Origin of the sequence: Gemmiger formicilis (assembly GCF_900167555.1) — a bacterium.
In the GTDB taxonomy this organism is placed as follows: Bacteria; Bacillota; Clostridia; order Oscillospirales; family Ruminococcaceae; genus Gemmiger; species Gemmiger formicilis.
The window spans coordinates 1-185679 of sequence record NZ_FUYF01000006.1 but is presented as its reverse complement, the minus strand read 5'-3'; the positions used below and the strand labels follow the sequence as shown (position 1 = coordinate 185679).

Sequence of the window (185679 nt, the reverse complement as noted above, 5' to 3'; positions counted from 1 at the left end):
AGTTCAATCTTCTCGATTTCAGCATCCAGAGTCGCACCGCTCTCCAGAATGTAGCTAACATAGACGGGCTTGGTGGCAGGAGCAGGCTTCGCAGTCTTTTCAAAGCCTGCATACTCGCAGTTAGCTTTTGCCAAATCATTAAAGTCAATGGGAGCTTTGCTATTCAGATCGCTGACACCATCGTTGCTGAGATTAGTTTTCCAGTAGAAGCCATCAGGCAGCTCCGGAGCTTCCTCATTAGACGATGCAGTAATGTCAACGTTCTTAACTACCTGACCATTCTCATCAGTAAACGTGACATGAATGGTTTCTACTGCTGCAAACGCTGCAAACGGCACGCACATGACAACCATGAACACAGCCGTCAGCAGAGCAAGCAGACGAGTTTTAAAAGTCGTTTTCTGCATGTTATTTCTCCTATTCATTAAGTATTTATCTAAAGCGTTTTGCAGGCAGGTGCCCCAAGCGCACCGGCTTACTGGCGCAGTAGATACGGACATATATCCAACACTCCCACTTGGGATGAGAGCGGTGAATCAGAGGTTATTATTTCCTTTTTCAAAGGAAATACAAAAGCCCTAGGGCTTTTCGCCAAAATTTTTGACCTTATTTGCCGGCAGGCCAGCGGGCGGGAAGGAGCGGATCGCTGTTGATGTGTACCTCATCCGCCGCAGTGGTCTCACCGTCCCGCAAGGGGCGTGCCAGAATGACCATACGCGCATCATCCATCTGGTAGGTGCAGGTGCTTAAAGTCAGCAGACGCTCGGTGGGGTAGGCATAGTCACCGGTGGTATAAAACGCGCGCTTGGCCACCTCGTCCAAAAATGTCTGCTCGGTGGCATCATCCAGATTGATATACTGGTTGAAGTAGAACACATCACCGTCACTCTCGCGCGAGGTTACGGCATAAACCGCTACGATTTTGTAAATCTCACTTTTATATAAGGTATCCAACTGCAGGTAAGGGTGTGCTGTGTAGTAATCAGCATCGCGGTACTTTTGCAGATTGGAGAAGCGGTCGGTATTATTTACACCCATGTTATGCCCGTAGATGATAAGGTGACGACCGTTTTGCATGTCGCACTCAAAATCTGCAAAGGGCATGCCGCGCTTATCATCGGCGCGATCCAGATCATGGTATAAGTAAAAGTAATTATCTGTCGTTTGCAGGATCGGCAGGTCAATGTCCACACCCGGTATTTCGATCCAACCCGCAAAATCCGGGTTGCGGGCGATAAGATCCGCATATTTAGTCCGCTGAGCAGCTTCCTCAGCGGCCGGGTCAGGGGTGGCCTCGGGCTCTTCTATAGTGGGCGCAGCCGTTTCTACCGGCTTAATGGCTTCCATCTCTTTTTTCTGCTTATAGGAAGGGAGCCAGAGGATCAGCCCGCCGACCAGCCCTGCAAAGGCCGCGCCGGAGATAACCCCCGCCAAAAGTGCTTTGGTGCGTTGTTTCATAAACTCAGATCCACAAAATAAGCGTTTCCGTTACTGCCATCTGCCAGCATTTCCTGATAAGCAACAACAAAATCATTGGTGTCCTGCGGTAAATTTACCAGCATCCAGCCGGAAAGGCTCTCGCCCGGCTGCAAGGTTGTCGCATCAGGCATCATAACATCGTCCACAGCATCCAATGCTACGCCAAAGTCATCCTTGCCCCATTGGATTTGAAAATCGTCTTTAAAAATATCGTAGGTCTCATTGCTGGTATTTGTTACAGTCATCATAAAAATGACAAGTTTTTGACCATCGGGAGTTGTAATGCTGTTATATCCATCCACCACACGGGGGGTATCACAGGTAAAATCGAATAATGCCGTCTGTACCGTCTCACTGGCTTTTGCCCGAATAGAAGCATCCGATCCGCCGCAGCCAGCCAGCAGCAGCGCCGCCACCAAAGTTAATACACAAAGGACTGTTTTGTACAAATTAAATGTCGTTTTACTCAAAACCGTTATATCTCCAAAAGTAATTCTATTCCATCGCATATTTTCTACGATGTCTTTTATAAGGATACCACAAATCCAAAAAAATTTCAAGAGTTACACACATTTTGTCCGCCGCTAAAATGCACAATTATTGTCCAAATTTTGCGGCAAATTGTGATCACCTCGTTTTAATAGTGTAATTTAGTGCGTTGTACCACAATTTATAGCGTTCTGTAAAAGTTTGGCAGGCAACAAATATTCCCGTAATTTCTTGCATCAGAGCGAGCGATGTAAAAAGGCATAGTAGACATCCTCTCTCTCATAAATTTTGAGTGCAGAGGGAGGTGTGTGGTATCGCTAGAAAAAGTGCTCCAATCCATGTAATTGTTTACTATCCTAAAACAGAAGCCGGTCAGCGTGAACTCGCAAACCGGGTTGCCGGTATCCACGCCGATATTGTCAACCACCGTCTTCAAGATTTGAATTGTTCTTCCGAGCAGAAGATTCAACTGCTGGATGCCATCATAAAAACTGCCAAAGAAAAGGCAGGTGAACAGCCCTGATTGGGGTTGTTCACCTGCCCTTTTCTTTTATCCTACCCTTAAAACATCTCTCCAAGCTTTTTCGGCTTATGAGCTTCGTATTATTTTCCCAAGAACGAACGCAGGTATCCGATGTTCCTATTTTTCTTGCAAAGCGCGTTGGGGTGAGGATAGCATTCTCAATACATCTGCTCGCATAGCTGGCAAAGCGCTTGCCCTTGGCGGGGTCGAAGGTATCCACCGCCTTGATAAGCCCGATCGTGCCGATGGAGATCATATCGTCCTGTGCGCTGTTCCCGGCATAGTATTTTTTGCAGATATGCGCGACGAGCCGCAGATTGTGGCGGATCAGCGTATCCCGCGCCTGTGCGGCGGCTGCCCCACCCCTTTGCAGATCGGCAAAGGCCGCGCGCTCCCTGTCCGGCGGGAGCGGACGCGGGAAGGACCCGCTTTCGAGATGCAGCGCCAGATACAGAATATGCCCTGCCGCCGCCTGCAAAAACAAACCAAAAATGCCCAGCATACACACCACCTCGCGGAAGTGTATGCCGGGCATGGAAATTCTATTCTGTCTTTTGGGTGGCGAACGCCGGGTTGGCGGCGCGGGTCTCCTTGCCGCAGACGGTTTGGAGCTGTGCAAAGGCGCGGCGCACGTCGGCGGGGACGTCCACATGGGCAATGAAGCCTTTTTCTTTACAGCGCAAACTGCACCGCGCAGAAGGCGGCGTAGATTGCCAGAAGCAAGATGCCCTGGGCGCGGTGCAGCTTGCCCTTGACGAGGGCGGGGACCGTCAGGATCAGCATGACGACCAGCATGACCGGCAGATCCAGCACAAGGCTGGAATTGATGCCGAACAGCGTGGCGCTCTGCGGGATGGTGAAGGGTGCCAGTGTGATCGACACGCCGCTGACCAGCACAAGGTTAAAGACATTCGCACCGACGATGTTGCCCAGCGACAGGTCGCTGTGGCCCTTGGCCAGCGAGGTGACGGCCGTGACCAGCTCGGGCAGCGAGGTGCCGAGCGCGACAAACGTCAGAGCGATGACGCTCTCGGGCACGCCGAGGGCCTGCGCGATCAGGGTGCCGTTGTCCACGAGCAGGTTTGCGCCGACGGCGATCAGCACCGCGCCCAGCACAAGCAGGATCAGCGTCTTGGCGAGGGGCATTTCCTCCTCCTCGGACGCCTCTTGCTCACCGGCGGGGGTGTTTTTCATCTGCAGCACGTTGGCGGCCATATACGCCACAAACATTGCCAGCATGATGATGCCCATGACGCGGGTGAATCTGCCGAAAACATAGGCCGCAATGCAGTAGATGGCCGCCGCCGCGAAGAAGAAGGCGACGGGGGTTTTCAGCGTTTTGGGGTCTACCCTGCCGGGGCGCACCGCAATCGTGATGGCCGCGATCAGTGCCGCATTGCAGATGACCGAGCCGATGGCGTTGCCGTAGGCGATCTCGCCATGGCCGGACAGCGCGGACATCGTGGAGACCATGACCTCCGGCAGCGTCGTGCCGATGGAGACCACCGTCGCGCCGATGAGCAGCTCCGGCAGGTGGAAGCGGCGGGCCAGTGCGGATGCGCCGTCAACAAACCAGTCGCCGCCCTTGATCAGGAACAACAGACCGACAATAAAAAGCAGCACAGGGATGAGCATATTGATTCCTCCGTTAAAAATGCACGTTATGTGTCGGAAATTATATTATACCACGGCAGTCCGGGTGCCGTCAAACGGGGCGGGGTTTAAAATGTAAAAATGCAGCCTTTCGCGCGCATGGCTTTCCCCCGGAGGGGGAAGCTGTCAGTGGCCCCGACCACTGACTGATGAGGGTCGACCTTGCAGATGCTGCCCGTTTACAGGCTGCTGCCGTGCACACGCCCCTCATCCGGCCCTGCGGGCCACCTTCCCCCGCGGGGGAAGGCAAAAAGCCCCCAATTCTTGCACACTTTCCCGCATTGTGTCCTGCCAACACAAACACAAAACCCCGCAGGGGATACCTGCGGGGCTTTGTGCATAGAGGGGTGGGAAAGTATATAAAGGTCAGTGAATGTCTTGATTGATTACGAATATTATTATAGCAAGTTTTCTTAAAATGTCAAATGTCAGACTTGCATTTTGGTTTTCAAAAGATTATAATAAAGTCATTCCTACTTAATTTTATTTAGCAAGCGCACAAAAAAGCATACTTTTCCAATTTTGTTAAAGATAACAGTGATTGTATACTTCACTTTATTTTTTTGTGCGCATTACACAAAACAATGACAAGGAGTCAATCCATGGACGATTTGGACCACAAAATCCTACAACTGCTGGCGGAAAATGCGCGTATGCCCGTTAAGGACATCGCCCAGCGGGTCAGCCTGACCAGTCCCGCCGTATCCAGCCGCATCCACCGCCTGGAGCAGGAGGGCGTCATCGGCGGGTACACTGTCGTGCTGCGCCACCCCGACGCGCCCGCCCGGGTCGAGGCGCTGATCTCGGTACTGGTGGACGCAGCGACCCGCGCGAGCTTTCTGACCATGATCGAGCAGGAGCCGCAGGTCTTGCAGTGCTTCCGCGTGACAGGCAGCTACAACTTTATAATTAAGGTAAGCTGCACCGACATTGACGCGCTGGAGCACCTGCTGACCAAGATGCAGAAGATGGGCTCCACCAACACCCAGATCATCCTGAACACCCAGCTGGACCGCGGTCTGGCATTCGACGAATAAGCGAGGTTTTTATGGCACATTTTTGCAAAAACTGCGGTCTGCTGACTGCCCCGCACGACGAGCGGTGCCCCAAGTGCGGCGCACCGCTGCCGCATATCCCGATGGGCGAGGCTCTGTTGGAGTCCATGCGTCAGTCCCCGGAGGGTACCGTTGAGACCGGCGAGCCGCTGTATGAGCAGGACCTGGAGGAGGACCGCATCGACGCCATGAGCCAGGGCGCGACGACGGCGGCCATGCTACTGTTCGCCATCCCCATCGCCGGGTTTGTGCTGGCGGTGGTGTGGAGCTTTGGCGGCACGCAGGACCCGGCCCGCAGGCGGCTGGCCCGGGCGTACCTGATCCGTGCGCTGGTCGTGGCGGGGCTGGTCATCCTGTTTGTGGCTGTGGCCGCGATGGTGTTTACCGCCGCGCTGCACAGCCAGCTGGCCTACTACTATTACCGTTGAGGAGGCGCCATGAAAGCATCTGTCATCATCCCGAACCTGAACGGCGCGGGCTGGCTGCGGGATTCCATCGAGTCCGTCTGGGCGCAGACCGAGCAGGATTTTGAGCTGATCGTCATTGACAACGGCTCCACCGACGAGAGCCTGGACATCGCCCGCAGCTACTGCGGGCGGGACCGCTACACTTTAATTGAGAACGCCGGGAACACCGGCTTTTCCCATGCGGTGAACCAGGGCATTGCGATTGCCAAAGGCGAGTACATGGCGCTGTTCAACAACGACGCCTTTGCGGAGCCGGATTGGCTGGCGGAGCTGATCAAAACCGCCGACGCCGACCCGAAAATTTTTGCGGTCAGCAGCCTGATGCTGCGCTACTATGAGCCGGAGCTGGCCGACGACGCGGGCGACTACGTGACGATCCTGGGCTTTGCCTGCAAGCGCGGCGACGGCTTAAAGGCCAGCCGCTATACAAAGCCCTGCCGTGTGTTCAGCGCGTGCGGCGGCGCGGCGCTCTACCGCAAGTCGATTCTGGACGAGATCGGCGTGTTTGATGAGCTGTTTTTCGCGTATTACGAGGACGTCGATTTGAGCTGGCGTGCGAACAATTTCGGCTACAGGAACGTCTACTGCCCCACGGCCCGCTGCCGCCACATCTGCGGCGCGACCACCGGCGCGGTGCGCTACAACCCGTTTAAGAGCATCCAGAGCGGGCGCAACAGCATTCTGCTGCCCTACAAGAACCAGCCGATTTTGATGTTGGTTTTGAATTTTATCCCGATGCTGCTGGGGTATCTGCTCAAAGTGCTTATGTTCCGGCTGCGCGGCTTCGGCGGGGATTACGCGAAGGGCTTCCGCGAGGCGTGGACGGCGCTGCCGAAGATAAACAAACCGAAATTCAAGTGGCGGAACCTACCCAATTATGTCTGGGTGGAATGCAGTCTGATCGCCGGGCTGTTCAAGTACATTGTGTACCGCGTGCAGCGGGCGTTGAAGATCACGTGATGGGGGGCGTGCTGCTGTGCGGGGCGTCGGGGACGCCGCCCCCTACGGTGGTGACTGCGGGCTTTCATTTTGCTGCGCTGTAGGGGCCGGGCATGCCCGGCCCGGTGCTTTCCCGGGAGGCTGGCGTTAACGGGCAACGGCAAGAAGCCCCTCCGGCCATCGCTGCGCTCGGCCACCTCCCCTGTGAGGGGAGGCTTTTCTCGGGCCGAGCCTGCGAGGCCTGAGGGGCTTTGGCACCTTTCCGCAGGCTCCCTTTTCTCTTACTTTCTTCGAGAAGAAAGTAAGCAAAGAAGCTTTCAATATCTCAACCAAAAAGCACCTGCTGGCCGGTCACACGCATACCGGTCAGCAGGTGCTTTTATTTTACTTGTTTAGAATTTCTTTGGTTCTTTCTTTGCAAAGAAAGAACATCTCTCGTTTAATCCTCATCCGCAAAGTTGCCCAATGCCTTTGCCTGCTCGATGACCTTGTTCTCGAGCATCTGCGGCAGGGTCTCATACCGGACGAACTCGAACGTGAAGTAGCCGCGGCCCTGGGTCAGCTGGCGCAGGAAGGTGGTGAAGTCCTGCATCTCGGCCACGGGGACCTCGGCCTCGACGACCTGCAGGCCGTCGTCATCGGGGTTCATGCCCAGCACGCGGCCGCGGCGCTTCGTGACCTCGCCCATAATATCGCCGGTGTTGTCGGCGGGGACGTGGGCTTTCAATGCGCCGATGGGCTCAAGCAGGACGGGGCCGGCCTCGGGGATAGCGGCCTTATACGCGAGCTTGGCGGCCATAATGAACGCCATTTCGCTGGAATCAACAGGGTGGTAGCTGCCGTCCAGCAGCGTGGCCTTCATGCCGACCATCGGGTAACCGGCCAGCACACCGTGCTCGGCGGCCTGACGGACGCCCTTCTCGACTGCCGGGAAGAAGTTCTTCGGCACGCTGCCGCCGAACACGTTCTCGGCAAACTCGATGCCCTCGCCCTCGATGGGCTCGAACTGGATCCAGACATCGCCGAACTGGCCGTGGCCGCCGGTCTGCTTCTTGTGGCGGCCCTGCGCCTTGCAGCTCTTGCGGATGGACTCACGGTACGGCACGCGCGGATTCTCGAGCGTGATCTCGACACCGAACTTATTCTTCAGCTTGGCCAGCGCGACCTCCAGATGCTGGGTGCCCAGACCGCTGATGATCTGCTGCTTCGTCTCGGGGTCGACCACGAACCGGATGGCGGGGTCCTCCTCGATCAGGCGGGCCAGCGCACTGCCGACCTTACCCTCGTCGCCCTTCTTGGCGACCTTGACGGCCATACGGTAGCTGCTGATGGGGTACACAGGTGCGGGCAGCGCCACAACGCGGGCGGGGTCACACAGGGTATCGCCGGTCTTGGCGGTGGCCAGCTTGGCAACTGCGCCGATGTCACCAGCGGCGATTTCGGGCGTGTCGGTCTGCTTTTTGCCGCAGACGGTCAGCGTCTTGCCCAGGCGCTCCGGCTGGCCGGTGCGGGCGTTGACGGCGTTACTCGTCGCGGTCAGCCTGCCGGACAGCACCTTAATAAAGCTCAACTTGCCGACAAACGGGTCGGCCACAGTCTTAAAGACGTAGGCGCACAGCGGGGCGGCGGGGTCAGCGGTGATCTCCACCGGTTCGCCGCCAGACTCGCCCACGGCGGACGCGGTGTCCGCGCCGGGCAGCAGCACGTTCATGTTGTAGAGCAGCATATCCAGCGCCTGCGCGTTGACCGCAGAGCCGCAGAACACGGGCGTGATCTGGCCGCTGCGCACGCCGGAGGCCATGCCCTGGACGATCTCCTCTGTGGTGAAAGCCTCACCCTCGAAGAACTTCTCCATCAAAGCCTCGTCGGTCTCGGCGATGGCCTCGCTCATGGCCTGGATCAGGCCCTCAAAGCGGTGGCCGATGTCGGGCAGGTCGATCTGGACCTGCTTGCCGCCTTCGTATTTGAAGGCCTTCTGGCTGAACAGGTTGATGTAGGCGACGGTGCCGTCGTCCAGACGGACGGGCACGACGCAGGGGCAGACACTGGGGCCGAACTTGATCTTCATCTGCTCCAGGATCTTAAAGTAGTCGGCGTTTTCCAAATCAGCCTTGGTGACAAAGATCATCCGCGCCTTGTTGTTTTTCAGCGCCAGCTGGTACGCCTTCTCGGCGCCGACGGTCACGCCGGAACGCCCGGACACACAGATCAGCACGCTCTCGGCGGCCATGATGCCCTCGGCAGCGCCGGTCTCAAAATCAAACAGACCCGGTGCGTCGATCAGGTTGTACTTGATGCCCTCGTACTCGACGGGGACAACGCTCGAGTTGAGCGATGCCTTGCGGCGGATCTCCTCGGGGTCAAAGTCGCTGGCGGTGGTGCCGTCCTCGACACGGCCCATACGCTCGGATGCGCCGCTCATGTACAGCAGTGCCTCGGTCAGCGTCGTTTTGCCGCAGCCGGCGTGGCCGGCCACCAGAATGTTGCGGATGTCTTTGCTTGCGTAGCCCATGGATCGTCAAACCTCTTTTCGCGCCGGGGCTGCTTCCGGCAGCCCTGCGGCGTAGAATTTCATTGCGGCGCAGTGATTTTTGAACACTCCCGCCTGTTTGATACTACTTTACCACATTGTTGTGGAAATTTAAACAGTTTTTTCGGATTTTTTGTAAAAATTTTTAGGCAAAAGATTGTGGAAAGTGTAAAAAATCGTTCCTCGACATACAGCGAGTGTAGGGGCGAGCATTGCTCGCCCGCCAACTTGGCGCAGCATCGTCTTTTCGGGGAAATTTATCACAGGGCAAACGGGCACGGGCGGGCAATGCCCGCCCCTACCAATCGTTTCTTTGCCGGTCCGTGCAGCAAAAAAGCCGCACAGCTTTCACTGTACGGCTTAACGGCTCACTTATTTTTCCTTCTTCGCCGTCTTTTTGCGGCGGCGGACGCGCCCGCTGTCGGCCTTGGCCTCGGGAACATAGAGGCTATAGCTCAACAGGTAGCGCCCATGGGCAGGGATGCGGTAGAACGCGGCCTTGATGCGCTCCAGCGGGCCGGTGCCGCTCTCGGCGGTGCTACCGCTCAGCATAACAACATACTGCATATCGGTGTAGCGGGCGGCCACATCGCACTGGCGCAGATTCGTGTGGATCAGATCGCCCAGCTGCTCCACCATCAGAGCGGTCTCGGCAGCATCGGTGTTCTGGCTGGGAGCCACGGTCAGGATCGCCAGGAATACCTGCAGACCGTAGCGGACCTGCACGCCGCGCTGTACGCGGTAAATTTCCTTGAACGTCTCAAAGTCGCAGATACAGGCCCCCGTGTCCTCGGTATCCGGCAGAGCAGAGATCAGCTTGGAGACCTCGCTCTCCATATTGCGGTCTGCCTGGCGCATCTGGCGGTAGGCAGAGCCTGCGCGGCCCGGCTCAATGGCATGATGCAGGCAGCCCATGGCGCTGCCGCGGCGTGCCAGATCCTCCGCCTCCTCGTGGCGGCCCAGCGTCTCCAGCGCGACGATCTTTTCCAGATAAAGGCGCTCCTCGTAGGGGTCCAGCTCCAGCGCGCGGGTACACAGCGTAACGATGCGGGTGCTCTCGCCCCATTTTTTGCAGAGCTCCAGCAGGTTTAAAATGGCTGTGCGGTACTGCCCGTGCAGACGCACGCTGACGCTTTCGACCCACGGCTCGGACGCAGACTGCGGCAGCAGGCGCCCGTCATACAGGTTGACGATCTGTTCATAAATGCGGCTGCGCTTCTCGGCGTCGCCCTCCTTGCGGGCCAGCTCCGACAGGTCGTTGACCTCAAACACATCCACGCTGCAGTCCAGATGGGGGTTCCACTGGTAGTAGCCGCGGCTGGTCACGATGCAGTCCTTCATCTCATCCAGACCCTCCGCGTCGATCATAAGGCGGAAGCGATGCAAGATGGCGCGCAGGGCCATGTCCGGGTTGGTGGACCGCTCCCCTGCCCACAGGGTATCGGTCAGTACCTTGTGGGAGACGCGCTCCCCGCGCCGCAAAACGAGATACTGCACCAGCGCCGTTGCCTTGCGGGACTGCGCCAGCTGTGCCAGCACGGGCTTGCCGTTCACGCGGATCTCAAAGCCGCCCAGCATTTTGATTTCAATTGTTGCCATCCTAGTCATCCTCTCTGCTCTGATGCCCATGACGTTCCTGCATTTTGTCCGGCACACAGGTATTCATGTTTTAAAGTATAACAAGTCCATTTGAATTTGTCCAGTACATCCGCCGGGATTGTAATAAACTTTTCAAAAATCGTCCCGGAGGGCACCGCTCACGACTCCGACGATGCCTTGCCGTCCCAGGTGCCGGGTCCATACAGGATGACCGGCTCACCGGGCAACTGCACAATGGCTTTTTGGGTGCACAGCGGCACGATCTGGTTGTTGGCGTCCCGCTTGGCCACAGTCAGCACCACCGTCATAGCCGTAATGCGCGGGGTCTTGGTTTCGTCGCCGTCCTGCGTCCAGCTGCGGGCGTAGAAATGCAGTTCGCTGATGAACAGCCCCATATAGGCATCCCGGGGATAGGCCGTTGTGTAGCCGTAGGCAACGTAGGGCCGTGTGACCGTCTCCGTACCGTCCTCGGCCTTGTCCTTTTTTGTGTGCTGCGGGTTGCCGTAGTGCCCGGCGTCATTCAGTTCATCGCGGTAAAACCGCATGTGCAGGTAGCCGTTCAGCGCATTGGCCTGTTCCGGTGTCAGCAGCGCTGTGCCGTCTGTCTTTGTCAGCGGCGGCACACAGTCCTTGTCGATCAGCTCAATGTGGTTGGGGTAGACGCTGAATTCTAATGCCGTGCCCTTGCTGTAGTCGTTACCCTTGGACGCAAAAACCTTATCCAGATTGTCCGATTCCGTTGCGCCGTCGGTGAAGCGGATATAGCCGTTCGCCTCGAGCACCTCGCCGCGGATCGTCTCAATGAGCGCGTCGGCCAGGTTCTGGGCGCGCGTCTGCTGCTGGATGTCCATGTACGCCTGCGCGCTGGGCTGTATCAGCGTGACCGCCGCCAGCGTAAAGAGCGACAGCAGCACCATGCAGACGATCAGCTCCACCAGCGTTGTGCCGTTCTGGTTTTTCAAACGCTGCTTCATGGGTTGGTCGTCCCTTCTGCCGTGCTCTTGCTGTAGCGGTAAAACTTGTGCTGTTCCGTCGTTTTTTGGCCGTTTTCCGTAACTTCCGCGCTTGTCTCCACGCTGTCCAGCTCGACGCCGTTCACCGTAAATTCATTGTAATCGCCAAAGGAGAACTCCAGCCTATCCCGCTCCTTCACCCAGTTGGGGGCCGCGTTATTGGCCGGGTACAGCCCGGCGCAGAAGGCATAGGCTGTCTCCCGCAGCGACTCGGCCTTTTGGGACATGGCGCGGGCGTACCGCAGCGAAACGACGAACATCGACGTAAAAATCATCAGCAGCAGGAACGACACAAGCACTTCCACAATGGTCTCGCCGCGCTGACTTTGTAAAGTATGTTTCATAGCGGGTCACTCCTGTGTTGTGCCGGTGCTCTGTTTGGCACCGCGGGTGTAGGTGATGGAATCGGGCTGCTGGCTGGTGTCGCAGTGGAACGTCAGGCGGTTGCTGTTGATATTATCGTCTTTGATTTCCAATTTCTCTTGACCGGCGGCAACAAATGTCAGGGCATCCTCACGGTAATACTCCGTTGTTCCGCCATTTACCGTGTAGTACACCTTGCTTGTTGACTTGTCGCTGCTGCTGTACTTTACCGTGCGGTCATAGGTCCGCGTGAAGGCAAAGCTCTCGCCGTTTTTCGTGACTGTCACTGTAATATCCAGCTGTAAATCGACGATTGCCATGCCCTTGCGGTCTTCGCCCTCCAGTGTGTCGAGCAGGTTGCGCAGGTCTGTGGCATTGGTGCTGTTCACCGTCTGGTTCAGCTTGTCGGCACCGTCGCCCGGGCGGCGGCGCAGTGTTACCGTGATGGCCTCGGCCCCGCCATCAGGCTGGCTGCCTTTCGGTTTCCAGGCGAACTCCTTGGGCTGGGATTCCAAATCATAGATGTCCTTGCCGTAGCTTTGGGAGAACATGAACTGCTCATTGACGAACTTGGCAAAGCTGCTGTCCTTCTTGTTCAGCTCCGCTTCCAGCACGTCGGAAAAGCTGGTTGCCAGCTGGTAGGCTTCCTGTTCCAGCAGCTGGCGGTTGGCATTGGCCGTCAGTACGGAGGCCGCATAGACCAGCGCTGCCGACAGCGCCACAAACAGCGCGCCGATGCAGAGGACCAGTATCATCGAAAGTCCCTGCTCCCCGCGCAGAATGCTGCGTGCCCTGCGGTGCATAATGCCACCTTCTTTCCTGAAATAAAATTACGATGCGTTGCTTGTTTTCGTTCGTTCCGGGGGCACGGTTTCCGCCGCGTCCGTCTCATCCGGGGCAGCGGCGGTCTCCGGGGTCGCCATGGGCAGTGCCGCACGGGCCCGCATCAGGACCGGGGGCACGCTTGCGGGGGCGCTTTCCGCCGCCATGCTTTCTGCAGTCTCGGCGGGCGCGACGCTCTCCGCGGAGTCCATGCTCTGGGCATCCTCCGTCGCATCGGCGGTGTTCGTCTCGTTGACGGGGACCTTGACCGTGCCGGACTCGACGGTCCTACCCTTGTCATCCGAGTGCGCCAGCGTCTGCAGCGTCACACTTGCGGTGAACTTTTGCAGTTCGAGCGAGTCGTCCTGCACCTTTTCCTGCAGCTCGGGCAGGGTGATGCGGTAAACAGGCTCGGCGCCGTCCTCCTGCACCAGCTCCAGCATGGGAACCGTCTGTGCCTTGTAGTACAGCGTACCGCCGTCCTTTTCCACCGTGCCGGTGACGTTATAGGGTTGCGATTTCCAGTCGGTCAGGTTGTTATCTTTGTCGTAGACAGGCTCAACGCTCAGGTCGTACCAGGTGCGGGTCTTGTTGGTCTCCGCGTCCACAACGGTGGTCTGCTTGTCAAGCGCCGTCGTTTTGCCGTCATAGGTCGTCTTGGTAACGGTTTTGATTTCACCGCGCGGGTGAATCGTGCCGTCTGCGTCCTTCACGTCCCTGTCGTAGGTCGTCACCGTAATGATGTAGGGCGTTTTGTCCTTGTCCAGCGGCGTGACGGTAAAGGTATATCTGTTGGTCAGGTTGCGCACCGTGCCGTCGGCCTGGGTGTACTTGTTCACCGCGGTCCACTCCACCGTAAAGTGGCGCAGCTCCAGCGAGGCCTTACCGCGCTCGACGGTAAACTCGGGGTCGTTGTACAGGTTGACTTCCTGCTTGTAAACGGCATTGCCAAGTGCGCGTTCCGGTTCGTCCACGGGGGCGTCCAGCGTGATGGCCGGCAGCTGTGCCTTTGCGGCATCCTGCAGGATGTAGAACCAGTTCGACGCTGTCCTGCCGTCGGTGGGCATAACACGCACCGCGGGCAGCAGGTATTGTTTTGCATGGTCGGGCGTCAGCGTAAAGCCGTTGCCGTCGGGCACAAAGGTATAGCTGGCGGTTTTGTCGTTGACGCTGGCGCTCCCGCCCACCGTGCGGCTGTCCTTCGGGATGACCAGCTCGGCGTCGCCGTTGGCCAGCATCGTGTTCAGGGCGTTGGTCAGCGCCTGCTGGGCCTCATACTTGGCTTGTCCGGTGGACTTTTCCTGCCAAGTCCTGGCCAAACCGGCAATTGTATTGTAATTGTTCTCGTTGCTGAAGATATAGCCGGTAAAGTAGACATTGCCCTGTGCGGCTGCGTCCAGCGTCATGTTGAGCTTGAGGTCGTTCAGGAACGTCTCCTGATTCGGGCTGTCGGGCGCAAAGCTGCTGGCCGTAGCCTTGGGCGCATCGGCGCGGCTGACGATGGTCTCGGACTGGCTCAACGCGCCGTCCGGGCCGTCAAAGCAATTGCTACCAGCCTTGCGGCGGGCAATGACGCGGAAGCTCAATGCCTCGCCCTGATACTGCTCCAGATCCAGCGTCAGGCTGCCGACGTTGCCCGTGGTGGGCAGCGTCAGCACAGTATTGCCGCCGTCATCGACGACGCACAGTTCATAGTGGTCAATGCGCTCGTCGTCGGACGGCGACCAGCTGACCGTGTAGAGCAGGGCATCCGCGTTGTCGGTCTCGCCGTTGACGCGGGTGATGGAGCTCGGCGCGCTGATGCCGGGCAGGCGCTGCTTAACGCTGTAATCCGCCACAGCGGACGCGCCGATTTCATCGGTGTCGGCTGCCGCCACACGGGTGACCTCGAGCCGGACCTTGTTATAGCGCCAGCTGTCGCTGCCGTTGGCCAGCATGGTATCCACGTTGACAGGCAGGGTAAAGCTGTTGCCATTTTGTTTCGGCGTCAGGGTGACGCCGCCCTTCAGCGCAATTTGCTCCTGACCGGTCACATTGCCGTCCTTGTCCGTCAACAGGCCGTAGAGCTTGATCTGGTAGGCGGGGGCTGCGTCAGTGGCCTGCATGTCGTCCTGTGTCCATTTGAACGTGTAGGTCAGCTGATTCTTGTCATCCACTACGCCGTCCTCAATGGTTTCCGCCAGCGTCGGGGCTTTCAGGACATTCAGGTTCAGCTGCTTGAAGATGATCTGCGGGGTCGTCTGCGTGGCCTGTTCTGCCCACCCACTCTTATCACGGCTCACGTCGGAGAAGCAGAGCGGTGTCAGATGGGCATAGGTATAGCTGTGCTCGCCCGTGCGGACGATCTCATAGCCGTTCTTCCACCAGATTTCTTTGTCGGTGTCGTTTGCATGGCTGGCGATGGCTGCGGACACTTCGTCCGCCGTGGCATCCCAGCGATACTTCATATCGCCCTTGCCGCTGGTGACGGGCACCGCGACAACGAGGAAGTCGGTGTAGTTCGTCATGGCATCCGACGGCAGGCTGTTCAGGTTGAAGGTAACGGGAGACTCTGTCACAATGCTTTCCCGCGCGGCCAGCGTGATGTACTGGCCGTTCAAAGATACGCCGTTGACTTCGTCATTACCCAGATATTTTGCCAGCAGCATGACACGGTAGGTCGGGCTGCCGTGCTCGCTGCTGTCGCTCTTGACCTTCGGGGTAAAGCTGAACTTCACGGTTGCTTCAAAGCTTTCCGCTGTCTGGCCGGTGTAGGTCACATAGTCCGTGTCGCCGTCCTTTTTCAGCGTGCCCAGCGGCAGACCGTCCTCGTCCTTGCCGTTATCGCCGTTGTGGTCACGCCACTGGGACGGGAGATAGGTCTCTGACTTGTACTGGGCCGAGCGCAGATACTTTGTACTGCTGCTGTTGTCCGGGGTTGCCAACGCCGTAAGCGTCAAAGTGCGTTCCAAATTTTGGGTCAGGCGGATGTACTGCTTGCCATTCCGTCTGCTGAAATAATAAGGATGCTTTCCATCGGTCAGCTTAACGGTCCATGCCTCGTCTGTCGGGTATTCGGTGTAGTTTTTCAGCACCGCGACAACCTCATACTTGAATTCTCTCGATTTTTCATCCGGCGTCTGGCACTGACCCCAGTCAAAGCCGCCGCCCGTTCGCTTTACCAGCCGGAACTCAATCTCAGGTGTCGGCAGGGCGTGCATAAAGGTCTGCACGCCGCTGGTGTTGAAGTTGTCATCCTGATTCGGGTCGTTGTTGGTGTTGTAGGGCGTTACACGCACGACGAAGTTACCCGTCCACGCTTTATCAGCCACAAAGGTATAGCTGCGCTGGTAGACGTCCGCTTTCAGATAGGGAACTGCATCCGATGCGACAACACCCTTAGCGTCGCAGGGCAGAATTTCAACACGGTAGTAAGCGGCGGGGCTGGCATTCTTGTCGCTGTCGCTCGGCTCGGCCCACGTCACTTCATAACGGCCATAGACGTTGTTGTCCGCATCCTGCACCTGGCTGGCCTTGACGTCGATTTTTCCCGGCTTGGCTGGCTTGGTGCTGTCCAGCACGTACTTATAGTAGTTCTGGATGACCTCGTCGGTGATGTCGGTAATATCAACGTCCGATTTCGTACTGTTCGCGGCTTCGCCGAATTGCAGCATCACAGTCGCTCTCTGGTTGCCGGGATTGGTATCATTGCCCGCGCCGGTATCATCGAAAATGTAGGCTTTGTTACCGTCGGTCTTGATATAGGCAGAGTTTGCTGCGGCATCCGAATCCGTAGAAGTAATGCCTCGCATCCACTTCAGACTGTACGCTGCGCCGTTCCAATCCTTTGCCAAAGCGGGCAGGAACGCAATATAAGGATAGGTTGTTTTATCAGTGACGTTATAGCCTATGTACAGACGGTGTGCTTTTACTTTTTCCGAGGACGGATTCCAATATGTCTCCTTGTAGGCCTTGTCACTTCCTTGCTCATCCGCTTTCTTCCAGTTACCTGTTGTACTGTTCGGTTTTTCTGCGGTCAGTCTACGCTCATCCTTTTTATAGAAGCTCTTGCCTTCACCGCCGGAATTTTCAATATAATAGTTGCCGTGGCCGGTGACATTCTCGTAACTCTGGCGCAAATAGGCAATAGGATACCAACCTGTACCAACCGTGGCAAAGCAGTTTGTGACATTGGTTGCTTCTTTCGACCCAGAGCCATTGCCGCGGCTGCCGACAATGCCGACTCTCCTGTCATACACTCCGCCACACGTAAAGTCTGTATTAAGGTTTCGGCAGCGGTCAATATTTACCGTAACATTATCAATGTTCCCCTTGTCGTACGGGCCGATCCATGCCAGAATGCCGACTGCCTGCGACACTGCCTTGATTGCACCGCTATTGACGCAGTCGATGATGTTCAGCGTCATAATATCGGTGCGCTGCTTCATCTCGATTTTACCGATAATGCCCGCGCAGTCATTTGCGCCTTTTGATTTATACCAAATCTGACCGTAGTTGCGGCAGGAAAGCACATTTATAGTACCGCCGGAAATAGGCTGGTCAATAAAGCCGACAACACCGCCGACTGCACCGTAACCCGGGTTTCCGTCGTTCGTGTTTGTTGTCATTTTGCCAAAATTAAAGCATTTCTGCACGGTTCCGCCGTAGTCCAGCCAATAGGCGATCACGCCGCCCACATTGGACGAGCGGCTGTTGAACACACTGCCGCAGTTGACTACCTTGCTGACAGACCACCGGTCATCGCTGCGGTTCTGCTGCTGGCCAATGACACCGCCCACATGGACAACAACACGATTTTCCCTCTTGTAAATGTTGTCATTGTCTGTATCGTCCTTGTTCTTAGACCCATTAAACACGCGCGTAAACCGGCGCACAGCGGCACAGTTTACCACAGTGTCCAGCACGCTTTTGTCTGTGACGTTGGATTCGTTCTGGCCGACAATACCGCCGACGGTGGATGCCGTTGTCGCATTGTCAGAATAGACAAACCACTGGCCGGTGGCGGAAGTGCCAATTGTACCGTGGAGAGAGTTAAAGCCTGCCAGACCACCCAGATAACCGTCGGCACGGACGGTTTCGCTGTTGTTGCTGCCGCGCAGGGCGACAAGCAGATCATTGGCGGCAAGGCCGCTTTGGCTGTAGACATTCCCATAGCCGCAGCCTTCTTTGGACACAGTGTCAACACCCATGAGATTTGCGTAGGTCTTGCCTGTGGTCAGCTCTGCCGCCATGCTGTTGATGTCGGCATTGGCATCTGCCGCACCCAGCCAATTTTTAACCTGTGCAACAAGGGCGAGTTTTGTTGTGTCGTCGCTGACCAGCGCTTTTTTGCTGCCGCTGCCCGTGATAGTGCCGTTGTTGGAGCCCGCGACGCCGCCCACAAAGCCGTAACGCGCCGTGATGATGCTGCCCGCGCCGTTGCTGCGCTCGGTGGCGACATAGCTGTTGGCGATTTCGTCATTGTTGCGGCCCGCAATGCCGCCCACATGGCTGGCACTGGCGAGCTTTTCGTCTGCGGTCTGGGTCGTGGTGATGTTGCTGATACCGCTGACCTGCAGTTTGATGTATTTGACCTCACAGCCGGTGATTGTGCTGTTGTTCAGACCGGCAATGCCGCCCACCGTGCTGCCGGTGCTGCGTGCACCGGCGGAGACAAGGCCGTCCTGGTCTGCCTCGCCGCCCATCGTGCCGGAATAGGTACACTGCTTCAGGGTACCGTCGTTCTGGCCTGCGACGCCGCCCAAATTTTTATATTTATCAAGATTTTGTGTAAGGTCCAGCAGAACGTTGGTGCTGCTGACCGTGCCGTCCTTCGTGGTGCGGCCCACCGCGCCGCCCAGCGTGACGGTGTTGGTGCCCGCGCGCAGGCCGTTGTTCAGCGCCAGCGCGCCGTTTTCGACCTGACAGCCGGTGACGGTGCCCTCGTTCATGCCCGCAAGGCCGCCGATGGTGACCGCCGGGGTGCTGAACTGCACGTTGGCGTTTGCCGCCAGCTTCACATTGCGGATGGTCGCGTCCTTGCCGTTGTACGCCGCAACAGCGCCGATGCTCTCCGATGTACCGGTGATCGTGCAGTTGCTTACGCTGCTGTTGTTTTCCAGCCCGCTGCCTTGGCCGATGATGCCGAAGTTCGTAGCCGTGACGCCGCCCGCCGTGCCGTTGGCCGCGGTGACGGCGGCGCTGACCTGCACATTCTCAATCAGTGCGTCTTTATTATTATTGCCCGCGATGCCGCCCGCCTCGCCGTTGGTGGCGTAGACCTGATTCTGGGCATGGCTGCAATAGCTGATCGTGCCGCCCGCGGCGTTCTCGCCCGCAATACCGCCCGCATATTTTGTGCTGGCGCGCACCGAGGCATGGTTTTCCACACGGGTGATTTCGGCACGGTTCGTACCGGCCACGCCGCCCGCGTAGTTAGCGGCAGTGACGCTGCCACTGACCGCGCCGGTGGCGTTTTCAGCGCCGTAAATACTGCCCTTATCCGTATTGATACCGGCCACGCCGCCCGCATAGCCGGTGGCGGTGACACTGCTTTGCAGCTGGTCGGACAGCGAGATATTGCCGACGTTGGCACCGGCCACGCCGCCCGCGTACTGGTTGGCCTCCACCGTGCCAGTGCTGTTGTTCTCTGTGCAGATGATGAGGCCCTTGCGGGTGCTTGCCGCAGCGTCACCGCCCAGGTTGACGCCCGCAATGCCGCCGACATAGCTGTCACCGCGCACGGCGCAGTCCTGCGCCGGGTAGGCAGACTGAATACGACCGCCGTTGACGCCCGCAACGCCGCCCAGATAGGTATAGCCGGTTTCACGGTTGCCGAGGGACGCCTCCATGCGGCCGCCGGTGATCGTGCCCTCGTTCCAGCCCGCAAAGCCGCCCGCGGCGCACTTGTGAGCCACTGTGCCGTAGTTTGTGCAGTCTTCCAGCTTCGTGTTGGGTGTGGCATAGCCGATGATACCGCCCGCCAGCGCGCCGCGCGCGGTGCCAAAGTCATAGCGGCCATCGGCCAGCGCGTTCAGCGATACGCCGTCTTTAAACGCGCCGTTGGACGGGTTCAGGCCGCCGACGGACAGGGCGTTCTGCGTTGCGCCGTTGGCTGCATTTTGAATCGTCAGCTTCGTTTCAGCTTCGTTTGCGCCGACGATGCCGCCGACGTAGATGTCAGCCTGCAGGTTGAGCATGTTCTGGAAACCGGTCAGGATGATTGTGCCGTCCGCCGTTTTCACGTCGGTGCTGTTGCTGTCGGTCAGCACGCCGGTGCTCTCGTCAATCGTCGGCAGCAGCGCCTCCAGCGTGACGTTTGCGGGCTTGGGCGCCAGCAGACGGTTGTAGCCGATGATGCCGCCCGCGACGGCGTCGGCCTCGACGCGGCCCGAGGCCACATTTGTTATAAACGCGCCGCCGTCCGCCACGGTGAAGCCGCCCACCGGCAGGTTGGCGCCGATGACGCCGCCGACAAGCTGCTGACCTGCCACGCGGCTGACCTTCACAGTGGCGGAGGGCAGTTCCGGCGCGCAGTTCAGGCCGATCATGCCGCCGACAGCCTTGCCCGCCGCCACGATCTGGCCGCTGATGGTCAGGTTCTGGCCGGAGGTGTTGGAGATTTTCGCATTTACATCGTTATAACCGGCCACGCCGCCCACGTAGTTGTTGCCGTACAGGATGGCACCCAGCGTCGGGGCGCCGCTCTTATCCCACGTCACAACGCCGTTTTTGCCGTTGTAGCCCGCGATGCCGCCGACGTAGTCGGCGTAGTCGCCCGCGGAGCTGCTCAGCTTCTTTAACAGGTTGATGCGGCGGGTGTCGGTGGCGTTGTCGCCGGACATACGGTTGGCGCAGTTCTGCACGGTGGCTGTGGCTTTCGGGTCTTGACTGCCGCCCCAGTCGGCATCATTGACGCCGACGATGCCGCCGACGTAGGCCGCGTTCTTTCCAAAGGCCGCGACCAGACCCGTATTGGTCATGCCGCTGATTTGGCTGTTGCTGCCGTTGACCGACACGATGCCGCCGACGTAGCGGCTGCCAAAGACGTCACTGCTGTTCGTATCGTTCTGTTGTACGCCGCTGCCGGTAAAGCCACCGGCCAGACCGCCCACAAACCGGCTGCCGAGCACGTAGCCCTTGCCGGTCTTGCAGCCGTTCAGCACAATTTCCTTGCCGTAGCCGACAAGGCCGCCGACGAAATCACCCTTGAGGGGGCTGGCGTCGGTCAATGTGCCGGTTTCGTCGAAGCCCGCCTCGACCTGCTCCTTGAGCTGGGTCTCGGTCAGGTCGCTGCGGGTCACGCTTTCGCAGCCTTGCAGGGTCACGCCCCTGTCGTAGCCCGCAATGCCGCCGAAGAACTGCCCCAGCACCAGGCTGCGCGCATCGCCCGCGGTATCGCCCTTATAGTTGGCGCCCGCGCTGACCGTGCCGTTGTTCCTCAGGCCCGTCAGCACCGGCGGCGTGCCGGTATTTGCGCCTGTCGTAAACAGGTTGCCGACGATGCCGCCCGTAAAGCCGTTGCCGGTGACAAGGCCGTTGTTGACGATGTTCGTATTGCCGTTCGTTGTCATCTGGGCGGCGTCCACCGTGCCGAACACGCCGCCCACGCCGACGCTGCGCCAGAGAGAGTTCTTGTCACCCGGCTCGGCTGCCGCGGCAGCGTAGCGGGCCTTCTCGGCCTGCTGGTCTGCCGCTGTGGTCTTTGTAACGGATTGCGTGCCCTTGTCCACAAGCAGACCCGCCACCGTCACGTCCGACGCGACGGTCAGATTCTGCATGACGGAATCCGTTGTTTTGGGTATGGCAACGCCGACGAGACCGCCAATGCCGCGCGGCTCGTCTGTATAATAGGTATAGCTTTTATTATTTACGGTCTTGTGTTCTGCTGTTCGCTCTGTCGCGGTGGTGGAGTCGCCAAACGCCAGCGCCGCGGCCACCAGCGCACTCGTCGAGGAGTTCGTGCCGCGGGTCAGGGCGCAGTTTTCCAGCGTGCCGGTGTTGACGCCGCAGAGTGCGCCGACAGCACGCACATCGCGCCAGTTCTCGTCGTCCTCCTCCAGCGCCGTGACGAATTTGGTTGCGGTCAGCTTGAGCTGGTTTGCCTCCGGCAGCGCACCGGCGGCGACGGTCTCGGTCTTGACGTTGACCTGAATGTCCGGGTCGCGCAGTGTGATGTAAGAAATTTTGCCCTTGTTCTCGCCGATAAGGCCGACATAGTGGTCGGCCAGCACGTCCTTCTCTGCCTTGCCGGTTTTTGCAACGGACTTGCTGCTCAATTGCAGATTGAGGATGGGCACACGGGTCGTTTGGGTTGTAAGGACCGTTGTTTTGCTCGTAAGTTCGATTTTTTCGCCCAGCTCCGGGATCGTCGGCCAGGCGACCGGGTCATTGAGGGACGGCACCTTGGCCGCCGGGTACTTCTCACCCGCGGCGCAGTAGACCGTGACGCCACCGCCCGTCCAGTTCAGGCCGGTGCTGTTGCTGGCCTGGGGGGTCAGCGTGTAGGTGCCCTTGTTGGTGATGTCCCAGTCGGCAGACCAGCGCAGGTTGTACAGATGGCGGAAATATTTCAGGTCGGCCTCTTTCGCCGTGCCGCCCTTGGCCAGCAGGGTGTTTTCCTCGTTCGTCGTTTCCTCTTTGCTGGCTGTGTAGGTGTCGCTGTAGTTTTCCCGCGGCTCGGCGCGCATGGCAATGTAGATGTCCTTCGGGTCGTTCAGCAGGCGGGTGATGCTGTACAGGCTCGTGGCGGCAACGTCAGCGCTGTTCTCACACGCGCGCAGCAGCGCGGCGTCCGCCATGGCGTCCAGCGTCAGCACAAAGCTGCCCTTGTTGTAGCTTAGCGGGAAGTAGAGTTTCTTCTCCTCGGTGCCGGTCTGCTGGCCCGCGGCGTCGTATTGGTAGATAACAACAGGCATCTCTGTGATGACCTGCTTGTTATCATCCGCCGCGCCCGCGGTGTCGCGCTTGATCGTGATGGTAAACAGCGGTTTATCCTTGTTTTTGTCGTAGGCCGTGGCCGTGTAGGAGGTGTCCAGATCGCCGAGGCTGGAGTTGCCGCTCCAGCTCAGGGTCAGCGTCTCGCCGTTCGTCAGGCGGGGATTCTTGACCTTCAGCTTCGTCTGCACCAGCTGCACAACGTTGACGCGGTCCTCGGCAGAGTAGTAGCCGACAAGGGTGTCATTGCGGCGGTGGTCATAGCTGCGGTCATAAATATTCGTAGCACCGTCCTGATTGAAGCGGAGCTTATCGGATTTGGTATCGTAAAAGACCGAGTAGACCTGCCCGCTCTGCACGTCGATCTCGACGCAGATCGAGGCATTCAGCAGCGAGGCGTCGTAGATGTAATCGCCCAGCAGCTCCTTGACCAGCGCGTTATGGTTGCCCGCGGCAGCGCCCGTGCGGTCATAGTAGAGCGCAGCCACGTTCTGGTTCAGTTCGGTCTTGGTGCGGCTCACAAGGGTTTTGCCGTCCGCGTCGGTCACGGTGACGTCGTTCTGGAAGTGGTCGCCCGTGCTGCCCTCCTCCATGACCTGCCGTCGGAACGCATCCAGCTCCCCCGCCGTCTCCATCCGGGTCAGGGAGATCTGCGCCGTCTGGAACAGCGTGCGGGCGTTGGCCTCGTTCTTTTCAAACCGGGCCAGCCGCGTGTAGGCGATCAGCCCGCCGCCGACCAGCGCCGCCAGAATGGCCGTGATAGCCAGAACGACCATCAGCTCCACCAGCGTAAAGCCTTTCTTTTTGTTTTTTATATTTTTATTGTACTGCACCATAGATGCTCCCGTCGTTTCTCCGGTGAAAGGTTACAATTAGACACAATACCAGATTATATATATTGTCATTATACTCGGAATGTGACGTTTTCGCAAGAAACTCCGCGAGATTTCAGCAAATTTATACCAAATATAGTAGGTCAGCGGCAAGTTGTGCACGATTCCGCCATAATTTCCGTTAGCTTTGAACAAGAAAACAGAGTTTTTTTTCGCGAAATTTCTTGCAAATACAGGCCCGGCACGGTATACTAAATAGCGTGTTATTATATGGTAGAGGATGTGTAACAATGCTGGCAGCACGACTGGGCGCATGGCTGCGCCATACCGGGGAACGCTGGGCCAAAGCTGCGTTTGCGGAAAAGCTCGCCGTACTGCTGGCGCTGGGCGCTGTCCTGTATACTATTGTGACCGGCGCGGCGGAGCTGCGCTATCAGGCCCGTGCGCGGGAGGCCCTGGCTCAGGTCAAGGCTGCGCGGCTGGCGGCCAGTGCCGTGTCTGCCCAGTGCTACTCCGCCGGGCAGACGTTCGCCGACCAGACAAGCGCGGACGGCTTTGCGGACGGCATCGCCGAGGAAATCCGCACGCTGGGCTCACTGCCCGGCACAGTGACGCTTTTGCAGATCGACCCGAACGGCTACACCGTGCAGCGGCTCTTGTATCAGGAGAACGGCATGTACGCCATCTATGATGCCGACGACGGTTACCGCGTTTTCCGCGCGGAGGACCGGCTGCAATACGGCGCGGGGGTGGGCCATGCTGCTGCTTGAGCTTCTGCTGGGACTCATTCGTTTTCTGCTGGGCGCGGCGCTGTTCAGCTTTATGAACGTCGTCGCGTGGCGGCTGCCGCGGGGCATGGACCCGCTGAAGGGCCGCAGCGTATGCCCGCAGTGCGGCCACACGCTGGGTGCGCCGGACTTAGTGCCTGTGTTCAGCTGGTTATTCTTGCGCGGGCGATGCCGCCACTGCGGTGCGCACATTCCGGCGCGGTACCTGCTGGTGGAGCTTCTGGGCGGCGTGCTGGCGCTGGGCTGCACTTGGCGGTACGGCGCTGCCTACGCCCTGCCGGGCGGGCTGTTCGGCATGAGCTGGGCCGCGCTGCTGGCGCTGGCGGTCTGCGGGATCTTGCTGAGCGTTTCACTCATTGATGCCGAGACGCAGACCATCCCGGACCGGCTGAATCTGGCGCTGGCGGTCTGCGGCGCGGTGAGCGTGCTGCTCTCCCCTGCCGACTGGCTGCCGCACGTCATCGGTGCGCTCTGCGTCAGTGTGCCGATGTTTCTGCTCTGCCTTGTCATCGACGGCGCGTTCGGCGGCGGCGACATCAAGCTGATGGCAGCCACCGGGCTGTTCCTGGGCTGGCAGAATACGCTGCTGGCGATGTTTTTCAGCATTGTTTTTGGCGGTATGTACGGCATATACCTGCTGGCCGCCAAAAAGGCAGGGAAGAAGGACCACTTCGCCTTCGGCCCGTTTCTGTGTGCGGGCATTGTGATCGCGATGCTGTTTGGCGGGCCCGTTTTGGAATGGTACTGCGCGTTTTTGTGATACTCCTTGCCTCCCTCTGCGAGACAGGCTCCCCCGGTACGGGGGAGGTGGCGCTTGCGCCAGAGGGGGCCAAGGGAATCAGCCTTTCATCTATTTCTTTCGGAGGAATCTCCCTCATGCCACGTTTTCGTTATACTGCCACCAATGAGAAGGGCAAGACCGTCCGCGGACTGCTTGAGGCCCCCAGCGAGGAGGCGCTCTACGCCAAGCTGCGCAATGACGGCCTGTACATGACCGACGCGCAGGAGGCCCAGAAGGCCCTCGCGACGTTCCGCCCGCTGAAAACCGCCGTGCTGGCGGATTTCTGCCGCAACCTGGGCACCCTGCTGACTGCCGGTGTGCCGCTGGTGCGTGCGTTCCGCATCATGGCGGACGAGCGCACCATCGACGCTCGCCAGAAGGCCCTGTACGAGGCCATCCTGAGCGAGCTGCGCAAGGGCGTGCCGCTGTCCGATGCGATGGAGTCCTGCGCACCCGCGTTCCCCACCCTGCTGCTGGCCATGGTCCGCAGCGCCGAGGGCACCGGCAGCATCGACCACGCCTGCGCCCGCATGGCGACCTACTATGAGCGCGAGCACAAGATGAACCAGCAGGTCGGCAACAGCATGATGTACCCCATTATCCTGTCCGTGCTGATCGTCGGCGTTATTGCGATTTTGATGACCTTTGTTCTGCCGCAGTTCAAACCGATGTTTGACCAGATGGAGACCCTGCCGTTCCTGACCCAGCTGCTGTTTGACGTCAGCGACTTTGTCGGTGCCAACTGGCCGGTGCTGCTCGTCGTGGCGGCGCTCATCGTCTTTGGCGGCAAGCTCCTGCTGGCGCAGCCGAAGGTCCGCCGCCAGTGGGACCGCTTCATCCTGCACGCGCCGGTGGTCGGCGTGCTGAACCGCAAGATCTGCACGGCGCGCTTTGCCAGCACGCTGTCCAACCTGTACGGCAGCGGCGTGCCCATCATCACGACACTGGCCGCGGCACGCGACGCCATCGGCAACCGCTGGATCGAGAGCCAGTTCGGTGACGCGCTGGACAGCATCCGCGCAGGCCACAGCCTGTCGGAGGCGATTGCGGGCATCGACGGTTTTGAAGTGAAGCTCTCCTCCTCCGTCGCTGTCGGCGAGGAGACCGGCAAGCTGGACAGCCTGCTGGCGACCATCAGCGAGACGCTCGACTATGAGGCCGAGATGGCGACCAAGCGCCTTGTCACGCTGCTGGAGCCCGTTATGATCGTTGTTATGGGTCTCGTGGTCGGCGGCGTCGTGGCCGCGGTCATCGTGCCCATCTACCAGTCCTACGGCACCATCGGCGCGTCGAGCGGTGCGATTTAAATTCTATTCCGGGAGGCCCACCATGGCACTTCTTACCTCTTTATATCTGTGCAGCCGCACGGTGTATGCCGCCGTCGGCACGCCCACGGGCAGCGGGGTGCGCGTTGTCTCCGCCGCCCAGACCGAGCTGCCCGAGGGCTGCCTGATCAACGGCGTCATCACAAACGAGGCGGACCTGACCGCCGCGCTCAAAGAGTTTTTCACCGCCAACAAGCTGCCGATGAACCGCGTGGCGCTGATTGCAGGCGGCAGCCAGTTCATGCACCGCATCCTGACGCTGCCCGCCATGAGCGAGAAAAAGCGGATGGCCGTGCTCTCCCATGAGCTTGCCAGCGGCGGCGCCGAGGTCAAGGCTCCGCTGGACGACTACATGCTGCTCTCCCGCGATGCCAGGACCCGCGTGGATACCGTGCTGGCCACCCGCGTGGAGCAGAGCGTCATTGCCGGGTACGACGCGCTGGCCAAGGCCGTCGGCTTCAAGCTGTACAGCATCGACTTAGGGCTGGCCGCTCCGATCAAGGCCGTGCGCACGATCCCCGATTTGCAGCAAAAAACCTTCGTGCTGCTGCAATTTGACGATGACACGATCTCTGCCTGCCTGTTTGTGCAGGGGCAGTACACCTACTCGACCCGCAGCCGCCTGTTCAACCCGCGCGGCTCGGCGGAGTCCGGCACCGAGATCGCGCAGAAGCTCTCGGGCCTGATCCAGTTCCACACGACCAGCAAGAGCGAGCACCGCATTGAGACGGTCTGCTTTGCCGGTTCCACGGCGGACGACCTTGCGGTCTGCCGCCCGGGCTGTGAGGCGCTGGGCCTGCAGGTGGACCGCTTCCCGGATTCACCCACCGTCAAGCTGCCGTCCGGCACCGCGCTGGCCGATGTGCTCTACGCGGCGGGCAACCTGATCGCACGCTGATTTTTACCTGCAAATACTTGCCCCGGGGGCTTATCATTATGGCTATGAAACAGAACAACTTTTATCTGCGCTGGCAGAAGGCCGCCGGTGCGGCCAAGTCGGAGTCCCGCAGCCAGGGCCTGCGGACGCTGGTGCCCGGCCTTGCTGTCGTGGCTGTCTCCATGCTGGGCTGGGGTGTGCTGACGCTGCACACCTCGATGCTGAAAAGCCAGCGGGAGGACATCCTGAACTGGTGCAGCGACAATACCGAGCCATACCGCGCCGCAACGCAGGATTCCGAGTCTGCGGCGCAGTTCCGCTCGCTGACCGACTATTCCGACGGGATGACCGAGCTGCTGAACAGCTATCCCGACGTGACCAGCAGTCTGCTGCACCGGGTCGAGGCTGCCGGCGGGTCCGGCATCACGATCCAGTTTACCGACTACAACGCATCGACGGGCGAGCTGCTCTTTAACGCGAACTCCTCCCAGGTCATCGACATTCCGGCCTACATCCGTTCCCTGCAGAACTGCGGGGTGTTTTCCACCGTCAGCTACACCGGCTACAAGGCCGATGACGACGGCTATTCCATCGATCTGCGCTGTGTGCTGGCAGCGCCGCAGCAGTAAAGGAGGGCGCTATGGAAATTGCACCAATGACAAAGCGCGATAAAATTCTGCTGTACGTCGTTCTGATGCTGGCGTTCGTTGTGCTTTTTGTCCGGTTCCTGCTGATTCCGGGCCTTGAGAACCACCAGCAGGCCGACGCCGATCTGCGCGAGGCGCAGGACGCCCAGACCTCCATGCAGGATGCGATCATGCTGGCCGGCACCTACGCCGCCGAGAAAAACAACAACTGGGGCGAACTGCAGACCGCCAACGCCAGCTACTACAGCCTGCTGAGCAGTGACGAGCTGGACACGCTGGTGACAAGCCTGGAGCTGAACCACAATTTACAGCCCGACTCGCTGACCATCGGCGAGCCCGTGACCCAGAGCCTTACCTATTATACCGCCAGTGAGAACGCCGGACAGAGCGCTGCCCCCAGCGCAGCCGCGTCCGTCTTTGCCGGTGACGACGACAGTGACGACGACAGCATCACCGCCGACACCGCCGACACGACGGCCCAGGGCAACGCCATTTTGCAGCAGATCTTAGCCTCCGACCTCATCTTGGACTATGACCAGCCGGGCTATTACCGCAGCGTGGCGATCAGCTTCTGCTGCACGGGCGAGGACAGTGATTTTCTTTCGATGCTGGACGACATGGCCGCGAACTACCCGTCCGTACAGCTTGTATCCTTCTCCATCGATACCCGCAGCTTCGCCGACACCGACGGCAGCGCCGTGACGGCCACGGCGTTCAATGTATCCCTGAACGTGATCCTCTGTGACAAAGGAGGCGTACAGCCGTGAAAAACATCCGCCTCGGCGACGTTCTGATCGAGTTCGGCTATATCACGCCCGACCAGCTGAACACCGCCCTTGCCTACCAGAAAGAGCACCGCGACCTGCGCGTCGGCCAGGCTTTGCAGGAGCTTGGCTACGTCAATGAGCGCCAGGTCCTGGAGGCACTGGCCCAGCGCCTCCAGCTTAAAATGATCGACATCGAGCACACCAACGTCGATGTGACCGCCGTTGAGAAGGTCCCGCAGGAGCTTGCGCAGAAGTACGATATGCTGCCGATTGCGCAAAGTCCGCGCGCGCTGACGATTGCCGCCAACGACCCGCTGAACTACTACGCCCTTGAGGACATCCGCCAGCTGACCGGCCTCGAACCGGAGATCGTGCTGGCCGAGCTGGAGCCGCTGCGCCGCGCCATCCGCTACTATTACGCCGAGGTCAGCGCCCGCAAGGCGGCCCGCACCGCCAACGACAGCGACATGGCCGCCGCCCAGACCGAGGATCTGGCCATCGACATGACTGCCGAGGGCGGCGACCTCGACGCGCCCATCATCCGTCTGCTGAACAGCCTCGTACAGCGTGCCGTCACGACGACGGCGTCGGATATTCACATCGAGCCGTTCGAGGGCGAGACGAAGGTCCGTATGCGCATCGACGGCGTCATTATTGACTATGTGACGCTGCAGCGTGCTTTGCACCAGCCGCTGATCGCGCGTATCAAAATCATGTCGAACCTTGACATTGCCGAGCACCGCATCCCGCAGGACGGCCACTTCCGCGCGCGCCTCGAGACCGGCCCCGACGTCAACGTCCGTGTTTCGATCCTGCCGACGGTCTTTGGCGAGAAGGCCGTTCTGCGTATTCTGTCCAGCAACACTTACATCAAAAATGCCGGCCATTTCGGCATGAACGACGAGACCTACAAGCGCTTTCTGCCGCTGCTGAACCGCCCGAACGGCATCGTCTACCTGACTGGACCGACAGGCTCCGGCAAAACGACGACGCTGTACATGGTCCTGCAGACGATTGCCGAGCGGCAGGTCAACGTCTCGACGATCGAGGACCCCGTGGAGCGCAACCTGGCCCGCATCAACCAGACGCAGGTCAACAACATTGCCGGCCTGACGTTTGAGAGCGGTCTGCGCGCCCTGCTGCGCCAGGACCCCGACGTCATCATGGTCGGCGAGACGCGCGACGCCGAGACAGCGTCCATCTCGGTGCGTGCGGCCATCACGGGCCACATGGTTTTCTCAACGCTGCACACAAACGACGCACTGTCGTCCATTGTCCGTTTGGAGGATATGGGTGTCGAGCGGTACATGATCGCAAACTCCGTCGCGGGCCTCGTGGCTCAGCGTCTGATGCGCCGCGTCTGCCCACACTGCGCCAAGCAGATGCCGGTCACGGCGGAGGAGCGCACCTATTTAGGGCCTGACATCCCGTTTGTGCGCCGCGGCACGGGCTGTACCCAGTGCAACGGCACGGGCTACCGCGGGCGTATCGCCATCCACGAGCTGGTCATCATCAACCGTGAGCTGCGCGAACTGATTTCTGCCGGGGCAACGCAGGCGCAGCTGACCGAGGCCGCCCGCCGCAGCCAGGGCATGACGAGCCTGCGCGAGGCCGCCCTGCAGCTCGTCCGCGAGGGCGAAACCACCCCCGAGGAGCTGCTGAAGATCACGTTCTATGAGGAGTGACGGGAGGAGTAACTGCCATGCAGATCCATGAACTCACCGCGCTGGCGCGGAACAGCAAGGCCAGCGATATTCATATCTCCGAGGGGCTGCCGCTGATGTTCCGTATCGACGGGCATCTGGCGGAGGCACCGGTCCAGCTTTCGGCGGCAGAGACGCGCTCACTGATTTTGAGCCTGATGGACGAGGCCCACCGCGAGGCCATCACATCGGAGCGCATCGACGCAGACTTTGCGCTTGTCGCGCCCGACGGTACCCGCAGCCGTGTGAACGTCTTTTACCAGCAGGGCAGGGCCGCGGCCACACTGCGCCTGCTGAACGACTCCATCCCGACCTTGGAGGAGCTGGCCATGCCGCCCGTTCTGACAAAGCTGGCCGACGAGCCGCGCGGCCTGATCCTGGTCACCGGCCCCACGGGCAGCGGCAAATCCACCACGCTGGCCGCCATGATCGACCACATCAATAAGACGCGCAGCGACCACATCATCACGATTGAGGACCCCATTGAGTACGTCTATCAGGGCCGCTGCTCGCTGATCCACCAGCGCGAGGTCGGCGCCGATGTGCGCAGCTTTGCTTCGGCGCTGCGCAGCGCCCTGCGTGAGGACCCCGACGTCATCCTCGTCGGCGAGATGCGCGACTATGAGACGATTTCCGCTGCCGTCACGGCTGCCGAGACCGGACATCTTGTCATGAGCACGCTGCACACCATCGGCGCGGCGCAGACGATCGACCGTATCATCGACGTCTGCCCTGCCGGTGCGCAGAATCAGATCCGCGGCCAGCTGGCCGCCGTGCTGCGCGGCGTCATCACCCAGCAGCTGCTGCCGCTGGCCGTCGGCAAGGGCCGCTGCGCCGCCACGGAGATTCTGGTGGGCACCGACGCCGTCGCAAACCTGATCCGCGAGGGCAAGTGCTACCAGATCCCGAGCATCCTGCAATCCGGCGCGGCCCTTGGTATGCACAGCCTGAACGCCGACCTGGCCCGCCTTGTCAGCACAGGCCGCATCACCCGCGAGGCCGCCGAGCGCTGCGCCACGAACAGGAGCGACCTGAAAAATTACCTGTAAGCAAAATAAAAAAGGGGTATCTGCCGTTCATGCGACAGATACCCTTCTTTTTTACCGACTCGCAGGTTCACGTTGTCAGCCTTCCCCCTTTTGGGGGAAGGTGCCCGAGGCCCCGCCCGAGGGCGGATGAGGGGCAGCCCTGCGGTGGTTACCCGTTCGCGCTCTGCTTTTCGCAAGCTCATCCCTCATCCGGCCCTGCGGGGCCACCTTCCCCCACTTGGGGGAAGGCAAAGCTGCCGCCCATTCACGGGCAAAGCCCCTCCGACCATCGCTGCCGCGCACCTCACTTTTCTGCCCCCTCCTTCCCCTGCGCCAGGATTCTTACCAGCCACCCGGGCACGGGTGCGCCCATGGCGGCGGCGTTCTCGGCAATGGAACCGAGCTCGGTAAAAATGTACCACACCAGCACCACCGGCAGCACCACGCCGTTCACCTCAAGGCCCAGCCCGGGCAGGTTGGCAACGGCCACCGCCAGCACGGCGTCGGTCAGGGCGCACACCAGCACAACGACCACCATCCCGGCCTTGTGCCAGATGCCGGCCCGGGCGGCGGCGCTCGACCACGCGCCCCTGCTGGCCGCGGCGGCGCTGCCGCTGACCCAGTCCAGCGCCATGCAGGCGGCCCACGCCACAACAAGCCAGCCCAGCCAGCCGAACGCTGCCGTAAACGCCCCGCACACCGCCGCCACAACGGCCTTGCCGCTGACAAACAGATTTCGTTTCTCCATTAAGCATCCCTCCATTCGCTTCTGTACAGTCCGGCATCCACCAGCCCGCGGGCCCGGCAGACTTCCAAAACCGCGTCCGCATCGCCCTGGGTGACCGGCCCCACCGTGATGACCTGCATCCGTCCCGCCGCGCCGTACACGCCGACAGCGTTCTCGCACCCCGCATACACCGTCGGGTCCAGCCCGACGCCGCCCGCTGCGGCGCGCACCTCCAGGTGGCAGTGCCTGTACGGCGGGTCGGCCAGCGCCGCATTGCCGGTATTGCCCATGACAGCCAGCGCGTCCCCGCTCGCCACGCGCTGTCCGGCCTTGACCAGAAGCGACGCACAGTGAGCAAAATACAAAAAGTTCACGGCGTCGGGCGTCTGCCCGCGGTCCAGCTGAACACAGACATAATAGCCCCACTCCCAGGTCTTGTCGCGCCTGTCCGTGACGATGCGCGCCCGGGTCACGCGGCCCGTGATGCGCCTGCCTTTATAGTAGGGCATCCGGATCGTCGCGTCGTCCGGGCCCACCACATCAAGCCCGCCGTGCCAGACCTTACCCCCGCCGCGGGTCCAGCCCCAGCGGGCGTAGGGGAAGCGCACCTCGGTGTGGCCCGCAAAAATTCCTGTCTGCTGCATCCTCAGCCTCCTCTGCGCAGGGTGTAGATGACCTTCATCGTCTTGTCGGCGGTCTTTTCCACCGACTTCGGCAGGTCGTTGATCGTCGCCAGATAGTTTGCCCGCAGCACACGCTCGGTACGGATGCGGCTGTCGCCGTAGTAGCGGCGCAGCGGCGTCAGCGGCTCGCCCAGCACCGGCGCTGTTGTGGAAAAGCCCGACGTCGTGTTGTCGTAACCCGCCGCCTCGCAGGAGAACAGCTCGTTCTTCCCAGTGTTCAGCACCACGGCGCGGGTGCGGTAGTAGCAGTACAGCCGCCCGTCGTGGGCGTCGGACAGGTACGCCATGTCGTCGCCGTGCATCGTCACGGCCTGCACATCGGTGGGGTCAGCCAGCGGAAAGCGATAGATCTGCTCAGCCTGGTCCTGGACCATGTAAAGGCTGCCGCCGTAGACCGTGCCGTTCAGCGGCGTGCCGCGGTTCTCACTGATGAAGGACTGCAGATCAACGCCGGTGTTGTTCGGCACGGTGTAGTCCTTTGCCACCAGCGTTTTTCTGTCGTACTCACGTATTTTTACAACGCCCCTTGCGTCAATGTAGTCAACCTCCGGCGCAGACACCAGATAGATTTTATCCGCCTCCGCGTCAAAGCAGATGCGGCAGTAGTCCTCCCCGGCGGAGGAATCCACCTGCAAAAAGTCCGCCACATTCAGCGTGTCGGTGCTCCGCAGGCTGTCCCACAGGCCGGTAGGGTCGCGGCGGAACAGGTCAAGCGTTTTCAGCCCCAACGCGTGATGCCGCAGCTCCAGCACGCCCTCGTCGGCGTTCAGATACCCGGCCACAGCCTCGTCCGCCTCGGGGTCGGCGTAGAGCAGCACGCCCTTCTCGTCGGTAGGGTAGGTCGTTTTGGCCAAAAGGCCCGTCAGCAGCTGGTCACCGCCCAACGCCCCGCCAAAGCCGAGCCGGTCCGCGTTGCAGGCAGCCGCGTCCGGCGCGTCAATCATCTCGGAGTAGTACGCACCCATCGGGTGGGTCAGGCAGACCGAGCCGATGACGCCGTTGGCCTGGCTCGTCGCGAACTCATAGACGTAGGTCACGACGCCGCTCCACGGGTCGATCTTCGTCTCGGTCAGGTTGGCGCTGCCGCGCACCGTGTTTTTGGTCGCGTTGACCTGCCCGGCCATCGCCGTGCCCACAACGCCCGCGCCCGCCGGGGCAAACAACGTGGCCGGGTCGCTGCCCAGCGGCGTGTCGTACAGCAGCAGGCCGCCGTAAAACATCGTCACCAGATCCTTCGGGGCATTCGTGTACCCCTGGTCGCCGCGCCACAGCAGCATGGCCTTGTTCAGGCTGCCGCCGTAGCCGTTAAAAATATTCGACACTGCGTTGGTGATAAGATTATCGCTCTCCACCACCTCCACCGCGCCGGTGTGCACATCGGTCAGTTCAATGCGCGTATGACCGTGCAGGGTCATTGCATCCGCTCCCTTCGTTTTATACATTGATGCTGCGTGCTTTTATTGCAATCGGCAGCAGCGTCTCCTCACATTCCAACGTGCCGTCCCACGGCGTTTCGCTTGCCATGCCCTGCCCGGTCACGGTGGCCTTGATGCCGTAGGGCGCGATCTTCACCGTGCCGCCCGCGCAGACCAGCCGCACCGACAGCCGCGTGACCGTCCCGGCCTCCACCGACGCAAACGGGTAGAACAGCGCCAGCGTGTGTGCGCCCGTCTCCAGCCGCTGCTGCGGCGCAAAATTTTCCACCGGCACGTCGTTTATATAGTACCGCACGGTCAGCGTCAGTACCTTGCCGGTGTCGGGCGCTGCGTCCAGCAGCAGCTGCGCCAGGAACATAGCGCTCGTCTCCTCCACCGCCGTGAAGGCAATTGCCACGGCGGGCGTCTCCACAGTCTGCACCGCCAGCTCCGCCGGGTTCGTGAAGCTGTAATACACGATCCGCTTGCTCTCGGCGCTGTTCTGTAAGCGGCGCAGCGCTTTTTCCGTCGCGCCGTCCGTTGTGCCGCCTAAGTAAGGGTTGCGGCCCACGCCCTTTAAGGTCTGCCGCCCGCGGTAGCGCCAGACGAAATGCGTCACGAGCATCTCGGGCGCAGTGCCGTCCTCCATCGGCAGCGCCACGCGGTCCCCCGGCTCAAACGCCGGGTCGCCGGGCATCGTTACGGTGGCCGGGACGTAGTCCAGCCTTTGCAGCGCCGCAAACAGGTTGTCGGTGATCTGCTGCCGTGTGGCGGGCAGACCCTTTTCGGCCAGCGTCATGTTGGAAATGCGCATCGTCAGGCCGGTATCCTGGCTGCGGCCCGCGGCAAAGCTGCCGTCGTCGGTCTCGATACTCAGCGCCGCGTAGTGGCAGGCAAAGTCCGAGACCGCCGCCTCGCTGCGCGCCGCCGCGGTCAGCGCGGCACAGGGCTTTTCGGCAAAGGTGCGCAGCACCAGCCGCCCCGCGCGGTCCGCCGCCGCAAAGCCGCCCACCAGCTGTGCCACGGCGGCGGCGCACTCCCGCCAGGTAGCCAGGCCGTCCGCGCCGCTCAGCTGGCAGACGAGGGCAGCGTTCGGGTTCAGCGCGCCGATCTCGGCCTCGGTCTGGCCCAGCGTCAGCCCGCAGGCCGCCGCGATCTGCCCCAGCAGCGCATAGGCCGTGCCCTGCATCGTCGTACCATCGTATTTTTGCTGCAAGGCTAGAATGTTGTCATAGGCCTTGATGCTCACATACAGCGCGCGCCGCTCGGCCTCGGCCACCGTGTAAACGCCAAGCGGCACGGTCTCCCACCGCCCGCCGGGTAGCTGCAGGCCGTAGTGCAGCACGAGCTTTGCGCCGTAAAACGCATGGCGGCTCAGGTCGGTGCGCAGGTTGAGCGCCGCCTGGCCGAGGTAGGCGCAGCCAAAGGCCAGCTCCTCCCCCGTGACGCACTGGTTGTCCAGCGTCAGCGACCCGCTCATGAGGTCTGCTGCGTCCAGATTCAGCACCGTGCCGTTTGTCAGCGTCAGCGTGCCCGTCACCCGGTCGGTCCGCGTCCGTGCGCGGATCGCGGTTTTGTAGGCATCCGATACGGAATAAATTGTCACTCACCTCGTTTCCACATCCAAGTAGGGGCGGGGCATGCCCCGCACGCAGCCATCCCATAGACGGCCTGTTGCGGTAAGGCCGCGGGCCGGACATGTCCGGCCCCTACCACCTGCATAATTTTGCATTAAAACTCGATCAGATTCACCGCCACCTCCCACACGGCCTGCCCGTCGCGGGCGGCCTTCAGGTCGGCGGTGCGGTCCCCGGCGTACATCTTCGCCGTGCGCACGCCGCCAAAAAAATACTGCACGGTCATGCTGTCCGGGGCTGTGGCGTTCAGCACCTTGGCGCAGTCCGCCGTCGAGAGCGCCGCCCAGCCGACGCTGATCTTTGCCACGCCGCCGCGCACCCGCTCCCGCACAAGAACGCCGTCCTCGGTGCGGCCCGTGCCGCTGCTGTCCAGATCGGAGAGTTGCACCTTGTACGCACTCGGCGCAGGCAGCGCCGTGCCGTCAATGTTCAGAATTTCCACGCTTCACCTCCCGCCGCTGCGCAGGGCGCGGCGATTCTGGCTGTTGGCGATGACGCTGTCCAGCAGCTCCTCGCCGATGTAAATGTTGATGGGCTGGCCGTCCGCGCTGCCCTGCCAGCCGGCCAGCGTCTCCGCCATGGCCTGCTTGATGGTCGCCAGCGGCGCTTCCACGTTCGTGCCGGTCGTCTGGTCACCGAGCATCGCCAAAAACTGCCGGTTCGGCGGGATGACCGCCCCCTGAGCCAGCGCCGGGACCGGCACCGACGCCGCGTAGCCCAGCCCAGGCAGCGCACTTTGGCTGCTGACCAGCTTGCCCGCGCCGCCCAGCACACTGCCCGCCATGCTTTTGGCTTGTCCGATGGCCGACAGCAGCCCGTTGATGGCCGCCGCAATGGCCGCGACCATGCTGCGCACAACGCCCAGCACCGTGGAGACCGCCGTCTGCACAATGGAGACGATGCGCCCCCACACGGTAGAGACCGTCGCGGCCATCGCAGCCCAGGCAGCGTCCCACTCGCCCCGCAGCACGGCGGTCAAAAAGTCAGCCATACCGCGCAGCACCGCCAGCGCAATCGTGATGCCGTCCGCAATGATGCCCACCGCACCGGTCACCGCCGTGCCCAGCGCCGCAAACACCTGCACGGCCACAGGGGCCAGCGCCGTGATGAGCCACTGCACAAACGGGGCCAGCACGGTGTTCCACAGCGTCAGCAGCAGCGTCGTCACCGCGCCGAGGCACGCCGTCAGCTCGTTCCAGAGCGGCTGCAGGTGCGCGGTCCAGAGCGCACCCAGCAGGTCAAACAGCTGCACCAGCACAGGCTGCAGCACCTCGCTCCACAGCGCCGAAACGATGCCGACGACGTTCTGCCACCCCTGCGCAAGGCCGTCCAGAATCGGCTGGCCATAGGCGGCCCACGCCTGCTCCATGCCCGCCCAAAGCCCCTGCCAGACCGTGCCCAGCAGCGCCAGCGCGGGCTGGACCACCGTAGAGAGCGCCGCGCAGAGCTGCTCCCATACGCCGGCTGCCGCCGCGGAAAGTCCCTGCCAAACCGTCTGCCACGCTGCGGCGAACGGCGCAAAAAATTCCTGCAGGTACGCCCAGAAATCCGCCCACGCACCGCGCAGGCTCTCCAGCACGCTCTGCCAGACTGCCGTCAGGCCGCTCAGGTCGCTGCCCGCTGTACCGCTGCGGCGTGCCGCGGTGGATCTTGCGGCCTTCTCGGCCTTCGCCGCGGCCTCGGCGGCCTTTTTTTGCTTTTCCGGCGCCGCCGTTTTGTCCTCCGCCGGGGCGGACAGGCGGTTGATCTCGTCAAATTTTGCCAGACTGCGGGCCGATTTCACGCTCTGTGCCGCCGCAGCCCGCAGCGACACGCGCAGCTCGTCCACAACGTTGCGCGCCTGCTGCCCGGCGTCGCCCACGCTCCCCAGCGCCGCAGAAATTTTATCCAGCGCCGTGCGCAGGGACGCCGAGGGCTGCTTCAGTGTTGACAGCTCGTCAAAGGTTATCTCCTGCATTTCTCATCCCCCCAGCAATTCCAGCAGCCGCCTTTTCTCCGCCTGTTCCTCGGCGCTCTCCACGCCCCGCAGCTCCACCACGGCGCGGTGGGTGCGGTAATAGTCCAGCTCCCAGTTTTCCAGCCGCTTGCCGCGGCGCAGCTTATCACGGATGGCCACCACCGTCGCAAAGCTCCCCTCGCCGATGGCATCGAACCACGCCAGAAAGCTCCACCAGTGCAGGTAGGGCAGCGTGCGCACATCCTGCCCCGCGGCCTTGCTGATGCCCGCGGCGATCAGCGGTGCGTCCTGCTGCCAGTCCATCAGCGCGGGGCCGGGGCGGGGCTGCTCGCGGCGGCCCGCCGCCAAAAACTCGGTCAAAAACTGCGTGGCATCGGGCCAAAGCGGCTGCGGCAGCGCGGCAAACTCCGGGTAGAACAGCCGCATGGCCACGTACCAGCGCTCGCTCTGGTCCAGCGCCGGGTCTGCCTGGCCGTTCAGCCAGCGCAGCAGCTCCAGCACGTCGCGGTAATCGCTGCGGATGGCATACCGCACGCCGCCCAGCTCCGCCTGCATCGGCAGTCCCCACGCCCCGGTCATACTGCGCCCCGCTCGGCGCGGGCGGCATCGGCCCGGGCTGCGGCGGCATCGGCGGCAGCGGTCAGGCGGCGCTCGGCGCCCTCACGCAGGATCGGCGTCAGCGCCTCCAACAGGTTCTGCACCACACGCTTGCCGTTGGCCCCGACACCCGCCAGGTTCACCCCGCCCAGGATCGCGTCAAAGTCGTTCTCCGCGCCAAAGATGCCGGTCAGCAGCTTCTTGATCTTGCCGTCGTACTCGTTCAGCAGGGCCAGCCCCGCCGCGGCGCGCTGCTGCTCGTCGCCGTCCAGCGCCGCCAGCGCCTTTGTCAGCGCGGCGTCGCAGCTGTCAAGCTCTGCCCCCGCCGCAAAAAAGCGGTGGTAGAGGTTCGGGTCTGCCGGGTTAAATCGCAGCACCCCGCGCCCGTTGACGCGGAATTCCTCCACGCCGGTGTCAATGTTCAGCTCCATCGTACTCTCCTTTCTTCAAAGCCTTCCCCCCTCGGGGGAAGGTGGCGCCGCAGCGCCGGATGAGGGGCAGCCTTCCGGCAGCCGCTCTTTTGCCTGTCACGCCTGCGTAAACTTCTTGGTTGCCGGGTCAAACGTGCCCTTCGTCTTGACGCCGGTGTAATGCACGTTGAACGGGATCTGGTAGCCGGTGGTGTCACCGCCGTAGCTGACGACCTCGATGTAGCATTCCTCGCGCACTGCGGGGTACGCCCCCGCCGTATCCTTGTCCCAGAGCTTGACCTCGACGATGTCGGTTTTCAGGTCATCCAGCACCAGATCGCCGTCGATGATGGCCTGCAGACGCTCAAACAGCGGGTCGCCCGGCTCGGCGTAGTAGGGGCTGACCTCGCCCTGTTTCTGGTAGCCGTTGATCGTAACCGTCGTCTCACCGACGATATTCGACTTTTTTTCCACGTTCGCGGTCAGCTCGGGGGAGTATTCCTCCAGATCGCTGCCCAGGCGGGTGTAGCTGGCGTCGCCGCTGCCAAAGGCGGCGTTCAGGTAGTGGGCCATGTACTTGCGTTCAATTTTCATGTGGTTTCCTCCGTATAAACTTGTGTGTATTCCGCTTGTAAACGCACGGTGTAGACCGCCGTGCCGCCCGCGTCGGCGCGCTCCATGCGGCCCTGCTCGGCGCGCAGGACCTCGCGCCCCGCGTTGCCCAGCACCGGCCCGCGGCCTGCGGCGCTCTCCGCTGCCGCCCAGGTCTGCAGATCCAGCAGCCGCGCGGCGTTGTCGGCATCGGTGCGCGGCAGGCAGAGCCGCAGCGTGAACTCCGCCCGGCAGCGCTGTGTCACGCGGCCCAGCAGGTTTTCCCGCCGGTCCAGCACCGTGATGCCCCGGCACCACAGCCCCGCCGTGTATGGCGCGGGGCCAACGTCCCCCACCGTCAAAGAAAGCCCCTGCAGGGCAGGGGCCCGGGCCAGAAAGGCCGTCATTTTTGTAAGCATGGTTTGCCTCCTTCTCTAAAGCCTTCCCCGAGGGGCTGCGCTCGCAAGCGCGCCCCTCATCAGCCGCCTGCGGGCGGCAGCTTCTCCCCCGGGGGAGAAGCCAAAAAAATTCTCACCTCGTCAGGCTCCTCACGCCCGTTCCGCTTCCGTTCCACCAGGCACCGGCCTCGACATGGTGCGGTTTACCGCGCAGCCGCATCGGCAGCACGTACTGCACCAGCGCCGCACCCTCCACCGCCGCAGGCACAAAGCCCGGCCAGTCGGCCCAGGTCAGCGCCGGGCCCTCGCCGGGGAACAGCCTGTCCCCCGGTGCCAGCGTATAGTCTGCGCCGTACCGGGCCGTCGTCTCCGGGATGACCACCAGCAGCGCCGTGCCCCGGCGTGTGCCGCCTGCGTCGGGCAGCTCCCGGCGGCCCTGCTGCCAGCAGACGCCCCGCAGTACGGTGCGCACCACGGTCTGCGCCGCCGCGTCGGCGTGGTAGAGCGTCACGGTATCGCGGTACAGCTTATTCATGGGGCAGCCACCGCCCGATCCGCAGATAGTAGCCCGCCTCGTGGCGGAAATGCGCCGCCCGGTCTGCCAACGTGCGGGAGCACAGCTCGGGCGGCGCGGTGTAGGTCTCGCTCACGCTGCCGACGCTCACCTTCGCAATGCCCCGGGCTTCGTCCTCCTGCGCGAACTCGTACATTGCGTCGGCCACAGCGCAGAGCGCCATGCTCTCGGCCAGCTCCGGGTCCAGCCCCTGGCGCGGTGCCACGGCGTACATCTCCCGCATACGGCGCAGCTCGTCCCCGGCGCGTCTGATGAAGCGGGGGAACTCCTTCTCCGGGATGTCCTCGCCCAGGTAATCCTCTACGTAAAAGGTATAATCCGGCACGCGCACGCCCCCTTACGCCTTGAACTTTGCCAGCACGACCTTAGCCTCATTGGACAGCACAGCGACATAAAATTCGTCCGCCGTGATTTCGGTGGTGCGGGTCTTGGGCTTGCGCTCAGTTTCAATGTTGACCTCGCGCTTGCGGTAGATGGTCAGCGCCGGGATCTCGTCGTCGGCCTCGGGGTCGGCCTCCAGCTTGACGATGGGGCAGGCGTAGACGCCTTCGGCCAGCGGGACCTTCTTGCTGGGCACAAGGCGGCAGCCCGCGATCATGCCGATCTCGCCGGTCAGGCTGACGCCGGGCGTGTACTTGTCGGCGCTCAGGAAATCGGGGTTCTTGCGCAGCTGGGTGACCTGCTTCGGGTGGATGAACAGCACCTTGTCGGAGCAGCCCATCTCCTCCTCAAACAGGTCAACAGCATCGACGATGGCGTTGTAGCTGATCTGGGCCTGGCTGCCGTCGTAGATCAGGCTTGCGGTCTGCAAAGCGTCCATGCAGTCATTGTCGACCTTGGCGGCAATGGCCTGCGCCAGCTGGGTATTGGCCTCGCCCACCGGGTTGCCGTAGCCGGACAGCACGGCCTCGTCGGTCAGGCCGATGCCCTTCATGGCCTTTTTGATGGTGGCCTTGCGGGTGGAGGTCGTCATCTTCTCAATGGCGACCTCGCCGCCCTCGGCCACGTCGGAGGCGTCGCCGATGTAGGTGTAGGCGGGCACGGTGATGGTATCGCCGGGCACGCCCTGCAGCGTATCGTCAATTTTGGCAAACGGTGCCACGCGCAGCTTCTTCGGGATGCGCGCGGACACCATATCTCCCATAACCTCAGGGTCGATCAGTTCGGACAGCTTCGTGATGAAATCAGACATATAGTTTCTCCTTTTTTGTGTTTTTACTTTTGTACGGTAGGGGCCGGGCATGCCCGGCCCGCCGGCTTTTTGTTGGTCGCCCCTTTATCAGTTTGCTTTGCGGGGAGGGGTCTTGACCCCGCCGCGGCGGCCAGAGGGCTGGCCGCCCTACAAACTCCCGTGTACGTAATTTGCAGGGGAGGGTTTTCCCCCTCCCGCGGGGCGTCGAGGACGCCGCCCCCTACAAGCCTCCCTTGTCAAAGGGAGGTGCCGAGCGTAAGCGAGGCGGAGGGATTCCTCCCGCCGCCCCTCACTTCCTCAACTCTTTATAAACCTCCGGGTTCTCCTTCTTCAGCGCCAGTCTCTCCCGGTATCCCATCCGCGCAAAGGCGTCGCGGTCCAGCGCTACCGGCACGCTGCCGGTCCCCGCGGCATAGGGCGCGGGGGTCTGCATCGGCTTGTTCTGCTCGTTCTCCATTGTATTTCACCTCACTTTCTGCAGCATCGTAGGGCGGGGTGACCTCACCCCGCCACACTGCATGGCAGGCTCATTGCGCCCGCCCTGCATCGCCCATAAACCGGCGGCGAATCTCAGCCAGCTCCGCCTCGGTCTCATGCGGCAAATCAAAATACCACGCCAGCGCCAGCTCGGGGCGCAGAAGCCCCGCGTCCACCAGCTCACGCTGCTCGGCCCAGATACGCGCACGGTCATACAAAACACCGTCGCCCCAGTCGATAGCCGGGGCTGCGGTCTGCGGCAGACCGTCCAGCCCGTACACCGCGCCCAGCGCACTGCACAGCGCCATGGCCTGCTGCACCGTATCCGTCCACGCGCTCTGCAGGTCGCGGATCGTCAGGTCGTAGTCCACCGACGTTGCGGCGATCTCCGTCGCCGTGCGCGGCTCGGCGGGGGTCTCGACCTCGCTCAGAATGCCGCGGCGCAGGCCCAGCAGGCTCTCACACCCGCGCAGAAGATCCTGCTTGCGGGCCAGATAGCTGCCCTCCCGCAATGTCGGGCTGTAGACCGTCACGCCGACATTGGCCGGGTCGTCCGGCAGACCGACAAACAGATCGTCCTGCAGCGCACGGCGGCCCTGGGCATCGGGGCGCAGCAGGTCTTCCGAGGCAAAAACGCGGGACGCACCGTTCGCAAATTCGGCGTTCAGCTGCTCCTCGCAGCGGGCCAGTGCGTGCAGCAGCCCCGCCGCCGGGGCGTAGATGCTGACCGCGTCGGGGCTGCCGTCCACACAGTTCATCAGCGGCGTTTTCAGCACGGCCAGCCCGACGCCCTGCACCCCCGGCAGCACAAGCTGCGGGACCAGCTCCGCACAGGCGGGCAGCGTGGCCAGCGGCACACAGCGGCCCAATGTCTGGCCGTTCAGCTCAAACAGCCGCGTTTCGATGGTCAGGCCGTCCGCGCCCGCGGTGCGGCGCTCCAAAAGGGCGTACTGCCGCCCATCGACGCTGTGCCGCTCCATCGTGCCGACGGCCAGAAGGCTGCCGTGGGCGTCGCGGGCCAGCGGCACGTAGCAGTCGCGCCGGATGGCCGCAAAGTCGAACGCCCCGTCCCGCGGCACCGGTTTCAGCAGACACTCTCCGCCCACCAGCGCGTACTGCATCGCGGTCTTGGCCGCCGCGTTCAGCGCCGACAGGCTGCGGCGCAGCGGGTCCGGTGCCTCGGGCGGCAGGCGGGTCTCGTACTCGGCAAAGACCGTGCGGCAGAGCTTGCCGACGATCAGCGCCGCCACACGGGGCGCGGCATCCTCGCCCGCGCGCGGCACGCCGTAGTACAGATCAAACCATTCCCGCACCGCCGCCCGCATTTTGACAGATGTAACGTCACTTTTTCCAAATGCCTGTTCCAAATAGGATTGCAAATCATCCTCTCCTTTCTTCATTGCCACGCGGTAGGGGCCGGGCATGCCCGGCCCGCGGCCTTCCCGCAGACTTCCGTTTTCGCCAGGCTGCGGGCCGCACATGTGCGGCCCCTACATGCGCAGCACATTTTAGCTTCCTCTCCTTCTCCACACCCCCTCCACCGCGTACCGCACCGCGTCAATGTGGTGGTTGTTCACGTCTGGGTAGCCCGGCAGCACCTCGCCCGTCCGCGGGTCGCGCTCGTACTCGTACTCACTGAACTCCGCCGCCGTGGCCGGGCAGCGCACCGGGTCAATGATGATCGCCGCCAGCCCCTGCAGCCACTTCATGCTCTCGCGCACGCTGCCGGGGCCCTTCTGGGCTGCGCGGCAGGGCAGCCCGGCGGCGCGGTAGTCGGCGCAGGATTTCGGCTCGGCGGCATCCGCCGTCAGCGGGCCGTCCATGCCTGCGCCACGCGCCAGCAAAAGCTCTGCCGTCTCGCGGTTCGGCGTGCGGCTGCGCGTCAGCTCGTCAAAAATCACCAGCACCCGCCGCGCCGCATCGTAGGCCGCGGCGTTGTAGGCCCAGGGGTCGGGGTACCAGCCCCAGTCCACGCCGTAGTAGACGCGGTCATACCGTTCCAGCTCGTCGTCCGGCACGGCCCGCAGCTGCAAATTGGCAAACACCGCCGCGCCGCTGCCCACGACCTCGCCGCCGTACTCATGGCGGAACGCCGCCGGGTTCATCCGCTGCAAGTGCTCGGCGTCGGCCCAGAACCGCTCGCCCAGCATGGCCCGCGGCAGATCGCGGTAGGTCGAATGGTGCACCAGCTTGCCGGGGCGGGTCTCCAGCGCGTAGCGGTTGGCCCAGCTGCGGGCCATGGCCGGCGGGTTGAAGCTCTTTAACGTCAGCGTCCAGCTGCCGCCGCGCAGCACGGTCTGCTCGACGTTGCGCACCTCCTCGGGGCCGTCGAACTGGTCAAGCTCCTCAAACCAACAAATGCCCACAGCGCCGAACGGCAGCTTTAAGCTCTTGAGCTTGCCCGGGTCGTCCGTCCCGAAGAATAAGATCTTCTGCCCGGTGGGCAGATAGGTGCACTCCATCGGGCTGACCGTGCAGCGGAAATACCCCGCGCACCCCAGCTCCCCGATGGCCCATACGATCTGGTTGTACACGCTGTTGCGCAGCGTGCCGCCGACCTTGCGCAGCACCACAGCGTGGCAGTCCGGGTGGCGCAGCAGCTGCCAGACCAGCTCCATCGAAAGATAGCTCGACTTACCGGACCCGCGCCCGCCCTTGGCCACGACCTCGGTCACCTCGCCGCGCCGTATCGCCTGATGCACGGGCCAGAACACGCCGGGTATCTTCTCCTTCAGCCGCACTTCCACCTTGGCGCCTCTCTCCTCTCTCCTATCTCCTCTCTCCTAACTTTCACTGTCCACAATGACCACCCCCTCTGTTTTCGCCCCGTCGCCCAGGCCCAGATGCTTGTACAGCATTTCCAGCGCGCGCAGCTTGTCGGCCACCTTGACCGGCAGACCGCCCTCCTCGCCGGGGACGGCAAAGGCGATCTCGGCCAGCTCGTCCAGCACATGGTCCGCGTCGATCTCACACAACGGCATCCCTCCTTTTCCCGAATGGGTATAAAAAAACCCGCGGGAGGAATCACTTCCTCTCACGAGTTTCGATGGTATCATATTACCACTGTTGGTTGTGAAATACAATGAAATTTTGCGAAATCTTCGGGAAATTTACTGAAATCTTTTTTACGCCCGCTTCGGCACGGCCATCCCCTCCACAGCCGTCCGGTGCAGTTGGTACGCCCGGCGCTGAACTACCCCCATCGCCTCCGCGATTTCCGAAAAATTCTGCCCCATCACATAGCGGCGGCGCAGCACCTCCTGCCCCGGCCTATCCCGCACCGTCATGATGCCGCACATAATTTCCGCGCGCGTTTCCATGCAGCTTTCCAGCTGCTGCTCCAGCCTTTTCTGCGCTTCTTCGATACGTTCTACGGCCCGCGGCAGCCTGTCCGCGTTAGGGCCGCTGCGCCCGGGCATGCCGCTCATGCAGGCCGTCACCCGCTCGGCGTCGCTGCGCAGCACCTCGATTTCTTCTTCCAGCATGTGCTGGCAGCTGACAGACGCCTGATAGCGACCCAGCCACTCCACTTTTTCCTTATAGTCCATCGCTGTCCTCCTTATATGTTGCCGCTCCTGTCAGGTATTGTTGGTTACTCTCATCTTAATGCAACAACATATAGTTGTCAATATATTTTTGCAAATTCCCGTCTGGCAATCCCAAAAACCGGACTTCCGCTTCTCTTTCCGCTTTCCCGCTTGACACCCGCCGCCCATCCATGCTACGATGACGATACTAAAGGCAATACCGCATAATTCCCGCCTTACGGCTTAAGCACCGCTCCGGCGGCTGCGGCACGGCATCTGCGTTGCCAAAATGCTCGATAATACACAAAGTATTATCTGCGCTTTTGGCTTAGCAGCTGCCGCACCTCGCTCGCCGTATCGGCACTTAGAATTATGCGGTATTGCCTATAAAGAAAAGGAGTGTTCCGCCATGAAGCATCCAAAGGGCATCTGGCTCCGCAGGGGTCTGCTCCCCTATTACCTCACGGGTCATCGGCTTGCGCTGGCTCTCCTGCTCAGAGATAAGCCCAGCACCGCCGCGCAGCTTGCGGCGGCGCTCACCGAAAAAGGCTATCGCACCGACCCGCAGACGCTCGAAAAATCGCTGGCCCGCCTGACGCGGCTCGGCATCGTCTCGGTCTCCGACAACGTCTACCGCTGCACCTGCGAGAAGCTCGACGCCGCCCGCTATTCGGAGTCCCAGCTCCTCGACCTGGTCGGCATGACCCAGAGCACCGTAAACGGCACTGCCTTTTACACCACCACCCCGCCCCCAAGCGTCAGCTCCCGCGGTCCCAGCGGCTCCTGACCTTTTTATAAGGAAGGGGTCCCTTCATGAAACATCTTTCCCGCCTTGCCGCCTGCCTTCTGGTGCTGACCGCGCAGGGTGCCGCTGCAGGTTCCGCGCGTCTCACCTTGAGCACCTCCACCTTTGACCTCACCCGGCGGGACAGCCCTGCCGCCTGCAAAACCGGCCTACCCAATGACTCCGGTATGCTGGCCGCCCGGAAAAGCCCCTTCTGCCTGGGCCTGCCCTGCGCCTACCGCACCGTAGCCGAGGAATACGTCCCCGGCCAATGCGGCTACCGCTATGATGCGGTAGGCGGTTTGAGCTGGGGCATTCCCTACTGCGTCGGCGTCATGGCGCTGGGCTGGCAGGTCGCGCCTGCCCTGACAAACGAGGAAATGCTGCAAACCCTGCTGGACACCGCCGCCCCTAACGCCGACGGTCTCCGCATCATCGACCCGGTACATTTTATAGAAACGCTGGAGCGCGAATACGCCTCCTGAAACCACAAAGCCCGCCCCGGTCTGACCCGGGACGGGCTTTGCGTATTGCTCAGAATGTCAAAAAACTCTTGTAGGGGCGAGCATTGCTCGCCCGCCTGTTTCCGGGGCGTTTGCGTCAGCGGTCCACTTTCCCGGAGGGGTCAAGACCCCTCCCTACGGTCTGCCATACACGGGTACCTTGTAGGGAGCGGTCTTGACCGCTCCGTGCCCGTTTGCGTCAGCGGATGCTCCCCGTGTCGTCGGGGACTCCCCCCGCCTTCAGCACAACGGTGCCACCAGCCGCAGCACCGCGCTGTACAGCGTGCCAAAAAATTCGGTCCGGCAGTCCGCCAGCGTCACTGCGGCACTTTCCTTTTCGATCTCCGCCAGATCGCGCCGCACATCGTCCAGCACCGCGCCGCCGTAGAGCAGCACGCTGTTCTCAAAATGCAGGTACAGGCTGCGGTAATCCAGATTCACCGTGCCCACCGCGGCAATGCGGTCATCCACCAGCCAGGTCTTGGCGTGCAGAAAGCCCGGCGTGTAGCTGTAAATTTTAACGCCTGCCCGCAGCAAATGCGGGAAATAGCTCCGCGTCAGCTGGTAGATCGTCGGCTTGTCCGGCACGCCGGGCGTGTAGATGCGCACATCGACGCCGCGCTTGGCTGCCAGCCGCAGGCAGGACAGCAGGTCGTTGTCCAGAATCAGGTACGGCGTGCAGATGTACAGCCGCTTCTGCGCCTGGTTGATAAGTTCCAGATACACGTTCTTCGCCACGGCCTCGCGGTCCACCGGGGTGTCGGCAAAGGGCTGCACCAGACAGTCCGTTTCCACCGGCACGGCGGCGGGCAGGTCGCAGCCCGCGTCCAGGTCCTCGTCGGGGTATTTTGCCTTCCAGAACGTCAAAAAGATGTTTGCCAGGCTCGCTGCGCCGGGGCCATCCAGCCGGACGCCGCTGTCCTTCCAGTAGCCGAACCGCACGATTTTATTGATATACTCGTCCGCCAGATTCACACCGCCCGTAAAGGCGATCTGCCCGTCGATGACCATGATCTTGCGGTGGTCGCGGTTGTTCATGACCAGGTTCAGCATCGGCACGCAGCGGTTGAAGCTGAACGCCCGGATGCCGTCGGCCCGCATCATCTCGGCGTAGTTGTGGGGCAGCAGGCTCAGGCAGCCCGCGTCGTCGTAGATGACCCGCACGTCCAGCCCTGCCGCGGCCTTCCGGCGCAAAATCTCGTGGATCTTCCCCCACATCTCGCCCATGCCGATGATAAAGCTCTCCACATAAATGCTGTGCTGTGCCCCCTGCAATGCGGGCAGCATATCGGCAAACATGCTCTGCCCGTCCGGGTAATATTTCGCCGCTGTGCCGCCGCAGACCGGCATCGGGCCGTAGTCGTGCAGGTAGCGGGCCGTCAGCGCGGCGCGGGGGTCCTGCCGCTGCAAGGCCGCCGCGGCGTCTGGGTCGTCCTTCCGCGCCGGGGCCATTGCGTCCTCGGCGCGCTCCAGCCGGTGGCGCAAGCCCAGCGCCGGGCGCTTGTTGCCCCACAGCAGGTACAAAATGCCGCCCTGCACCGGCATAACGGAAAACAGGATCATCCAGCTGATCTTAAACTCCGGCACCGTGGAATCCTGCCGGATCAGCGCCAGGCACATGATAATGCTCATGGCCACGCCCACGCCGCCGAACCATTTGGCGTAGTCCGCCAGCCAGTAGAACAGCGCAAACAGCCAGAACGCCTGCAGCAGAAGAAGCACGCCGGTCACAACAATGCGGCTGAACACCAGGTTCAGCACCCGGCGCAGCATCAGACGCCAGTTCCGTTTTTTCATACAAACCTCGTATACAAATGCAAAAAGCCGCACGTCATCCCCCAAAGGACGGCGTGCGGCAGACTTCCTTTTTACAATTACAGGCGGTCAATGGCGGCCATGCAGTCGTCCATGGACAGGAAGGTCACGGCGCAGTTGGAGCCGATAAACCACCGTTCATCCCCATTGCAGACGATTTTGCGGATAAGCTTGCCGTGGTACTCAGTCTGGATGTAGATCCCGTTGGGCACTCTCTTTCCCTCCCATATCTTGTAGTGTGGGCCGGGCGGCTGCCTCATATCATGGGCTTTCCGCACCGCGGCTGTACTTAAATTATGCCACAAATGCCGGCTTTGTGCAAGGTGCTTTTTGCTGTAGTTTATGTACGAATCGCCCCATTTTTTGGCACTACGCACAAAGGATGCATAGCAGCGGGCTTTTTGGCGTGCCGATTTTACCGCGAAAGCACCAAAACAGCCTTTTTTCACGAAATTTGTAAAAAAATGTTGCGGGATTCCGCGAAACGTGTATAATATAAGGTAGTATATTGTGTAGCAGTATCCATATATACTGCCCGATTTTACCATAAGTGACCGGAGGAGCTTAGCTATGACAAAACTGGAAACGCTGCAGTTAAAACTGACTGCGACCCGCGTGCGCATGGGTGTGATCGAAGCCACCCACGGTGCCGGGTGCGGTCATCCGGGCGGCAGCCTGTCCGCGGCGGACGTTCTGACCTATCTGTATTTCCGCGAGATGCGCATTGACCCTGAACAGCCGCAGGACCCCAACCGCGACCGTTTTGTACTTAGCAAGGGCCACTGCGCCCCCGGCCTGTATGCCACGCTGGCGGAGCGCGGCTTCTTCCCGGTGGCCGACCTGCCCACGCTGCGCCACTCCAACAGCTACCTGCAGGGCCACCCCAACATGAACACCGTCCCCGGTGTTGACATGAGCACCGGTTCCCTGGGCCAGGGCGTTTCTGCCGCCTGCGGCATGGCGCTGGGTGCCAAAAAGCTGGGCAGCGACATCAACGTCTACACCCTGCTGGGCGACGGTGAGATCGAAGAGGGCGAATGCTGGGAGGCGTTCATGTTCGCCAACCACTACAAGCTCGATAACCTGTGCATCATGATCGATGTCAACGGCCTGCAGATCGACGGCGCGACCCGCGACGTTATGAACTCCGAGCCGCTGGACCACAAGATGGATGCTTTCGGCTTCAACACCATCGTCTGCAACGGCAACTCCTTTGCCGACCTGGAGCAGGCGTTCAAGATGTTCGACCTGTCCCACGGCAGCGGCAAGCCCACCTGCTTCCTGCTGCGCACGACCAAGGGTCTGGGCGTCAGCTACATGGAAAACGCCGTCGATTGGCACGGCAAGGCCCCCAACGACGAAGAATACGCCCAGGCTATGACCGAGCTGCGCGCCGCCCACGCCACGCTGGAAAAGGAGATCGAGTTCAACAATGGCTGATATTAAAAAAATTGCTACCCGTGTCAGCTACGGCAACACGCTGGTAGAGCTGGCCCAGCAGGGCGCTGACAATCTGGTGGTTTTTGACGCCGACCTGGCCGCTGCCACCAAAACCGAGATCTTCCGCAAGGAGTACCCGGATCGTCACTTTGACTGCGGCATTGCCGAGCAGAACATGGTCGGCGTCGCCGCCGGTATGGCCACGATGGGCTATGTCCCCTTCGTGTCCAGCTTTGCCATGTTCGTTGCGGGCCGCGGCTTTGAGCAGATCCGCAACTCCATCGGCTACCCGCACCTGAACGTCAAGATCGCTGCCACCCACGCGGGGCTCTCCGTCGGTGAGGACGGCGCGTCCCACCAGTGCTGCGAGGACATTGCCCTCATGCGCTCGATCCCCGGCATGGTGGTCTTGAGCCCGGCTGACGATGTGGAGGCCCGCGCCGCCGTCATCGCCGCCTACAACTATCAGGGTCCCGTCTACCTGCGCTTCTCCCGTCTGGCCACGCCCGTTTTCCACGATCCCGAGACCTACGAGTTCCAGATCGGCAAGGGCGAGAAGCTGACCGACGGCTATGACATTGCCGTCATCTCCACCGGCCTGATGACCAACGAGGCACTGCGCGCCGCCGTGCTGGCCAAGCGCCAGGGCATGAACGTCCGTGTCATCAACATGCCGACCATCAAGCCCATCGACGAGGAGATCATCCTGACCGCTGCCCGCGAGTGCGGCCGCATCATCACCGTCGAGGAGCACAGCATCATCGGCGGCCTGGGCGAGGCCGTCTGCTCCGTCGTCAGCGAGAAGCTGCCCGTCCCCGTGCGCCGCATCGGCGTCATGGATCAGTTCGGTCACTCCGGCCCCGCCAATGAGGTCCTGCGTGACTACGGCTTGACCGCTGACAACATCGTCAACGTCATCCGTGACATCGTCCGCCCGGACGCGAAGGCCTGATTTTCCATCACAAGTACAACAGCCCCGAAAGGCAACTGCCTTCCGGGGCTGTTTTTGTAGGGGCGAACATTGTTCGCCCGTCAACCTTGCCGCGCCGTGCACTTTCCGGGTCGATGCGAGCATCGACCCCTACACCGTAGGGGCGGATTCCATATCCGCCCGGGAGCCTTGCGGCCGGCTGCATATTCTGCGTGCGAATAAGGTTTCCCCTGCATCACAACTCTTAAAACTGCTCCACCCTGAATACCCTTGCCCCGCTGGCCTTGGCCGCGGTCAGACCGATGCCCGAGTCCTCAAAGATCATTGTATCGGCGGGCGTAACGCGGAAATGCTCCATCGCCCGGCAATACCCCTCCGGGTCGGGCTTCTGCTTTTCCACGTCCTCTCCGGTCACGATCAAGCCGAACCATTCCCGCACCCCGAAATGCTCCAGCACCTCGGTGGCGTTCTGTTTGCTGCCGGTGGTCACGCAGGCCAGGTCATGCCCGGCGGCGCGCATCGTTTTCAAAATTTCCATCAGTGCCGTGTTCGGGCGCACCGCATCGAGAAAGTCACTGTACAGCGCCTTTTTCCTGTCATGCACGCGCTCCACATCGGCGGCGCTCGGCGCGCCGCCCATCAGCGGCGGCAGGAACCGTGTGTAATGTCCGCCGTTGCAGCGCTCGGCGTAATATTCATCGGTCACGGTAAAGCCCAGCTCCTCCAGCGCCGCGCGGTAGGATGCCGCGTTGGCCGGCACTGTGTCCAGCAGGGTCCCGTCCAGATCCACGCAAATCAGCATAGTGTCTCCTTTTTATGCTCCGAAAAATCCGCCACATCGTTGGCGACCATGACCAGCCCGGCGTAGAACATCGCCGCGCGCTTGCGGTCCTTGTTCAGCTTGTAGGGCATCAGCCGCAGCCAGTGGATGACCTCGTGCATCAGAATGCTCTCGACCTGCTCCCGCGGGTAGCGGGCGCTCAGATCCTCCATCACGGCGGCCAACAGCGCGTCATAGGCCGCACTGCGCGTCAGCTGGAAGTCGATACGGTTGTCCTGCACGGCCACGCGCGGCGTTTTCATCATAAATTCGTAGCTGCCGTGCAGGCTTTGCAGCAGCTTGCCGTAATCCAGGAACGGACTTTCGTGCAGATTGCCGGTATTCGGGTCGATCAGATACCAGCTGTCGTTGTCGGTGCGGCAGATGATGTTCTCAATCGTCAGGTCGCCGTGGATCGTGCCCACAGGGTCCTTCGCAAACAGGTTGCGCAGCCGGTCATGGTCAAACATCCAGTCCAGCGCGGGCAGGTTCTTGTACTCCACGCCGTTGATGCGCAGCGTGTCATAGCTCATCAGCTCGCGCAGCATCCGGTCCTCATGCAGCTTTTTCAGGTTGCCGTCAACCTTCGTCGCGATGTACTTTTCGATTTTTTCCGCGTCCGCCGGGACCGCCGTCGGCTTGTAGAGCTTATCCTCCAGCGTCGCCAGCACCGCACGCAGGATGGCGCGGCTCTTTTCCACGGGGTTCGAGTGCAGGTAGCGGAACATCCCCACGGCCTGCGGGTTGTAGACCATGTCGTACCAGCAGCAGCCGTCGGCCTCCTCGCTGCGCAGAATATCGCACAGCGGCAGGCGGTCTTGCTGGGCACGCAGCCAGTCGAGCTGCTCGGCCAGCTTTGCGCCATCCTTGCCAAAGGCATATTTGCGGTAGAACGTCGATTGCGTGTCCATGCAGAGCATCGTCGTGGCGTTCGACCCGGCGGAGTAGTCCTCCAAAATCGTAATGCCGCGGTTCATCTGCAAAAACCGCTTGACGTAGTCCTTGTTTTCCAGACCGAAATACCGGCTCAGGAACACCGCGCGGTCATGCTCGTCGGCCTGCGGCAGCAGGTTCAGGTAGCTTTCCCCGGCGGGGGCGGCCTGCGTAGCCTGGTTCATCGCGCCGCGCACGCCCTCGGGCAGCAGCGTGGCCGCCCACATGGCCAGCAGCGGCAGCACAAACCATGCCAGCAGCAGCCAGCGGGCCGCGGGGGCCGCCGTGCCCAGCGCACCGCCGGGCAGCAGCGCGGCAAAGTCCGCGGCGTTGCGCCCGAACAGCAGCCCGAACACATCCACCAGCTGCATCGGCTCCCCGGCCACGGTCAGCGCCGCCGCCAGCGCAGTGTAGGAGCCCAGATACGCCGCCCACATCAGCAGTGTATTGACGACCAGCCGCCCGATTCTCACGCGGCCCAGATCCTTGAAGGTATTGATGAGGCTCCAGAAGAACATCATGCCGTCCAGCTTCAGCGTGTCATTGAACAGCCCGCAGAACGCAAGGCAGATTTTCTTCAAAAAATCCCGCAGCGCCACGACCAGCACCAATCCCAGCACCAGCAGCAGCGAGAACACAAGGTAATACCGCGCCGCGCCGTCCACCGGCGCACCGCCCAGCCCCAGCAGCCGGAACGCAATAAACCCGAACGCCACAAACCAGACGTCGAGGAACCGATCCATGATGACCGTCGCCAGCGCAAAGCCGATGCCGCTCTTCATCCTGCGGCCCGTGTAGACCGCGCGGAAGGCATCGCCCAGATGGAACGGCAGCACAAAGTTCAGCGCATAGCCGCCGGCCATGCCGCGCAGCATCTGCCCGCGGGGCGGGCGCTCATAAATGCGGATGAACTGCTCCCACCGCAGCAGGCGGAACGCATGGCCCACCAGCACCAGCAGCAGGGCCAGCAGCAAAAAAAGTGCAAGCATCAGCCCGTGATCCTTTCCGATTTCAATTTCCGTTTCAGCACTGCGTACAGCACCGCAGCCGCCGCCACCGCATACCCGGCGATAAACGGCGTCAGATAGTACATAAAGTAGGTGTCCGGCGCGGTCAAAAACACAAGCGGGATGCGTGCAAAAAACGTGCCTGCGGCAAAAAACAGAATCCAGCGCCGCTGCACCAGCAGCACCGCCAGTGCCAGGCCCAGCAGCACGAACGGCGGCAGCATCCACCACGTCAGGTCGATCAGCCCGCCCGCAAAGTCGGTGCTGGACGCCATATCCACAATAAACGCCCGGCGCAGCTCCTTGTTCAACGGCTGCACGGCGGCGCTGTCCTGCAAAAAGCTCTTTTGGTCGTCCTGCGTCGGCTCGCTCTCATACAGCAAAAATGCCGATGCAAACGCGATCTTCTGGTTGGACTGGCCGTTCTGGCGCTGGCGCAGCGTGTTGTAGAACACACCCGCACGCTCCCGCAGCATGCTCTTGGGATACTTGAGGGCCAGCTTTATAATGGCCTTCTGGCAGGCCGACCAGTCCTCCGCCGAGCCGCCGCGCCCGGCGATCATCCCCCCGCGCAGTTCATTGCCGTGGGTCTCGGGGTTGGCGCGGCAGAATTCCACATCAAACACGCGGTCAATGTCGGCCAGCGCCTCGGCGTCCTCCACGGGGTCGGCGTCCTGTACCAGCGCCGCCGTCTGATAGCACAGTGCGATCATCTTGTACTGCCACGCCTCGCCCATCAGCGCGCTGCTGTAGCGGGAGCAGACGAAATACCCCACCAGCACCAGCGCCGTCACCGCGCCCACCGCCAGCGGGCGCAGCAGCCTGCGGGTGCAGAGCAGCGCCAGCAGCACCGGGATGGCGGCCAGATAGTAGACGCACTCGCTGCGCCACGACGCAGCCAGCGTGCCCAGAATCACGATAGCGGCCAGCTCCTTTTTGTTCAGCTTCGTGCCGCGCAGGTACATGGCCACCAGCATGAACACCAAAAACAGCTCGGTCCACGTTGACCAGGTCGTGCGGAAGGGCTGCTGGGTGTGCATCAGCACGGGCGGCAGCAAAAACGGCAGGTAGACCAGCGCAAACCACGCCGGGCGCACCGGACGGGTCAGCCGCTTTTCGGCCAGGTCCTGCGCCGTGGCCGCAAAGCAGCCCACAATGCCGCTGATAAGCAGGTTCTGCACCAGCACGACGCCGCCGGGCATCGGCACAAACATCAGTGACAGAATGAACGCGCCGCTGGTCAGAAAGTGCTGCCATGAGTTGGGCTGCAGCGTCCGCGCCAGATACAGCACGGCCAGGTCATCATTGCCCCAGATGCCGGGCCAGACGATGAGCAGGATGACCAGATTCACCGCCAGATACGGCAGCGTCCAGGCCACCCACCGCCGGGCAAATTTGTCCCCGGCGCGCAGCTTCTGCACCAGCGTCACCGCGCCGTGCACCAGCCCGAACGCCAGCACCAGAAACAGCGCCTTGTAGACAAAAAACGCCGGTGTGCGCCAGTCATAGCGGAAGAACAGCCTGTCCGTTCCCAGCGTCAGGGCGCACCACAGCACCGCAGCCGCCAGCTCTGCCGCCGTTCGCTTTTTTGCAGGTGTTTTCATTCTTACTCCTTCAGGTCAGCGCGTCAAAACCGGCCTTATTGGCGGGTGCCTCCGCCGCGCGGTACTCGTCCGGTGTGCCGAACGGCAGATGTAAATCACACGCAAAGCCCGCAATTCTTGCGCCCTGCGCGGCCAGCACATTGTAAATGCCGGAGACAAAAAATTCCTTGTACTCGCAGTTTTTCAGGTATTCGGCGCAGGCGTCGGCGTAGGTTTTCTTATCCTTGAAATAGTACGCGCCGCAGATGGCATCATGGCTGACGACCTGCTTTTCCACCGTATGGCAGACATTGCCGTCCGCGCCGTACTGCAGATAGCTGTACGCGGGGGAATCGCTCTCAAACGTCAGCAGTGCGCCCTCCGGGCCGTTTGCAAAGCCGCCCTTAGCGCAGAACTCGTTAAACGCCCTGCAAACAAACAGATGGTCGCAGTCGTTGAACAAAATCGGCTCACCGTCTGGCAGGCCCTCGCAGCCCTTCAGCGCCGTGACGGCCGCGCCCTCGGTCACCTCGGGCAGCGCCACAATGCGGGCCGCGGGCCAGTACGCCTTGATTTTTTCGTCGATGGCAAAGTCGCGGATATGCTCCTCGAGCACCACAAACGTGAGGTCCGCGCAGTCCACAAACTTTTCCACGCTGCGCGCCGCCCAGTAAAAGAACGGCTTTCCGTTAATTTCGATCAGCGGTTTCGGGCAGACAAAGCCGTTTTTAAAAAACCGGCTGCCCCTGCCGGCCATGGGTAAGATTAAGTGCAGCTTATTCATGTAAGCACCTGCTTTTTCAAATAATAAAGAATAAATAAGAAATAATAAATATGGTGGACCGCGTCGCTGGCGCTCCGCTCAAAAAAGCTCACGCCGCTGCAAACATCCCGGGCGGATATGGAATCCGTCCCTACGCTTTGTTTTTGCCCTGCGGGGCAAAAACTCCACCTTCTTTATTATTTATTATTTCTTATTTTTTATTTGCTTTCCAGTCCCGCCAGCATCCGCGTCTCGGCCTCAATGACTCTGCCCAGCCCCGTCTCAATATCGACCTGCGGCTGCCAGCCGTAGACCTCGCGGGCGTGGGTGTTGTCGCACTGGCTGAACTTGTTGACCTCGTGGTCCAGGATCTCCGGTTTGATGCCGTAGGCCCCGCCGTACAGCTCGGGGTACTTGGCCCAGTAATGGCTGCTCGGGCAGTATTTGGCCTCAATATTTTTGCCCATCAGGCGGTTGGCAATGGCATACAGCTCGCGCACGGAATAGCTCTGGTTGCTGGACACGTTCACCGCATCAAAGCCCTTCTGCGGGTGTTCGACGACGCGCAGCGCCAGCGCGATCAGGTCGTCCACATAGATGTAATCGCGGCGCTGGTTGCCGTCGGAGTGGAACTCCGGCGTGCGGTCATAGTACAGCTCGCGGATCATGTAGCCGACGAACGGCGGCTGCTTGCGCAGGCAGTCGATGTGCGGGCCGTAGACGTTGGCAAAGCGCAGGCAGGTCACAGTCATGCCGTAGGTGTCGGCAAAGCTCTGGGCAAAGCGCTCACCGCAGTATTTCGTGTTCGGGTAAATGAGCGTCGGCGGGTTGAACTTACCCTCCACCGTCGGGAACTCGGTCTCGTTCTCGTACATGGCGTTGGTGGATGCCTGCACGAGCTGTTTGATGCCGGTGCGGCGGCCCGCCTCCAGCAGGTTGACCAGGCCCAGGGTGTTGACCTCAATGGCCTGCACGGGGTCGCTCTGGCAGTCCGGCAGCGGCGCAATGCCCGCAATGTTATACACAACATCGAACTTTTCCGCCTCGAACAGAGCCAGCATCCCGGCCTTGTCGCGGATGTCCATTCTGCGCACCTCTGCGCCAAAATCATGGTCGTCAAACTTCAGGTTGTCCGGATTGCCGTAGGAGAAGTTGTCAATGCCGACGACCTCGTCCCCGCGCTTCCACAGCGTATGCCACAGCTGGCCGCCGATAAACCCGGCAGCGCCCGTCACCAGAATCTTCATACCAAAGCCCTCCTTACAGGTTGGAAGCTACGACCTCGTAGCTGTAATCCTCAATGATTTTCTCGCGCCATTCGCGCTCCACAAAGGCCCGCGGCCCGGCCAGATACTTGCCGCAGAGCTTGAGCAGGCTGATGCCAAAGCTCGTCAGCTTGTTGTTGCTGACCTGATCCTCCTCCCGCCAGCTGATGGGGAAGAACAGCACCCGCTGCTTCATCTGGCAGAGCGCCAGGATCATGCAGTCGTTAAAATACAGCGTATCCGGGAACTTTTTGTAGTACTCGTTTTTCAGCGGTTCTACGGCATACAGGTTCAGCCCGCTGCCCAGATCGGTGATTTTTTTGCGGGCCACTAAGCTAAAGAGCCAGTTGAAGCCGTAGTTGCCCCAGGTGCGCAGCGCACTGTAGCCGCCGGTCTTGCTGCCCTTCATAAAGCGGGAGCCAAGGCAGCAGTCGTATTTTTTGTAGGTACCGTCGTTCAGAATCGGCAGCAGGTCCGCAATAGCGCCCTGGTCGTCGCCGTGCAGCACGACCAGATGCTCGTACCCGTGGGCCGCCGCGTAGCCGAACGCGACCTTGTGGCTGCCGCCCAGACCGTAGTTCTGGTCATTGCGCAGCAGGCGGACCGGCGCGTCGGGGTGGCGGGCCATCCAGTCCTGCACGGCGGCCTCGGTGCCGTCGGCAGAGCGGTTGTTTACGACGATGCACTCCCCCACCCACGGGGCAATGCGCTGATCCAACAGCTGCGAAAGCACCCGCGTGACCTGCTTTTCGCAGTTATAAGCAGGGATAAAAACCAGCAGTTTTTCCATGGAAAGCTCCTTTTCTGCACACAGTTCTACATAATAAAGATTATACAACACCGCGCCGCCAATCGCAAGAAAAAAAGCCCCCTCTTGGGAAAAGAGGGGACGATATTTTGAATAGATGCACAATGGGAAGGTGCCGGAGCCCCTCAGGCCTTGCTGCGCGCGGCCAGCTCCCCACTGCGTGGGGCGCCTTGTTTCGGACGGCTTTGCCGTCCGCGAAAGCCTCCCCTCACAGGGGAGGTGGCCGAGCCTGCGAGGCCGGAGGGGCTCTGCCCGTTTCCCGCCGCGCTCAGCTTAAAAACCTGACCCTCTGTGTATCCAAATTCCGATACAGCACATACCCCGCTGGGCACGCCGCGTCCGCCTTTTCCAGCGCGCTCGTATCCACCGGCACGCCGTCCGTTGCCAGCACCCAGTCCGCCGCGTCCAAATCGGTATATGCCCTGCCCGGGTACTCCGGCCCGACGGCCTCGGCGGTCAGGTCCAGCACGCCGTCTGCCAGCGCACCGCTCTGCAAAAGCGTCTCATACTCGACGATATAGACATCCCGCGCGACATACGTTTCTATGAGCTGGCTGTCCCGCTGGCGCACGCCGTAGGGGATAAACAAAACTCTGCCGTCCAGCTCCGCCAGCGCGTCGTTCAGCGCCGACGCCTGCTGTGCGGTCCCGGCGGGGACCTCATACGTCCAACGGTTGATGCGCCACTCGCCCGCGTAGCACAGCACGCAGAGCACCAGCGCCGCACCGGCCAGCACGCGGCGGCCCCTGCGGCGCACCAGCAGCACGCCCAGCACGGCCACGCCAACAGCAATCACTGCACGCCACACCGCCAGCCACGCCCCCTGCCCCAGCACGGGCAGGCGGTCCGTGCGGTCCGCCACGAAGTCAAACCACTGCAAAAGGGTGTTGTCGCCCGCGCCCGCGCCGATGGCCCGGCAGACGGCCACGAACAGCACGCCCCAGGCTATCGTCAAAGCCGCCAAGATCCGGCGGCGCGTTTTGGTCAGCTTTTCATCCAGCGTGTCCAGCGTCACCGCCAGCAGCGGGATCAGCAGCGGCTCCAGATACCGCGTATGCTGCCGCGGCGACAGCGAGCCTAAATCCTCGCGCACCGTGATGGACCACGCAATGACCGCCACGGCGATGCCAAGGGAGAGCAGCAAAAAGAGCGGCAGCTGGGTGCGGCGGGCATCGCTGCCCCTGCGCGGGCGGTGCAGCCCGCAGAGCGGCAGCAGCACCGGGAACACCCAGAACGCCAGCACGGCAAACAGCGCGTCGCACACCAGCGCAAACGGCAGAAAGCGCCACTGCGCCGCCGTCAGCCAGCCGGTCTGGTTGTAGGAGTTGCCCAGCCCGCGGAACAGCGTCGCCTTGGCCAGCAGAAAGCAGACCAGAAAGCTGCCCAGCAGCGCGGCATTGCAGGCCAGCTCCGCCCGCCACGACGCCTTGTCATGCCACCAGACCCACGCGCGCACAAGCACCCAGGCGATCAGATAATAGAGCGCGACCTCCTTGTTCAGATACAACAGGTAGCAGAACGCCCCCGCCGCCGCGCACCAGCCCACGCGGGCCTTCGGCTCTGCCAGCATCGCCCGCAGGAAAAAATACACCTGCCACAGCGACAGCGGCAGAAACACCGTCTCGCTCATAAACGTACTCGCAGCGGACATCGTGGGCATCACTGCCGTAACGCCGACGAGAAACGCCGTGCGGTGGCGGTTCATGTCCATGGCCCGTGCCAGCGCATAGGCCGGGAACACCGCGCTTGCCATATATACGGCGTTCAGCCAGCCGATGGCCGTGATCTGCGCGGCGGTGGTTTTCAGCAGCAGCGCCGGCAGGATGCAGAGCGGGTATAGAATCTTCTGGTAGTCGCTGGGCATATTGCGCACCCGCAGCCCGCGCCCCTGCAAAAGGCTGCGCGCCACATCCAGATACCGCAGCTCGTCGCTGTAGACGGCCAGCTCCCGCGGGTAGCTGCTCAGCATCCCGTACACAACGGCGCACACCGCAAACAGCATCACGACCCACAGCCAGCCGTTTCTTTTTTTAGAAAGCATACACGCCCCCTTTTCTCTAAAAAGCCTTCCCCCGCGGGGGAAGGCCGAGCTGTCGATAAACTTAATGGGAATATTGCAAACTTTCGGTAGATTTGTAGGGAACGGTCTTGACCGTTCCGTGCTGCCTTGCCAAAAGCACGACACGACGGGAAAACCGCGCGCCATTCGGCGCGATTTTATGCGCTGCGCGCGGCCAGATGTGCGGATGGGTCAAGACCCATCCCTACAAATCTTCCGGTAACAGGCTTTTTCTACAAGCTAAGCTTCCCCCTCGGGGGGGGGAAGCCTTTTTCCCTCACTTCAGCTCAATATAATACACCGGGCACCGTTCCCCGTCGGTCACAAGCTCGATTTTTTCCACGTCCAGCGTATCCTCGGCCAGGGCACGCAGCACGGCGGCGTCGTAATTGTAGCCGTACAGCAAAAATCCGTCGTGCAGGTCCCGGCTCTCCACCGCCGCGCGCAGGCTGGCAGCATCGTCCTCGCCGCTTGCCTGGTCAACGGCCTCGCGCTTGGCGAACTCCTCCAAGAACAGGTCGGGCGCGACCTCATACCCCGCCTTGTTCAGCACAACGGCGGGCAGCCTCTCGGTGTCGGCCAGCGCAGCCTTGCGCGGGGCGGCGTCCTCATACAGGTAGGCGTTGGGGTCGGTCCGGTGCGCCGCAAGGATCGGCACCAGTGCCAGCAGCAGCAGGGTCTCGTGCTGCGGGGCCAGCCTGGCCAGCACCACAGCCACAGCCAGCACCACAGCGGCGTAGATCACCACATAGTAGCGGTCCGCCTCAAACGGCGCGGCCTTATCGATCAGCGCCACGTACCCCGCCGACGCCAGCAGCAGCCCGGCGGCAAACAGGCCATTGCCGCGCAGACGGCAGCCGCGCCGCCACAGCACCACCGCCGCGGCAGCCACAACCACAGCCCACAGCCAAAGCCCGCCGAACTGGGCCGCCAGCAGCTGCACCACCGTGCCGATGCTCCTGCCCCACTCCGCCAGCGCGGACAGGTCAAAGACGCTCGCAAATGCCTCTTTTCCGCGGGAGCCGGAGAAGATATGGGCCTTCATCGTGGGGAAGGCCGCATACGCCGCAGCCAGCGCGGCAAACTCGGCGATCACATAGCCGCCCGCCGTCTTGAACCGCCGCGTAGCCAGCAGCCAGACGCCGAACAGCCCGCAGACGAAAAAGCAGAACACCAAAAAGAAATACTGCGTCAGCGCCCCGGCCATTGTGACCGCAAACAGACCCGGCCAGACCGCCCGCGGCGGCTTTTGCCCCGCCTGCAGCGCCTGCCACAAAACCACATGGCAGTACAAAAGCACGATGCCCTCCAGCATCATCAGGCTGTACATCCGGGTGAACACCGCCATGCCCTGCACGCCGACGCAGAGCAGCCAGCAGGCCGCCGCCGTCCACGCGGGCCAGAACCGCCCGATCAGCCGCTTCGCCGTGCAGTACAGCACCGCCGCGCCCGCCAGGATGCAGACAAAGTTCGGCAGCAGCCCCACCCACGGCAGACCCAGCTGCGGGAACAGCGACTCCGCCGTATAGATCAGGCAATAGTAGAGCGGCGGGTGGACATCGATCTTCTGGTTGTTCCACGGGATGGTATAGTCAAACGGGCGGCCCGGCGTCAGGACCGCGCTGTAAAAGCTGCCGTCGTGCCAGCTGTCCATATAGCCGTCCTCCAGCGCGTAGAACCCGCCGGGATAGTTTGCCAGCTCATAGGTGTACAGCTCGTCCACATGGTAGCCCTGCTTGTGCGCCGCGTAGTAGAGCATCAGCGCCAGCCCCACGGCCAGCAGCGCCGCCACCGCCAGCATGCGCTTGGTTTTTGTGTTTTTCATGATTCCTGCTTTCCGTATCTGCCTGACCGTAGGGGCGCATTCTATATGCGCCCGCGCACCTCGCGCCGCCGCAAACCTCCCGGGCGGATATGGAATCCGCCCCTACGGGAATGCGCGCCCGTTCGTTTACACACCTGCATACCAAAAAGGCCTGCCTCAAAAGGCAGGCCCTTCGTTTGTTTTACTCCTGTGCGTTTTCTTCCTTGTCACGCACAAAACGCCACAGCTCACCGATGGTGAAATCCTCGCTCAGCTCACTCTCGTCGATCTCCTCGCCGATTGCCTCGCCGATTGCCTCGCCCAGTGCCCACGCCAGCTCGATCATATCCTCATGGTCGGCGCCCAGGTCAGCCAGCGCTGTGCCGCGGCTCAAATCGCCCGTGTCGCAGCTGAACTGCTCTGCCAGCAGATCCTGCAATTCTTCAAAGGTCATTCCGTTTTCCCCCTCTCACTGGGAAGTTTTGTGTTCTTATCATACAAGCCCACAGCGGTTCCGTCAAGGGGCAAACCAGCAACAACCGCACAAATTTATTGCGCCTGATTTGTGGAATCTGCCGAAGGCCCCGCCGGTAACTGCGGCTGTGCGTTCAAAATGCGCATAAACTCCTCGCCGGAGATCGTCTCTTTTTCATACAGATACTGGGCAATTTCGTCCAGCTTGCGCTTGTTGTCGGCCAACAGCTGGTAGGCCTTCTTGTGCTCGGCCTGTACGATCTCCACGACCTTGGCATCGACCTGAGCCGCCGTCTGCTCGCTGCAGGCCAGGCTCGCGTCGCCGCCCAGGTAGGCGTTGTTCACAGTCTCCAGCGCGACCATATCGAAATCCTCGGTCATGCCGTAGCGGGTGACCAGTGCGCGGGCCAGCTTGGTGGCCTGCTCAATATCGTTCGACGCGCCCGTCGTGATGGAGTGGAAGATCAGCTCCTCCGCCGCGCGTCCTCCGGTCAGCGTCGCGATCTTGTTCAGGATCTCCTCTTTCGTCATCAGCGTGTGGTCGCCGTCCTCCACCTGCATGGTGAAGCCCAGCGCACCGGACGTGCGCGGCACAATGGTAATTTTCTGCACGGGGGCGCTGTTCGTCTGCAAGGCCGCCACCAGCGCGTGGCCGACCTCATGGTAGGAGACGATGCACTTTTCCTTATTGTTGAGGATCTTGTTCTTCTTCTGCGCACCGGCCAGGATCGTGTCCACGGCCTCCTGCAGGTCGAACTGGGTCACGGCCTTGCGGTGATGGCGCACAGCGCAGAGCGCGGCCTCGTTCACGATGTTAGCCAGCTCGGCGCCGGACGCACCGGGCGTCATGCGGGCCACAACACCAAAGTCACAGTCGGGGCCGAGCTTGACTTTCTTAGCGTGCAGGCGCAGGATGCTCTCGCGGCCCTTCAGATCGGGCAGCTCGACGGGCACACGGCGGTCAAAACGGCCCGGGCGGGTCAGCGCAGGGTCCAGGGATTCCGGGCGGTTCGTCGCCGCCAGGATGACGACGCCCTTTGTGGCGTCAAAGCCGTCCATCTCGGTCAGCAGCTGGTTCAGCGTCTGCTCACGCTCGTCGTTGCCGCCAAGGTTGGAGCCGCCGTCACGCTTCTTGCCGATCGTATCGATCTCATCAATAAAGACGATGCAGGGCGCTTTTTCACCTGCCTGCTTGAACAGGTCGCGCACCTTGGACGCGCCCATGCCGACGAACATCTCCACAAACTCACTGCCGGCGATGGAGAAGAACGGCACACCGGCCTCACCGGCCACGGCGCGGGCCAGCAGCGTTTTGCCGGTGCCCGGAGGGCCGACGAGCAGCACGCCCTTGGGCATCTTCGCGCCGATCTCCTCATACTTTTTGGGGTTGTTCAGGAAGTCTACAATTTCCTGCAGGCTCTCCTTGGCCTCGTCCTCGCCCGCTACATCGTTGAATTTGATGCCGGTCTCATCGTCCACTACGTACTGCTTCGCGCCGGATTTGCCGCCGAACAGCATGGCGTTGCCGCCGGCACCGCCCATCTCCTGCATCTTTTTGGACGCCCAGCGGTTGACGAACCAGAACAGGATGATCATCGGCAGGAACGAGATCAGCAGGTTCAGCAGCGAATCCCAGATCGTGGGCGACTGATAAACCGTGCCGAACTCCACCCCCGCATCCTCCAGCCGGGTGACGAGGTTGTTGTCCTGCGCAATGGCGTTGGTTTTGTAGGAATTGTCGTTCTTGTCCACAAAGTAGATCTGCTGATCTTCGATCTGGACGGTGGCCAGCTCCTTGCTCTCCAGCATTTGCAGGAAGGTGCTGTAGTTCACGCTTTTCACGCTCGCCTGCATCAAAGCCGGGAACAGGAAAACATTGCTTAAAATAACGATGGCCAGAATGATCGCATAGCCGATCCAAAGCTTCTTTTTGGGGTCCTTCGGCGGCTGTGTCGTCTCTTTCATAGGGAATGCCTCCTCCTTATCTTTTGTAACTATTATAGCATGCTCCCAAAAAATGAACAACGTGTGAAGCAACTTTGAACGAACCGCAAAAAATCCCGCCGCGGCGGGCTTCTGCGGGCTTTCTCCACATTTTGCACAGGTTTTCGACATCTTTCCACTGTGGAAATGTGGAAAACCATGTTGAAACTGTGGAAAACCCCGTGCAAACCCACAAAATAGCACGATAGACAGGGTTTGTTGAAATGTGGAAAACCGGCGGCTAAGCCTCCCCTTTCAGGGGAGGTGGCCGAGCGCAGCAATGGCCGGAAGGGTCCAGCCCGTTCGCCCCAGTCACCAACTTTTCCGTCTATTTTTAAACAAATGTCAAAATTCCGTCCAAATTTTCCCGCATTTTGTAACAACTCGGAAACATTTGTCGTTATAATAGATAGTACACCCTTTCAAAAAACATCCTGCCGGAAGGAGGCCCCGCTATGAATCCCATCATAAACCGCAAACAGGATATTCTGTATAAAGACCTTGCCGTTGACCTTACCGCCCACCGCGTATCCCGCGCCGGGCATGAGCTGCTGCTGACCCCGCGGGAGTTCGCCCTGCTGGCCGTGCTCGTGACCCACTGCGACACAGCTTTAAGTCGCAGCCAGCTGCTCGAGGCTGCCTGGGGCTACGCCTTTATCGGCGAGAGCCGCACCGTGGACGTACATATCAACCGCCTGCGCCGCAAGCTCGGCCTGCAAAACGACATCCAGACCGTCTACAAGGTCGGCTACCGCCTGAACAGCGCCAACTGAAACCGCAAAGCGCCCTGCACTTTTTTACCGTGCAGGGCGCTTTTCTTCCTTTTCAAAAAGTATCATATTCCCCGCCCGGCGTGTAGATCGTCCCATCGGGGCCGATGACCACATTGCTCAGCGTGTCCAGGCCGCCGTAGACGTCCGGGTCCAGCGTGACACACAGAGCGAAATCGACCTCGTCCGGGGCATAGCGCACGACCCGCAGCACACCGGAGGTATGCTTATATTCCAGCCCGTCCTCCGTGGTAGTCTGCTCCCAGCTGCCGTCCAGCGTTGTGTCCAGCTGGGTCAAAAACGCCTGCACCTGCTCCTCCGGTGTACTCTCTGCCGTGGGCAGTCGGTTGTCAAGGACGCCGACCTGCAAAAACGCGCCGTTGCCGGGCAGATACATCAGCTCGATGCTCGTCTCATCGTCGATACTGTACATCTCGCCGCTTTCCGTCACCTTGTAGGCGTTCACCGTGTACATCCGGAAGCTCACAGTCTGGATATTGCCCGTGTAGCTGCACCCGTAGCACTGGACCTGCACGCTGCCGTTTTCCGGCTGCACCGGCCCGGTGTGGGCCTCGCCCTCGGCCACGCGGTCCAGCAGGTAGTCAAGCTGCTCCCGGCTGAGAAGGCCCCGCGTGGCGGCCTGCTTCAGCTTGCCGCGCAGTACGGTAAAGACATTGTCGGACCAATAGCTGTCCGCCCGATTGATGCCGCCCTGCACGCCGTAACGGTAGAGCGCCCCGGCCACGGGGTCCAGGCGTATCTCGTCGCTCATCACGCCGGGCAGGGCGGGCCGCGGCTGGGCCGCACGGCAGCGCACCGTCTGCCCGTACACGGCCAGCGGCGGCAGTGCCAGCAGAGCCAGGCTTACCGCGGCAATTTTTAAAAATTTATTGTTGCTGCGCTGCTTCTTCATGCTCTGCCTCCTTCTGCAATAAAATCGTCACTGTCGTGCCCTCGCCCACACGGCTTGCAAAGGTCATCTGCGTGCCGAATGCCTCTGCAATTTGTGCGCAGAGCGCCAGCCCCACGCCGCTGCCGCCGTTGGCCCGGGCGCGGGCCTTGTCCACGCGGTAGAACGGCTCGGTCAGGTGGGGCAGCGCCTCCGCCGGGATACCGCAGCCCGTGTCCTGCACGGTCAGCCGCCAGCATTCGCCCGCGTCGGTGCAGCGCAGGTGGACCGCGCCGTCCTGCGGCCCGGCGTGCCATGCATTCAGCGCCAGATTGCGCACAAGGTCCGCCAGCAGCACCCGGTCCGCCAGCACAACGGCCTCCGCGGGCGCGTCGCAGTCCAGCACCACATCCGGCAGACTACGCACGGCATCGGCAAAGGCCGCGGCCACCCGCACGGGGCGCAGCACCACGCCGTCCGCCTGCAAGCCGTTCAGCGCCAAAAGCTGCTGGCTCAAGCTCTCCAGCCGTGCGGACTCATGGTAGAGGGCCTCCGCCGCCGTGCGCCGTCGTTCCGCATCCAGCGTGCCGCCGCGCAGCAGGTCGGCGTAGCCGATCAGGCTGGTCAGCGGCGTTTTCAGCTCGTGGGTCAGGTCGGCCACAAAGCGGCTCTGGCGGGCGTTCAGCTCCTGTAGACGCTCATAGTGGTACGCCGCGACCAGCGCCGCCAGCGTGATGACCGCCTGCACGGCCAGCCAGCTGTACAAAAGCCGGTTCCGCGCGGCGAACGCCTCGGACGCATCCGCCGCCGTGACGACGGCCACGGGATAGGAGTAGGGCGTGTTCAGCACCCCGCCCAGCAGCAGCGTCTCCCCGCGCAGCAGGATGCCGTCCGTGGCCGCGGCGGCCTGCTGCACATCGGCGGCGGCCACGCTCTCCGGCAGGGCGCTGTAGGCGACGTCGCCCTCCCGCATCAGCGCAAACGCGGCAGTGCTGCTGCCCAGGATCAGCCACTGGCCGCGGGTGTACGCCTGCCCTACCCGGGCGCAGACCGAGTCGGCCCCGCTGCTCAGATAGCCCGCGCCGCTCCGGGTATCGTACTCGGCGGCAAAGGCGTCCTCCAGCCCACAGACATTGCGCTGGTGCTGCAAAACCGCCTGTTCCTCCAGCGCGTCCAGCCGTTCCCGGAACGTCCTGCACGCCAGCCCGCCGCCCGCCAGCGCCATTGCCAGCGAGAGTGCAAGGACAGCCGTGTACATGGATGTACGCTTCATAAAGTCACCTCCTGCGGTTTCCCGGTTGTATGATCCATTTTGATTTACCGCCATGTAGGGGCCGGACATGTCCGGCCCGGCAGCCTTCCGCCATGACCCATTCACGGTCTGCCGTCTTGCAGCCCGCGGGCCGGGCATACCCGGCCCCTACCGTTCGGCCAATAATTTATACCCCACCTTCGGCACGGTCACGATCTTATCCGCCCAGTCCAGCTTTTTGCGCAGCCGGTGGATGTGCAGATCCAGCGCCCGCGGGTTTGGCTCGGCGTCGGGGCCCCAGACCCGCTCATACAAAATATCACGGTAGAGCGCCTGTCCCCGCGCCCGCACCAGAACCAACAGCAGCGTAAACTCCCGCGGGGTCAGCTCCACCGCGCACCCGTTTTGGGTCACAGTGCGGTTGTCCGGGTCTATCTCGGCATCGAACACCCGCAGCGTCGCCGCCCGCCGCCCGGTGTGGCGCAGAAGTCCCTCGACCCGGGCCAGCAGCTCCGCCGGGGCAAACGGCTTGACGATGTAGTCATACGCGCCCAGCTTCAGCCCGCGCACACGGTCCGCCACGGCGTTTTTCGCCGTCAGAAAGATGACCGGCGTGCCGGTGGGCGCAATGTAGTCCATCAGTGCAAAGCCGTCCACGCCCGGCAGCATGACGTCCAGCAGCACCAGATCAAACTGCTGCTTTTCCAGCAGGTCGGCGGCCCGCTCGCCGTCGCAGGCCAGCACAAGCGGCTGTCCCAGCGGCTCCAGCGTCATCTCAATGAGCCTGGCAATATGCGGCTCATCATCCACGATCAAAATCGGAAGCATCGCGTTTTCCCCCTTTCGTTGAGGCCAGTATAGCACGGCAGGGTTTCTGAAAGTTTTCCGCTGCACAAAAAGTAGGGGCCGGGCATGCCCGGCCCGCAGCTTTCCCATCAGCTCCATCTCATGGGTAAGCTGCAGGCGAGGCACGCCTCGCCCCTACCCTTCGTTTTATTCTCCCAAAAACTCCCGTATCTCCTTCTCCACGGCCCTGACTTCCTCCTCAAACGCCCGGGCGCTCACGCGCAGCGCGCCGTGCCCCATGACGATGATCTGCTCCGCGCCGTCGCTGCTGACAACGCGGGTGCGGTGCTCCTTCGCCAGCTCGTGGGTCGCGCGCTCAATGTACATATCCGCCGTCTCGGCCTCGCGGGTGTAGACAACATACAGGTTATGGTACTGCTCCACCTCCCGCGCACCGCCGCGCACCTTGTAGGCGTCAAAGACCAGGATCGGCACACAGCGGCGGTAGCCCGCGTAGTTGCACAGAATATCCATCAGTCTGCGCCGCGCGGCGTCCAGATTGCCGTCGGCCAGTTTCCTTAAATCGTCCCACGCAAAAATGACGTTGTAGCCGTCCACCAGCAGGTAGTCCGGCCCGGCGGGCACAGGCTTTGCGGGCACGGACGCCGCCGCGGGGGCTGTGTGCAGGGCCGCGCGGGCCGCCTTTTTCGCGTCACCCGTCTCGCCGCGGCGTTTGATTTTTCCGTAGGTGCGCTCAAAAATTGCCAGCAGCTCCTTATCCTGCTCCAGTGTGCCGCGGTAGGCGTCGGCACGGCGGCGGCGCGCGTTGGCGTCGTCCTCAGCATCGGCTTCTTCTTTCACCGTCTCGCCGTTCAGCCGCCGGTCCAGCCCGGTGGACAGATGTGCCCGGGCGGGCACCTCGTCCCATTTGACCAGATACCCGGCCCCGTGGGCGCAGAACACCGAATCCGCCGGGTTTTCCACATCCGCGTCGGGGGCATACCCCGCGGCGGAGACGATCTCGTCGGCGTTATGGCAGGCATCGTACCCGGCAGGCAGCACGGCCCAGCGGCCCAGCCCGTGGGTGTAGGCCGCGACCTCCCGCGCATAGCCCCGCGCCGTCGCCACAGGCAGACGGCCCGTCAGCCGCACCGTGCCGCCTGACGTCTCCGGTGCCTCAAAGCTGCCGCACATCCTCTGCACATCGGCCATGGCGCGGCCCAGCGCGTCGGCGGGCAGCTCCAACGTAAAATCATACCACGGCTCCAACAGCTGCACGCCGTCCTTCGCCTCGGCCATCCGCAGACCCTGCCGCACGGCGCGGTAGGTCGCCTGGCGGAAGTCCCCGCCTTCGGTATGCTTCTGGTGGGCACGGCCCGCCGCCAGCGTGATCTTCACATCGGTCAGCGGCGCACCGATCAGCACGCCCGGGTGGGTGCGCTCGGCCAGATGCGTTAAGATCAGCCGTTGCCAGTTTTCGGCCAGCGTGTCGGGCGGGCAGTCCGCCGCCAGCTGCACACCGCTGCCCCGCGCCCCCGGCTCCAGCAGCAGATGTACCTCGGCATAGTGGCGCAGCGGCTCATAGTGGCCGATGCCCTCCACCGCCCTTGTCAGCGTCTCTTTATACAAAATGCCGCCCTCGCTGAACGCCACGGTCAGCCCGAACCGCTCCTGCAAGATCGTCTGCAAAATTTCCAGCTGCACCTCGCCCATCAGCTGGACGTGTACCTCGCCCAGGTCATCCCGCCAGTTGACGTGCAGCTGCGGGTCCTCGCCCTCCAGCGTTTGCAGCGCCTTTAATAAGGTATGGGGGTCGGCGTCACAGTCCACGCGGTAGTTGAGCACCGGCTCCAAAAGCGGCGTCTCGGCGTCGGATTCTGCGCCAAGCCCCTGCCCTGGCCGCGTACTGACCGGCCCCGCTGCGGCCACGACCATGCCGGGCAGTGCCTCGCTGACCAGCCGGAATTTGCCGCCGTTGTACAGCCGCAGCGCGTCGGCCTTCTCGCCGCCGGGCAGCACATCTTTTACATGCAGCACGCCGCCCGTGACCTTCAGCCAGGTCAGCCGCGTGCCCGCATCCTCACTGATTTTGAACACACGCGCGCCGAATTCCGGCCACCGGGGCGGGGTGCGGGTCAGCGTCTGCAGGCCGCGCAGCAGCCCGTCCAGCCCGTCCAGCCGCAGCGCCGCGCCGAAAAACACCGGGAACACCTGCCGCCGCGCAATAGCGGTCTGTATCGTTTCCGCCGCTGCTGCGCCGGTCTCAAGCACCTCGTTCATCAGCGGCTCGCTGCACAGAGCCAGCGCCTCCGGGTCGGGCGCGGCGGAAAAATCCACGCACCCGTCCCCGAACCGCCCGCGCAGCTCCCGCAGGCGCACGGCGGCGTCCGCGCCGGGCAGGTCCATCTTGTTGACAAATACAAACGTAGGTACGCGGTAACGTGCCAGCAGCTTCCACAATGTCTCGGTGTGGGCCTGCACGCCGTCGGTGCCGGAGACGACCAGCACCGCGTAATCCAACACCTGCAAGGCGCGCTCGGCCTCGGCGGAAAAGTCCACGTGGCCGGGCGTATCCAGCAGCGTCAGCTCGGTCTCGTCGGCGCCGTCCGCGGCGGGCAGCGTCAGCACGGCCTGCTTGGCAAAGATCGTGATGCCCCGCGCCCGCTCCTGGCTGTCGGTGTCAAGAAAGGCGTCCCTGTGGTCCACGCGCCCCAGCTTGCGCAGCACCCCCGCGCGGTAAAGCAGCCCTTCGGCCAATGTAGTTTTGCCGCTGTCCACATGTGCCAGCAGCCCGACGACCAGACGTTTCATACCCGTTCCCCTTAGCTTTCAAAAATCATGCCCCTATTGTACAATTTTTCTTGTCATTTGGCAAACGCTGTGCTATACTTATCCCAAATTCACCGAGGAAGGAGAGCACCCCCTTATGCGTTGGCAGTTTGGTGTTGTGTTCCAGAAAAAAGGAAACCCTTGACGTACTGACGCTATAAGTGTGCCCTTTTTTACCTCGGTAACGCTGTAAGTGTGCAGTTTTTGCGCCCTGTGGCTTTGCCGCGGGGCGCTTTTGTTATGCAAAAAATCGGGCACGTTTTCGTATACTATCACGAAAGGGTGTTCCCCCATGAATTTACAAAAACAGCTTCGCTGCGTGTATCTGCACGCATTTACCTCTACCCTGCGCTTCACCGACGCCGTCTGGGTCGCGCTGCTGGCGGCCCGCGGCTTCTCGCTGGCACAAATTGGCCTGGCCGAGGGTGTTTTCCACGGTGTCAGCCTGCTGTGTGAGGTTCCCAGCGGCATGGCCGCCGATTTGCTGGGGCGGCGGCGCACGCTGATCTTCGGCGGTGCGCTGGGCGTTGTCTCCGCCGCCGCCATGGCGTTTGCGCCCAGTCTCGCGTTCATCTGCGCGGGCATGGGGCTGAAAGCGCTGGGCTACAACCTGCTCTCCGGCACCACGGAAGCCCTGACCTACGACAGCCTGAAAACCGCCGGACGGGAGCGCGACTACATTAAAGTTGACGCCAAAGCGTCCATCTTCATGAAGCTAGCCTCCGCCCTCGGCGCACTGGCCAGCCTGCTGGCCGGGGTGCTGACCTCGGCGGGCTACTACCTTGCGGACGCCGCGGTCAGCGCCGTCTCCGCCTTGGCCGCGGCCAACCTGACCGAACCTGTCGTCACTGACGAACAGGCCGCCCGCGAGAAGCACATCTTACAAGAATTGCCCGCCCGGCTGCGTGTGCACATTTTGGACAGTCTCGACTGCCTGTGCAGCAGCACGCCGGCGCGGCGCATTATCATGGCCGACGCGGTCATCTCGCTGCCATCCTACCTGACCTCGATGTTCGTCCAGCAGCGGCTGACCCAGCAGGGCTGAGCCATGGAATGGCTGTTCCTGCCGGGTCTGCTGGCCGGGGCCGCGGGCATGGCGGGCGCATCGCTGGGCCGCCGCCTGCACCCCAAACGGCTGCGCGCGCTCTATTTCGGCTGTGCGCTGCTCGTCGGCACAGGCACGCTTCTGGCGGGCGCGGCCCCGGCGCTGCTCTGCGCCGCCGGGCCGGTACTCGTACAGGGGGCACTCTCCGTCTGGTTCCTGCACAGTATGCAGCGGCTCAACGACGCGATTCCCAGTGACCGCCGCGCAACGCTCATCAGCGTGGACAGCATGGCCTACAGTCTGCTGATGATCCCCGCCAGCCCGCTTGTGGGCCTTGTGGGCGACCTGACCGGCCAGGCGGGCGCAGGGCTCTGTGTACTGTGCGCACTTGTCGTCGTCAGCGGCCTTGCGGCAGCGGGCAAAACGCGCTATAATGGGCGCGGAGCATGATTACCCGATTTTTGTAGGGGCCGATGCTCGCATCGGCTCGCAACACAGGAGGCAAAATCCAGATGACATATAAAGAAGTTTTACAGGCTGCCCAGGGTCAGATGGGCCCCTGCCGCGCCTGCCCGGTCTGCAACGGCCGCGCCTGCGGCGGCACGATCCCCGGCCCCGGTGCCAAGGGCAGCGGCACGGTGGCCGTCCGCAACTTTGACGCCTGGCGCAATGTACGGCTGAACATGGATACCATCCATGAAAATTTTGAGCCGGACACCTCCCTGACGCTGTTTGGCCGTAGCTTCAAATATCCGTTCTTTGCCGGGCCTGTCGGCGCCATGACGCTGCACTACGGCGACAAGTACAACGATCTGGACTACAACAATATCCTTGTCCCCGCCTGCGCGGCGGCCGGCATTGCTGCCTTCACCGGCGACGGCACGAACCACAAGGTCATGGAGGGCGCGGCTGCTGCCATCACGGCCTGCGGCGGCGCGGGCATCCCCACCGTCAAGCCGTGGGACAACGCCACGGTGGCCCGGAAAATAGCGCTGGCGCGCAGCTCCGGCTGCTTTGCCATGGCCATGGACATCGACGCGGCGGGCCTGCCGTTTTTACAGCACCTTGACCCGCCCGCGGGCAGCAAGACCGTGGAGCAGTTAAAAGAAATCGCCCTGGCCGCGGGCGTGCCGTTTATCTTAAAGGGCATCATGACCGTCAAAGGCGCGGAAAAGGCCATCGAGGCCGGTGCCGCGGGCATTGTTGTCTCGAACCACGGCGGGCGCGTGCTGGACGACTGCCCCGCCACGCAGGAGGTGCTGGCCGACATCGTCGCCGCCGTGGATGGCCGCGCCAAAATTCTGGTGGACGGCGGCATCCGCACCGGCAGCGACGTCTTCAAGGCGCTGGCCCTCGGCGCAGACGCCGTGCTGATCGCGCGGCCCTTCGTCACCGCCGTCTACGGTGCCGGTGCCGACGGCGTCGCCGCCTACACAGCCCAGCTCGGCAATGAGCTGGCCGACACGATGCGCCTGTGCGGTGCGCCCACGCTGGACGCCATCACCCGCGATATGGTACGGGTCATCAAGTAAAAAACGCAATAAAAAATACCATGTTTCCCGGTTGCAAAAACCGTCGAAACATGGTATTCTTTTTATGCCGCTTTATGCGGCGGGCACTGCACATACGGCAGGCGGTTGGTCTCTACCCTCCGAAAGGAGGTGAGATCATGCGTTTTACATTCACGTTTTATGTTGGTCGCAAGACTATTACATTGAGCATCGTTGTAAAAAGCAAGAACCGCCACTCTGCCAAGTGACGGTTCTTAGGTTCTTACCTATCAACCCAATTTGAAAGAGACCAACCGCTTGTCGCAGTGCCTTTTTCTATACTTATTATAACGCTGTGCTGTCCCTTTGTCAAGCCGCAGCCTGCCGCCTCTCCCCTGCATAAATATTCTTTTTTCTGCAAAAATCCCCCAAACCTCTTGCATAACCCGCGGTTTTGCATTACTATTAAAGCATACCGCCGCTTTAAACCGGCAGTGTGAGGGATCTGTGCAAAGTATAGGAGGAAGTATCATGAAAAAATTCATCAGCACCGTTCTGGCACTCGGCATGGCCGCGAGCCTGGCCGCCTGCGGCGGCAGCGCATCCACGGCAGCTTCTACGGAAAGCACCGCAGCTTCCGCCGCTGAAGCCACTGCCGACAGCGACCTTGCCTACATCAAAAACAAGGGCAAAATGACCATCGGCTACACCGTCTATGAGCCGATGAACTACACTGACGCCGACGGCAATTTCACCGGCTTTGACACCGAGCTTGCCACTGCCGTCTGTGAAAAGCTGGGCGTGGAGCCCGACTTTGTTGAGATCAACTGGGACACCAAAATTGTCGAGCTGGACGCCAAGAGCATCGACTGCATCTGGAACGGCATGACCCTGACCGATGACATCATGGCCAACACCGCCTGCACGAAGGCCTATGCCAAGAACGCGCAGGTCGTCGTCATGAAGGCCGATGCCGATTACAGCTCCACCGCCGACCTTGTCGGCAAGACCATCGTGGCCGAGGCCGGTTCCGCCGGTGAGAGCGCCATCAGCGAGGACGAGAGCCTCTCCCAGGCCGACTACGTCAGCAAGTCCGTCCAGACTGACTGCCTGATGGAGGTCGCCGCCGGTACGGCTGACGCCGCCGTGCTGGATCTGACGCTGGCCACCGCCATGATCGGCGAGGGCACCGACTACGCAAACCTCGCCATCAAGGACGAGCTGAACGCCGAGGAGTACGGCGTCGCCTTCCGCAAGGGCAGCGATGCCGCCGACGCCGTGAACGCCGCCTTTGACGAGCTGAAGGCCGACGACACGATGCAGGCCCTGGCCGACAAGTACAGCCTGACGCTGGCCGACTGATGGGCGAGGCAGCAGTCATCTGGGGCCGCCTGACCGAGGCGTTCTGGCTCAACTGCCAGCTGTTCGGTCTGACTCTATTGTTCGCACTGCCGCTGGGGCTGGTGGTGTCGTTCGGCTCCATGAGCAGGCTTGCCCCGCTGCGCGGCGTCGTCAAAACGTTTGTCTGGGTCATCCGCGGCACGCCGCTGATGCTGCAGATCCTGGTCATCTACTTAGGGCCCGGCCTGCTGGGCTTCACCAGCCCGTGGCCGTCCGGCGGCAGCGGGCGTCTGGTCGCCGCCGTCGTGGCGTTCGCCATCAACTACGCCTGCTATTTCTCGGAAATTTACCGCGGCGGCATCGAGGCTGTGCCCAGGGGCCAGACCGAGGCCGGGCAGGTGCTGGGCATGACAAAGACCCAGATTTTCTTCCGCGTCACGCTCCTGCAGGTCATCAAGCGCATCCTGCCGCCCATGGGCAATGAGATCATCACGCTGGTCAAGGATACCTCGCTGGCGAACGTCATCGCCAACAAGGACATCATTATGATGGCGAAAGAGTACAGCGCCAAGGGCCTGATCTGGCCGCTGTTCTCCACGGCGGTGTTCTTCCTCGTGTTCGTCGGTGCGCTGACGCTGCTGTTCGGCTGGCTGGAAAAGCGGCTGGACTATTTCAAGTAAGGGGGCGCGGCTATGGCATTGTTGGAAGTAAACGGCATCGGCAAGAGCTTTGGTGCCACAAAGGTGCTGCGCGACATCTCGTTTGATCTGGCCGAGGGCGAGGCTCTCGCCATCATCGGCTCGTCCGGCTCCGGCAAAACAACGCTGCTGCGCTGTCTGAACTTTCTGGAGACTGCCGACACGGGCAGCATTACGGTAGCGGGTGAAACGCTGTGGAGCGCCGCCGACACCAAAACGCAGAGCGAAGAAGCCATCCGCAAAAAGCGGCTGCACTTCGGCCTTGTGTTCCAGAGCTTCAACCTGTTTCCCCAGTACACGGCGCTGCAGAACGTCATGCTGGCGGGCCAGCTCCTGGCGAAGGAGCGCCCCGACTACAAGCAGAACCGGCGGCAGATTCTGGCCGACATTGAAACGCAGGCAAAGGCCCTGCTGGCGCAGATGGGGCTTTCTGACCGGGAGAACCACTACCCGCACCAGCTTTCCGGCGGGCAGCAACAGCGCGTGGCGATTGCCCGCGCACTGGCGCTGCACCCGGACATCCTCTGCTTTGATGAGCCGACCTCAGCCCTTGACCCCGAGCTGACCGGCGAGGTGCTGCGCGTCCTGCGCGAGCTGGCCGAGCACAAGACGACGATGATCATCGTCACGCACGAGATGAAGTTTGCCCGCGACGCTGCGGACCGCATCCTCTTCATGGACGGCGGTGTCGTCGTCGAGCAGGGCGACGCCAAGGAACTCATCGACCACCCCAAAGAGGAACGCACCCGGCAGTTTTTGGCAAGCTACGGGAAATAACCGAAACCGGCAGACCGTTCGATTCAACGGTCTGCCGGTTATCTTTTTCTGTAGGGAGGGGTCTTGACCCCTCCGCGGCGCTTTGTGATCGGCACTCACGGCCCGGAACGGTCAAGACCGTTCCCTACAAATCCGCGTTTTCTATTTGCGATTTCCCCTCACGGAGCCTCCGTCGGGGCGCATTCTATATGCGCCCGCGCCGTTCGCGGTGGCGGAAGCATCCCCGGGCGGATATGGAATCCGCCCCCACAAATTAAAAATCAACGATTGGAATGCCAGCCTTTTTATCCTCACGCACCGCAATGCACTCGATCTCGACGAGCGCTCCCTTCGGCAGCGCGGCGATCTGCACGCAGCTGCGCGCGGGGAAGCCGCCGTGGAAGTAGGTGCCGTAAATTTCATTCACGGTGCCGAAATCCCCCAGATCCTGCACAAATACTGTCGTCTTGACGACATTGTCCAGCGTCAGACCGGCCTCCTGCAGCACAGCCTGCAGATTCTTGAGCGCCTGGTGCGTCTGGGCCTGCACGCCCTCGGCCAATGCACCGGTGGCGGGGTCCAGGCCGAGCTGGCCGCTGCAATAGACGGTGTCACCGGTGTCAACAGCCTGGGCATAGGGGCCCAGGGCGGCGGGTGCGTTCGTGGTAGCAATACGCTTCATAATACTAAACACTCCTCTATATTATTTTTCAGGCTCGTCGGTCTCGGGCGGCCATACAAAGCCGCGCCGGGCCAGACAATCCTGCAAAAACTCCGTTGCCTGCTTCGTGTAGGCGTCGTTGTCGTGGTAGTAGCTCACGGCGTGCTCTGCGCCGTGTACCGTCAAAAATTTCTTGCCCTTCGCGCGGCAGGCTTCATAGTTGCGCTTCCCCATATCATAGGGTACAAAGCCGTCCGCGTCGCCGTGGACAAACAAAATCGGCACCTTGCTCTGCGCTGCGGCGGCCTCGCAGTCGGCGTCCTCGGGGTCAAAGTGGCCGAACAGGATCGCGCCCAGCCGTCCAACCGCATAGGTCAGCTCCAGCGGCATACCGGGCAGATACTCCGGCAGGCACTTGCGGGTGATTTCCCGCGGGCTGGTGTAGCCGCAGTCTGCCACAATGCCGCAGACGTTGTCCGGCAGGTTCAGCCCGGCGGCCAGCAGCACGGTGGCCGCCCCCATCGAGACGCCCATCAAAAAGATCGGCACCTCGGGGCCGAAGCGGCTCCGCGCCCAGACCGTCCAGTCGCGGGCGTCGTAGCGCTCCTTCACGCCCATCGTGATTGTATGGCCGCCGCTGTAGCCGTGGGCGCGCTGGTCGGGCAGCAGCACATTGTAGCCCAGCGCCGTACACAGCGTATAGCCGCCCAGGCCGTCCCGCTCCGCATAGCCGCGGTAGCCGTGGAAGATGATTGCCAGCGGCGCACCGTCGGCGTGGTGGTAGTAGCGTGCGGCCAGCGGCGTACCGTCCTGCGCCGTGATGTGCACGGCCTTGAACATATCCCGCGCCAGCGCGTCGGCGTCGGGGCCCATGGCCTTGCGGTAGCACTCCCGCGTGGGCATATCCGCCGGGGAGGGCACCTTCGTCGTCGGCTTCTGGTAAAAGGCAACGCGGTAGACGGCATACGCCGCGCCCAGCACCGCCGTGCCCGCCGCGGCCCCTGCCGCCAAAAGAGGATGCTTTTTCATAACGGTCACCTCGTTTTCACTTTCCCAGATTATAACAAATTTCCCGGCATATCGCAACGTTGTACCAAAAAAGTTTACACTTGCCAGCGCAGCACTTTCGCGGTATAGTAAAAGCATTCAATAAATGGAGGCCGCCCCCATGAGCGAACTGACCCAGACCCTGAAGATATTCGTCACCCGCTACCCCGGCACAATGGCCGAGCTGGCCCGCAAAGCGTCGATCGACCGCTCCACGCTGTACAAAATTGTAAGCGGTCAGCGCACCCCGCGGGAGTTCCAGCTGGAGCACCTGGCCGACGCGCTGGAATTGAGCGAGGAACAGAAATCCGCCCTGCTGCTGCAATACAAGCAGCGTGGCCGCGGCCCCGATCCCAGGCTGCGCGCCGAGCTGCACCACCTGCTGGAGGTCTCTTTCCGGGTGGAGGATTTCACCCACCGCGAGGGCCTTATCTCCAACGAAGCCGCCGGCCAGCTGCACTGCAGCGAGCAGTACATAGAGGGCAGCCGCGCAGTCGCCGCCGCCGTGGCATCGCTGGTGGCCAACCACATTCTGTCCGGCGATACCCGCCCGCTGCTCCTCTCGCCGTTCACAAACCCCACGCTGGACCATGTGCTGGTAGAACGCTTTTCGGCAGCGGACGGCGCACCCGTCGCACTGTCCCAGCTGCTGGTTTATGCCGAGAACCGCGACATTCCCCGGGAATGGGTGTCCGGCGTGTCCGTCCTGACCCGCACACTGCCGTTCCTTTTCCTGCCCAAGCTGAATTACGAGGCCCGCGTCGTGCGCCACGTCATGACCGAGCCCAGCCCCGGCACGCTGATGCCTGTCTATCTGCTGCTGCCCAAGGCCGCCGTCATGATGGACATCCAGGGCCAGAAGGCCTACATCATCATGGACCGCCAGGCCGTCGAAAATCTGCGCCTTGCGTTCAGCCGCAAATATCTCAACGCCGCATCGGTGCTGAAGCTCGCCACCGATGCCCACGACTTTTCGGAATCCATAGCGCTGTACAACGACCTCTTTTCGGAAAAGCGCCGCTGCTCCATGATCCGCTACCAGCCGCCGTTCGCCCTGTTTGCCGACGAGAAAATGGCCCTGCAGCTTGTCCGGCCCGGCGCCGCGCTGCAGTCCCTGCCCGCCCTGCTCGAACACCTGCAGATGTGGAGCGCCCAGGCCCCGGACCTCTATTTCTGTGAGGAAGGTCTTTTGCAGTTTGTACGCACCGGGAAAATGTTCGACATTCCGCCGGATCTGTGCGATGCGCCGGACATTCCCACCCGCCGGGAGCTGCTCCTGCGGCTGCGCCGCGCTGCGGAGTCTGACCGCCGCACCCTGCGCATCGTGGACTCTGCCCGGCTGGCGCCGACTCCGTCGATGAGCGTCAATGTTTTTCAGGGCCGCGGCGTTGTGTTCTGCCAGGCTATCCGGGAGCCGGACGGGCAGTACTGCCGCGAGTATCTGATGCAGGACCCCAACCTGACCGAAGCCCTGCTGGCCTACCTCGATGACGGCCACGCCTCTGATTGGCTGCGCAGCCAAAAATATACGCTCGACTTTATTGATTATTGTCTGCGTCTGCTGTAAAATAGAAGCAGTATCGGCCCTGCCTGTACGGCGGGGCCCTTTCTGCAAAGGAGAAAAGCAATGGCACATACCGAGACCATGCTGGAAAGCAAAGAAATCTTCAATGGCCGCGTCATCCGCGTGACCGTGGACAAGGTACAGCTTGAGGACGGCACGACCTCGACGCGGGAGATCGTCCACCACCACGGCGGCGCCTGCATCCTGCCTGTGGACGCCGACGGCAGCGTGACGATGGTACGTCAGTTCCGCTACGCCTTCGGCGAGGAGATCTGGGAGCTGCCCGCCGGTAAGCTCGAAGCGGACGAGGACCCGTTTGAGGCCGCCAAGCGCGAGCTGAGCGAGGAGTGCGGCCTGACCGCCGACAATTTTATCGACCTCGGCGTCGTCTATGCCACCGTCGGCTACGACAGCGAGAAAATCTATCTGTGGGCCGCCACCGGCCTGCACAGCACAGCGCAGCACCTCGACGCGGGCGAGTTCCTTGATGTCGTCAAAATGCCGTTCGACGAGGCCCTCGGCCTTGTGATGGACGGCACGATCAAGGACAGCAAGACCCAGGTCGCACTGCTGAAATACGCGCAGCTGCGCGCAAAAGTCTGAATGGGCGTTGAAATTCTCGACAACGGCACCCGCGTGCTGACCGCGCCGGGCGCGACGTTCGGCACCGACGCGCTGCTGCTGGCCCGCTTCGCGCAGCCCCGCAGAAACGAGCGTGCGCTCGACCTGTGCAGCGGGTGCGGCATCGTCTCACTCGTTTGGCACGACGCCGGGCACCGCGGCCCCTGCACCGCGCTGGAGATCGACCCCGCCGCGTCCGCCCTCTGCGCCGCGGCCCTGGCCGAAAACGCCGACGCCGCGCACATCGCGCCGGTCTGCGGCGACCTGCGGCAGCTCTGCACCGCCGGGCCGGAGCAGGGGCAGTACGATTTTGCCGCCTGCAACCCGCCGTACTTCACAGCCGGTCCCCGCAGCCCGGACCCGCGCCGGGCCGAGGCCCGCCACACCGGCAGCTGCACCACCGCCGACGCCGTGGACTGCGCGCGCCGCGCCCTGCGGGACGGCGGGCGGTTTCTGCTCTGCCAGCGCCCGGAGCAGTTGGCGGAAATTCTGGCTGCCTTACGCGCCGCGCGCCTTGAGCCGAAGCGTCTGGCTTTTGTCAAGAACCGCCCCGACGCCGCGCCCTGGCTTTTCCTCGTCGAAGCCCAGAAGGGCCGCAAAACCGGCCTGCGCGTCGAGCCGGACATTCTGATTCAAAGCGGTGCCGCCCTCTACGGGCCCACTACTTTGTAGGGGCGGGCATCGCCCGCCCGTGCTCGTTTGCGGCAGCGGCAAACACCCCGGGCGGATATGGAATCCGCCCCTACGGCGCAGGGGTCGCTGCTTGCATCGACCCGAAAGGCCGCCGCGCCCCCTTTTCCCCCAACATCATTCCATAAGGAGCTATTGTATCATGGGACTTTTCACGCGCAATTTTGATAAACCCGGCCCGGGCGTATCGCCCGACGCCCCCCGTAAAAAGGGCGCTGCCCGCTTTTTTGAGATTTTGGGCCGCGACTTCTCCACCATCTGGCTGGCCGGCATACTGGCGATGCTCGGCGGTCTGCCGTTTGCCGCCGGTGTCTGGTTCGCCGTCGAGACCCACTCTTTGGTCCCGCTCGTCATCGCGGGCGTGCTGGGCGGCATGATCGCCGCGCCGCAGATCGTCGGCCTGAACGACACGATCCTGCGCACGCTGCGCGACGAGCCCGGCTACTGGTGGGAGACCTACCGCCGCACCTGGAAGCGCAACCTGAAGGAATCCCTGCTGCCCGGCGCTGTCTGCGGCTTGCTGCTGGCCATGGAACTTTTCTCACTCTGCCACATCAACATTGCCGGCGGGCAGGTGGCCGTGATCGCCGTGCTGGTCGCCATCATCCTGCTGGCCGGCATTGCCCAGTACCTCTACGTGCAGGTCGCGCTGCTTGACCTGTCCTTCGCCGGACTGTTGAAGAACTCCCTCATGCTGTTCCTGGGCTACCTGCCCCGCAGCGGCCTGGGCCTGCTGTGGCAGCTGCTGTACTGGGGCGCTGTGGCGCTGTTCTGGCCGATTTCCAGCTTTGTGCTGATTTTAACCAGCCTGTGGCTGCCCTGCCTGCTGAGCCTGATGGCCATTTACCCCGCACTGGAAAAGAGCTTTGACATCGAGAAAAAAATCAAGGCCATCCGTGAGGCCCAGCTCCACGGTGACGACGACCAGTAATTTTACCGCGAGGGACGCACTGCGTTCCTCTTTTTTTGTTGCGAAAGCGCCGCAAAAAGGGTATAATGTCATAATAGGTTTATTGTCTGCAAGAGGAGGCGGCTGCGTGAAAATTCTGCTGATACACTGTCATTACCGGCTGCCCGGCGGCGAGGACGCCGTCTTTGCCGCGGAGCGCGCCCTGCTGGAGCAGCACGGCCACACCGTCGTCGTCTATGAGCGCAGCAATGAGGAGGCCGCCCACGGCGCGGCTAAGGCGCTGCTGCCTTTTCGCGCCGTCTGGAACCGCCGGGCCGCCCGCGACGTGCGGAATATCATGGAACAGCAGCACATCGACGCCGTCCACATCCACAACACGCTGCTGCTCCTCAGCCCTGCTGTTGTGCGCGCCGCCAAAAAATGCGGCGTGCCGGTGGTGCTGACGCTCCACAACTTCCGCCTGTTCTGCCCGAACGGCATCTTACTGCGGGACGGCCGGGTCTGTGAGGACTGCCCGCACCACGGCCTGCACTGCGCACTGCGGCACCGCTGCTACCGCGGCAGCCGGGCGCAGACGCTCGTCGTCGTGGCCGCCTACTGGCTGCATCGGGTGCTGGGCACATGGCGCGGCATCACCATCACCACCCCCACCGAGTTTGACCGGGAAAAGCTGCTGGAATTCAATAAGATCCATCCCACCTTTGACGAAAACCGCCTTGTCGTCAAGCCGAATCCCGTGACTGTGCCCTCCGGCCCCGTCACCCCTTGGGAGGAGCGCAAGCGTCAGTTCGTCTTTGCGGGCCGCTTGGAGGAACTAAAGGGGCTGCGCACCGTCATTGAGGCATGGCGCATTCTGGGCAAGGACGCACCGCTGCTGCTTGTGGCCGGGGACGGTCCGCTGGCCGACTGGGCCAAAGCGCAGAATCTGCCCAAGGTGCAATTCGTCGGCCAGCTTCCGCGGGACGCGCTGCACCGCCTGATGGCCGAGAGCCGCGCCGTCGTCGCCGCCAGTCTCTGCTATGAGAGCTTTGCCCTTGTCCCGGCGGAGGCCCACGCGCTGGGCACGCCGGTGCTGGCCAGCGGCATCGGCAATGTCGGGGCGTCGGTGCGGCCCGGGTTTGACGGGCTGTGCTTTGCCCCCGGCGACCCCGCCGCGCTGGCCGGGGCTGTCCGCGCCATGAGCGCCATGCAGTTTGACTGCACGGCCATTGCCAACGCCACCCGCCGCCGCTTCAGCGCCGAGGAAAACTACAAGACCCTGCTAAAACTATACGGCCGCCGCGCCGCCGAGGAAGTATCATGAACCAGTTTTACCGCGCCCTGCACATGCCGCCCAAGCGGCTGCTGCGCAAAGTCATGGGCGAAAAAGAAATCTACACCATCGCCGTGCGCCCCCGCCCCACTGCCGAGGGCACCGAGCCGCTGCCCGCTCTGGAAGGCGGCCCCTACACCCTGCTGCCCCGGCGGGAGGGCTGGTGGTTTGCCGACCCGCTGCTCTACCACCGGCGCGGCAAGCGCTGGCTGTTCGCCGAGGCGATGGACCTCTCCACCGGCAAGGGCCGCCTCGAGGTCTGCGAGCTGCACGACGACGGCACCGCCGACGACTGGCGCGTCGCGCTGGAAGAAGATTTCCACCTGTCGTTCCCGATGGTCTTTGACTGGAACGGTGAGGTCTGGATGATCCCCGAGACCGGCAGCGACCACAGCCTGCGGCTCTACCGCTGCAAGACCTTTCCCACCCAATGGGAGCTGGTGCAGCGCTTTCCCACGGACGAGGAGCTCTGCGACACGATTTTGCTGGACCGCCGCGCCGAGGCCCTGACCCTGCTTTGCAGCGAGACCCGCCCCGACAACCAGCTCTATGTGCGCTACCGCCGCTACACGCTGCGCCACGCCGTACAGGAGACCGCCGCCGTCCCGCTGCCTGCCGAGGACACCCTGCCCGCCGCGCCCGGCCCGTTTGAGCTGCTGCCCGATGAAGCCTACAATCTGCAGCACCGCGACTTTGACCTTGTCAGCCGCAACGCCGGGCCGTTTTTCCTGCTGGGTGAGCAGATCATCCACCCCACCCAGGTCAGCACCACCGTGGACTACGGGGTCTATCTGCAGTTTCTCGCCCGCCGCGGCAGCTCGGAGGTGCCTCTCTGCGCCGCCACGCCGCAGAACGTCGAGATCACCGGCCTTGCCCCCGCGGACATCATCGGCATCCACACCTACTGCCGCGATGACGTTTTAGAGATCATCGACGCAAGGTATCTGACAAGGCTGCCGAAGATTGAGACAGCCGTCGAAACCGTTTCCGAAGCAAAGCCGTAAAAAATCGTGCTCTGTAGGGGCGAACATGGTTCGCCCGCCAACCTGACGCCGCATCGATTTTCCGGGAAGGCTGCGCGCATAGCAAACGGCCACGGGCGAACCATGTTCGCCCCTACGGTCTCTATACCCCAAAAGAGGTAATCATCCATTCATGAAAACCATCGTCATTCCGCAATTTTACCGCGGGCCGTCGGGCCAGAAGGGCCTGTATAACCGGCAGGAGGTCGGCCTGGCCCGCGCCTTTGCCGCGCTGGGCTGCCGCGCCGTCGTGCTCTACCCGGAGCCGGGCGCTAAAGCCCCCCGGATCGAGACCCCGGAGCCAAACGTAAAAATCTGCTATATGCCCGCCGTCGCCTTCGGCGTGCAGGCATTCTATAAAAGCTGGCAGATTCTGCTTGACGAGCATGCCGACGCCGTCCATGTCATGGGCGACAACTCCCTCGGCGTGCCGGGGCTGTACCGCTTCTGCCAAAAGCACGGCATCCTGTTTTACAGCCAGCTCGGTGCGCTGAAAAGCACCTCCAACCACGCCGCCGTGCGCAGGGTCATGGATCTGCTGCTGCGCCGCAATCTGGCGGTATACCGCAAAACGCCCACCTACGCCAAAACCCCCGCCGTCGCCGCCGAGCTGGAAAGCCTCGGCGTGCCCTGCGCGGGGCTGATGCCCGTCGGGCTGGACACCGCCATCATCCCGTCCATCCCCAACAACCGCACCGAGATCCGCCGTGCGCTCAAAATCGACGAGCACGCGCGGGTGTTCATCTTTGTGGGCCGCCTTGACCCCTACAAGCAGCCGCTCGACCTTGTGCCGCTTTTGCAGGCCGCGCCGGACTGGTACGCCATCATCATTGGCCGGGGCTCACTGGGCGATGAGCTGACCCGCCGCCTGACCGACGCGGGCTTACTGGACCGCTGCCGCCTGATCCCGCAGCTGCCCAACGAGCAGGTGCACGTTTATTATCATGCCTGCGACGCTTTTGTGAACCTGAACCCGAATGAGATTTTCGGCATGAGCCTGCTGGAGGCCATGTACGCGGGCTGCCCGCCGGTGGCGCGCCACGCCCCCGGCCCCAACCTTATCATTGAGAACGGCATCAGCGGCCTGCTGTGCGGCACCGTGCCCGAGCTGGCCGCAGCGCTGGACAAAACCACCGCCGCCATGGGCCACGCCGCCCAGAGCCGCGTGAACGAAAACTTTCTGTGGCAGAACAGTGCCGAGCTGGCCCTGACCCTGCTGCCCAAAAAGGGAAAAGCCAATGGATAACGACAATCCTCTTTTGCAGAAGGCCGCCGACCTCTACCGCGGTCTGCGCTTTACAATGAAATACCGCGGCGTGGACATCCTGCCCGCGGCTGCCGGCAACGACCTAGTGCGCGACCTGCTCGAGAGCGGTCAGCCGTTCCTGTTTGGCCGCTGCGGTGCCACCGAGATGCGCACCGTGGCCGACTGGCTGCAAAACGGCGGGCACAATTTCACGGACCGCACGCGGGCGGACATTCGGAATCTGTCGGGCGTCTTTCCCACCGACGATGCCACGCTGGACAAATTCTGCCGTCACTACGTCAAGACTGCGCAGAGCGCCGAGCTGCTCGCCCTCTGGAACGTCGGGGCCGAGCGGGAGGTGATCCGCGGCTGTGACGCGACCCGCTTTACCGAGCTGCGCGCCTTGGAGCCCTACTACCACGCCCGCCCGTGGAGCGCCGCCCTCGCGGGCAAACGGGTGCTCGTCGTGCATCCGTTCCGCCGCACGATTTTAGCCCAGTATGAAAAGCGCACCCAGCTGTTTCCCGGCAAAGACGTGCTGCCGGAGCTTGCCTGCCTGACGGTCATTCAGGCCGTACAGGGTCTGGGCGGGCAGGATACCGGCTACGCCGACTGGTTTGACGCCCTGACCGAGATGGAGCGCCGGATGGACGCCGTCGACTACGACGTCGCCATCGTCGGCGCAGGGGCCTACAGCCTGCCGCTGGCCGCCCACGCCCGCGACACCGGCCACGCCGCCATACAAATGAGCGGTGCCACGCAGCTTTTGTTTGGCATCAAGGGCAAGCGCTGGGACGACCACCCTGTCATTTCCAAGCTCTACAACCCCGCCTGGGTCCGTCCCGACGAGACCGAGGGCATCAGCAATAAAGAAAAGGTCGAGGGCGGGAGCTACTGGTAATTTTTCAGATAATAGATAAGAGATAACAGATAATAAAAAATGTACACCGTTAGACGGCGCGTCCTAAAAAGCCTGCCCGTAGGGGCCGGACATGTCCGGCCCTCAACCTTCCCCGCATATCGCTTTATCCTTATACTCCCCTGTGGTTAAAATTGCGGCGCGCGGCGCCGCTCCACTTCTATTATCTTTTATCTCTTATCTTTTATTTTTTCCGGAGACCACCATGAAAATCTTAATGATCAGCAACCACCTCGGCGTGCAGAGCGGCGTACAACGGTATGTCCAGAACCTGCTCCTGCACCTCGATACCACCAAATACCGCGTCACCCTTTTCGTCGGTCAGTGCCCGCCGGACCAGGCCAGCACGGCCCCTGCGCTCGAGGCGCACGGCGTCGAGATCCTCGCCGTGCCGGACAACAAAAAGGACCGCATCCGCGCCCTGGCCGCCCACCTGCGCACCCATAAGGACTACGACATCATCCACTACCACACGGCCAGCAAGATCGGTGCCCCGGTCTGCGGCATGATGCGCGTACTCTGCCCCCGGGCTAAAATCGTGGTGCATAGCCACATCGTCTACCCGCCCATGACGCTGACCTGGCGCGCCGCCCATCTGGTGTACCAGCTGTTCGCGGACTACTTCCTCGGCTGCGGCGTCGCGGCGGGGCGGTTCGTGTTCGGTGACCATATCGACGCTAAGCCGAACTTTTCCGTAGCCTGCAACGCCGTGGATGCCGGGCGCTTTCACCCGGATGCCGCCGCCCGCGCCGCGACCCGCGCCGCCTGGGGCATTACCGACACGGACCGGCTGGCCGGGTTCGTCGGGCGGCTGAACCACCAGAAAAATCCGCTTTTCCTGATGGAGGTCTTTGCCGCGATGGCCGCGCAGGACCCGCATTGGAAGCTGCTGCTCGTCGGCACCGGCGAGATGGAGCCTGAAATGCGCGCCGCCGCGGCCCGCCGCGGCCTGACAGACCGCGTCATCTTTGCGGGCGTGCAGAGCGATGTGCCCGCCTTCATGAACGCCTTTGACCTGTTTCTGCTGCCCAGCAACTTTGAGGGCAGCCCCGTCACCCTGGTGGAGGCGCAGGGCTGCGGCGTGCCGTGCCTGGCGTCCACCAACGTGCCCGACGACGGCTCGGTGACCGACCTTGTGCATTTTCTGCCGCTGGCCGCGCCGCTGACCGACTGGGCCGCCAAGGCCGAGGCCATCGCCGCCCACGGCGACCACGACGACCACTGGGCCGCGCTCTCCGCCGCCGGGTACGAGCTGAAAACCGCTGCCCGCCGCATGGAGCAGCTGTACGACAAACTGGGAGGACACGCATGATCTACGCCGAACTGGCCGGGGGCCTCGGCAACCAGATGTTCATCTACGCCTTCGCGCGGGCACTGGGTCTGCGCTGCGGCGAGCCCGTCACCCTGCTGGACCGGCAGGACTGGCGCGACGGTGCCCCGGCGCACACGGTCTGCGCGCTGGATGCACTGAACATCTCGCCGGATGTCAAAATCATTGCCGACGCGGGCTTTGCCAAGGCACACCTGCCGTGCCGGAACGCCGCCAAGGCGCTGATGATCAAGTACGAGCAGCGCCGCGGCCTGATGGCCCGCGACTGGCACAGCTTTGAGGCTGCCGCTGCCCCGCTGCTGAACGCCGTCGGCCTGCACTTTGCCACCGACGGCTACACCCCCGTCCGCCGCGGCCACGCCCGCGATTTCCTCGCGTGGGGGTACTTCCAGAGTGAGCGTTACTTTGCGGATTTTGCCCCTATTATAAAGGAAGAGCTGCGTGCAAAAGCCGCCCCCGCCGGGCCCTATGCGGCGCAGATCACCGCCGCCGCGTACCCCGTCTGCGTCCATCTGCGCCGCGGCGACTACCAGAAGCCCGAGAACGCGATCTTACAGGTCTGCACGCCGGACTACTACGCCCGCGCTGTCGCAGCGGTCAGGGACGAACACCCCGACGCCGCGCTGTTTGTCTTTTCCGACGACATCGACTGGGCACGGGAGCATCTGGACACCGCGGGTCTGCCCGCCGTGTTCCTGCCCCGCGGCGAGGCCGTCGCCGACCTGGCCTTCATGCAGCTCTGCCGCGGCTTTGTCCTGAGCAACTCCACCTACAGCTGGTGGGCGCAGTACCTCGCCCCCGCCCCCGATAAACAAACCTGGGCGCCGGATAAGTGGTATGCGCACACAAAGAAAACGGCCTTGTATCAGGACGGATGGCAGCTTATAAAGGCTTCCCCCAAGGGGCTGCGCCCGCAGGCGCGTGTCGAAGCGTAACCGCCGTAGGCGGCTCTTGACGCGGAGACTGAAGCTGTCGCCGCAGGCGACTGATGAGGGCAAACCTCGCCATCATCACCCGCTGACAGCTTGCAGCGCACACTCTCCCCTCATCCGGCCCTTCGGGCCACCTCCCCCTCGGGGGAAGGCTTTATAGCAAGGAGACACTTATGCCTCTCTTTTCCATCATCATCCCCGTCTACAACGTGCAAAACTACCTGTCCGCCTGCGTCAAAAGCGTGGTCGAGCAGCCCGGTCCGCGCGACTGGGAGTGCATCCTTGTGGACGACGGCTCCACCGACCAAAGCGGCGCGATGTGCGACGCCCTCGCCGCCGAGCTGCCCGGCCTGCAGGTCATTCACCGGGAAAACGGCGGCCTTGCCGCGGCGCGCAACACCGGCCTCAAGGCCGCCACCGGCGACTGGCTGCTGTTTCTCGACAGTGACGACGCCATGGCCCCCGGCCTGCTGGCGCAGCTGCGCGGTGCGCTGGCCGCCCACCCGGACTGCGACTGGTTCATCGGCAAGCATCTCGAATGGCAGCCCGACGGCACGCTGACCCCGCACGACGGTCTGCATCTGGTGCCCGGCCCGTTTGCCAGCAGCGACTACGCCGCGCGGCTGAAGGCCCTGTACACCGCCGGGCACTGGTCGGTCTGGAAATACTGCATCCGGCGGTCCTTTTTGGAGCAGGCCCGCGTCCGCTTCCTGCCGGACTGCGTCTGGGCCGAGGACTGGCCCTTTGACCTTGAGCTGCTGCTGCACTGCGACAGGCTCTACTTTCTGGACACGGTTTTCACCCACTACCGCGTCGGACGGCAGGGCAGTCTTTTGACAGATGCCAAAAATCTGCCCAAACGCTTTCGGGGCCTTGCCGCCGCACAGCGCCGCCTGGCCAGGCTCTCCGCCAACGGCACGGCGGACGCCGCGGCCTACGCCGCCATGCAGGATGCCGCTGCAGACGTTTTCTGGCCGCAGGCCCGCACGGCAGCGGTCAGGGACGCCGCCATCCGCAAGGCCTGCCTGCCCTATATCGAGCAGCTGCGCCCGCTCTACCCCCACGGCACCGAGGTCCGCACCCGCCGCGACTGGCGGCTGTTCCAGTGGATGATGCAGACCTTCGGGCCGCGGTTCACGCTTTGGGCGGCAAGCCTTCAACGCAAATAAAAAATAATAAATAATAAATAATAAATCATGTACGCCGCCCGCGGCGGCGTGATTTAAATTGCGTGTGTACCTCCGCTGTAGGGGGCGGCGTCCCCGACGCCCCGCGCCCCGCCTATATATACCATTTTCCCTTCGTTTGCCCGCAATTTTTAAACGCGGCACGCGGTGCCGCACCACATTTATTATTTATTATTTTTTATTTATTATTTAAAAACGGAGATTTAACCTTGCGTACCAAACGTACCTTACTGAATATGGCCTACGCTCTCGGGTCCAGTCTGCTGCTTCTGCTGCTGGGCCTCGTCACGCGGCGTCTGCTCGTCGATAACTTCGGCCCGCAGATCACCACGGCATCGCAGGTCGTCAGCCAGCTTTTCAACTTTTTCTCCATCGCCGAGTTCGGCGTTGGCAGCGTCATAAGTTATCGTCTCTACGAGCAAATCGCCGCCAAAAATGAGGAAAAGATCAGCAAGTACATGTCGATGTACAAGTGGGCCTACCGCGTCGTCGGCCTGGTCATTGCGGGGCTGGCGCTCATCGGCGCGGCGGCCCTGCGGTGGATCATGCCCGACGTGCCCGCCGCCACGGCATACACAGTCTACGGCCTGAACGTCGTTTCAACGCTGTGCAGTTATTTTCTGATAACTCGCCGCCTGATGTACACCTGCACCCAGCAGGGCTACCGCTGCACCCAGATCGACTTCTGCTGCAACGTGCTGACGAGCCTTGCCAAAATTGCCGTGTCGCTGTGGTTCCCCAACTACGTGCTCTATTTCAGCGTGACGATCTTCTTCAACGTCACGGCCAACCTGCTGATTGCCCGCCGCTTCAGGAAGGATTTTCCCTACGTACACGACGTTAAGGTCACGGTCAACGACTTTAAAGACCTCGGCATTTTCCACGATCTGCGGTACTTTCTGGTGCACCGCCTGTCCAACACCATCTACGGCTCGTCCGACACCATCGTGACCTCCCGCCTGGGCGGCTCGACCCAGACGACGTTTTTAGGCAACTACAACACGATCTCGACCTCCGCCACAGACCTCGGCAACAAGGTCATGGACAGCTTCGCCGCGGCCATCGGCAGCATCGTCTACGACAAGTCCGCCGCCGCCAACGACCACGACAAGCAGGTGTTCTGGGGCATGGACCTGTTCAGCTACCTGTTTGCCAGCTTCGTAGCTACAGCGTATTTCTGCCTGTTCCAGCCGTTCATGGCGTCCTGGATGGGCGAAAAATGGCTGCTGCCGCTGGGCTTCGTGCTCGTGTTCTGCTTAAATGAGTACGTCGGCTGGAACCACCGGATGCTCGGCAGTTACCGCGCCGTCCTCGGCCATTTTGAGGACGACCAGTGGTTCATGGTCGCGTCGGCCACGGTCAATCTGGCGCTCAGCTTTATCCTGTTCCCGCTGTTCGACATCACCGGCGCACTGATCGCCACCGTCGTCGCCCACTGCATCATGTGGGCCGGGCGTATCCGGGTCGTGTTCCGCCAGTACATGCGCGGCGGGCTCGGGCATTATCTCGGCGTGCAGGCTCTGCATCTGGTCACGCTGGCTGTCTGCATGGGCGGCAGCTACGCGCTCTGCGCCCGGATGCCCGGCGGCTGGCTCGGCCTTGTGCCGCGGATTCTCGTCGTCCTCGTCGTGCCCAACGCCCTGAACCTCGCCGTCTACGGCTGGGGCAAAGACGCCGCCTACCTGCGCCAGTACGCGGGCAAGGTGGCCAAGAAGCTGCTGAAAAAGTGACTTCCCTTCTTGGCCCCCTCTGGGAGGGGGCTCCGCCGCAGGCGGTGGGGGAGCTTTCCGCCTGCCGCCCTCCCTCCGGCCCTCCGGGCCACCTCCCTCGCACGCGAGGGAGGCAAATAACGTGGTGATCTTATGAAAACTCTCGCCATCCTGTATATCTGCACCGGCCCCTACGCGGTGTTCTGGCATGATTTTTACCCCAACTTCAAGGCAAATTTTCTGCCTGACTGTGACCGCATCTTCTACGTTTTTACCGATGCAGCGCATATTGACTATGAGGACGCCCCCGACGTGCGCCGCATTTATCAGAAGGCCCTGCCCTGGCCGCAGAGCACGATGCTGCGCTTTGACGCCTTCCTCGGTCAGGCCGACGCGCTGCAAGGCTATGACTACCTGTTCTTTGCCAACGCCAACCTGCACTGCACCCGCGTCATCCGCGCCGACGAGCTGCTGCCCGACCCCGCCGCCGGGCAGAGCCTGACCGCGGTCTGCCACCTGCCCTACTATGGCAAAAATCCGATTTTCCACCCCTATGACCGCAGCGGCAAAAGCCGGGCGTCCATCCCGTACAGCTGCGGGCAGTATTACGTGGCGGGCGGGCTGAACGGCGGCACGGCGGCGGCCTATCTGGCCCTGTGCCGGGAGCTGAAAAAGCGCACGGACGAGGATCTGCAAAACAACGTCATTGCGCGCTTTCACGATGAAAGCCAGCTCAACCGCCTGGTCGCCGAAACGCCCGGAAAATTCCGCATCCTGCCGCCCGACTACTGCACGCCGGAGGAAACGCCCACCGGGCATGAGGCCATTCTTGTGCTGCAAAAAAGCCGCTGCATCAACGTGGAAAGCGTCAAGGGCGCTGCCAAGCCGCAGAATTTTGTCCAGCGCAAGTGGGAGGCGTTCCGCCTGAACTGGCTGCCCTATCTCTGGCTGGCGCGCGACACGCTGCTGCGCCGCCGCATTGATTTTAAAAACGATCTATGAGCCATACCAAAAAACCGACAATTGAAAAAATCATCCTTGCCCTGCTGGGCCTGCTGGCGCTGGCCGCGCTCGTCCGCACAATGTTCCTGGGGCTGGAGATCGACGAGGAGTACGCCCTGTCCCTCGGCTTCCGCCTTGTGCGCGGTGACCGGCTCTTTTACTCGATGTGGGAGCCGCACCAGCTGGCCGCCCTGCCGCCCGCTTTGCTCATCGGCCTGTTTACCGCCGTCGCGGGCACGACCACCGGCGTGCTGCTGTTTGTGCGCGGCGCTGTGCTGGCTGTCAAGCTCGCGCTGGCCGTCTGGTTTTACCGCAGCCTGCGCGTGGCCCTCGGGGGGCGCTGCGCCTATCTGCTGACGCTGGCCGTGCTGGCCTTCACGCCCAAGTGGTTTTTGGGGCCGGACTACGTCAGCCAGCAGTTCCACTTTACGCTGGCGGCGTTCCTGTTTTTGTACGGCTACTACGCGCCCGGCCCGCGGCAGTACCGCGGTCTGTGGCGGGTCGCGGCGGGCGGCGTCTGCGCCTGCCTGAGCTTCCTCGCCTACCCGCAGACCCTCGCTGCCGCGCCGGTGCTGATGCTGGCGCTGCTCCTGCTGGGCCGCGGCAGTGCCGACAAATGCCGCGGTCTCTGGGTATTTGTGCTGACCTGTGCCGTCTGCGGCGGTGCGTTTGTCGTGTATGTTTTGCAGGGCATGGGCTTTGATTTCGCCGCCCTGCTCGCACGCGCCGACCTGATTTTACACGACCCACAGTATGATTTTACCACAGCGGACCGTCTTGCCATGCTCCGTTCCCAGCTTTCCGCCGTCATCGGCAACTGCTGGCTTTCGGCCCTGGCCGGTGTGGCGCTGGCCGCCGCCGGGATGCTCTTTGGCGAGCGCCGCGGCTTTGCCCGCAGCCTTGAAAAGGCGCTTTGGTACACAGCGTTCTTCCTCTCTCTCTGGTGCACGGCCTACTGTCTGCGCGCGCAGGAGCTGGATTTCCGCTACATGTGCCCGGCGTTCGCGCTGGCCGGCGGCTGGACGTTCTGGTGTGACCGGCGCGAGGCCGACCACCGCCCCCTGCGCCGTCTGCTGTTCTGGCTGGGCTGGCTGCCCGGCATAGCGGCGTACCTGTTTATCCTGCGCTCCACGCTGATCGCGCTGCCAACGACCTTTATGTACCTGTTCTGGCCCGCGGTCTGCGGAACGGCAGTGCTGCTGCTCAAGCCCCGCCCGACCCGGCGGCACCGCGCCGCGGCGGCATTGCTGACAGCCGGGCTCCTGCTGGCCTGTGCCGTGCCGAGGCTCTGCCTTGTGCTGGAGACCGGCTGGCACTGTGAGCCGATCACGGCCATCCAGCCCGAAAGGATCACCCGCGGCCCCGCCGCCGGGACCTGGGCCGACACCAAGGCCGCCGACATGCAGGAATGCCTGTATGAAGCCCTCGCCCCCTATGCGGGCAAGAGCGTGCTCCAGGCCATCGGTGAGCAGCACGGCCTCGGCTTTCTGATGGCAGACGGCACGCTGACCGTCGCGCAGGCGTCCGTCATCTCGGGCACCGACAGCGACCCGCGTTTTGAACAGTACTATGCGCTTTTGCCGGAAAAGCAGCCCGCCGTCATCCTCTACGATGATGCCGAGGTCCGCGACATGGCCGAATTCCACGCCTGGATCGAGCAGCACTTTACCATCACAGACCGCTACACCGTGCAGCACGGCACGGCCAGTCTGCAGGTGCTCGTCGTCGGGTAATTTTGCGGAATTTTACAATCGGGAACGGTTGTCATCCTGCTTTCGGATGTGGTATACTGTTATCAAATCGTCATACTTTGCAAGGAGGCGCCCACATGGGCCTGATTACCACCATCCAGAACAAAACCGAACAAGCCCGCGCAAGGGAACGCATCCGCCCGCTGCTGGAGAGCCGCATGATGCGCGACATCCTGCTGGAGATCGGCCAGCGCGGCACCGAGAAGCTCGACCCCCAGAGCGTGCCGCTGGATCAGCGCCCATTGGCATCGAAGCGCGCCGCCGAGTGCGGCACTGCGGGATTGCAGCAGAGCGTCATCCGGGAGATCGTCCTGGACGAGGCCGCCATCACGCTGTTTGCCGGCAGCGACGAGGTACCGTTCCTCTACGGCGACTACAATTACGAGACCATCGACGACACCGATTGTCTGCCCGCCGTAGCACAATATCTGGTGCAGCACCTACTGGGGTACTACAACATCACCCGGACATTCTACTCTGTCCCCAAGCACAACGGACGCAGCGTGACCGAAAAGACCCGCCAGGTCTTTATCAAGCGCCACCACGAGGACACCCCCTTCGACCCCCAGCCCACCAAAAAGCAAAAGCTATTTTAAACCCAAAACACGCTCCGCAGTTCATTTTGAACCGCGGGGCGTGTTTTTCATTCTGTAGGGGCGAGCATTGCTCGCCCGCAGGAGGTGTGCGTCAGCGGAAGCCCTCCGGGTCGATGACGAGCATCGCCCCCTACAGCCGTAGGGGCGGATTCCATATCCGCCCGGGCGCTGTCTCACTGCCGCAAACGGCGCGGGCGGGCAGTGCCCGCCCCTACAGGGTTCCCTCCTGTTTACCCTGCTCTCCCCATCGCCAGCACCGCCACCGTTATGTCATCCTGCTTGGCCCCGGCGCGGCGGGCGGCGGCGTCAGCCACGGTCTCGGCGGCCTGCTTCGGCGTATGGCCCAATTTGGCGCAAAGCTGCAATTGCTGCATCAGCCAGTCGCTCCCGTCGGTCAGCGCACCGTCGCTGACCAGCACGACCCAGTCCCCGGCATCCAGCGCAAACGTCGTGCTCCGTCCCACCAGACTGTCCAGCACCCCCATGGGCAGGCTTGCACCGTCCAGCATCCGCGGCACGCCGCCGCGCACCAGAAAGCTCGGTGCGGCGCCCGCTTTGAACAGCCCGGCCCGCCCGGTGTACAGGTCCACCGTCAGCAGATCCAGCGTCGCCCCGGCCTCCTGCTCGGCTCCCTTCAGGCCGAGCGCCACGTTCACCAGCCGGGCAGCGCTCTCCGCTGCGAACCCGGCGCGCAGCAGCTGTGCCGTCAGCTTGGCCGCCATCTGACCGTCCACGGCGGCGGCGCGGCCCGTGCCCATGCCGTCGCACAAAAGCATCTGCGCCCGCCCGCTCGTGTCGCAAAACTGGTCCAGCGCGTCGCCGCTGACGCTCTGCCCGCCGGCTGCGTGCGCCGCCGCGCCAAATTCAACGGTAAACAGCGGTTTTTCGCCAAAGCACAGCATCGTGACCGTGCGGCAGTGGGTGATTTCGGGCGTATCCATGTCGCGGCGGCAGATGCGGGTCATCTCGTCGGTCAGGCCCGCGACCTCGTCGGGGGTGAACCGCGTGCGGCAGATTGTCACATTCACAGTCAGCCGTCCGGCCAAATCAGCGGTCACACTGCATTCCAGCGCGTCCAGCCCCAGCTCGGCAAACAGCTGCGCCACGCGGGCCTCACGCCGCGGGTCGGGCAGACCGGCCTGGCCCAGCTTGCCCGCCAGCTGGGCCAGCGCCCCGGCCAGTGCGCTGTACTGCTCGGTCAGGGCGGCGCGCAGCGTCACAGCCCGGGCACGGGTCTGGCGGCGGCTGCGCCACAGCCGGTAACCATGGTTGGCCGCTGTACAGAGGTCTGCCGGGTGGATGCACCCCGCCAGCTGCCCCGGCAGGTCCTCGACCTCCACGCGGCCCTTGCTCTCGAGCGTCGGCTTCAAATGGTACAGCCCGTCCATGGCCGTGGCGTAGCCGCGCACCCAGCACCGGCTGCGGCGGGTGCAGCTCTGGCAGGTCGTGCGGGCGACCTGCTCCACCACAAAGTCAAAGGTCTCGCCCTTGGGCGGCAGCTGCCGCTGGCAGACCGCGTTGACCGTGTCGGCAATGTCGCTCAGCGTGTCCGCCACGGCGGAGAGCTTGCGCGCTGCCCCGCCCAGGCCCTGCGTCTGCACGGGCGGCGCGGGCGGCGGGAAAATTTTGTGCAGCACGCTCCCCGGCACAGCCAGCGCAGCCACAACGCCCACCCCGGCACTGACCGCCAGCGGCAGCACACTGACAGCGTCGGGCGCGGCCAGTGCCCCCGCGGTGCAGCCCGCCGCAAACACCCCGGCGCAGCGGCCCCGCTCCCCCGGGCAGAGGCAGGATGCCGCCAGACTGCCCAGCGCCACAGCCAGCGCGGCGTAGGCCAGTGTCGGCCCCGACGCCGTGATGGCCGCCGCCAGCGCAATGCTCAGCACGGCGGTCTGCTCCAGCGTGCCGCCGATGGCCGCGCACAGCCCGGCCCCCGCGGCCAGCGCCAGGCCCGGAGCCAAGGGCCCGACGGCACAGCGCTGCAGGCATGCCGTAGCCACAGCCAGCCATAGGCAGACGCCGCGCGGCTCCCGCGCCGGAAAATGCGCGAACGCCCAGCCAAAAACCGCGGCTAGCAGCGCCGTACACCCCACCGTGACGGTCTGCCCCGGGTTGAAAAGTCCCCCCGCCAGCACGATTTGCAGCACCTGCGCCGCCGTCAGCGTCAGGCAGCCCGCCAGCGCCCCGGCCCCGGGGCGGCCATCAATGAGCCGCCGCACCGCCGCGGAAGCCACGGCCGCCACGGCCAGCTTGACGCCCAGCAGCATCGGCTGGAACGCCAGTCCCGCCGCCAGCGTACCCAGCGCCGCGGCCAGGCAGTAGGACGGCGGGCAGCCGATGACCAGCGCCAGCCCAAACGGCGCAGCCCCGCCGTAGACCTGCCCGGCCCCCAGCGCCGCGCCGCCCAGCACTGCCGCGCCCTGCCACAGCAGCGCCGCACTGCGCGCTCCGGGCAGCAGCCTTTCCATTGTGTCGTGCATACGTTCCCCGTTCAGTACAGCCATCGTGCAAGCCCTCCGTAAATGTACAGTATATGTCTCGGACGCTTTGCACTATACCACCCCCGCACGCTGTTTTTTGCCGCAGAGCGTGGAAAACCGAAAAGAGCGTATAAACAAACAAAAAAGAGCACCGCCACCCATAAAAAGGGGCGATGCTCGCAAAAGGCTTCCCCCGAGGGGGGAGCCTTCCTTAGTGTCTCCAGCTCCACCACAAAAACTTGGTGTTCGTCACGAAATAGCGTTTGAAAAGCCGCTTCGGGTCCTGCATCAGGCGGTACAGCCATTCCAGATTGCAGCGCTGCATCCAGGCCGGGGCGCGGCGGATGTTGCCGGCCTCGTAGTCAAAGGCCGCACCCACGCCCAGCATCAGCGCCTGCACGCGGTTTTCATGGGCGGCCATCCAGCGCTCCTGCTTCGGCGCGCCCAGGCCCACCCAGACAAAATCCGGCTTTGCCGCGTTGATTTTCTCCACGATCTCCGCATCCTCGTCCGCCGTCAGCGAGCGGAACGGCGGAGAGTACATCCCCGCGATGACCGCGCCGGGGTACTTTTCCGTAATTTTTTCGCGCAGGATGTCCAGCGTCTCCTGCGTGGAACCGTAGAAATAGTGCCGGTAGTGCTTTGTCCCGCTCTCCTTCAAAAGCTCGCGCATCAGGTCGGGGCCTGTCACGCGGGCGGCGTCGGCAAAGCCCTTCTTGCGGCTGTATCTGGACAGCGGCCCGCCGTCTGGCAGGGCCATGACCGCGCCGTTCTGCACCCGCAGATAGGTCGGGTCGTCGTGGGCCGTAACGGTGGTGTGGACGTTCGCCACGCAGATATATTTCCCGCGCCATGCCTCGCAGTTGTCCTCCACCAGGCGCAGCGTTTTGTCCATGTCGGTGACGGCGATGTTCACGCCCATAATATTGCAGGTCTGCATGCCGCTTCTCCTCACTTTCCTGTTTGGCTTTTATTGTATCACACTGCCGGGCGGCTTTCAACCGGGCGGGAAGAAACGCACATTTTTTGCCGTTTCGTTGGGTCCTTCGCACATTACTTCATAACGCTGGTACACATTTGTATGGCGCGCGTCAGTTTTTACCGTTTTGACACTTTTTTCTTTGTTCAATTTTCTAAATCCCGAAAAATTCATATCATTTTTATGGATATGTGCTGGAATTTTTCCCGGCATTGTGCTATAATTTAAGAACCATATTAAAAGGGGAAAGTATGAATTTCCTGCAGTATGGTATATGGGCAACACACCCATATATCTTTAGAAGAAAGGAGGATACCACCAATGAACAACTTCAAGAAGTTCGCTGCCGTTCTGCTGGGTGTTGTGATGGCTTGCGTCTTCGCTACCTCCGCTTTCGCTGCTGATTTCAACAAGCCCAATAACGCAAAGCGCGCGAGAGAGGAAATCCTGTCTTTCGCTGCCAGCTACGGCGTCACCACCATCGACAACACGGTCAACAAGCTGACCGCTGACCAGCTGAACGTCATCTATGCCAACATGGATTCCCTGAAGGCTGTTGCCGCTAACGCCGTCAACACCATCAAGGGCACCACCGACGCCAATGTCGCCCTCAAGGCTGCCAACGACGCTGTGGCCTCCATGAACAGCATGCTGAGCGCTGTCGGTATCGTCATCTCCAACCCGGCGCTCGATACCAGCGACTCTTCCCAGTTCGTTGTCAGTGCTGACGTCACCGTCAACGGCACGACTGACTCCGGTGCTATCGCCCGGCCTCTGTCTACCACCACCACTGACAACAACACCTCTGCCAGCGACGCTGTCAGCAACGCCGCCCAGAACAGTGCCGCCGCTTCCAGCGTCAAGACCGTTTCTTCCGCTGCGAACCCCATCACCGCTTCTTCCGGCGCTGTCATCAAGGCCACCGGCGATAACACCGCCGTTGTCTTTGCTGTCGCTGCTCTGGCTGTTGTCGGCATGCTCGGCATGGCCGTCCGCAAGGAGCGTGCACTGTAATCCAGCTGCATAAGTCCGGTTTTTGACCGGCAGCGGGCAGAACCTCTGGCTCTGCCCGTTTTTCGTTGCTTACACGGAATTGGTCAATTTATTCCTGTTTTAGACCTTCCTTTTATATAGAAAATAGTTTATAATGTAGGATGCCGTAATTATCAATCATATCAGGGGGGGGAAGCATATCACCATGCAGGCAAGCAAGAACCACTCTTTTCTGCGCCGCAGTCCACTGGCTTATGTAGTGGTCCCGCTGGCCTTTGTTCTGGTCAGCACCGCGCTGGTCTTTATCGTGGGCCGCACCGTGCTGACCCCGTACCAGGCCCTGCTGGGCTGGTTCTTCAGCACAACGGAGGTCGCGCAGCCCAGGGATCTGCTGGACGATGCCGCCACCGTCATCAACGGCGGCACCGTGGAGGAGCCCGAGACCCAGCCCGAGACACTGCCGCTGAGCTCCGTCACCTACCCGTCCGAGGGGGACCGCTACGCGACGATCACGATCTCCGGCACCAACGTGGACGCCCCGGTCTACTACGGCGACACGAACAAAATTTTGAACGCCGGCGTCGGCACCTACAAGGACGACGCCCGCGTCGGCATTCCCGGCGAGGGCAAGACCATCCTGCTGGCCGGGCACAACAACACCTTCTTCAATGACCTGCAGCACGCCGAGGCCGGCGCGACGGTCACGATCACGACCCACTACGGCGTCTACACCTATGAGGTCACCGGCACCGAGATCCTCGACTATCAGGACGAGACCGCCTACGACTTCACCCGCACCGACGAGAATCTGATCCTGTACACCTGCTATCCCTTCGATGCGCTCGGCTTCACGCCGAACCGTTTCTTCGTCTATGCCAAATACGTGTCCGGCCCCGTGCTGGACGCCAACAGCTAAGGGGGTGTAGGTATGGCACAAAAACAAGATCCGCACCCCCGCCGCAAGGGCAGCGTTGTGTGGGCCACGGTTTTAAGCTGGCTGTCCAGTCTGCTGCTGGCACTGCTGGCGCTCTGCCTTGTCCTGATGACAACGATCTGCAGCGCCTCCTACATGAGGGAGCAGGTCAACCGCAGTGATTTCAGTGAGGCCGCCTACAGCTATCTGTATGACAACTTCATCAGCTACGGCGCATCGTCCGGCTTCTCCGCCGACGTGATGACCGCCGCCCTCTCCCGCGACCAGATCACGGCGGATATGGAGGATTCCATCACCCGTCTGTACCAGGGCGACACCGCTATTGACACCCGCAACGCGATTCTGAATACGACGTATGACAACCTGATCAACGATTTGAACAGCCGCGGCGTCGAGGTCACATCCGATGTGGAATCCGCCGTCGTCGTCGTCGCCGACGCCTGCCGTCTGGACTACGCCAACTATGTCACGGTACCCCTGGCCAGCCAGCTGTACACTTTTATTGAAAAGTGCAGCCGTGTTGTGCCGGTGGCCGTCGCCATCATGGCGGTGCTCTGCGCAGTCAGCCTCTTTGTGATGCTGCGCTTAGCCGGCAGTTCCCGCTACGGCGTGCGCTGCCTGACGTTTGCTTTCACTGCGGCTGCGGCGCTCTGCGCGCTGGCCGCCACCATTATTTTCCCTGCGATCCACATGGAGACGCTGAGCATCAATCCCGCTTCGGTCAAGCAGCTGATCGTCACCTATGTGCAGAATCTTTTTGGCCGCTTCGGCCTGTTTGCTATCATCTACGGCGCAGTCGCCGTGATCCTTCTGGCCCTGACCATCACCGCCAGAAGCCGCATGAAACGCCGCCAGAACATTTAACAGGAGGACCCACACATGGAAAACGAAGGTTACGAAACGATTGACCTCTTGGAGGTCCTGAACGCCGTCCGGCAGCACCTGCTGGCCGTCATTCTCGCCACCGTGATCCTGGCCGCTGCCGGGTTCGGCGTCTCCAAGTTCCTTATCACCCCGCAATACGAGGCTTCCGCCCTGATGATCGTCAACACCCGTCAGGACATCACCTCCAACGTCACCAGCGACCAGATCAACTCCGCCACCAAGCTGGTTTCCACCTACAGCATCATCATCAAGAGCGATACCGTGCTGCAGCAGGTCATTGACAACCTGGGTCTGTCCCTGACCTATCAGCAGCTGGCAAGCCGCGTCACAGTCAGCGCCGTGGATGACACTCAGGTCATGAAGGTCACAGTCAAGAGCGACAACCCCGAGTGGGCGCGTCAGGTCTGTGAGCAGATCACTGTAATCTCCCCCGACGTCATCCTCGAGTCCGTTGAGGCCGGCTCTGTAAAGGTCATTTCTAACGCTGCTATTAACCCGGCCCCTGTCTCCCCCAACGTGGGCCGCAACACCATGCTGGGCGGCGTGCTGGGCCTGGTCATCAGCGTCGGCATCATCCTGCTGACCGTCCTGCTGGACAACAAGATCCATACCGAGGACGATGTGGCCAAGTATCTTGACCTCGCCGTTGTGGGCGTCATTCCGGAATATCAGGGAGGTAAAAAGAAATGAGCAAGGCAAGCAAAAACACCAGCCATCGCAAACTGTATACCGTCGGCGGCGACGCCCCGTTCCAGTTTGTGGAAGCCTACAAATCTCTGCGTACCAACCTGGAATTTCTTTCCTCTGCCGGCAACTGCAAGACCATCCTGATTACCTCCTCTGTCCCGGAGGAGGGCAAGAGCAACGTAGCCCTCAACCTGGCCATGACACTGACCGCCTCCGGCAATCGTGTTGTTCTGGTGGACTGTGACCTGCGCAAGGCAACGATCTCCCGCTATCTGCGCATTCCGCGCAACCATGCCGGTCTGACGAACGTCATCACCTCCAAGGATGAAGGCGCGCTGGCCGCGGCGCTTGTCCGCGTCAAGGATTCCGGCATCACGGTCCTGACCGCCGGTACGATCCCGCCGAATCCCACTGAGCTGCTCTCCACCCCTATGACCGAGAAGATCTTTGCCTCCCTGCAGAAGGCATTTGATTATGTCATCATCGACACACCGCCTGTCAGCGTTGTCACCGACGCAGCGGTCCTCTGCGGCATTGCAGACGGCGTGCTGCTGGTCGTGCGCCCCGGCGTCACCACCATTCAGAGCGCCCAGCTCAGCAAAAAGAACCTGGAGGCCGTCAACGCCCACATCCTGGGTGTTGTCATGAACGGCTACAATGGCACGCAGAGCGGCCGCCGCGACGGCTACTCCTACGCTTACTCCTACAGCTATTACGACGAAGATAAAAAAGGAAACGATGCATGAGTAATGCCCTTGTAGAGCTGCACTGCCACATCCTGCCCGGCATTGATGACGGTGCCAAAGATCTGGATATGTCAATGTCGCTCATTCGCAAGGAATTACAGGATGGTGCGGCGGGCATTGTGTTCACGCCGCACTTCTATTATGAGCGCATTTCCGTGGAGCAGTTTACCGCGCGGCGCAAGGCAGCGTTCCTGCAGGTGTCCGCGGCCTGCAAGGCCGAGGGCCTGCGGCTGGCCGGTAAGATGGGTGCCGAGGTGTTTTACTCCACCGCGCTGCCCAGCCTTGACCTGCGCCAGCTGGCCTTTGCGGGGAGCAACTATATTTTGATTGAGTTCCCCACCACGATGCACCCGCCGGGCATCGACGAGACACTCTACGCCATCCGTGCGCAGGGGTACACGCCGATTCTGGCCCACGTGGAGCGCTATCCCTTTGTGACCGAGGACCCGACGCTGCTCTACAACTGGGTTTGCGACGGGTGTTTGGCGCAGATCAACGCCACCGGCCTGATCCGGGACGGACACACCGCCAAGTGGCTGCACAAGCTGATCGAGTGGAACCTTGTGCACATTCTGTGCAGCGACTGCCACCACCCGGTCAAGCGCCCGCCCAACCTGGCCGAGGGCTTTGCCCATCTGCCTGACAAGGTCGCCCGCCGCATGCAGCGCAACGCCATCGACATCTATCTTGGCGACGACCTGCGTCCCCCCGAGCCGACGAAGCCGGTCTACCGCTTCGGGCATTGGGTGTAAAACAGAATATACGTAGGGGAGGGCTAAAGCCCTCCCCTATTACTTTTTATTTTATTATTGCCCGTTTTCCACCGGTTTGTTGGGAGCGGTCTTGACCGCTCCGCCGAGGCTTCCGCCGCCGCACACAGGCACGGAGGGGTCAAGACCCCTCCCTACGATTCAATTGTAAGCGCACAGCTGCCCGTTCCCGGCTCAGCCCCCATTCTACTTTCCGCAGGTTGTCCCCGCGCCTTCCCTGTGGTATCATCAGACCAAACGAAAGGAGCGTGACCACCCATGGATCACTATATTACCGGGGCCGCCATCAAGGCCCTGCGGGAGCGCTGCGGCCTGACCCAGGCCCAGCTGGCGGACCAGCTCTGCGTCAGCGACAAGACCGTCTCCAAGTGGGAGACGGGCCGCGGCCTGCCCGACATCACCCTGCTGGAGCCGCTGGCCGCCGCGCTGCACGTCTCGCTGCCGGAGCTGCTCTCCGGCGAGGTCATCACCAACGCGAACCGTTCCGCCAACCTGCTGCGCAGCCGCCTCTACGTCTGTCCGATTTGCGGCAACATCCTGCCCGCTACCGGCGCGGCGGGCATCAGCTGCTGCGGCGTCACTCTGCCCCAGCTGGAGGCAGAAGCACCCGACGACGCCCACAACGCCGCCGTCACCGAAATCGAGCATGAGCTGTACGTGGAAATCCCCCATGAGATGACCAAGACGCACTACATTTCCTTCATCGTCTACGTCACTGGGGACCGCTTTGAGCTTGTCCGCCTCTACCCCGAGGGTCCCGCCGCCGCCCGCTTCTTCCGCCGCGGCCACGGCAAGCTCTATTGGTACTGTAATAAGCACGGGCTGTTTGAGCAGAAAGTATAATGCAATACGTAGGGGAGGGTTAAAAACCCTCCCCTACGCTATTTTTATTGCCCGTTTTCCACCGTCTGCCCGGCCCCTACCGCGTACTATTCGCCGCGCTCACGCCTCTGCCACCGCCACCAGATACTTGTAGATCTGCGGCTTGTACTCCTCATACAGGCCCAGATGCTCATACAGCTCCTTATAATATGCAAACAGGGTCGCGCGGGTCGCCACGATGTTCACCGGGTTCAGCGCCGTGTGCACCGCGCTGCCGGGCGTGTTGAAATAGTTGTAGATCGGCGTCGACAGCGCGTAGAACTTCTCCGCATAGCGGATATAGCTCAAATTGAAATACAAGTCCTCCGACCAGTCCATGTCCTCGGCGCATATAATGTCATCGTGCGCGCGGACAATGTCGGCGCGGTAGAGCTTATTCCACATCACACCGTAGTAAAAGCTGGCCGGTTCCTGCATCAGGCCCGCGGCGAATTCCTCCTTCGTCATCGGGCCCTCCATCAGGAAGCCGTAGGTCTGCACCTTGGTGGGCCGCTCGGGGCGGGGGTCATCCTCGGCACGGGGGCGGGGCGGCGTAATGCGGTTGTAGTGCGCAATGACCAAATCGGCGCCGCTCTCCTCGGCCCGCTGCACCAGCAGCTCCGTGGCGTAGGGCTGGATCGTGTCGTCGGCATCGACGAACTGCAGATACTTGCCCCTGGCCTCCCGCAGGCCCATGTTGCGGGTCGCGGCCACGCCGCTGTTGGCCTTGTCGATGAGCACGATGCGCGGATCGACGTTGGCATACATCTTGCAGACCTCCAGGCTGACGTCCTGGCTGCCGTCGTTCAGCAGCAGAATTTCAAGGTTCCGGTAGGTCTGGCGGCGGATACTCTCCACACAGCGGGCGATATGATCCTGGGCATTATAAATCGGCACGATAATACTGACAAGCGGCTGCTCCGACATGGCAGGTGACCTCCTTTTTGTAGTAGTATATCCACAATACCACACTTTTGCCCGGTTGGCAATGGAAAAAGTGCGCGAGGTGTGGTATGATGCTTATAAGGGCTTCCCCATCGGGGGAAGCTGTCCGCAAAGCGGACTGATGAGGGCCAGCCTTCCGCCGCAGCCTGTTCATGGGCTATCCCCGCAGACCTGCCCCTCATCCGGCCTTCGGCCACCTTCCCCCAAGGGGGAAGGCATCACTATGAAACGAGGTCACCACCATGAAGCCTTCCATCATCCGCCTGCGTGCGCTGGAAAAGCAGCTGTACGCCTACCTGTATGCTATGACCGTCATCGACTTTGACGCCGAGACCGTCGCGCCCGAGGGCAGCGCCGATGGCCGCGCCGAGGCCACCGAGGTTTTGAGCCGCGCCAGCTTTGACCTGCTGGTCAACGACGGCACCGCCGCCCTTTTGAAGGAGGCCGCTGCCGACGCCGAGACCGAGCAGGAGCGCGCCGAGGTCCGCAATTTGCAGCGCCAGTACGACGAGATCGCCCGGATCCCCGCCGACGAGTACGCCGCCTTCACCAAGCTGTGCAGCCAAAGCGTGCCCGCCTGGACCAAGGCCAAGCGCACGAACGATTTCAGCCTGTTCGCGCCGTATCTGGAAAAGATCATCGCCGCCCGCCGCGCCCAGGCCCGGTATTTTGCGCCGGACCGCGACCCCTATGAGGTCCTGCTGGACCGCTACGAGAAGGGCCTGACCATTGCCCAGTGCGATGAATTTTTCGCGACTCTGCGCGAAACCATCGTCCCGCTGCTGGCGGACATCCAGACCCGCGGCAAGGCCGTGCGCACCGACTTCCTTGACCAGGAGTGGCCCATCGACGCCCAGCGCCGGGTCAGCAAAAAGATCATGGAGCTGTGGGGCCTTGACCCGGCCCACTGCTATCTGGCCGAGAGCGAGCACCCCTTCACCACCGAGTTCTGGCGCGGCGATGTGCGCATCACGACCCACTACATGCCCCGGGACATCTTCTCGAACCTCTACAGCGTCGCCCACGAGGGCGGCCACGCGCTGTATGAGCTGAACATCAACCCCGACTACGACTACACCGTCGTCACCCACGGCGCGACGATGGGCATTCACGAGAGCCAGTCCCGCCTGTTTGAGAACCTGGTGGGCCGTTCCCGCGCCTTTGTCCACTACCTGTACCCGACGCTGAAGGAGCTGTTCCCCGCGCAGCTGGCCGACGTCTCCGCCGAGGAGATTTGGCGCGCCGTCAACCGCGCCGAACCGGGCCTGATCCGCACCGAGGCCGACGAGCTGACCTACTCCCTGCATATCATGGTGCGCTATGAGCTGGAAAAGGCCCTGATGCAGGGCACACTGGCCGTGGCCGACCTGCCCGCCGCCTGGAACGCCAAGTATAAAGAGTACCTCGGCGTCGATGTGCCCGACGATGCCCACGGCTGTTTGCAGGACATCCACTGGTCCATGGGCGACATCGGCTATTTCCCGAGCTATGCCCTCGGCAGTGCCTACGGCGCACAGGCCCTCGACGACCTGCGCAAAACAAACGACTTTGACGCCCAGTGGGCCAACGGCGACATGGAGCCGCTGAAGGCCGCCTTAAAGGAGCGCGTCTGGCAGTGGGGCAGCATGAAGGAGCCCGCCTGGCTCGTCGAGAGCCTCTGCGGCGGCAAGTTCGACCCGCACCACTTCACCGATTATTTAAAGAAGAAATACACCGAGCTGTACGAGCTGTAAAGCAGGAGCCTTCCGGGCCATGCGTAGGGCGGGGTGCCCTCACCCCGCCTCCGTTCTCCGCTATACCGCACAAAAAATCCCGTCGGATGCCCTTTTCCGGCGGGATTTTTTCAGCATAATACGCTGTCCGGGAAATTCAGGCAGGTGTACAGGTACCGCAGTGCCTCGTCCATCGTGTCAAACTCGCCGCCGTCTACCTCGCTGGGGCTGGCGGCGATGGTCGACTTGTCAAACGGGATGCCGTTCTCCCTGCGCCATTCGTCCACCTGCAGTGCTATGTCATTGGCATAGCCCGGGCGGTCCTGCCTGCTGCCGTCGGCGTCAATGTAAACGCAGGCGCCGTACTTTTTCCGGTCCGGCAGGCGCACCAGCTCGGCCAGCGTGTAGTAGTCGCGGTCAAAGTAAAAGAGCATCTGCCCGCGGTAGGCGGCGATCTCCGCCGCGCTTTCCTCGCGGTTCGTGATCTGGGGCACGGTGTCCACCAGCCGGTGCAGCTCGTCCAGCAGTGCGTCGCCGTCCTCAGGGTAGGCATCCGTGCCCTTGGCAGCAGCGATTTCCCCAAAGCAGTAGGCCTGCCAGTGGGGCGGGCACTTGCCCAGCTTGGCACGCTCAATGTAGTAGAGCAGGTCAGCGCGGTAGGAGGCAGCGAGTGCATTCAGACTTTGTTTTTTCATAGCTTGTAGGCCTTTCATTTTGTATCATTTATGGTGTCCGTTTCTCGGAACACCCTCATCTTACCATAACCGTTTGTCGAATCCTGCCGCATTATAAGACCGAACGCCGTTTTATTTTAGGGACAGCTGTTTTCCGCTGTCGAAAAAACAGCAGGCACGCAAAAACCGCGTACCTGCTGTCTTTTTTGTTATCATTTTACGGGCTTCCCCTGTGCGCCCAGCACTGCGTCCAGCGCCGTCAGCTTATCCGGCACACCGTCCAGCTCCATACCGGGGAAATCCGTCTCCACGCCCGCGGACGCCAGCTCATCGGCACAGGCCGCGGGGTCGGCACAAATCGCCTGTGCTTCGGCCAGGATGCCCGGCCAGTTCAGCGCCAGCCGCTCCTGCGCGTCGCCGCTCAGCCCGGCCCGCCAGGTATCCGCTGTACCATCCTCAAACTCCGACGCGCTCAGGTACTCCACCAGTACCGCCGCGGTCCGGGCCGTTTTCAGGCTGCAGCCTGCCGTGTCCGCGCCGAAATCCACCAGCCCATCCAGCACGGCAAGCTGCTCGGTCCGGCTGCCTGCGTGCCCGGTGCCCGCTTCGGACGATACCGCCTGCACCGCGGACGCCGCCTCCGGCACCGCCGGGGCCGCGCACCCGGCCAGCAGGGCGGCCCCCGCTAAGAGAATCGCTAACCTACGCATACCAACGCCCCCAATCCTACTTTATACTATTCACAGCAGGTGTGGCGTGTTTCCTGCTTGCAGCAGTCGCCGCAGCTCTGGCGGCGGATATATTTTTGAATGTCATCAAAAATCGGCATCAGCGCCTCGCCGTTTTCGGTCAGGCGGTACTCGACCCGGGGCGGGACCTCGTTGTAGTCGATGCGCTGCACCAGCCCGTCCGCGGCCAGCTCCTTCAACTGGTTCGACAGCATCTTGTGGGTCACGCCGTCCAGCAGCTTGCGCAGCTCACCGTAGCGTAGCGTACCGTGTGCGCCCACCATGAATAAAATGCGCATCTTCCACTTGCCGCTGATCTGGTCCATGACCTGCTCCATCCTGTCACAGCCCACATCCGCATAGCGGCAGTTACAGTGTTCGTTCGGGTGCATTGCTCACACTCTCCTTTTGGGTAGCGGTTTCTAAAAAGTGCGTACTTGTCAAAAGTGCCTATTTGAATATACTAAGTATAGGGTATTTTCCCCGCGTTTGCAACTTGTTTCTTAGGGATGTTTGCGGTAATATAGTTGTGTATGATTATAAGGTAGGGCAGCCTGACCTCACCCCGCCCTACAATATTCACCGCCAAATGTGCGGAAAATCACCCAAGAGGAGAAAACAACCTATGTATGATGATTTAGTAGAGTTTCTGCAGGAGTCCGTCACCCCGTTCCACGCTGCTGCCACCGCCGAAAGCTGGCTGTGCGCCGCCGGCTTCACCCGGCTGGAGGAGGCCGACTACTGGAGCCTTGAGCCGGGCAAGGGCTACTACACGACCCGCAACGGCTCGTCCGTTGTGGCGTGGCGCGTGCCGCAGCACGCCATCGGCGGCTGGCGCATCGTGGCCAGCCACAGCGACTCCCCGTCGTGGAAAATCAAGGCCGACACCGTTGAAAACGACGGCTGCCGCCGCCTGAGCGTCGAGGGCTACGGCGGGATGATCATGTCCACCTGGCTGGACCGCCCGCTGACCGTCGGCGGGCGCGCCCTCGTCAAGACCGAGGACGGCATCGAGAGCCGCCTTGTGTACCTTGACCGCGACCTGCTCGTCATCCCGTCGCTGGCCATCCACTTTCAGCGGGACATCAACAAGGGCCACACCTTCAACCCGCAGGTCGATATGCAGCCGCTGTGGGGCCCCGCGGGCAGCCGCACCTTGACCGACCTCGTCGCCGAGTCCCTCGGCGTGGAGGCCGCCGACATTCTGGACAGCGATCTGCAGCTCGTCACCCGCCAGGCCCCGACCCAGATCGGCCCCGACGGTGAATTTTTCATGGCCCCGCGCATTGACGATCTGGAATGTGCCGCCACGACGCTGCTGGGCTTTCTGGATGCGTCTGGGGAGACCGACAGCGCCTGCGCCCCGGTCTGGGCGATGTTCGACAACGAGGAGGTCGGTTCCTCGAGCCGGATGGGTGCCGCGAGCAGCTACCTGCGCGACGTGCTGGACCGCATCCTTGAGGCCGTGCCCCACAGCGCACAGGCCAGCCACCGCGCCATGGCCAACAGCTTTATGCTGAGCGCCGACAACGCCCACGCGACCCACCCGAACTTCCCGCAGAAGTCCGACCCCTGCGCGCCCGTGCGGCTGGGCGGCGGCGTGGTGCTCAAGTACAACGCCAGCCAGAAGTACACGACGAACGCCGTCAGCGGCGCGATCTTCCGCGCCATCTGCCGGAAGGCCGACGTGCCGGTGCAGGTGTTCACGAACCGCGCCGACGAGGCCGGCGGCAGCACGCTGGGCAATTTGCAGAGCCACACACTGCCCATCCCGATGGCAGACATCGGCTGCGCCCAGTTCGCGATGCACAGTGCCGTCGAGACGGCCAGCGTCACCGACGCCGAGGCCATGACAAAGGCCGTGGCCGCCTTCTACCGTGTCCATCTGCGTGCCCTTGGCGACGGCACCTACACGCTGGAATGAGCACGGGACGCTACGCGCCCAGCCCCAGCGGGCGGATGCACCTGGGCAACCTGATGTGCTGCCTGCTGGCCTGGCTGAGCGCCAAAAGCAAGGGCGGGCAGGTGCTGCTGCGCATTGAGGATCTGGACACCCAGCGCTGCCCCCGCAGCTATGCGGACGCCATTGTGGACGATTTGGCGTGGCTCGGCCTTGCCGCCGACGGCCCGATGCCGCCGGTCTACCAGAGTGACCGCAGCGAAATTTATCAGCGGTACTTCGACGAATTGTCCCGCCGTGGGCTGGTCTACCCCTGCTTTTGCAGCCGCAGTCAGCTGCACGCGGCCAGCGCGCCCCACCGCAGCGACGGGCAGGTCATCTACGCCGGGACCTGCCGCGGCCTGACGCCCGCTGAAATTGCCGAGCGCTCCAAGACCCGCGCCCCCGCCTGGCGCGTGCAGGTGCCCGACGAGGTCATCGCCTTTGAGGACGGCCACATGGGGCATTATGAAGAAAACCTCGCCCGCGACTGCGGGGATTTTTTCCTGCGGCGGGCCGACGGTGTGTTTGCCTATCAGCTGGCCGTCGTTGTGGATGACGCGCTGATGGGCGTCGATGAGGTCGTGCGCGGCAGCGACCTCTTGTCCAGCACACCGCGCCAGCTCTGGCTTTACCGGGAGCTGGGCCTGACCCCGCCGAAATTCTACCATCTGCCGCTGCTTTTGGCCTCCGATGGCCGCCGCCTCTCAAAGCGCGACGGCGACCAGAGTCTCGAGAACCTGCGGGAGAAATACACCCCCGAGGAGATCATCGGCAAGCTGGCCTTTGCCTGCGGCCTGCAAGCCTCCCCCGCCCCTACAACGCCCCAGGCCCTGGCCCGCACCTTCGATTGGTCCCAGGTCCCGAAAAGCGACATCGTTCTGCCGGAAAATCTGTTTTAATAAGATAAAAGGCTTCCCCCTCGGGGGAAGCTGTCACCGAAGGTGACTGATGAGGGCAGACCCCGCCAACACCACCCGCTCACGGGCAGTATCCGTCAGCTCTCCCCTCATCCGGCGCTCCGCGCCGCCTTCCCCCTCGGGGGAAGGCTTTCTCTGCACTACCAAAAAAGGAGTATCCCCATGCAACGCTACGAAATCACCGGCATGAGCTGCGCGGCCTGCGCAAGCCATGTGGAAAAAGCCGTTGCGGCGGTGCCGGGTGTGGCATCCGTCGCCGTAAGCCTGCTGACCAACTCGATGCAGGTAGACTACGCCCCCGACGCCGACCCCGATGCCACCGCCCGGCGCATCCTCCGCGCCGTGGACGCCGCCGGGTACGGCGCGTCCCTCGCCTCCGCCGAGAGCGAAAGCGCCGAGCTCGAGGACACCGAGACTCCCAAGCTCAAAAAGCGGCTGATTGCCAGCCTCTGCTTCCTTGTCCCGCTTATGTATGTCTCGATGGGCCACATGATCGGCCTGCCGCTGGGCAGTGTGTTCCACGGCGGCAGCTGGCACGCCATCCTGTACGCGGGCACCCAGCTGGTGCTGACCCTGCCCGTCTGCTGGATCAACCGCGCGTTTTTCCTCTCGGGCTGGAAGGGCATCAAGACCCGCGCGCCCGGCATGGATACGCTGGTCGCCCTCGGCGCAGGTGCGTCGCTGGCCTACGGCATCTTCGCCATCGTCATGATCTGCGTCGGCCTTGGCACCGGCAACGACGACCTGGTCATGCAGTACCGCCACGACCTTTATTTTGAATCGGCGGCCATGATTTTAACGCTCATCACCGTCGGCAAAACGCTGGAAGCCTACAGCAAGGGCAAGACCACCGACGCACTGAAAAGCCTGATGAAGCTGGCCCCCCAGACCGCCTGCGTCCTGCGCGGCGGCGAGCAGGTCACAGTCCCGGTCAGTGAGGTCAACGTCGGCGATCTCTTTTTAGTCCGCCCCGGTGAGAGCATCCCCGTGGACGGCACCGTCACCGAGGGCATCTCCACGGTCAACGAGGCCGCCCTGACCGGCGAGAGCATGCCGGTGGACAAGTTCCCCGGCTCCCCCGTCAGCGCCGCGACCATCAACCAGAACGGTGCGCTGACCTGCCGTGCCGAGCGCGTCGGCCAGGACACGACGCTGTCCCAGGTCATCCGCCTGGTGCGTGACGCCGCCGCGACGAAGGCCCCGCTGGCCAAGACCGCGGACAGGGTCTCCGGCATCTTCGTGCCCACCGTCATCTGTATCGCCGCGGCCACGTTTGTCATCTGGCTGCTGCTGGGCCAGACCTTTACATTTGCGCTGGCCCGCGGCATCAGCGTGCTGGTCATCAGCTGCCCCTGCGCCCTGGGCCTGGCGACGCCCGTCGCCATCATGGTCGGCAGCGGCGTGGGTGCCAAAAACGGCATCCTGTTCAAGACCGCCGCCAGCCTCGAAACTACCGGCTACACCGACGCCGTGCTGCTGGATAAGACCGGCACCGTCACCACCGGTGAGCCCAACGTTGTAAAAATCTTCGGCACCCGCAACGTGCCCGAGAAATTCCTGCTCAGCATGGCCGCCGGTCTGGAGCTGCGCAGTGAGCACCCGCTGGCCCGCGCCATCCTGCAGCGCGCCGAGAAGGACCATCTGTCCTACGCCACTGTGACCGACTTTGAGGCCGTACCCGGCAAGGGCCTGCGCGGCAAGGTCGCGGGCAAGGTCATTGCGGGCGGCAATGCCGATTTCATCCGCGAGACCTGCGCCCTGCCCGACGACCTGCAGCAGGCGGGCGACGAGATGAGCGCCGACGGCATCACGCCGCTCTACTTCTCGCTGGCCGGTAAGGCCGCAGGCGTCATCGGCGTGTCCGACGTCGTGAAGGAGTCCTCCGCCGCCGCCATCGCCCAGATGCAAACTCTCGGCCTGCAGGTCGTGATGCTGACCGGCGACAACGCCGCCACGGCCCGCCACATCGGCGCGGCTGTCGGCCTCGACGCCGACCATGTCATTGCGGGCGTCCTGCCCGCGGGCAAGGAAGCCGAGGTCCGCGCACTGCAAAAGCAGGGCCGCGTCGCCATGGTCGGTGACGGCATCAACGACGCCCCCGCCCTGACCCGCGCCGAGACCGGCATTGCCATCGGTGCCGGTGCGGACGTCGCACTGGACGCCGCCGACGTTGTGCTGGTGCGCAGCGACCTGGCCGATGTACCCGCCGCGGTGCGCCTGTCCCGCGCGGTGGTGCGCAACATCCATCAGAACCTGTTCTGGGCGTTCTTCTACAACGCCATCTGCATCCCGCTGGCGGCGGGCGTGTTCACGGGCTTCGGCATCACGCTGAACCCGATGATCGCCTCCGCGGCCATGAGCCTGTCCAGCGTCTGCGTCGTCACAAATGCCCTGCGGCTGAACACCTTTGACCCGCGCAGCGCCGCCCACGATGCCCCGCCGAAGCGCAAAGCCCCGGTCCGCGCGTCTGCGCCCGAGATCCCCTGCCCCACCGGCAGCTGCCCCGTGCAGCCTGCCCCGGAAAATAAAACCACCCAAACGGAGGGAACTGCCATGAAAAAGACGATTCACATTGAAGGCATGATGTGCGGCCACTGCGAGGCCACTGTGAAGAAGGCATTGGAGGCCCTGGACGGCGTGCAGAGCGCCGAGGTCAGCCACGAGAAGGGCACTGCCGTTGTGTCCCTGACCCACGATGTGGCCGACGCCGACCTCAAGACCGCTGTCGAGGCCAGGGATTACACCGTCACTGGCATCGACGCATGAGCGCCATCCGCCGCCGCTGGCGCTTCACCGGCACAGTGCAGGGCGTAGGCTTCCGCTATTATGCCCGCGCCGCAGCCCTGCATCTGGGCCTGACCGGCTGGGTCGCCAACAACTGGGACGGCAGCGTCACGCTGGAGGCCCAGGGCGAGCGTGCCACCCTCGACGCCCTTGTCCCCCTCATCGAGCGCAGCAACCGCTGGGCCCGCATCGAGAACGTTGAAGTCACCCCCCTGCCCGTAAAGGAACACGAATACGGGTTTGAGGAGCGGAGCGGAGAATAGAGCGCTGCGCGCAAATAATAGATAAGAAATAATAAATAATAAATCAGGTACGCCGCCCGCGGCGGCGTGTTCTGAAAACCGTGCTGCCGCCCCGCAAAAGGGCGGCAGTCTTTTTGTTTCCGCCCCTTGTGGCGGAAACTCCACCATTTTTATTATTTATTATTTATTCTTTATTATTTGTAAGTGGTTGCCATTTTTCCCGGTGACAGGTATAATACTATTATATCAACATCAAAAGGGGTTTTCACATTGCCCGGTACTTTATATCTTGTCGCCACGCCTATCGGCAATCTGGATGACATGCCGCCGCGTGTGGCGGCTACCTTCGGCCTGGCGGACTTCGTCGCGGCTGAGGACACCCGCGTCACGCTGCGGCTGCTCAACCATCTGGGCCTCAAAAAGCCGATGGTCAGCTACTATGAGCACGCGCTCCACCACGGCGAGGCCATCCTGAACCGCATCGAGGCCGGGGAGAATTGCGCCCTGTGCAGTGATGCCGGTATGCCCTGCATCAGCGACCCCGGCGAGCAGATCGTCCGCGAGGCCCACGAGCGCGGCATCAGGGTCGTGCCCATCCCGGCGGCATCGGCCTGCGTCACGGCGCTGGCGGCCAGCGGCCAGCCCACGGCCCGCTTTGTGTTCGAGGGCTTTCTGCCAGTTCCCAAGCGGGACCGCCGCGAACGGCTGGCCTTTTTGCAGAACGAGACCCGCACGATGATCTTCTACGAGGCCCCGCACAAGCTGCGCGGCACGCTGGACGACTTGGCCGCTGCCTTCGGTGCGGACCGCTCGGTCTCGCTCTGCCGTGAGCTGACCAAGCTGCACGAGGAGATCAAAAAGACGACTCTCGGCGAGGCCGTGGCCTTTTATAAGGACAACGACCCCCGCGGCGAGTATGTGCTGGTTCTGGCCGGTACCGACCCTGCCGCCGTCGAGCAAGCCGCCGCGCCGACCCTGGAAGAAGCCGTCGCCGCCGCCCGCGCCCTGCAAGCGGGCGGTCTGCCCCCCGCCGCCGCCGCCAAACAGGCCGCCGCCGGGACACCGTTCTCTAAGGGTGATGTGTATCGCCAGCTTATCAACGGGTGATTTTTAAATAATAGATAAAAAATAAAAAATAATAAATTTGGTGGAATTTTCGCCTGAGGGCGAAAATAAAAAGTGCCGCTGTGCGGCGCACCTTCTTTATTATTTCTTATTTATTATTTTTTATTTGCACAGCAAGGAGTTCCCATGTCTGAATCCACAAAAATTCTAGTCATTTCCGACGTCCATGGCCGTCTGCGCGACCTGCGGTGGGTGCTGCAAAACGAGACCGCCGACGCCATGTTCTACCTCGGTGACGGTCTGTACGACCTGAACGCCGCGCTGGAGCTGCGCAGGGAGCCGGTGCCCTATCCCATCTACCGCGTGGCCGGCAACTGCGACGTCAACTACAGCGAGCCGTCCGAGGGGCTCGCCCCCTTCGGCGGGGTGCTTTTCTTCTACACCCACGGGCATCACTACGGCGTCAAGATGGGCAGTGAACGCCTGGCCGAGTGTGCCGGTGAACGCGGCGCAGATGTGGCGCTGTTCGGCCACACCCACCGGCGCGAGCTGGTGCGCGGCGTCGGCACGGCGGCCACGGTGTTCAACCCCGGCAGTCTGCGCGACGGCGGCAGCTACGGCGTCATTACGATTGAAAACGGCAAATGCAGCTTTACCTGGAAGAGGGTGCCTGAATTTTGAACGAGAGCGTTATTTACCTGCCCGAGGTAGACAGCACCAACCTTTGGGCCAAGCATAATCTGGACAAGTTCGGTCCCATCGGCGCGGTCTACACCACCCACCAGACCGCCGGGCGGGGCCGCCTTGGCCGCAGCTGGCTTGATGCGCCCCACAAGGGCCTGTACTACACCGCCGTCATCAGGACCGATCTGGTCCAGCCCGCCACGCTGCCGCTGTTTGCCAGTCTGGCCGTCTGCGACGCCCTGCGCGAGCGCTACCGCATCGACTGCCAGATCAAATGGCCGAACGACCTTTTGCTGAACAGCAAAAAAATCGTCGGCATCCTGTGCGAGGTCGGCCCCGACGGCCACAGCATCGTGGTGGGCATCGGCATCAATCTGGCCCAGCCGCAGGAATATTTCGACGCCGCGGGTCTGCCCCACGGCACCAGCCTGGCTCTGCAGGGCGTGCCCGTGGACATGGACACCGACCCGGAGTGGCTGGCTCAATACATGACCGACTTCGGCTTTGACCGCGCGCTCTACACCTACGAGGCCGAGGGCTTCGCCCCCTACCGCGAGCGCTACAAGGCGCTCTGCGTCAATCTGGGCCGCCGCGTCACCTACGACGGCGGCGCCGGAACCGCCGTTGACGTGGACGACGAGGGCCGTCTCATCGTCCGCGACGAGACCGGCGACACCCGCGTCTTTACCGGCGAGGTCAGCGTAAAGGGGATTTACGGGGCGGTGTAAAGGAAAACGGCATCTTTCGATAGGCTCTCTCCCCCAGTCGCCTGCGGGCGACAGCCCCCTCGCAGAGGGGGCCAAGGCCCCTTGCCTCCCTCTGCGAGGGAGGTGGCGCCGCAGCGCCGGAGGGAGAGAGCCTCGCCTTACCGCCTACTTTTCCTTTCTTATACAAAAAAATCCGGTGGGACATCCTATCCCACCGGATTTTTTTAATTCATCTTCAGATATTTCCGTACCGGCAGCGACACGGCACCGGCAACGACGCAGCAGAGGACCCACTCAAAAATAGCCTGCACGCCGACCAGCAGCACAATGAACATAAACGCATTCTGTGCGCCCAGCGTGTTGGCCAGGTTCTGCACATAGTCACAGTTATAGAAGATCAGTACCAGAAAGCCCATGAAGAACACGGTGTTCAGCACCGGCGCGGACAAGCCGCCCAGGAAGCAGGCCAGCTTCTCATTCTTGGGCATAGCCTTGCGCAGCGCGTTGAAGATCAGCGCGGTGCACAGTCCCATCAGCACACGGGCCACAAAGCAGACCACAAAGGTGCCCGCAGGGCTGACCTGGAACAGGGCTGCGCCCATGGCGGACTTGCCCTCAACAGCCTGAATAAAGCTGGTTGCGCCAAAGACACCGCCCAGAATAGCACCTGCCATAGGGTTCATCGTCATAGCGCCGATGGCCACGGGCACAGTGAGCAGCGACGCCGACAGCGGGCCGATCTGCAGATAGCCCAGCGGCGTGTAGTTCAACACAAGCAGAATGGCCACCAGCAGCGCAAGCTGGGTGAGCCAACGGACGTTGGTACGGTTTTTCATATTCAATTTTCCTCCTGCTGCCGTCTCCTACAAATCGGGAGTACAGCGCAAATGTACGGTCCTATCGGACCGCCGAAACCAAGTATACAGCAAACAGCAGGAAAACGCAAGCAAAAAATCGGCTGCCAAAAGGCTTCTCCCCACGGGGGAAGGCGTATAAATTACAGCTTCCCCTCGATCAGCAAGTCTCTGACTTCCAGCAGATCCTCACATTTCCTGTCATACAGCTGCGCGATTTCCTCCGTCGGCTGCATCAGATCCGGCACCATCACGGTCACACAGCCCGCGGCGCGGCCCGCGCGCACGCCGTTAAAGCTGTCCTCCAGCACCAAGCAGTCATGCGGGTCAAGGTGCAGCTTTTTCGCCGCGACCAAAAAGGTGTCGGGTGCGGGCTTGCTGTGGGCGACCTCCGTACCGGAGACAACATCGTGGAAATACCGCGCCGTGCCGGTGGTCTGCAAATTCATCTCGATCATATTCCGCGGGCTCGAGCTGGCCACAATGCGCGGCAGGCCCATGTCCTCCAGTGCGGCCAGCAACTCCTTCAGCCCCTTTTTGCAGGGTACGCCCCGGGCAAAGCGCTCGTCCGCCAGCTGCCAGATCTTGTCCAGCACCTTCTGCGGGTCGCCGGGGATGTACTCGGCCACATGGCGGCGCAGGTTGTCCCCCGCCAGGCCGCGTCCCCCGGCCCGAAACTTCTCCATATCCGCGGGCAGCGGCAGACCCAGCGCGGCGCACGCGGGTTCCCACAGGGTATCCCACAGGCGCTCGGTGTCAAACATCAGCCCGTCCATATCAAAAATAACGCCTTTTACCATCGGTGTCATCCTTTCGCGAAACATAATTTTCTCTATTGTACCGCAGTTTCGGACATGATGCAAGAAAAAAGGCTTCCCCCTCGGGGCTGCGCCCGCAGGCGCGTGTCGGAGCGCAACCGCCGAAGGCGGCTCTTAGCGCGTAGACTGAAGCTGTCGCCGCAGGCGACTGATGAGGGCAAAGTGTGCCACTACAACCCATTCAAGGGCAATTTCCGCAAACTTGCCCCTCATCCGGCCCTACGGGCCACCTTCCCCCGCAGAGGAAGGCTTTTTCACTTTTCCAGATACCCCTGCACCTTGTCCAGCGCCTCGCGGCCCTCGCGGTGGCCGCGGTTGTACAGGTCCAGCAGCTTGTTCTCGTCGCCCTCAAACCGGCCTATCGTGATCGGCTCCTGCGGGCGCACGCAGCAGATGCGCCCGTCCGCCTCCAGCTCATCCAGCTGATCCATCAGGGTGTTGTAGCGCAGCTCCTGGGTCAGCATATCGGCCAGAAACAGCGGCTTATCGCTGTAAAAGTCGTCGTACAGGTCCACCATCTTCTGGCCGGGCATCGCCTTGCGGAAGCCCTTCTGCCGCGTCGTGATGACAACGATCTTTTCAAAGCCCTCGTTCAGCGCCCAGTTCAGCGCGATCGGGCAGGAGCATCCGCCGTCGAGGTACGGCTGACCATCCAGCACGACAGGCACGGATGCCAGCGGCAGGCTGGCCGACGCGCGCACGGCCTCGTCGAACGGAAAATCCGTCTTTCCCTTCTCAAAGTAGGCGGGCTTGCCGGTCTCGACGTTCGTCGCCACCGCAAAGACCCGCATACCGCCGTGGGCGAAGGTCTCCTCGTCGAAGGGCACTTCCTTTTTGACGTCGTTCAGCATAAATTTCAGGCCAAACAGGCTGCCGCCGCGCAGCGCCGCCTTGGGGCCGAAATACCGGCTGTCGTGGCGGTAGCGCAGGTTGATGCTGGCGGACCGCCCCGGCTGGTGGGACGCATAGTTCAGTGCGTTCAGTGACCCGGCAGAGACTCCGGCCACCGCCGGGAAATAGACGTCATTCTCCATAAAGGTATCCAGCACGCCCGCCGTGAACAGCCCGCGCAGCGAGCCGCCCTCCAACAGCAGGATCGAATTGTCCGGTATCGTGATTTTGCTCATAAACAGCACCCCCTATTTAGCTATTTTACCGTATAAAATCCGCAGGTGCAAGCAAAAAAGCGCCGCAGTTTTACACATCGGGCAAATTGTGCTAAAATAGAAAAAACGCTCCGAGAGGATGATTGCTATGGTATCCCTTCGCGGTCTCACACTGACCGCCGCCCGGCCGCGCATCATTGTGCCGCTGTTCGCCCGCGATCCGGCAGCGCTCTGCCCTTTGGCGAAAGCCGCCAGCGCCGACCCCGCCGCCGAGCTGGTCGAGCTGCGTCTGGACCCGCTGCCCGCGGATGAATTTCTGAACGCGCTGGCGCTTGTGCGCGGCATCGTGGACAAGCCGCTGGTCGTCACGATCCGCACCCGGGCCGAGGGCGGTGAGCTTGCCCTGACGCCCGATGCCTACGCCGCGCACTGCCGTGCCCTGCTGGCACGCGGCGGCGTGGACGTGCTGGACATTGAGTGGCGGGCCTGCGGCGCGTTCCGTGCCGAGCTGCGCGACGCCGCCCACGCCGCCGGGGCCGCAGCGCTTTTCAGCGAGCATCACTTTGACGCCACGCCCGCCACGGATGCCATGGCGGACACCCTGACCGGCATGGCCGACGCCGGAGCCGACATTGCCAAGCTGGCCGTTATGCCCCGCTGTGCCGCCGACGCCGCCCGCCTGCTGGAGGCCACGGCCCGCGCCGCCGACGCCCGCCCGGACACGCCGCTCATCACAATGAGCATGGGCCCGCTGGGTGCCGTCACCCGCTTCTGCGGCGGTGCCTTCGGCAGCTGCGCGACCTTCGGTGTGACCTCCGGCACCTCCGCCAGCGCCCCCGGCCAGCCGCCCGCGGATGTACTGAAGGCAAAGCTGATAACCGCGCCCCTGTAACGCGCCTGTAATGCCCCTGTAATGCGCCTCTGTAGGGGCCGGACATGTCCGGCCCGCGCCCTTCCCGCAAGCGCCCGTCCGCCGTACACCGTCGGGCCGGGCATGCCCGGCCCCTACGGCACTGCTACAATAAAAAACGCCTGTTTGCCCTTTGCATCATAGGGTAGGGTCTTGACCCCACCGCGCCGCCTCCCGGAAATACGATTTCCCGGGATGGCCCCCGGAGCGGTCAAGACCGCTCCCTACAAAGCAATGGCAAACAGGCGTTTTCCTGTTCTCAAAACAAAAAACGCGCGGCCCCCTTTGCCTGGGGGCCGCGCGGAATGTGCTAATGTAGCTTACTCAGCCTGGATAGCACCGGTGGGGCAAACGCCCTCGCAAGCGCCGCAGTCAACGCAGGAAGCTGCATCGACAACAGCCTTGTCCTCCATGGTGATTGCGCCAACGGGGCAGGTGTCAACACATGCACCGCAAGCAACGCACTCGCTGGAAACGGTATGAGCCATCGTGAACTCCTTATCTCCGTGCTGAATCTATAGTTTGTACCCTCCCGGCCCTGCACGGCTGCTCCCCGGGATGGCACACAGTCGGTTTGCTCTGCCTACTGCGTTGTATTTAGTGTATCACATTACGACTGATTTGGCAAGTGCCATATCTTGAATTTTTTCGACGGTAAGTCGCAACTAACTGCCACTGTAGTCCGTTATTTGTCCTCTTTATCAGCGGGGAGCGGTGTGCGCTTGCCGCCGCGGACATAGACGCATTCGTCGCGCTTATAGATGCGCGGCGCCAGAATTTCCACGTTGGAGCGCACCTTCAGTGTGCCCGCCACCACGTTCACTTCAATGACCGTGCCCTCGCCGTCCGGCGTGCGGACGATGCTGCCCACCTGCGGCGTGATCGAGTTCAGGTATTCATAGCTCTTTTGTTCATAAGCCAAACAGCACATCAGGCGTCCGCACGACCCACTGATCTTGGCGGGGTTCAGGCTCAGCCCCTGCTCCTTCGCCATCTTGATGGACACGGGCTGGAAGTTTTTCAAAAACCGGCTGCAGCAGAACGGCTGACCGCAAAGCCCCAGGCCGCCCAGCATCTTGCTCTCATCGCGCACGCCGATCTGGCGCAGCTCGATGCGGGTGTGGAACTGGGACGCCAGGTCCTTGACCAGCTCGCGGAAGTCCACGCGGTTGTCGGCCGTGAAGTAGAACACCAGCTTGCTGCGGTCCAGCGTGTACTCGGCATCGACCAGCTTCATTTTCAGGTTGTGGGCGGCAATGCGCTGCTCACAGATATGGTACGCCTGCTGCACATCGGCGCGGTTCTGGCGCATACGGCGCACGTCCACGGCGTCGGCCACGCGGATGACCGGCTTGACCTCGCGGGAGAAGCCCGGCACCTCATGCGCGGCGCGGACGACCTCGCCGCATTCGGTGCCGCGGGCCGTCGTGACGACGACAAAGTCGCCCTCCTTGATCTTGAACTCGCCCGGGTCAAAATAATACGCCCGGCCATTCTCTTTAAATTTAACGGATACTACTTTCATTGGTTCGGTCCTTTTATATGGTCATTGTCATGTTAGCATTGTTGCAGGGGGCAGTGTCCCCGACGCCCCGGGCGGATATGAAATCCGCTCCTGCGCATGTAGGGCGGCTTCCCCCTCGGGGGAAGGCTCTTTCACGCAATCTCCCCCGCCAGCACGGCCACGTTCAACCGCAGATTTCCGTTTCCGGTCAGGCTTTTCCTTGCCCGGGCGTCGGCGTTCAAAATCTTCGCCGCGCCCGCCGGGGTCAGCCCGCCGCACTGCTCCTGCCCGTAGGCGGGGCGGCGCAGCACGGCGCTGCACAGCTGGTCCAGCGTCCACAGCAGGGCCGCAAAGCCGTCCTTGTCGCGCTCGTACTTCGTCAGCAGCGCCAGCGCACGGTAGGTGTCGCCCTGCGCCGCATAGCCGCACAGCGTTTTGGCCATGCCCAGCGCGGCTTTGGCCGTCGGGTCGTTCCAGCTTTTCAGCGCGGTGCCGATGTGCCCCTCATACAAAAACGCCAGCTCCTCCGCCGCCTTGGCGGGCAGACGCTCGGCCTTTAAGCGGGCGGCACAGTCTGCCGCGGGCACCGGCGCAATCGTGTAGGCCGCGCATCGGCTGCGGATCGTCGGCAGCACGGTGGCCGCGCTCGTCGCCGTCAGCAGGAACAGCACCCCCTCGGGCGGCTCCTCGATGATCTTCAGCATCGCGTTGGCGGACGACCCGTTCAGATTCTGCGCACCGTAGATGAACAGCACGCGGCCCGCCGCGTCGGTGGACAGCGCCGAGCGCTGGATCGCCTCCCGCGCCTCGCGCACCTTTTTAACGGGGATCTGCCCGCTTGCACCCTCGCCCTGCAGAACCAGGCATTCGGTGTCCTCTTTTTTCAGCACGGCCTCGGCGTGTGGGCCGCCGGCAGGGTACAGGTAATCGGCAGCAAGACAGCGCGCAGCAAAGCCCGCGCCGCAGCCCGGCTCCCCCACCAGCAAAACCGCATGGGGCAGCCGCCCGCCGCGCAGGGCCGTGCCAAGCTCGGCTTTCAGCGCGTCATTGCCCGCCAGGCGCTCCAGCATCACAGCTTCTCGAAGCGCTCGACGTTCGTGACCATGACGGTAGCGCCGCCGACCGTGACCTCCATCGGCATCGTGCTCTCAATGCCCAGGCCCAGCGTGGCCGTGCCGGGCACGATCTCGGTGCGCTGCTTGCAGCACTTGGAGATGATGCCGATGCAGTCATCGACGCGCTCGTCATCGGTGCAGATCAGCAGCGTCATGTTGCCCGCCATCAGGAAGCCGCCGGTGGTGGCCAGACGGGTGACGTAGAACTTGCTTTTCAGCAGCTCGTTGCAGACATTCTTGGAATCCTCTTTATTGACGATTGCAGTGATAAGCTTCATGGTTATCCAGCCTTTCTATTGATACATCGAATTTTTCAGCGGTTGCGGTTTTCCCAGTCGCGGCGGCGCTTCCAGTCCTTCACGGCGTCAACGCACCAGTCAAAGACCTCGCGGCCATAAAACGCCAGAAAACCCGCCAGCCCCAGCACGAGGCTGACCTTGATGGCGAAGCTGCCCGTCAAAAAGCTGAAGGCCCAAAACGCCAGCTCGATCCAGCCCAGGTATTTCATCTTGAACGGAATGATGCCAAACAGCAGCACCATCTGATCCGGCCACAGCCAGGTGTAGGCGAACAGCATGCTCTGGAAGATGGCGCTCGGCCCGGCGTAGCCTGTCAGAAAGCAGCTGACCCACGCACCCAGCATGCCCAGCGCCAGAAACAGCGTCGTGCGGAAATCGCCCCAGACGCGGGCCAGCGCGTTGCCCAGCCAGTAGTAGAACAGCAGGTTCAGCACGCCAAAGACGCCGCCCAGCCAGATGGGCTGGAACAAAAACGTGATAAGGCGCCAAATCTGTCCGTGCAGCACATAGGTGCGGCTCAGCATCAGCAGACTGCCGAAATCGCGGTTGAAGAACAGCATGATGATGCCTGCCGCCAGCTGTCCGATCAGCAGCCCGTTGATGAGGTTCGGGATGCCGAGGTTGCCGTAGCGGCGTTCGAGTTTATCGATCCAGTTCATGGGAGAAGCCCTCCGTTGCATACAAATTTACAGAATATATTATAGCAATTCCGCGCGCAAAGTGCAACAATTCCCTGTCGAATCCCTTGCGGCAAACCGGAAAATGTGCTACGCTTTTATCTATAATAATGAAACGAGGCCGAACATGGGACGTACATCCACCAAAGAAAACAAAAACAGCTACCAGCTTGCCCGCGAGGAGCTGGGCCTGACCCGCGAAAAAGCCAGTGAACTGCTGGAAACGATAGCCCCCGAGCGCATTGAAAAAATTGAGAACGAACGCACCGTGCCCCGCCCCGACGAGGTGCTGACGATGGCCGAAAAGTACAAGCGCCCGTCGCTGTGCAACTGCTACTGCTCGCAGCAGTGCCCTATCGGCCAGCGGTACGTACCGTTTGTCACGCGGCGCGAGCTGCCGGCCATCATCCTTGAGATGCTGGCCTCGCTGAACGCAATGAACAGCAAGAAGGAGCGCCTGATCGAGATCGCCGCGGACGGCAAAATTTCCAACGACGAAATCGACGATTTCATCCATATCCGTCAGGAGCTTGAGCGCATCTCCCTCACCGTGGAGACCCTCCAGCTCTGGACCGAGCGCATGCTGGCCAACGGCCAGATCGACGCGGAGACGTATAAAAGGAAGCTGGAGGAATAGCCTTCTATCTCTCCCCCACCAGCAAAAATTTCCCTCTATTTTTCTCTTTTTCTCCTGTTTCTGCAACAATTCCCGTGCTAAAATCGTATTACAGGTTGAGGGAACACGCCCTCACCTGACCGCGTACCTGCACAAAGGAGTTATAGAGGATGTTTACGCTGTTTGTTCTTTTTGTTTTTGCCTGGCTGTTCGTCAAGTCTGTCGGTTTGGCCTTCCATGTGACTTGGGGCCTGGCGAAATTTGTCGCCACACTGCTGTTCGTGATTGCCCTGCCGCTGCTGGTGGTTTTCGCCGTCGTCGGCGCGCTGCTGCCTCTGCTGCTGCCCCTGGCTCTCGTGGCTGCCGCCTTCTGCATTCTGAAAAAGGCATAAAGTACCCAACCGCCGTGCGGCCCGGAGCTGCACGGCGGTTTCTTGTCATTGCGGTGTCGGCGTGGTATACTTGTAGTCAGGGCGTTTTGCGTCTGCTATCATCCAACAAAGAGGTTTTTCCCATGAAGCTCGTCGTCTGTTTTCCCGGGATCGGCTACCACTGTGATAAGCCGCTGCTCTACTATAGCCGTAAGCTGGCGGCCTGCGCCGGGTACGACCACACCCTTTTGCTGCAATACACCTACCACAAGGACGGCCTGCGCGGCAGCCCCGCCGCCCTGCGCGAGGCATTTGACACCCTGTACGCCCAGGCCGAGGCCCAGCTGTCCGCCGTAGATTGGCCGCAATACGACGATGTACTGTTTCTTTCCAAGAGCATCGGCACCGCTGTCTCCGCCGCCTTCGCCCAGCGACACGGCATCCCCTGCCGCCAGATTCTCTACACGCCGCTCTCCCTGACGTTTGCGTTTGCCCCGCAGAATGCCCTTGCCTTTTTAGGCACCGCCGACTCCTGGAGCGATGTTTCCTCCGTCGCCGCCGCAGCCCGCGCCAACGGCACGCCGCTCTGTCTTTATGAGAACGCCAATCATTCCCTGGAAACCGGCAACGTTTTGCACGACCTGGCGACCCTGCAGGACGTCATGCAGAAAACGCAGACGTTCATTGCAGATACACTCCACTGACATTTTCCCGCCCGACATTTTCCCACCTGCAAAGAATTGACATTTGCCCCGCAAGCTGTTATAATAAGCTGTACAAAATTTATGCTGTGGAGCATTACCCAAGACGTCGTAAGAGGGAGCACTCGAAAGTTTGCATCCGGCAGGTCACCTTGTCCGCAGGAAATCCCATAACGGCGGGCTTTATCGGGTGTTGCGTACCCAACTTTTCATCGTTATCTTGCATCGAAATCTCGCATTTTTCCAAACGCTATGCGGGGCGGTGCGATAAAAACTAAATAAGCAGACGTATCGAAGCGGTCGTAACGAGATTGACTCGAAATCAATTTGACAGCAATGTCACGTGGGTTCGAATCCCACCGTCTGCGCCAAAAGCAGCACCCTGCGGGGTGCTGTCTTTTATTTTTGCGGCAAACTATGCAAGGGTTGCAAGGTGGGATTCGAACAGCCCATGCCCGGCGCTTTGCGTCCCGCCGTCTGCGCCAAGTATCACTACTCAATTTCACATTGGGTAGTGATTTTTTATTGCCGCTTTGCAAAATCCCGATGCTTTTCTTATAAACATCTCCCCTTTATTTTCAAGTAGTGATTTTCGGGTTCGGTACAAATCATACCAACAATCGCGGGAATTAGCTATTCACAGAACTACACAAGATTCTTCCTGCATCTTGGGTACAAATTGACAGCAAAAAAGACGGCACCCGATTTCTCAGGTGCCGCCCTCTGTTCATGTTACCACTTCTTTATGGGCTGCGCTTCCGGCAACGTCAGCGTGTTTGCCATCGTCCGGGCGCTCAGGTTCTTGGACTGCGAATCCAAGTGCGCGTAGATATTGGCTGTGGTGGAAATATCACTGTGACCTAACCACTCTTGAATCTGCTTCATCGGCACGCCCTCTTTCAGCAATAGGCTGGCGCAGGAGTGGCGCAAGTCGTGGAATCGGATCCTGCGCAGACCGTTCTCTTTCAGCAGCTGTGGAAAGCCCGTCGTCACGGAATCCGGCTGGATCAGGTTTCCCATTGCATCCACAAATACATAACGCATCGGCGCAAAACAATCAACACTGTCGATTCTCTGCTCGACAGTGTTGACCGCAAATTTGAAGGTAGGTAAACAGGTGTGCTTTGGGAATGCGATACGAGCGCCCGATTTTCATTGCCGGGATTTTGCCTTCGTGCAGCAGCTTGTACCCCGTTTTGGTGCTGATTCGCAGGGCATCGCACATCTGCTCGATGTTCATCACATCGGGATACTTGCGCAGCATCACACGGTAGGCATCGCACTGGTTAAATCCTTTGCTGCTTATACAAAACACCTCTTTTTTGAAAATTTGCGGATTTAATTCCACAAGCATGGCGGTCACTTGTTGAAAACTTGTGGCCGCCATAATCTGGAATCAAATGGTATACCCTATTCGACACTACTCCCCGGATATATGGGCGAACCACCGACCCGGCTGCTGGAAACAGCTCCCACTTCCTGTACCACATTGTTGGCAGTACCGCCGACGCCTTGAGAGCATCGCCACGGTGTGTATCACGATTGCTGACCCTTCGCTTGAGGTATGTGTTCCACGCCACCTTTCCCGCCTCTGGGGACGCTCCGCTGCGGTTAGGCAGCCTCATCGCGTCAGAGTCGGGACGCACCTGCCGACGCTCCTTGGGTTGCGGCAAGGTCAGTTGTATGTAGCCGGTGATTCGGATATTCGGTTATCAAGGTGCAGAAAAGGGGGACGAGGGATTTTTTGTCCCTCTATATATGAATATCGCTTTAGGAAGGTAAAAGTTGGAGAAAAATCTACAATTTTTTCAAAAAAATACCGCCCCATCTCACGATAAGGCGGTAGATTGCGTTATTCTATGCTGCTCCCAAGTTTTTAGATAACCAATCACCATTGGCGGCGTTCTCAAACACTTCAAAAGCATCTTGTAGTTCTTCCAATCACAGCTGGTGTGTCTCTTTCCAGAGTATTTGTTTTCCGCGACATCATTTAGCATCATCAGAATAAAACCCGATGGCCTTTTGCAAAGCCAAGAAATGCTTTCCTGTGTATTTGATTGCCCTGTGCTCTCCTTGCATTTCTATCCTACAGGTAATCAAATTCTCGCCATTTTCTTTCACATGGTAATCTTGTATCATCGAAATAAGCTCAGACAGATTCTTCTTTCCGTAAATAAATCAGCGACGATGTTTTGCTTTTGAGGCATCGGGCGGACAGACGAAGCCAGACTCGCCGCCTACTCCGCGCAGAGCTCCGCCACCAGAGCGTCCATCTGCGCTTCGCTGGTTTGGTTCAGTGCGCCGCGCAGCGATACATCTGTTTCACACAGTCGGAGTTCCTTCATCTTTTCCAACTCGGCGCGCATCAGCCGCGCGGCAGCAGGGGCCCATGAGCCGTTTTCCATGAGGCCGATCCGGCGGTTTCGGAATCCCTTTGTCTGTAAATGATCCAAAAAGGCCTTCATGGGCGGGAACAGTCCTCCGTCATAAGTGGAGCAGGCCAACACCAGTTTCCCACAGTAGAATGCGCTGGTCACGGCATAGGAAAGGTCTGTTGCCGTCAGATCGCACATGGTGACTTGCGCACCTTTTCCCTCCAGCTTGCTCTTGAGGGCCTCCGATGCATATGCGGTATTTCCATGGATGGATGCGTGAGCGATCAGGATGCCCTCCGGTTTTTCCGGTTTCCATTGTGACCAGAGATCATAGAGCCGCAGATACTCCCCCAAGTCTTCTGTGAGCATGGGGCCATGGAGCGGGCAGATCGTTTTGATCTCCAGCGCGGAGATTTTTTTCAGCAGCGCCTGCACCTGTGCGCCATACTTTCCGACGATGTTGTAATAATACCGCCGGGCCTGCGGCGCCCAGGGGGCACGGGCAGTCCGTTCCAGTGAACCGAAGCGGCCGAAGGCATCCGCCGAGAACAGGATCTTTTCCTCCTCTTCATACGCTGCCATCACCTCCGGCCAGTGTACCATCGGCGCCAGCAGAAAGCGCAGCCGGTGCAAACCCAAGGAAAGCGTATCTCTTTCGCCAACCTCCAGCAGACGGTCTTCCGAAAATGCACCTGTGCCGAAGAACTGCTTGATCATGGTAAATGTTTTCGCGTTTCCCACGATCTTCATCTCCGGGTACTTTTGTGCCAGCCGCATGAGGCTGCCGGAATGATCCGGCTCCATGTGTGTGACCACAAGATAGTCGGGGCTGCGCCCCTCCAACACCCGCGCCACATTGGAAAGCCATTCTTCCGCCGCCCGTGCGTCCACGCTGTCCATCACGGCGATCTTCTCATCCAGAATGACATAGGAGTTGTAGCTCACTCCCATAGGCTGGACGGGGTACTGGTTTTCAAAGAGTGCCAATGTGTTATCATCCACCCCTACATAGCGAATGGCATCTGTTACCGTTTGAATGGTCATAATACAAAACAACTCCTTATCATCTGTTCAGGACCTGCATCTCCGGGTTCTTCTCCCCGAATTTCTCGCGCAGCGCACTGCAGATATCCTCCCGGGACTTGCCCTGCTTCTCACCGTTTTTAATGAGCTTGTACGCCTGAAACAGCGCCGAGGGGCCGATCTCGCTGCTGAAAAAACCGATACCCTGATTCCATGCCAGCAGCTCGAACACATCGTCCAACGCGGCGCTCTCCACACCGTGGATATATGCCTTTACCAGCTCCCGCGCCGCCTGCCTCATCCGGCCCGCACCGACAGCGTTGGTCAGGGACAGCAGCAGCCGCGTTTCGTAGGGCAGTACGCGATTCTCGCTCTGCCATGTGGTCTCCCAAAAATCCACGGCGATCTGCCCCAGCTTTTCATCGATCATGGGATAGTTCAAAAGAGCCAGCGGCTTGAAGGGAGCGGAGCTGTCTCCTTCCTTCTTCTCCACACGGCAGAACCAGACATGGAACTCCGCCTCACTCCGCTGCTCGGTGTGGTGCTCGTAGCCCAAGCCCTCCATGACAGCGTACAGTGGATGCGGCTCAAAGGTCTGGATGATGTGTAATCCTTCGCCCACCTCCAACGCCTCGGCTCTTTTCTTCAGCCCTTCAAAGAAGCTGCCCTGTATATGGCGCACATCCACGGTCTGAAACCCCTGCGCCTTATTCTTCCAGTTTTCGTAGCTCATGCGGTTATTCTCCTTTCTTCACTCGATAAAACCAGATGTGATATTCGCTGCCGCTCACCTTCTCTGTGTGATGCTCAAAGCCCATAAGGGCCAGCACCGGATACAGGGGGACAGGCTCAAAGGTCTGGATGATATGCAGTCCTTCGCCGTTTTTCAGTGCGGCAGCCTTTGCCTTCAATGCGGGGAGGAAGTCCATCTTTTTGCCCCGCACGTCCATCACTTCAAATGTGCCGATTTTGTCCTTCCAGTTTTCATAACTCATAGTCTTTGCCTCTCTTGCAGAAAGCTCACGCCTCTTCGAAGCTCCTGTTGCTTTTGTGCGTTCATTGTACTATACTAAAAGCAACAAGTCAGTTGAATTTTCAACGAAAGAGAACTTTTTATGAAAGAATTTTTCCCGGCGCTCCACGCCACGGCGCTTTTCTCCGGTATTTCCGACGACGAGCTTGCCACCATGCTCTCCTGCCTCGGGGCAAGGATCGACACCTTTCCAAAAGGCTCCCGCCTGCTTCGCGCCGGAGAGGCGGTGGAGGAGGTGGGCCTTGTGTTGGCGGGCAGCGCCCTCATTATGCAGGAGGATATCTGGGGAAACCGCAACATCCTCTCCAAGACCGGGCCGGGGCAGACCTTCGCGGATGTGTTTGCCTGCGCGCCGGGAGCGGTGCTGAACGTGAGCGTGGAGGCGGAGAGCACGATGACGGTGATGTTTCTACACATAAGGCGCGTTTTGAGCGTGTGCCCCTCCGCCTGCTCCTACCATAGCCGGTTCATCCGCAATCTGCTGGGCGAGTTAGCAGAGAAGAACCTGCGGCTCAACGAAAAGCTCACCCACATGGGCCAGCGCACGACGCGTGCAAAGCTGATGTCCTATTTTTCCGCTGAGGCACTGCGACGCGGGGTCTATGAGTTCGACATTCCGTTTTCAAGGCAGCAGCTTGCGGATTACCTCGGTGTGGAGCGCAGCGGGCTGTCCGTGGAGCTTGGAAAAATGCGGGATGAGGGCCTGCTCGACTTTCACAAAAGCCATTTCCTTCTCAAAACGCCGGAGGCTGACCGTCCCTTTCCTTCTGCGCGTTAAGGAGCCCCCTTTGGGCGTATTAGCAAGTGCGGATAACCCCGTCAGCCACGGAGCGTCGGGGTTTTGCAGATGGAAGAAGCAGCTACGGTCTGTAGAGATCGGCAGGACAGCGTCAGCTCGTACAATCTGATTTGATCATACTCACAGCCGCTTTGGCTGTGGGCATTTTCTGTTTGAACTCCAAAAGCTTTGCAGAGCTCAACGAGCCTAATCGTACAACCGGAGCAGCGCCGCGCCGATTTTCTCAAATTATGTGACGCCATCACAGTAAAACCGCTTGTCACGCGGTATACCACGCATAAAAACACAGCCGCAGAGTACATCTGTGGCTGTGTTTTGTGTTCAGTTGCTCACTGTTGCGTGGACTGGATATGGAGAGACAACATATCTCCCGATCTTACATGGGTTATCTTATCTGCCATCACTCTGGCAGTTTGCCTTGCGGATATGTCGGCATCCCCACTGCGGTCGTATCCGGCCTGACCTTAAACATGGCTTTTTCAATCTACCTCCCTTATCGGTTTTCCGCGATATATTTCTCCGCCATGTGGACTGCCACCGCGCCGTCCGCCACGGCGGTGACCACCTGACGGAGGGGCTTCGTCCGCACGTCGCCCACGGCGTAAACGCCGGGAATACTGGTTTCCGTGGTCTCTCCGGCCACGATATAGCCGCCGCCGTCCAGCGCCAGTTGACCCACCGCCAGCGCCGTGGCGGGCTGTCGGCCCACGCTGACAAATACGCCGTCGCAGTCCACCACGCTTTCCTCACCAGTGACGGTGTCCCGCAGGCGGACGCCGGTCAGCCTGTCCCCGGAAAGCAGCGCGGAAATGACGCTGTTCCAACGGAATTCCACGTTTTCGGCCTGTGCCAGCGGCTCGTGATAGATCTTGGTGGCCCGCAGGGTGTCTCTGCGGTGGACGAGGATCACTTTTTTCGCCACGCGGCTGAGAAGGAGGGCATCTGCCGCGGCGGAATTGCCACCGCCCACCACGACCACCGTTTTGCCCTTGTAAAACATCCCATCGCAGGCGGCGCAGTAGGCCACGCCCCGGCCCACCAGTTCCGACTCTCCGGCCACGCCCAGCGTTCTGGGGTCCGCACCGGTGGCCAGCACCACGGTTTTCCCCCGGAAGATCCCCTCGCTGGTCTCCACGAGCTTGGGAACCGCCGTCAGATCCATGCGGAGGACTTCTGCGTATTCGCTGCGTGCCCCAAAACGCTCCGCCTGCTTTTGCATCTTCTCCGCCAGAGAGAAGCCGTCGATCCCGTTCTCAAAGCCGGGGTAGTTGTCGATCTGCTCGGTCAGGGCCATCTGCCCACCGGCAGACAGTTTTTCCAGCACGATGGTGTCCAGCCCCGCCCGTGCCGCGTACAGGGCGGCGGTGTAGCCGCCCGGTCCGCCGCCCACCACAATCATATCATAAACATGATTGTTGTTCATATCTGAATCCTCCGTTATTTCGCCAAGGCTTCCTGAATGAAACGGTCGATCTCTGCCTTTGAGCCGGGCGCGGTGATGGAACCCACGGCCTTTCCGTTCCGGAACAGCACCAGAGTCGGGATGACCTTGATCCCCTCGGCCCCCGCCAGCTGCGGCTCCTCGTCAATATTGATCTTGCCGACGGCAAGGCTGTCCGCGTATTCCTCTCCAATCTTCTCATACGCAGGGCCGATCCTCCGGCAATAGCTGCACCAGGGCGCCCAGAAATCCACCAAAACAGGCTTTTCCTCCCGGATCAACTGCTTAAACTGCTCCTGATTCATGTTCATAGCTGCCATATCTGCCAGCTCCTTTCCTTTGTTTTCTTATAAATCGTCTATCAGTGCGGTACTCTTGGCGTAGGCGGTACTGCGTGCCTCAAAGAAATCGGTCTTGACCATGTTGGCGTCGGCGTACTGGCTGACCCATTCCATGCTCTCCGGTTCGCTCTCAAAGCCCGGATACAATGCCGGATAGCCAAGGCTCGTCCAGCGAAGATTGCCGAGATAGCGGATGTAATCGCTGATCATCTGCCGGTTCAGTCCCGGGATGTCGTCGCCGATCACATAATGCCCCCATGCGATCTCCTGCTCCACGCCCTCACGCATCATCTCGCGCAGCGCTTGTACGCTCTCGGCGGTGAACAACTCCGGCTGCTCCTTTTGCAGCTCCGTGATGATATTGCGGAACAGCCACAAGTGCGTGTTCTCGTCGCGGTTGATATAGCGGATCTCCTGCGCCGAGCCGGGCATCTTCCCGTTTCGGGAGAGATTGTAGAAGAACATAAAGCCGCTGTAAAAATAGATGCCCTCCAAAATATAGTTCGCCATCATCACGCGCAGCAGCGTGGGAGCATCCTTCCGCTCCTGAAACTCGTTGTAGCAGTCCCCAATGAAGGTGTTGCGGCGCAGCAGATGCTCGTCCGTTTTCCATTGGTAGAGGATGTCATTGCGCTCCACAGGAGAGCAGATGGTGTCGAGCATATAGCTGTAGCTCTGTGAGTGGACACACTCCTGAAACGCCTGAATGGACAGGCAGAGATTGACCTCGTTGGCGGTAATGTAGGCGCCGATATTAGGCAGGTTCGCTGTCTGAATGGAATCCAAAAAGACAAGAAAACTCAAAATTTTATCGTAGGCGCTGCGCTCGGCTGACAGCAGGCGGGGATAGTCCTTCACATCCTGCGAGAGATTGATCTCCTCAGGAATCCAAAAGTTGTTCATGGCCTGCCGGTACCAGTCGCTGACCCAAGCGTACTTCATATTGTTGAAGTCGTTGAGGTTGGTGGTATTGCCGCCGATCATGCGCCGCAGGCGCACATCAGGGTCGCCCTCCGGGTTAAAGAGGGGCTTTTTCTTCAGTTCCGTCATGCTATCCTCCTTATGACGAGCAGCTTTCGCAGTCCTCGACCTCAAGGGCCTTGCTGCGGACATAGTAAATGGTCTTGACGCCGACCCTCCACGCCTCTAAATACAGTCTGAGCACCTGACGCATGGAATAGTCATTGGTGATATAGAGATTCATGCTCTGCGCCTGGTCAATATGTCTCTGGCGAAGGCCCGCGGCGCGCACCGACCAGCTTTGGTCGATCAGATGCGCCGCCTTATAGTACCACCATGTATCCATAGAAAGCTCCGGGGCAACGCGGGGCAGCATGCTGCCTTTTTTCTCCTCTAAGAAGAATTTCTTCATAATTGGATCGATGCCCGCCGACGTGCCGGAGAGGATAGATGTGCTGGAGGTCGGTGCGACCGCCAGCAGATAGGCGTTGCGCATTCCCTGCACCGCCACCGTTTTCGCAAGCGCCTGCCACTTTTCGGAGGTATAACCCCGCTTTTCAAAATAAGCGCCCGTCTGCCAGTCGCTGCCCTCAAAGAGCGCGTAACGACCCTTTTCCCGTGCCAGTGCTGCGTCCGCCTTGACGGCGGCGTAGTTGATGTGCTCGAACACCGCGTCGGTGAAGGCAAGGTGCTCCTCGCTCTCCCAGCGGATGCCGCGCTTTGCCAGCATGTGGTGGTAGCCGCTGACGCCCAGGCCGATGCTGCGGTACTTCTGATTGGTAAGCCGCGCGTATTCCAACGGGTAGAAGTTGAGGTCGATCACATTATCCAGTGCGCGGATGGCCGTTTCCACCGTGCGTTCCATATAGGCCTCGTCCTCCACCGGCACATTACCGAGAGACAGACTCGCCAGGTTGCAGACCACAAACTCACCTGGGCGTGTGGCCGTCACCACCACTGTGTCGCCGTTCTCCGTGTGCACCTCAGTGCTGATATGCTCGATGGGCGCCATGTTCTGCGCGATCTCCGTGCAGAGATTGGAGCAATAGATCATTCCCTCGTGGCCGTTTGGGTTCATACGATTTACGCTGTCGCGGTTGAAGGCGAAGGGCGTGCCGGTCTCCACTGCCGAGCGAAGCACCAGCCGCACGATGTCCTTGACGGTGACGCTGCGCTTTTCGATGCGCGGGTCATTGACGCAGTCCAGATACCGCTTCTCCCATTCCGTACCCCAGTAATCCTCCAGAGCGTAGCCCTTGACCGTGAGGATCTCATGCGGACACATGAGATGCCACGGCGCGTCTATGTTCTCCTCCGCCAGTCGCCAGAAGAGATCCGGATAGCACACGGCAGGAAACACATCATGCGCCTTCATGCGGTCATCGCCATTGTTAGTGCGCAGTTGAAGGAATTCCGGTAGATCCCGGTGCCATGCGTCTAAGTAAACCGCCACAGCGCCCTGCCGCATCCCCAACTGATCCACCGCCACGGCGGTGTCGTTGACCAGCCGAATCCAGCGGATAACACCACCCGCCGCCCCTTGAAAGCCGCGGATGGTGCTGCCTGCAGCGCGCACCTTACCGAAGTACATCCCCATTCCACCGCCGAATTTAGAGACCTTTGCGAAGTTGTCCAGCGAGCGGTAGATGCCGTCCAGACTGTCCGGCACAGTGTCCACAAAGCAGCTTGAAAGCTGATGGTAGGGCTTTCGCGCGTTAGACATGGTAGGTGTCGCCATCGTGACCTCCATACGGCTGAGCATATCGTAAAAGCGCTTTACCCACCCCATGCGGTCAGAGCCTTCGTTCATAGCAAGATGCAGCGCGATACCCAAAAACATCTCCTGCGGTGTTTCCAGCGGCACGCGGCTGCGTGACTGGATCACATAGCGTTTGAGCAGAAGGTCAAGGCCGGAGTAGGTGAACAGCTCGTCCCGTTCCGGGCAGAGAAAGTCCTCCGCCATGGCAATCTCCTCGTGGGTATAGTGGGCAAGGATATAGTCACCGTAGAGTCCCTTATCCGTCAGATAGCGAAGCCTGCCATAGAGGTCGCCGACGCCGCGCCCCTCCCATTCCTGTGCGTTGCGACAGCGAAAGGAGTGGTTCAGAAGCCGCGCCGCGATGAACTCCCACTTGGGTGCCTCTGCCGTAGTCAACTCTACCGCCGCCTTGGTCAGTGCCTCAGCCCGCTCATCCTCCGTCATGCCCGGGCGACAGAAACTCTCAAACTTCATTTGAAGCGCCGCGAGGGAGTAGACTTCCTCGGTAAAATCCATCTGGATGCGGCGCAGCACCTCGTCAAGCGAGTCATCCCCCACCGTCCGAGCGATGGTATGCCGGACACGGCGCAGCGCAGACCGCTTTTCGCGGTAGAGGATGTACGCCTTGGCCACCTCATAGTGTCCGCGCTCCATGAGCGTTCGCTCCACCTCGTCCTGCACACGTTCCACGGTGAGCGGCACTGTGACGGAGAGATTGTCGAGAACGGTGGCGAGGATCTCATCCAGCTCGCTGCTCCCGATCTCCCGGCCCTGTCCGTCAAACGCCTTTTTCATGGCGTTGAAAATTTTCTCCTGTTGAAAGGGAACAGACTCCCCGTTTCGTTTTCTGATCTCCATTTCGATTCTCTCCTCTTCTCCGGTCACTTCTCTGATGGTGCTGACAATCTCCTAATCGGGATTGAGCTTGATTTTCATGTTCGCCACATCTTTCTTGTTTATTGATTGTGGCTTTATCATACCGCAGGACAAAGCATTTTTCTGTGACGAGGTCACGTTGATAAAAAAAATCCGGTGCTCAAAAAAGCACCGGATTTTTGAAAGATGAATTACGCTTTCCACAGACTGTGGAGGTTGCAGTAGGCGTAGACCGCCTCGACCTCGTCGCCCTCGCAGAGCGCGAAGCAGACCTCCGGCTTTTCGCCAGGATGCAATTCCTTACGCTGATTGCCCTGCTTGGTCTGGAGAGATACCCATTCGATGTAGTGCTCCGGCAGCATGGGGTGCTCCACGGAGCCGACCTTGACATGGACGATGCCGTTTTCCACCGTCCAGACAGGGACGTGCTTCTCCACGGCGGCGTCGGTGGTGCCGGGAACGAGCTCGCTCATCGGCTTGCCGCAGCAGACGACAGGAACGCCTACGTCCTTAACTTTGGCAATGATGTTACCGCAATGCTCGCAAATGTAAAACTTCTGATCCATGATAATTCTCCTTTTCTTTACTTTAATAGTTTTCTGCGTGAATTTCAAAATAGCTCTGGGGATGGTTGCAGGCAGGGCAGACCTCCGGCGCTTTCTCACCGATCACAATGTGACCGCAGTTGCGGCACTCCCACACCTTGACCTCGCTCTTGGCGAAGACCTCCGCCATCTCCACATTGTGCAGCAGGGCACGGTAGCGCTCCTCGTGGTGCTTTTCAATGGCGGCGATCAGGCGGAAACGCTGCGCCAGCTCATGGAAACCTTCCTCATCGGCAGTTTTGGCAAAGCCGTCGTACATATCCGTCCACTCGTAGTTCTCGCCCTCAGCGGCGGAGAGAAGGTTTTCGGCGGTGTCGCCAATGCCGTTCAGCTCTTTGAACCACAGCTTGGCGTGTTCCTTCTCATTATCAGCGGTTTTGAGGAACAGCGCCGCGATCTGTTCGTAGCCTTCCTTCTTGGCCTTGGATGCAAAATAGGTGTACTTGTTGCGTGCCTCGGACTCACCGGCAAAGGCAGCCAACAGGTTTTTTTCGGTTTGAGTTCCTGCGTATTTCGTTTCTTTCATGGTGGATACTCCTTCCTGTTTTTCTGCTTTTATTGTAGCAAATCTATGATTTTCTTCTGTAACGAAGTCACATTTCTTTTTATTTTAGACGATTTAGTCTGTTCTTATCCCGCAGCGTGATTGCACCACGCTTCAGCTCCACCAGCCCGTCCTCCGAGAAGCTTTTGAGCATCCGTGCCACTGCCTCCCGTGCCGAGCTGATGTGCTGGGCGATCTGCTCATGGGTCATGCGTATCGTGTCGGAGCCGGTACGCTCCGCTTCGGCAAGGAGAAATTCTGCCAGCCGCTGATCCAATCCCTTGAACATAATCTGCTGCATCGCCCACATCACATCAGAAAACCGTTTCGTTGCCAGTTCATAGAGAAAACAGCGGACATGGAGATTTTTCTCCTTGAGTGCAGCAATGACAATTGCAGGGATAATCAGAACGTCCGTATCCATTCCGGCAGTCATTTGCGTATCAAAGGTGATCTGACTGATCACGCAGGAGGCGGAAAGCACGCATAGTTCGCCCGGATACAGGCGGAACAGCGTTACCTCCCGCCCCTCATCAGAGAGAAGATAGGTGCGGATCTCGCCGGAAAGAATAAGCAGCATTCCGAGACATTCATTGTCGCTGCTGTGAACGAACGCACCCTTTTCATAATGACGGACAAAGGCACTTCGGCGCAGCGTTTCTTGCTCCTGTTCGGTCAAGGATGACCAGAACGGAAGTTGTGTCAGTGTGCGTTCCATATCAATGGCAGCTGTGCTTGCCGCAGCCGTGGTTACCGCAGGTGTGACCAGCCTCGCCGTGCTCGTGGTCATGGTGGTCACAGTGAACATTAGGATCGTAGCCCAAACTTCCGTTGAGCAATGCGCTCACCGCTGCGTCAGCGTCCCCGCTGACACCGCCGTAGAGCTTGATACCTGCTTCGGCGAGTGCTGCCTGCGCACCGCCGCCGATGCCTCCGCAAACCAAAGTGTCCACACCGTGCTGCATCAGGAAGCCTGCCAGTGCGCCGTGACCGCTGCCGTTGGTATCAACAACTTCCGCATGGACGATTTTGCCGTCCGCAACTTCATAAAGCTTGAACTGTTCGGTGTGACCGAAATGCTGAAAGATTTGACCGTTTTCGTAGGTAACTGCAATTTTCATAATGGAATCTCCTTTGCATTTTTTGTTGGGTTTTTCTGTGTTGGCTCTCTGCATCCGGCAGCAACGGCCGCAGTGAGCTGCCTCCTGTCCTCCGCAGATGCGGTAGTTTCCTCCGGTGATGTGCAGCGGTTTCCCGTGGACAAGACACGCTGCGATCTTGCTCCGTGCGCTTTCGTAAATCTCCTGCACGGTAGAGCGGGAAATGTCCATTTGAGTGGCACACTGCTCGTGGGTTTGCTGCTCCGAGTCAACCAGCCGAATGACCTCGTATTCGTCCAGCGTCAGCAGGATCGGCTCGGTATTCTCGCACCCGTTGGGGCAGAAGGTATCAACTTGTGGTACGCCACAAATTCGACGGCACCGTGGCGGTCTTGGCATGGGCTTTTTCCTCCCTCTGTATTCGGTATATACCGATTATAGCACTTTGAGCAGAAAAAAGCAATCTTTTCAAAAGCTGCTACATTTTCCGTCCTCATATGTGTACTGGCTGATATTCGGAGTCGAATGCTACATGTGAGCCTTGTTCGTAATTCCAGATTATCTAAGGCTGCTGTAAAGCGACAGCGGCTTTTCTTTTTCGGGAAGTATTCAAGAAGTCATAAAGTTCTGTGAGTAATTGAAGAAGGCAGCATTTGCGAAAATGTCACAATTCAACGCAGAAAGCCTCAAATACCACTTGCCTTTTCATTCTTGAGATGTTATTATTAGTACGAATACCAACGCTTTTATAGAGGTGATTTATTTGCGCAGAAGCAGCAGCGAAACAAGGAAGAAAATCCTGACCGCCTGCGTTCGTCTTTTTTTGGAGCAGGGGTATAAAAACACCTCGGTCAGTCAGATTGTTGACGAAGCGGGCGTTGCAAGAGGAAGCTATTTGAATCTGTTTCCGACCAAGGATAAAATTTTGCTGGATTCGACCGAAACGATGTTCGACGGTCAGTTTGGTGTGGCACGGAGCATTGCGGACAGCAAGCTGCCGTCGGTGTATGCCTATGCGGTGGATACGGCGATCCAGCTCACCCTCACCGAGTTGAACGAGAATCTGCGGGAGATTTATATCGAAGCCTATACCGCCCCGGATACGGCGGAATATATCTATGTGCATACCACGGCGGAATTAAAAGAGATTTTCGGCGGGAATTTCCCCGATTACACCGACAGCGATTTTTATGAAATGGACATCGGCACGGCGGGACTGATGCGCAGCTATATGGCACGCAAATGTGACATTCATTTCCCGCTGGAGCGAAAAATCAGCCGCTTTCTGACGGCGGAACTGAGAGTGTACAAGGTGCCGGAGGAGGAGCAGGCCAAAGTGCTTGCCTTTATTCAGACACTGGATATCAAGGCGATTGCCACAGAGGTTATGTATAAGCTGTTTGCCATGCTGGAAATGAAATACGATTTTAAGCTGTCAAGAGACGGTGAAACGGAGGAAGCAAAATGAAAAAACGCATATTCAGCACCCTGCTTGCCCTGTGTATGCTGCTATGCCTTATGCCGACAGCGGCTTTTGCGGAGGAAAGCACGGAAACCCCGCCCGTTTGCAGCTGTGAAACGGCCTGCACGACGGACAACATGAACAAGGAATGCCCTGTCTGTGGAGCGGAGAATGCCATACCGCAGAACTGCGGTCAATACATCCCTGTTGAGGACAGAACCGGCGAAAACGGCAGCACCGAGAGAGCCGATGATCCGAATGGTTCCATAGAGCTGAGTGCCGCAGATCAGGTACAGGCCATGATCGACGGTTTACCGAACGCAGAAGAAATCACTGAAGATAACGCCGAAGAAGTCAAGGCGCAGCTTGAGGCCATCGACGAGGCGAAGGAGACGCTCTCCGACGAGGAAATCGATGAGCTGGATATGACCCGGTATGCGGAAGCTGCCGCTGAATTGGGGGCGCTGGCTGCGCCAATGCTATTGGCTAATGATTCGCCTAACGAGCAGTTTTCCCTCACCCCCGGCGGCAGATATTATTTTGACCTTTCGACGATGAATATTCCCGGCACGGCTAACGGCAGCCTGCCGGATGCGTCGCTGCACTATGTTCCCTTTACCTACGCAGGAACGGTGAACGCCTACAAGCTCACGTCTGCGATGGCAACCACCGAGGTATATGCACAGCAGAACAAATACGACCACAGCCTGTTCATTGCGGATTTTGCCGTAACAAATGATGTAAGCTGGGATGCCCTGAATGGCGCAGGTCTGATTTTCGGCAAGGACTATGCCGCAGGCGGCGTGGGCTATACATTGCGTGCGCCGTCTTGTGGAAGTGGGTTTACCGATTCAGGCGATTCAGAGCGCGGTACGCCCCAAAGCAATGAGTGGGACGCGGTGCTGAACAAGAACAGCGGATATATCCAAAACTGGAATCAAATGTATTCGTGGGGGCAGGATGCTTATTTTGGCAACGCGTCGGACCCTGCGGTTCGCGGGTACGCTTCGGCCCGCCGCTGGAACCTCGACTATGCTGCGCACTCCATCCCGGACGTCGGTTTCCGCCCCGTCCTTGAAATCCTGAACCCTGACGCACTGGGTTCTGACGGACTGAAGGTCGTTACCCTTGACCTTGGCGGCGGAACGCTCGGCGGCAGCTCCGAGGATATTCAAATCATTGTGAAAAGCAGCGAGAGCTTTGCCGCGCCTGCATCCGACGGCCTGACCCGCCCGGACGGAGATACAGGCAGCTACTTCATGTGGCTCGGCAGCGACGGTAAATTCTACGCCCCCGGCGACAGTGTTCCGGCGGATGTTACCAAGCTCACGGCGCAGTTTGCTTTATCAGAGCAGTTTTCCCTCAAACCCGGCGGCACCTATTACTTTGACCTATCGGCAATGGGTATTCCCGGCACGGTGAACGATGCTCTGCCGGATAATACCCTGCACTATGTGCCTTTTACCTACGCAGGGACGGTGGACGCCTACAAGCTCATGTCGGAGATGGCAACCACCGAGGATTATGCACAGCAGAACAAATATCCCCACAGCCTGTTTGTGGCGGACTATGTCGTAACGCATACGGTAAGCTGGAATGACTTAAATACGAAAAGTCTGATTTTCGGCAAGGACTATGTCGCCGGCGGCGTGGGCTATACCCTGCGTGTGCCGTCCGTGGGAAGTAGTTATACAGGCTCAGATGATTCAGAACGCGGCACGCCCAAAAGCAACGAATGGGATAAGATACTGGATAAGGACGACGGATATATCAAAAACTGGGGGAAGATGCTTTCGTGTGGACAAGATACTACTATAAGAATTTCGGCGTTGTTCCGTGCGGTTCGCGGGTGGAAGCGTTCGGCCCGTTTCTGGACCAGCTACAATACCTCTTACCTGACCTTCGGCTTCCGCCCCGTCCTTGAAGTCCCGAACCCCGGCACGCTGGGCGCTGACGGGCTGAAAGCCGTTACCCTCAACCTTGGCGGCGGCAAGCTGGGCGGCAGCTCCGATGCTATTCAGATCATTGTGAAAAACGGCAGCACATTTACCGCTCCCGCGTCCGACGGCATGACCCGCCCGAACGGAGGTACAGGCAGTTACTTTATGTGGCTTGACAGCAATGGCAATTCCTACGCCCCCGGTGCCAGTGTTCCTGCTGATGTGACAGCACTGACAGTGCAGTGGACAGCCCCGACCTATACCGTAACCCTGAATACGAACGGCGGCACGATCAACAGCGGCAATGTCACCGGATACACCTATGGCGTGGGCGCAACACTCCCGACAGATGTGACGCGCACCGGGTACACCTTCAAGGGCTGGTATTACAACGAAAATCTGACCGGCTCTCCTGTTACGGCAATCAGCAACATCGAAACGGGCAACAAGGAATATTGGGCGAAGTGGGAGATCAATCAATATACCGTCACAGTCAAGCCCGAAAACGGCGAAGCGGATATTACCATCACACAGGACTACGGCACAGCGATTGCCGCCCCTGCCGACCCGACAAGAGAGGGCTACACCTTTACAGGTTGGGACAGGGATATTCCCGCGACCATGCCTGCCGAAAATATGACTGTCACGGCGAAGTGGAAGGTAAATCAATACACCATCACCTTTGATACAAACGGTGGAAGTGAGATTACACCCATTACACAGGATTACGGCACGGCAATTACCGCTCCCGCCAGCCCGACAAGAGAAGGCTACACCTTCATCGGCTGGGATAAGGCGATTCCCGCGACCATGCCTGCCGAAAATATGACTATCACGGCAAAGTGGAAGGTAAATCAATACACAATTACCTTTGACTCCAACGGCGGCAGCGAAATTGCACCCATCACACAGGACTACGGCACGGCAATCACCGCCCCTGCCGACCCGACAAGAGAAGGCTACACCTTTTACTGATGTGTGATAAAGAAGTAATAGAAGTGTAAAAAATTTTGCCGTTCCTATCCGGCACATGAGGTATGTCGGATAGGTCGGGCGGTTATTCGGGCAAGTCCACCTTGCCAACAAAAGAATAATAAATCTCAATGTCCTGCCTACGGGTCTTGTTCTCGTCATAGCTGCACTCATGCACAACGATTTTCTCTACAAACTCCCGCAACAGAGTAGGGGTAAGTTCTTCAAAGCTGGTATGCCGCCGGACAACATTCATAAACTTTTCTGCGTTCACGGTGGCTTCCTGTGCTTTGGAAAGCTCCGCTTGGATAGCAGCGGCTCTTTCTTTCAGCTCCCGTTGTTCTGCTTCATAGTCTGCCGACAGCTCTGTGAAACGCTCGTCTGATATGCGCCCGGTCACGCTGTCCTCATACAGCCGCTTGAAGATAGCGGATAACTCGGCTATGCGTTTCTCGGCGGCTTCCAGTTCCTTTTTCTTAGCGGCGTTCCTGCGCTTGCCCCCGTCCTCGTTCTGCTCAATCAAGAGCTTCATAAACCGAGCTTCATGCTTTGCCGCATAGCTTGTCACTTTCCGCAGATTGGAGAGTACGCCAGCGGTCAAGAGGTCGGTGCGGATAAAGTGCGCCGTACAGTCATGGGTGCGTTTCTTGTAGTTGCCGCAGATATAACAGTCCTGCTTGCGCTTGTCCGTCTGGTATCGCTGCTGATACATGACACTGCCGCAGTCCGCACAGAACAGTATGCCGGAGAACAAGCCCACTTCATCATAGCGGTTCGGACGCTTGCGCTGTTTGCGTAATTCCTGCACACGCTCCCATGTCTGGGTGTCAATGATAGGCTCATGGTGGTTCTCGAAAATTGCCTGTTTCTCAATGGGATTTTCTACGCTGTGTTTGGTCTTGTAGGACGGTTTCTCCGTCTTGAAGTTCACCAGACAGCCCATGTACTCCCGATTTTCAAGGATATGCACCACAGTATTTGTCGCCCATTTGCATTCATAGCCGGGGTGATAGCGGCGTGTGCTGCCCGTCCTGCGGTATTCCAGCGTCCCCGGCGTAGGGATTTGCTGCTCTGTGAGCATACGGGCTATCTTGGTCGGACCATTCCCGGCAAGGCAGAGGTTGTATATCTGCTTGACTACGGGTGCGGCTTCCTCGTCAATAATGAAATTTTCGTCCTCGTCCATGAGGTAGCCATACACAGGCTTGCTTGTGATGGGCTTGCCACTCATGCCTTTTGAGCGTTTTACTGCTTTGATTTTCTTGCTCGTATCTCTCACCAGCCATTCGTTAAAGATATTCCGCAGCGGGGCAAAGTCATTGTCGCCCTGTGCGCTGTCCACTCCGTCATTGATAGCGATGAAGCGGACACCTTTCTGTGGGAAAATCATTTCCGTGTACATTCCCACTTGCAGGTAGTTTCGCCCTAACCTCGACATATCCTTTACGATAACGGTAGCCACTTTCCCGGCTTCAATGTCCGCAAGCATGGATTGAAAACCCGGTCTTTGGAAGTTCGCACCAGAATAGCCATCGTCCGTGTACCAGCGCAGATTGGAAAAACCGTTCTGCTTTGCGTAGGTTTCAAGAATACGCTTCTGGTTGGAAATGGAATTGCTTTCGCCTTGCAGCTCGTCCTCATGGGATAGTCTTGGATAAAGGGCAGTGATTTTCTGGGTGGTCTGTCTTAACATAAAATCCTCCGTTTCCGACAGCCAGCCCCACTATTCCGTACCTTGATTGTACCACATGGGGCGGCTGTCTGTATAGCGGCAAAAGCGTCAAATCTGCTTCTTTATGGTCGGTCAAATCGCTGTTTTTTGTGTAGCAGCTTCCGCTTCCAGCACTTTCATCATCTTGTCGGCTGCGGTATCGGTTGCGCCCTGCTTGAAGAAGCCGGAAACGGTAAGGACGGAGTTGCCCATGCGGATTTCCGTTACACAGTCCGGACGGCGGTCTGTTTTGGTGGTGCTTGTCTGTTTCGTTTCTGTCATAGGCTCTCCTTTCGCTGCTTCATCAGTTGCTTTAATCGTTCCAGCTTTTCCTGTGCGGTTTCCTTTCGGAAATTGCTGCCCGTGAAGCGGACGGGGGCGCACATAGAAAGCAGCCTGTCATAGATACGGGCGTGGGGTGTGTCCTGCGGGTGCTGCAATTCCTCCAGCGTGAGGTTGGTCGTGGCGATCAGCGGCTTGCCACTTCGGTAACGGCTGTCAATCACGCTGTAAACCTGTTCCAGCCCGTATTCCGTCCCTCGCTCCATACCAAAATCATCAAGTATCAGCAGGGGGTAGCTGCAAAGGTGGGAAATATACTCATTCCTGCCCTCAAAGCTGGCGGCAAGGTCATTCAGTATCGTTGCAAAGTTTGTCATGCACACCGGGACTTCCTGCTCCATAAGGGCGTTGGCGATACAGGCAGCAAGGTAGCTTTTTCCTGTCCCCACGCCGCCCCAAAACAGGTAGCCGATATTTTCAGCCTGCATGGTTTCCCAGCTATCCACATAAAAGCGGGCGGTTTCGGTCTGTGGGTTTCTGCCGTTGTCATGCTCAAATGTCCAGTTCCGCATAGCGGGGTCGGTAAAGCCCCGGCGTTTCAAGTCCTCCACTGTTTCAAGGTGCTTCTGTCGGCTTTCGGCGGCTTGCTGGTTTTCACGGGCTGCCCGCTGGCAGTCGCAGTCTGTTGGGTGGCGGTCACGCCCGAAACAGGTCTTTCCCTCTGCAAAGTAGGCTTCTTTGGGCGTATGGCACTTGCCGCAGTATAAAAGCCCGTCCTCGCCTGTGTAGTCCTCCGCTTCGGCGGTAGTGGTTGTAATGTCCGTAATCATAGCTTCAATCTCGTTTTTCATAAGCTCTCGCCCTCCTTGCATGAGTAATCGGGTATGCCCTGTTTCGGGGCAGCCTTGCCTTTGGCAGCGTCCTCCTGCGCCCACTTGTAAATGGTGGCTGCATGGCTGTGGTACTGCTTCCCGGCGGAAGCGATATGGCAGGAAAGCCGGTCACTATAATACTCCCACTTGTCGGGCAGCTCTGTTTTCAGCCCGGAAAGCTCTGTATCGGTCAGTATCACATTGTTGTATCTGCCATAAGCGGCGGGGGCGGGGTGTCCCGTTTCTCCCTCTCTCTCTTTTTCTATCTCTATCTCTTTCTCTAACTCTAACTCTATCTCTGGTGGACGAATGTCGGACAAATGTCCGCCTTTTGTCCGGGGCGGTAAAAGTGCCTTGTTTTCCAGCCTTGCAGCCCGTTTTCGCTCGGCTTCGGTAGAGGACTGTCCTATCATCAGCTCAATGTCGGTCATATAGAAAGCCCCGCTGTCAAGCTGCTCCACAAGCCCCAACTGCCGGAAAATCTCTAAAGCCCTCTCAACTGTCCCTATCTGGTGGCGGGTCAGTGTTGCTATCATCTGCGCTGTGTAGGGGATATGCTCGTCAAGCTGCAATTTCCCGCCGTTTTTCAGCGATTTTAAGTACAGCTTCAAGAGGATATTGGAGTATAAAATCCCGTCTTTCATATCTTCCAGCAGCACAATGGAGTCGCTGTCAAAAAAGTTCTCTTTCAGCTTGAGGTAGTAATATTTGCGGTTATCTGCCATTGTCCCTGTCCTCCTTTTTCCGGCGTTTGGAGTAGTAGCGGGGGCAGAGTATGATAACCGCCCGGAAGCTCTGCTTGCAGCTATGTGTACAGCCCCGGCAGAGGTCGTTGTATGTGATACGGTCGCAGGTGGTATTCCCGACTTTCACTTGCCGCAGGAAAAAAGACCATTCCAGCCGCCGTTTCTTGCTCATTCTTGGCATGGGTGCGCTCCTTTCTGCCGTTTCCGCTGGTGTGGCGGTATCGGCGGTAATTCTGTATCATCTCGGTATCATTTTCGGGGATTTTTTGCCCTGTACGCCCTGTTTTGAGGTCGGGGAGTATTGCGGATAGGGGTAAGGGCATATCCCTGTTTTTGTTTGGTTCCGGTATCATTTCGGGGCGGTTTTTAACGCTCCTGTTCCTGCCTTTTCACAGGCTTGCGCTCCCGGCGTAAAATCTGGTCGATATTGCCCTTGACGGTCTGTAAGCGGCGGTATTCCTCCCGTTTTGCCCGGTAATCGTTGTAGCCGCTGTTTTTCTCTTTGATAAGGCTTTCAATCTCTGCTTGCAGGGATTTATAGCTCGGCAGCTTGGAAATGCCGTTCTCCCTGAAATAACGGGCGGCTGCGTCTGCTATGATAAAGTCACTTTCGTGCTTCTGTCGGTAGGCTGCTTTTGCTTTGGCGTTTTTCTGCTGTTTCAGCCCGTCCCGGACAGGGCGGGTCTTGGAATAGGCAAGTACCTGCCGTTGCAGCTCCTTTTTCCCGTTCAGCGTCTTTTCCACCTGCTTCAGCTCTGTAAGGCTTTCCTGCATGGCGGCATAAGCGGCAGAACAGGCTTCGTCCAGTTCCTCCGGGGAAGAAAAGCCATACTGCTGATAGGCGGTAACGGTAGCTGCCATTTGCTTTAGGTTGTGCTTTGCCGCCCAATGGTCATAGCCCACGCCCTTGCCCTCGGCTCGCTTGGCTTCCCGGTCAACCATGCGCTGCAAGGTGTTGTCTGCCGGGGTGGTTTTTTTGGCTTTTTCCTCCCGCAAGCGTCCCTTTTGGGTGTGGGGGTATTCGGGTATGGCTGTGGTCTGTTCGGCGGCTCTGTGGGCGTTCTGCGTGAGCAGGGCAAGGACAGCAGCCTTGTCAAAATCGTCCCCCAGCTTCCGGGCTGTGATAGGCTTTGTCCTGTCTGGCGTGAGGTAGGAAAGACGCCCCCGGCTCTCCTTGACGGTCACGCCCTCCCGCAGCAAGAGGAAAGAAAACTCGTCAAAGCTGGTAGCTTGGGAAAGTGCCTGCCGTATCGTCCGGCGCAGCTTCGCCTTGTCCGTTTCAAACTTGGTGGGCTTGGTCGGCTGTCCGGCGGCTTCTCTGGCGGCGTTCTCTTTATCAAGGGCAAGCTGTCCTTTCTTTGCCGCCCAGTATTCCCGTTCCGTTATCCGTTCCTTGCTGCCGTTCAAGAGGTCGATTTGGTAAAGCCCCTCCCGGTGGCACATCTCCATGACTTCACTCTTGAAATATTCCATAGCGGCATTGGTACAGCGGTGCTTGCAGCCCTCCCTTGTGTCGGCTGGTCTGTCCATGTAGGGCAGAAGCGGGACTTCGTAAATCCGCAGGGAGTTGATGACGATATGCACATGGATATTCCCGCTGTGGTTATGCCCGTCCGGGTGGGTGCAGATTAGGGCTTGGTGTCCGGGGAAATGTGCCTTGCAGAACTGTTCCCCCAGTTCCTGCGCCCGGTCTGTGGTCAAGCCGTTGTCTGTTCCGTCCCGTGGGTCAAAGCTGATGATATAGTGGTGGCTTTTCACATCTTCCCGTTTTTGATTTTTCTCATGGCGGAGATTGGCTCGCATACAGGCAACGGCGAAATCCTCGCCCCCGCAGTTAAGGGAAGAAATGCGGTAATCCTCCCTCGGTATCAGCCGCCCGTTTTCATCAAGGGTGGGCTTCATGGTAAACTCGTCATGCTCAAATGTGAGGTAGGCTTCCGCTGCGCCATAGTCCGCATTTTTAGAGCTGATATGTTTGAATGTTGCCAACAGCGTCACCTACTTTCTGCAAGACTTCAAACTTTAGGGCAGCAAGGTCGGAAACCGCCGCCCGTACCTCCCCGGCAAGCTGCGGGTAGGGGCTGTGCCACTCGTTCAGCGTCCGGGCTATCTGGTTTAAGTTGCCGCCGATCCTGCCGTATTCGGCGGTCAGCTTCCCGACAGCGGCAAGCAGCTCGTCGTTGACGGGGGAAACGGTTATGATGGGGCGTATGGCTGCCCCGGTTATGGCTTGCCGGATAAACTCGGCTTGGCTCATGTTGCAGGCAGAAAGCCTTTCCGCAAACTCGGCGTATTCTTCCTCGGTCATGCGTGTCTTGACTACCCGGCTGCGGTGCGGCGTGTTGTATCGTTTTCGCATGGTAAAACCTCCTTTCTGTGCGTGGTGTCCTCTCACTAATAGGAGAAAAACGGGGTGTGAAGCGGAACTGTTTTTGAAAAATCCGAAAAAATATTTTGAGGGATTTTTAAGCGGCGCAAGCCGCATAAGCAGGGTTTGGGGAAGGCACTCCCCAACAAGATTCCCGCAGGGGCAAAATGAGCGAAAAGCGAATTTTGGTACTGCGGTAGAATCTTGCTCTAAGAAACTGCCGGACTGCCGCTCACTTCCTACTGCCACTTTTTCGGGAAATCGCAACCAGTTTTTTCATAAAAGGCTGCGGGCTGGCGTTCTCCCTCTCTTTCTGGCAAAGACTTTTCCGGCGGCTTGGTCTTTCCCAACAATAAGGCGTTTCAGAAGCTGTGTTTTGCCCGCTGCTTGATAGAAAACGGGAATTTCCCCCTGCTCACTTATCAGTACCGATACTTTCTCGATTTGCCAAAAATGGGCGCAAAAAAAGCAGCAAATCTTTTTCAGACTTACTGCTTCATGTGCCGCTATGGGGCAGCGGTTATTCAGTTGTAAAATAAAAGAGGGCGGTAGCACTTTGGGCTATCGTCCTCTTGGCTACACATTTGCAAAGACAGGCGGGGCTGTCAACGGTGGGCGAAGCCCATTTACTTGCCGTTGACTGGCTCGGCTGGATTTGCTACTTTCGATCTGATGTTTTCTTGTGAAGAATACACTGTATTGACTTTACCTTGATTTTCCTCCTGTGTTACTGTAATATTAAAGTCGTGAATTTCAGAATTTGTACTAGAGATTTCCAAATTCAAAGAAATAGAAATTACGTTTTTATCAAGTTGTAATCCATCTTCTTTGCAATATGTCGCTGAATAACCACTTGCAAGAACTACCTGACCTACCCCATTTTCATCAAGCACAAATAATGTAGCTGATGAACCAGTTTCTTTATTTCGGGCTATCGCAACCAGTTGTATTGGGGCATTTTCAGCGGAACCAAAAACATATTCTAATAATTCAAATGAAGGATAGTCTTGTGGAAAATTTTCAATAAATTTCTCGCCCCGGCTTTCAATAGAACCGGCACTTTCAAGCTCTGGCAGTACTTCTTTTGTGTTGTCATCAGGTGGAGAATTATTAGAACAAGCACTCAACAAAAGTACAAAAGCTAATAGTAATATAAACAATTTGTTTTTCATTGTGCTTTATATACTCCTGTTGGCGTGTATACCGTCATTCCCTTTGGAACTTTTATGGCTGAGTAGCTAGAAGTTGTTACTTTATAATGGACAGAATTTTTTTGTGGTGCATAAGATTCTGTTAATGTTTTATATTCATAAAAAACATTTTCAGGATAGCCGTCCATATAAACCTTGTATTTTAAACGACCAGCTGTTCTAACAGCAGGAATATAAACATTTAACACTTCAAATTTCCCCGGTGCAATACTATATGAGACACCCGCTGATGTTCCTTTTGTCCAACTACGTGAACCGGTAACTTCAACTCCTACTTCCGCCTGCATTTTTGCAAAAACAACATTTGCTTCTGTTGTGCCATTGGCATAACCCGCAATAGATGCGGTGGTTGTTCCGCTTTGTTCATATTGATATGTAATTTGCATAGGACTTGAGCCTTGAGTATTATCGCCTGAAACAGAACCTAATAATTTATGAGTATAATCAATATTCGTATAATTAGGCTCATAACCTACACATTCTCGTATATATACTCCTCTACGTTCTGGTATTCCTGAATCGTTAGCTGCAAAAACAGTAGTGTTCATTGTTGTTACAATAGCTAAAGAAAAAACTATCCCTAATATTGTTTTGATTTTTCTCATTATGGACTTCCTCCTTTGCTTAAAAAGTTATATTTTGTTGTGTGTTTCATCAAACCATTGGCATCATCTCCTTTTGTTTTATAGTACCATATTTTAGCTATTATATCAATTATCAAATTCAATTTTGCTTTTTTTTGGTTAATTTTTCTGAATAGTGAAGGCTGTCTATCAAATTCTTGTGTGTTACTTTACCGCACATGAGCATTATCGGCTGGGATAAAGCGATTCCCGCGACCATGCCCGCCGAGGATTTGACGATCACGGCTCAGTGGCGTGATATTGCAGCGCCTACAGGCGAAATCAAGATTGCCGAAAACGGCTGGAAGTCTTTCCTCAACACCATCACCTTCCGTTTGTTCTTTAAGGATACGCAGACGGTAACCGTTACCGCCGCGGACAACAGCGGCAAAGCGGTTAAGATCGAATACCTGCTGAGCGATAAGGCGCTTACCGAATCGGAACTTGCGGGCATGACTTTCACGGCATATTCCGCACCGTTCAGTATCAATCCCGATAACGAGTATGTTATTTATGCAAAACTGACCGATACCAGCGGAAACGTTGCCTACATTAACACAAACGGCATCGTGCTGGACGCAACAGTCCCCGTTATCTCCGGCATTGAAGCCGGCAAAACCTATTGCGCAGCACAGACTATTACCGTTGACGAAAAGTATATCGGCACCGTGAAGGTGAACGGCACGGAAGTCAGCCTTGATAGAAACAGTCAATTTGCTCTTTCCCCCGCAAGCGGCAAGCAAACGATTGTTGTGACCGATAGGGCAGACAACGAGACAAGGGTTACCGTGACCGTAAATAACGGCCATACCTACGAGTGGCAGAGCGAAAACGGACAGTATTGGCAGAAGTGCAAATTCTGCAATCACGAAACTGCGAAAAAGGATATTCCGACCATTAACATCAGCGGTGCCGACAAGGTTTGCAGAACGCAGGATTACAAATTCAGCTTTACTTTGCCGGAAAGAGCTACCGGCGCAACCTACGGATACAAATTTATCGGATTTGGTGACGGTCCTCTTACGCCGACCGTTGAGAATGGTTTGTACAGCGGTATCATAAAAGCATCCACATATCCGGCGAAAGAAAACAGCTTTAAGCTGATCGTGAGTGCAAAGACCGCTGACGGCTTTGCGTTCTCTGCCGAAAAGAAGGTTACCATTCAAAACGAGCACACCGGCGGCACGGCTACCTGCAAGGATAAGGCAAAGTGCGAGGTCTGCGGCGAGAGCTACGGAAAGCTTGACCCGAACAACCACGCCAACCTCAAGCATATAGATGCAAAGGCGGCAACAAAGACTTCTGAGGGCAATATCGAATACTGGTACTGCGACGGCTGCAACAAGTATTACAAGGACGCCAAAGCAACACAGGAAATCACCAAGGCTCAAACCGTAACGGCAAAGCTGCCCCCGAAAATCACGGCCGGTGATGGTGCAACGGTCACACAGGGCGAGAAAAAGGAGCTGTCTTTCACTTCTGACGCATCCTTCGCCGATTTCCTTCGTGTAGAGCTTGATGGCTCTACGCTGGACGAAAAGAACTATACGAAGAAGGAGGGTAGCACGATAATCACGCTGAACCGTGATTTTGTTGCTACACTTTCCGTGGGTGAGCATACGCTTGCGATCGTTTCTAAAAGCGGTACGGCTACGGCTAAGTTCACCGTCAAGGCAAAGCCGACTGAAACGACAACCCCGCAGCCTACTGTGACACCGCAGCCCACGGCACAGCCCCAGCCGACGGTGCAGCCTGTTTCCCCGATTCCGCGCACCGGCGACACCGCCAACCCCGCATTGTGGTTTGCGCTGCTGATTGTCAGCGGCTCCGCGCTGGCGGCAATTTTCGTACTGCGCAGGAAAGACAAGCGCAAGTAAAAAAAATTGATACCGGCCTATATCAGCGCACGGAAACCATATCCATAGGATTCACACGCACGCCATTCTGCATTACCTCAAAATGCAGGTGGTTGCCGGTGCTGTCACCGGTACTGCCTACATAACCTATAACCTGCCCTGCCGTTACCGCTTCTCCTGCGGTAACGGCAGTTTGCGTCATAAAGAGATCATAACCTCGCACTCTTTCGGCGTCAGCTTGTGCAGATACTTTTTGATTCCTTCCCACATCAGCTTGGACTCGACGCTTTCCTCAATCGGGTTCATCAGGCGTCTATACACTGTGTCTACCTCGTCACGGCATTCCTCAATGGAAATCTCATGCTTTGCCTTAACCATCAGTGCACGAATGTAAGAAGCGCGCCGGGCATACAACACCTTGGTCATGAACTTTGTAAAGCGTGCAGCCAGTTGCGCGTCCTCACCACTAAACCATAGCTTATTTTTCTTTGCCATCGTAAACCTCCTGAATTTTGGGTTTCATTGAATAGACCTCAAAATTCGGAGGCGCGCGGGTCGGGTAAGAATTACGGCAACGCATCTTACATTAAGCGAACGCAAAAAAAGACCCGACAGCCGTTGTGGCTGTCGGGCCAAAAACAATCTGTAATTGTCTTTATAACCGATTACTTATCGTTTCTTTTCTTGCAGACAAATACAACTGCAAGTCCGAGCAGGGATGCCACCAGAAGCACGACGTACAGCGTGGGGTTGGAGGTATCGCCCGTTTGCGGCATTGCCGTTATGGTGGACGGCTTTGAAGTGCTTGCCGGGGTGGGGGCCGGTGTGGGAGCAGCAACTTCGTTCTTCTTGGTTTCGCTGCCGTTTGAACTGTTGTTGCTGCACGGATTGCTGCCGCTGCTCGGCACGGCGGTGTCCTTATAGGCAATCGCGTAGTCGGAGAAGCGGTCGGTCTTAAAGGTCAGCGTCTTGCCGGCTGCGTCAAACGCGGCATCCAGCACAGTAATCGTGCCTTCATGGTTGCGCACAATGCAGTAGGTGCGGTTGACCGCGCTGTTCGTATTGATGAGCGCGTCCGGCACCGCAACGGAGATCGTCAATGCGTTTTTGGTCGTGTGCAGGGCAACACCGGCCTGTTGGCTACCGTTTACCGTCATGTACTTGAACAGACTGATGTCGAGATACTGCCCGATGGTGCAGCCCTTGGCGGCCTGTGCCATCGCAGTTTTGACTTCATCGGGGACATTGGCCTCTTTCACGGTCAGCACAATGTCCACGCTTGCGCCGTCGGCAATCTGTGCCAGTTCATCGGCGGTAATGTCGCCGCTGTCCACCAACATGGCAAGCAATTCGGCTTTGTTGGTCAGCAGGGTGGCGGGTGGCACAGTGCCCTCAGACTTGACAACCACTTTCACCTCGCCGCTGCCAATCGCAATCTCCTCGCCGGGGGCATCCTCCGCCTTGGCGGGGATAATCACGTAGGTCTGTTCAACAGTGCCGGTATAGTTGCCCTTGGCGGTGATGGTCAGTGTGTGGCTGCCGGGGGCAGTGGCGGTGTTGCCCGCCACGGTGTAGGAATCTGCGGGGAGTTCTTTGCCGTCCAGCAGGACTTTCTCGACCGTTTGGGTCTGTTCCGCGCCGTTGGCGGCAAGACCCTTGCCCAGCACAACTGTTGCGCTCTGGATGGACTTCGGCTTGATGGTAAACGTACCCTTGGCAAACGTCACATCGTAGTTCGGGTTTGCGCCAGCATCAGCGGTGCCGGTGATGTCATACTCGCCGGCATTCTCGCCCTCAGCACGCGCCAGCGTGATACCTGTCAGCGTTTCACCACTCAGTACACCACTGACTATGTAAGTCAGTTTGGGGTCTTTTTCCTCATATACCTTGGACTTGTTGTCCGGGGTGACGGTGACTTCCTTGGCGGTGATGGTGGCAGTGGTTTCGGTCTGATTTCCGCTTTCAGCCAGCACATAGTTGGCGGCAGAATCGCCGCCCAGCGTCAAACCGGAAATGGCAACATTCTGCTTGCCTGCTACAGCCTTTTCAAACATACCCTTAGCCGCAACGGTCAGCTTGTCATTTTTCAGAATACCCTCAAACTGGGCATTACTGCAATCCAGCTTTGCATCGGTCGTACCGTCATAAACTTTGTCGTTTGCCGTAATGCCGGAAACGGTAACAGCCTTCGGGGTAATCACAAAGTCGGCGGTCGTTTTTCCGGTAAGCGTGTAATTTCTGTTGGCAATCGAGGCTGTAACCGTGTAGCTGCCGACATTGACGGGAACATCTGTGGCGTCGTAGCCATTGCCGGTGTAGGTAAGCGTTACAGGAATATTTTCCCCCGCCACAGCGCCGGAAAGTTCGGCAGCGGCGGCAGTGACACTGCCGTAAGTGCCGCCGTTCGAGGTAATGGTAACGGTGACTTCCTTGGCGGTGATAGTGGCGGTGGTTTCGGTCTGATTTCCGCTTTCAGCCAGCACATAGTTGGCGGCAGAATCGCCGTCCAGCGTCAAATTGGAAATCGTGACTTTCTTCTCACCGACATCAGTGCTTTCCATTGTACCTGTGGCAGTAACGGTTAAGGTGTCATTTTCCAGAACACCGCCAATGGTCACCGCGCTGTAATCCAGCCCAGCATTGGTCGTGCCGTCATAGACTTTGTCGTTTGCGGTGATACCCGAAACCGTAACCGCCTTGGGGTTGACCGTAACGGTTGCAGTGCCGGTCGCAGTTGCATATTCTTCGTAGCCCTTGGCAGGGGTGAACGTCCACGAAGCCGGATAGTCGCCCGCAGCTGGCTTGAACGTGCCATTCGTCCATGTGAATGTACCGTCAATCACCTTGCCGCCAGCTTTCATCTTACCTGCAATTTTACTGTCATTCAGCGCTTGACCATAGGTAATATCGCTTGCGCTGATGGTGCCGTCCGGCACAGGAACATCCTTGTTTTTGGTTTTCACCCCGATGGTTAAGTAAAAATCTCGATAGTTATCCGAGGTGACGCGGACATCAATCGTGCCGACAGAACTTACCCTATTGTAATCCACTGCCGGAACGGTCAGCTTCAGCTTATACTGACCGTTTTCCTCCACAACCTCGGCCTGAACCGTGTCCTTGTAGCCGTCCGTCAGGTAGGTGCCCCTCAACGAATAGCTGACGTTGCCGTACCCACAGGGAGAACTCAGCTTAGGCAGGTAGCTGTCTGTCAATAGCATTTCATAGGTCTTTGCCAGATCGTTGATGACCGTCACTGCGGGATGGAAATCGGATCTGGGCGCGGCGGCCTTGTTGATGGTAAAGTTTGCGCCGCCGCTGACGGTGTAGTTGCCGCCGGGGGTGTTCGTGATGGTTACAGCGGCGGTGTTATTGCCCGCGTTGATATTGTCGGAATAGCTTACTGCATACTCTTCCTTCGGAATGACCACATCGCCGTCTTTGAGTTCGACAGGCGGCTGTTGTTCATGCCCGTTGTAGGTGCAGGGGGCAACATTGATTGAGGGATTCGTAACGACTTTGGGGGTGATTTTCCACTCCGCCGAGGCGGTGCCGGTGTAGTTTCCATTACCTTGGATGGTTAGGGTGATACTGTCGCTTGCATTGGTGGCCTTGTCACCGCTGACAATATCGTAGGTTATTTCGTCAGACCAGTTGGCCAGCTTCACTTCGGTAATGGTCGGTGCTTTTTCCGTAGTGTCGTACGGGAAAGCCGTCTGGTTCAGCGTGATAACCGCCCCCTCGATGGACTTAGGCACAACTTTGACGGTCACAGTGCCGGTTGCGGTTGCGTATTTCTCGTAGCCCGCAGCCGGGGTGAATGTCCAATCGGCTTCATAGCCGCCCGCGTTAGGAGTGATTGTGCCATCTGTCCATGTAAACGTACCGCTGACGGATTTGCCGGTATTGGGGTCTTTCATCTTGCCCGAAATTTCGCTCTTGCTCAGTGTGTCACCGTAGGTAATCGGCATTGCGGTGATTGTGCCGTCCGGCTCAGGTTTGATTTGGTCCACCGCGTTGAGGACGAGCTTCAGCTGAAAGTTTTCGTAGTTGGTGGTGGTGACATTCACCTTGACGGTTCCGATTTGGCCGGTCATTGTTCCATCTTTCGCATAGAACTGTGCCAAAGTCAGCACGCCTTTTTTAAACTCTACGATCGTCTCGTCGTAATAATATCCGCTTTGGCTAACAAGGGAAATATCAGCCTGACCATAGCTTATCGTGCCATATTTGCCCTTGGGCAGTCCGGGCAGTATATTATTGAAGTCATAGGTGTACGTCTGACATGTGCCGTTGATTATGTCCAGTGTGCCGGTCGGGTTATTCATGGGCGCGGTGGCCTTATTGATCTGGAAGGTCTTATCATCAAAATCCGCGCCGTTCAGCGTAAAGGCCTTTTCCGTCGTGCCGTCTTCAAAGGTATAGTTCGTGTCTGTCAGCTTGACGGTGAAGGAGATGTTCTTTTCTGTTTCGCTTGCGTTGGCGGAATCATACTTGGCGTCGGTCAGCTCGAAACCGTTGCCCTCCGACAGAGGAAGCGGCAGTCCGGCCTGATGGCCTGCGGAGCCTGCTGCGCTTACAAGCGAAATCTTGCCGTCGGGCAGATCGGTCGTGCCGTCGTAAGCCTTGATCACGTCTCCGACCTCGACCTTCGCCTTGTGCGGAACGATTCTCCATTCGGCGGTTTTCGAGCCGGTGTAGTCGCTGCCTTCGACTGCCTTGATGGTCAGCGTCTGGGTGCTTACGCCAGCAGAGGAAGCAGTGCCGCTGGCGGTGTAATCAACGCCCAATTTCAGCGTCTTGCCGTTGTACGTTACGGTGAAGCCCGGCGCGGTAGTGGTGGAGCGATAAGGCTCATAGGTGCTTTCGTTGCTGCTGCGGAAGGTGATCTCGGCCTTGCTGAGGTTCGGCTTGGTGACGGTCAGCTTCTTTTCGGTGCTCTGCACCGTGTAGCCGTCCTTGGTGGCGGTGAAATAAACGCTGTATTTTCCAATCGTGTTACAAGGCAAGTCTACGACATAGTACCAGTTGGTGCCAATCTTTTGATATTCAGCTTTCCTCTGGCTGTATGTGGGCACGTTGTTTCCAACGATCTCCCCGGTGTAGATGTATACATCCGCACCACTTGTATTGCAGCTGGCGCAAAGCTGGACGGTCGTACCGCGCTCCACCTTCGGCGGGTTGCCGGTCAGGCTCTTGCCATCAACCTTCAGATTCAGGGTCTTGGTGGTGATGGGCAGTCTATTGATGATAACATTGTTCAACTGCGAGCCGTTGACATCATCCCGGGCATACCACTTGTGGGTGCCGTCCGCGTTGAGCACCTTGTATCCAAGTGCTGTGTCATTCAGAATATTTTTCCACGTCGCGCCCTCTGCCAACGTCAATTCGCCGATCACGGCGGGATATTTCGACCCGGCGAGTTTTGCTCCTCTGTAGGCAACGACCGCGTCAATGCTGGCTGTGGTGGTGTTTTGTGTGTTGCTGAAAGTGGTGGTGTTGCTGGCCGCAGCCGCCTTGACCGTCACCGTACCCTTGATGGAGTGGCCTTTCAGGTTAAGTCCCGTGTCCCGCGTACCGTCGATGGTGTAATCGCCGGTCACGTCGGCCAGCAGATTGAATTCTGCGCCGCCGTCTCTGTCTGCGTCAAGGGCTGTCTGCAAATCAGCAAATCTCTGCCACGGGCGGCTGCCCTCGCCATTGTTCAAGGCTGTTTCAGCCACCGCGGGCGCGTTGCAGTAGGGACAGTTGGTGCCATCAAAGCCGTTCTTGCCGCCGTGGCTGCACGACTTTACCACCAGGTCGCAGGTCTTGGAAGCGGCTTCCTTCAGCGTGAGCTGCGTGTCGCCATTGTAGTAAGCCAGTCCCGCTTGCCCGGGAAGCAGATCATCCAATGCGATACCTTTATGCAGCTGTAGACCACTTCTCGAAATCTTTCCGCCGTACAGCTTGACTGTGCCGCCCCAAACCTCCAGCCGGAGCAAAGTGGTATGGTCATTCTCCGGATCAAATACCAGTGTACCGCCGTCCCGCACGATCACTCCCACCGCGCCGTTACCGCCGCTGCTGTCAATGACCGTCAGGTTACCGGTGCGAACCTGGCCCGTGGCCGTAAGGCCGCCGACATTCAAGCTGTATCCGCTCAGACTGTGTCCGTCCAAATCCAGTGTGAGGGTTTTGCTGACATATATACCGTCAGGCAGCATCGTATTTGCCAGCAGCTTGACGGTCTGACCGTCAGTTGCCGCATCCAGCGCGGACGGCACATCGGTATAATAGGTTTCGCCGATGCCGGCCGCAAACTGTGTCCCGCAGACCGTGCACTTGCCGTCTTTGTCGATGGTACTCGCGCCCTCGGTGTTCGTGTGGGTGCAGGAAAATCCGCAGGCACACTTGTTGTTCACCATGGTGTGGGTGTGTTCCTTGACGGTTACGTCGGCCAGCTCCGTTGCATTGCCGTCCTGCACGTCGTCGCCCTTGTAGAAAGCGTGCACCTTCTGCGTATCCAACAGGGACATGAGCGGCTGCAACTCTTCTGCGATGTAGCTCTTAATGCTTTGGAACGTGCCGCCGCTGATGGCGATGGTTCCGTTGCGCGTGAACTGCACATCGCCAAACGTGCCGTCCGTAATGTTCAGCGTAGCGCCGGAAGCGACAACCCATTCACCCGCGTGTTTGGAGCCGCCATTGACGGTGACGGAAGCACCCTCCAATACGGTGAGGCCATACACCGTGCCGTTGCTGACGGTCACAGAGCCACTGTTCGCGTCGCAGAGAAGTCCCGCGCATCCTGAACCGCCGATCTCGCCGCTCTGGATGTCCAGTGCGCCGGCCATGAACATGAGATTTGAAATTCTGCCGTAAGCGCCCTCGCCTGTAACAGTCAGGTTGCCTGTCGCGAGAGTTTCTTTTTTCTGCGTTTCCTCGTTAGTCTCTGTGAATCCAACCTCGAGGTAGTCGACCGTCTTGTGGTTCAGATCGAGCGTCAAGGTTTTGGTGACAACGGGTACGATGGAAGCATACTGTTCGAACGTAAAATCTTCACCGAGCGCATTGAGGGCGTCTGCATCCGTCACATGGTCTGCCAGCAGCTTGACGGTGTCGCCGTCCCGTGCCGCATTCAGCGCCCTGGGGAGAGACTTGTACTGTTTGCCGTTCACCTCGGCTGCATCCGGCAAGCCGGTGACGGTGATGGTGGCGCTTGCCTGCACGGAGGTGTTCCCCAGCTCGTGAACGAACAGCGTATACGTGCCACCGGGCGTTTCCTCATCGATCTTGACGGAGACGGTATAAGTGCCGTCGCCGTTGTTCTTCTGGCTGATGGTAAAGTAGCCATTGACCGCGCTGCCCTGAACATAGGCGTTCAGCGTGTCCGTGCCGGTATAATTGGCAGTGAACACGGCGGTCTTGCCCGCGGTAAGGCTCTTGCTCGTTTCGGTCAGCGTCAGGCTCGGCGCTGCGGGTGTGGTGCTGCCCACCTGCTTGTTGGTCAGCTTCTTTGCGATTTCGCCGCCTACTTTATAGGTATCGGTGTCAAAGCCAGCTTCCGCAGCGGTATCGCCGTTCACTGTGGCGGAGCCGTAGAGCGTTTTGGCGGCAGGCTCTGCCGCGCTATCCAGCTCGACCGCCTTCACTGCGCCGGAGATCAGCATATCCGTGCCATCGAAGTACAGCGTGCCCTTCACGCCGACCTGCGCGCCGCTGACAAAGGCAGAGCCGGAAACCACGTTCAGCTCGCCGGTAATGGCCGCTTCCGCTTCGGCGGGCGCGGTCATGGTAAACGTGCCGCCCGTTGCATCAACGGTTACAGTACCATCGACCGTGCCGCCGTTCAGCGTCAGACTGTCCGTGGCATCAATATTGCCGGTGATGCTGTGCCCGTTCATGTGGATGGTCGTCGCGGCGTAGACGGTGAGGCCTTCCGTGACGCTGTCGAGCAGCGTGATCTCGCCTTCCTCCATATTGTCCAAGATCTCCTGCACCGTTTCATACTGCGTCCCGCCGCTCTCCGCGACGTAGTGCGTCCCGCCGCTTCCTTCGCCGTTCTCCGTGACGTCGGCGAAGACTGCCGTGGGCAGCGTCGTCAGACAGAGCGCCAGCGTCATGAGCATACTCAATACTCGTTTTTTCATGTACTTCCTCCTTGAGAAATAGTCCTGCTTTTATGTGAAAATCCGGCTTCTGCCGGATGCTGTTTTTACAGGTCCTCGGGGACTAAATGCAGCTTCTTCGCGGCTGTCCTGGCTTCCGCCCGGCGCTTCACGTCCAGCTTGTCGAGGATGTGGCTGACGTGGGTTTTCACCGTAGGCAGCTTCACGTCCATGATCCGGGCAATCTCGGCATTGGACTTGTCCGCGCAGAGAAGATGCAGAATTTGCAGCTCCGTGGGCGTCAGCTCCTCGCCGGGGGCAAGGCGGGGTTCGAGAAAATGCGGGTAGAACGCCGCCTGCATCCGCACCGCCGCCATTAACTGCTTATACCACTTTTTGTCGCCATCCCAGTCCAGTGCCACCAGCAGCGGCAACACCGCCGTGCCGTATACGCTGACGGTGCGGATAAAGCTGTATTCCGCCGCCGCGTCCAGCGCCGCCGTCAATCGCTCGCGCCACCGTTCGTCGCGCTTGCGGTGCAGGGTGATGGCCGTCAGGACATTCAGGTGAATGCCGTCGATGATGCGGGCGCAGTTTTGAATGTACGGCTCCATGGGTGAGAGTGTCAACAAAGCGGCGTCCGGGCGGTTCTGCATAATTTCCACCATTGCCTGCGTCAGATACCGGTAGCGCCGCATGACGTTCAGGTGCGTGGGTTCGCGCGGGGCTTTTTCCCGATACCACGCGTCCGCCGCGTCAAGGTTGCCGGTGTGCATATCAATACGGCAGAGCATGGCGTCCATATTGGGCAGAAAGCGTGTCAAACCGCGCTCGGCAAAGCATTCCCGGAGTACCTCGATGGTGCGCCGCGCGTCCATTGCCTGCCCGTTTGCCAGCTGGCTGCGGGCCAGAAGCCCGCTGACAGCGAACTCCATGTCCGGCGTACCCCGGTTGCGGATTTCGTTCAGCTGCGGGAGAAGGGACAGCATCCGCCCGGTGACGTCCTCACCCTTTTCAAATTTGCTCTCGGCAATGGCGCAGTCGGCAAGACCCACGCCGTCCCGCCCCAGTACCGCCTCCACGGGGATGCGGAGAGTTTTGTAGAGCAGGTCATCCTTTTTGCTCCACTCTGAAAAATCCTTGCCGCCGTTCATAATGCTGGGCAAGGTACTGGTCACGGAAAAAGACGGCAGCGTTATTTCTTTATCGGTCAGCAGCCGGAACACGGCCGGGATCGTTTTTATCAGCCCCTCCACACCGCGCTGCGGCAGGGAAATATCCAGCCATGCAAGGCGGCTGCGAGCCTGTCTGGCGGCAGGGTCCTGTTTTTTGCGGCAGTCGGCAAAGTTTTTTAGCGCCCCGTACCACCGTTCCGAGCCTTCATAGTCCATTGCTAGGGCGCAAAGCATACTCATTCCCTGCATCAGGGAAGGCGAAGCCAAGATTTCGCTTTCCGGCAGAGCGCGGTAATACTTTTCCATCTCGCTGTAATGCCCCATGCCGGGGTGCTGCTCGGAATTGCGGATCAGCAGCTCGGATATTTTGGCGTGATCCCCGCTTTTGGTGTAGCATTCCAGCGCGTGGGCATAATCCTCTTTCAGCTCGTAGTAAAGCGCCCCGCGGCTGAAAACGGCGCGGCGCTTTTCCTCGCTGCATTCTTTTTCCATCTCCCAGAGAAGGAAGGCGCGGAACTGCGGCCAGAAGTGGAAATGCCGCACATCGTCATAACGCAGCATCGTTGTGTTGTGCAGCAGCCAGTCCAGCAGATTCCCGGTGCGGGGGTCGCCGCTGACCATCCGCGCCATTTCCAGATCAAAGCGCTCAAAGGGGGCAAGATCCAGCAAAAAATGCCGCACCGGAAGATCGAACCGGCGATAGATGGCATCCTCGAAGTAGTTGAACACCTCCCGGTAAGCCTGCGCTACGATTTCCGGGGCGAACGGCTTGCCGCCGGACATACACCGCGCCGTAACGGCGACGCCCAGCGGGTAGCCGATGGATTCTTTCAGGATGCCGTTGATTTCGCTTTCCGTCACGGCTGCCTTGCGGGCGGCAAAAAAGCCGCGTATATCCTCGCGGTCAAAAAGAAGGTCGTCCGGCTCCAGCGTGGTCATAAGACCCGTGTATTGGAAGGCCGTCAAGTACGACGGCGGCACCCCGCGGGAGAGGAACACAAACCGCCGCGTCGGGTTGGCACGGATCAGTTCACAGAGCGCCTGCGCGGTTTCCTGCTCCTGCAAAAGCTGAAAGTCGTCGATCAAAAGGACATCCCAGTTTTCCGGCAGTGTGCGCAGCGTAAAATCCGGCGCATCGGCACACAGCCGCAGCGTCCGATGCCCGCACAGCAGCGCATTGGCCAGCGCCGTTTTGCCAAAGCCGCAGGGCGCACTGAAAAAAAGGATGCGGCCGCTTTGCATAACGCTGTCAAATTTTTGCTGCACAGATGGTTTTATCAGAATATTTCCGGTCAATTTTAACTCCTTTTGGGTGAAGAACGGGGAAAATGCCACACTATAATAGTTAAATTATATCATCCGAAGGGGAAAAGTAAATCATTCCAAAGTATGAAATTTGGTCCTTTTGAAGAGGTCGTGCAGCGCGCTTATCTTCGGCTTTACGATATATTCTCCCGAAAAAAGCACTTGACAATTCGAGCATTTCACCCCATAATTTATATAATTAGTGTGGTGCTGTCAGCGGACAGCAAAGAACGAAGGAGACAAGATGAAAAAGCAAATCGTAAGCACCCTGCTTGCCCTGTGTATGCTGCTGTGCCTTATGCCAACAGCGGCTTTTGCAGAGGACCGCACGGAAACCCCGCCTGTTTGCAGCTGTGAAACGGCCTGCACGGCAGAAGCAATGAACGCAGATTGTCCCATCTGCGGCGCGGAGGGGGCTTTGCCGGAGAACTGTGCAAAGTGCGCCCAGCCCGCAGACGATGCGGCAGCCCAGCCGGAGGATAGCGCAGACAATCCGCCCGTGTGCAGCTGTGAAACAGCCTGCACGGCGGAAAGCATGAATGAAAGCTGTCCCGTCTGCGGCGCGGAGGGCGCTTTGCCGGAGAACTGTGCAAAGTACGCCCAGCCCGCAGACGATGCGGCAGCCCAGCCGGAGGGAGAAGTGTCCGACCCCCAGCCGGAGGCGGCCTTGACGGCGTTGAGCGGCGAGGGCGTGACACCCGCCGCGGGCGAAACGGTAAGAGACGTCCGCACCGCGGATGAGCTGACTGCGGCGATTGCTGATTCTAGTGTCAACACAGTCAAGCTGGCAGGGGACATTAGCATCAGCAGTTTCCTGACCGTCACCCGCACCGTGACGCTGGACTTAAACGGTCATGTGCTCAAATATAAGAGCACAAACGAGGGCAGCGTGATTGTGGTCAAGGACGGCGTCAATCTGACGCTGACCGACAGCAACACCACCGCAGTACACAAGTTCACGCCCGACACCAACGGCCTGTGGGTGCTGGACGAGGCAAGCGGCACAGAGACCGTCAACGGCGGCGTCATCACCGGCGGCACGGGGAAACCGATTCAGTTCGGCAGCGGCAAATATGTCTACGACGCATATTATGGCGGCGGTGTGTATATCGCACCCGGCGGGCAGCTGACCATGACCGGCGGCAATATTGTCGGCTGCTCCGCGGAGTTCGGCGGCGGCATATGTATTGAGTCGGAGCGAGACGGCAAACAGGGTCAGTTCTCTATGTCCGGCGGCAATATTATCGGCTGCTCCGCGGAGTGCGGCGGCGGTGTATATGTTGATTCGGAGTCAAACCAGAGTCCGTTCTCTATGTCCGGCGGCAGCATCATCGGCTGTGTCGCCTCCGACATCGGCGGCGGTGTTCGTGCTTCCGGCACGTTCAAAATGTCAGGTCAGGCGGTCATTCGCAGCTGCACCGTCGAAAGCGCGACCCAATCTATTTACGGCGGAGGCATATATGTCAACAGCAGCAGCAGCTTTGAGATGTCTGGTGAGGCAAAAATCGAATACTGTCAGGCAATCTCCAACTCTTCCAAATCTTCAAACGGCGGGGGTGTCTATCTCACAAACAATACGAAGTTCACCCTGTCGGGCAACGCCGTGATTCAAAACTGCAAGGCGGATAATTCCGTCACCCCCGGCGAAACCTATGGCGGCGGCGTGAGCGCCGATTGCATGAGGCAGATCACCTTGGAGGGCAACGCGCAAATTTTCCAATGTGCTGCGGTAAACGGAAGCGGACTATACATCACCGGCTCTCTGATGTATCCTAATGACTGGGGGAAACTTTACGCCAACGGTGGCTCGGTTAACGGCGACGTCGTGCTGGGAGATAAAGATAAATACGACGGTCCCTGTACCATTACAGGCCTCGGCGGGACTGTGTTCAATGGCAAAGTGACCGTTACCCCCGACAGCACCATCGAAAAAGGCACATTCAACGGCGAGGTCATCAACAACGGTACCATCACCGGCGGCGTTTTTAACAGCACAGTCTCCGGCAACGGTACCATCACCGGCGGCACATTTAACACCCCGATGACCGGCAGCGGCACGGAGAGCGACCCCTATCAGATCAGCACCGCCGCCCAGTTAAAGCGGTTCCGGGATATTGTCAACGGCTCCAACGGCCAGACGCCGAACCGTGGCGCGTGCGCTGTGCTGACAGCGGATATTGATTTGAATAACGAACCGTGGACGCCCATCGGTCCGGACACAGACAGTGCCTATACCGGTGCCTTTGACGGGCAGGGATACACCGTCAGGAATCTGAGCATAACCGGCGATTTCAAGCGCGCCGGTCTGTTCGGTTGCGTAAAAGACGGTTCCATCCGGAAACTGACGGTGGCAGGCTCGGTGTCATGTACTGTTGACTATGGGTGGTGCGGCGGCATTGCGGGCTGTGCCGAGAGAGAAACCATCGAGAACTGCGCCAGCCTCTGCACAATCTCCTACACAGGCAAAGATGCCAGAGTCGGTGGAATTGTCGGATGGGTCCCCAATTCAAGTTCTTCGACAATAATCCGCGATTGCTATAACATCGGCAACATCACCGGCGGTAGCGACACTGGTGGTATCTGCGGATTCTATCTTACCGGAAATATTTTCAACTGCTATAATGTCGGCGAAATCACTGGTGGCGAATATATTGATAACATCGCAGGCTACTACATTAACAACCCCACCAACTGCTACTATCTGAGCAATACGGACACAGATCCCGCAGCTAAAACCGCCGCGCAGTTTGCTGACGGCACGGTGCTGACGCTGCTCAAGGCCGGCCGCAACGATTCTCCATGGGACAGCTGCCAGTATGTGGCTGCGGCAAAAATGACCCTGCCGGTGTTCAAGGGACAGGGCGATACTCATGAGCACACTTGGAGTGCGTGGACACCGAATGGCGACGGCACCCACAGCCGCAGCTGTGCCTGCGGCGTTGCGGAGACGAAAGCCTGCACCATCACCCCGGCCACCTGCACCGAAAAAGCAAAATGCACAGTTTGCGGTGCGGAATATGGCAATGTTCTGGGGCATGATTTTACTACCAGTTGGACACATGATGATAACGAGCACTGGAAGCAGTGTTCCCGTTGCGATGAAAAGAAGGACGTAAGCTCTCATACTTGGGACAGCGGCACGGTAACAACAGCGTCTACCTGCACAAAGGCGGGCGAAAAGACATATACCTGCACCAAATGCGGCGCGACAAAGACGGATTCGATCAATGCCACCGGCCACAGCTGGAAATCCGATTGGACATCCGATGCAACGCATCACTGGCATGAATGTGCCAACAAAAACTGCGATGTGACGGATAATTCGGGGAAATACGGCTATGCGGAGCACTCCGGCGGCACTGCCACCTGCACCGAAAAAGCCGTTTGCACCCATTGCGGCCAGTCTTACGGCGAAACCGACCCCGCCAATCATACCGGCACGGAACAGTGGACACAGACAGCCAAAACCCACGAGAAAAAATGGAGCTGCTGCGGTGTAATAACTGTGCAGAGTGAAAATCACAAGTGGACAGACGGCGTGTGCAGTGAGTGCGGATATGTGTGCCTGCATGATGATACAGATAAAAACCATATCTGCGATATTTGCGGCAAGACCATTTCCGAACACAAGGATGCAGATAACAATCACATCTGCGACTACTGCAACAAGAAAATCAGCGACCACTCCGGCGGCACGGCGACCTGCATAGCTAAGGCGGTCTGTGAGATTTGCGGAAAAAGCTATGGCAGCCTTGACCCGAACAACCACACCGACCTGAAACACATTGACGCAAAGGCCGCTACCGCTGCAGAGGAAGGCAACATTGCGTATTGGTACTGCGATGACTGCAAGAGGTATTTCTCCGATGCTGCGGCAAAAACGGAAATCACCAAAGCTGACACCGTGACGGCAAAGCTGCCCCCGCAAATCACAGCCGGGGATGGTGCAGCGGTCACACAGGGCGAGAAAAATGAACTGACCTTCACTTCTAACGCATCCTTTGCTGATTTTATTCGTGTAGAGCTTGATGGCGCTACGCTGGAGGAAAAGAACTATACGAAGAGAGAGGGCAGCACCATCATCACGCTGAACCGTGATTTTGTTGCAGCGCTTTCCGTGGGCGAGCATACGCTTGCAATCGTTTCTCAACACGGTACGGCAACGGCTAAATTCACCGTCAAGGCAAAGCCGACTGAAACGGCAACCCCGCAGCCGACTGAAACGACGACTCCGCAGCCCACAGCACAGCCCCAGCAGACGGCGCAGCCCCAGCCGACTGTTCAGCCAACGGTGCAGCCTGTTTCCCCGATTCCGCGCACCGGCGACACCGCCAACCCCGCATTGTGGTTTGCGCTGCTGATTGTCAGCGGCTCCGCGCTGGCGGCAATTTTCGTACTGCGCAGGAAAGACAATCGCAAGTAAAAAAATTGGTACCGGCCTATATCAGCGCACGGAAACCATATCCATAGGATTCACACGCACACCATTGTGCATCACCTCAAAATGCAGGTGGAAACCTGTGCTGTCACCGGTACTGCCTACATAACCTATAACCTGCCCTGCCGTTACCGCTTCCCCTGCGGTAACGGCAGTTTGCGTCATGTGGGCGTACCGCGTGGACAAGCCCGCGCCGTTGTCCAGCAAAACTTGGTTGCCGTAGCTGTTGTTCCAGCCGCTGACCAGCACCGTACCGCTGTGGGCAGCCAAGATGGGTGTGCCCTCCGGCGCGGGAATGTCTGTGCCGCGATGCCCGGCGTTGCCGAAGGCGTCCACTCCCCCGAAGTGGCAGGATATATAGGTGTGACCCGGCAGAGGCCAGCACAGCGCACCATCGGCAGCGGCAATCCCACCGCACAGGGCAAGCAGGCTGGGACGCATTTCCTCGGAAAGCAGCTGGTGCAAAATGTCCCGCTGGTCTTGCGTAAAGCGGTACAAATCTGCCAGCGCGTCCACCGATTTGCTGCTGACCGCGATGTGCAGAATGTACTCCGTGGCAGGCTCCGGGTCGGGTTCGTCCTCGGTCGGTTCCGGAGTGGCGGTTACTTCCTCCACCTCGGCGCTTATTTCGTGCATTGCCCAAAAGGTGTCCTGAATCAACTGCTTTTTGCCTTCGTCTATGACGACCACATCGCCGTCGTTGTTCAGGATGTTCTGCACGGCAAAGACGGCCAGCACTTCGGGCCAGTAGCTCGCCCAAGTGTGACCGTCCTCGTAGTCGTATTCCATCGTGGTTTCGCTGCATTCCGGATGCGCCAACACAATGTCATTGATGGCCGTGCCGAAGTCGGTGTTGGTTTCGGCAACGATTTCGGCAAGGCGGATTCTGTTCGGGTCGCCGGATTCATCGGCAAACAAGATGTCCATCGGTGAGCCGATCACCGCTGCGGCTGCGCCAATGACCATCGCCAGCAACAGCACCACGCCGCCTGCGCCAAGCAGCGCCAGCAGCGAACCGGCTACGCGGCGTATCGTGCGCGTCAGTATCGCTTTCAGCCGCAGCCACGCAGCTTGTAACACCGTGCGAACTCTGCCAAGCGCGGCTTGTCTGATGCCGCCGGAAAAGACAGGGACAGTATCGGGCAGTCTGACGCCGCTGCCAAGCACCGTGCCGCCCGCCTGCTTTCCCAAATGGCGGCGCATCGTTTCGCGCGTGAGGTGTTGGCGTTTCAGCGCCTGCATTTTGTCACGGTAGGAATCGGGCGTTTTGATCTCCCGCTTATCCAGCGCCTTTTGCCGAAAGCGCTGACGCTTGAATGCTTCTCGCTGGTCGGCGCTCTGCGCCAAAGGAGCATTTTCCGTTTCAGCGGGCTGGGCGGCGTGTGTGGTTGGCATACGCTGGCGCTTTTCCTGCAAAATTCGGAACTGACGGTAGCTGATTCGTCCTGTGTCCAGCGCCTTGCTTTGCACATTCTCTGCCGCCTGTGCGGTTTTTTCGGAAACAACCGACTGGGCGTATTCTTCCGGCGTCTGCTGCTCGGTATCTGCTGCCGATTCCGCCTGCTGCGCCGTCTGCTTTCGCTTGGCTTCAGCTTTTTGCAATGCCGCGCGCATCAGGCGCTTGCGCTTATACTCCATATTCAGCGCTCCCCACGGTTGGCGGTGTTGCGCTCCTGCATCAGGCGTTTATACTGGTCAGGGGTGCATTTCATCGGCATAATCCCAATGGGGGTCGGTAAGAACAGCTCCGGGTCACGAAACAGCTTTTCGTAGTAGCGGAACTGTTTGTCGGTCAGGCTGCAAAATTCCTCCACGGAAAAACCGCAGATAAAGAAATTGCCCGCGATTACATCGTAGTCCTCAATGTAACGGTTCAGCGGCAGACCGTCCACCTTGCCCGAATCGTTGCAGACAAGCGCCACCTTGTCCTTTGACCACGGGTATACGGCTTGCATATACCCGCCGACAAGTTGCTGAAGGGGATGCAGTTCGTTGGAAACGAACCGTTCTTCCGGATATTTGCCCGGCTGAACATACAGAATACGGATTTTGTTTTCGTTAGACATTGCAACAACTCCTTTTTTGACAATAAAAATACCGCTGTATCGGGTGATACAGCGAGGGGTAACAAAGAATATGTGTATTCATACATTAATACGGCATGGCTCTGCTTACCGGGACGTCAATCACTTTTACCATACAATACGCCTTTCAAATAAATAAGCCTACCCGAAAGAAAAAGCCCGGCAAGCCAAAAACTTGTCGGGTCGAAAAATATAAAATATCTTATGGAAACTTGGCACTCATCTCAACGACGTTCTATTTCACACAGCTGATTGTGGACTTTATTTGTGCAAAGATAGTTGATAAAATAGGATATAGACCTTGTATTATTGCAGCAGAGGTAACCAGTGGATTAGGACTTGCATCTTTGGCAATACTGCCGGATAATATGCCATCTCCGTTTATAGGTATTATTATCTGTGTTATCGTATATGCGATAGGAAGCGGTTTGACAGAAGTATTGGCAAGTCCGATTATCGAAGCATGTCCGTTTGAGAATAAAGAATCAATGATGAGTCTTCTCCATTCACTTTATTGTTGGGGGTTTTGTGGGAGTTATTCTTGTTTCAACACTTTTCTTTACATGCTTTGGACTGGAAAACTGGAAAACACTTACATTACTTTTGTCTTTGATACCACTTTATAACATATACAATTTTATAACTTGTCCTATTGAAAACCTCTTGGAAGAAGGTGAGAGCATGACAATGAGACAGTTACTGGGTTCAAAGTTTTTTTGGATATTTATCGTATTGATGGTTTGTGCAGGTTCATCTGAAATAGCAATGTCTCAGTGGGCTTCAGCGTTTGCGGAATCAGCATTAAGGTGGGGGATCTGGCAGGACCTTGTGGCTTTGCTGTATGTATGGGTATTAGTCGAATGCTATATGGAAAATTTGGTGAGAAGGTTGATTTGTCTATTTTTATGATTGCATCAGGCATACTTTGTTTGTGCTGTTATTTGTTAGCGGCTCTGGCAAGTATTTCTGTCATGGGACTTATTGGATGTGCTGTTTGTGGATTTTCTGTTGGTATTATGTGGCCAAGATCCATTAGTATTTCTTCAAAAGTAATCCCAAGAGGTGGTACTGCTATGTTCGCACTTCTTGCATTAGCCGGAGATTTGGGTGGTTCTGTCGGTCCTTCAATTATAGGTAATGTGTCTCAGATTGCAGGAGATAACTTACAAGCAGGTGTCCTTGCAGGTATTGGATTTCCAATTGGTCTGGTAGTATGTGTGTTAGCTATAAGAAATAGAATAACGGGTAATGAGTGACTTTTGTTTAGCGGTTTGATGCTAAACGGGTCAAGGATCTCGCCAATCGTATCGCCGTATTCCACCTCCTGCCCCGGTACGCGCAGGGCGCGGAAAATACCGCCCGCCTGGGTCAGCACCGTGGCAAGGTCGTTCTCGTTGATGACCGTGGAGAGATACCCGCTGTGGCAGGTGTATTTCACCACGCCGACGCGGCTCAGATACCGCAGCACGGCACTGACGGCCTGCGCCGCGCTTTCCTCGTCTATATGCGCCGTTTCCCTTGTATAGATGCTGAATGCGTTTGACTCCCAGATCTGCCAGTTATAATTCAGGGTCGTGGTGTCGATGGGCTTTGGCGTGCGCATGACAACATAAGGCAGCCCGAACAGATTGCCCAGTGACGAGGTCTGGTAGCCGGTATCCATAATGCGCACGTGGGGCACAAAGTCACCCGGCAGATAAAAGCTGGCAAAATGGATGCCGTAGCGGTAACCCTTGACCGCATCAAAAAGCGCCCCCGCAATGCGCTGGGTCGTCTCGCCCTGCATATAACCGGGGAATATGCGGTTCATGTCCAGATCGAACAGCGGCACGCCGCGCTGGATCGTGTTGATGCCCAGCGGATTCATGGCCGGGTAAATATCGACGATGCCGCGCAGGTATTCGGGGTGCCGCTGCAGCTCCTGATTTAAAAGGAACGCCACATACTGCCCTTCCAGCTCATCGCCGTGGATGCCGGTCACGACGCAGAGACGCTTGCCGCCATCATTGCCCGGCAGGGGCGCGATATGATTTTTGTGCAGTTCCCACCGCTCATGTACGGAAAGCCCCAAATCGACTACAATTTGATCCATCTTGCTCACGCCTTTACAATTCTGTCACCCGCATACGGATGCTTTGGCTTTGCGCTGCACGGCGTCGCTCATCGGCACGCAGTGCAGGGCCAGCTGGCGGTTGATACTATCCCGATGTTCTATAAGCTCCTGCACAGACTGCCACTCTTCTTTCCCTGCGATAATCGAGTAGGAGGCTCTCTTAACTAAAGAGCCGACCTCTCACACCACCGTGCGTACCGACCGGTACACGGCGGTTCAACCGCATAAGTGCAAGGACTCGAAGTAGTTGAGGATACTAAAGTATCCCGCTGCTGCGAGTTTTTCGTTTGAAATGGAATGCTGAAGCACCGGACTCCCGGCAATACGCCAATAGCCCAGTCTGGAATTGCCCCACTGGTAAGCCTTGTCAGCCAGGATGCCCAGTTTTCTCAAATTGGCCACCTTTGTTTTGGGCTTCTTCCACTGCTTCCAGATATACATTCGGAATCTGCGCCGCATCCATTCATCCCAAGACATCAGCGTCCGCTTCATATCGGCTACTCAAAAATAGCCAATCCAACCGCGGATAAACACTTTTACTTCCTGCATCACTCTGCGGACATTGCGCCCGCGGTTTCGCTTTGTAAGAAGCTTCAGCGTTTTCTTCGCTTTGTCAAGAGACTTTCGGTGCGCACGGATAAAGATGCCGTTTCCGTTCTTACCCAGACAGAATCCAAGAAACTTGAAATTCTTCTGTGCAAAGATGCTGGTCACCTTACTCTTTTCCGTGTTCATTTTCAGCTTCAACCTGCCTTCCAGATACTTCCGGCAGGATTCCAACAGACGCTCTGCTGCGCGTTTGCTTTTGGCAAACACCACAATGTCATCTGCATACCGAACCAGCTTTACCCCTCTGAGGTACATCTCCCAATCAAACCGTCTGCAAGACCTCCCCGGGTAAGAACAACAGCTTTCCTCCCATGTAACCGCCACATTTACCGCACGGGATTCGGGCAGCATTTGGGACGAATAGACATTGTATAATTATATTAACCGGTTCTAAATCAAAAAACGCCCGCACAGCGCATTTTTGCGTTGTGCGGGTTGTGCAATATTTCAGTTGTTTCGTCCCAGAATTGCGTCAAGGTGCGTAAAAGCGGCCTTCCGGGGTTCACTTTTTATTACACGGGAAAAGACGCTTCGGCTTCACCCTCCACCGGCAGCACCAGGCGGGAGCAATACCGTTTGGTTTCGATCTCGCGCCCGGTGTAGGGCGCAACGATGCCCAGCACACGCGGATCACCGGCGGGTGTCAGGCCGCGCTCCTTCACCTCGCGGCCCAGACGCAAAAACGCCTCGTCCGCGCCCGCGTAGCTGCCGTAATACAGCACCGACAGGGCGCGGCAGGCAGGCAGCGTCACCGCCTCCTTCGGGGCTTTTTCGGGGCGCACGGGCACGCACACCCAAAACGGATACGGCTCGTCCGTGATATAGCCGTTCAAAAAATCCTGCCGCTGCGAGACGGTGAAAATCGGCTCGTCAGACAGGCGGTACCCCCGCCGCACACACTCGCCGTAAAAATCATACATGGCGTTGTACTTTTCGGCAATGGTGTGTCCCTCGCACAGGCGGCGGCAGCAGGTCACGGCGGGCAGCGTGAGCACCTGCACCGACATGCCCGTGTCCGTGCCCGCGCGCAGGCGCAGCTCCTCGACCCCGCGCGCGACCTCGCGCAGGTGTTCCTCCAGTACGGCCAGCAAAACAGCCGCCTCGCCGCCGCTGGCAAAGTAGGCGGCTATATCCTCGGTGTCAATGCTCATGTACGGTAAAGAAGCAAGCAACCGAAAACAATAGATAGACCGCCAGCACTACACTATTCCGAACCAAAGACCAAAAGATAAGCATTTTGAGAAAATCTAAACTTTTGGATTTTCCTACAATGCCGACTACGGCGGAATCCCTCCCACTCCTTATATATTTCTTTCTGTATACATTGAATTTGTATTTAGTAAAATGCAGACAACACCACGGATCGGCTTTTGGCTGGACAATTCCAACCAAACACCGCAGCAGACAGTAGAAACCATTCTGAACGTTAGGAAGCCGGTATGATTGTTACATATAAGGGGAAGAAAAATTTCTTTTAGATACTTGTTTTCCTAAAACTGATGTGATATAATAATTCAATTCCAGAAAAGGAGTAAAAAATATGCGGCAAGGTATTCTTAAATAAAACTATAATCAAATAGTGGGAACAAAGGATTATGATAGTCCCTTTTGTAGGGGCTTAGTTTTTTGTACCCAATTTAAGAATACTTTTGCCTTATCAATTTTGACATATCCCCAAAAACAGCACTCACAAACAGGTGTATGCTGTATATGTGTATGTCCGCAAATTATCATCCCCAGTGGTAAAAGTATTTTACTGCTGGGGATTTTTATGCCCTTCGGGGCAGTAAAGGGAGGACAATCACATGAAAATAATCAATATTGGAATTCTTGCCCATGTAGACGCTGGAAAGACGACCTTGACGGAGAGCCTGCTATATGCCAGCGGAGCCATTTCAGAACCGGGGAGCGTCGAAAAAGGGACAACGAGGACGGACACCATGTTTTTGGAGCGGCAGCGTGGGATTACCATTCAAGCGGCAGTCACTTCCTTCCAGTGGCACAGATGTAAAGTCAACATTGTGGATACGCCCGGCCACATGGATTTTTTGGCGGAGGTGTACCGCTCTTTGGCTGTTTTAGATGGGGCCATCTTGGTGATCTCCGCTAAAGATGGCGTGCAGGCCCAGACCCGTATTCTGTTCCATGCCCTGCGGAAAATGAACATTCCCACCGTTATCTTTATCAACAAGATCGACCAGGCTGGCGTTGATTTGCAGAGCGTGGTTCAGTCTGTTCGGGATAAGCTCTCCGCCGATATTATCATCAAGCAGACGGTGTCGCTGTCCCCGGAAATAGTCCTGGAGGAAAATACCGACATAGAAGCATGGGATGCGGTCATCGAAAATAACGATAAATTATTGGAAAAGTATATCGCAGGAGAACCAATCAGCCGGGAAAAACTTGTGCGGGAGGAACAGCGGCGGGTTCAAGACGCCTCCCTGTTCCCGGTCTATTATGGCAGCGCCAAAAAGGGCCTTGGCATTCAACCGTTGATGGATGCGGTGACAGGGCTGTTCCAACCGATTGGGGAACAGGGGAGCGCCGCCCTATGCGGCAGCGTTTTCAAGGTGGAGTATACAGATTGCGGCCAGCGGCGTGTCTATCTACGGCTATACAGCGGAACGCTGCGCCTGCGGGATACGGTGGCCCTGGCCGGGAGAGAAAAGCTGAAAATCACAGAGATGCGTATTCCATCCAAAGGGGAAATTGTTCGGACAGACACCGCTTATCCGGGTGAAATTGTTATCCTTCCCAGCGACAGCGTGAGGTTAAACGATGTATTAGGGGACCCAACCCGGCTCCCTCGTAAAAGGTGGCGTGAGGACCCCCTCCCCATGCTGCGGACGTCGATTGCGCCGAAAACGGCAGCGCAAAGAGAACGGCTGCTGGACGCTCTTACGCAACTTGCGGATACTGACCCGCTTTTGCGCTGCGAGGTGGATTCCATCACCCATGAGATCATTCTTTCTTTTTTGGGCCGGGTGCAGTTGGAGGTTGTTTCCGCTTTGCTGTCGGAAAAATACAAGCTTGAAACAGTGGTAAAGGAACCCACCGTCATTTATATGGAGCGGCCGCTCAAAGCAGCCAGCCACACCATCCATATCGAGGTGCCGCCCAACCCGTTTTGGGCATCCATCGGACTGTCTGTTACACCACTCCCGCTTGGCTCCGGTGTACAATACGAGAGCCGGGTTTCGCTGGGATACTTGAACCAGAGTTTTCAAAACGCTGTCAGGGATGGTATCCGTTACGGGCTGGAGCAGGGCTTGTTCGGCTGGAACGTAACGGACTGTAAGATTTGCTTTGAATACGGGCTTTATTACAGTCCGGTCAGCACGCCGGCGGACTTCCGCTCATTGGCCCCGATTGTATTGGAACAGGCATTGAAGGAATCAGGGACGCAACTGCTGGAACCTTATCTCTCCTTCACCCTCTATGCGCCCCGGGAATATCTTTCCAGGGCTTATCATGATGCACCGAAATACTGTGCCACCATCGAAACGGTCCAGGTAAAAAAGGATGAAGTTGTCTTTACTGGCGAGATTCCCGCCCGCTGTATACAGGCATACCGTACTGATCTGGCCTTTTACACCAACGGGCAGAGCGTATGCCTTACAGAACTGAAAGGGTATCAGGCCGCTGTCGGCAAGCCAGTCATCCAGCCCCGCCGTCCAAACAGCCGCCTGGACAAGGTGCGCTATATGTTTCAGAAGATAATGTAACGTCTTGCGCAATGCAAGCGTTCATTGCTGGCTATTGCGAAATATCATTGATAAAATCAGTATCAGAGAGGAGAAACTATTTTGAACCAGGAACAGACGAATATTACAACAGGAAAGCAAATACGTCATCTGCGAACACAATTGGGAATGACACAGGAAGAACTAGCCGGGGAATTGAATGTTACCCGGCAGGCACTATCGAATTGGGAGAGAGATGTTAATGAACCCGATTTAAATATGTTGAAAAAAATTTGCTTTCTTTTTGGAGTCAACATGGACGATTTTGCGAAGGAGGTAATAACAAAGATGGAAACATATGAAAAAAAGGAGAAACGACAATTTAATAAGTACGATATGGCAATTGGACTTTTTTATGGTGTTGGTATATTTCTTGGCATTGGTATTTTCTTTGTTGGCGGTTTTATGACAATGTCAGGTGCAGGGTGGGGAGCATCACTATTTGGCGGTGGCTGTTTTTCTCTTGTATTTGGCTTGATATGCCATGCAGTTATTACATTGAGAAGAAATGACAAATGATGACATATCCTGCTTTCTATACTTTTCGGTAATACCGAGTAAAAAAAGCCGCTGCTTTTGGCTTTCCAATAGCGGCGGCTTAATGCAAGCGGCGGCAAAGGGAAATATCCTTTGAATACCTTACAGAAGAAAAGTTTTGCAGCATTACAAAAATAAAAGCCTATACCATTTTGGAAAGAAAAGATACATAATAGTCAAGACGACAACAATCAGAAGTTATGGAGGGTAACAATGGAATATAGTAAGGAAGATTTAATGGAAGCAAAAAAGCAAATTTTGGGAGTGGGAGAGAACATGGGAACAGAGGAAAGTAAAAAAATCTGGGAGGAGAACGCACAATTTTGGGATAATGCAATGGGTGACGAATCTAATGAATTTCACAGAGAGGTAGTGCGCCCCAAAGTAACGGAACTTCTATCTCCTAATCCTGCGGATTACATTTTGGATATTGCGTGTGGCAATGGAAATTATTCTTCGTATCTTGCACAAAGAGGTGCTTCGGTTGTCGCTTTTGATTACAGCAAAAAAATGATAGAATTGGCTAAAAGACGGCAATCACAATATGCAAAACAAATTGAATTTTGTGTGGCGGATGCGACCGATAGAAAAAGTATATTAGAATTAAAAAGAAATCGAGCCTTTACGAAAGCAGTTTCTAATATGGCAATTATGGATATTACGGACATTGAACCACTTCTTATGGCTGTTTATGAACTGTTGCAGGAAAGCGGAATTTTTGTCTTTGCAACGCAACACCCTTGTTTTGTCACGTTGACTGAAAAATATATGACACCGCACAGTTACTATGATATAGCGATTGAAGGGCAACCGAAAGAGCAGATTTATTATCATCGTTCCATACAAGATATTTTTAACCTTTGTTTTAGAGCTGGATTTGTCATTGATGGATTTTATGAAGAATGTTTCAAAACCAACAAAGAAATTCCTATGGTAATGATAGTAAGGCTTAAGAAGGTAAAACGTGATAGCTTAAAATAAATTCAAGTTTGTCGGGTAAATAGCAAACCCAGCCGAGCCAGTCAACGATAAAATGAACGCCGCTTCGCGCCGTCGTTGACAGCCCCGCCCGTCTTTGCTGGTAGGCAATCAAGGGGCGACAGCAAGGAGTACTGCCGCCCCGCACTATTATTCAGAGAGGGGGAATTTCCATGACCGAAGATGAAGCCTACAAGGTGCATATCCAGTACACATTCAATGCCTTTTGCAAGGTAGTCATTCGTCACGCAGCCATAGATAAAATCTTGAAGCTGCGCCGGAGGTGGGAACGGGAAGTTTCCCTTGATTATCTGATGAGTGAAAAGTTTGTCCAGCTTGCCGAGCCGGAGTAGCTTGAAGAATATCTTTTTACCGCCTGCGGCCAGACCGCCGTTCTGTATCATGCGGAGCTTGCCGCCGCCCTTGCCCTTTTGCCGGAGCAGACGCAGGAAGAAATTTTTCGTTACTATTTCCTGCGCCAGCCGCAGCGAGTGATCGGCGTACATATTGGCCGGACACGCAGCACAGCGGGGCGGCATATCCGGCTTGCCTTGCAGCGGTTAAGGCGGCTCATGGAGGGAAATGACTATGAGTAAACTTCTCCCCTATGAAACAATCGTCAAAGCCCATGAGGGCGACCCGGACGCAATCGACACCATTCTTTCCCACTATGCCGGATATATCCGCTACTGTTCCAAAGTACACGGGAAAGTCAACGCCGAAGTTGAGGAACATATAAAGCAACAGCTCATTGCCGCCCTGTTCAAATTTCGCTTTGACCGATAAACAAAGAACAAACACTGGCTGTCATTAGCGGTTTCACTCCAGCCAGTTTACAATTCATCTATTCCTAAAGGAAGCAGGTCATAGTATAATAGAACCAACGACAAATATACTTTTAGGGGAGATATAGCAATATGAAAAGTAATAAATACTTAACTATTGGCTTATTAACAGGATTTATTGTCGGTGGTTGCATAGGTGTGTTGGCATGGGCGTTTTTGCAAAATCTTTTTGCTATTTCTATTTGTGCAGGTATCGGAATGTTGATTGGAATTGTTATAGGTACATTGATTGATTATGAAAAAAATAATCATCAAGAGAAATAGAAAAAATGCACAATGCCTTAAAGGGAAAACAGGAATTTATTGTGCTATCCATCATCGGGCCAACCTGACCTGAACTTTCAAAACTGAATATCCACCGCCCATCGGCGGCCAGCGAAAGCAGTAAGTCTGAAAAAGATTTGCTGCTTTTTTCTTTATCCGTTTGGCAAAATCGCAAAGTCATCCGTAGTAGGTAGGTGAAGCCGGAAACAAAAAATTTTCTGCGGCGGTAGCCAAATCTGCATTTTCTGTATTTCTAAGGCAAAGGAAAATTTGAGAAAATTCCCGGCAAGCGGGTAGCTGGCGGCCTTTGAAATGTATCTTTAGCGGAAAGAAAGAACTGCGGGTAAAAATCGCCCCACGCCGTAAGATTTTTGCAGAAATCCGGCCAAAACAGGCGGCAGCTATACGAGTAGTAAGTGCAAGGGGAAATCTACGGCTTACTTAGAGCAAGTTTCTACCACGGTGCCAAAATCCGCAATTCTGCGGTTTTGCCCCTCGCGGGAAACTTGTTGGGGAGTGCCTTCCCCAAACCCTGCTATGCGGCTTACGCCGCAAAAATATTTCTGTCCGGCAGACAGGAAATGCCCCGAAAATAGCTAACAGACCAGCCCATTTTTTGTGATAAGTGAAAGGAGGTTTACAGCCCATGCCGAAGCGATACAACACCCCCCACCGCAGCCATGTTGTGAAAACCCGGCTGACCGATGAAGAATACGCCGACTTCACAGAACGGCTTGCGCCCTATGGTATCAGTCAGTCCGAATTTCTCCGGCAGGCCATCCGGCGCACTACCATACGCCCCGTACTCCATGTGTCGTCAGTCAATGACGAGCTGCTCTCCGCTGTCGGGAAGCTCACAGCCGAGTACGGCAGGATTGGCGGCAATCTCAACCAGATTGCCCGCACCCTCAACGAGTGGCATAGCCCCTACCCGGCTATGGCAAAGGAATTGCGGGAAGCGGCCGCCGACCTTGCCGCCCTCAAGTATGAAGTCCTAAAGAAAGTAGGTGACGCCGTTGGCAACACTCAAGCATTTAGGCTCTAAGAACGCCGACTACGGAGCCGCCGAACAATACCTGCTCTTTGAGCATGACGAATTTACTATGAAGCCCGTCCTTGATGAAAACGGCAGGCTTATCCCCCGTGAGGATTATCGCTTGTCCACGCTGAACTGCGGCGGCGAGGATTTTGCCGTTGCGTGTATGCGCTCCAATCTCCGCTATGAGAAAAATCAGCGGCGGGAGGATGTGAAAAGCCACCACTATATCATCAGCTTTGACCCACGGGACGGGCCGGACAACGGCCTGACCGTAGACCGGGCGCAGGCGTTGGGGGAGCAATTCTGTAAAGAGCATTTCCCCGGCCATCAGGCCCTTGTCTGCACCCACCCGGACGGGCATAACCACAGCGGCAACATCCATGTGCATATCGTCATTAACAGCCTGCGGATAGAGGAAGTGCCGTTCCTGCCCTACATGGACAGGCCAGCGGACACGAAAGCCGGGTGCAAGCACCGCTGCACCGACGCAGCCCTACGCTACTTCAAGTCCGAGGTCATGGAGATGTGCCACCGGGAAGGACTTTACCAAATCGACCTCTTGAACGGCAGCAAGAACCGTGTCACAGACCGGGAATATTGGGCGCAGAAAAAGGGACAGGCCGCACTGGACAAGCAGAACGCCCCCATGATTGCAGGCGGTATCACGCCCCGGCAGACCAAGTTTGAAACGAACAAGGAGAAGCTGCGGCAGACCCTACGGAAAGCCCTTGCCACCGCTGCCAGCTTTGACGAGTTTTCCTCTCTGCTGTTGCGGGAGGGTGTGACCGTCAAGGAGAGCCGGGGGCGGCTGTCCTACCTCACGCCAGACAGGACGAAGCCTATCACCGCCCGGAAGCTGGGCGGCGACTTTGACCGCACCGCCGTCCTTGCCGTTTTGGAGCAGAACGCCCAGAGGGGCGTAACGGTTCGCTACACCCCGCAGCACCAAGCCGCCAGAGCCGCCGAACAGACCGCAGCCATACCCGAATACCTACACGCCGGGAAAGGCCGCTTACAGGGCGAAAAGACAGGGAAAATCGACCCCAGACAGGACAGTGTGCAGCGGCTTGTGGACATTGAGCAGAAGATGGCCGAGGGCAAGGGCAAAGGCTATGAACGATGGGCGAAGATACACAATCTGAAACAGGCCGCCAAGACCCTGACCATCTACCAACAGTACGGCTTTTCTTCCCCGGAACAGCTTGAAGCCGCCGTTGCTACCGCCTATCAGGAAATGCGCCAGACCAGCGGCGAACTGAAAGCACTGGAAACGAAGCTGCAAGGGAAAAGGGAGTTGCGGCAACAGGTACTTGCCTATGCCAAGACCAAGCCCATCCGCGAGGGGCTGAAAGCGCAGAAATCCGAGAAAGCCCGCGCCGCATACCGCCAGGCAAACGAGAGCGATTTTATCATAGCCGAAGCCGCCGCCCGGTATTTCAAGGCACAGGGGCTTACCAAGCTGCCCGGCCGAAAAGCGTTGCAGGCCGAGATCGAGCAGCTTATCTCCGAGAAAGACGGCCTGTACAACACCTATCACGAACAGAAGCAGCGGTTCAGGGAGTTGCAGACCGTCAAGCGGAACATCGACCAGATTTTGCGCCGGGAAGAGCCGCACCGCAGAAAGGAGCAGAGCCATGAACGATAAGCCGTCCCGCATGGACTACCGCCAGCACCAGGCAGCCCGCCGCCTTGTGCATGAGTGCTGTAACTACGACGAGGGGAACTGCCTGCTGTTAGACGACGGGGAGCCTTGCGTGTGCGTCCAGAGCATTTCCTATTCCCTCATGTGCCGCTGGTTCCGTGTGGCTGTCCTGCCCCTTGACGGGGAGCTGGCCGCAGCCCTCTTGTACCGGGGGAGCCGGAAACGCTGCGCGGTCTGCGGGGCGGCCTTTGTCCCCAAATCCAACCGGGGGAAATACTGCCCCGGCTGCGCCGGGTGCATGAAGAAACGCAAAGCCGCCGAGAGAAAGCGGAAACAAAGGCAGAAATGTCACGCTTTAGAGCCTTTCAAACCCGCATAAATCAAGGCTTTTTTCGTGGGTGTCAAAGGGTATGCGATACATTTATCCTTTCCCCCCGGAAATGCCGTCCTAATGCGTGACAAAGCCCAAAAACGACACAACACAGAGGGAGGTGATACTATCGCTGATTATATCAGGGCAGACACCACGCTGCCCGCCTATCTTCCATACCCCCGTTTCCTGCTGAAAATGGAGATTTCACAGACCGCCAAGCTGCTGTATGCGCTTTTATTAGACCGCTCCACCCTGTCACAGAAGAACGGCTGGCAGGACGGCGAGGGCAGGATATTCATTGTCTACCCCGTTGCGGAGATAGCGGAAATGCTGGACAAGGGTTGTACCGCCATCAAGGGAGCCTTGAAAGAACTGGACGCAGCCGGGCTTTTAGAACGGGAACGGCGGGGCTTCTCCGCACCCAATCGGCTTTATGTGAAAGTGCCGCCTGTCCCAGTGGTACGGTTTTCCGACCAACTGATGGCCGGAAAAGCGACCCTCATACAGTCGGAAAAGCGACCTTATGACGGTCGGAAAACCGACCCTATGATGGTCGGAAAACCGACCCCTAACAAAACTAATATAAACAACTTAATAGAGAACCAAACAATGAGAGCGAGTGGGGAGCCGCCCACAGCTTATGGCCGATATGAGAATATTTTTCTGTCAAAGGACGAATATGACGAGTTACAGGCAGAATACCCGGACAGGCTGGAACGGCTGATTGAGGAAATGAGCCATTACCTTGCCGCCAGCGGGAAAGCCTACCAGAATTATGCCGCCGCCTTGCACAGATGGGCGGCCAATGACAAAAAGGGAGCCGTAAAACAGGGCATCCCCGACTATACCTGTATGGAGGGAGAAAGCTTATGACAAGTGAAATCAAAGATATTTTGGAGAACATGACAACCGCCGCCCCGGAGATGGAGGACTATATCGGCGAGGACGGACTGCTTTACTGCGGAAAGTGCCATACGCCGAAAGAAGCCTACTTCCCGGAGGGTAAGGAGCTGTTTGGCCGTGACCGCCACCCGGCAGAGTGCGACTGCCAGAGAGCCGCCCGTGAGCAGCGGCAGGCCGCCGAGGAACACCGCCGCCATGTGGAAGCCGTGGAAAATCTGAAACAGAGGGCTTTTGCCGACTCAGCCATGCAGCAATGGACATTCGAGAACGACAACGGCAGAAACCCGCAGACCGGGATTGCCCGGCGGTATGCGGAGCATTGGGAAGAAATGCAGGCCGAAAACATCGGCTGCCTGTTCTGGGGGAACGTCGGCAACGGGAAAAGCTACCTTGCGGGCTGTATCGCAAACGCCCTCATGGAGAAAGAAGTCCCCGTATATATGACGAACTTCGCCGTTATCCTGGGCGACCTCTCTCCCGGCTTTACAGGCCGGAATGAGTATATTTCCCGCCTTTGCCGCTATCCGCTGCTTATCATTGACGACTTCGGCATGGAGCGTGGCACCGACTATGGACTGGAACAGGTATTCCATGTGATTGATACCCGATACCGCAGCAACAAGCCGCTGATCGCCACCACCAACCGCCCGCTGGACGAGTTGAAAAAGCCGACAGACACGGCCCATTCCCGGATTTATGACCGACTGCTGTCCATGTGCGTCCCGATACGCTTTACTGGCGTCAACTTCCGGCAGGAAACCGCAAAGCGGAAAATGGAAACCATGAAGAAACTGCTGGCTGAATGAAAGGAGTATTGCCTATGGAGAATATCAAGCAGCACGACCACCGTACCACCCGCCGCCCCGACTGCGTGACGGAAATCCGCATGGGGAATACCGTTCTTGTCGTGTCCGGCTTTTTCAAGAAAGACACCACCAGCACCGCCGCCGACAAGATGGCGAGGGTACTGGAAGCGGAAGCCGCTGCTACACAAAAAAAGGCGATTTGACAAGCTGTAAAGAAGCAGATTTATCACTTTTACCGCTGTACAGCCGCCCCTGTTCCGTGGTACAATGAAACCACGGAATAGTGGGGCTGGCTGTCGGAAACGGAGGATTTTATGTTAAGACAAGCCACCCAAAACCTCATTACCGCCCTTTATCCGAGATTGTCCCATGAGGACGAATTGCAAGGCGAGAGCAATTCCATTTCCAACCAGAAACGGATTTTGGAAGCCTACGCCAAGCAGAACGGCTTTACCAATCTGCGCTGGTACACCGACGACGGCTACTCAGGTGCGAACTTCCAGCGGCCCGGATTTCAAGCCATGCTTGCAGACATTGAAGCCGGGAAAGTCGGCACCGTCATAGTCAAGGACATGAGCAGGCTGGGGCGTAATTACTTGCAGGTGGGATTTTACACGGAAATGCTGTTCCCTCAAAAGGGCGTGCGTTTTATCGCTGTCAATGACAACGTGGACAGCGCAAACGGCGGCATGGACAATGATTTTACCCCTCTGCGGAACTTATTTAACGAATGGCTGGTGAGAGATACGAGCAAGAAAATCAAGGCAGTAAAGAAAGCAAAAGGCATGAGCGGCAAGCCTGTAACCAGCAAGCCAGTCTATGGCTATCTCATGGACAAGGACGAGAACTATATCGTTGACGAGGAAGCCGCCCCGGTTGTCCGGCAGATTTACCAGCTTTGCCTTGCGGGAAATGGCCCGACCAAGATTGCCCGTATGCTGACGGAGCAGCAAATCCCCACGCCGGGGACGCTGGAATACCGCAGGACGGGCAGCACCCGACGCTACCACCCCGGCTATGAGTGCAAGTGGGCGACAAACACCGTCGTCCATCTGCTGGAAAACCGGGAGTACACTGGCTGTCTGGTAAACTTCAAGACGGAGAAGCCCTCTTACAAGGTCAAGCACAGCGTTGAGAACCCCATCGAGAAGCAGGCTATCTTCCCAAATCACCATGAGCCGATTATCGACACGGAAACATGGGAGCGTGTGCAGGAGTTACGCAAGCAGCGAAAACGCCCGAACCGCTATGATGAAGTGGGGCTGTTCTCTGGTATGCTGTTCTGCGCCGACTGCGGCCATGTGCTGTATCAGCAGCGGTATCAGAACAAGAACCGCAAGCAGGACTGTTATATCTGCGGCAGCTACAAGAAGCGTACCCGTGACTGTACGGCACACTTTATCCGCACCGACCTTTTGACGGCGGGCGTGCTTTCCAATCTCCGGCAAGTGACGGAATACGCCGCCAGGCATGAGAGCCGCTTTGTAAAGCTGCTCATCCAGCAGAACGAAATCGGCGGCAAGAGAAAGACCGCCGCAGCCACGAAGCAGCTTGAACAGGCCCAGACACGCATTGCCGAAGTGAACCGCATTATCAAGCGGCTGTATGAGGACAATGTAAGCGGCAAAATCAGCGACGAGCGTTTCATGGAGCTGTCGGCGGACTATGAGCAGGAGCAGCGGGAACTGAAAGACCGGGCTGCCGCTTTGCAGGAGGAACTTTCCAAGTCGCAGGCCGCCACCGTCAACGCCGAGAAATTCATGGGGATTGTGAGAAAGCACCTTGCTTTTGAAGAATTGACCCCCACCCTCTTGCGGGAAATGATTGAGAAAATCGTCGTGCATGAGTGCAGCTATGACGAGAACGGCACCCGCAGGCAGGACATTGAGATTTATTACAGCTTTGTCGGCAAGATAGACTTGCCGGAAGCCTAACGCCTGACCTATCCGACACAGCCCTAAGTGCCGGATAGGAACGGCAAAATTTTTTACACTTCTATTACTTCTTTATCGCACATTAGCAAAG

At 59.3% G+C, this 185679-nt stretch carries 168 protein-coding genes, 1 tRNA gene and 1 pseudogene; 76 read left to right on the top strand and 94 right to left on the bottom strand.

The genetic code is table 11. The annotated features are described in order from the left end of the window. The 3 genes from B5D32_RS07500 to B5D32_RS07490 all read right to left on the bottom strand — a co-directional run. The coding region (locus B5D32_RS07500) for a hypothetical protein (RefSeq protein ID WP_143402701.1) at nt 1-407 on the bottom strand (407 nt) is incomplete at its 3' end. A gap of 199 nt (nt 408-606) precedes the next feature. Further along, entirely contained in the window at nt 607-1458 is an 852-nt protein-coding gene (locus B5D32_RS07495) for a class B sortase (RefSeq protein WP_078784442.1), read from the bottom strand. After that, on the bottom strand, nt 1455-1949 hold the full coding sequence (locus tag B5D32_RS07490) for a DUF4352 domain-containing protein (protein WP_159447006.1): 495 nt from the start codon (nt 1947-1949) through the stop codon (nt 1455-1457). The genes B5D32_RS07495 and B5D32_RS07490 overlap by 4 nt, the downstream gene beginning before the upstream one ends. A 323-nt stretch (nt 1950-2272) precedes the next feature. On the opposite strand from B5D32_RS07490, the gene B5D32_RS07485 reads away from it, so the two are divergent. After that, nucleotides 2273-2491, top strand: coding sequence for a hypothetical protein (locus tag B5D32_RS07485; protein WP_242943414.1), 219 nt, complete (start codon nt 2273-2275; stop codon nt 2489-2491). Nucleotides 2492-2501: 10 nt separating this feature from the next. Here B5D32_RS07485 and B5D32_RS07480 read toward each other — a convergent pair whose 3' ends face one another. The 3 genes from B5D32_RS07480 to B5D32_RS07475 are packed head-to-tail and all read right to left on the bottom strand — an operon-like array spanning nt 2502 to nt 4126. After that, nucleotides 2502-2993, bottom strand: a complete 492-nt coding sequence (locus B5D32_RS07480; RefSeq protein ID WP_078784446.1) for a sigma-70 family RNA polymerase sigma factor — start codon at nt 2991-2993, stop codon at nt 2502-2504. A gap of 40 nt (nt 2994-3033) precedes the next feature. After that, complete coding sequence (locus B5D32_RS15195; protein ID WP_159447005.1) at nt 3034-3174, bottom strand: hypothetical protein; 141 nt, start codon at nt 3172-3174, stop codon at nt 3034-3036. Next, nucleotides 3164-4126 carry a calcium/sodium antiporter gene (locus tag B5D32_RS07475; protein WP_078784440.1) on the bottom strand — a complete coding sequence of 321 codons (963 nt, stop codon included), beginning with the start codon at nt 4124-4126 and terminating at the stop codon, nt 3164-3166. The genes B5D32_RS15195 and B5D32_RS07475 overlap by 11 nt, the downstream gene beginning before the upstream one ends. A gap of 620 nt (nt 4127-4746) precedes the next feature. On the opposite strand from B5D32_RS07475, the gene B5D32_RS07470 reads away from it, so the two are divergent. Genes B5D32_RS07470 through B5D32_RS07460 form a run of 3 tightly spaced genes read left to right on the top strand, consistent with a single transcriptional unit; the run spans nt 4747 to nt 6626 of the window. Beyond that, nucleotides 4747-5181, top strand: coding sequence for an Lrp/AsnC family transcriptional regulator (locus B5D32_RS07470; protein WP_078784439.1), 435 nt, complete (start codon nt 4747-4749; stop codon nt 5179-5181). Between the two features lie 11 nt (nt 5182-5192). After that, nucleotides 5193-5627, top strand: coding sequence for a zinc ribbon domain-containing protein (locus tag B5D32_RS07465; protein WP_078784438.1), 435 nt, complete (start codon nt 5193-5195; stop codon nt 5625-5627). A 9-nt stretch (nt 5628-5636) separates the two neighbouring features. Continuing rightward, nucleotides 5637-6626 (top strand): glycosyltransferase family 2 protein, encoded by a 990-nt coding sequence (locus tag B5D32_RS07460; protein ID WP_078784437.1) that lies wholly within the window; start codon nt 5637-5639, stop codon nt 6624-6626. Between the two features lie 418 nt (nt 6627-7044). Here the strand turns inward: B5D32_RS07460 and B5D32_RS07455 are convergent, their stop codons facing one another. The 6 genes from B5D32_RS07455 to B5D32_RS07430 form a co-directional block, all read right to left on the bottom strand. Next, the gene (locus B5D32_RS07455; RefSeq protein ID WP_078784436.1) at nt 7045-9117 is read right to left on the bottom strand and encodes an elongation factor G; all 2073 of its coding nucleotides are present in this window, start codon (nt 9115-9117) and stop codon (nt 7045-7047) included. A gap of 390 nt (nt 9118-9507) precedes the next feature. Further along, nucleotides 9508-10734 (bottom strand): AfsR/SARP family transcriptional regulator, encoded by a 1227-nt coding sequence (locus B5D32_RS07450; protein ID WP_159447004.1) that lies wholly within the window; start codon nt 10732-10734, stop codon nt 9508-9510. Between the two features lie 158 nt (nt 10735-10892). Next, nucleotides 10893-11708 carry a type IV pilus modification PilV family protein gene (locus B5D32_RS07445; protein ID WP_078784434.1) on the bottom strand — a complete coding sequence of 272 codons (816 nt, stop codon included), beginning with the start codon at nt 11706-11708 and terminating at the stop codon, nt 10893-10895. Then, nucleotides 11705-12091, bottom strand: coding sequence for a type IV pilus modification PilV family protein (locus tag B5D32_RS07440; protein WP_078784433.1), 387 nt, complete (start codon nt 12089-12091; stop codon nt 11705-11707). Before B5D32_RS07440 ends, B5D32_RS07445 begins: the two co-directional genes overlap by 4 nt. Nucleotides 12092-12097: 6 nt before the next feature. Then, nucleotides 12098-12913 carry a hypothetical protein gene (locus B5D32_RS07435; RefSeq protein WP_078784432.1) on the bottom strand — a complete coding sequence of 272 codons (816 nt, stop codon included), beginning with the start codon at nt 12911-12913 and terminating at the stop codon, nt 12098-12100. Between the two features lie 27 nt (nt 12914-12940). Continuing rightward, nucleotides 12941-23683 (bottom strand): prepilin-type N-terminal cleavage/methylation domain-containing protein, encoded by a 10743-nt coding sequence (locus B5D32_RS07430; protein WP_078784431.1) that lies wholly within the window; start codon nt 23681-23683, stop codon nt 12941-12943. A gap of 287 nt (nt 23684-23970) precedes the next feature. Between B5D32_RS07430 and B5D32_RS07425 the strand changes: the two genes are divergently transcribed. The 8 genes from B5D32_RS07425 (at nt 23971) to B5D32_RS07390 (ending at nt 31617) form a co-directional block, all read left to right on the top strand. Further along, nucleotides 23971-24450, top strand: a complete 480-nt coding sequence (locus B5D32_RS07425) for a hypothetical protein (protein ID WP_078784430.1) — start codon at nt 23971-23973, stop codon at nt 24448-24450. Further along, nucleotides 24437-25228, top strand: a complete 792-nt coding sequence (locus B5D32_RS07420; RefSeq protein WP_242943413.1) for a prepilin peptidase — start codon at nt 24437-24439, stop codon at nt 25226-25228. The genes B5D32_RS07425 and B5D32_RS07420 overlap by 14 nt, the downstream gene beginning before the upstream one ends. Before the next feature lie 116 nt (nt 25229-25344). Continuing rightward, nucleotides 25345-26556 carry a type II secretion system F family protein gene (locus tag B5D32_RS07415; RefSeq protein ID WP_159447003.1) on the top strand — a complete coding sequence of 404 codons (1212 nt, stop codon included), beginning with the start codon at nt 25345-25347 and terminating at the stop codon, nt 26554-26556. 22 nt (nt 26557-26578) lie between these two features. Then, the gene (gene pilM / locus B5D32_RS07410) at nt 26579-27472 is read left to right on the top strand and encodes a type IV pilus biogenesis protein PilM (protein ID WP_078784428.1); all 894 of its coding nucleotides are present in this window, start codon (nt 26579-26581) and stop codon (nt 27470-27472) included. Between the two features lie 38 nt (nt 27473-27510). Then, complete coding sequence (locus B5D32_RS07405; RefSeq protein ID WP_078784427.1) at nt 27511-28080, top strand: hypothetical protein; 570 nt, start codon at nt 27511-27513, stop codon at nt 28078-28080. Between the two features lie 11 nt (nt 28081-28091). Further along, complete coding sequence (locus B5D32_RS07400) at nt 28092-28865, top strand: hypothetical protein (protein ID WP_078784426.1); 774 nt, start codon at nt 28092-28094, stop codon at nt 28863-28865. Then, entirely contained in the window at nt 28862-30550 is a 1689-nt protein-coding gene (locus B5D32_RS07395; RefSeq protein ID WP_078784425.1) for a GspE/PulE family protein, read from the top strand. Before B5D32_RS07400 ends, B5D32_RS07395 begins: the two co-directional genes overlap by 4 nt. A 17-nt stretch (nt 30551-30567) precedes the next feature. Further along, a complete protein-coding gene (locus B5D32_RS07390; RefSeq protein ID WP_078784424.1) occupies nt 30568-31617 on the top strand; it encodes a type IV pilus twitching motility protein PilT in 1050 nt (349 codons plus the stop codon). Between the two features lie 283 nt (nt 31618-31900). On the opposite strand, the gene B5D32_RS07385 is transcribed toward B5D32_RS07390, so the two are convergent. From B5D32_RS07385 to B5D32_RS07305, 18 genes are all read right to left on the bottom strand, one after another. Further along, nucleotides 31901-32344: a phage holin family protein gene (locus tag B5D32_RS07385; RefSeq protein ID WP_078784423.1), complete on the bottom strand. Its 444-nt coding sequence runs from the start codon at nt 32342-32344 to the stop codon at nt 31901-31903. Next, a complete protein-coding gene (locus tag B5D32_RS07380; RefSeq protein WP_078784422.1) occupies nt 32344-32967 on the bottom strand; it encodes a M23 family metallopeptidase in 624 nt (207 codons plus the stop codon). Before B5D32_RS07380 ends, B5D32_RS07385 begins: the two co-directional genes overlap by 1 nt. A gap of 2 nt (nt 32968-32969) precedes the next feature. Continuing rightward, nucleotides 32970-34421, bottom strand: a complete 1452-nt coding sequence (locus B5D32_RS07375) for a hypothetical protein (RefSeq protein WP_078784421.1) — start codon at nt 34419-34421, stop codon at nt 32970-32972. Nucleotides 34422-34440: 19 nt separating this feature from the next. Beyond that, nucleotides 34441-36027: a hypothetical protein gene (locus tag B5D32_RS07370; RefSeq protein WP_078784420.1), complete on the bottom strand. Its 1587-nt coding sequence runs from the start codon at nt 36025-36027 to the stop codon at nt 34441-34443. Nucleotides 36028-36152: 125 nt separating this feature from the next. Then, nucleotides 36153-36500: a DUF6711 family protein gene (locus B5D32_RS07365; RefSeq protein ID WP_078784419.1), complete on the bottom strand. Its 348-nt coding sequence runs from the start codon at nt 36498-36500 to the stop codon at nt 36153-36155. A gap of 3 nt (nt 36501-36503) precedes the next feature. Beyond that, nucleotides 36504-38015: a phage tail family protein gene (locus B5D32_RS07360; protein ID WP_078784418.1), complete on the bottom strand. Its 1512-nt coding sequence runs from the start codon at nt 38013-38015 to the stop codon at nt 36504-36506. A 3-nt stretch (nt 38016-38018) separates the two neighbouring features. Further along, on the bottom strand, nt 38019-38594 hold the full coding sequence (locus B5D32_RS07355; protein WP_078784417.1) for a Gp15 family bacteriophage protein: 576 nt from the start codon (nt 38592-38594) through the stop codon (nt 38019-38021). After that, a complete protein-coding gene (locus tag B5D32_RS07350) occupies nt 38591-39043 on the bottom strand; it encodes a V-type ATP synthase subunit E family protein (protein WP_078784416.1) in 453 nt (150 codons plus the stop codon). The genes B5D32_RS07355 and B5D32_RS07350 overlap by 4 nt, the downstream gene beginning before the upstream one ends. Nucleotides 39044-39139: 96 nt before the next feature. Next, nucleotides 39140-39616, bottom strand: coding sequence for a hypothetical protein (locus B5D32_RS07345; RefSeq protein ID WP_078784415.1), 477 nt, complete (start codon nt 39614-39616; stop codon nt 39140-39142). Continuing rightward, the gene (locus B5D32_RS07340) at nt 39613-40032 is read right to left on the bottom strand and encodes a hypothetical protein (protein ID WP_078784414.1); all 420 of its coding nucleotides are present in this window, start codon (nt 40030-40032) and stop codon (nt 39613-39615) included. Before B5D32_RS07340 ends, B5D32_RS07345 begins: the two co-directional genes overlap by 4 nt. A gap of 112 nt (nt 40033-40144) precedes the next feature. Further along, nucleotides 40145-40546 (bottom strand): hypothetical protein, encoded by a 402-nt coding sequence (locus B5D32_RS07335; RefSeq protein ID WP_078784413.1) that lies wholly within the window; start codon nt 40544-40546, stop codon nt 40145-40147. Beyond that, nucleotides 40539-40910 (bottom strand): head-tail connector protein, encoded by a 372-nt coding sequence (locus B5D32_RS07330; protein ID WP_078784412.1) that lies wholly within the window; start codon nt 40908-40910, stop codon nt 40539-40541. The genes B5D32_RS07335 and B5D32_RS07330 overlap by 8 nt, the downstream gene beginning before the upstream one ends. A gap of 12 nt (nt 40911-40922) precedes the next feature. Next, nucleotides 40923-41777: a N4-gp56 family major capsid protein gene (locus B5D32_RS07325; protein WP_078784411.1), complete on the bottom strand. Its 855-nt coding sequence runs from the start codon at nt 41775-41777 to the stop codon at nt 40923-40925. A 289-nt stretch (nt 41778-42066) separates the two neighbouring features. Then, a complete protein-coding gene (locus B5D32_RS15190; RefSeq protein WP_159447002.1) occupies nt 42067-42234 on the bottom strand; it encodes a hypothetical protein in 168 nt (55 codons plus the stop codon). A 70-nt stretch (nt 42235-42304) separates the two neighbouring features. Continuing rightward, entirely contained in the window at nt 42305-43633 is a 1329-nt protein-coding gene (locus B5D32_RS07320; RefSeq protein ID WP_143402700.1) for a hypothetical protein, read from the bottom strand. A gap of 129 nt (nt 43634-43762) precedes the next feature. Beyond that, the gene (locus B5D32_RS07315; RefSeq protein ID WP_078784409.1) at nt 43763-45001 is read right to left on the bottom strand and encodes a PBSX family phage terminase large subunit; all 1239 of its coding nucleotides are present in this window, start codon (nt 44999-45001) and stop codon (nt 43763-43765) included. A 36-nt stretch (nt 45002-45037) separates the two neighbouring features. After that, on the bottom strand, nt 45038-45229 hold the full coding sequence (locus B5D32_RS07310) for a terminase small subunit (RefSeq protein ID WP_078784408.1): 192 nt from the start codon (nt 45227-45229) through the stop codon (nt 45038-45040). Nucleotides 45230-45379: 150 nt separating this feature from the next. Continuing rightward, complete coding sequence (locus B5D32_RS07305) at nt 45380-45802, bottom strand: sigma factor-like helix-turn-helix DNA-binding protein (RefSeq protein WP_078784407.1); 423 nt, start codon at nt 45800-45802, stop codon at nt 45380-45382. A gap of 388 nt (nt 45803-46190) precedes the next feature. On the opposite strand from B5D32_RS07305, the gene B5D32_RS07300 reads away from it, so the two are divergent. Continuing rightward, entirely contained in the window at nt 46191-46568 is a 378-nt protein-coding gene (locus tag B5D32_RS07300; RefSeq protein WP_078784406.1) for a hypothetical protein, read from the top strand. A 26-nt stretch (nt 46569-46594) separates the two neighbouring features. Next, entirely contained in the window at nt 46595-47050 is a 456-nt protein-coding gene (locus B5D32_RS07295; RefSeq protein ID WP_078784405.1) for a hypothetical protein, read from the top strand. Between the two features lie 258 nt (nt 47051-47308). Here B5D32_RS07295 and cls read toward each other — a convergent pair whose 3' ends face one another. Together cls and B5D32_RS15185 are read right to left on the bottom strand one after the other, a co-directional pair. Beyond that, nucleotides 47309-48865 (bottom strand): cardiolipin synthase, encoded by a 1557-nt coding sequence (gene cls, locus B5D32_RS07290; RefSeq protein WP_143402699.1) that lies wholly within the window; start codon nt 48863-48865, stop codon nt 47309-47311. A gap of 77 nt (nt 48866-48942) precedes the next feature. Then, on the bottom strand, nt 48943-49095 hold the full coding sequence (locus B5D32_RS15185) for a hypothetical protein (protein ID WP_159447001.1): 153 nt from the start codon (nt 49093-49095) through the stop codon (nt 48943-48945). 358 nt (nt 49096-49453) lie between these two features. Here B5D32_RS15185 and B5D32_RS07285 point away from each other — a divergent pair, with 358 nt between their 5' ends. Both B5D32_RS07285 and B5D32_RS07280 read left to right on the top strand, forming a co-directional pair. Continuing rightward, nucleotides 49454-50323: a transketolase gene (locus tag B5D32_RS07285; protein ID WP_078784403.1), complete on the top strand. Its 870-nt coding sequence runs from the start codon at nt 49454-49456 to the stop codon at nt 50321-50323. Beyond that, nucleotides 50316-51275, top strand: coding sequence for a transketolase family protein (locus B5D32_RS07280; protein ID WP_078784402.1), 960 nt, complete (start codon nt 50316-50318; stop codon nt 51273-51275). The genes B5D32_RS07285 and B5D32_RS07280 overlap by 8 nt, the downstream gene beginning before the upstream one ends. 223 nt (nt 51276-51498) lie before the next feature. Here the strand turns inward: B5D32_RS07280 and B5D32_RS07275 are convergent, their stop codons facing one another. The 10 genes from B5D32_RS07275 to ftsH all read right to left on the bottom strand — a co-directional run bounded on the left by B5D32_RS07275 (nt 51499) and on the right by ftsH (nt 64735). Then, nucleotides 51499-52056, bottom strand: a complete 558-nt coding sequence (locus B5D32_RS07275; RefSeq protein WP_078784401.1) for an HAD family hydrolase — start codon at nt 52054-52056, stop codon at nt 51499-51501. Next, nucleotides 52050-53996 (bottom strand): lysylphosphatidylglycerol synthase transmembrane domain-containing protein, encoded by a 1947-nt coding sequence (locus B5D32_RS07270; protein ID WP_078784400.1) that lies wholly within the window; start codon nt 53994-53996, stop codon nt 52050-52052. The genes B5D32_RS07275 and B5D32_RS07270 overlap by 7 nt, the downstream gene beginning before the upstream one ends. Then, on the bottom strand, nt 53996-55618 hold the full coding sequence (locus tag B5D32_RS07265; protein WP_078784399.1) for a hypothetical protein: 1623 nt from the start codon (nt 55616-55618) through the stop codon (nt 53996-53998). Before B5D32_RS07265 ends, B5D32_RS07270 begins: the two co-directional genes overlap by 1 nt. Nucleotides 55619-55628: 10 nt before the next feature. After that, nucleotides 55629-56381 carry a glycosyltransferase family protein gene (locus tag B5D32_RS07260; RefSeq protein WP_078784398.1) on the bottom strand — a complete coding sequence of 251 codons (753 nt, stop codon included), beginning with the start codon at nt 56379-56381 and terminating at the stop codon, nt 55629-55631. Nucleotides 56382-56578: 197 nt separating this feature from the next. Then, on the bottom strand, nt 56579-57607 hold the full coding sequence (locus B5D32_RS07255) for an NAD-dependent epimerase/dehydratase family protein (protein WP_078784397.1): 1029 nt from the start codon (nt 57605-57607) through the stop codon (nt 56579-56581). A 13-nt stretch (nt 57608-57620) separates the two neighbouring features. After that, complete coding sequence (locus B5D32_RS07250) at nt 57621-58415, bottom strand: glycosyltransferase family 2 protein (protein WP_078784396.1); 795 nt, start codon at nt 58413-58415, stop codon at nt 57621-57623. 286 nt (nt 58416-58701) lie between these two features. Beyond that, complete coding sequence (locus B5D32_RS07245) at nt 58702-60474, bottom strand: hypothetical protein (RefSeq protein ID WP_078784395.1); 1773 nt, start codon at nt 60472-60474, stop codon at nt 58702-58704. Nucleotides 60475-60769: 295 nt separating this feature from the next. Further along, nucleotides 60770-62317: an ArnT family glycosyltransferase gene (locus B5D32_RS07240; RefSeq protein ID WP_078784394.1), complete on the bottom strand. Its 1548-nt coding sequence runs from the start codon at nt 62315-62317 to the stop codon at nt 60770-60772. 181 nt (nt 62318-62498) lie between these two features. Beyond that, on the bottom strand, nt 62499-62750 hold the full coding sequence (locus tag B5D32_RS07235) for a hypothetical protein (RefSeq protein WP_078784393.1): 252 nt from the start codon (nt 62748-62750) through the stop codon (nt 62499-62501). Between the two features lie 95 nt (nt 62751-62845). After that, a complete protein-coding gene (gene ftsH / locus B5D32_RS07230; RefSeq protein ID WP_078784392.1) occupies nt 62846-64735 on the bottom strand; it encodes an ATP-dependent zinc metalloprotease FtsH in 1890 nt (629 codons plus the stop codon). Between the two features lie 473 nt (nt 64736-65208). On the opposite strand from ftsH, the gene B5D32_RS07225 reads away from it, so the two are divergent. Further along, complete coding sequence (locus B5D32_RS07225; RefSeq protein WP_078784391.1) at nt 65209-65526, top strand: winged helix-turn-helix domain-containing protein; 318 nt, start codon at nt 65209-65211, stop codon at nt 65524-65526. 52 nt (nt 65527-65578) lie between these two features. Here the strand turns inward: B5D32_RS07225 and B5D32_RS07220 are convergent, their stop codons facing one another. From B5D32_RS07220 to B5D32_RS07205, 4 genes are all read right to left on the bottom strand, one after another. Next, nucleotides 65579-66436 (bottom strand): hypothetical protein, encoded by an 858-nt coding sequence (locus B5D32_RS07220; RefSeq protein ID WP_078784390.1) that lies wholly within the window; start codon nt 66434-66436, stop codon nt 65579-65581. Beyond that, nucleotides 66411-67685, bottom strand: a complete 1275-nt coding sequence (locus B5D32_RS07215) for a sensor histidine kinase (RefSeq protein ID WP_078784389.1) — start codon at nt 67683-67685, stop codon at nt 66411-66413. Before B5D32_RS07215 ends, B5D32_RS07220 begins: the two co-directional genes overlap by 26 nt. A gap of 147 nt (nt 67686-67832) precedes the next feature. Continuing rightward, nucleotides 67833-68492 carry a response regulator transcription factor gene (locus tag B5D32_RS07210; RefSeq protein WP_078784388.1) on the bottom strand — a complete coding sequence of 220 codons (660 nt, stop codon included), beginning with the start codon at nt 68490-68492 and terminating at the stop codon, nt 67833-67835. A 165-nt stretch (nt 68493-68657) separates the two neighbouring features. After that, entirely contained in the window at nt 68658-71261 is a 2604-nt protein-coding gene (locus B5D32_RS07205; RefSeq protein ID WP_078784387.1) for a translation factor GTPase family protein, read from the bottom strand. Between the two features lie 310 nt (nt 71262-71571). On the opposite strand from B5D32_RS07205, the gene B5D32_RS15520 reads away from it, so the two are divergent. From B5D32_RS15520 to B5D32_RS07180, 6 genes are all read left to right on the top strand, one after another. Continuing rightward, the gene (locus B5D32_RS15520; protein ID WP_242943412.1) at nt 71572-72324 is read left to right on the top strand and encodes an MFS transporter; all 753 of its coding nucleotides are present in this window, start codon (nt 71572-71574) and stop codon (nt 72322-72324) included. A 3-nt stretch (nt 72325-72327) separates the two neighbouring features. After that, complete coding sequence (locus B5D32_RS15515) at nt 72328-72774, top strand: hypothetical protein (protein WP_242943411.1); 447 nt, start codon at nt 72328-72330, stop codon at nt 72772-72774. Nucleotides 72775-72836: 62 nt separating this feature from the next. Next, the gene (locus B5D32_RS07195) at nt 72837-73856 is read left to right on the top strand and encodes an alpha-hydroxy-acid oxidizing protein (RefSeq protein ID WP_078784386.1); all 1020 of its coding nucleotides are present in this window, start codon (nt 72837-72839) and stop codon (nt 73854-73856) included. Between the two features lie 489 nt (nt 73857-74345). Next, complete coding sequence (locus B5D32_RS07190) at nt 74346-75176, top strand: transporter substrate-binding domain-containing protein (protein WP_078784385.1); 831 nt, start codon at nt 74346-74348, stop codon at nt 75174-75176. Then, a complete protein-coding gene (locus B5D32_RS07185; protein ID WP_078784384.1) occupies nt 75176-75835 on the top strand; it encodes an amino acid ABC transporter permease in 660 nt (219 codons plus the stop codon). The genes B5D32_RS07190 and B5D32_RS07185 overlap by 1 nt, the downstream gene beginning before the upstream one ends. A gap of 12 nt (nt 75836-75847) precedes the next feature. Then, nucleotides 75848-76630 carry an amino acid ABC transporter ATP-binding protein gene (locus B5D32_RS07180; protein WP_078784383.1) on the top strand — a complete coding sequence of 261 codons (783 nt, stop codon included), beginning with the start codon at nt 75848-75850 and terminating at the stop codon, nt 76628-76630. 253 nt (nt 76631-76883) lie between these two features. Here the strand turns inward: B5D32_RS07180 and B5D32_RS07175 are convergent, their stop codons facing one another. Further along, nucleotides 76884-77291: a RidA family protein gene (locus tag B5D32_RS07175; protein ID WP_078784382.1), complete on the bottom strand. Its 408-nt coding sequence runs from the start codon at nt 77289-77291 to the stop codon at nt 76884-76886. Between the two features lie 21 nt (nt 77292-77312). Next, nucleotides 77313-78299, bottom strand: a complete 987-nt coding sequence (locus tag B5D32_RS07170) for an alpha/beta hydrolase (RefSeq protein WP_159447000.1) — start codon at nt 78297-78299, stop codon at nt 77313-77315. Between the two features lie 139 nt (nt 78300-78438). Here B5D32_RS07170 and B5D32_RS07165 point away from each other — a divergent pair, with 139 nt between their 5' ends. The 15 genes from B5D32_RS07165 to B5D32_RS07095 all read left to right on the top strand — a co-directional run bounded on the left by B5D32_RS07165 (nt 78439) and on the right by B5D32_RS07095 (nt 95108). Beyond that, complete coding sequence (locus B5D32_RS07165; RefSeq protein WP_078784380.1) at nt 78439-79884, top strand: helix-turn-helix domain-containing protein; 1446 nt, start codon at nt 78439-78441, stop codon at nt 79882-79884. A gap of 60 nt (nt 79885-79944) precedes the next feature. After that, complete coding sequence (locus tag B5D32_RS07160) at nt 79945-80484, top strand: NUDIX domain-containing protein (RefSeq protein ID WP_078784379.1); 540 nt, start codon at nt 79945-79947, stop codon at nt 80482-80484. Further along, complete coding sequence (locus B5D32_RS07155) at nt 80485-81174, top strand: tRNA1(Val) (adenine(37)-N6)-methyltransferase (RefSeq protein ID WP_078784378.1); 690 nt, start codon at nt 80485-80487, stop codon at nt 81172-81174. It begins immediately after the preceding gene. Nucleotides 81175-81334: 160 nt separating this feature from the next. After that, nucleotides 81335-82123, top strand: coding sequence for a YesL family protein (locus B5D32_RS07150; protein ID WP_078784377.1), 789 nt, complete (start codon nt 81335-81337; stop codon nt 82121-82123). Between the two features lie 106 nt (nt 82124-82229). Then, nucleotides 82230-83405, top strand: coding sequence for a glycosyltransferase family 4 protein (locus B5D32_RS07145; protein WP_159446999.1), 1176 nt, complete (start codon nt 82230-82232; stop codon nt 83403-83405). Then, entirely contained in the window at nt 83402-84418 is a 1017-nt protein-coding gene (locus tag B5D32_RS07140) for a glucosamine inositolphosphorylceramide transferase family protein (protein ID WP_078784375.1), read from the top strand. Before B5D32_RS07145 ends, B5D32_RS07140 begins: the two co-directional genes overlap by 4 nt. Before the next feature lie 151 nt (nt 84419-84569). Then, the gene (locus B5D32_RS07135) at nt 84570-85682 is read left to right on the top strand and encodes a glycosyltransferase family 4 protein (RefSeq protein WP_078784374.1); all 1113 of its coding nucleotides are present in this window, start codon (nt 84570-84572) and stop codon (nt 85680-85682) included. Next, nucleotides 85675-86583, top strand: coding sequence for a hypothetical protein (locus B5D32_RS07130; RefSeq protein ID WP_078784373.1), 909 nt, complete (start codon nt 85675-85677; stop codon nt 86581-86583). The genes B5D32_RS07135 and B5D32_RS07130 overlap by 8 nt, the downstream gene beginning before the upstream one ends. Nucleotides 86584-86806: 223 nt before the next feature. Beyond that, nucleotides 86807-87913 (top strand): glycosyltransferase, encoded by a 1107-nt coding sequence (locus B5D32_RS07125; RefSeq protein ID WP_159446998.1) that lies wholly within the window; start codon nt 86807-86809, stop codon nt 87911-87913. Beyond that, nucleotides 87910-88866, top strand: coding sequence for an alpha-1,2-fucosyltransferase (locus B5D32_RS07120; RefSeq protein WP_078784371.1), 957 nt, complete (start codon nt 87910-87912; stop codon nt 88864-88866). The genes B5D32_RS07125 and B5D32_RS07120 overlap by 4 nt, the downstream gene beginning before the upstream one ends. A gap of 170 nt (nt 88867-89036) precedes the next feature. Beyond that, nucleotides 89037-90032, top strand: a complete 996-nt coding sequence (locus tag B5D32_RS07115; RefSeq protein WP_078784370.1) for a glycosyltransferase family 2 protein — start codon at nt 89037-89039, stop codon at nt 90030-90032. 227 nt (nt 90033-90259) lie between these two features. After that, nucleotides 90260-91780 carry a polysaccharide biosynthesis C-terminal domain-containing protein gene (locus tag B5D32_RS07110; RefSeq protein WP_078784369.1) on the top strand — a complete coding sequence of 507 codons (1521 nt, stop codon included), beginning with the start codon at nt 90260-90262 and terminating at the stop codon, nt 91778-91780. A gap of 132 nt (nt 91781-91912) precedes the next feature. Continuing rightward, nucleotides 91913-92761, top strand: a complete 849-nt coding sequence (locus tag B5D32_RS07105) for a glycosyltransferase family protein (RefSeq protein ID WP_078784368.1) — start codon at nt 91913-91915, stop codon at nt 92759-92761. Beyond that, complete coding sequence (locus B5D32_RS07100; RefSeq protein WP_078784367.1) at nt 92758-94494, top strand: hypothetical protein; 1737 nt, start codon at nt 92758-92760, stop codon at nt 94492-94494. Before B5D32_RS07105 ends, B5D32_RS07100 begins: the two co-directional genes overlap by 4 nt. A 95-nt stretch (nt 94495-94589) precedes the next feature. Further along, nucleotides 94590-95108, top strand: coding sequence for a hypothetical protein (locus B5D32_RS07095; protein ID WP_078784366.1), 519 nt, complete (start codon nt 94590-94592; stop codon nt 95106-95108). Between the two features lie 230 nt (nt 95109-95338). Here B5D32_RS07095 and B5D32_RS07090 read toward each other — a convergent pair whose 3' ends face one another. Beyond that, on the bottom strand, nt 95339-97612 hold the full coding sequence (locus tag B5D32_RS07090; protein WP_078784365.1) for a SpoIIE family protein phosphatase: 2274 nt from the start codon (nt 97610-97612) through the stop codon (nt 95339-95341). A gap of 187 nt (nt 97613-97799) precedes the next feature. Beyond that, nucleotides 97800-98528: a WecB/TagA/CpsF family glycosyltransferase gene (locus B5D32_RS07085; protein WP_078784364.1), complete on the bottom strand. Its 729-nt coding sequence runs from the start codon at nt 98526-98528 to the stop codon at nt 97800-97802. Nucleotides 98529-98888: 360 nt separating this feature from the next. On the opposite strand from B5D32_RS07085, the gene B5D32_RS07080 reads away from it, so the two are divergent. The 7 genes from B5D32_RS07080 (at nt 98889) to B5D32_RS07050 (ending at nt 104425) form a co-directional block, all read left to right on the top strand. Further along, nucleotides 98889-99581 carry a hypothetical protein gene (locus B5D32_RS07080; RefSeq protein ID WP_078784363.1) on the top strand — a complete coding sequence of 231 codons (693 nt, stop codon included), beginning with the start codon at nt 98889-98891 and terminating at the stop codon, nt 99579-99581. A gap of 184 nt (nt 99582-99765) precedes the next feature. Beyond that, nucleotides 99766-100476, top strand: a complete 711-nt coding sequence (locus tag B5D32_RS07075) for a class D sortase (RefSeq protein ID WP_078784362.1) — start codon at nt 99766-99768, stop codon at nt 100474-100476. Nucleotides 100477-100488: 12 nt separating this feature from the next. After that, complete coding sequence (locus tag B5D32_RS07070) at nt 100489-101358, top strand: hypothetical protein (RefSeq protein WP_078784361.1); 870 nt, start codon at nt 100489-100491, stop codon at nt 101356-101358. A 15-nt stretch (nt 101359-101373) separates the two neighbouring features. Further along, nucleotides 101374-102069 (top strand): YveK family protein, encoded by a 696-nt coding sequence (locus B5D32_RS07065; protein WP_078784360.1) that lies wholly within the window; start codon nt 101374-101376, stop codon nt 102067-102069. Beyond that, complete coding sequence (locus tag B5D32_RS07060) at nt 102066-102812, top strand: CpsD/CapB family tyrosine-protein kinase (protein ID WP_078784359.1); 747 nt, start codon at nt 102066-102068, stop codon at nt 102810-102812. The genes B5D32_RS07065 and B5D32_RS07060 overlap by 4 nt, the downstream gene beginning before the upstream one ends. Next, nucleotides 102809-103564: a tyrosine-protein phosphatase gene (locus B5D32_RS07055; protein WP_078784358.1), complete on the top strand. Its 756-nt coding sequence runs from the start codon at nt 102809-102811 to the stop codon at nt 103562-103564. Before B5D32_RS07060 ends, B5D32_RS07055 begins: the two co-directional genes overlap by 4 nt. A gap of 276 nt (nt 103565-103840) precedes the next feature. Beyond that, nucleotides 103841-104425, top strand: coding sequence for a helix-turn-helix domain-containing protein (locus tag B5D32_RS07050; protein ID WP_078784357.1), 585 nt, complete (start codon nt 103841-103843; stop codon nt 104423-104425). 99 nt (nt 104426-104524) lie between these two features. Here B5D32_RS07050 and B5D32_RS07045 read toward each other — a convergent pair whose 3' ends face one another. After that, nucleotides 104525-105370, bottom strand: a complete 846-nt coding sequence (locus B5D32_RS07045) for a glycosyltransferase (protein ID WP_078784356.1) — start codon at nt 105368-105370, stop codon at nt 104525-104527. Nucleotides 105371-105630: 260 nt separating this feature from the next. Between B5D32_RS07045 and B5D32_RS07040 the strand changes: the two genes are divergently transcribed. Beyond that, nucleotides 105631-107121, top strand: coding sequence for a carboxypeptidase M32 (locus tag B5D32_RS07040; protein ID WP_078784355.1), 1491 nt, complete (start codon nt 105631-105633; stop codon nt 107119-107121). 110 nt (nt 107122-107231) lie between these two features. Here B5D32_RS07040 and B5D32_RS07035 read toward each other — a convergent pair whose 3' ends face one another. From B5D32_RS07035 to B5D32_RS07025, 3 genes are all read right to left on the bottom strand, one after another. Continuing rightward, nucleotides 107232-107795, bottom strand: a complete 564-nt coding sequence (locus tag B5D32_RS07035; RefSeq protein ID WP_078784354.1) for a hypothetical protein — start codon at nt 107793-107795, stop codon at nt 107232-107234. A 191-nt stretch (nt 107796-107986) separates the two neighbouring features. After that, complete coding sequence (locus tag B5D32_RS07030; RefSeq protein ID WP_078784353.1) at nt 107987-108484, bottom strand: hypothetical protein; 498 nt, start codon at nt 108482-108484, stop codon at nt 107987-107989. Between the two features lie 26 nt (nt 108485-108510). Continuing rightward, nucleotides 108511-108894: a winged helix-turn-helix transcriptional regulator gene (locus B5D32_RS07025; protein WP_242943410.1), complete on the bottom strand. Its 384-nt coding sequence runs from the start codon at nt 108892-108894 to the stop codon at nt 108511-108513. A 233-nt stretch (nt 108895-109127) separates the two neighbouring features. On the opposite strand from B5D32_RS07025, the gene B5D32_RS07020 reads away from it, so the two are divergent. The 7 genes from B5D32_RS07020 to B5D32_RS06990 all read left to right on the top strand — a co-directional run bounded on the left by B5D32_RS07020 (nt 109128) and on the right by B5D32_RS06990 (nt 116864). Further along, nucleotides 109128-110426 (top strand): M18 family aminopeptidase, encoded by a 1299-nt coding sequence (locus B5D32_RS07020; protein ID WP_078784352.1) that lies wholly within the window; start codon nt 109128-109130, stop codon nt 110424-110426. Continuing rightward, complete coding sequence (gene gluQRS / locus B5D32_RS07015; RefSeq protein ID WP_078784351.1) at nt 110423-111343, top strand: tRNA glutamyl-Q(34) synthetase GluQRS; 921 nt, start codon at nt 110423-110425, stop codon at nt 111341-111343. Before B5D32_RS07020 ends, gluQRS begins: the two co-directional genes overlap by 4 nt. Before the next feature lie 180 nt (nt 111344-111523). Then, nucleotides 111524-114127, top strand: coding sequence for a heavy metal translocating P-type ATPase (locus tag B5D32_RS07010; RefSeq protein WP_078784350.1), 2604 nt, complete (start codon nt 111524-111526; stop codon nt 114125-114127). Beyond that, nucleotides 114124-114408, top strand: a complete 285-nt coding sequence (locus tag B5D32_RS07005) for an acylphosphatase (RefSeq protein WP_078784349.1) — start codon at nt 114124-114126, stop codon at nt 114406-114408. The genes B5D32_RS07010 and B5D32_RS07005 overlap by 4 nt, the downstream gene beginning before the upstream one ends. A gap of 249 nt (nt 114409-114657) precedes the next feature. Next, on the top strand, nt 114658-115494 hold the full coding sequence (gene rsmI, locus B5D32_RS07000; RefSeq protein ID WP_078784348.1) for a 16S rRNA (cytidine(1402)-2'-O)-methyltransferase: 837 nt from the start codon (nt 114658-114660) through the stop codon (nt 115492-115494). Nucleotides 115495-115638: 144 nt separating this feature from the next. Further along, entirely contained in the window at nt 115639-116133 is a 495-nt protein-coding gene (locus B5D32_RS06995; RefSeq protein ID WP_078784347.1) for a metallophosphoesterase family protein, read from the top strand. After that, complete coding sequence (locus tag B5D32_RS06990) at nt 116130-116864, top strand: biotin--[acetyl-CoA-carboxylase] ligase (RefSeq protein ID WP_242943409.1); 735 nt, start codon at nt 116130-116132, stop codon at nt 116862-116864. Before B5D32_RS06995 ends, B5D32_RS06990 begins: the two co-directional genes overlap by 4 nt. A 203-nt stretch (nt 116865-117067) precedes the next feature. On the opposite strand, the gene B5D32_RS06985 is transcribed toward B5D32_RS06990, so the two are convergent. The 3 genes from B5D32_RS06985 to B5D32_RS06975 form a co-directional block, all read right to left on the bottom strand. Further along, nucleotides 117068-117679 (bottom strand): ECF transporter S component, encoded by a 612-nt coding sequence (locus B5D32_RS06985; protein ID WP_078784345.1) that lies wholly within the window; start codon nt 117677-117679, stop codon nt 117068-117070. Nucleotides 117680-117840: 161 nt separating this feature from the next. Next, a complete protein-coding gene (locus B5D32_RS06980; RefSeq protein ID WP_078784344.1) occupies nt 117841-118497 on the bottom strand; it encodes an HAD family hydrolase in 657 nt (218 codons plus the stop codon). A gap of 272 nt (nt 118498-118769) precedes the next feature. Next, nucleotides 118770-119642 (bottom strand): patatin-like phospholipase family protein, encoded by an 873-nt coding sequence (locus tag B5D32_RS06975; protein WP_078784343.1) that lies wholly within the window; start codon nt 119640-119642, stop codon nt 118770-118772. A 127-nt stretch (nt 119643-119769) separates the two neighbouring features. Between B5D32_RS06975 and aroD the strand changes: the two genes are divergently transcribed. Beyond that, nucleotides 119770-120513 (top strand): type I 3-dehydroquinate dehydratase, encoded by a 744-nt coding sequence (gene aroD, locus B5D32_RS06970; protein ID WP_159446997.1) that lies wholly within the window; start codon nt 119770-119772, stop codon nt 120511-120513. Between the two features lie 338 nt (nt 120514-120851). Here aroD and B5D32_RS06965 read toward each other — a convergent pair whose 3' ends face one another. The 5 genes from B5D32_RS06965 to B5D32_RS06945 form a co-directional block, all read right to left on the bottom strand. Then, entirely contained in the window at nt 120852-121019 is a 168-nt protein-coding gene (locus tag B5D32_RS06965; RefSeq protein WP_078784341.1) for a 4Fe-4S ferredoxin, read from the bottom strand. A gap of 197 nt (nt 121020-121216) precedes the next feature. Continuing rightward, nucleotides 121217-122056 carry a PSP1 domain-containing protein gene (locus tag B5D32_RS06960; protein WP_078784340.1) on the bottom strand — a complete coding sequence of 280 codons (840 nt, stop codon included), beginning with the start codon at nt 122054-122056 and terminating at the stop codon, nt 121217-121219. 131 nt (nt 122057-122187) lie between these two features. After that, nucleotides 122188-123105 (bottom strand): DNA polymerase III subunit delta', encoded by a 918-nt coding sequence (locus B5D32_RS06955; RefSeq protein ID WP_078784339.1) that lies wholly within the window; start codon nt 123103-123105, stop codon nt 122188-122190. Then, nucleotides 123105-123428 (bottom strand): cyclic-di-AMP receptor, encoded by a 324-nt coding sequence (locus tag B5D32_RS06950; protein WP_078784338.1) that lies wholly within the window; start codon nt 123426-123428, stop codon nt 123105-123107. The genes B5D32_RS06955 and B5D32_RS06950 overlap by 1 nt, the downstream gene beginning before the upstream one ends. 35 nt (nt 123429-123463) lie before the next feature. Then, complete coding sequence (locus tag B5D32_RS06945; protein WP_078784337.1) at nt 123464-124108, bottom strand: rhomboid family protein; 645 nt, start codon at nt 124106-124108, stop codon at nt 123464-123466. A 145-nt stretch (nt 124109-124253) separates the two neighbouring features. On the opposite strand from B5D32_RS06945, the gene B5D32_RS06940 reads away from it, so the two are divergent. From B5D32_RS06940 to B5D32_RS06925, 4 genes are all read left to right on the top strand, one after another. After that, nucleotides 124254-124763 (top strand): helix-turn-helix domain-containing protein, encoded by a 510-nt coding sequence (locus B5D32_RS06940; protein WP_078784336.1) that lies wholly within the window; start codon nt 124254-124256, stop codon nt 124761-124763. A 149-nt stretch (nt 124764-124912) separates the two neighbouring features. Then, nucleotides 124913-125134, top strand: a complete 222-nt coding sequence (locus B5D32_RS06935) for a hypothetical protein (protein ID WP_078784335.1) — start codon at nt 124913-124915, stop codon at nt 125132-125134. Nucleotides 125135-125256: 122 nt separating this feature from the next. Continuing rightward, a complete protein-coding gene (locus B5D32_RS06930; RefSeq protein WP_078784334.1) occupies nt 125257-125817 on the top strand; it encodes an alpha/beta hydrolase in 561 nt (186 codons plus the stop codon). 279 nt (nt 125818-126096) lie between these two features. Continuing rightward, nucleotides 126097-126185 (top strand) — tRNA-Ser (locus B5D32_RS06925). Nucleotides 126186-126546: 361 nt separating this feature from the next. On the opposite strand, the gene B5D32_RS06920 is transcribed toward B5D32_RS06925, so the two are convergent. The 5 genes from B5D32_RS06920 to B5D32_RS06900 all read right to left on the bottom strand — a co-directional run bounded on the left by B5D32_RS06920 (nt 126547) and on the right by B5D32_RS06900 (nt 130207). Then, entirely contained in the window at nt 126547-126885 is a 339-nt protein-coding gene (locus B5D32_RS06920) for a site-specific integrase (RefSeq protein ID WP_330034532.1), read from the bottom strand. Next, nucleotides 126872-127168, bottom strand: coding sequence for a helix-turn-helix domain-containing protein (locus tag B5D32_RS06915; protein ID WP_200805172.1), 297 nt, complete (start codon nt 127166-127168; stop codon nt 126872-126874). The genes B5D32_RS06920 and B5D32_RS06915 overlap by 14 nt, the downstream gene beginning before the upstream one ends. Nucleotides 127169-128051: 883 nt before the next feature. Then, the gene (locus B5D32_RS06910) at nt 128052-129233 is read right to left on the bottom strand and encodes an FprA family A-type flavoprotein (RefSeq protein WP_078784332.1); all 1182 of its coding nucleotides are present in this window, start codon (nt 129231-129233) and stop codon (nt 128052-128054) included. A gap of 19 nt (nt 129234-129252) precedes the next feature. Next, the gene (locus B5D32_RS06905) at nt 129253-129945 is read right to left on the bottom strand and encodes a DUF2249 domain-containing protein (protein WP_078784331.1); all 693 of its coding nucleotides are present in this window, start codon (nt 129943-129945) and stop codon (nt 129253-129255) included. 4 nt (nt 129946-129949) lie between these two features. Further along, nucleotides 129950-130207: a DUF2249 domain-containing protein gene (locus B5D32_RS06900; protein ID WP_078784330.1), complete on the bottom strand. Its 258-nt coding sequence runs from the start codon at nt 130205-130207 to the stop codon at nt 129950-129952. Nucleotides 130208-130327: 120 nt separating this feature from the next. Between B5D32_RS06900 and B5D32_RS06895 the strand changes: the two genes are divergently transcribed. Then, a complete protein-coding gene (locus B5D32_RS06895) occupies nt 130328-131023 on the top strand; it encodes a Crp/Fnr family transcriptional regulator (protein WP_078784329.1) in 696 nt (231 codons plus the stop codon). A gap of 514 nt (nt 131024-131537) precedes the next feature. On the opposite strand, the gene trxB is transcribed toward B5D32_RS06895, so the two are convergent. The 8 genes from trxB to B5D32_RS06855 all read right to left on the bottom strand — a co-directional run bounded on the left by trxB (nt 131538) and on the right by B5D32_RS06855 (nt 139069). Beyond that, entirely contained in the window at nt 131538-132467 is a 930-nt protein-coding gene (trxB, locus tag B5D32_RS06890; RefSeq protein ID WP_078784328.1) for a thioredoxin-disulfide reductase, read from the bottom strand. 14 nt (nt 132468-132481) lie between these two features. Further along, nucleotides 132482-132805, bottom strand: coding sequence for a thioredoxin (gene trxA / locus B5D32_RS06885; protein ID WP_055200381.1), 324 nt, complete (start codon nt 132803-132805; stop codon nt 132482-132484). Nucleotides 132806-132832: 27 nt separating this feature from the next. Continuing rightward, nucleotides 132833-133876, bottom strand: a complete 1044-nt coding sequence (locus B5D32_RS06880) for a ribonucleotide-diphosphate reductase subunit beta (protein WP_005946381.1) — start codon at nt 133874-133876, stop codon at nt 132833-132835. Between the two features lie 10 nt (nt 133877-133886). Then, the gene (locus B5D32_RS06875; protein ID WP_078784327.1) at nt 133887-136403 is read right to left on the bottom strand and encodes a ribonucleoside-diphosphate reductase subunit alpha; all 2517 of its coding nucleotides are present in this window, start codon (nt 136401-136403) and stop codon (nt 133887-133889) included. Nucleotides 136404-136612: 209 nt separating this feature from the next. After that, nucleotides 136613-136987, bottom strand: a complete 375-nt coding sequence (locus B5D32_RS06870; RefSeq protein ID WP_078784326.1) for a desulfoferrodoxin family protein — start codon at nt 136985-136987, stop codon at nt 136613-136615. 22 nt (nt 136988-137009) lie between these two features. Continuing rightward, nucleotides 137010-137552: a rubrerythrin gene (gene rbr / locus B5D32_RS06865; protein WP_078784325.1), complete on the bottom strand. Its 543-nt coding sequence runs from the start codon at nt 137550-137552 to the stop codon at nt 137010-137012. Between the two features lie 79 nt (nt 137553-137631). Further along, a complete protein-coding gene (locus B5D32_RS06860; RefSeq protein ID WP_078784324.1) occupies nt 137632-138288 on the bottom strand; it encodes a Crp/Fnr family transcriptional regulator in 657 nt (218 codons plus the stop codon). Nucleotide 138289: 1 nt separating this feature from the next. Further along, nucleotides 138290-139069, bottom strand: coding sequence for a DUF134 domain-containing protein (locus B5D32_RS06855; protein ID WP_078784323.1), 780 nt, complete (start codon nt 139067-139069; stop codon nt 138290-138292). 355 nt (nt 139070-139424) lie between these two features. Here B5D32_RS06855 and B5D32_RS06850 point away from each other — a divergent pair, with 355 nt between their 5' ends. Then, nucleotides 139425-140138 (top strand): TetR/AcrR family transcriptional regulator, encoded by a 714-nt coding sequence (locus tag B5D32_RS06850; RefSeq protein WP_078784322.1) that lies wholly within the window; start codon nt 139425-139427, stop codon nt 140136-140138. After that, a complete protein-coding gene (locus tag B5D32_RS06845; RefSeq protein ID WP_078784321.1) occupies nt 140135-143047 on the top strand; it encodes an InlB B-repeat-containing protein in 2913 nt (970 codons plus the stop codon). Before B5D32_RS06850 ends, B5D32_RS06845 begins: the two co-directional genes overlap by 4 nt. A gap of 82 nt (nt 143048-143129) precedes the next feature. On the opposite strand, the gene B5D32_RS06840 is transcribed toward B5D32_RS06845, so the two are convergent. The 9 genes from B5D32_RS06840 to B5D32_RS06790 all read right to left on the bottom strand — a co-directional run bounded on the left by B5D32_RS06840 (nt 143130) and on the right by B5D32_RS06790 (nt 150839). Beyond that, nucleotides 143130-144737, bottom strand: a complete 1608-nt coding sequence (locus B5D32_RS06840; protein ID WP_078784320.1) for a recombinase family protein — start codon at nt 144735-144737, stop codon at nt 143130-143132. Between the two features lie 111 nt (nt 144738-144848). Then, on the bottom strand, nt 144849-145037 hold the full coding sequence (locus tag B5D32_RS06835) for a transposon-encoded TnpW family protein (RefSeq protein ID WP_002569233.1): 189 nt from the start codon (nt 145035-145037) through the stop codon (nt 144849-144851). Continuing rightward, a complete protein-coding gene (locus B5D32_RS06830) occupies nt 145034-145888 on the bottom strand; it encodes an ATP-binding protein (RefSeq protein ID WP_078784319.1) in 855 nt (284 codons plus the stop codon). The genes B5D32_RS06835 and B5D32_RS06830 overlap by 4 nt, the downstream gene beginning before the upstream one ends. Next, on the bottom strand, nt 145885-146634 hold the full coding sequence (locus B5D32_RS06825; RefSeq protein ID WP_078784318.1) for a phage replisome organizer N-terminal domain-containing protein: 750 nt from the start codon (nt 146632-146634) through the stop codon (nt 145885-145887). The genes B5D32_RS06830 and B5D32_RS06825 overlap by 4 nt, the downstream gene beginning before the upstream one ends. Then, nucleotides 146624-146836, bottom strand: a complete 213-nt coding sequence (locus B5D32_RS06820) for a hypothetical protein (protein WP_005927784.1) — start codon at nt 146834-146836, stop codon at nt 146624-146626. Before B5D32_RS06820 ends, B5D32_RS06825 begins: the two co-directional genes overlap by 11 nt. A 185-nt stretch (nt 146837-147021) precedes the next feature. Beyond that, complete coding sequence (locus tag B5D32_RS06810; RefSeq protein ID WP_006555733.1) at nt 147022-148644, bottom strand: relaxase/mobilization nuclease domain-containing protein; 1623 nt, start codon at nt 148642-148644, stop codon at nt 147022-147024. Then, nucleotides 148616-149014: a plasmid mobilization protein gene (locus B5D32_RS06805; RefSeq protein ID WP_034479871.1), complete on the bottom strand. Its 399-nt coding sequence runs from the start codon at nt 149012-149014 to the stop codon at nt 148616-148618. The genes B5D32_RS06810 and B5D32_RS06805 overlap by 29 nt, the downstream gene beginning before the upstream one ends. A 635-nt stretch (nt 149015-149649) precedes the next feature. Next, nucleotides 149650-150195, bottom strand: coding sequence for a hypothetical protein (locus B5D32_RS06795; RefSeq protein WP_006857810.1), 546 nt, complete (start codon nt 150193-150195; stop codon nt 149650-149652). Next, a complete protein-coding gene (locus tag B5D32_RS06790; RefSeq protein WP_006857809.1) occupies nt 150192-150839 on the bottom strand; it encodes a YfkD family protein in 648 nt (215 codons plus the stop codon). The genes B5D32_RS06795 and B5D32_RS06790 overlap by 4 nt, the downstream gene beginning before the upstream one ends. A 197-nt stretch (nt 150840-151036) precedes the next feature. Between B5D32_RS06790 and B5D32_RS15510 the strand changes: the two genes are divergently transcribed. Further along, a complete protein-coding gene (locus B5D32_RS15510; protein ID WP_078784317.1) occupies nt 151037-152734 on the top strand; it encodes a hypothetical protein in 1698 nt (565 codons plus the stop codon). 22 nt (nt 152735-152756) lie between these two features. Here B5D32_RS15510 and B5D32_RS06780 read toward each other — a convergent pair whose 3' ends face one another. The 4 genes from B5D32_RS06780 to B5D32_RS06765 all read right to left on the bottom strand — a co-directional run bounded on the left by B5D32_RS06780 (nt 152757) and on the right by B5D32_RS06765 (nt 163271). Continuing rightward, nucleotides 152757-152915: a M23 family metallopeptidase gene (locus B5D32_RS06780; RefSeq protein ID WP_078784316.1), complete on the bottom strand. Its 159-nt coding sequence runs from the start codon at nt 152913-152915 to the stop codon at nt 152757-152759. Then, the gene (locus tag B5D32_RS06775; RefSeq protein ID WP_078784315.1) at nt 152912-153208 is read right to left on the bottom strand and encodes a hypothetical protein; all 297 of its coding nucleotides are present in this window, start codon (nt 153206-153208) and stop codon (nt 152912-152914) included. The genes B5D32_RS06780 and B5D32_RS06775 overlap by 4 nt, the downstream gene beginning before the upstream one ends. Before the next feature lie 170 nt (nt 153209-153378). Further along, the gene (locus tag B5D32_RS06770) at nt 153379-160842 is read right to left on the bottom strand and encodes a YDG domain-containing protein (protein ID WP_143402695.1); all 7464 of its coding nucleotides are present in this window, start codon (nt 160840-160842) and stop codon (nt 153379-153381) included. Between the two features lie 65 nt (nt 160843-160907). After that, nucleotides 160908-163271 (bottom strand): helix-turn-helix transcriptional regulator, encoded by a 2364-nt coding sequence (locus B5D32_RS06765; RefSeq protein WP_078784313.1) that lies wholly within the window; start codon nt 163269-163271, stop codon nt 160908-160910. 253 nt (nt 163272-163524) lie between these two features. On the opposite strand from B5D32_RS06765, the gene B5D32_RS06760 reads away from it, so the two are divergent. After that, entirely contained in the window at nt 163525-167703 is a 4179-nt protein-coding gene (locus B5D32_RS06760) for a pectate lyase-like adhesive domain-containing protein (protein ID WP_078784312.1), read from the top strand. A gap of 21 nt (nt 167704-167724) precedes the next feature. Here the strand turns inward: B5D32_RS06760 and B5D32_RS15670 are convergent, their stop codons facing one another. Next, a complete protein-coding gene (locus tag B5D32_RS15670) occupies nt 167725-169356 on the bottom strand; it encodes a M23 family metallopeptidase (protein ID WP_078784311.1) in 1632 nt (543 codons plus the stop codon). A gap of 2 nt (nt 169357-169358) precedes the next feature. Further along, complete coding sequence (locus B5D32_RS06750; RefSeq protein ID WP_078784310.1) at nt 169359-169784, bottom strand: DUF3846 domain-containing protein; 426 nt, start codon at nt 169782-169784, stop codon at nt 169359-169361. 95 nt (nt 169785-169879) lie between these two features. Here B5D32_RS06750 and B5D32_RS15710 point away from each other — a divergent pair, with 95 nt between their 5' ends. After that, nucleotides 169880-170428: an MFS transporter gene (locus B5D32_RS15710; RefSeq protein WP_143402694.1), complete on the top strand. Its 549-nt coding sequence runs from the start codon at nt 169880-169882 to the stop codon at nt 170426-170428. 518 nt (nt 170429-170946) lie between these two features. Here B5D32_RS15710 and B5D32_RS06745 read toward each other — a convergent pair. From B5D32_RS06745 to B5D32_RS06735, 3 genes and pseudogenes are all read right to left on the bottom strand, one after another. Beyond that, complete coding sequence (locus B5D32_RS06745; protein WP_078784309.1) at nt 170947-171894, bottom strand: M14 family metallopeptidase; 948 nt, start codon at nt 171892-171894, stop codon at nt 170947-170949. Nucleotides 171895-172131: 237 nt separating this feature from the next. Beyond that, nucleotides 172132-172779, bottom strand: a pseudogene (locus B5D32_RS15705) (group II intron maturase-specific domain-containing protein). 257 nt (nt 172780-173036) lie between these two features. Then, nucleotides 173037-173675, bottom strand: coding sequence for a GyrI-like domain-containing protein (locus tag B5D32_RS06735; RefSeq protein ID WP_143402693.1), 639 nt, complete (start codon nt 173673-173675; stop codon nt 173037-173039). 654 nt (nt 173676-174329) lie between these two features. Between B5D32_RS06735 and tet(W) the strand changes: the two genes are divergently transcribed. The 3 genes from tet(W) (at nt 174330) to B5D32_RS06720 (ending at nt 177785) form a co-directional block, all read left to right on the top strand. Continuing rightward, the gene (gene tet(W) / locus B5D32_RS06730; protein WP_000691721.1) at nt 174330-176249 is read left to right on the top strand and encodes a tetracycline resistance ribosomal protection protein Tet(W); all 1920 of its coding nucleotides are present in this window, start codon (nt 174330-174332) and stop codon (nt 176247-176249) included. Nucleotides 176250-176330: 81 nt separating this feature from the next. Further along, nucleotides 176331-176786 carry an XRE family transcriptional regulator gene (locus B5D32_RS06725; RefSeq protein ID WP_001071126.1) on the top strand — a complete coding sequence of 152 codons (456 nt, stop codon included), beginning with the start codon at nt 176331-176333 and terminating at the stop codon, nt 176784-176786. A 231-nt stretch (nt 176787-177017) separates the two neighbouring features. Continuing rightward, entirely contained in the window at nt 177018-177785 is a 768-nt protein-coding gene (locus B5D32_RS06720; protein WP_000456787.1) for a class I SAM-dependent methyltransferase, read from the top strand. A 41-nt stretch (nt 177786-177826) separates the two neighbouring features. On the opposite strand, the gene B5D32_RS15790 is transcribed toward B5D32_RS06720, so the two are convergent. Further along, nucleotides 177827-178288 (bottom strand): hypothetical protein, encoded by a 462-nt coding sequence (locus B5D32_RS15790; protein WP_021659603.1) that lies wholly within the window; start codon nt 178286-178288, stop codon nt 177827-177829. An 82-nt stretch (nt 178289-178370) separates the two neighbouring features. On the opposite strand from B5D32_RS15790, the gene B5D32_RS06710 reads away from it, so the two are divergent. From B5D32_RS06710 to B5D32_RS06670, 9 genes are all read left to right on the top strand, one after another. Further along, nucleotides 178371-178568, top strand: a complete 198-nt coding sequence (locus B5D32_RS06710) for a helix-turn-helix domain-containing protein (protein WP_001909500.1) — start codon at nt 178371-178373, stop codon at nt 178566-178568. Between the two features lie 131 nt (nt 178569-178699). Next, a complete protein-coding gene (locus tag B5D32_RS15490; RefSeq protein WP_000841357.1) occupies nt 178700-178891 on the top strand; it encodes a hypothetical protein in 192 nt (63 codons plus the stop codon). A gap of 646 nt (nt 178892-179537) precedes the next feature. Beyond that, entirely contained in the window at nt 179538-179936 is a 399-nt protein-coding gene (locus tag B5D32_RS06700; protein WP_001126628.1) for a plasmid mobilization protein, read from the top strand. Next, entirely contained in the window at nt 179908-181575 is a 1668-nt protein-coding gene (locus B5D32_RS06695; RefSeq protein WP_009249723.1) for a relaxase/mobilization nuclease domain-containing protein, read from the top strand. The genes B5D32_RS06700 and B5D32_RS06695 overlap by 29 nt, the downstream gene beginning before the upstream one ends. After that, nucleotides 181565-181951: a cysteine-rich VLP domain-containing protein gene (locus tag B5D32_RS06690; protein ID WP_000998386.1), complete on the top strand. Its 387-nt coding sequence runs from the start codon at nt 181565-181567 to the stop codon at nt 181949-181951. Before B5D32_RS06695 ends, B5D32_RS06690 begins: the two co-directional genes overlap by 11 nt. A 72-nt stretch (nt 181952-182023) precedes the next feature. Continuing rightward, complete coding sequence (locus B5D32_RS06685; protein WP_001205019.1) at nt 182024-182818, top strand: replication initiator protein A; 795 nt, start codon at nt 182024-182026, stop codon at nt 182816-182818. After that, nucleotides 182815-183654 (top strand): ATP-binding protein, encoded by an 840-nt coding sequence (locus tag B5D32_RS06680; protein ID WP_000200031.1) that lies wholly within the window; start codon nt 182815-182817, stop codon nt 183652-183654. The genes B5D32_RS06685 and B5D32_RS06680 overlap by 4 nt, the downstream gene beginning before the upstream one ends. 14 nt (nt 183655-183668) lie before the next feature. Continuing rightward, complete coding sequence (locus B5D32_RS06675) at nt 183669-183857, top strand: transposon-encoded TnpW family protein (RefSeq protein ID WP_000427739.1); 189 nt, start codon at nt 183669-183671, stop codon at nt 183855-183857. Nucleotides 183858-183968: 111 nt separating this feature from the next. Next, the gene (locus B5D32_RS06670; protein WP_000945966.1) at nt 183969-185588 is read left to right on the top strand and encodes a recombinase family protein; all 1620 of its coding nucleotides are present in this window, start codon (nt 183969-183971) and stop codon (nt 185586-185588) included. Nucleotides 185589-185679: the final 91 nt, after the last annotated feature.

Excerpts from the sequence above, each read along its gene's own strand:
- B5D32_RS07440 (WP_078784433.1), bottom strand. The coding sequence starts at position 12,091 with ATGAAACATACTTTACAAAGTCAGCGCGGCGAGACCATTGTGGAAGTG.
- B5D32_RS06820 (WP_005927784.1), bottom strand. The coding sequence starts at position 146,836 with ATGCCAAGAATGAGCAAGAAACGGCGGCTGGAATGGTCTTTTTTCCTG.
- B5D32_RS06700 (WP_001126628.1), top strand. The coding sequence starts at position 179,538 with ATGCCGAAGCGATACAACACCCCCCACCGCAGCCATGTTGTGAAAACC.
- B5D32_RS07235 (WP_078784393.1), bottom strand. The coding sequence starts at position 62,750 with ATGACCTTTGAAGAATTGCAGGATCTGCTGGCAGAGCAGTTCAGCTGC.
- B5D32_RS07185 (WP_078784384.1), top strand. The coding sequence starts at position 75,176 with ATGGGCGAGGCAGCAGTCATCTGGGGCCGCCTGACCGAGGCGTTCTGG.
- B5D32_RS07070 (WP_078784361.1), top strand. The coding sequence starts at position 100,489 with ATGGCACAAAAACAAGATCCGCACCCCCGCCGCAAGGGCAGCGTTGTG.
- B5D32_RS07390 (WP_078784424.1), top strand. The coding sequence starts at position 30,568 with ATGCAGATCCATGAACTCACCGCGCTGGCGCGGAACAGCAAGGCCAGC.
- B5D32_RS06830 (WP_078784319.1), bottom strand. The coding sequence starts at position 145,888 with ATGAAAAACGAGATTGAAGCTATGATTACGGACATTACAACCACTACC.
- B5D32_RS07195 (WP_078784386.1), top strand. The coding sequence starts at position 72,837 with ATGACATATAAAGAAGTTTTACAGGCTGCCCAGGGTCAGATGGGCCCC.
- B5D32_RS06900 (WP_078784330.1), bottom strand. The coding sequence starts at position 130,207 with ATGAGTTATGAAAACTGGAAGGACAAAATCGGCACATTTGAAGTGATG.
- B5D32_RS06985 (WP_078784345.1), bottom strand. The coding sequence starts at position 117,679 with ATGAAAAACCGTACCAACGTCCGTTGGCTCACCCAGCTTGCGCTGCTG.
- B5D32_RS07170 (WP_159447000.1), bottom strand. The coding sequence starts at position 78,299 with ATGAAAAAGCATCCTCTTTTGGCGGCAGGGGCCGCGGCGGGCACGGCG.
- B5D32_RS07125 (WP_159446998.1), top strand. The coding sequence starts at position 86,807 with ATGAAAATCTTAATGATCAGCAACCACCTCGGCGTGCAGAGCGGCGTA.
- B5D32_RS07150 (WP_078784377.1), top strand. The coding sequence starts at position 81,335 with ATGGGACTTTTCACGCGCAATTTTGATAAACCCGGCCCGGGCGTATCG.
- B5D32_RS06955 (WP_078784339.1), bottom strand. The coding sequence starts at position 123,105 with ATGCTGGAGCGCCTGGCGGGCAATGACGCGCTGAAAGCCGAGCTTGGC.
- B5D32_RS06870 (WP_078784326.1), bottom strand. The coding sequence starts at position 136,987 with ATGGATCAGAAGTTTTACATTTGCGAGCATTGCGGTAACATCATTGCC.
- B5D32_RS07010 (WP_078784350.1), top strand. The coding sequence starts at position 111,524 with ATGCAACGCTACGAAATCACCGGCATGAGCTGCGCGGCCTGCGCAAGC.
- B5D32_RS07030 (WP_078784353.1), bottom strand. The coding sequence starts at position 108,484 with ATGCGTAGGTTAGCGATTCTCTTAGCGGGGGCCGCCCTGCTGGCCGGG.
- B5D32_RS07360 (WP_078784418.1), bottom strand. The coding sequence starts at position 38,015 with ATGCAGGAGATAACCTTTGACGAGCTGTCAACACTGAAGCAGCCCTCG.
- B5D32_RS07155 (WP_078784378.1), top strand. The coding sequence starts at position 80,485 with ATGGGCGTTGAAATTCTCGACAACGGCACCCGCGTGCTGACCGCGCCG.
- ftsH (WP_078784392.1), bottom strand. The coding sequence starts at position 64,735 with ATGAAAGAGACGACACAGCCGCCGAAGGACCCCAAAAAGAAGCTTTGG.
- B5D32_RS07210 (WP_078784388.1), bottom strand. The coding sequence starts at position 68,492 with ATGCTTCCGATTTTGATCGTGGATGATGAGCCGCATATTGCCAGGCTC.
- B5D32_RS15710 (WP_143402694.1), top strand. The coding sequence starts at position 169,880 with ATGGCTCTGCTTACCGGGACGTCAATCACTTTTACCATACAATACGCC.
- B5D32_RS07335 (WP_078784413.1), bottom strand. The coding sequence starts at position 40,546 with ATGAATAAGCTGTACCGCGATACCGTGACGCTCTACCACGCCGACGCG.
- B5D32_RS07380 (WP_078784422.1), bottom strand. The coding sequence starts at position 32,967 with ATGCAGCAGACAGGAATTTTTGCGGGCCACACCGAGGTGCGCTTCCCC.
- B5D32_RS06835 (WP_002569233.1), bottom strand. The coding sequence starts at position 145,037 with ATGACAGAAACGAAACAGACAAGCACCACCAAAACAGACCGCCGTCCG.
- B5D32_RS07140 (WP_078784375.1), top strand. The coding sequence starts at position 83,402 with ATGAACCAGTTTTACCGCGCCCTGCACATGCCGCCCAAGCGGCTGCTG.
- B5D32_RS07105 (WP_078784368.1), top strand. The coding sequence starts at position 91,913 with ATGAAAACTCTCGCCATCCTGTATATCTGCACCGGCCCCTACGCGGTG.
- B5D32_RS06855 (WP_078784323.1), bottom strand. The coding sequence starts at position 139,069 with ATGCCAAGACCGCCACGGTGCCGTCGAATTTGTGGCGTACCACAAGTT.
- B5D32_RS07300 (WP_078784406.1), top strand. The coding sequence starts at position 46,191 with ATGAAGCATCCAAAGGGCATCTGGCTCCGCAGGGGTCTGCTCCCCTAT.
- B5D32_RS07100 (WP_078784367.1), top strand. The coding sequence starts at position 92,758 with ATGAGCCATACCAAAAAACCGACAATTGAAAAAATCATCCTTGCCCTG.
- cls (WP_143402699.1), bottom strand. The coding sequence starts at position 48,865 with ATGAAAAAACGGAACTGGCGTCTGATGCTGCGCCGGGTGCTGAACCTG.
- B5D32_RS07130 (WP_078784373.1), top strand. The coding sequence starts at position 85,675 with ATGGATAACGACAATCCTCTTTTGCAGAAGGCCGCCGACCTCTACCGC.
- B5D32_RS07045 (WP_078784356.1), bottom strand. The coding sequence starts at position 105,370 with ATGTCGGAGCAGCCGCTTGTCAGTATTATCGTGCCGATTTATAATGCC.
- B5D32_RS15515 (WP_242943411.1), top strand. The coding sequence starts at position 72,328 with ATGGAATGGCTGTTCCTGCCGGGTCTGCTGGCCGGGGCCGCGGGCATG.
- B5D32_RS06945 (WP_078784337.1), bottom strand. The coding sequence starts at position 124,108 with ATGAACTGGATCGATAAACTCGAACGCCGCTACGGCAACCTCGGCATC.
- B5D32_RS15490 (WP_000841357.1), top strand. The coding sequence starts at position 178,700 with ATGAAAAGTAATAAATACTTAACTATTGGCTTATTAACAGGATTTATT.
- B5D32_RS06735 (WP_143402693.1), bottom strand. The coding sequence starts at position 173,675 with ATGAGCATTGACACCGAGGATATAGCCGCCTACTTTGCCAGCGGCGGC.
- B5D32_RS15510 (WP_078784317.1), top strand. The coding sequence starts at position 151,037 with ATGAGCATTATCGGCTGGGATAAAGCGATTCCCGCGACCATGCCCGCC.
- B5D32_RS07055 (WP_078784358.1), top strand. The coding sequence starts at position 102,809 with ATGAGTAATGCCCTTGTAGAGCTGCACTGCCACATCCTGCCCGGCATT.
- B5D32_RS07475 (WP_078784440.1), bottom strand. The coding sequence starts at position 4,126 with ATGCTCATCCCTGTGCTGCTTTTTATTGTCGGTCTGTTGTTCCTGATC.
- B5D32_RS07095 (WP_078784366.1), top strand. The coding sequence starts at position 94,590 with ATGGGCCTGATTACCACCATCCAGAACAAAACCGAACAAGCCCGCGCA.
- B5D32_RS06975 (WP_078784343.1), bottom strand. The coding sequence starts at position 119,642 with ATGAGCAAAATCACGATACCGGACAATTCGATCCTGCTGTTGGAGGGC.
- B5D32_RS07190 (WP_078784385.1), top strand. The coding sequence starts at position 74,346 with ATGAAAAAATTCATCAGCACCGTTCTGGCACTCGGCATGGCCGCGAGC.
- B5D32_RS07215 (WP_078784389.1), bottom strand. The coding sequence starts at position 67,685 with ATGAAGCGTACATCCATGTACACGGCTGTCCTTGCACTCTCGCTGGCA.
- B5D32_RS07270 (WP_078784400.1), bottom strand. The coding sequence starts at position 53,996 with ATGCTTGCACTTTTTTTGCTGCTGGCCCTGCTGCTGGTGCTGGTGGGC.
- B5D32_RS06780 (WP_078784316.1), bottom strand. The coding sequence starts at position 152,915 with ATGACGCAAACTGCCGTTACCGCAGGAGAAGCGGTAACGGCAGGGCAG.
- B5D32_RS07415 (WP_159447003.1), top strand. The coding sequence starts at position 25,345 with ATGCCACGTTTTCGTTATACTGCCACCAATGAGAAGGGCAAGACCGTC.
- B5D32_RS07120 (WP_078784371.1), top strand. The coding sequence starts at position 87,910 with ATGATCTACGCCGAACTGGCCGGGGGCCTCGGCAACCAGATGTTCATC.
- B5D32_RS06745 (WP_078784309.1), bottom strand. The coding sequence starts at position 171,894 with ATGGATCAAATTGTAGTCGATTTGGGGCTTTCCGTACATGAGCGGTGG.
- B5D32_RS15520 (WP_242943412.1), top strand. The coding sequence starts at position 71,572 with ATGAATTTACAAAAACAGCTTCGCTGCGTGTATCTGCACGCATTTACC.
- aroD (WP_159446997.1), top strand. The coding sequence starts at position 119,770 with ATGGTATCCCTTCGCGGTCTCACACTGACCGCCGCCCGGCCGCGCATC.
- B5D32_RS07280 (WP_078784402.1), top strand. The coding sequence starts at position 50,316 with ATGGCTGATATTAAAAAAATTGCTACCCGTGTCAGCTACGGCAACACG.
- B5D32_RS07225 (WP_078784391.1), top strand. The coding sequence starts at position 65,209 with ATGAATCCCATCATAAACCGCAAACAGGATATTCTGTATAAAGACCTT.
- B5D32_RS07035 (WP_078784354.1), bottom strand. The coding sequence starts at position 107,795 with ATGAAAAAACAAAGTCTGAATGCACTCGCTGCCTCCTACCGCGCTGAC.
- B5D32_RS06915 (WP_200805172.1), bottom strand. The coding sequence starts at position 127,168 with ATGCTTGTGGAATTAAATCCGCAAATTTTCAAAAAAGAGGTGTTTTGT.
- B5D32_RS07275 (WP_078784401.1), bottom strand. The coding sequence starts at position 52,056 with ATGCTGATTTGCGTGGATCTGGACGGGACCCTGCTGGACACAGTGCCG.
- B5D32_RS07455 (WP_078784436.1), bottom strand. The coding sequence starts at position 9,117 with ATGGGCTACGCAAGCAAAGACATCCGCAACATTCTGGTGGCCGGCCAC.
- B5D32_RS06880 (WP_005946381.1), bottom strand. The coding sequence starts at position 133,876 with ATGACGGAACTGAAGAAAAAGCCCCTCTTTAACCCGGAGGGCGACCCT.
- B5D32_RS06960 (WP_078784340.1), bottom strand. The coding sequence starts at position 122,056 with ATGAAAGTAGTATCCGTTAAATTTAAAGAGAATGGCCGGGCGTATTAT.
- B5D32_RS07135 (WP_078784374.1), top strand. The coding sequence starts at position 84,570 with ATGAAAACCATCGTCATTCCGCAATTTTACCGCGGGCCGTCGGGCCAG.
- B5D32_RS06795 (WP_006857810.1), bottom strand. The coding sequence starts at position 150,195 with ATGAAAAACAAATTGTTTATATTACTATTAGCTTTTGTACTTTTGTTG.
- B5D32_RS06750 (WP_078784310.1), bottom strand. The coding sequence starts at position 169,784 with ATGTCTAACGAAAACAAAATCCGTATTCTGTATGTTCAGCCGGGCAAA.
- B5D32_RS06775 (WP_078784315.1), bottom strand. The coding sequence starts at position 153,208 with ATGGCAAAGAAAAATAAGCTATGGTTTAGTGGTGAGGACGCGCAACTG.
- B5D32_RS07405 (WP_078784427.1), top strand. The coding sequence starts at position 27,511 with ATGGCTATGAAACAGAACAACTTTTATCTGCGCTGGCAGAAGGCCGCC.
- B5D32_RS06825 (WP_078784318.1), bottom strand. The coding sequence starts at position 146,634 with ATGGCAGATAACCGCAAATATTACTACCTCAAGCTGAAAGAGAACTTT.
- B5D32_RS07430 (WP_078784431.1), bottom strand. The coding sequence starts at position 23,683 with ATGGTGCAGTACAATAAAAATATAAAAAACAAAAAGAAAGGCTTTACG.
- B5D32_RS06685 (WP_001205019.1), top strand. The coding sequence starts at position 182,024 with ATGCGTGACAAAGCCCAAAAACGACACAACACAGAGGGAGGTGATACT.
- B5D32_RS07425 (WP_078784430.1), top strand. The coding sequence starts at position 23,971 with ATGCTGGCAGCACGACTGGGCGCATGGCTGCGCCATACCGGGGAACGC.
- B5D32_RS06790 (WP_006857809.1), bottom strand. The coding sequence starts at position 150,839 with ATGAGAAAAATCAAAACAATATTAGGGATAGTTTTTTCTTTAGCTATT.
- B5D32_RS07175 (WP_078784382.1), bottom strand. The coding sequence starts at position 77,291 with ATGAAGCGTATTGCTACCACGAACGCACCCGCCGCCCTGGGCCCCTAT.
- B5D32_RS06950 (WP_078784338.1), bottom strand. The coding sequence starts at position 123,428 with ATGAAGCTTATCACTGCAATCGTCAATAAAGAGGATTCCAAGAATGTC.
- B5D32_RS06720 (WP_000456787.1), top strand. The coding sequence starts at position 177,018 with ATGGAATATAGTAAGGAAGATTTAATGGAAGCAAAAAAGCAAATTTTG.
- B5D32_RS06845 (WP_078784321.1), top strand. The coding sequence starts at position 140,135 with ATGAAAAAACGCATATTCAGCACCCTGCTTGCCCTGTGTATGCTGCTA.
- B5D32_RS07020 (WP_078784352.1), top strand. The coding sequence starts at position 109,128 with ATGTATGATGATTTAGTAGAGTTTCTGCAGGAGTCCGTCACCCCGTTC.
- B5D32_RS07265 (WP_078784399.1), bottom strand. The coding sequence starts at position 55,618 with ATGAAAACACCTGCAAAAAAGCGAACGGCGGCAGAGCTGGCGGCTGCG.
- B5D32_RS07345 (WP_078784415.1), bottom strand. The coding sequence starts at position 39,616 with ATGAAAATTGAACGCAAGTACATGGCCCACTACCTGAACGCCGCCTTT.
- B5D32_RS06930 (WP_078784334.1), top strand. The coding sequence starts at position 125,257 with ATGAAGCTCGTCGTCTGTTTTCCCGGGATCGGCTACCACTGTGATAAG.
- B5D32_RS06675 (WP_000427739.1), top strand. The coding sequence starts at position 183,669 with ATGGAGAATATCAAGCAGCACGACCACCGTACCACCCGCCGCCCCGAC.
- B5D32_RS06940 (WP_078784336.1), top strand. The coding sequence starts at position 124,254 with ATGGGACGTACATCCACCAAAGAAAACAAAAACAGCTACCAGCTTGCC.
- B5D32_RS15670 (WP_078784311.1), bottom strand. The coding sequence starts at position 169,356 with ATGGAGTATAAGCGCAAGCGCCTGATGCGCGCGGCATTGCAAAAAGCT.
- B5D32_RS07245 (WP_078784395.1), bottom strand. The coding sequence starts at position 60,474 with ATGCTTTCTAAAAAAAGAAACGGCTGGCTGTGGGTCGTGATGCTGTTT.
- B5D32_RS07325 (WP_078784411.1), bottom strand. The coding sequence starts at position 41,777 with ATGTCTGATTTCATCACGAAGCTGTCCGAACTGATCGACCCTGAGGTT.
- B5D32_RS07460 (WP_078784437.1), top strand. The coding sequence starts at position 5,637 with ATGAAAGCATCTGTCATCATCCCGAACCTGAACGGCGCGGGCTGGCTG.
- B5D32_RS06895 (WP_078784329.1), top strand. The coding sequence starts at position 130,328 with ATGAAAGAATTTTTCCCGGCGCTCCACGCCACGGCGCTTTTCTCCGGT.
- B5D32_RS07375 (WP_078784421.1), bottom strand. The coding sequence starts at position 34,421 with ATGACCCTGCACGGTCATACGCGCATTGAACTGACCGATGTGCACACC.
- B5D32_RS07355 (WP_078784417.1), bottom strand. The coding sequence starts at position 38,594 with ATGACCGGGGCGTGGGGACTGCCGATGCAGGCGGAGCTGGGCGGCGTG.
- B5D32_RS06770 (WP_143402695.1), bottom strand. The coding sequence starts at position 160,842 with ATGAAAAAACGAGTATTGAGTATGCTCATGACGCTGGCGCTCTGTCTG.
- B5D32_RS15790 (WP_021659603.1), bottom strand. The coding sequence starts at position 178,288 with ATGTACGCCGATCACTCGCTGCGGCTGGCGCAGGAAATAGTAACGAAA.
- B5D32_RS07205 (WP_078784387.1), bottom strand. The coding sequence starts at position 71,261 with ATGAAACGTCTGGTCGTCGGGCTGCTGGCACATGTGGACAGCGGCAAA.
- B5D32_RS06995 (WP_078784347.1), top strand. The coding sequence starts at position 115,639 with ATGTCTGAATCCACAAAAATTCTAGTCATTTCCGACGTCCATGGCCGT.
- B5D32_RS07340 (WP_078784414.1), bottom strand. The coding sequence starts at position 40,032 with ATGCTTACAAAAATGACGGCCTTTCTGGCCCGGGCCCCTGCCCTGCAG.
- B5D32_RS06670 (WP_000945966.1), top strand. The coding sequence starts at position 183,969 with ATGTTAAGACAAGCCACCCAAAACCTCATTACCGCCCTTTATCCGAGA.
- B5D32_RS07005 (WP_078784349.1), top strand. The coding sequence starts at position 114,124 with ATGAGCGCCATCCGCCGCCGCTGGCGCTTCACCGGCACAGTGCAGGGC.
- B5D32_RS06805 (WP_034479871.1), bottom strand. The coding sequence starts at position 149,014 with ATGCGAAAACGATACAACACGCCGCACCGCAGCCGGGTAGTCAAGACA.
- B5D32_RS07255 (WP_078784397.1), bottom strand. The coding sequence starts at position 57,607 with ATGAAGATTCTGGTGACGGGCGCTGCCGGGTTTATCGGCGGCCAGCTG.
- B5D32_RS07450 (WP_159447004.1), bottom strand. The coding sequence starts at position 10,734 with ATGGCAACAATTGAAATCAAAATGCTGGGCGGCTTTGAGATCCGCGTG.
- B5D32_RS07420 (WP_242943413.1), top strand. The coding sequence starts at position 24,437 with ATGCTGCTGCTTGAGCTTCTGCTGGGACTCATTCGTTTTCTGCTGGGC.
- B5D32_RS07445 (WP_078784434.1), bottom strand. The coding sequence starts at position 11,708 with ATGAAGCAGCGTTTGAAAAACCAGAACGGCACAACGCTGGTGGAGCTG.
- B5D32_RS06910 (WP_078784332.1), bottom strand. The coding sequence starts at position 129,233 with ATGACCATTCAAACGGTAACAGATGCCATTCGCTATGTAGGGGTGGAT.
- B5D32_RS07435 (WP_078784432.1), bottom strand. The coding sequence starts at position 12,913 with ATGCACCGCAGGGCACGCAGCATTCTGCGCGGGGAGCAGGGACTTTCG.
- gluQRS (WP_078784351.1), top strand. The coding sequence starts at position 110,423 with ATGAGCACGGGACGCTACGCGCCCAGCCCCAGCGGGCGGATGCACCTG.
- B5D32_RS15190 (WP_159447002.1), bottom strand. The coding sequence starts at position 42,234 with ATGGAGAACGAGCAGAACAAGCCGATGCAGACCCCCGCGCCCTATGCC.
- B5D32_RS07090 (WP_078784365.1), bottom strand. The coding sequence starts at position 97,612 with ATGGCTGTACTGAACGGGGAACGTATGCACGACACAATGGAAAGGCTG.
- B5D32_RS07075 (WP_078784362.1), top strand. The coding sequence starts at position 99,766 with ATGCAGGCAAGCAAGAACCACTCTTTTCTGCGCCGCAGTCCACTGGCT.
- B5D32_RS07495 (WP_078784442.1), bottom strand. The coding sequence starts at position 1,458 with ATGAAACAACGCACCAAAGCACTTTTGGCGGGGGTTATCTCCGGCGCG.
- B5D32_RS06905 (WP_078784331.1), bottom strand. The coding sequence starts at position 129,945 with ATGAGCTACGAAAACTGGAAGAATAAGGCGCAGGGGTTTCAGACCGTG.
- B5D32_RS07050 (WP_078784357.1), top strand. The coding sequence starts at position 103,841 with ATGGATCACTATATTACCGGGGCCGCCATCAAGGCCCTGCGGGAGCGC.
- B5D32_RS07040 (WP_078784355.1), top strand. The coding sequence starts at position 105,631 with ATGAAGCCTTCCATCATCCGCCTGCGTGCGCTGGAAAAGCAGCTGTAC.
- B5D32_RS06840 (WP_078784320.1), bottom strand. The coding sequence starts at position 144,737 with ATGTTAAGACAGACCACCCAGAAAATCACTGCCCTTTATCCAAGACTA.
- B5D32_RS07400 (WP_078784426.1), top strand. The coding sequence starts at position 28,092 with ATGGAAATTGCACCAATGACAAAGCGCGATAAAATTCTGCTGTACGTC.
- B5D32_RS07470 (WP_078784439.1), top strand. The coding sequence starts at position 4,747 with ATGGACGATTTGGACCACAAAATCCTACAACTGCTGGCGGAAAATGCG.
- B5D32_RS07350 (WP_078784416.1), bottom strand. The coding sequence starts at position 39,043 with ATGGAGCTGAACATTGACACCGGCGTGGAGGAATTCCGCGTCAACGGG.
- B5D32_RS07115 (WP_078784370.1), top strand. The coding sequence starts at position 89,037 with ATGCCTCTCTTTTCCATCATCATCCCCGTCTACAACGTGCAAAACTAC.
- B5D32_RS06935 (WP_078784335.1), top strand. The coding sequence starts at position 124,913 with ATGTTTACGCTGTTTGTTCTTTTTGTTTTTGCCTGGCTGTTCGTCAAG.
- trxB (WP_078784328.1), bottom strand. The coding sequence starts at position 132,467 with ATGAACAACAATCATGTTTATGATATGATTGTGGTGGGCGGCGGACCG.
- B5D32_RS06980 (WP_078784344.1), bottom strand. The coding sequence starts at position 118,497 with ATGGTAAAAGGCGTTATTTTTGATATGGACGGGCTGATGTTTGACACC.
- B5D32_RS07085 (WP_078784364.1), bottom strand. The coding sequence starts at position 98,528 with ATGCAGACCTGCAATATTATGGGCGTGAACATCGCCGTCACCGACATG.
- B5D32_RS06860 (WP_078784324.1), bottom strand. The coding sequence starts at position 138,288 with ATGGAACGCACACTGACACAACTTCCGTTCTGGTCATCCTTGACCGAA.
- rbr (WP_078784325.1), bottom strand. The coding sequence starts at position 137,552 with ATGAAAGAAACGAAATACGCAGGAACTCAAACCGAAAAAAACCTGTTG.
- B5D32_RS07065 (WP_078784360.1), top strand. The coding sequence starts at position 101,374 with ATGGAAAACGAAGGTTACGAAACGATTGACCTCTTGGAGGTCCTGAAC.
- B5D32_RS06710 (WP_001909500.1), top strand. The coding sequence starts at position 178,371 with ATGAGTAAACTTCTCCCCTATGAAACAATCGTCAAAGCCCATGAGGGC.
- B5D32_RS06965 (WP_078784341.1), bottom strand. The coding sequence starts at position 121,019 with ATGGCTCATACCGTTTCCAGCGAGTGCGTTGCTTGCGGTGCATGTGTT.
- B5D32_RS07180 (WP_078784383.1), top strand. The coding sequence starts at position 75,848 with ATGGCATTGTTGGAAGTAAACGGCATCGGCAAGAGCTTTGGTGCCACA.
- B5D32_RS07305 (WP_078784407.1), bottom strand. The coding sequence starts at position 45,802 with ATGGACTATAAGGAAAAAGTGGAGTGGCTGGGTCGCTATCAGGCGTCT.
- B5D32_RS06760 (WP_078784312.1), top strand. The coding sequence starts at position 163,525 with ATGAAAAAGCAAATCGTAAGCACCCTGCTTGCCCTGTGTATGCTGCTG.
- B5D32_RS07295 (WP_078784405.1), top strand. The coding sequence starts at position 46,595 with ATGAAACATCTTTCCCGCCTTGCCGCCTGCCTTCTGGTGCTGACCGCG.
- trxA (WP_055200381.1), bottom strand. The coding sequence starts at position 132,805 with ATGGCAGCTATGAACATGAATCAGGAGCAGTTTAAGCAGTTGATCCGG.
- pilM (WP_078784428.1), top strand. The coding sequence starts at position 26,579 with ATGGCACTTCTTACCTCTTTATATCTGTGCAGCCGCACGGTGTATGCC.
- B5D32_RS06680 (WP_000200031.1), top strand. The coding sequence starts at position 182,815 with ATGACAAGTGAAATCAAAGATATTTTGGAGAACATGACAACCGCCGCC.
- B5D32_RS07465 (WP_078784438.1), top strand. The coding sequence starts at position 5,193 with ATGGCACATTTTTGCAAAAACTGCGGTCTGCTGACTGCCCCGCACGAC.
- B5D32_RS07060 (WP_078784359.1), top strand. The coding sequence starts at position 102,066 with ATGAGCAAGGCAAGCAAAAACACCAGCCATCGCAAACTGTATACCGTC.
- B5D32_RS06690 (WP_000998386.1), top strand. The coding sequence starts at position 181,565 with ATGAACGATAAGCCGTCCCGCATGGACTACCGCCAGCACCAGGCAGCC.
- B5D32_RS07160 (WP_078784379.1), top strand. The coding sequence starts at position 79,945 with ATGGCACATACCGAGACCATGCTGGAAAGCAAAGAAATCTTCAATGGC.
- B5D32_RS07285 (WP_078784403.1), top strand. The coding sequence starts at position 49,454 with ATGACAAAACTGGAAACGCTGCAGTTAAAACTGACTGCGACCCGCGTG.
- B5D32_RS07385 (WP_078784423.1), bottom strand. The coding sequence starts at position 32,344 with ATGGAGAAACGAAATCTGTTTGTCAGCGGCAAGGCCGTTGTGGCGGCG.
- B5D32_RS07220 (WP_078784390.1), bottom strand. The coding sequence starts at position 66,436 with ATGAAGAAGCAGCGCAGCAACAATAAATTTTTAAAAATTGCCGCGGTA.
- B5D32_RS07480 (WP_078784446.1), bottom strand. The coding sequence starts at position 2,993 with ATGCTGGGCATTTTTGGTTTGTTTTTGCAGGCGGCGGCAGGGCATATT.
- B5D32_RS07240 (WP_078784394.1), bottom strand. The coding sequence starts at position 62,317 with ATGAAAAACACAAAAACCAAGCGCATGCTGGCGGTGGCGGCGCTGCTG.
- B5D32_RS07250 (WP_078784396.1), bottom strand. The coding sequence starts at position 58,415 with ATGGAAAAACTGCTGGTTTTTATCCCTGCTTATAACTGCGAAAAGCAG.
- B5D32_RS07025 (WP_242943410.1), bottom strand. The coding sequence starts at position 108,894 with ATGCACCCGAACGAACACTGTAACTGCCGCTATGCGGATGTGGGCTGT.
- B5D32_RS07260 (WP_078784398.1), bottom strand. The coding sequence starts at position 56,381 with ATGAATAAGCTGCACTTAATCTTACCCATGGCCGGCAGGGGCAGCCGG.
- B5D32_RS06875 (WP_078784327.1), bottom strand. The coding sequence starts at position 136,403 with ATGGAGATCAGAAAACGAAACGGGGAGTCTGTTCCCTTTCAACAGGAG.
- B5D32_RS07165 (WP_078784380.1), top strand. The coding sequence starts at position 78,439 with ATGAGCGAACTGACCCAGACCCTGAAGATATTCGTCACCCGCTACCCC.
- B5D32_RS07080 (WP_078784363.1), top strand. The coding sequence starts at position 98,889 with ATGAACAACTTCAAGAAGTTCGCTGCCGTTCTGCTGGGTGTTGTGATG.